This window comes from Halobacterium sp. KA-6, assembly GCF_021029015.1.
Taxonomy (GTDB): domain Archaea; phylum Halobacteriota; class Halobacteria; order Halobacteriales; family Halobacteriaceae; genus Halobacterium.
Window position 1 is genome coordinate 377,605 of the sequence record NZ_JAJJZH010000002.1, and the last position, 179,245, is coordinate 556,849.

The 179,245-nt window shown below is 67.9% G+C and carries 175 protein-coding genes, 3 tRNA genes, 3 rRNA genes, 1 other RNA gene and 2 pseudogenes (1 of these 184 cut by a window edge); 96 read left to right on the forward strand and 88 right to left on the reverse strand.

The features are described from left to right. On the reverse strand, positions 1–228 hold the 5' portion of the coding sequence (gene priL / locus LPA46_RS07015; protein WP_230889799.1) for a DNA primase regulatory subunit PriL. The gene continues 867 nt to the left of window position 1, outside the view; only the first 228 of its 1,095 coding nucleotides appear in the window; it begins with the start codon at positions 226–228; its stop codon lies off the left edge, out of view. Positions 229–327: 99 nt separating this feature from the next. Here priL and LPA46_RS07020 point away from each other — a divergent pair, with 99 nt between their 5' ends. Together LPA46_RS07020 and LPA46_RS18805 are read left to right on the forward strand one after the other, a co-directional pair. Continuing rightward, positions 328–936, forward strand: a complete 609-nt coding sequence (locus tag LPA46_RS07020; RefSeq protein WP_230889798.1) for a protein sorting system archaetidylserine decarboxylase — start codon at positions 328–330, stop codon at positions 934–936. A 51-nt stretch (positions 937–987) separates the two neighbouring features. Next, a complete protein-coding gene (locus tag LPA46_RS18805) occupies positions 988–1,110 on the forward strand; it encodes a hypothetical protein (RefSeq protein ID WP_269070031.1) in 123 nt (40 codons plus the stop codon). Positions 1,111–1,324: 214 nt separating this feature from the next. Here the strand turns inward: LPA46_RS18805 and LPA46_RS07025 are convergent, their stop codons facing one another. The 3 genes from LPA46_RS07025 to radA form a co-directional block, all read right to left on the reverse strand. Beyond that, a complete protein-coding gene (locus LPA46_RS07025; RefSeq protein WP_230891944.1) occupies positions 1,325–2,449 on the reverse strand; it encodes an ORC1-type DNA replication protein in 1,125 nt (374 codons plus the stop codon). An 87-nt stretch (positions 2,450–2,536) separates the two neighbouring features. Next, on the reverse strand, positions 2,537–4,537 hold the full coding sequence (locus tag LPA46_RS07030; RefSeq protein WP_230891945.1) for an endonuclease MutS2: 2,001 nt from the start codon (positions 4,535–4,537) through the stop codon (positions 2,537–2,539). Between the two features lie 178 nt (positions 4,538–4,715). Further along, positions 4,716–5,747, reverse strand: coding sequence for a DNA repair and recombination protein RadA (gene radA, locus LPA46_RS07035; RefSeq protein ID WP_230889795.1), 1,032 nt, complete (start codon positions 5,745–5,747; stop codon positions 4,716–4,718). Between the two features lie 141 nt (positions 5,748–5,888). Between radA and LPA46_RS07040 the strand changes: the two genes are divergently transcribed. Both LPA46_RS07040 and LPA46_RS07045 read left to right on the forward strand, forming a co-directional pair. Beyond that, entirely contained in the window at positions 5,889–6,986 is a 1,098-nt protein-coding gene (locus LPA46_RS07040) for a 60S ribosomal export protein NMD3 (RefSeq protein ID WP_230889794.1), read from the forward strand. Further along, entirely contained in the window at positions 6,986–8,026 is a 1,041-nt protein-coding gene (locus tag LPA46_RS07045) for a class I SAM-dependent methyltransferase (RefSeq protein WP_230891946.1), read from the forward strand. The genes LPA46_RS07040 and LPA46_RS07045 overlap by 1 nt, the downstream gene beginning before the upstream one ends. Positions 8,027–8,148: 122 nt before the next feature. Here the strand turns inward: LPA46_RS07045 and LPA46_RS07050 are convergent, their stop codons facing one another. Together LPA46_RS07050 and LPA46_RS07055 are read right to left on the reverse strand one after the other, a co-directional pair. Further along, on the reverse strand, positions 8,149–9,957 hold the full coding sequence (locus LPA46_RS07050; protein WP_230891947.1) for a helicase C-terminal domain-containing protein: 1,809 nt from the start codon (positions 9,955–9,957) through the stop codon (positions 8,149–8,151). A gap of 31 nt (positions 9,958–9,988) precedes the next feature. After that, positions 9,989–10,192, reverse strand: a complete 204-nt coding sequence (locus LPA46_RS07055) for a DUF7561 family protein (protein ID WP_230891948.1) — start codon at positions 10,190–10,192, stop codon at positions 9,989–9,991. A gap of 82 nt (positions 10,193–10,274) precedes the next feature. On the opposite strand from LPA46_RS07055, the gene LPA46_RS07060 reads away from it, so the two are divergent. Together LPA46_RS07060 and LPA46_RS07065 are read left to right on the forward strand one after the other, a co-directional pair. Next, complete coding sequence (locus LPA46_RS07060; protein ID WP_230891949.1) at positions 10,275–11,177, forward strand: NAD(P)H-binding protein; 903 nt, start codon at positions 10,275–10,277, stop codon at positions 11,175–11,177. Continuing rightward, positions 11,170–11,886, forward strand: coding sequence for a DUF7530 family protein (locus LPA46_RS07065; RefSeq protein WP_230891950.1), 717 nt, complete (start codon positions 11,170–11,172; stop codon positions 11,884–11,886). Before LPA46_RS07060 ends, LPA46_RS07065 begins: the two co-directional genes overlap by 8 nt. Here the strand turns inward: LPA46_RS07065 and LPA46_RS07070 are convergent. Together LPA46_RS07070 and LPA46_RS07075 are read right to left on the reverse strand one after the other, a co-directional pair. Continuing rightward, the gene (locus LPA46_RS07070; protein WP_169793419.1) at positions 11,883–12,056 is read right to left on the reverse strand and encodes a DUF5786 family protein; all 174 of its coding nucleotides are present in this window, start codon (positions 12,054–12,056) and stop codon (positions 11,883–11,885) included. The two genes, LPA46_RS07065 and LPA46_RS07070, sit on opposite strands and share 4 nt — an antisense overlap. A gap of 64 nt (positions 12,057–12,120) precedes the next feature. Beyond that, a complete protein-coding gene (locus LPA46_RS07075) occupies positions 12,121–12,405 on the reverse strand; it encodes a DUF5789 family protein (protein ID WP_230889788.1) in 285 nt (94 codons plus the stop codon). A 136-nt stretch (positions 12,406–12,541) separates the two neighbouring features. Between LPA46_RS07075 and LPA46_RS07080 the strand changes: the two genes are divergently transcribed. Next, positions 12,542–13,342 carry a PHP domain-containing protein gene (locus LPA46_RS07080; RefSeq protein ID WP_230891951.1) on the forward strand — a complete coding sequence of 267 codons (801 nt, stop codon included), beginning with the start codon at positions 12,542–12,544 and terminating at the stop codon, positions 13,340–13,342. A 61-nt stretch (positions 13,343–13,403) separates the two neighbouring features. Next, positions 13,404–13,565 (forward strand): DUF6757 family protein, encoded by a 162-nt coding sequence (locus tag LPA46_RS07085; RefSeq protein ID WP_230889786.1) that lies wholly within the window; start codon positions 13,404–13,406, stop codon positions 13,563–13,565. A 40-nt stretch (positions 13,566–13,605) separates the two neighbouring features. Here LPA46_RS07085 and LPA46_RS07090 read toward each other — a convergent pair whose 3' ends face one another. After that, on the reverse strand, positions 13,606–13,923 hold the full coding sequence (locus tag LPA46_RS07090; protein WP_230889785.1) for a 4Fe-4S dicluster domain-containing protein: 318 nt from the start codon (positions 13,921–13,923) through the stop codon (positions 13,606–13,608). 96 nt (positions 13,924–14,019) lie between these two features. Between LPA46_RS07090 and LPA46_RS07095 the strand changes: the two genes are divergently transcribed. Together LPA46_RS07095 and LPA46_RS07100 are read left to right on the forward strand one after the other, a co-directional pair. After that, positions 14,020–14,529 carry a cupin domain-containing protein gene (locus LPA46_RS07095; protein ID WP_230891952.1) on the forward strand — a complete coding sequence of 170 codons (510 nt, stop codon included), beginning with the start codon at positions 14,020–14,022 and terminating at the stop codon, positions 14,527–14,529. Positions 14,530–14,572: 43 nt separating this feature from the next. After that, positions 14,573–14,944, forward strand: coding sequence for a thiol-disulfide oxidoreductase DCC family protein (locus LPA46_RS07100; protein ID WP_230891953.1), 372 nt, complete (start codon positions 14,573–14,575; stop codon positions 14,942–14,944). Here the strand turns inward: LPA46_RS07100 and LPA46_RS07105 are convergent. Next, a complete protein-coding gene (locus LPA46_RS07105; RefSeq protein WP_230891954.1) occupies positions 14,941–15,888 on the reverse strand; it encodes a phosphotransferase family protein in 948 nt (315 codons plus the stop codon). The two genes, LPA46_RS07100 and LPA46_RS07105, sit on opposite strands and share 4 nt — an antisense overlap. A 132-nt stretch (positions 15,889–16,020) precedes the next feature. After that, positions 16,021–16,710: a type 1 glutamine amidotransferase gene (locus LPA46_RS07110; RefSeq protein ID WP_230891955.1), complete on the reverse strand. Its 690-nt coding sequence runs from the start codon at positions 16,708–16,710 to the stop codon at positions 16,021–16,023. 231 nt (positions 16,711–16,941) lie between these two features. Here LPA46_RS07110 and LPA46_RS07115 point away from each other — a divergent pair, with 231 nt between their 5' ends. Next, positions 16,942–18,126 (forward strand): HD domain-containing protein, encoded by a 1,185-nt coding sequence (locus LPA46_RS07115; protein ID WP_230891956.1) that lies wholly within the window; start codon positions 16,942–16,944, stop codon positions 18,124–18,126. A gap of 9 nt (positions 18,127–18,135) precedes the next feature. On the opposite strand, the gene alaS is transcribed toward LPA46_RS07115, so the two are convergent. Beyond that, a complete protein-coding gene (gene alaS, locus LPA46_RS07120; protein WP_230891957.1) occupies positions 18,136–20,919 on the reverse strand; it encodes an alanine--tRNA ligase in 2,784 nt (927 codons plus the stop codon). 117 nt (positions 20,920–21,036) lie between these two features. Between alaS and LPA46_RS07125 the strand changes: the two genes are divergently transcribed. Both LPA46_RS07125 and LPA46_RS07130 read left to right on the forward strand, forming a co-directional pair. Then, positions 21,037–21,639 carry an outer membrane protein assembly factor BamB family protein gene (locus tag LPA46_RS07125; protein WP_230891958.1) on the forward strand — a complete coding sequence of 201 codons (603 nt, stop codon included), beginning with the start codon at positions 21,037–21,039 and terminating at the stop codon, positions 21,637–21,639. A 57-nt stretch (positions 21,640–21,696) separates the two neighbouring features. After that, complete coding sequence (locus LPA46_RS07130; protein WP_330166326.1) at positions 21,697–22,680, forward strand: glutathione S-transferase family protein; 984 nt, start codon at positions 21,697–21,699, stop codon at positions 22,678–22,680. Positions 22,681–22,722: 42 nt separating this feature from the next. Here LPA46_RS07130 and LPA46_RS07135 read toward each other — a convergent pair whose 3' ends face one another. Continuing rightward, on the reverse strand, positions 22,723–23,694 hold the full coding sequence (locus LPA46_RS07135; protein ID WP_230889776.1) for a replication factor C small subunit: 972 nt from the start codon (positions 23,692–23,694) through the stop codon (positions 22,723–22,725). Positions 23,695–23,851: 157 nt separating this feature from the next. Here LPA46_RS07135 and LPA46_RS07140 point away from each other — a divergent pair, with 157 nt between their 5' ends. Genes LPA46_RS07140 through LPA46_RS07150 form a run of 3 tightly spaced genes read left to right on the forward strand, consistent with a single transcriptional unit; the run spans position 23,852 to position 25,555 of the window. Then, the gene (locus LPA46_RS07140; RefSeq protein ID WP_230891959.1) at positions 23,852–24,913 is read left to right on the forward strand and encodes a bactofilin family protein; all 1,062 of its coding nucleotides are present in this window, start codon (positions 23,852–23,854) and stop codon (positions 24,911–24,913) included. Positions 24,914–24,960: 47 nt separating this feature from the next. Then, positions 24,961–25,158 carry a ubiquitin-like small modifier protein SAMP2 gene (gene samp2, locus LPA46_RS07145; protein WP_230889774.1) on the forward strand — a complete coding sequence of 66 codons (198 nt, stop codon included), beginning with the start codon at positions 24,961–24,963 and terminating at the stop codon, positions 25,156–25,158. Between the two features lie 28 nt (positions 25,159–25,186). Further along, positions 25,187–25,555 (forward strand): GNAT family N-acetyltransferase, encoded by a 369-nt coding sequence (locus LPA46_RS07150; RefSeq protein ID WP_442908216.1) that lies wholly within the window; start codon positions 25,187–25,189, stop codon positions 25,553–25,555. Here LPA46_RS07150 and LPA46_RS07155 read toward each other — a convergent pair. After that, entirely contained in the window at positions 25,547–26,917 is a 1,371-nt protein-coding gene (locus LPA46_RS07155) for a phosphoglucomutase/phosphomannomutase family protein (protein WP_230889773.1), read from the reverse strand. The genes LPA46_RS07150 and LPA46_RS07155 overlap by 9 nt on opposite strands. Before the next feature lie 100 nt (positions 26,918–27,017). Between LPA46_RS07155 and LPA46_RS07160 the strand changes: the two genes are divergently transcribed. Then, entirely contained in the window at positions 27,018–27,572 is a 555-nt protein-coding gene (locus LPA46_RS07160; RefSeq protein ID WP_442908219.1) for an NADPH-dependent FMN reductase, read from the forward strand. On the opposite strand, the gene LPA46_RS07165 is transcribed toward LPA46_RS07160, so the two are convergent. Beyond that, the gene (locus LPA46_RS07165; protein WP_230889771.1) at positions 27,573–27,830 is read right to left on the reverse strand and encodes a GIY-YIG nuclease family protein; all 258 of its coding nucleotides are present in this window, start codon (positions 27,828–27,830) and stop codon (positions 27,573–27,575) included. Positions 27,831–27,868: 38 nt separating this feature from the next. Then, positions 27,869–28,018, reverse strand: coding sequence for a DUF7563 family protein (locus LPA46_RS07170; protein ID WP_169793417.1), 150 nt, complete (start codon positions 28,016–28,018; stop codon positions 27,869–27,871). A gap of 248 nt (positions 28,019–28,266) precedes the next feature. Here LPA46_RS07170 and LPA46_RS07175 point away from each other — a divergent pair, with 248 nt between their 5' ends. Then, positions 28,267–28,434: a DUF1931 family protein gene (locus LPA46_RS07175; protein ID WP_058984427.1), complete on the forward strand. Its 168-nt coding sequence runs from the start codon at positions 28,267–28,269 to the stop codon at positions 28,432–28,434. 43 nt (positions 28,435–28,477) lie between these two features. On the opposite strand, the gene rpiA is transcribed toward LPA46_RS07175, so the two are convergent. Further along, positions 28,478–29,152: a ribose-5-phosphate isomerase RpiA gene (gene rpiA, locus LPA46_RS07180; protein ID WP_230891961.1), complete on the reverse strand. Its 675-nt coding sequence runs from the start codon at positions 29,150–29,152 to the stop codon at positions 28,478–28,480. Positions 29,153–29,401: 249 nt separating this feature from the next. Continuing rightward, entirely contained in the window at positions 29,402–30,562 is a 1,161-nt protein-coding gene (gene tatC, locus LPA46_RS18985) for a twin-arginine translocase subunit TatC (RefSeq protein ID WP_330166327.1), read from the reverse strand. Positions 30,563–30,654: 92 nt separating this feature from the next. Between tatC and LPA46_RS07190 the strand changes: the two genes are divergently transcribed. From LPA46_RS07190 to LPA46_RS07200, 3 genes are read left to right on the forward strand one after another with little or no spacing between them, the layout of a single operon-like run. Further along, positions 30,655–32,844, forward strand: a complete 2,190-nt coding sequence (locus LPA46_RS07190) for a twin-arginine translocase subunit TatC (protein ID WP_230891962.1) — start codon at positions 30,655–30,657, stop codon at positions 32,842–32,844. 25 nt (positions 32,845–32,869) lie between these two features. Continuing rightward, positions 32,870–33,049: a ribbon-helix-helix domain-containing protein gene (locus tag LPA46_RS07195; RefSeq protein WP_230891963.1), complete on the forward strand. Its 180-nt coding sequence runs from the start codon at positions 32,870–32,872 to the stop codon at positions 33,047–33,049. Next, the gene (locus tag LPA46_RS07200) at positions 33,039–33,725 is read left to right on the forward strand and encodes a queuosine precursor transporter (RefSeq protein WP_230891964.1); all 687 of its coding nucleotides are present in this window, start codon (positions 33,039–33,041) and stop codon (positions 33,723–33,725) included. The genes LPA46_RS07195 and LPA46_RS07200 overlap by 11 nt, the downstream gene beginning before the upstream one ends. Here LPA46_RS07200 and LPA46_RS07205 read toward each other — a convergent pair. Then, a complete protein-coding gene (locus tag LPA46_RS07205; RefSeq protein ID WP_230891965.1) occupies positions 33,722–34,498 on the reverse strand; it encodes a 23S rRNA (uridine(2552)-2'-O)-methyltransferase in 777 nt (258 codons plus the stop codon). The two genes, LPA46_RS07200 and LPA46_RS07205, sit on opposite strands and share 4 nt — an antisense overlap. A 114-nt stretch (positions 34,499–34,612) precedes the next feature. Further along, positions 34,613–36,106, reverse strand: coding sequence for a DUF4382 domain-containing protein (locus LPA46_RS07210; protein ID WP_230891966.1), 1,494 nt, complete (start codon positions 36,104–36,106; stop codon positions 34,613–34,615). Between the two features lie 260 nt (positions 36,107–36,366). Here LPA46_RS07210 and LPA46_RS07215 point away from each other — a divergent pair, with 260 nt between their 5' ends. Both LPA46_RS07215 and LPA46_RS07220 read left to right on the forward strand, forming a co-directional pair. Beyond that, positions 36,367–37,110, forward strand: coding sequence for a DNA polymerase sliding clamp (locus tag LPA46_RS07215; RefSeq protein WP_059057976.1), 744 nt, complete (start codon positions 36,367–36,369; stop codon positions 37,108–37,110). Positions 37,111–37,249: 139 nt separating this feature from the next. Further along, positions 37,250–37,456 carry a cold-shock protein gene (locus LPA46_RS07220; RefSeq protein WP_230889764.1) on the forward strand — a complete coding sequence of 69 codons (207 nt, stop codon included), beginning with the start codon at positions 37,250–37,252 and terminating at the stop codon, positions 37,454–37,456. A 122-nt stretch (positions 37,457–37,578) separates the two neighbouring features. Here LPA46_RS07220 and LPA46_RS07225 read toward each other — a convergent pair whose 3' ends face one another. From LPA46_RS07225 to LPA46_RS07235, 3 genes are read right to left on the reverse strand one after another with little or no spacing between them, the layout of a single operon-like run. After that, complete coding sequence (locus LPA46_RS07225) at positions 37,579–37,992, reverse strand: hypothetical protein (RefSeq protein ID WP_230891967.1); 414 nt, start codon at positions 37,990–37,992, stop codon at positions 37,579–37,581. 56 nt (positions 37,993–38,048) lie between these two features. Continuing rightward, a complete protein-coding gene (gene ligA / locus LPA46_RS07230; protein WP_230891968.1) occupies positions 38,049–40,184 on the reverse strand; it encodes an NAD-dependent DNA ligase LigA in 2,136 nt (711 codons plus the stop codon). Positions 40,185–40,225: 41 nt separating this feature from the next. Then, complete coding sequence (locus LPA46_RS07235; protein WP_230892072.1) at positions 40,226–41,380, reverse strand: MFS transporter; 1,155 nt, start codon at positions 41,378–41,380, stop codon at positions 40,226–40,228. Between the two features lie 156 nt (positions 41,381–41,536). On the opposite strand from LPA46_RS07235, the gene LPA46_RS07240 reads away from it, so the two are divergent. From LPA46_RS07240 to LPA46_RS07250, 3 genes are all read left to right on the forward strand, one after another. Next, positions 41,537–42,820: an O-acetylhomoserine aminocarboxypropyltransferase/cysteine synthase family protein gene (locus LPA46_RS07240; RefSeq protein ID WP_230891969.1), complete on the forward strand. Its 1,284-nt coding sequence runs from the start codon at positions 41,537–41,539 to the stop codon at positions 42,818–42,820. Then, positions 42,820–44,001 carry a homoserine O-acetyltransferase MetX gene (metX, locus tag LPA46_RS07245; RefSeq protein ID WP_230891970.1) on the forward strand — a complete coding sequence of 394 codons (1,182 nt, stop codon included), beginning with the start codon at positions 42,820–42,822 and terminating at the stop codon, positions 43,999–44,001. Before LPA46_RS07240 ends, metX begins: the two co-directional genes overlap by 1 nt. A gap of 104 nt (positions 44,002–44,105) precedes the next feature. Continuing rightward, positions 44,106–45,401 (forward strand): O-acetylhomoserine aminocarboxypropyltransferase/cysteine synthase family protein, encoded by a 1,296-nt coding sequence (locus LPA46_RS07250; RefSeq protein ID WP_230889758.1) that lies wholly within the window; start codon positions 44,106–44,108, stop codon positions 45,399–45,401. Here the strand turns inward: LPA46_RS07250 and LPA46_RS07255 are convergent, their stop codons facing one another. From LPA46_RS07255 to LPA46_RS07265, 3 genes are all read right to left on the reverse strand, one after another. Continuing rightward, entirely contained in the window at positions 45,402–45,938 is a 537-nt protein-coding gene (locus tag LPA46_RS07255) for a DUF7344 domain-containing protein (RefSeq protein WP_230889757.1), read from the reverse strand. A gap of 262 nt (positions 45,939–46,200) precedes the next feature. Then, entirely contained in the window at positions 46,201–46,836 is a 636-nt protein-coding gene (gene serB, locus LPA46_RS07260; protein ID WP_230889756.1) for a phosphoserine phosphatase SerB, read from the reverse strand. A gap of 51 nt (positions 46,837–46,887) precedes the next feature. Continuing rightward, a complete protein-coding gene (locus LPA46_RS07265; RefSeq protein WP_230891971.1) occupies positions 46,888–47,679 on the reverse strand; it encodes an HpcH/HpaI aldolase family protein in 792 nt (263 codons plus the stop codon). Between the two features lie 221 nt (positions 47,680–47,900). On the opposite strand from LPA46_RS07265, the gene serA reads away from it, so the two are divergent. Further along, entirely contained in the window at positions 47,901–49,484 is a 1,584-nt protein-coding gene (gene serA, locus LPA46_RS07270; protein WP_230891972.1) for a phosphoglycerate dehydrogenase, read from the forward strand. Between the two features lie 32 nt (positions 49,485–49,516). Then, a complete protein-coding gene (locus tag LPA46_RS07275; protein WP_230889753.1) occupies positions 49,517–49,960 on the forward strand; it encodes an acyl-CoA thioesterase in 444 nt (147 codons plus the stop codon). Positions 49,961–49,966: 6 nt separating this feature from the next. Here the strand turns inward: LPA46_RS07275 and thrC are convergent, their stop codons facing one another. From thrC to LPA46_RS07330, 11 genes are all read right to left on the reverse strand, one after another. Next, positions 49,967–51,214 carry a threonine synthase gene (gene thrC / locus LPA46_RS07280; protein ID WP_230891973.1) on the reverse strand — a complete coding sequence of 416 codons (1,248 nt, stop codon included), beginning with the start codon at positions 51,212–51,214 and terminating at the stop codon, positions 49,967–49,969. A gap of 60 nt (positions 51,215–51,274) precedes the next feature. Then, positions 51,275–51,439, reverse strand: coding sequence for a hypothetical protein (locus tag LPA46_RS07285; protein ID WP_230891974.1), 165 nt, complete (start codon positions 51,437–51,439; stop codon positions 51,275–51,277). Positions 51,440–51,484: 45 nt separating this feature from the next. Next, a complete protein-coding gene (gene argF / locus LPA46_RS07290) occupies positions 51,485–52,366 on the reverse strand; it encodes an ornithine carbamoyltransferase (RefSeq protein WP_230889750.1) in 882 nt (293 codons plus the stop codon). Further along, positions 52,354–53,364, reverse strand: a complete 1,011-nt coding sequence (locus LPA46_RS07295) for a [LysW]-lysine hydrolase (RefSeq protein WP_230891975.1) — start codon at positions 53,362–53,364, stop codon at positions 52,354–52,356. Before LPA46_RS07295 ends, argF begins: the two co-directional genes overlap by 13 nt. Continuing rightward, entirely contained in the window at positions 53,361–54,473 is a 1,113-nt protein-coding gene (locus LPA46_RS07300) for an aspartate aminotransferase family protein (protein WP_230891976.1), read from the reverse strand. Before LPA46_RS07300 ends, LPA46_RS07295 begins: the two co-directional genes overlap by 4 nt. Further along, the gene (locus LPA46_RS07305; RefSeq protein ID WP_230889747.1) at positions 54,470–55,306 is read right to left on the reverse strand and encodes an acetylglutamate/acetylaminoadipate kinase; all 837 of its coding nucleotides are present in this window, start codon (positions 55,304–55,306) and stop codon (positions 54,470–54,472) included. Before LPA46_RS07305 ends, LPA46_RS07300 begins: the two co-directional genes overlap by 4 nt. Next, positions 55,303–56,343, reverse strand: a complete 1,041-nt coding sequence (gene argC / locus LPA46_RS07310) for an N-acetyl-gamma-glutamyl-phosphate reductase (RefSeq protein WP_230891977.1) — start codon at positions 56,341–56,343, stop codon at positions 55,303–55,305. The genes LPA46_RS07305 and argC overlap by 4 nt, the downstream gene beginning before the upstream one ends. Beyond that, on the reverse strand, positions 56,343–57,209 hold the full coding sequence (gene lysX / locus LPA46_RS07315) for a lysine biosynthesis protein LysX (RefSeq protein ID WP_230891978.1): 867 nt from the start codon (positions 57,207–57,209) through the stop codon (positions 56,343–56,345). Before lysX ends, argC begins: the two co-directional genes overlap by 1 nt. Position 57,210: 1 nt before the next feature. Continuing rightward, positions 57,211–57,375 carry a lysine biosynthesis protein LysW gene (gene lysW / locus LPA46_RS07320; RefSeq protein WP_058984487.1) on the reverse strand — a complete coding sequence of 55 codons (165 nt, stop codon included), beginning with the start codon at positions 57,373–57,375 and terminating at the stop codon, positions 57,211–57,213. A 230-nt stretch (positions 57,376–57,605) separates the two neighbouring features. Next, a complete protein-coding gene (argH, locus tag LPA46_RS07325) occupies positions 57,606–59,135 on the reverse strand; it encodes an argininosuccinate lyase (RefSeq protein ID WP_230891979.1) in 1,530 nt (509 codons plus the stop codon). Continuing rightward, the gene (locus LPA46_RS07330) at positions 59,132–60,352 is read right to left on the reverse strand and encodes an argininosuccinate synthase (RefSeq protein ID WP_230891980.1); all 1,221 of its coding nucleotides are present in this window, start codon (positions 60,350–60,352) and stop codon (positions 59,132–59,134) included. The genes argH and LPA46_RS07330 overlap by 4 nt, the downstream gene beginning before the upstream one ends. Before the next feature lie 310 nt (positions 60,353–60,662). Between LPA46_RS07330 and LPA46_RS07335 the strand changes: the two genes are divergently transcribed. The 3 genes from LPA46_RS07335 to hisG all read left to right on the forward strand — a co-directional run bounded on the left by LPA46_RS07335 (position 60,663) and on the right by hisG (position 62,669). Then, positions 60,663–60,857: a DUF7554 family protein gene (locus LPA46_RS07335; protein ID WP_230889742.1), complete on the forward strand. Its 195-nt coding sequence runs from the start codon at positions 60,663–60,665 to the stop codon at positions 60,855–60,857. A 37-nt stretch (positions 60,858–60,894) separates the two neighbouring features. Beyond that, positions 60,895–61,422, forward strand: a complete 528-nt coding sequence (locus tag LPA46_RS07340; protein ID WP_230891981.1) for a 2'-5' RNA ligase family protein — start codon at positions 60,895–60,897, stop codon at positions 61,420–61,422. Between the two features lie 398 nt (positions 61,423–61,820). Further along, positions 61,821–62,669, forward strand: a complete 849-nt coding sequence (gene hisG, locus LPA46_RS07345; RefSeq protein WP_230891982.1) for an ATP phosphoribosyltransferase — start codon at positions 61,821–61,823, stop codon at positions 62,667–62,669. Here the strand turns inward: hisG and LPA46_RS07350 are convergent, their stop codons facing one another. Genes LPA46_RS07350 through LPA46_RS07360 form a run of 3 tightly spaced genes read right to left on the reverse strand, consistent with a single transcriptional unit; the run spans position 62,670 to position 64,014 of the window. Next, entirely contained in the window at positions 62,670–63,020 is a 351-nt protein-coding gene (locus tag LPA46_RS07350; RefSeq protein ID WP_230891983.1) for a hypothetical protein, read from the reverse strand. 58 nt (positions 63,021–63,078) lie between these two features. Then, positions 63,079–63,447, reverse strand: a complete 369-nt coding sequence (locus LPA46_RS07355; RefSeq protein WP_230889738.1) for a DUF7473 family protein — start codon at positions 63,445–63,447, stop codon at positions 63,079–63,081. Positions 63,448–63,453: 6 nt separating this feature from the next. Next, entirely contained in the window at positions 63,454–64,014 is a 561-nt protein-coding gene (locus LPA46_RS07360; RefSeq protein ID WP_058984403.1) for a TATA-box-binding protein, read from the reverse strand. 115 nt (positions 64,015–64,129) lie between these two features. Here LPA46_RS07360 and LPA46_RS07365 point away from each other — a divergent pair, with 115 nt between their 5' ends. After that, positions 64,130–65,092: a TIGR01177 family methyltransferase gene (locus LPA46_RS07365; RefSeq protein WP_230891984.1), complete on the forward strand. Its 963-nt coding sequence runs from the start codon at positions 64,130–64,132 to the stop codon at positions 65,090–65,092. 167 nt (positions 65,093–65,259) lie between these two features. After that, positions 65,260–65,505, forward strand: coding sequence for a hypothetical protein (locus LPA46_RS07370; RefSeq protein WP_230891985.1), 246 nt, complete (start codon positions 65,260–65,262; stop codon positions 65,503–65,505). 7 nt (positions 65,506–65,512) lie between these two features. Here LPA46_RS07370 and LPA46_RS07375 read toward each other — a convergent pair whose 3' ends face one another. Beyond that, positions 65,513–65,860 (reverse strand): hypothetical protein, encoded by a 348-nt coding sequence (locus LPA46_RS07375; RefSeq protein ID WP_230891986.1) that lies wholly within the window; start codon positions 65,858–65,860, stop codon positions 65,513–65,515. A 129-nt stretch (positions 65,861–65,989) separates the two neighbouring features. Here LPA46_RS07375 and LPA46_RS07380 point away from each other — a divergent pair, with 129 nt between their 5' ends. Next, on the forward strand, positions 65,990–66,130 hold the full coding sequence (locus LPA46_RS07380) for a hypothetical protein (protein ID WP_230891987.1): 141 nt from the start codon (positions 65,990–65,992) through the stop codon (positions 66,128–66,130). Positions 66,131–66,171: 41 nt separating this feature from the next. On the opposite strand, the gene LPA46_RS07385 is transcribed toward LPA46_RS07380, so the two are convergent. Beyond that, a complete protein-coding gene (locus LPA46_RS07385) occupies positions 66,172–67,182 on the reverse strand; it encodes an AAA family ATPase (RefSeq protein ID WP_230891988.1) in 1,011 nt (336 codons plus the stop codon). A 48-nt stretch (positions 67,183–67,230) separates the two neighbouring features. Further along, a complete protein-coding gene (locus LPA46_RS07390; RefSeq protein ID WP_230891989.1) occupies positions 67,231–67,878 on the reverse strand; it encodes a DUF4382 domain-containing protein in 648 nt (215 codons plus the stop codon). A gap of 99 nt (positions 67,879–67,977) precedes the next feature. On the opposite strand from LPA46_RS07390, the gene rnz reads away from it, so the two are divergent. Continuing rightward, complete coding sequence (rnz, locus tag LPA46_RS07395; RefSeq protein ID WP_230891990.1) at positions 67,978–68,910, forward strand: ribonuclease Z; 933 nt, start codon at positions 67,978–67,980, stop codon at positions 68,908–68,910. Positions 68,911–68,978: 68 nt separating this feature from the next. Beyond that, positions 68,979–70,946: a DUF460 domain-containing protein gene (locus tag LPA46_RS07400; RefSeq protein ID WP_230891991.1), complete on the forward strand. Its 1,968-nt coding sequence runs from the start codon at positions 68,979–68,981 to the stop codon at positions 70,944–70,946. Between the two features lie 3 nt (positions 70,947–70,949). On the opposite strand, the gene LPA46_RS07405 is transcribed toward LPA46_RS07400, so the two are convergent. Then, positions 70,950–73,397, reverse strand: a complete 2,448-nt coding sequence (locus tag LPA46_RS07405) for a DEAD/DEAH box helicase (protein WP_230891992.1) — start codon at positions 73,395–73,397, stop codon at positions 70,950–70,952. Positions 73,398–73,602: 205 nt separating this feature from the next. Here LPA46_RS07405 and LPA46_RS07410 point away from each other — a divergent pair, with 205 nt between their 5' ends. Beyond that, the gene (locus LPA46_RS07410) at positions 73,603–73,845 is read left to right on the forward strand and encodes a ferredoxin (RefSeq protein ID WP_230891993.1); all 243 of its coding nucleotides are present in this window, start codon (positions 73,603–73,605) and stop codon (positions 73,843–73,845) included. Positions 73,846–74,052: 207 nt separating this feature from the next. Here the strand turns inward: LPA46_RS07410 and mdh are convergent, their stop codons facing one another. Next, entirely contained in the window at positions 74,053–74,967 is a 915-nt protein-coding gene (gene mdh / locus LPA46_RS07415; RefSeq protein ID WP_230889726.1) for a malate dehydrogenase, read from the reverse strand. 175 nt (positions 74,968–75,142) lie between these two features. Here mdh and LPA46_RS07420 point away from each other — a divergent pair. The 4 genes and pseudogenes from LPA46_RS07420 (at position 75,143) to LPA46_RS07435 (ending at position 77,837) form a co-directional block, all read left to right on the forward strand. Next, a pseudogene (locus LPA46_RS07420) lies at positions 75,143–75,823 on the forward strand (Sjogren's syndrome/scleroderma autoantigen 1 family protein). Between the two features lie 24 nt (positions 75,824–75,847). Beyond that, positions 75,848–76,240, forward strand: a complete 393-nt coding sequence (locus LPA46_RS07425) for a universal stress protein (protein ID WP_230891994.1) — start codon at positions 75,848–75,850, stop codon at positions 76,238–76,240. 65 nt (positions 76,241–76,305) lie between these two features. Next, positions 76,306–77,289: a tyrosine--tRNA ligase gene (locus LPA46_RS07430; protein ID WP_230891995.1), complete on the forward strand. Its 984-nt coding sequence runs from the start codon at positions 76,306–76,308 to the stop codon at positions 77,287–77,289. A 44-nt stretch (positions 77,290–77,333) separates the two neighbouring features. Continuing rightward, positions 77,334–77,837, forward strand: a complete 504-nt coding sequence (locus LPA46_RS07435) for an NUDIX domain-containing protein (RefSeq protein WP_230891996.1) — start codon at positions 77,334–77,336, stop codon at positions 77,835–77,837. A 158-nt stretch (positions 77,838–77,995) separates the two neighbouring features. Here the strand turns inward: LPA46_RS07435 and LPA46_RS07440 are convergent, their stop codons facing one another. Then, a complete protein-coding gene (locus LPA46_RS07440) occupies positions 77,996–78,625 on the reverse strand; it encodes a rubrerythrin family protein (protein ID WP_230891997.1) in 630 nt (209 codons plus the stop codon). Between the two features lie 218 nt (positions 78,626–78,843). Continuing rightward, complete coding sequence (locus LPA46_RS07445) at positions 78,844–79,698, reverse strand: sulfurtransferase (RefSeq protein WP_230889720.1); 855 nt, start codon at positions 79,696–79,698, stop codon at positions 78,844–78,846. Between the two features lie 209 nt (positions 79,699–79,907). Between LPA46_RS07445 and LPA46_RS07450 the strand changes: the two genes are divergently transcribed. Next, positions 79,908–80,678, forward strand: a complete 771-nt coding sequence (locus tag LPA46_RS07450; RefSeq protein WP_230891998.1) for a sulfurtransferase — start codon at positions 79,908–79,910, stop codon at positions 80,676–80,678. On the opposite strand, the gene LPA46_RS07455 is transcribed toward LPA46_RS07450, so the two are convergent. Beyond that, a complete protein-coding gene (locus LPA46_RS07455) occupies positions 80,679–81,695 on the reverse strand; it encodes an AI-2E family transporter (protein ID WP_230891999.1) in 1,017 nt (338 codons plus the stop codon). It lies immediately after the preceding gene. 173 nt (positions 81,696–81,868) lie between these two features. On the opposite strand from LPA46_RS07455, the gene LPA46_RS07460 reads away from it, so the two are divergent. Genes LPA46_RS07460 through LPA46_RS07475 form a run of 4 tightly spaced genes read left to right on the forward strand, consistent with a single transcriptional unit; the run spans position 81,869 to position 89,747 of the window. Then, positions 81,869–85,708 (forward strand): beta strand repeat-containing protein, encoded by a 3,840-nt coding sequence (locus tag LPA46_RS07460; protein WP_230892000.1) that lies wholly within the window; start codon positions 81,869–81,871, stop codon positions 85,706–85,708. 57 nt (positions 85,709–85,765) lie between these two features. After that, positions 85,766–86,887, forward strand: coding sequence for a thiamine ABC transporter substrate-binding protein (locus LPA46_RS07465; protein WP_230892001.1), 1,122 nt, complete (start codon positions 85,766–85,768; stop codon positions 86,885–86,887). Next, positions 86,848–88,731, forward strand: coding sequence for an ABC transporter permease (locus LPA46_RS07470; protein WP_230892002.1), 1,884 nt, complete (start codon positions 86,848–86,850; stop codon positions 88,729–88,731). Before LPA46_RS07465 ends, LPA46_RS07470 begins: the two co-directional genes overlap by 40 nt. Next, positions 88,728–89,747, forward strand: coding sequence for an ABC transporter ATP-binding protein (locus LPA46_RS07475; protein WP_230892003.1), 1,020 nt, complete (start codon positions 88,728–88,730; stop codon positions 89,745–89,747). The genes LPA46_RS07470 and LPA46_RS07475 overlap by 4 nt, the downstream gene beginning before the upstream one ends. A gap of 24 nt (positions 89,748–89,771) precedes the next feature. On the opposite strand, the gene LPA46_RS07480 is transcribed toward LPA46_RS07475, so the two are convergent. After that, positions 89,772–90,449 carry a class I SAM-dependent methyltransferase gene (locus LPA46_RS07480; protein WP_230892004.1) on the reverse strand — a complete coding sequence of 226 codons (678 nt, stop codon included), beginning with the start codon at positions 90,447–90,449 and terminating at the stop codon, positions 89,772–89,774. Positions 90,450–90,545: 96 nt separating this feature from the next. Here LPA46_RS07480 and LPA46_RS07485 point away from each other — a divergent pair, with 96 nt between their 5' ends. Then, on the forward strand, positions 90,546–90,983 hold the full coding sequence (locus tag LPA46_RS07485) for a DUF2391 family protein (RefSeq protein WP_230889467.1): 438 nt from the start codon (positions 90,546–90,548) through the stop codon (positions 90,981–90,983). Between the two features lie 71 nt (positions 90,984–91,054). After that, positions 91,055–91,633, forward strand: a complete 579-nt coding sequence (locus LPA46_RS07490; protein ID WP_230889466.1) for a DUF7090 family protein — start codon at positions 91,055–91,057, stop codon at positions 91,631–91,633. Positions 91,634–91,651: 18 nt separating this feature from the next. Here LPA46_RS07490 and LPA46_RS07495 read toward each other — a convergent pair whose 3' ends face one another. From LPA46_RS07495 to LPA46_RS07515, 5 genes are all read right to left on the reverse strand, one after another. Beyond that, complete coding sequence (locus LPA46_RS07495; protein WP_230889465.1) at positions 91,652–92,458, reverse strand: DUF7089 family protein; 807 nt, start codon at positions 92,456–92,458, stop codon at positions 91,652–91,654. A 148-nt stretch (positions 92,459–92,606) separates the two neighbouring features. Beyond that, complete coding sequence (locus LPA46_RS07500; RefSeq protein ID WP_230892005.1) at positions 92,607–94,076, reverse strand: MATE family efflux transporter; 1,470 nt, start codon at positions 94,074–94,076, stop codon at positions 92,607–92,609. Between the two features lie 181 nt (positions 94,077–94,257). After that, positions 94,258–95,097 (reverse strand): OapC/ArvC family zinc-ribbon domain-containing protein, encoded by an 840-nt coding sequence (locus LPA46_RS07505; RefSeq protein ID WP_230892006.1) that lies wholly within the window; start codon positions 95,095–95,097, stop codon positions 94,258–94,260. After that, entirely contained in the window at positions 95,097–95,489 is a 393-nt protein-coding gene (locus tag LPA46_RS07510) for a DUF2073 domain-containing protein (RefSeq protein ID WP_230889462.1), read from the reverse strand. The genes LPA46_RS07505 and LPA46_RS07510 overlap by 1 nt, the downstream gene beginning before the upstream one ends. 6 nt (positions 95,490–95,495) lie before the next feature. Beyond that, complete coding sequence (locus LPA46_RS07515) at positions 95,496–96,140, reverse strand: Era-like GTP-binding protein (RefSeq protein ID WP_230889461.1); 645 nt, start codon at positions 96,138–96,140, stop codon at positions 95,496–95,498. A 1,037-nt stretch (positions 96,141–97,177) separates the two neighbouring features. On the opposite strand from LPA46_RS07515, the gene LPA46_RS07520 reads away from it, so the two are divergent. Next, on the forward strand, positions 97,178–98,674 hold the full coding sequence (locus LPA46_RS07520; protein ID WP_230892007.1) for a Cdc6/Cdc18 family protein: 1,497 nt from the start codon (positions 97,178–97,180) through the stop codon (positions 98,672–98,674). Positions 98,675–98,859: 185 nt separating this feature from the next. Here the strand turns inward: LPA46_RS07520 and LPA46_RS07525 are convergent, their stop codons facing one another. Together LPA46_RS07525 and LPA46_RS07530 are read right to left on the reverse strand one after the other, a co-directional pair. Further along, positions 98,860–99,168: a hypothetical protein gene (locus LPA46_RS07525; protein WP_230892008.1), complete on the reverse strand. Its 309-nt coding sequence runs from the start codon at positions 99,166–99,168 to the stop codon at positions 98,860–98,862. Between the two features lie 13 nt (positions 99,169–99,181). Next, the gene (locus LPA46_RS07530; RefSeq protein ID WP_230892009.1) at positions 99,182–99,700 is read right to left on the reverse strand and encodes a DoxX family protein; all 519 of its coding nucleotides are present in this window, start codon (positions 99,698–99,700) and stop codon (positions 99,182–99,184) included. 156 nt (positions 99,701–99,856) lie between these two features. Here LPA46_RS07530 and LPA46_RS07535 point away from each other — a divergent pair, with 156 nt between their 5' ends. Then, positions 99,857–100,231, forward strand: coding sequence for a winged helix-turn-helix domain-containing protein (locus LPA46_RS07535; protein WP_230892010.1), 375 nt, complete (start codon positions 99,857–99,859; stop codon positions 100,229–100,231). Continuing rightward, positions 100,228–100,500: a DUF7521 family protein gene (locus tag LPA46_RS07540; RefSeq protein WP_230889456.1), complete on the forward strand. Its 273-nt coding sequence runs from the start codon at positions 100,228–100,230 to the stop codon at positions 100,498–100,500. Before LPA46_RS07535 ends, LPA46_RS07540 begins: the two co-directional genes overlap by 4 nt. Before the next feature lie 115 nt (positions 100,501–100,615). On the opposite strand, the gene LPA46_RS07545 is transcribed toward LPA46_RS07540, so the two are convergent. Next, positions 100,616–101,410 (reverse strand): S26 family signal peptidase, encoded by a 795-nt coding sequence (locus LPA46_RS07545; protein WP_230892011.1) that lies wholly within the window; start codon positions 101,408–101,410, stop codon positions 100,616–100,618. A gap of 85 nt (positions 101,411–101,495) precedes the next feature. Here LPA46_RS07545 and LPA46_RS07550 point away from each other — a divergent pair, with 85 nt between their 5' ends. Beyond that, the gene (locus tag LPA46_RS07550; RefSeq protein WP_230892012.1) at positions 101,496–103,220 is read left to right on the forward strand and encodes a DNA-directed DNA polymerase II small subunit; all 1,725 of its coding nucleotides are present in this window, start codon (positions 101,496–101,498) and stop codon (positions 103,218–103,220) included. Between the two features lie 368 nt (positions 103,221–103,588). On the opposite strand, the gene pheA is transcribed toward LPA46_RS07550, so the two are convergent. The 6 genes from pheA to lipA all read right to left on the reverse strand — a co-directional run bounded on the left by pheA (position 103,589) and on the right by lipA (position 110,695). Further along, the gene (gene pheA / locus LPA46_RS07555; RefSeq protein WP_230892013.1) at positions 103,589–104,395 is read right to left on the reverse strand and encodes a prephenate dehydratase; all 807 of its coding nucleotides are present in this window, start codon (positions 104,393–104,395) and stop codon (positions 103,589–103,591) included. 59 nt (positions 104,396–104,454) lie between these two features. Next, the gene (gene lpdA / locus LPA46_RS07560) at positions 104,455–105,879 is read right to left on the reverse strand and encodes a dihydrolipoyl dehydrogenase (protein ID WP_230892014.1); all 1,425 of its coding nucleotides are present in this window, start codon (positions 105,877–105,879) and stop codon (positions 104,455–104,457) included. Then, positions 105,879–107,369, reverse strand: coding sequence for a dihydrolipoamide acetyltransferase family protein (locus tag LPA46_RS07565; RefSeq protein ID WP_230892015.1), 1,491 nt, complete (start codon positions 107,367–107,369; stop codon positions 105,879–105,881). The genes lpdA and LPA46_RS07565 overlap by 1 nt, the downstream gene beginning before the upstream one ends. A 1-nt stretch (position 107,370) precedes the next feature. Further along, positions 107,371–108,348, reverse strand: coding sequence for an alpha-ketoacid dehydrogenase subunit beta (locus tag LPA46_RS07570; protein WP_230892016.1), 978 nt, complete (start codon positions 108,346–108,348; stop codon positions 107,371–107,373). Position 108,349: 1 nt separating this feature from the next. Then, the gene (pdhA, locus tag LPA46_RS07575) at positions 108,350–109,432 is read right to left on the reverse strand and encodes a pyruvate dehydrogenase (acetyl-transferring) E1 component subunit alpha (RefSeq protein ID WP_230892073.1); all 1,083 of its coding nucleotides are present in this window, start codon (positions 109,430–109,432) and stop codon (positions 108,350–108,352) included. A gap of 327 nt (positions 109,433–109,759) precedes the next feature. Next, complete coding sequence (gene lipA, locus LPA46_RS07580) at positions 109,760–110,695, reverse strand: lipoyl synthase (RefSeq protein WP_230892017.1); 936 nt, start codon at positions 110,693–110,695, stop codon at positions 109,760–109,762. A gap of 125 nt (positions 110,696–110,820) precedes the next feature. On the opposite strand from lipA, the gene LPA46_RS07585 reads away from it, so the two are divergent. The 3 genes from LPA46_RS07585 to LPA46_RS07595 all read left to right on the forward strand — a co-directional run bounded on the left by LPA46_RS07585 (position 110,821) and on the right by LPA46_RS07595 (position 115,524). Continuing rightward, positions 110,821–112,233 carry an MATE family efflux transporter gene (locus tag LPA46_RS07585; RefSeq protein ID WP_230892018.1) on the forward strand — a complete coding sequence of 471 codons (1,413 nt, stop codon included), beginning with the start codon at positions 110,821–110,823 and terminating at the stop codon, positions 112,231–112,233. Positions 112,234–112,410: 177 nt separating this feature from the next. After that, on the forward strand, positions 112,411–114,747 hold the full coding sequence (locus tag LPA46_RS07590; RefSeq protein WP_230892019.1) for a DEAD/DEAH box helicase: 2,337 nt from the start codon (positions 112,411–112,413) through the stop codon (positions 114,745–114,747). 39 nt (positions 114,748–114,786) lie between these two features. Continuing rightward, a complete protein-coding gene (locus tag LPA46_RS07595) occupies positions 114,787–115,524 on the forward strand; it encodes an endonuclease NucS domain-containing protein (protein WP_230892020.1) in 738 nt (245 codons plus the stop codon). A gap of 38 nt (positions 115,525–115,562) precedes the next feature. Here LPA46_RS07595 and LPA46_RS07600 read toward each other — a convergent pair whose 3' ends face one another. Beyond that, positions 115,563–116,192 carry a phosphatase PAP2 family protein gene (locus LPA46_RS07600; RefSeq protein ID WP_230892021.1) on the reverse strand — a complete coding sequence of 210 codons (630 nt, stop codon included), beginning with the start codon at positions 116,190–116,192 and terminating at the stop codon, positions 115,563–115,565. Between the two features lie 155 nt (positions 116,193–116,347). Between LPA46_RS07600 and LPA46_RS07605 the strand changes: the two genes are divergently transcribed. The 5 genes from LPA46_RS07605 to pheT all read left to right on the forward strand — a co-directional run bounded on the left by LPA46_RS07605 (position 116,348) and on the right by pheT (position 123,298). Beyond that, positions 116,348–117,145, forward strand: coding sequence for a hypothetical protein (locus LPA46_RS07605; protein WP_230892022.1), 798 nt, complete (start codon positions 116,348–116,350; stop codon positions 117,143–117,145). Positions 117,146–117,216: 71 nt separating this feature from the next. After that, complete coding sequence (endA, locus tag LPA46_RS07610) at positions 117,217–118,248, forward strand: tRNA-intron lyase (protein ID WP_230892023.1); 1,032 nt, start codon at positions 117,217–117,219, stop codon at positions 118,246–118,248. A 2-nt stretch (positions 118,249–118,250) separates the two neighbouring features. Continuing rightward, positions 118,251–119,810: a tryptophan--tRNA ligase gene (locus tag LPA46_RS07615; protein ID WP_230892024.1), complete on the forward strand. Its 1,560-nt coding sequence runs from the start codon at positions 118,251–118,253 to the stop codon at positions 119,808–119,810. Between the two features lie 264 nt (positions 119,811–120,074). Continuing rightward, a complete protein-coding gene (gene pheS / locus LPA46_RS07620; protein ID WP_230892025.1) occupies positions 120,075–121,583 on the forward strand; it encodes a phenylalanine--tRNA ligase subunit alpha in 1,509 nt (502 codons plus the stop codon). Beyond that, positions 121,583–123,298, forward strand: coding sequence for a phenylalanine--tRNA ligase subunit beta (gene pheT, locus LPA46_RS07625; protein ID WP_230892026.1), 1,716 nt, complete (start codon positions 121,583–121,585; stop codon positions 123,296–123,298). The genes pheS and pheT overlap by 1 nt, the downstream gene beginning before the upstream one ends. A gap of 2 nt (positions 123,299–123,300) precedes the next feature. Here pheT and LPA46_RS07630 read toward each other — a convergent pair whose 3' ends face one another. Continuing rightward, positions 123,301–124,350, reverse strand: a complete 1,050-nt coding sequence (locus LPA46_RS07630; RefSeq protein WP_230892027.1) for a quinone-dependent dihydroorotate dehydrogenase — start codon at positions 124,348–124,350, stop codon at positions 123,301–123,303. 5 nt (positions 124,351–124,355) lie between these two features. Further along, positions 124,356–124,553 carry an AbrB/MazE/SpoVT family DNA-binding domain-containing protein gene (locus LPA46_RS07635; protein WP_058984575.1) on the reverse strand — a complete coding sequence of 66 codons (198 nt, stop codon included), beginning with the start codon at positions 124,551–124,553 and terminating at the stop codon, positions 124,356–124,358. Positions 124,554–124,778: 225 nt separating this feature from the next. Between LPA46_RS07635 and LPA46_RS07640 the strand changes: the two genes are divergently transcribed. The 8 genes from LPA46_RS07640 to LPA46_RS07675 all read left to right on the forward strand — a co-directional run bounded on the left by LPA46_RS07640 (position 124,779) and on the right by LPA46_RS07675 (position 132,541). After that, positions 124,779–125,087 (forward strand): non-histone chromosomal MC1 family protein, encoded by a 309-nt coding sequence (locus tag LPA46_RS07640; protein WP_230889440.1) that lies wholly within the window; start codon positions 124,779–124,781, stop codon positions 125,085–125,087. Positions 125,088–125,983: 896 nt separating this feature from the next. Next, positions 125,984–127,456, forward strand: a 16S ribosomal RNA gene (locus tag LPA46_RS07645). Positions 127,457–127,565: 109 nt separating this feature from the next. After that, positions 127,566–127,637: transfer RNA gene (locus tag LPA46_RS07650), tRNA-Ala, on the forward strand. A 368-nt stretch (positions 127,638–128,005) separates the two neighbouring features. Next, positions 128,006–130,927, forward strand: a 23S ribosomal RNA gene (locus LPA46_RS07655). A 128-nt stretch (positions 130,928–131,055) separates the two neighbouring features. Beyond that, a 5S ribosomal RNA gene (rrf, locus tag LPA46_RS07660) occupies positions 131,056–131,177 on the forward strand. Together the 16S, 23S and 5S rRNA genes with 2 tRNA genes alongside form the textbook arrangement of a ribosomal RNA operon. Before the next feature lie 124 nt (positions 131,178–131,301). After that, positions 131,302–131,377 (forward strand) — tRNA-Cys (locus LPA46_RS07665). A gap of 106 nt (positions 131,378–131,483) precedes the next feature. Next, positions 131,484–132,284 (forward strand): hypothetical protein, encoded by an 801-nt coding sequence (locus LPA46_RS07670; RefSeq protein ID WP_230892028.1) that lies wholly within the window; start codon positions 131,484–131,486, stop codon positions 132,282–132,284. A gap of 53 nt (positions 132,285–132,337) precedes the next feature. Beyond that, positions 132,338–132,541 (forward strand): hypothetical protein, encoded by a 204-nt coding sequence (locus LPA46_RS07675; protein WP_230892029.1) that lies wholly within the window; start codon positions 132,338–132,340, stop codon positions 132,539–132,541. A 190-nt stretch (positions 132,542–132,731) separates the two neighbouring features. Here LPA46_RS07675 and LPA46_RS07680 read toward each other — a convergent pair. Then, positions 132,732–132,805 (reverse strand) — tRNA-Lys (locus tag LPA46_RS07680). Positions 132,806–132,886: 81 nt separating this feature from the next. Here LPA46_RS07680 and LPA46_RS07685 point away from each other — a divergent pair. Continuing rightward, on the forward strand, positions 132,887–134,116 hold the full coding sequence (locus tag LPA46_RS07685) for a M20 family metallopeptidase (protein WP_230892030.1): 1,230 nt from the start codon (positions 132,887–132,889) through the stop codon (positions 134,114–134,116). Here LPA46_RS07685 and LPA46_RS07690 read toward each other — a convergent pair. Both LPA46_RS07690 and LPA46_RS07695 read right to left on the reverse strand, forming a co-directional pair. Then, positions 134,113–134,769: a DUF7119 family protein gene (locus tag LPA46_RS07690; RefSeq protein WP_230892031.1), complete on the reverse strand. Its 657-nt coding sequence runs from the start codon at positions 134,767–134,769 to the stop codon at positions 134,113–134,115. The two genes, LPA46_RS07685 and LPA46_RS07690, sit on opposite strands and share 4 nt — an antisense overlap. A 32-nt stretch (positions 134,770–134,801) precedes the next feature. Continuing rightward, positions 134,802–134,951 (reverse strand): hypothetical protein, encoded by a 150-nt coding sequence (locus LPA46_RS07695; RefSeq protein ID WP_230892032.1) that lies wholly within the window; start codon positions 134,949–134,951, stop codon positions 134,802–134,804. A gap of 237 nt (positions 134,952–135,188) precedes the next feature. Between LPA46_RS07695 and LPA46_RS07700 the strand changes: the two genes are divergently transcribed. The 3 genes from LPA46_RS07700 (at position 135,189) to LPA46_RS07710 (ending at position 137,682) form a co-directional block, all read left to right on the forward strand. After that, positions 135,189–135,476, forward strand: coding sequence for a hypothetical protein (locus LPA46_RS07700; protein ID WP_230889434.1), 288 nt, complete (start codon positions 135,189–135,191; stop codon positions 135,474–135,476). An 87-nt stretch (positions 135,477–135,563) separates the two neighbouring features. Then, the gene (locus LPA46_RS07705) at positions 135,564–137,324 is read left to right on the forward strand and encodes a nitrite/sulfite reductase (RefSeq protein WP_230889433.1); all 1,761 of its coding nucleotides are present in this window, start codon (positions 135,564–135,566) and stop codon (positions 137,322–137,324) included. Between the two features lie 88 nt (positions 137,325–137,412). Further along, positions 137,413–137,682 carry a DUF6360 family protein gene (locus tag LPA46_RS07710; RefSeq protein WP_230892033.1) on the forward strand — a complete coding sequence of 90 codons (270 nt, stop codon included), beginning with the start codon at positions 137,413–137,415 and terminating at the stop codon, positions 137,680–137,682. Here the strand turns inward: LPA46_RS07710 and LPA46_RS07715 are convergent, their stop codons facing one another. Next, a complete protein-coding gene (locus LPA46_RS07715; RefSeq protein WP_230892034.1) occupies positions 137,683–138,933 on the reverse strand; it encodes an MBL fold metallo-hydrolase in 1,251 nt (416 codons plus the stop codon). It lies immediately after the preceding gene. A gap of 219 nt (positions 138,934–139,152) precedes the next feature. On the opposite strand from LPA46_RS07715, the gene LPA46_RS07720 reads away from it, so the two are divergent. From LPA46_RS07720 to LPA46_RS07745, 6 genes are all read left to right on the forward strand, one after another. Further along, complete coding sequence (locus LPA46_RS07720) at positions 139,153–139,656, forward strand: plastocyanin/azurin family copper-binding protein (RefSeq protein ID WP_230889430.1); 504 nt, start codon at positions 139,153–139,155, stop codon at positions 139,654–139,656. A gap of 1 nt (position 139,657) precedes the next feature. Next, the gene (gene nosZ, locus LPA46_RS07725; protein WP_230892035.1) at positions 139,658–141,649 is read left to right on the forward strand and encodes a TAT-dependent nitrous-oxide reductase; all 1,992 of its coding nucleotides are present in this window, start codon (positions 139,658–139,660) and stop codon (positions 141,647–141,649) included. A gap of 131 nt (positions 141,650–141,780) precedes the next feature. Further along, the gene (locus LPA46_RS07730) at positions 141,781–142,491 is read left to right on the forward strand and encodes a hypothetical protein (RefSeq protein ID WP_230892036.1); all 711 of its coding nucleotides are present in this window, start codon (positions 141,781–141,783) and stop codon (positions 142,489–142,491) included. Positions 142,492–142,497: 6 nt separating this feature from the next. Continuing rightward, complete coding sequence (nosD, locus tag LPA46_RS07735) at positions 142,498–143,889, forward strand: nitrous oxide reductase family maturation protein NosD (RefSeq protein WP_230892037.1); 1,392 nt, start codon at positions 142,498–142,500, stop codon at positions 143,887–143,889. Further along, positions 143,882–144,841, forward strand: a complete 960-nt coding sequence (locus tag LPA46_RS07740; RefSeq protein ID WP_230892038.1) for an ABC transporter ATP-binding protein — start codon at positions 143,882–143,884, stop codon at positions 144,839–144,841. The genes nosD and LPA46_RS07740 overlap by 8 nt, the downstream gene beginning before the upstream one ends. Next, on the forward strand, positions 144,838–145,779 hold the full coding sequence (locus tag LPA46_RS07745; protein WP_230892039.1) for an ABC transporter permease: 942 nt from the start codon (positions 144,838–144,840) through the stop codon (positions 145,777–145,779). Before LPA46_RS07740 ends, LPA46_RS07745 begins: the two co-directional genes overlap by 4 nt. On the opposite strand, the gene LPA46_RS07750 is transcribed toward LPA46_RS07745, so the two are convergent. Continuing rightward, the gene (locus LPA46_RS07750) at positions 145,776–146,054 is read right to left on the reverse strand and encodes a hypothetical protein (protein ID WP_230889424.1); all 279 of its coding nucleotides are present in this window, start codon (positions 146,052–146,054) and stop codon (positions 145,776–145,778) included. The genes LPA46_RS07745 and LPA46_RS07750 overlap by 4 nt on opposite strands. Positions 146,055–146,200: 146 nt before the next feature. On the opposite strand from LPA46_RS07750, the gene LPA46_RS07755 reads away from it, so the two are divergent. Then, complete coding sequence (locus LPA46_RS07755) at positions 146,201–146,626, forward strand: 30S ribosomal protein S6e (RefSeq protein ID WP_230889423.1); 426 nt, start codon at positions 146,201–146,203, stop codon at positions 146,624–146,626. A gap of 42 nt (positions 146,627–146,668) precedes the next feature. Further along, positions 146,669–147,106 carry a DUF5807 family protein gene (locus tag LPA46_RS07760; RefSeq protein WP_230889422.1) on the forward strand — a complete coding sequence of 146 codons (438 nt, stop codon included), beginning with the start codon at positions 146,669–146,671 and terminating at the stop codon, positions 147,104–147,106. Here LPA46_RS07760 and LPA46_RS07765 read toward each other — a convergent pair whose 3' ends face one another. From LPA46_RS07765 to LPA46_RS07775, 3 genes are all read right to left on the reverse strand, one after another. Then, entirely contained in the window at positions 147,107–148,192 is a 1,086-nt protein-coding gene (locus tag LPA46_RS07765; protein WP_230889421.1) for a DHH family phosphoesterase, read from the reverse strand. 53 nt (positions 148,193–148,245) lie between these two features. Further along, positions 148,246–149,274 (reverse strand): hypothetical protein, encoded by a 1,029-nt coding sequence (locus LPA46_RS07770; RefSeq protein ID WP_230892040.1) that lies wholly within the window; start codon positions 149,272–149,274, stop codon positions 148,246–148,248. A 65-nt stretch (positions 149,275–149,339) separates the two neighbouring features. Next, positions 149,340–149,771 (reverse strand): universal stress protein, encoded by a 432-nt coding sequence (locus tag LPA46_RS07775; RefSeq protein WP_230889419.1) that lies wholly within the window; start codon positions 149,769–149,771, stop codon positions 149,340–149,342. Positions 149,772–149,865: 94 nt separating this feature from the next. On the opposite strand from LPA46_RS07775, the gene LPA46_RS07780 reads away from it, so the two are divergent. Next, positions 149,866–150,309: a universal stress protein gene (locus LPA46_RS07780; RefSeq protein ID WP_230889418.1), complete on the forward strand. Its 444-nt coding sequence runs from the start codon at positions 149,866–149,868 to the stop codon at positions 150,307–150,309. Here the strand turns inward: LPA46_RS07780 and LPA46_RS07785 are convergent. From LPA46_RS07785 to LPA46_RS07795, 3 genes are read right to left on the reverse strand one after another with little or no spacing between them, the layout of a single operon-like run. Continuing rightward, entirely contained in the window at positions 150,301–150,597 is a 297-nt protein-coding gene (locus tag LPA46_RS07785; protein ID WP_230892041.1) for a hypothetical protein, read from the reverse strand. The genes LPA46_RS07780 and LPA46_RS07785 overlap by 9 nt on opposite strands. A 25-nt stretch (positions 150,598–150,622) precedes the next feature. After that, a complete protein-coding gene (locus LPA46_RS07790) occupies positions 150,623–151,171 on the reverse strand; it encodes a GNAT family N-acetyltransferase (protein WP_230889416.1) in 549 nt (182 codons plus the stop codon). Between the two features lies 1 nt (position 151,172). After that, positions 151,173–151,541, reverse strand: a complete 369-nt coding sequence (locus LPA46_RS07795) for a universal stress protein (protein ID WP_230889415.1) — start codon at positions 151,539–151,541, stop codon at positions 151,173–151,175. A 251-nt stretch (positions 151,542–151,792) separates the two neighbouring features. On the opposite strand from LPA46_RS07795, the gene LPA46_RS07800 reads away from it, so the two are divergent. Beyond that, a complete protein-coding gene (locus LPA46_RS07800) occupies positions 151,793–152,536 on the forward strand; it encodes a DUF5806 family protein (RefSeq protein ID WP_442903378.1) in 744 nt (247 codons plus the stop codon). On the opposite strand, the gene LPA46_RS07805 is transcribed toward LPA46_RS07800, so the two are convergent. Further along, positions 152,533–153,021 (reverse strand): DUF7529 family protein, encoded by a 489-nt coding sequence (locus tag LPA46_RS07805; protein WP_230889413.1) that lies wholly within the window; start codon positions 153,019–153,021, stop codon positions 152,533–152,535. The two genes, LPA46_RS07800 and LPA46_RS07805, sit on opposite strands and share 4 nt — an antisense overlap. 82 nt (positions 153,022–153,103) lie before the next feature. Between LPA46_RS07805 and LPA46_RS18815 the strand changes: the two genes are divergently transcribed. From LPA46_RS18815 to LPA46_RS07840, 5 genes are all read left to right on the forward strand, one after another. Continuing rightward, positions 153,104–155,833, forward strand: coding sequence for an ABC transporter ATP-binding protein (locus LPA46_RS18815; protein WP_330166328.1), 2,730 nt, complete (start codon positions 153,104–153,106; stop codon positions 155,831–155,833). 150 nt (positions 155,834–155,983) lie between these two features. Then, positions 155,984–157,624, forward strand: a complete 1,641-nt coding sequence (locus LPA46_RS07825; protein WP_230889412.1) for an ABC transporter substrate-binding protein — start codon at positions 155,984–155,986, stop codon at positions 157,622–157,624. 49 nt (positions 157,625–157,673) lie between these two features. Then, entirely contained in the window at positions 157,674–158,687 is a 1,014-nt protein-coding gene (locus LPA46_RS07830; protein WP_230892042.1) for an ABC transporter permease, read from the forward strand. Next, positions 158,684–159,601, forward strand: coding sequence for an ABC transporter permease (locus LPA46_RS07835; protein WP_230889410.1), 918 nt, complete (start codon positions 158,684–158,686; stop codon positions 159,599–159,601). Before LPA46_RS07830 ends, LPA46_RS07835 begins: the two co-directional genes overlap by 4 nt. Next, positions 159,594–159,944 (forward strand): DUF7268 family protein, encoded by a 351-nt coding sequence (locus LPA46_RS07840; RefSeq protein ID WP_230892043.1) that lies wholly within the window; start codon positions 159,594–159,596, stop codon positions 159,942–159,944. Before LPA46_RS07835 ends, LPA46_RS07840 begins: the two co-directional genes overlap by 8 nt. Here LPA46_RS07840 and LPA46_RS07845 read toward each other — a convergent pair. The 3 genes from LPA46_RS07845 to LPA46_RS07855 all read right to left on the reverse strand — a co-directional run bounded on the left by LPA46_RS07845 (position 159,941) and on the right by LPA46_RS07855 (position 163,019). Beyond that, the gene (locus tag LPA46_RS07845; protein WP_230892044.1) at positions 159,941–160,852 is read right to left on the reverse strand and encodes an amino acid kinase family protein; all 912 of its coding nucleotides are present in this window, start codon (positions 160,850–160,852) and stop codon (positions 159,941–159,943) included. The genes LPA46_RS07840 and LPA46_RS07845 overlap by 4 nt on opposite strands. A 45-nt stretch (positions 160,853–160,897) precedes the next feature. Further along, complete coding sequence (locus LPA46_RS07850) at positions 160,898–162,160, reverse strand: dihydroorotase (RefSeq protein ID WP_230892045.1); 1,263 nt, start codon at positions 162,158–162,160, stop codon at positions 160,898–160,900. A gap of 190 nt (positions 162,161–162,350) precedes the next feature. After that, positions 162,351–163,019, reverse strand: coding sequence for a lipoate--protein ligase family protein (locus tag LPA46_RS07855; RefSeq protein WP_230892046.1), 669 nt, complete (start codon positions 163,017–163,019; stop codon positions 162,351–162,353). A 51-nt stretch (positions 163,020–163,070) separates the two neighbouring features. Here LPA46_RS07855 and LPA46_RS07860 point away from each other — a divergent pair, with 51 nt between their 5' ends. Together LPA46_RS07860 and LPA46_RS07865 are read left to right on the forward strand one after the other, a co-directional pair. Then, positions 163,071–163,892, forward strand: a complete 822-nt coding sequence (locus LPA46_RS07860; protein WP_230892047.1) for a hypothetical protein — start codon at positions 163,071–163,073, stop codon at positions 163,890–163,892. Positions 163,893–163,953: 61 nt separating this feature from the next. Beyond that, a complete protein-coding gene (locus LPA46_RS07865) occupies positions 163,954–164,391 on the forward strand; it encodes a phosphate-starvation-inducible PsiE family protein (protein WP_230889404.1) in 438 nt (145 codons plus the stop codon). 9 nt (positions 164,392–164,400) lie between these two features. On the opposite strand, the gene LPA46_RS07870 is transcribed toward LPA46_RS07865, so the two are convergent. After that, positions 164,401–164,973: a cysteine hydrolase family protein gene (locus tag LPA46_RS07870; RefSeq protein WP_230892048.1), complete on the reverse strand. Its 573-nt coding sequence runs from the start codon at positions 164,971–164,973 to the stop codon at positions 164,401–164,403. 99 nt (positions 164,974–165,072) lie between these two features. Between LPA46_RS07870 and LPA46_RS07875 the strand changes: the two genes are divergently transcribed. Beyond that, entirely contained in the window at positions 165,073–166,506 is a 1,434-nt protein-coding gene (locus LPA46_RS07875) for an Hvo_1808 family surface protein (protein ID WP_230892049.1), read from the forward strand. 67 nt (positions 166,507–166,573) lie between these two features. Next, on the forward strand, positions 166,574–167,728 hold the full coding sequence (locus LPA46_RS07880) for a nicotinate phosphoribosyltransferase (RefSeq protein ID WP_230889401.1): 1,155 nt from the start codon (positions 166,574–166,576) through the stop codon (positions 167,726–167,728). Between the two features lie 15 nt (positions 167,729–167,743). Here the strand turns inward: LPA46_RS07880 and LPA46_RS07885 are convergent, their stop codons facing one another. After that, positions 167,744–168,379 carry a TIGR00296 family protein gene (locus LPA46_RS07885; RefSeq protein WP_230889400.1) on the reverse strand — a complete coding sequence of 212 codons (636 nt, stop codon included), beginning with the start codon at positions 168,377–168,379 and terminating at the stop codon, positions 167,744–167,746. A gap of 258 nt (positions 168,380–168,637) precedes the next feature. Between LPA46_RS07885 and rnpB the strand changes: the two genes are divergently transcribed. Beyond that, positions 168,638–169,065: RNase P RNA component (rnpB, locus tag LPA46_RS07890), an RNA gene on the forward strand. A gap of 167 nt (positions 169,066–169,232) precedes the next feature. Here rnpB and LPA46_RS07895 read toward each other — a convergent pair. The 4 genes from LPA46_RS07895 to LPA46_RS07910 are packed head-to-tail and all read right to left on the reverse strand — an operon-like array spanning position 169,233 to position 173,781. Continuing rightward, entirely contained in the window at positions 169,233–169,472 is a 240-nt protein-coding gene (locus tag LPA46_RS07895; RefSeq protein WP_230892050.1) for a hypothetical protein, read from the reverse strand. Positions 169,473–169,520: 48 nt separating this feature from the next. Next, complete coding sequence (locus tag LPA46_RS07900) at positions 169,521–170,624, reverse strand: aminopeptidase (RefSeq protein ID WP_230892051.1); 1,104 nt, start codon at positions 170,622–170,624, stop codon at positions 169,521–169,523. Positions 170,625–170,681: 57 nt separating this feature from the next. Then, entirely contained in the window at positions 170,682–171,098 is a 417-nt protein-coding gene (locus LPA46_RS07905; protein WP_230892052.1) for a CBS domain-containing protein, read from the reverse strand. 43 nt (positions 171,099–171,141) lie between these two features. Continuing rightward, positions 171,142–173,781 (reverse strand): valine--tRNA ligase, encoded by a 2,640-nt coding sequence (locus tag LPA46_RS07910; RefSeq protein WP_230892053.1) that lies wholly within the window; start codon positions 173,779–173,781, stop codon positions 171,142–171,144. Positions 173,782–174,035: 254 nt separating this feature from the next. Here LPA46_RS07910 and LPA46_RS07915 point away from each other — a divergent pair, with 254 nt between their 5' ends. The 3 genes from LPA46_RS07915 to LPA46_RS07925 all read left to right on the forward strand — a co-directional run bounded on the left by LPA46_RS07915 (position 174,036) and on the right by LPA46_RS07925 (position 177,274). After that, positions 174,036–175,193, forward strand: coding sequence for an ABC transporter substrate-binding protein (locus LPA46_RS07915; protein ID WP_230892054.1), 1,158 nt, complete (start codon positions 174,036–174,038; stop codon positions 175,191–175,193). Between the two features lie 105 nt (positions 175,194–175,298). Next, positions 175,299–176,420 (forward strand): FecCD family ABC transporter permease, encoded by a 1,122-nt coding sequence (locus LPA46_RS07920; RefSeq protein WP_230892055.1) that lies wholly within the window; start codon positions 175,299–175,301, stop codon positions 176,418–176,420. A 2-nt stretch (positions 176,421–176,422) separates the two neighbouring features. Further along, positions 176,423–177,274 (forward strand): ABC transporter ATP-binding protein, encoded by an 852-nt coding sequence (locus LPA46_RS07925; RefSeq protein ID WP_230892056.1) that lies wholly within the window; start codon positions 176,423–176,425, stop codon positions 177,272–177,274. On the opposite strand, the gene LPA46_RS07930 is transcribed toward LPA46_RS07925, so the two are convergent. Next, entirely contained in the window at positions 177,271–177,495 is a 225-nt protein-coding gene (locus LPA46_RS07930; RefSeq protein WP_230892057.1) for a hypothetical protein, read from the reverse strand. The genes LPA46_RS07925 and LPA46_RS07930 overlap by 4 nt on opposite strands. Before the next feature lie 94 nt (positions 177,496–177,589). Here LPA46_RS07930 and LPA46_RS19080 point away from each other — a divergent pair. Further along, a pseudogene (locus LPA46_RS19080) lies at positions 177,590–179,245 on the forward strand (ABC transporter ATP-binding protein); the annotation flags it as partial.

Sequence of the window (179,245 nt, forward strand, 5' to 3'; positions counted from 1 at the left end):
CACGACGGAGACGAGCACGCGCGCCACGGGGTAGGAGAGCAGCTCCACGCGGTCCGAGCGCGCGCGCTCGCCGACCTCGCCGTTCGTGAGCGAGCCGACGACGCGTTCGCGGGCGCGCTCGACGACCGCATCGTCCTCGGCGACGACCGCCGCGAGGTCCACCCCGGCCTCCTGGACCGCCTGCCGGGATTCGCCGAGGAACGGGTAGCGAGCGTGGCGCGCGTTCATCGACTCCTTTCTTGCGAGCGGACGCCGATAAACACCCCGGCTCGGACCTGCCCCAGCAGCGACCGAAGGGCTATCGGTGGCGGACGGCCAAGGACGGGTATGTTCGCGCGTGGCCCGTGGAAGTGGACGTACGCCCTGCCGGCGGCGGCCGTCGGCGCGGCGCTGTTGTTCGTGTCGTCGCTGTGGGGCGTCGCAGCGCTCGCGCTCTCGGGGTTCGTCGCGTGGTTCCACCGCGACCCCGAACGCACGCCCGACGGCCAGGGCGCTGTCACGCCGGCGGACGGTAAGGTGTCGGTGATTCGCGAGACCGAGGACGGCCGCCTCCGCGTGGGCGTGTTCATGAACGTCCACGACGTGCACGTGAACCGCGCGCCGCTTTCCGGCACGGTCGACGCCGTCGACCACCGCGCGGGCGGCCACCGCCCCGCCTTCGACAAGGAATCGGAACACAACGAGCGCGTCCGCGTCACGTGCGACGACTACGAAGTAATCCTCATCGCGGGCGCGTTCGCCCGCCGCATCCACACCTACGTCGAAGTCGGCGACGAACTCACGCGCGGCGACCGCATCAGCCACATCTCCTTCGGCAGCCGCGCGGACGTGATTCTCCCGCAGGAGTACGACCGCGACGACCTCCTCGTCGAGAAGGGCGAGAAGGTCAGCGCAGGCGAAACGGTGGTGGCGCGCCGGTCGCCGGACCGCGAGTAGGGCAGAGCGGACGCCACCACTATTTTGACGGCTACGCGACAACTCTGCGGTATGTCCATGAGCAAGTCGTCCATGGGCGGCGGAACGGGGCTAACGACACTCATCGGCTACCTGCTGTTCCTCGCGGCGCTCGGCGTCGCACTCGTCGCGACCTACCTGACGCTGACGCCGTGACCCGCTGCTGAGCGTGCCGCCGAGTGGGAGAATCGAGCTAGCATCCGCGAGCCGAGCGGTCTGAAAGACCCGAGGCGAGCGGTTCACCGCGCGAATGCAGTGAGCGCGGGCCGACGACTGAGGGACGGAACGGACCGAAGGAGGAGTGCTTTTTCCGCAAGTTTTGCCAGGGAGGACGCCGGAGGCGCACCCCCGAAGCGCAAAAAAGTGCCTGCTAGAGCTGCTCTTTCACGGCTTCGGGGTCGTGCGTGAGCCGGAGCGTCCGCGAGCGGCCGCGGCCGTCGAGTTGCTCGTACTCCGCGTCGATGAGTCCGAGCTTGTCGAGCTTGTTCACGATTTCCGTGTACCGCGTGTAGCCGAGGTCGGTGCGGTCGTTGAAGGCGTCGTAGACGTCGCCGGCTTGTTCGCCGTCGCAGTCCGCGACCGTCTCCACGAGCGCGCGCTCGGTGTCGGAGAGCGCGCGCAGGCTCCGCGAGAGGTGGATGTTCTTCGCTTCCTCGGAGACCGCGTCCACGTCCTCCGGCTCGACGGTGGTGCTCGCACGGGACTCGGCGTGGAGGCCCGCGCGCCGCAGCAAGTCGATGCCGACGCGGAGGTCGCCGGCCTCGTCCGTGAGTTCTGCGACGCGGTCCAGAACCGTCGTCGGCACCGCGTCGTCGCGGAAGCCGACGTCGACGCGGTCGCGGAGGATGTCCGTGATTTCGTTGCGGTCGTACGACGGGAAGTACGCCTCCTCCGGCCGGAACACCGACTGTACGCGGCCGTCGAGGTTCTCGATGACGTCCAGGTCGAGGTCTGAGGACACCAAGATGACGCCGACTTTCGCGCCGGAGTGCGTCTCGTGGGCGCGCAGCAGCGAGTACAGCGTGTCGGAGGCCTCGTCCTCGTAGAAGAGGTAATTCACGTCGTCGAGCGCCACCACCAGCACCTCCTCGTCGTCGGCGATACGCTCGGCGACCTGGCCGAACAGTTTCTTGAACGAAATCCCGGAGGAGGGCGGCTCGTAGTCGAAAATCTCCTCGAAAATACGGGAGAACACCGCGTACCGCGTGGAGTCGACCTGGCAATTCACGCGCACCGTGCGGACGCCGTGCTGACCGCCGAGTTCGCCGAACAACTTCTGGACCGCCGTCGTCTTCCCCGTGCCGGGCGGTCCTCGAACCATCACGTTCAGCGGGCGGTTACCCCGGACGGCGGGGCGGAGCGCGTACTGCAGCGTCTGGAGTTGGGACTCGCGGTGCTGGAAGACCTCCGGGACGTAGTCGATTTCGAAGACGTGCTCGTCCCGGAACACGGACTCGTCCCAGCCCAGCATCCCCTCTTCGGGGTCGTCGCTCATCACTTTCACCACGCTCGCGAACCCACTTAACCCTTCGCCACAGAATCGGCATTCGGCGCCGAGAGCCGGCGACTCAGTGGATTCGGGTCAGAACTTCCCGAGCAGCCGGTCGTAGAACGACCCCGCGGACGCGCCGTCGCCGCCTGCTGTTCCGTCGCCCTGCGTGGCCAACTTCTCCACGATGAGTTCGGGCGTCGAGCGCGCGAGGTGGTCCTTGACCGGAGAGCGCTCGACGACCAGTTCGCCGTCCTCCAGTCCCCGGGCGCGGATGCCGTCGACGGTCACGTCGAATCCACACTGGTCGCGAATCTCGCCTGCGAGGTGGGAGACGAACACGCCCGAGGCACCCGCCTCGTGGAGTTCTTCGAGGATGCCCGCCACGATTTTTGCGGAGGCGCCCGGCTCGGTGATGGACTCGAGTTCGTCCACGAGCACGAGTTTCCGCGCCGCGCCCTCGGTGAGTCTCGCGAAGTCCCGGAGCGTCGCCTCGAACGCGCCCGCGTCCAGCGTCCCCTGGGACTTCGCGTAGTAGTGCAGTTCCTCGACTTCGGGCACTCTGGCGGACTCCGCGGGCACCGGGAGCCCCATGTGCGCGAGCACGACCACGACAGCCACCAGGTCGAGTGTGCTCGTCTTCCCGCCGGAGTTCACGCCGGAGAGCAGCGCCACGCCGTCGACGCCGTAGTCCACGGGCTCGACGGCATCGAAGGCGACGTCCAGAATCGGCGAGCGCCCGCCCTCGATGTCGAACCCGCGGCCGCCGCGCTCGGCGAGCACGCAGTCGAAGTCGTCGGCGAATCGCGCGACCGCCAACTCCACGTCCAATTCCAGTGCGCGTTCCACGAGTCCACGCGTCGGCTCCCGGAGGTCCGCCAGCGTCGCCGCGAGTTCGCGCTTGCGCTCCGCGCTCCGGCGGTCCCGGGCCGCGGTCAGTTCCTCGCGCAATCGGGAGACTGCTTCCGGGTCGTGGTCGACGGGGAACGTCGGCGAGTCTCCGAACGCCTGCCGGGCGACGCTGGCCTCCCCGTCGCGCAACGCCAGCGCGTCCACGAGGTGGGCGCGCGCGGCGTCGACGGCGTCGGCGTACTCGTCGGCGAGTTCCCGCGAGAGCAGGCTGTCCACGCCCGCGCCGCGCTCCACGAGGCTCAGGAGGTCCGAGCCCTCGATGGTGACGTCCTGCTCCTGGATGACTTCCCGGAGTTGGTCGTTCGCCACGGACTCTGCGGTCGACACCGCCGCGTCGAGGTCGTCAACCGCCGTCGAGAGCCGGTCGAGTTCGTCGTCGCCCGCGACCGCCCCCTCCGAGTCGAGTTGGGCGAGCGCCGCGTCCAGTTCGTCGAGGTCGACGTCGGTCTCCAGCCCTGCGGCTTCGTGGACGGCGACCGCGGCGCGGATGCGGTCGCGGTTCGTTGCGAAGAAGGAGAGCACGCGCTCGGGGACGACTTCCTCCGGGCGCTCCAGCGCGTCGGGTTCGACGCGCACGTCGCCGTCGACCTCCACGCCCGCGAACGCCTCGTCGAGCGCCACGACCGTCGAGTAGCCGCGCGCGAGGTCCGCGAGCCCACGCGCGTCCTCGACGACTTCCACCGACAGCTCGGGGAACGCGTCCCGCGCTTCGCTGTACGTCTCCGCGTCCGTCGTCGCGAGACATCGGTCCCGAACTGCGAGCCCGTCAGCCCGCGACAACGGTTCGACGCCTTCCAGCGCGTCCAGCACCTCTGGGTCGGGGTCGCGCGCCATCGCGTCCGCCGCGAAGTCGTTGACCTCCGCGATGCGGGACTCGGTGGCGCTCGGGTAGAACGTGCGCAGCCGCTGGCTCGCGTAGTCGGTGACCGCGCGCTCCTGCAGCAGCGCGAGCACGCGCTCGTACACCTCGCTGGCGCGGTCCGTCGCCAGGAACCCGCCGGGGTCGTCGTGGCGCGTGCGAATCGCGCCGCGGACGATGCGCGCGGCCCGCCCGTCGGTGACGCCGGGCGCGCGAGCGACCGCCGCTACGTCCCCACGCTGTAGTGCGTCTTCAGGGTCGTCGAGGGACCGCAGCGACTCCGCGGTCTTCGCCCCCACGCCGGGAATCGCCTCTAACTCCATCGCCGTGGGGTACGTGATTCACACGTAATAAGGTCTTACGCGGAGCGGCGGTCGCTGTCTGAACAGTCACTATAGACTAGCATCCGCGAGGTCGACGAGCGACCAACGGGAGCGAGGAATGCTTTTAGCGTAGCTTTTGCCAGCGAGCGGCCGAAGGCCGCGAGCGTAGCAAAAGGTACTATTCCGGCTTGATGCCGCCGTCCTGGACGCGCATGACGGCTTCGCCGTCGGCGAGGTTGGGCGCGTCGACGAGCTTGACGATGCGCTTGTCGTTCTTGGACTTGCGGAGGTACATCCGGAACGTGGACTTGTGGCCGAGGATGTTTCCACCGATGGGCTTCGTGGGGTCACCGAAGAAGGAGTCCGGGTTGGACTGCACTTGGTTGGTGACGACGACGGCGGCGTTGTAGAGGTTGCCGACCTTGTCGAGGTCGTGGAGGTGTTTGTTGAGTTTCTGCTGGCGGTCCGCGAGTTCGCCACGACCGACGTACTCCGCGCGGAAGTGCGCGGTCAGGGAGTCCACGCAGAGCAGGCGGACGGGGTACTCGTCGTCCTCGTACTCGGAGGCGATCTCCTGAGCCTTCTCCGCGAGCAGCATCTGGTGGTTGGAGTTGAACCCTTTCGCGACGTGGATTTTGTCGAGGATTTCCTCGACGAGCGCCTCCATCGCTTCCTCGTCGTCGGGGGTGCCGTCGATGTCACGGTCGTCCATCGCGGCCTGAATCTTCTCGTCGCTGAGCCCGCGCACCATGTCGTCGATGCGTTCGGGGCGGAACGTGTCCTCGGAGTCGATGAAGATGGCGCGGCCGCGCAGCCCGCCCTGCTCCTGGGGGAGTTGGACGTTCACCGAGAGCTGGTGGGTGACCTGGGACTTGCCGGCACCGAACTCGCCGTACACTTCCGAGATGGACTGCGTCTCGATGCCGCCGCCGAGCATCTCGTCGATTTCGGGGACGTTCCAGGTGAGCTTGCCAATCTGTTCGCGGCGTTCGAGCACGGTCGCACCGGTCTCGAACCCGCCGACGTCGGCGGCCTCGCGGGCGCCCTGAATGACGTCTGCGGCGGTGCTGTCGCCGATGTCTGCGGTGTTGGAGAGCTCGCCGGCGGACGCGACGGCGATGCTCTGGAACGACTCGAATCCGTTCTCTCGGAGTTTCTCCGCGGTCGCGGGGCCGACACCGGGGAGTTCCTCGAGGTCTGCTTCGGGCATGTACACAGTCGTTGTCCCCACCGCATCATAAAGCCTCGTATACACCGGATTGAAAGTGAAACTGGCGCGTGCGAGTGCCCGCCCGCTGTCCGGTGAGCCTGCGACGGGCAACTTAACAGGCAGCGCGGCCTACCTCGGTGTATGACTGACGCAGGCACGTTCTGCCCCCGCTGCGGCGACGCCATCGACGCCGACGGCGACGGCGTCACCCGCCGCGAGCGCTCGCTGTGTGACGCCTGCTACTTTGAGGACTTCGAATTCGTGGACGCGCCCGAGCGCATCGAAGTGATGGTGTGCGCGCGCTGCGGCGCGGTCCACCGCGGGAACCGCTGGGTTGACGTCGACGCCGACGACTACACCGACGTCGCCATCGAGGAGACCAGCGAGGCGCTGGCGGTCCACGTCGAGGCCGAGGACGTCGACTGGGAGGTCCGCCCCGAGCAGGTCGACCAGAACACGATTCGGATGCACTGCCTGTTCACGGGCGTCGTCCGGGACGAGGTCCAGACCGAGGAGGTCGTCGTCCCGGTGAAGGTCAGCCGCCAGACGTGCAAGCGGTGTGGCCGCATCGCGGGCGACTCGTTCGCGTCCATCGTGCAGGTGCGGGCCGTCGGCCGCGACCCGACCACCGAGGAGACCGACCGCGCGACCGAACTCGCCAACCAAATCGTCGCCGACATGGAGGCCACCGGCGACCGGAACGCCTTCGTCACGGAGGTCTCGGAGGCCGAATCCGGCATCGACCTCAAACTCTCGACGAACAAAATCGGGCTGAAACTCGCGCGCAAGGTCATCGAGGAGTTCGGCGGGAGCTTCGAGGACCACGAGAAACTCGTCACGGAGGACGAGGACGGCAACGAGGTCTACCGCGTGACCTACGCCATCCGGCTCCCCGAATTCACGCCCGGCGACGTCATCAGCCTCGCGGACGACGACGGCGGCCCAGTGCTCGTGCGCTCGGTCCACGGAAACCTCAAGGGCGTCCGCGTCACCACGGGCGAGCCCTATGAGGCGAGTTACGAGGACGGTGACGCGCCCGACGCCCGGAAACTCGGCTCGATAGACGACGCCACGGACGCCACCGTCGTCACCGTCGAGGACGACAACGCCGTCCAGATTCTCGACCCCGAGACCTACGAGTCCAAGACCGTCCCGCGCCCGGACTACGTGGACGACGACGCCAGCACCGTCCCGGCGTTCAAGTCCCGCGCTGGCCTCCACGTCCTCCCCGAGGCCTGATGGACCTCGCCGTCGTCGTCCCGAAACTGGATTCTGAAGCCCGAATCGCCGACCTCGAAGCCGAGGGGGTCTACGACGACGCGCGGAAAGTCCGCGAGCACGACGCCGAGCACGTCGAACTCCCGGTCACCGAACGCCCCATCGAGACCGGTTTCGAGCGCGTCGTCGAACAGGAGAATCCCGAGTTACGCGCACCAGGCCTCGACGACTTGCTCCGCGAGCGCGGCTGGCGCGAGGCCGAGCGCGACCGCGCGCCGTCGTCGTGGGCGGTCGTCGGCACCGTGATTCTCGCCGACTTCACCGACTGCCCGCGCCCCGGGAAGGTCGGCGACGCGCTGCTGGACCTCCACAGCGAGGCCGACACCGTGCTCGCGCGCGGCGGTATCGACGGCGAACACCGCGAACCCGACGTCTCCGTCGTCGCGGGCGAAGGGGACACCGAGACCGTCCACACCGAGCACGGCACGAAGTACGCCCTCGACCTCTCGCGCGTGATGTTCGCGCCGGGGAACAAGGCCGAGCGCGCTCACATGGGCCAAATCACGAGCGAGGGCGAGCGTGTCCTCGACATGTTCGCTGGCATCGGCTACTTCGCACTCCCGATGGCGCGCACCGGCGCCAGCGTCACCGCCGTCGAGAAGAACCCCGAGTCGTTCCGCTACCTCGCCGAGAACGCCCAACTCAACGGCGTCAGCGAGAACCTGGACTGCGTGCTCGGGGACTGCCGCGACGTCGACAGCGAAGCCGACCGCGTCGTCATGGGCTACTACGACGCGCTCGGCGGCGGCCCCGTCGACGAGGTCGAGACGAGCGAGGGTGGCCCGGGCTACCTCGACGCCGCGCTCGACAACCTCGTCTCCGGGGGCGTCCTCCACGTCCACAGCGCCGTCCCCGAGGCCGAACTGTGGGAACGGCCCGAGTCACGGCTCCGTGCAGGCTGCGAGCGCGCCGGCCGCTCGGTCGAAATCGAAGCGCGGCGGCGCGTGAAGTCCCACAGCGCGGGCGTCGAACACGTCGTGCTGGACGCCCGAATCGCGTAACCAGTACGGCTTTGGCAGGCGGCCTCCACGAGTCGGGTATGACGCGGGACCAGATACTCGCCATCTTCCTCGTGGCCCTGATGCTCGGCTCCTCGCTCGTCTACGGCCTCTCGTTCTTCTAGCTACTCGGCGTCCCAGACGTCCGCGAGTGGACTCCCGGAGCGCGAAGTCCGGTCGCCGCTGCTATTGCGGTCGTCGCTCGCGCTGCTCTGTGTGCTTGTAGTCGTGCTCGACGACGTGCTCGACCCGCTGCTGGACGTGTAGGTCGGCTCCACCTGGTCGACGTCGCCCGAAATATCGCCGAGCGCGGCGGTCGCGTCCGGCTCGGGGAGGTCGGGTGTCGTCATCGCGTCCACCTGGTCGCGGAACCACGGCGGCATGTCGGTGCGCGCGCGGTCGAAGAGGTCGAGGATGCTCGAGTCCACGACGTAGGTCGCGCCGTGGTCGTCGGGCGCGCGGACGACCCGCCCGCAGCCCTGAATCACGGTCTGGAGCGCCGTCCGGTAGTACCACGCCCACTGGCCGTCCGCGAGCCGTGCAGCCACCCGGGAGTCGTTCGTGTTCAGGAACGGGGCCTTGCAGAGCACCTGCCAGCGCCCGAGGTCGTACTTCAGGTCGAGGGCTTCCTCCATCTTCACCGCGACGAACACCTCAGGGTCGTCGCTGGCCTTCCAGCGCTCCAATTCGGCGTCCCGGGTGTCCGAGTCGTGCGTTCGCACGCGGTCACCGACCCCGAACTCCTCGAGGTGGCCCGCGAGTTTCTCCGCGATGTCGTAGGAGTGAGCGTGCACGATGCCCTTCTCGTCGGGGTGGCGGGCCATCACGCGAACGATTGTCTCGGCGACCTTCGGGAGCGTCTGCTCGCGGTCCTCGTAGGTCATCTTCCCCTGCGTGACGTCGTACAGCGGGCGATTCTCCAAGGGGAACGTGTGTTCGACGTCGACGAGCGCGACGTTCGACGGGTCGAGTCCGACGCTCCGGCAGAACGCCTCCTTGTTCAGAATCGTCGCCGACAGCAGCGCGAATCTGTTCGCGCGGTCCCAGACGGTGTGCTTGAGGTAGCGCTCGGGGTCCATCGGCTTCACCGTCACCGCACTCTCGTCAGCGTCGACCACCCACGTCGTGGCGGATTCGGGGTCCTTGTAGTCCTCCACGAACCAGTTCAACTCCGAGATGAGTTCCTGAAGGCGGTCGCGTTTCCCTGCCTCCTCGGGCGTGAGTTCGTCCTGCCCGAGCAGTTCGTCTTTCGCGCTCTCGCAGGTCCGCACGAGGTGTTCGGCGAAATTCACCGCGGCGTCCGGGTCGCCGTCCACGTCCGGCATGCGCACGTCCGTCCAGACGGGGACCGTGTGCTCGTTCAGGTCGATGGTCGCGTACATCTCCGCCCACTCCGCGAGCCCGTGCGCCTCGTCGATGACGCAGACGTCGCGCTTGCGGAACACCTCGCTGCCGGCGGTGCGCATGAAGTACGCCAGCGTCATCGCGGCGTACTCCCGGGAGGAGGCGATGGCGCGGTCCGAGAAGTACGGGCAGCGGTGTTTGACCGCGCAGTCGTAGCCGCGCTCGCGGGCACAGGGCGCGCGGTCGACCGGCGTGTCCTCCTCGCCCGGCAGAATACAGGTGTAGTTGGACTTCCCGCGGATGAGTTTGAGGTCGTCGAGCAGGTCGTCCTCGGCGACGTCGTCCAGTTGAGAGACCTGCGGCGTCGTGTAGTACGCGCCCGTCGGGTCGACGGGGTCGGCGTCCTCGACGCGGCGCGCGCAGCCCATGATGGCGCGCGCGATGAGGCTCTTCCCGCTGCCGGTGGGCGCGCGCACCAGCACCACGTCGTTGCCCGCGTCGAACGCGTCGCGGACGTCCCGTAGCGCCTGCTGCTGGGCGCCGCGGAACTCAGGGGCGGGGAACTCCCCCACGATGCGCTCGGGATTCACTGTCGGAAGCAGGCGGGCCGCTCGGATAACCTCACTGCTCGCCGAGCGCGGCCACGTCGCCCGCACCCGGTTCGTCGGGGAGCGTGTCGATGCAGTCGAAACAGAGGAAGAATTCCGAATCGTCGGTAAATTCGAGGGTCATCCCACCAGTTCCAGTGGGGTCCATCGTCCAGATGTCGCCGATGCCGCCGGCGACCCGGACGCTGTCGCCACAGCCCTCGCAGCGCTCGCTCATACCCACCGTTCGGGCTCGGCGGGCAAACCCTTTCGGCTGGACCGTCCTCGACAGTTAAGCGGCCGCGGGCCCACGTGCCGGTATGCGCGTGCTCGTCACGGGTGCCACCGGCTTCGTCGGCGGGCACCTCGTCCCCGAACTCGTCGCCGCCGGTCACGACGTCCGGGCGCTCGTCCGCGACCCCGAGCGCTACGACGCCCCGGAGGGCGTCGACATCGTCGCCGGCGACCTGCTCGACGCCGACTCACTCGCGGGCGTCTTCGACGGCGTCGACGCCGCCTACTACCTCGTGCACTCGATGGGGTCGGGCGGCGACTTCGCCGAGCGCGACCGTCGCGCTGCCCGGAACTTTGCGGCGGCCGCCGACGCCGCCGGCGTCTCCCGGGTGGTCTATCTCGGCGGCCTCGGGGAGACCGGCGACGACCTCTCCCCGCACCTCGCCTCGCGGCGCGAAGTCGAGGCCGTGCTCGCGGACGCCGCCTTCGACCTCACGACGCTGCGCGCCGCGGTCATCGTCGGCGCGGGGAGCGCGGGCTTCGACGTCGTCTACCAGCTCGTCGACAAACTCCCCGTGATGGTGACGCCGAAGTGGGTGCGCACGCCCTGCCAGCCCATCGCCGTCCGCGACGTCGTCGCCTACCTCGTGGGCGTCCTCGACCACCCCGAGACCGCGGGCGAGACGTACGAAGTTGGCGGGCCGCAGGTGTTGTCCTACGAGACGATGCTCGAACGCACCGCCGAACTCGCGGGCAAACGCCTCCTCGTCCTCCCGGTTCCCGTGCTCTCGCCGCGGCTCTCGACGTACTGGGTGGACCTCGTGACCGACGTCCCGAAGTCCGTCGCCCACCCGCTGATTCACGGCCTCAAGAACCCCGTAATCGTCACCGACCACGGCATCAGGGACGTGATTCCCGTCAAACTGACGCCGTTCGAGGACGCCGCCAAGCGCGCGCTCCGCGAGTACGGGGAGGCCGTCGATGAGTGACGCCGACCCCGAGCGAACGCAGGCGGTCTACGGCGAGGCGTGGGTGTACGAGAGCATCGTCGGCGCGATCCCCGGCGTCGACGTCTCGGACCGCACCGCCGTCCTCGTCCAGTTCGCGGGCTTCGAGGCGGTGTTGCTCGCGCTCGCGTTCGCCTACGACCTCCCCGGCACCGTCGTCCCCGGGACCGCCGCCGTCGTCGTCGCCGCGGCGGGGAGCGCGTTCATGCTCGACATCGGCCGACGCGCTCGGAACCCCGGCGTGCCGGTCCGCTACCGGCGACTCCTGTTCGCGTCCAGCATCGAAGTCGTGCTCGGCGTCGTCGCGTACGTCGCCCTCCTCACCTACCTGTTCGTCTACGACCCACGGGACGGTGCGACGCTGTTCGCCGCGCTACTCGGCGAGCAGCCGCCCGTACTCCCCGCGGCGTTCGCGCTGCTCGTGCTCTGGGACGTCTGCTACCGCATCGGTACGGGCTGGTGGGCGGCGGTCGTCGCGCTCTGGCGGTCGCTCGCCTACGACTTCGACGCCGACACCGCCGCCGTGGTGCGCGCGGTCGACCGGCGGACGCTGGCGTTCGGCGCGCTCCAGACCGTGATGCTGCCGTTCGTCTGGACGCACCCGCCGCTGGTGGTCGCCGTAGCGGGCCACGTCGCTGCGGTCGTACTCGTCGCTACGGGGTCGCTGCTCGCGATAAAACAGGGCGGCTAGTTCGACTGCAGCTGCTGGAACTGGTCGATGAGGTCCTCGGCGGAGTCGCCGTCCTCGAACTCCACGGAGCCTTCGTAGGTCGTCCGGGTATCGTCGTCGGCGACCTCGACGTTGTTGGTCTTCGCTTCGCGGCGCTCGTGTTCGGCTTCGTCATAGGCACCCATAGACATGGTAACAACTACCACCGTTGGAAGTTTGTTATTATGAATGTAACGGACGTTCAGGTCCGTCCGCCTAGAACGAAACCTGGCCGTGGCCGTCGGTCCCCATCGGCGTCGGGTCGCGGTCGCTGTACCCGATGCGGCCGACCGCGTCGGCGTCGAGGGCGCTGTACACCGCGAACGTCGCGTCCTGGGCGTCTTCGAAGCGCGTCTCGCCGGTGCGCTCGATGACGGATTCGAGGCTCTCGCTGCCGTCGGGGTGGGAGAGCTCGTGGTCCCCGATGGCGTCGGCCAGCTCGTCGGCGGTCAGCGGGTAGCTCTGCGACGCGAGGACGTCGGCGGTCTCTCGGAGTGTCATCAACATCACGAACTTTCACGATACACAAGTACGTTGCGCATGAACGATAATGAAGAATTTAATTTGTCTAAGGGCGATTGTATGTCAGATCGAGTCACACCAGTCCGTTTAGGTGTCGGCGTCCCACCGTCCTAGTATGGTCTACGCGGACCTCCACGTCCACACGCAGCACTCCGACGGCACGCTCACGCTCGACGAGGTGCCCGCGGCCGCCAGCGAGGCCGGCGTCAGCGCCGTCGCGGTCACCGACCACGACCGTATCCACCCCGGCTTCGACGCACCCGTCGACGAGCGCGCCGGCGTCGAAGTCGTCGCCGGCATCGAACTCCGCGTCGCGGCCGGCGACCAGCGCCTCGACCTGCTCGGCTACGGTGTCACCCCCACGGACGCGCTCGTCGCCGAGACCGACCGTATCCAGCGCGACCGCGTCGCACGCGGCCGCGCCATCATCGAGAACGTCGAAGCCGAACTCGGCGTCTCCCTCGACGTCGAACCCCGCGAGGGACTGGGCCGTCCGCACATCGCCCGTAGCGTCGTCGCCCACCCCGACACCGCCTACGACACACCAGACGCGGTCTTCGCGGACCTCATCGGCAACGACGGCCCGTGTTTCGTCGCCCGCGACGTCCCGGACTTCGAGACGGGCGTCGAACTCCTCACCGAGGCCTGTGGCGTCGTCGGCCTCGCACACCCGCTCCGGTACCCCGACCCCGAGGCCGCGCTCGCTCGCTGCGACGCGCTCGACGCCGTCGAACTCCACTACCCCTACAACCGACCCGTCGGCGAGGCTCCCGAGGACGACGGCCGCGCGTTCGTGGAGGCCGCCATCGACGAGTACGACCTCCTCCCCGCGGGCGGCAGCGACGCCCACGGCCGCGAAGTCGGGAAGACGGGCCTCGACGAGGCCGCCTACGCCGACTTTCGCGCGCGGCTCTGAGGACTGACAGAAGCGTGCCGGTGCCGTGAGGTTCAGGTAGTTGTGGGCCGAACGGAGACGTATGCAGTGTCACTACTGCGACCGGGACGCGGACCTCACCGTCGAGAAGGGCGGCCTGAAGGTCGGCGTCTGCGAGGAGCACTTCCAGGAGCGGCTCGACGAGCTGTCCGACAGCGAAGCCCTCCAGCAGCTCCGAGAGCAGCTCGAAATCGAACGGTCGTAGCGACCCCCGCACCGGTTCCGCCCGCTAACTGACGCCCTCCTTATCGGCTCGGGTCGACGTCGATTGCGTCGACCGGACAGACGTCCACGCAGAGCATGCAGTCGATGCACTGGGACTCGTTGGCGGGGTCGGCTTTCCGCTCGGACTCGGGGTGGCCGGGCGTGTCCACCCACTCGAAGACGTCCACCGGGCAGTCCTCCAGACAGGCGCCGTCCGCCAGACAGATGTCGAAGTCGACGGCGACGTGCGTGCCGTGAATCCCGAGTTTCTCCGGTTCGTCGACTGGCCCCCAGACATCGTGGCCCTTGTGCGTGTCCACCTGCTCACGGTTCTCGTGGAACTGCGGGTCGATTGCCATACCCACGATTCGGGCGCCCGGCAGTATCAACCCCGCGGGTATCACGTTCGCGCGCGACGAGTCAGGCTTATCCGAATTCGCGGCGTCGCTGCGTACATGCGAAAAGTCCGCCTCGACGACCTCGACTCCCGGATGGGGCCCGCCGACCGGAACGTCCCGCTGACGGACGCGCTCGGCGCAGCCAACGCCGCGCTCAACTACTACGAACTCGACGCGGGCGACAGCTTCGCGTACGGCCTCCACAGCCACGAGAACCAGGAGGAGATTTTCCACGTGCTCGCCGGCACGGTCACCTTCGAGACGCTCGACGTCCAGCAGTCCGCCACGCCCGACGAGGAGCCCGCCAGCACCGAGGAAGTGGAAGTCAGCGCGGGCGAACTCGTGCGCTTCGGCCCCGGCGAGTTCCAGCGCGGCGTCAACCGCGGCGACGAGCGCGTCCGCGCGCTCGCCATCGGCGCGCCACAGGAGGCCGGCGACACCGAGATTCTCCGCGAGTGCGAGGACTGCGGGGAGACCACCACCCAGACAATCGAACTCGCCGACGACCACTCCGAGATTCGCGCCGTCTGCGAGGCCTGTGGCGCGGTCACCGGGCGCTTCGACTGACGCGGCCGACGGTTTTCTTGTGTCCCCGTTCGTAGGTAGAGATATGTCCGAGCATCCGCCGCGGCTGGTCTTCGACGACGACTGCGGGTTCTGCACGTGGTGTGCGCACTTCGCCGAGCGCCACGGCGACGTCGAAATCGTGGGGTTCTCCGAGCTCTCCCCGGACCAACTCGCGCGGCTCCCCGCCGACTACGAGCGCTCCGCGCACCTGCTCACCGCCGACGCCGTCTACTCCGGGGGCGCCGCCATCGAGCGCACGCTCGCTCACGACTTCCCGGTGCTCGAACCGATTTTCGCGGTGCTGCGCGAGGTGCCGGGCTACGAGAACCTCCGCGAGCGACTCTACCGCTGGGGCGCGAACAACCGCGACCTCCTCGGGAAAATCGTCCGCGACGAGCCGCCCGCCCGGCGTTAATCGAGGCCGGACAGCGCCTCGAACACGTGGTCCCGCAGCGCGTTCGCGTGGGACGCCGTGGCGTCGGGACCGTGCTGATTCTGGACGTACAGCGACTCGAAGAAGTAGACGGTGTGCAGGACGGCGTACAGCGACTGCTGCCGGTCGAAGTCCTCGGGAAGCGGCCGTACCCGCTCGTAGCCGTCTCGGAACGCCCGCTGTGGTGTGTCACCATCGAATACCGAGAGAACGGTCCGCCAGTAGTCGAATCCGGCGGGGGCAGCAATCGCGTGCTCGAAGTCGACGACACACGTCACGTCGCCGCCTTCGACCGCGACGTGCTCGGGTGACCACCAGCCGTGACAGCAGACTGGGTCGCCGGCGTTCCCGAACAGGCCCGAGTTAGCTCGGAGGGCATCGAGAACGGCGTCTGCGACGTCCGCGTGCCCGTGGTCCGCGAGAAGTGGTCGACGCCGACGAACGTACGCGATCGCCGCCGCTCGCCAGTCCGACTTCACGGCATGCGGGGTCTCGTCCTCGAACTGGAGGGACCCGTAGCCGTCGAGGTGCGCTGCAGTCTCCTCGTGGAGGATCGCGATCCCGCTGCCCGCCGCTCGTGCCCACGGTTCGTCCGCCCGCTGGTCGCCGTCGGGTGCCGGCGCATCCGGGTGCCACGCGGCGACGAAGTAGTCGCCGCCTACCGACAGCACGTCCGGAACGGGGACGGTCGTGTACTCGCCGACGAACCGCGTGACCCGTCCCTCAGTGCTCGCGCTCCCCGTCGGCCCGGTGTCGCCCTTATAGACGGCGTGCTGGCCGTCCACCCGTACCTCGCACACCTCGTGGGGCGGCACCGCGTGGAGTTGGCGGCCGATACTGTGCTCGTCGAACGCTGCGTCGAGTCGGTCGTGGACGTGTTCAGTCATGAGAGTCCGCCGCGTGACGTGCAGCGGCCGGTCGCCCACAGCGCAGTGCTGCAGCTACAACCGTGAGAACGTACTCGGACGGATTCACCGGACTACCGTAACAGTTCGGGGCTGGTACCGGCACGCGAGGGCCATCGTGGCCTGCTCGCCGCGTGTCCCGCGAGAGCCGCGTCAGTCCGCGGCCTTCGGCTGGACCAGCGACTGCGTGAAGTTCTCGAACAGTCGTTTCGCCTCGCAGGCCGCCGCGTAGTTCTCGGGTGTGATGCCGTCCAGTACGTCCTGTTTGCGCTCGTCGCCGAGGTCGTCCTTCCGCGTGGTGACGTCCGCGGCGGTCTCGGTGTCGTACTCGGGGTGGAACTGGACGCCCACCGACTCGCCGAGGCGGAACGCGTGGACGCCGTAGTCGTTCTCCGCGAGCAACTGCGCGCCCGGCGGCAGTTCCACGACCGCGTCCGAGTGCGTGGTGAACGCGGTGAACGTCTCGTCAATGCCGTCGAACAGCGGGTCGTCGGCGACGCGCTCGACGCTCCGGTAGCCGATTTCGTACTCACCCATGCCGTCGACGCGACCGCCCAGCGCCGCCGCGACGACCTGGTGGCCGAAACAGATCCCGAGGACGGGGACGCCCGCGTCGTGGCAGTCCGCGACGTGCGCCACGAGCGAGTCGATCCAGTCCTCGTCCCAGTACACCGACGACCGCGACCCCGTCACGACCACGCCGTCGTAATCGTGGCTCTCAGGGAGGTCGCCGTCGGCGGCGTGGAACTCCACGAGCTCCGCGTCAAGTTCGCGGCGGAAGTTCCGCGTGGTGTCGGTCGGGTCGTGGGCCGCGTTCAGCAACGCGACGCGTGGCCGGCTCATGGCAGTTCGAAGTCGACCGCGGTCAAAAGGCGTTTCGGCACCCACACGTCCTGTCGCAGTGTCGGGGACGGGGATGACAAGACGTCTCCGCCTCTCCCGTCGGTAGTCGGACTGTACGATGCGCTGCGTGGTAACGGCTAACGTATTAGAACAGAACGCTACGGAACGACGCAAACGTTCGCGACGTCTCCGAACCACCTTTGGTGCGCTCGCCCCCTCCTCGGACGTAGGATGCGCGCCATCAAGGACAGCGTTCACGACTGGGTGGAGGTCGACGGCGTCGCCGAAGCCCTGCTGGACACGCCGCCCGTCCAGCGCCTGCGCCACATCAAGCAGCTCTCGACGATTCGATTGGTCTACCCCTCGGCGAACCACACGCGCTTCGAGCACTCCCTGGGCGTCTTCCACCTCGCCGACCGCGCGCTCGACCACCTCGACGTCACCGGCGCGCGTGCCGACACCGTCCGCGCCGCCGCCCTCCTCCACGACGTCGGCCACGGCCCCTACGGCCACCAGACGGAGGGCATCATCCAGCGCCACCTCGGCCGCCACCACGACGACGTCGCCCATCTCCTCGTGGACGGCGACATCGGCGACGTGCTGTGCGACCACGGCCTCGACCCGGACCGGGTCGCCGCGACCGTCCGCGGCGACGGCAAACTCGGCCAACTCGTCGCGGGAGAGTTGGACGTTGACCGGATGGACTACCTCGTGCGAGACGCCCACCACACCGGCGTCCCCTACGGCACTATCGACTACGGCCGGCTGCTGCGCGCGCTCACCTTCCGCGGCGACGACCTCGTGCTCGCGGAGGGCAACGTCGCCACCGCCGAATCCCTACTCGTGGGGCGCGCACTCATGAACGCAACCGTCTACCGCCACCACGTCTCCCGCATCGCAGGGTCAATGCTCGACCGCGCGGGCGAACGCCTCCTCGACACCGCTGCCGTCGACCCAGAGTCGTTCGCGCGCATGACCGACGCCGAATTACTGGGCGCGCTCCGCGAGCACGACGCCACCGCCGACGCCGCCCGCCGCATCACCGAACGCGACCTCTATAAGCGCGCCGTCTGGGCCGAACGCGGCGACGTCCCCGGCGACGTCGTGGACGCCGACCACGCGGCCGTCCGTGCGTTCGAGCGTGAGATTGCCGACACCGCCGGCGTCCCCGACAGCGAGGTCGTCGTGGACAACCCCGGCCACCCGTCGATGCCCGAGTCCTCCGTGCGCGTCGTCGTCGGTGACGAAATCCGGCCGCTCGACCAGCAATCCCCGCTCGTGCAGGGCCTCCAGGAGTCCCAGCGCGTGCAGTGGCGCTTCGGCGTCTACGCGCCCGACGAACACGTCCCCGAAGTCGCCGCTGCGGCGGAGCGCGTGCTCGGCCTCGACGGCGTCGGCGACACCTCAGAACAGTAGCGCGCGCCGTTACGCGCTCGCGACTTCCCGCAGAATCTCCGGTGCGGCTTCCAGCGCCTCGTCGAGTTTCTCCGTGTCGGGGCCGCCGCCCTGCGCGAAGTCCGGCGGGCCGCCGCCGCCGCCGCCCACCATGCTCGCGAGTTCGCCGACGACGTCGCCCGCGTTCACGGGCACGCCCTCCGGCACCGCGACGACGAACTGCGCGCCGTCCTGCCCGGAGCCGACGACCGCTATCTTGCCCTCGGCCACGAGCGCGTTCGCCGTCGCCTGGAGTTCGTCCATGTCGCCGTCGAGGCGCTGGACGACTGCCGTCGTATCCGCGACCTCGACCTCCTCGCCGCCGGCGCCGCCGGAGGCGCGCGCCTCCGCGACCTGTTCTTTGAGGTCCTCAATGGTCTTCCCGCGCTCCTTCCACTCCGTGAAGAACCGCTCGGCCGTTTCGGGCACTTCCGAGGGTGCCACGTCGAACGTCTCCGCGGCCGCCAGCAGGTCGTCCTCTAACTCTTGGACGTGCTCGATGGCGGCGTCGCCCGCGGCGAACGTCAGCCGCTCGACGCCGTCCTGCACGCGCTCGGTGTTCAGCAGCTTGATAGCGCCGATTTCGCCGGTGCGGTTGACGTGCGTCCCGCCGCAGGCCTGGACGTCCTCGGCGACGTGAATCAGGCGGATGTTCTCGCCTGCCGGAATCCCGCCCTGGTAGAGGTCGAAGCCGTACTTCTCCTCGGCCTCGTGGCGGTGGGGCCACTCGCGCTGCACGCTCGTGTTCTCGCGGACGATGTCGTTGGCGACGCGCTCGATGCGCTTGGCCGTCTCGCGGTCGATGCGCTCGTAGTGCCGAACATCGATGCGGGAACTCTCCGTCCCCTTCTGCGCGCCCGCCTGCCGGACGTGCTCGCCGAGCACCTCGCGCGCAGCGTGGACGACCACGTGCGTCGCGGTGTGGTGAGCCATCAGGCGCTGGCGGCGCTCCATGTCGATTTGGCCGCGCACGAACTCGCCCTTCCCGGGGTCGTCCGTGGTGCGGTGGAGCACCACGCCGTCGCGCTTCTGGACGTCCACGACGTCGACGGACTGATCATCCGTCGCCAGCGTGCCGTGGTCGGCCGGCTGCCCGCCGCCTTCGGGGTAGAACATCGTCTGGTCGAGCACCACGTCGTACACCTCCTCGCCGTCCTCTTCGCGCTCGAAGACGTCCAGGACGACCGCCTCAAACTCCGAGCGGTAGGGGTCGTCGTAGTACAGCGCCTCCGTCTCCGGGAGGTCGTCGAGGCGTTCGTCCTCGCTCTCCTCGGTTTCGAGCGCCTCCGCGGAGTCGTGGCGCTCGGCGACCAGCGAGTAGAAGTCGTCGGACGCGTCGACGCTCGCGCCGACCTCGCTGGCGATGTCCTCGACCATGTCCGGCTGGATGCCGTGGGAGTCGTACAACTCGATGAGCTCGCTGGTTGGGATGGGGTCGCCGCGCTCGGCGTACTCCTCGGCGAGCTGGCGGACCTTCCGGCCGCCGCGTTCCAGCGTCTCGGCGTACTTCTCGACCTCGCTACGGACAATGCTGCGGATGGTGTCGCGGTTCTCGTAGTCAAGGCGCTCGGCCTGCATGTCCACGAGTTCGTCCAGCGGCACGTCCGCGCCGACGTTGTCCACGAGGCGCTTCGTGCGGCGCAGCACCATGCGCGCGAGGTAGCCCGTGCCGACGTTCGACGGCACGATACCGTCACCGAACATGTACGCCAGCGTCCGGGAGTGGTCCGCGATGGCGTAGATGTCCTCGAGCGGACGCAGCAGGTCGAGGAGCCGCTCAGTCTCGACGCCAAGCTGGTCGGCGATGTTGTCCCGCGCCGCCTCGATGTCCTCGGCCTCGTCGATGTCGAGGTGGCCCGCGAGCTTCGCCGCACGGTGGACGAGCTGCTCTTCCTCCTCGGTGTGCTCGATGCCCGCTTGCTCTTTCAGGAACTCGATGGTCTCCGGGTAGATGGCCTCGTAGACGGTGGGTGTGCCCTGGCTCACCCACGTCCAGCGCTCCAGCCCGTAGCCGGTGTCCACGATGTACGTGTCCATCGGGCTGTAGCGGTTCCCGTCCTTCATCTCGTAGTCACCCTCGGGGTCCTGTTCCATCGACATGAAGACCAGCGTCCCAAGCTCCGCCCCCTTGTAGATGACCTCGAAGGCGGGCCCGGCGTTGCCGCCGCCGACCCACGGGTCCTCGATGTACGTGATTTCCCCAGGGTCGGCGCCCATGTCGACGAAGAACTCGTCGCAGTACGCGACCGTCTCCTCCTTCCAGTACACTTCGCCCTCGTAGGCGTACTCCTCGTCGGTGTCCTCGCGGGCGTTAAACGCCGTGTGCGACATCATCTCGAACGCCATCGTGTGCCGGCCCGTCTTCCCGACGTTGTCGATGTCCTGCATCCGGATGCAGGGTTGGCTGATGGTGAGGGGGTTGGCGGGCGGCGGCGTCTGCCCAGAGGTCACCAGCGGCTGGAAGTCGTAAATCGAGGCCTGCGTTAACAGCACGTCGTCGCGCCACCGGTTCGCCGCGACCGGGTACGGGTCGATGCGCTCGTGGTCGTGGTCCTCAAAGAACGAGAGGAACCGCTCGCGCATCTCTTCGAGGGTGTACTCGTCGTCGAACCCAGGGTCGTCGATGAATTGGTAGTCCTCGCAGGGGGGTTCGCCGCACGTTTCACGGTCCGGGTCGCGCGTCCAGAAGTGCGCCCCGCACTCCGTGCACTCCCGTCGCTCGAAGTCCTCCTCCTCGAAGTAGTCGAGGCGGTACTCCGACTCGAGGTCGCTCATTACCAGTATGATGGCCGACCGACGAGTAAAACAGTTCCGGGGCTGACTCGTGGCACCGAAGTCGCCGTTCTCCGGGGAGCGTCAGGCTTACGGCTGCTACGCCGTAATCGCGCTACCATGCCCAACCGTCGGTTCTCGCGGCGTGCCCTCCTCGGCGCACTCGGCGCAGCGGCGGCCGCGACCGCCGGCTGCACCGCGCCCGCGGAGGCCCCGGGTCCTCCCAGCCAGTCCACCGAATCGGGGCACGAAATCTCTCTGTCCAGCGACGCCAGTTGGACGACGTACGGCTACACGCCGGCCCACACCGGTCACAACTCGAACGCCAGCGGCGTCGTCGGCGACCCCACGAAGGTCTGGGAGGGGTTCGTTGACGGCATCTACACGCTCCGCGAGCCCGCAGTCGCGGACGGCCGGCTGTTCGTCCTCATCGTCGACGACATCGTGGCCTACGACGACACCGGCGACGAGGACTGGCGCGCCACCAGCGACTGCACTCAGTTGACGAGGATGGCGGTCGGCGGCGAGAGGCTGTACGTCGGCAGCGAACAGCTGTTCGCGCTCAACGCCGAAACGGGAGAGGTTCAGTTCGAGCTCACGGAGAACGTCTTCCACCTCACGTACGGCGCGCCAATCGTCGTCGACGACGTGCTGTACGCCGGCATCTGCATCAAGGACGAGGCCGGCGCGATGTACGACAACTCCGTGCGCGCATTCGTGTAGCCGGCGAGACGGGCCGCGCCCTCAACGGCTAAACGGCCGGCGCGTCTGTCCCCGCGTATGGGACGCATGGTGGATGGTGAGTGGCGCACCGAGGAGGAGATGATAGAGCACGGCGAGAGCGGCGAGTTCGAGCGCGAGGAGACGACGTTCCGCAACTGGGTGGGCGAGGACTACCCCGCCGAGTCCGGGCGCTACCACCTCTATGTCTCCTACGCGTGCCCGTGGGCGCACCGGACGCTGCTCACGCGCGCGCTTAAGGGCCTCGAGGACGCCGTCTCCGTCAGCGTCGTCGACCCCGTGCGCTACGACCAGGGCTGGGAGTTCGACCCCGACAAGCCCGGCGCGACCCCCGACCACCTCTTCGGCTTGGAGTACCTCCGCGAGGTGTACGCGCAGGCCGACCCCGAATACACCGGCCGCGTCACCGTGCCCGTGCTCTACGACACGGAAGCCGACACCATCGTGAACAACGAGAGCGAGGAGATCATGCGGATGCTCGACGTCGCCTTCGACGATTTCGCGACCCGCGACGTCGACCTCTACCCCGAGGGCTATCAGGACGAGGTCGACCGCCTCATCGAGGACATCTACGACCCCATCAACAACGGCGTCTACCGCGCGGGGTTCGCGGACAGCCAGCGCGCGTACGACAACGCCGTCGACGACCTCTTCGAGGCGCTCGCGCACTACGACGACCTCCTCGCCGACCAGCGCTACCTCGCGGGCGACGTGCTCACCGAAGCCGATATCGCGATGTTCACGACCCTGTACCGCTTCGACGAGGTCTACCACACGCACTTCAAGTGCAACCGCAACCGCATCGTCGACTACGACAACCTCTGGCCGTACCTCCGCGAACTCTGTCAACTACCGGGCGTCGCGGACACGCTCGACATGAACCACGTCAAGCAGCACTACTACCGCAGCCACGGCCACCTCAACCCGAAGCGTCTCGTCCCTACGGGCCCGAATCCGGACTTCTTCGCGCCCCACGGCCGGGACGACCTGCCGGGCGGCCCGCCCGCGGACCTCCAGCAGTAGTTACTCCTCGCCGTCGAAGTTCGGGCCGCCGCGCACGCAGTCCTACTCGCGAGCGTTCAGCGCGACTGACGCGAGCAGTGCTTCGAGTTGGACGCGCTCGTTGGCACCCTCCGCGATGCGGTAGTCGGCTTCGCCGAGGCGGTCGAGAAGCCGGACTGCGGCCGCTTCCTCGACGTCGAATTCCCAGACTGAGCGGTGGACCTGGTCGATGATGTCGCCGCCGGCGAGCCCGCGGTTCGAGATGAGGTCGTCAAGCGTCGAGCGCGCGGCCGTGAAGTCGCCCGCGATGGCCTCCGTGACCATGTCCTCGATTTCCTCGGGGCGGGCGGTCGCCGTGATGGCGAAGACAGTCTCCTCGTCCACGACGTCGCCAGTCGCGGAGGCCGCCTGCAGGGCGTTGATGGCGCGGCGCATGTCGCCGTCCGCGGCGTAGACGAGCGCGTCGATGCCGTCGTCGGTGTACTCGAGGTCCTCGCGGTCCGCGAGGTCGCGGAGGTGGGCGGCGACCGCGTCGTCGTTAATTGGCGAGAACCGGAACACCGCACAGCGGGACTGAATCGGGTCGATAATCTTCGAGGAGTAGTTACAGGATAGGATGAAGCGAGTGTTCTCGGAGAACTGCTCCATCGTGCGGCGCAGCGCGGACTGAGCGTCGTCGGTGAGTGCGTCCGCCTCGTCGAGGAAGATGATGCGGTGGTCGTAGCCGCCGAACGACGTGCGCGCGAAGTCCTTGATGCGGTCCCGAACCACGTCGATGCCGCGCTCGTCGCTGGCGTTCAGTTCGAGGAAGTTGTCCTGCCAGTCGTCGCCGTAGATTTCCTTCGCGATGGCGATGCTGGCGGTGGTCTTCCCGGTGCCTGCAGGCCCCGCGAACAAGAGGTGCGGGAGGTCGTCGCGGTCGACGTAGCTCTGGAGGCGCTCGGTAATCGAGGGGTGCCCGACGACGTCTTCGAGCCTCTGTGGTCGGTACTTCTCCACCCAGATTTCCTGCCGACCGCCGGCGGCGTCTGCCATACGCACACTCAGGCCCTACCCGGCCTTAAAGGCCGCGAGACGGCGAGCAGTCGCCTCGGCACCTGCGCACTGTAACCCTCGACACGCCCGCAAAACGGACGTGTTACGGCTTCGACCCACACCTAAAGTTAAGTCCGTGAGGGGTGACAGGTCGACCATGCGTCCCTCCACTCCCCGCCGTGCGCTCGCGGTCGCCCTCGTCGCGGTCCTCGCAATCTCGACGTTCGCCGGTGTCGTCGCCGCCGACGACCAGGCCGGTGGCACCATCGTCGTCGAGGAAGGACAGACAGTTACCGACGGTCTGCAGGCGACCGCCGGCACGGTCGTCGTCCGCGGCACCGTCCAGGGTGACCTCGAAGCGTTCGCCGGGACCGTCGAAATCACCGAATCCGGCACCGTCACCGGCAACCTCGGGGGAGCCGCCGGCTCGATTCGCATCGCCGGGACCGTCGAGGGCAGCGTCGACGCCGCCGGCGGCAGCATCGACATCACCGAAACCGGCGTCGTCCGCGGTGACGTGAAAGCCGGCGCGGGCTCGTTCACCCACGCCGGCACGGTCAACGGGAGCGTGCGGGTCGGCGCTGGGAGCGTCACGCTGACCTCGACCGCCTCGGTCGGCGGCGACTTCGTCTACGACGGCGAATTCACGCAGGCCGACGGCGCCACCGTCGGCGGCGAGGTCCGTCACGACCCCGACCTCGGCTCAATGCAGGTCTCCGTGCTTCCCAATATCGCGGGATGGCTCGTGACGCTGTACTTCCTCGCGCTCACGCTGTTCGTCGGCGCGCTCCTGCTGGTCGCGCTCCCCGGCGCCTCCGCGACCGTCGCCGACGCCACCGCAAACTCGCCGCTACGCACGCTCGGCGCGGGTTTCCTCACGCTCGTCGGCGCGCCGTTCGTCTTCGTCCTGCTGTTGTTCACCATCGTCGGCATCCCGATAGCCGTCGTTGGGATGTTCCTCTACGCGCTCGTCCTCGCGCTCTCGTACGTCTGGGGCGCGTACGCCGTCGGCGAGTGGATACTCGGACTCGCCAACCGCGAGAGCCGCTGGCTCGCACTCCTGGCCGGCGTGCTCGCAATCCACGTCGTCAGCTACGCGCCGTTCCTCGGCGGCCTCATCGAGTTCGTCGTGCTGCTGTTCGGGCTCGGTGGCCTCACCGTCGCGGGCTACCAGCACGTCCGCCGTCGCCGCGCCGACGACGCTGAATCGACGGCCTGACCGCCACAATCGCGGCGCCTAAGGCCGCCCGCCGGCTACCAGCACTCATGCGCGTGACCGTCGAGGTGGTCGGCGACGACACCCACGAGTTCGACGTGACCGACGAGACGTACGCCGACCTCCTCGAAGCAGTCGACCTCAGCCCGCATGAGGTCTCGGTGATGGTCGACGGGACGCCGGTCCCCGAGGACCAGCCCGTCGACGCCGAGCACGTGCGCGTGCTGCGGCTCATCCGGGGTGGGTAGCGTGCCGACGGCGGGACCGCGCGGTATCGTGGTTCGCCGAGCGTCGACCCGCGACCACCTCGGCGTGATGCGCGTGCTCGACGGCGCGAATCTCGAACTCCCCAGCGAGACCGCACAGCGACGCATCGACGCCGGTACGGTCGTCGTCGCGGACGACGACAACCGCATCGTCGGTGCGCTCGTCGCCGTCGGTAGGGAGCAGGGAGTCCACATCGAGGCAATCGCAGTACGCCGGCGCCGACGCGCGGACGGCATCGGCACCGCGCTCGTCGAGCACGCCGCCGGCAAGTGGACGCCGCTGACGGCGGACTTCGACCGGAGCGTGAAGCCGTTCTACGATTCATTAGGTTTCGACTGCGAGAAACGAGGCGACCGGTATCGTGGAATTCTAGACTAGCGGCTCGACGAGGTCGCGGCCCGCCGCGAGGAGGTCGTCGACGCGCTCTGGGCTGTCGCCCTCCGCGTACACCCGCATCTTCGGCTCCGTGCCGGAGGGCCGGACGAGCAGCCAGGAGCCGTCTTCTAAGAGAATTTTGAAGCCGTCCGTGTCGTTGACGCGCTCGACCAGGACGCCGGCGATCTCGTCGGGGAGCCGGTCTTCGAGTTCGTCGAGGACCGCGGCCTTGCGGTCGTCCGGGCAGTCGACGCTTACCTTGTCCTGGTGGATGTCGCCGAACTCGTCGGCGATGGCGTCGAGGCGGTCGTCGAGCGGGCGCTCGCTGGCTGCCGCGCCCGCGAGCAGCGCCATCAATACGCCGTCCTTCTCGCGGACGTGCCCGCGCATCGTGTACCCGCCGGACTCCTCGCCGCCGAAGAGGGCGTCGTGGGCGCCCATCGCGTCGGCGACCCACTTGAAGCCGACCGGCGTCTCCACGACCTCGCAGTCGTGGACGTCGGCGAGGCGGTCCACGAGGAACGTCGTCGACACTGTCCTGACTGCGGGCCCAGTATCGCTTTCGAGGAGGTAGTCGTACGCGAGCGCGTAGAAGCGATTCCCGTCGAGGACGCCGCGCTCGGGCGTGACGACGGCGACGCGGTCGGCGTCACCGTCGTTGGCGACGCCGAAGTCCGCGTCGTGCTGGTCAACCGCGAGCGCGAGCCCCTGCAAGTTGGCTTCGTCGGGCTCCGGGGGCGTGCCGCCGAACTCGGGGTCGCGGTCGCAGCGCTCCCGAATCACCTCCGCGCCGGCAGCTTTCAGGAGGGCGTCGGTGACGCCGCGCCCGCTCCCGTGCATCGCGTCGTAGACGACCGTCAGCCCGGAGAGGTCCGCGTCCACGAGGTCGCGGCAGTGCTCGGCGTGCGGCGTCACGAGGTCGACCTCGCGGACGTCGCCCTGCAACGGGCCCTCCACGGGCTCGCGGAGGTTCGCCTCGATGGCCTCCGTGACCTCGGGGAGCGCGGGCGCGCCGTCCTCGGGAATGAACTTCACGCCGTTGTACTCGGGTGGATTGTGCGAGGCCGTGACGACGAGCGCGCCCGCGAGGTCGCGCTCCACGATGGCGTGCGCGACCAGCGGCGTCGGGCAGTCGCGCTCGGGCAACAGCACGTCGAAGCCGTTCGCCGCGAGCACGCCCGCGATGTCCTCGGCGAACCCTTCCGACGTCTCGCGGGCGTCGTAGCCGACCGCGACAGTCTCGCCGGCGTGACCCTCGTTGGCGAGGTAGTCCGCGGTAGCCTGTGCGACCGAGCGGACGCGCCCGCTCGTGAACACGTCCAGTGTCGCCCGCCAGCCGTCCGTCCCGAAGGAGATGCCGTCCATGTCCGGGGCGTCGCTGCGTCGCGTCAAAATCCCTGCGGTCCCCGCGGTGAGCCCGGACGACCACGTCGAGTTTTATCCGTCCGCCACCGAACGCGGGCACATGGACTTCACACCGCTGGTCGTCGGCGTCACCGGCAGCCAACGCGCCACCAGCTACACGCGCCGGGCCGTCGAGCACGCACTCGACGGCGCCGAGCGCGCGGGCGCCGACACCGACCACGTCGACCTCGGCGCAGCCGACCTGCCGCTGTACGACCCCGACCGCGATATTGCGGACGCCGGCGACGCCGAAGCGCTGCTTGAACGCGTGCGGGCCGCCGACGCCGTCGTCGTCGGGTCGCCGAACTACCACAGTAGCTACTCTTCGACGTTCCGGAACTTCCACGACTACTGCGGGTTCGACGAGTACGAGGACACGTCCGTCGGCCTCGTCGTCGTGGCTGGCGGCGGCACCATCGCGTCGCCGCTGGACCACATGCGCATCACGATGCGGGGCGTCCACGCCGACGTCGTTCCCGAGCAGGTCGGCATCCGGAACGCCTCGCGGTACTTCGAGGACGGCGTCCTCACCGACGACGACCTCGCTGCCCGGCTCGACGAAGTTGCTGACGCTGTTATCGACGCCGCTTACCGGTGGGAACTCGCCGAGCGCTGACTACGGCCACGGATCGTCCTGCTCGGCGACGAGCCGCTCTTTCTGCCGGCGCGAGCGCTGCTTGAGTTCGTACTCGCGGCTCATCGCCGCCGATTTTGTCTCGAAGGATTCGACGTACTGGAGGGTGACGGGGGTGCGGCCGCGCGTGTACTTCGCGCCGTCGCCGGCGTCGTGTTCGGCGACGCGGCGCTCGACGTCCGTCGTGTAGCCCGTGTAGTAAGTGCCGTCGCTGCACTCTACCACGTAGACGTAGTGCACGCCCGAAGCGAGGGCGTTCGGATAGGACTGCGTTTCGGTCAGGCCCGGCGGGCGCGGTCTTTCGACACTTCGGCGATGCCGACGTTCGCCGCACAGTTCGGGCACGCGTGGAGGCGACCGTCCTCGTCGGCGAACACGCGCGCGAAGTTCTCGGAGACGTGGGCGTCGCAGTGGTCACAGCGGGGCATTATCGTGGTCCCTGGCGCGGGTGGCCAGTGTGTGAAGGTACACCACACTCGAATAAGTGGGTTTTCCCAATTTCGAACAAAATTTGGCCAAATTCGAATCTGAGTTCTCCTTCCCGGCTTCGTGCGAGCGAACGCCGCGGCTCGCCGACAGGATTCACCGCGCGTGCGCCTGTAGGAAGGCGTGAGTAGCCGCTACGGCCGCGTCTTATGGGAAGCCTTATAAGGAGGCGAGGAAAAAACCAGGTCGTATGGCAGACCTCATCGTCAAGGCCGCTGTGAAGGAAGAACTCGACGACAAGAACGTTGCCTCCGACTTCTACGAGGCGCTCGACGAAGAAGTGTCGGAGCTCCTCGAAGACGCCGCGGCTCGCGCCGAGTCCAACGGTCGCAAGACCGTCCAGCCGCGCGACCTGTAACTAGGTTCGACCCTTTCGTTTTTTGCGACGCCACGCCCCGTAGCTACGCGTCTGTGACCCGTACGCCGTCCTCGGTCCCCACGTAGACAGCGTCGGCCAGCCCGACGAACAGGCCGTGCTCGACGACGCCCGGGAGTTCCGACAGCGCCGCCGCCACTTCGCCGGGGTCGTCGAGCGCGCCGAACTCGCAGTCCAGCACGAGATTGCCGTTGTCCGTCACCACCGGGCCATCCTTGCGCTCGGCGGCGCGGAGTTCGGGCTCCCCGTTGAGCGCGCGCACGCGCTCCGCGACGACCGGCTGCGCGTCCGGCAGTACTTCGACTGGCACGGGGTAGTCCAGCGCGTCCACTTCCTTCAAGGGATCCGCGACGACGACGAACCGGTCCGCGCTGGCGTCCACGTACTTCTCGCGGGCGTGCGCCGCGCCGCCGCCCTTCACGAGGTCCGTGCCCGCGACCTGGTCGGCGCCGTCGATAGCGAGGTCGACGGACGCCTCCTCCAGCGTCGTCAACGGAATCCCCGCGTCGATGGCGAGCTGGCGGGACTGGTACGACGTCGGTACGCCCTCAACGTCGAGGTCGCGTTCGCCGATGGCGCGAATCGCGTGCGCTGCCGTGCTCCCCGTCCCGAGCCCGACGACCATCCCGTCCTCGACGTCGTCGGCTGCCGCTTCGCCCGCGCGTCGCTTCGCCGCGTCGCTGCCGCCCGTGTTCTTCATACCCGTAGCGTGGTCGACCACCGACCAAAAACCCACGCGCTCGGCGAGAGAGGGGGGTGGGGAGCGGCATCCGCGTAGCGTCTCGTTTCTGCGAACGGGGAGCGGAGCGACCCGTGAGCAGTTCACTCGCGGCGAAGCCGCGAGGCCAACGACTGAGGGACGCGAAGCGGACCGAAGGAGGAGTGCTTTTTCCGCAAGTTTTTGCAAGGGAGGGAGCGCCAGCGACCGAGCGCTGGAAAAAGTGGGCTTTTAGTTGCCCGTCCACCGCAGCAGCGCGAGCGTTCCCTCGAACAGCGCAATCATGGTGAGCGCGACGATGATGGGGACCACACCCGTCGGGTCAATGGCGCCAAAGGTGAACGAGATGCCGGCGAACGCGGCCCAGAACAGCAGGCGGCGGTCTTCGAGCCACTGGCGGGTGGTGACGCCGAGCATGATGGCGAGCATTATGAACAGCGGGATCTGGAACACTACCGCCAGGTACCCCATCACCATGAGGATGAGGTTGAACGTGGAGCCGAGGGCGAACGCGACGTCCGCGGTGTTCTCGGTGTAGCCCTGGAAGTAGTCCATCGTGTACGGGAGCACGAGGAGGTACGCGAAGAGGACGCCGAGCACGGCGAGCACGAGGCTCGTCGGAACGGCGGCGAGGTAGTAGCGGCGCTCGTGGCGGTAGAGGCCGGGGCGCATGAACGCGTACGACTGGTAGACGAACACGGGGAGCGCGATGACCAGGCCCGCGAGGCTCGCGACTTTCACTTGCGTGATGACGAGCTCGAGGGGCTGGTAGACGCGGGGGTCGACGGCTTCGCCGCCGGGGAGGACGTAGTTCCAGATGGTGGTGATAAGGCCCTCCGTGAGAGGGAAGACGGCGACGCTGACGAGCGCGGCGATGGCGATGACGATGGCGAGCCGCTTGACCATCTCCTCGACGTGGACGGCCAGCGGCTCTTCGACGTCGGACTCGGGCGCGTCCAGACCGATGCCGTCGTCCGGGGGTGCTGGGTTCTCCTCGGCGTCGACGACGGAGTTCTCGCGCGGGTCGAGCGAGGCGTCCTCGTCGGGTTCGTCGGCCTGGTGGTCGTCGTCGGCGAGCAGTTCGGGTTCGCCGCCCGACGCGGGGTCGGCGCTCTTGTCGCCCGCGGCCGCGATGGCGTCGTCGTCCCAGTCCCACTCGTCGCCGTCGTCCGGCTCGACGCGCTCGACGGCTGGCGTGAGGTCGCGCCACTCGTCGTCGCGGGCGACTCGCGGGCCTGCGTAGCCGTCAGCGGCGTCGACGCGGCGAACCGCGGGCGAGAGGTCCTCCCACTCGCTGTGCCCGCTGTCCGCGCTGTCGACGGGACGGACGGCTGGCGCGAGCCCCTCCCAGTCGTGGTTGCGGTCGCGCCCGCCGTCCGGTTCCTCGGCCATTCGTGTCCGTGCTTTGGCGACGGGGGCGTTATAGGCTTTCTTTTGGGCGCGGACGGGAAGATTGATAATTCCGAGTGGGTTAGCCCGACTCAATGAGTAGCTCCGGCTCGGGCCCGATAGACCCCAGTACGGCCCGCACCATCGAGTCCGGCCGGCAGACGCTCGGTGTGATGCTCCGGACCGCCCAGTCGAAGCTCCAGCACGTCTTCATCGCGTTCGTCGTCGGGCTAATCGGCGGCATCATGGCGATGCGGCTGTACGTCTGGCCGAAACTCGAGGAAGACCTCCTCGTGGAGACCGCGAACGTCATCGCGCAAACGCCGTTCGACGTCATCCTGATGCAGGTGAAAATCGGCCTGTTCACGGGGGCCGCGCTCGCCATCCCCGTCCTCCTCTACCACGCCCGCGAGCCGCTCGTGGAGCGCGAAATCATCCCCGACGTCTCCGTCTCCCGGCTCAACGTCGCGCTCGTCGCGCTGGTCTGTGCGGGACTGGCGTCCGCCGGCGTCGCGTACGCGTACTTCCTGTTCTTCCCGCTGATGTTCGAATTCCTCGCGAGCAACGCCGTGGGCGCGGGGCTCGCGCCGAAGTACTCCATCGTGAAGTGGACCGAGTTCATCCTCTTCCTCGCGCTCTCGTTCGCGCTCGCGGCCCAACTCCCGCTGGCCGTGTCGGCGTTCTCGTACTCCGGTATCATCCCCTACGAGACGTTCCGCGATAAGTGGAAGTACGCGGTCGTCGGCATCTTCGCGTTCGGCGCGTTCTTCTCGCCGCCGGACCCGTTCACCCAGATTCTGTGGGCGTCCCCGCTCATCCTGCTGTACGGCCTCTCGCTGTACTGCGCGAAGGTCGTGGTGACGATGAAGCGCGGCCGCGAGCACGTCGACGTCCGCGGCGTGTTCCGCGAGCGCTGGAACCGCGTGCTCGGCGTCGGCGTGCTCGGGTTCGCCGCGGGTTACGCGACCGGCCAGTACGGCGGCATCGAAGCGTTCAACGCCGGCCTCGAATTCATCGGGTCGTCGGTCCGCGTCCCGACCGTCAGTGACGTGCTCGGCGTCGACCCGGCGACCGGCTATCTCGTGCTCGGCGGAGCGTTCGCGGTCGTCGCGCTCACCGCGGCGGCGCTATACTACACGTACGTCGCCATCGACCGCGCCGCCCAGCAGGTCGCACAGTCCCGGCTCGGGCAGCCCGAGAACCCCGGTGACATCGACCTCGACGAACTCCACGCCGCGGGTGTGCGGGCCGCGCCCCCGGAAGCGTTCGCGTCGCTGACCGAGGACGAGGCGCTCTCGACGGCCAACCGCGCGCTCGAAGCCGACGACGACGAGAAGGCGCAGGCGGTCCTCGACCGCTTCGACGAGGTCCACGCCGACCTCGACGAGGAAGCCGTCGAAGCGGAGCAGGCCGCCGCGGACGAAGAGTCGAACACGGTCCAGAGCACGGCCGCGGGGATGATGGACGCGTTCACCGAGGAGGAGACCACCGAGGACGACATCGGCGGCTACTACTACGACATCCGGTTCGTGTTCTCTAGCCTGCGCTCGCGGGCGTTCCGCATCGTCGGGACGTTCATGGCGCTGATGGTCGGCATCTTCGGGTGGCTCTACTACGGCGGGTTCCGGGAGATCCGGGACAACTTCATCGCGCGCATCCCGGCGGACGTCCGGCCGCTGGCGACCGGCGGCGAGTGGCCCATCACGCTCCACCCCGTCGAGGCGCTCGTCTTCCAGGTGAAGATTTCCGTGGTGTTGGCCGCCATTGGCACGCTTCCCGTCATCATCTACTACATCTGGCCCGCGCTCTCCGACCGCGGCTGGGTGACCGGCGACCGCCGCGTTATCGCCGTCTGGGGCGGCGGGCTTGTCGGCGGCCTCGCGCTCGGGAGCTACCTCGGGTACTCGTTCGTCGCGCCCGAGGTCATCTCGTTCCTCGTCTACGACGCGCTCGACGCCGGCATGGTAATCAGTTTCACCGTCAGCACGTTCGCGTGGATGGTGTTCCTGCTGACCGTGGGTATCGGCATTCTCGTCGACATCCCGGTGACGATGGTGCTGTTTCACGCCGGCGGCATCGTCTCCTACCAGACGATGCGGCGGCGCTGGCGCGTGCCGGTCATCAGCGCGTTCGCGTTTAGCGCGCTCGTCACGCCCGACAGCCTCTACACGATGCTGCTCATCGCGTTGCCCATCGCCATCATGTACCTCGTCGGGCTCGCCATCCTCGCCGTCGTGACCCTCGGCGGCCGCCGCGGCGGCTCCGCCTCGACACGAACGGCTTAAGATATTCCCACGGTATTCTCGGGGTATGCCCAAGATAAGCGTCGAGATTCCCGAGGAGCTCCTCGAGGACCTCGACGGCCACGTCGGCGACGACGGCAAGTACGTGAACCGCAGCGACGCCATCCGTGCGTCCATCCGGAAGAACCTCGACATCCTCGACGAAATCGACGAACGCCACGGGAGGCTCGACGACGATGCGGAGTGAGGACCGCCTCGTCGCCGGCCAGGTCGCGCTCGTCGGGCTGTTCGTCACCGCGCTCGTCACCGCCCAGCTCACGGCGTCGAAACTCCTCCTATTTCAGATTCCGTTCTCGCTGCCGTTCACCGGGTCGTCGCTGGTGATGCCGGGCGCGGCGCTGGCGTACGCGCTGACGTTCTTCGCGTCGGACTGCTACTCCGAGCTGTACGGCCGCCGCGCCGCCCAAGTGCTCGTGAACGTCGGGTTCGCGATGACGCTCGTGATGCTCGCGCTCGTCTACACCACCATCGTTGCGCCCATTGCGCCGTTCTCCGGCGTCGGCCAGTCCAACTTCGCCGGCGTGCTCTGGTCGTCGGCGAACATCGTCACCGGCAGCCTGCTGGCGTACGTCGTCAGCCAGAACTGGGACGTACTCGCGTTCCACGCCATCCGCCGCCGCACCGACGGCGCGTACCTCTGGCTGCGCAACGTCGGCTCCACGGCCACCAGCCAGGTCATCGACACCGTCATCTTCGTCACCGTCGCGTTCTGGGCGGCACCGCTGGTGCTCGGCGTCGGGCCGGTCTACGGACAGAACCAGATTCTCTCGCTCATCGTCGGGCAGTACGTCCTCAAACTCGGCATCGCGGTCGCCGACACGCCGTTCGTCTACGGCGTCCGGCGGCTGCTCGCGGACCGCTAGTCGCGGCGCTCGGCGAACCCGAAGTTCGGCTTCACGTCCGTCACTTCCACCTCGATGGTGTCGCCCTCGTCGGCGTCCGCGACGAACAGCGTGTAGCCGTCGACCTTCGCGACGCCGTCGCCCTCGTCGCCCTCGTCGACGATGTCGACCTCGATGGTGTCGCCCTTCTCGATGGGCGCGTTCACGCGGTTCTTCGCGACCACGTACAGCTCCGAAGAGGAATCACGCGACGCGTCCGGCGTGTACGTGCGCGTGAACGCGAACTCCTCCTCGACGTCCGCGAGGTAGTCCTGGTAGTCCTGGCCGTCGAAGACCTTCGCGACGAAGTGCCCGCCGTCGTTCAGTAACTCGCGGGCGGTGTCCAGCGCCATCCGCGCGAGGTGCACGGAGCGCGCGTGGTCGAGGTTGTACTCGCCGGTCATGTTCGGGGCCATGTCCGATATGACGACGTCGACGCCGCCCGGCGCGGCGCGCTCGATGTCCTCGCGCGTGTCCTCCTCGGTCATGTCGCCCTTGATGGTCTGGACGCCCGCCTCGGCGTCCTCGATGTCGTCGATGCGCTGGAAGTCCACGCCGACGACCTTCCCGCGTGCGCCGGTCTCCTCGGCGGCGACCTGCAGCCAGCCGCCGGGTGCCGCGCCGAGGTCGACGACCGTCGCGCCGCCGAAGAGGACGTCGAACTCGTCGTCGATTTGCTGGAGCTTGTACGCCGCCCGCGTCCGATAGCCCTCCTGCTTGGACTTGTTGTAGTAGTGGTCTTTCCCGTTCCCCATGGTTAGTTACGAGAAGTACGGCGGCCGGACTGAAAACCACGTCGCTCCGGGTGCTACGGCACGTCGGCGCGAAAAACCGCAGAAGAGTCGCCCGCAGTCAGCAGCGGTAGGCCGTCAGTTCGCGGCCGCTGCCGTCGTCGAATCCAGCGTGACTGTCTCGCCGTCCGACGTCACCGTCACCTCGGTGTCGAGGCTCACGTCGTCGGGCACGACGAACGTCAATTCACCGTCCTCGTTCGTCTCGCCGACGACTTCGCCGTCCACGGCGACCGTGGCGTCCTCGACGGCGTCGCCCTCGCCGTCGGTCACGACGACGGTGGCGTTCTCGCCGGGCGCGAGACTGCCCTCAAGGACCGCGCCGAGTTCGACCTCGCTGTCGGTCTCGTTCTCGGCGTCACTGTCGTCACTATCGCCGTCGTCGCTCTCGGACTCGCCGAGTTCGAACTCGAGTTCGGCTTCGGCTTCGCCGTACGCGCTGTCCTCGCTCGTCGAGGCTTCGAGTTCGAACTCCTCGGCGTCCGCGGGCACGCTCACCGAGGCTGTCCCGTTCGCGTCGGTCGTCACGACGACGTCCTCGTTCACGGTGACCGTCGCGTTCTCGACGGGTTCGCCGTTCTTCGTGACCTGCACGGTGGCGTTCTCGCCGGCGGTCACGTTCCCGACGAAGTTGGCTTCGAGTTCGGCCTCCTCCTCGTCGGCTTCGACGTCCACGCGCTCGATGGGGACGTCGGTCCCGGACTCGCTGGCGACCGGCTTCAGGATGTACTTCCCGCTGTTACCGGCTTCGAACACCGTGATGTCGAAGACGAAGTCGACGTCACTGCTCTGGTTCACAGTGAAGTCCTCGTTCAGGTGGAGCTTCTGACTCGGGAGCTTCACGTTCACCTGCTCGCCGGTCTTCAACGTCCCTTCGACCTCACCGACGTGGACGAACACCTTCTCGTACTCGCCCGCGGGGACGCTCATGTTCCCCAGGAACGTCGCGTTCGCGCCCTGCAGTTCGGTCAGGTCGACGGTGCGGTTATCGACCTCGTGCTCGATCCACTCGGCGTCGCCCTCGTCGTCGTCACTCTCGGACTCACTCTCGTACGCGAATTCCAGCGAGGCTGCGCTCTCGCCGTACTCGCTGTCCGAGTCCGTCTCGGCCTCGACCGTGAATTCCTCGGCGTCAACGGGTACCTGCACCGTCGCGGTGCCGTCGGCATCCGTCGTCACCGTCGTCTCCGTGTCGTCAGCCGAGACCACGATGGTGCTGTTCGCGACGGCCGCCCCGTCGTGCGTGAGCGTCACGGTGGCGTTCTCGCCGGCCGTGACGTTCCCGTCGACGCCGAGTTCGAGTCCGTTCTCGCTCTCGGATTCGACCGTCCACTCGCCGGACGCGGACGCGTTCGCGTCCGCCGCCGAGGTCTGCGCGAACCCGACGCTCGTCACGGTCACGTTCAGGTGCTCGAATTGACTGATTGCGTTCTGTTCGTCGCTCACGTAGAACTGGACGGTCCCGCTCTCACCGTCCGCTGTCTGTGCCCCGTTCGGGCCCGCGATGCCGCCGGCACAACCGGCGAGCATCACGAGCGCGGCCACGAGGAGACTGGCTGCGGTGCGTTTCATGTGCGTTCGACCCCACGGGCCACACACACGTAAAGGGACCAAGCCGTAAAGGCGGTCAACGGCCGGATTAACCCGGATTAACCCGGGTTAACGGTACGCCGCCCCGTTCGGCTGGCTCGTCGGTGGTACGTTCGCGACCGCGAGCGACCACGGCACCGGTAGCGCCCGCCGGCTTCCGGTGACCTCGCTACCGTCTCGCGATTTACGCGCGCACGCGGAACGTGGGGCTTTTTAGTCCCTGATTGCGTAGCAATTCGCATATGTTCAAGGCGATTGTGAGCGCCGACACGCTCCGGGAAACGCTCGACTCCGTGAGCGTGCTGGTGGACGAATGCAAGATCCACCTCGACGAAGACGGCCTCTCCATCCGCGCTGTCGACCCCGCGAACGTCGGCATGGTCGACCTCGACCTCGGGGCGGCCGCGTTCGAATCCTACGAAGCCGACGGCGGCATCATCGGCGTCAACCTCTCCCGACTGGAGGACATCGCCGGCATGGCCGACACCGACCAGCTCGTCCAGCTCGAACTCGACGAGGAGACCCGCAAGCTCCACATCCAAATCGACGGCCTCGAGTACACGCTCGCGCTCATCGACCCCGACTCCATCCGTCAGGAGCCGGACATTCCGGACCTCGACCTCTCCGCGAACGTCGTCATCGAGGGCGCGGACATCGACCGCTCCGTCCGCGCCGCCGACATGGTCTCGGACCACATCGCGCTCGGCGTCGACGCTGCCGACGAACTGTTCTACGTCGACGCGGAGGGCGACACCGACGACGTCCACCTCGAACTCACCCGCGACGACCTCATCGACCTGGAAGCGGGCGACGCCCACAGCCTGTTCAGTCTCGACTACCTCAAGGACATGAACAAGGCCATCCCGAAGGACGCGGAGGTCGAACTCGAACTTGGCGACGAGTACCCGGTCAAGATTCACTTCGACATCGCCGAAGCGCAGGGCCACGTCACCTACATGCTCGCGCCGCGCATCCAGTCCGACTAACCCGCACTTTTCCTGCGCTCGCGGCTGCTTGCTGATACCGACTGATTAGCGTTCGAGCTCTGGACGTTCGTCCGCCGACCCTCGTGCTACCCTTCCTCTCGGAATAGTTATACGCGTATCGCGCCTCTCTTTGGTTGTAATGGCAGAAGGTAAGGTTGATTTCTTCAACCAGACAGGCGGCTACGGTTTCATCACGACTGACAGCGACGACGTTGACGACGACGAGGACGTGTTCTTCCACATGGAGGACGTCGGCGGCGAGGACCTCACCGAGGGGACGAGCATCGAATTCGACATCGAGCAGGCTCCCAAGGGTCCGCGCGCGACGAACGTCGTCCGCGCGTAACTCCGGATTTCTGAACTGACGGCGGTTCTTTTCCGCTCTCTCGCCGCGTAGCGACGCGGCGGAGCGGTGAATTCTTCACACTCCGAGTGACGTCGACAGCGTGCTCGTTCGCGCGATTAGCGTCACCGGCGAGTCAGCACGCCCGGCGCGTGGATGTCGAACGCGAGCCCGTCGTCCCCGCCGTCGCTTGGGTAGAAGTGCACGTGGTCCTCGTCGGTCGGGTCCCGGTTGTTCTCGTACACCTCGTACTGGACGACGTACTGCCGAGCGACTGCGACGTCCTCGCGCCGTGTTTCACCCTGTGGTTCGACGTCGATTGATTCCGAGTAGGCTCTCGCGTCGCTCCGTGACAGGTCGCTCCCCAGGCGGAACAGGCTCAGTTCGACCGTGAACGGACTATCCGTGTGATTGAACAGCGTCACGTCGAGCGTCGCGGACCGCGACGAGAGCACGCTACACCCCGCGACTGACGCCAGCGATGCCACGCCGACCGTGAGGACTGCGCGCCGCGACGCGAGCTGGGAGGGCTCGGACATAGCACAGTGCTACACGCGACGACACGTATTGGTTTGGGCGCGGGAGCCCGAGGAACCTACCGGTCCACGCTCACGCCGCGCTCGTCGAGCAACTCGAAGAACTCGTCGGGCGAGAGTTCGGGGACGTCGTGGCGGTCGGCATCCTCGCGCTTGCGCTCGCCGGGGTTGTCGCCGACGACGAGGTAGTCGGTGTTCCCGGACACCGACGAGGGCGCGTTGCCGCCGTGGCGCACCACGAGGTCCTGGAGGTCGTCGCGCGTCCAGCCCTCGACGCTCCCCGTGAAGACGACCGTGAGGTCCTCGAGTTCGTCGCCCCGGACTTCGGAGGGTGATTCGGGTTCGCCGAGGCGGTCCTCGTCGCGGAGGCGTTCGATGACGCGGCGGTTGCGCTCGTTGTCGAGGAACTCCCGGACGTGGCCGGCGACCACCTCGCCGATGCCCTCCACCTCGCGGAGGTCGCGCTCGTCGGCGGAAAGTAGCGCGTCCAGCGTCTCGAAGTGCTCGGCGAGGTCGCGCGCGACTGTCGGCCCGACTTCGGGGATGCCGATGGCCGCGAGGAACTCGCCCAGCGGCGGGTGGCGCGCGGCGTCCAACTCCGCGAGCAGGTTCTGCGCGCTCTTCTCGCCCCACCCCTCGAGTTCCGCGAGGTCCTCTTCCGTGAGTTCGTAGAGGTCCGCGACGTCCTCCTCGACGAGTCCTTCCTCGACGAACTGCTTGGCGGCCTCCTCACCGATGCCCTCGATGTCGAGCACGTCCGCGAAGTAGCCGACCGCGCGCACGAGCTGTGCGGGGCACGCCAGCCCCCCAGTGCAGTACGCGATTGGGCCGTCGTACTCCACGTCGCTCCCGCAGCGTGGGCACTCGTCGGGCATCTCGAAGTAGCCCTCGGTGTGCGATTCGACCACTTCGTCGACGTACGGAATCACGTCGCCGGCGCGTTCGACGCGCACCTCGTCGCCGACGTCGACGCCCAGTTCCGCGATTTCCTCCTGGTTGTGGAGGCTCGCGCGGGACACCGTGACACCGCCGACTTCGACGGGTTCGAGCAGCGCGACCGGCGTCAGGCGCCCCGTCCGGCCGACCTGCACGACGACGTCCGTGACTTTCGTGACTTCCGCGCGCGGTGGGAATTTGTACGCGTACGCCCACCGGTAGTGGCGGGACGTGACGCCCAGGTCGACGCACGTCTGGCGGTCGTCGACTTTGAGGACGACGCCGTCGATTTCGTAGTTCAGGTCCTCGCGCACGTCAGCGAGATCGTGCCGGAACTCGATTGCTGTCTCGACGTCGTCGGCGAGTTCGGTACGCTCGTTGACTTTCAGTCCCCAGTCGGGGAGCGCCTCGTGTTCCGCCCAGTGCGTGTCGAGGCCGGCGTCGAGGCCGCCGCGGGACGGTCCCGTCTCTATCGTGTCCCGCGACTCGCCTGCCGCGAGCACGTCGTAGAAGAAGCAGTCGAGGGGGCGTTCGGCGGTGACGCTCGGGTCGAGTTGGCGCAGCGTCCCCGCGGCGGCGTTGCGCGGGTTGGCGAACGGCTCCTCGCCGCGTTCGACGCGCTCGGCGTTGTACTCCTGGAACGCCTCCCGCGGGATGTACACCTCGCCGCGCACTGCGAGGAACGCCGGCGGGTCGCCGCGCAGGCGCTGGGGGACGCTCTCGATGGTGCGGACGTTCTCCGTGACGTCCTCGCCGGTCTCGCCGTCGCCACGGGTGGCGGCCCGGACGTACCGGCCCTCCTCGTAGACGACTTCCACGGAGAGGCCGTCGAACTTCGGCTCGCAGACGAAGTCCGTCTCACCCACCTCGCGTTCGACGCGGTCGGCGAACTCCCGGACGTCCGCCTCCTCGCCGCTGGAGTCGATGGAGAGCATCGGTGCGACGTGGTCGACCGTCCCCAGTTCCTCGACGGGTTCGCCGCCGACGCGCTGCGTGGGGCTGTCCTCCGTCTGGAGGTCGAACGCGTCTTCTAACTCTTGAAGCCGCTCGAACAGTTGGTCGTAGGCGTAGTCGGAGATGACGGGGTCGTTCTCGACGTAGTAACGGTAGTCGTGGTAGCGGACGGCCTCCCGGAGCAGTTCCACCTGTTCCTCGGCTTCGTCCTCGTCTACGTCGTCGACGGGCGCGAAGTCCGTGTCGGGGTCTCGGATGTAGGGGTTGTCCTCGGGCGCGTCTTCGAGCACGTCCGCGTCGGCCATGCGACGGCGTACGGACCCCCGGGTCGTAAGCGGTTGGGGCGTTACGCCTCGTCCAGTCGCAGCAGCGCGGGGAGCGCGAGCGCCGCGAGCAGGAGCTCGGCGCCGCCCGCGAGCACGAACGCGGTGGTGAAGTCGTACTGTTCGGCGACCCAGCCGCCGCCAACGATGCCCATCAGGAAGCCCAGCGAGCCCGCGACGTTGAAGCCGCCCATGCTGACGCCGCGCTCGTCCTCGCCCGCGATGTCGGTGACGAGCGCCATCGTCGCGGGGGACATGAGCGCGCCGAGCACGCCGACGACGACCATTCCGCCCTGCGCGAGGCGGACGTGGGGCGCGAGCCCGATGGCGAGCACGGCGATGCCGTAGGTCGCAGAGCCAGCGGCGATAGGAATCGTCCGGCCGATGCGGTCGGAGAGCCGGCCGAATGGGTACTGGAGGAGCGCGAACGGCGCGAAGAACAGCGCGAGCGTGAGACCGACCGCGCCGGCATCGAGGCCGAACACCTGCCGGAAGTACAGCGAGCCGACGAGCGCGAAGAAGCCGGCGGTGAACCGGTCGATGAACCCGAACGCGAACGGGACGCTCAGCGTCGGCCGGTTGCGGAGCACGCGGAGGCCCGCGCGCAGCGACTCGCCGTGGCCGCTGGGCGCGCGGTCGGGGACGCGGAGCGCGGCGACGCCGGCGACCGCGAGCACGGCGCAGCCGGCGACGAGCGGGAGTTTCGGGTCGAGTTCGGTGAGGCGGCCGCCGACGGGCGCGCCGAGCGCGGTGCCCGAGCCGATGGCGATGCCGGCGGCGCCCATGTCCTTGCCGTGGTCGCTGGAGAGGTCCATCAGCATCGTCATCGCCAACGAGAACGCGCCGATGGTGGCCGCGCCCTGCGCCGCGCGGAGCACGAGCACGGTGCCGAAGTCGACGTCGAGGAGAGCGAGCGCGGCGTAGCCAAGACTCCCGCCGAGCGCGCCCGCGGCGATGAACGGGACGCGGCGACCGGCGCGGTCACTGGCGACGCCCCAGACGCCCGCGAACGCGACGAATGCGGCGAACTCCGCGGCGAGAAACCAGCGACTGCCGGTGTCCGGGTCGTCGGCGCCGAACGCCGCGACGAGGTCCGCGGCCCCCGGGTAGAGGAGGACTTGCGCGAACAGCACCGCGAACACGACGCCCGCGAGCGCCGCGCGTTCGCGTCGAACCATACCCGTGCTTGCGTGCGCGCCGTCAAGAACGCGCCGGAATCGACTACACCGCGCGGAGTCGCCCCGTTGACCGGCCGAGCCGCCGCCCTGCCACGTCTGGGCAAGCGTTGCCGTAACTGGCATGCATATTCTTTTCGGGCTATATTACTTCAGTACATGACTGACGCGAGCGGCGGGCGACACACCCGCAGCGTCCACGCGGGCCAGAAGCCCGACGAGACAGGGGCGCGCGCCCCGCCCATCTACCAGACCACGTCGTACGTCTTCCCGGACGCCGACGACGCCGCCGACAGGTACGCCTTGGAGTCCGAGGCAGACGTCTACTCGCGCATCTCCAACCCCACGGTGTCGACGCTGGAGGACCGCCTCGCGAGCCTCGAAGGCGGCGTCGACGCCGTCGCCACGAACGCCGGCATGGGGGCCATCGACGGCATCACCACCGTGCTCGCCGAAGCCGGCCGGAACATCGTCGCCAGCGAGGACATGTACGGCGGTACCGGCACGTACTTCTCGCACATCGCCGGCAAGCGCGGCATCGACACCCGGACCGTCGACGCCCTCGACCCCGCGGCCGTCGAGGCTGCCATCGACGAGGACACCGCGTTCGTCCACGTCGAGACCATCGCGAACCCGTCGCTCGTCACGCCCGACTTCGAGGCCATCGCGGACGTCGCCCACGACCACGCCGTTCCCCTCGTCGTGGACAACACGTTCGCCACCCCGCACCTCTGCCGGCCAATCGAGCACGGCGCGGACATCGTTTGGGAGTCCACGACCAAGTGGCTCCACGGCGCGGGCACGACTCTGGGGGGCGTCGTCGTCGACGGCGGGACGTTCCCGTGGGACCACCCGGACGCCGACTTCCCCGAACTCTCCGGCGAGAACCCCGCGTACGGCTTCGACTTCACGGAGCGCTTCGGCGACCGCGCGCTCGCCGCGGCCGTCCGCCAGCGCGCCGTCCGCGCCACCGGCACCGGCCAGACGCCCTTCGACGCGTGGCAAACGATGCAGGGCGTCGAGACGCTGCCGCTGCGGATGGACCGCCACTGCGAGAACGCCGCCGCGCTCGCGGACTTCCTCGCGGACCACGAGGACGTCGCGTGGGTCTCCTACCCCGGCCACGACGACCACCCCACGCACGACGCCGCCAGCGAGTACTTGGACGATGGTTACGGCGGGATGCTCACGTTCGGGCCCGAGGGCGGCTTCGACGCCGCGAAGGCCGTCTGCGAGGGCGTCGAACTGGCGTCGTTCGCGGCGAACGTCGGTGACGCGAAGACGCTCGTCATCCACCCCGCGAGCACCACGCACGCACAGCTCTCCGAGGACGAGCAGCGGGCCGCCGGTGTCAGCCCCGACATGATTCGCGTCTCCGTCGGCATCGAGGACACCGCGGACGTGCTCGCCGACTTCGACCGAGCGCTGGAGGACGCCCACTGATGCCCACGACTACCTTCGACGAGTTCGAGTTCGAGAGCGGGCAGACAATCGAGGACTTCACCGTCGCCTACGAGACGTACGGCGAATTCACGGGCGACAACGCGGTCCTCGTCTGTCACGCGCTCACGGGCAGCCAGCACGTCCGCGGCCGCGGCGACGGTCAGGGCCGCGGCTGGTGGCACGACGTCGTCGGCCCCGGAAAGGCCATCGACACGAACGAGTACTACGTCGTCTGCGCGAACGTCCCCGGGTCGTGCTACGGCACCGACGGCCCCGCCAGCGAGGGGCCGGACGGCGAGCCGTGGGGCACGGACTTCCCGCCGGTCACGGTGGGCGACTGGACGCGCAGCCAGCGCCGCCTGCTCGACGACCTCGGCGTCGGCCGCCTGCACGCCGTCCTCGGCGGTAGCGTCGGCGGCATGAACGCCCTCGACTGGGCGCGTCGCTTCCCCGACGACGCCCGCCGCGTCGCCGCCATCGCCGCCGCGCCACGCCTCGACGCGCAGTGTCTCGGCCTGAACGCGGTCGCCCGTCGCGCCATCCGCGGCGACGCGAATTGGAACGGCGGCGACTACTACGACGGCGAGTTCCCCGAGCAAGGCCTCGCGCTCGCCCGCCAACTCGGCCACTTGATGTACCTCTCGAAGGACTCCATGGAGCGGAAGTTCGGCCGCCGTACTGCGGGCCGCGAAGCCGGCAGCGACGCGTTCCCCGTGGACGACGCGGGCGCGTTCTTCCCGTACCGGGACGTCGAATCCTATCTCGACTACCAGGCCGAGAAATTCACCGACCGCTTCGACGCGAACAGCTACCTCTACCTGACGCGCGCGATGGACGACTACGACCTCGCGGAGGGCTACGATTCGGACGCCAGCGCCGTCGGCGCGTTCGCCGGCGAAGCCCTGCTGGTGTCGTTCACGGGCGACTGGCACTTCACGGTCGACCAGAGCGAGGGCGTCGCGCAGGCGTTCCGCGAGCAGGAGGTCCCGGTCTCGCACCACGTCGTCGAATCCGACCACGGCCACGACGCGTTTCTCGTCGAACCCGAGTCCGTCGGCCCGCCGCTCCGTGACTTCCTCGCGAACGGCGTCGCCGGCCGCGCCGTCACGGACACCGTCGACCACGACGACGACCGTCGGACGCTGTACGCCCCCGTCCACAACAGCCTCTTCTCCGGGTAGCACCCCTCTCTCGTCGGATTCCCGTCCGAGCGAGCGTCACCGTAGCCGGCAGGAACTGCGGGCGACCCCCCGGCTTAACGACCCCGGGGCACGCAGTACCACGCATGGGAGACGGAGACGACTACGGTTTCGACACGAACAGCGTCCACGCGGGCCAGGAAGTCGACCCGGCGACCGGGTCGCGGGCGCCGCCAATCTACCAGACGACGTCGTACGTCTTCGAGGACAGCGACGACGCGGCCGCGCAGTTCGCCCTGGAGAAGCCGGGGTACATCTACTCGCGGCTGATGAACCCGACCGTCGAGACGCTCCAGGAGCGCCTCGCGGCGCTCGAGGGCGGCATCGGCGCCATCGCGACGTCCTCGGGGATGGCGAGCCTTGACCTCGCGACGTTCGTGCTCGCGAGCGCGGGCGACAACATCGTCGCGTCCAGCGACCTCTACGGCGGGACGTACACCTACCTCACGCATAGCGTCGAGCGCCGCGGCGTCGAGACGGAGTTCGTCGACGCCCTCGACTACGACGCCTACGAGGAGGCCATCGACGAGGACACCGCCTACGTGCTCGTCGAGACCATCGGCAACCCGAGTCTGACGACGCCGGACTTCGAGCGCCTCGGCGAGATTACGGACGAAGCCGGCGTCCCCCTGATTGTGGACAACACGTTCGCGACGCCGTACCTCTGCAACCCGCTCGAGCACGGCGCGGACATCGTCTGGCACTCCACCACAAAGTGGATTCACGGGGCCGGCACCACCGTCGGCGGCGCGCTCGTCGACGGCGGCGAGTTCCCGTGGGAGGAGTACGCCGACAAATTCCCAGAAGTCGCGAAGGACAACCCCGCCTACCACGGCGTGAATTTCGCGGAGCGCTTCGGGGACGCGGCGTTCACGTACACCGCCATCGCGCGCGGCCTGCGCGACCTCGGCAACCAGCAGTCGCCGTTCGACGCGTGGCAGACCCTCGAGAAGCTGGAGTCGCTACCGCTGCGCATGGAGAAACACTGCGAGAACGCCCAGAAGGTCGCCGAGTACCTCGTCGACCACGAGGACGTCGCGTGGGTCACGTATCCGGGCCTCGAGGACCACCCGACCCACGACAACGCCACGGAGTACCTGGACGGCGGCTACGGCGGCATGATCACCTTCGGATTGGAAGCCGGCTACGAGGCCGCCAAGGAGACCACGGAGAACACCGACCTCGCGAGCCTGCTGGCGAACGTCGGGGACGCGAAGACGCTCATCATCCACCCCGCCAGCACCACCCACCAGCAGCTCACCGACGAGGAGAAGGAAGCCGCGGGCGTCCGCGACGACCTCGTGCGGCTGAGCGTCGGCATCGAGGACCCCGCGGACGTGGTCGCGGACCTCGAAGCTGCCATCGAGGAGGCCTCGCGGTAGTCAGTCCCGCAGTCGGTGGACGAGCGTGCTCCGCTGGCTGTACGTCTGGTACGCCGCGGACGCCACGAGCACGGCGAAGACGGCGACTGCCCAGACGCTCGCGCCCACCGCGCTCACGCCCGGAACGCCGACTTCGGCCGCAGTCACGAGGAGCGCGCCGAGCACGCCCAGCGCGGCGTAGTACTCGGCGTACGAGAGGCCGTACTTCGGGACGACCTCCATGTAGACGCCGACCGCGGGCGCGTTCTCCGCGGGCCGTACTTCCTTGGTCTGTTCGTCGTACTCCACGATGCCGAGTTCCGCGAGCTTCGGCAGGTGGGTCTGTTGGAGCGAGATGTAGACGCTCTGTCGGACGTTGCGGGGCGGCGGCTCCTCGCCGGTCTCCCGCGCCGCGATGACTTCCGAGAGCTCCCGCGCGGTCACCGGCTCTTCGGCGTCGCCGAGCAGTTCGATGACCATGCGCCGCCGGTCGTTGCGGAGGACGTCGTGGATGTCGGTCTCGGGGAGTTCGTCCGTGTCCGGTTTGTCGGCCGCCACTACCTCTCGATTTGTCGTTTCAGCCAATCAACCTTCCGTTGCCGACGCGCCGCCAATCACGTGAGGAAAGCGACCTTAACGACCAATTAAGCAAGAGTGAGAGGGGTGTAGCGGAAGTCGCCCGGGTCGGTATCGCTCAGTGTGCCCTGGCCGTCCGGCCCGGGAAACCCCGCGACTCCACCCGTCGCGGGTTTCTCGTCACACGCTTCAACAAGGAACGCAGAACCCCGTCGCCCGCAGCACCTGCGGGCGGTTCTATCCCTTACAGAACCTTCCGCTCGCGCAGCAGCGCTTCTAATTCGGCCATCGACGCGACGACCGTGTCGCAGTGCTCCTCCACGCCGGGTTTCGGCTGGAAACCGACGCCGCAGCCGGCCTCGTCGAGCATCGGCGCGTCGTTGGCACCGTCACCGACGGCCACGGAGTCCGCCACGTCCACCCCGAACTCGGCACAGATGTCCACGAGCGCGTCGTCTTTCGTCCCCTCGATGAGCGGACCCTCTACGTCGCCCGTGAGTTCGCCGTCGGCCTCCGGCAGGCTGTTAGCGACGACGCGGTCGACGGTCACACCCGCGGCGTCGAGCGCGGCCTCCACGCCGGGCCCGAACCCGCCCGTGAGCACGACGACGCGGACGCCGTCGTCCGAGAGTTTCCCGAGCAGTTCGCCCGCGCCGTCCCGCAGGCGGACGTCGCTGTACACGTCGGCGGCGTCCGTCGAGGAGAGGCCACCGACGAGGCTGGCTCGTTCGCGGAGGCTCTCGGCGTAGGAGAGCTCCCCGCGCATCGCGCGCTCGGTGATACTGGACACTTCGTCGCCGACGCCGTGGTGGGCGGCGAGGCGGTCCATCATCTCCGAGTCCGCGAGCGTGCCGTCGAAGTCGAACGCGACGAGCGTCATTAGCGCGGCCTAGGCGACGGGCAGGGAAAAGCGTCGCTCCTCTGGCAGACGTTACTCGCGAGTGCCGAAGTCGTCGAGCCAGCCCGAGACGACCTCCTTGATGGCGCCCGTGGTGCTCCCGAGGTTCAGAATTTGGTAGCCGTTCTCGGCTTTCGCCGCGGCGTCGTCCATTCCGAACGCGAGCCCGCCGACCGGGACGCCGGCGTCGACAGCCGCTGAGCGGACGTTCTCGACGGCTTCCTGTACGTCCGGGTGGTCGACTTCCCCGGGGTGGCCGTACGCGACCGAGAGGTCCAGCGGCCCGAGGAAGACGAAGCCGAGTTCGGGGACGGCGAGAATCTCGTCGATGTTCTCGACGGCTTCCCGGGTCTCGATGGTGGTGCCGACCATCGTCTCGCGGTCCTCGTGGGCGACGTAGTCCTTGCCGAGCCCCCAGCGGCGCGCCCGCGGCGACCCCAGTCCCCGGTTCCCTGGGTCGCCGTCGTGCTCGAAGCGCGCGGACTTCACGGCGGCTTCGACCTCCGCGGCGGTCTCGACGCGCGGCAGGAAGGCGTTCCGAACACCGAGGTCAAGGGCCTTCCGCACGAGCGTCGGCTCCGTGTCGGGCAGCCGCACGAGCAGTTCGACGTCGGTGCGTTCGGCCGCTCGCAGAAGGTTCTCGACGCTGGGGCCGTCCCACGGGTCGGGTCCGCCGTGCTCGAAGTCCAGCCACACGAAGTCCACGCCGAGTTCGCCGTAGAACTCCACGAGCGTCGGGCTGTACGTCGAGTCGAGCACGCCGACGGCGACGCCGCCGTCCTGAACGCGCTCGCGCAACTGGTTCGTCGGTTGTGACGCGGGCATGTGTCTGCCGTCGCGCGCTCGCCGTATAGGCTGCGGGGCCAGCCGGCCGCCGAAGCAGCCGAGTCCGGCAAGCCCCGCCGGATTCGGACGCGGGCGTGGGCAAACGTCCACTTCCCGCGGCGCGATATTACACGAATATGCCTATTCTGGTGGTACGTGAACCACCGACAATTCGTGCACGTGCGGAAACGCTTATCCGCGAGTGAACCGACCGACTTCGCATGAAGGTACTCGTCACGGACCCCATCGCGGACGCCGGCCTCGACCGACTCCGCGAGGCGGGCCACGACGTCGAAACCGCCTACGACGTGGAGGGCGACGCGCTCCTCGACGCCGTCAGCGACGCCCACGGCCTCATCGTCCGCTCCGGCACCGAAGTCACCGAGGAAGTCTTCGACGCCGCCGACGACCTCGTCATCGTCGGTCGCGCCGGCATCGGCGTGGACAACATCGACATCGACGCCGCCACCGAACACGGCGTTATCGTCGCCAACGCCCCCGAGGGCAACGTCCGCGCGGCCGCCGAGCACAGCGTCGCGATGGCGTTCGCCGCCGCGCGCTCCATCCCCCAGGCCCACGGTCGCCTCAAGGACGGCGAGTGGGCGAAAGGCGAGTTCCTCGGCACGGAACTCAACGGGAAGACACTGGGCGTTGTCGGCCTCGGTCGCGTCGGACAGGAGGTCGCCAAGCGCCTCGGCGGCCTCGGCATGGACCTCGTCGCCTACGACCCCTACATCGGCGAGGAGCGCGCCGAACAGCTCGGCGCCGACCTCGTGGAATTCGACGAGTGTATCGAGCGCGCGGACTTCGTCACCGTCCACGTCCCGCTCACCGACGAGACGGAGGGCCTGCTCGGTGAGGACGAGTTCGCCCAGCTCGAAGACGGCTACGTCGTCAACGTCGCGCGCGGCGGCGTCGTCGACGAGGACGCGCTCGCCGACGCCGTCGAGGACGGCGTGCTCGCGGGCGCAGCGCTCGACGTGTTCGCGGAGGAGCCGCTCCCCGAGGACTCGCCGCTGCTGGACGTCGAGGACATCGTCGTGACACCGCACCTCGGCGCGTCCACGCAGGCCGCCCAGGAGCACGTCGCCACCTCGACCGCCGACCAGGTCGTCGCCGCGCTGAACGACGAACCCGTGCTGAACGCCCTGAACGCGCCGAGCGTCGACGAGAGCTCGTTCGGCCGCATCGAGCCGTACATCGGCCTCGCCGAAACTGCCGGGAAGGTCGCCGCCCAGCTGTTCGACGGCCGCATCGAGCGCGTCGAAGTCAGCTACGAGGGCGACATCGCCGAGGAGGACCTCGAACTCGTCACCGCGAGCGCGCAGAAGGGTGTCTTCGACCCGCTGGAGTGGCAGGTCAACGCCGTCAACGCCCCGAGAGTTGCGGAGGAGCGCGGCATCGACGTCACCGAGTCCAAGACCCGGCAGAGCGAGGACTTCCAGAGCCTCGTCTCGGTCACGGTCGGGAACAGCGACGAGGACCTCACCGTCTCCGGCACGCTGTTCGCGGGCGACGACCCGCGGCTCGTGAAAATCGACGGCTACCGCGTCGACGCCGTCCCGCACGGCCACATGCTCGCCGCGCGCAACAAGGACGAGCCCGGCGTCATCGGCTTCATCGGCACCGTGCTCGGCGACGCCGACGTCAACATCGCGGGGATGTTCAACGCCCGCGAGACCATCGGCGGCGAGGCGCTCACCGTCTACAACCTCGACTCCACGGTCCCCGAGGCGGCGCTCGAGGAACTGCTCGCGGACGAGCGCATCATCGACGTCCACAACATCGAGCTGAACGGCGAGTAACCCTTTTCTCCCGTCGGCCCGCGCGTTCGTTCGTGCCGACAGTTTCGGAGACGTACATCGAGAACCGCGTGCGCGTCCAGCCCGACGACACGAACAACTACGCGTCAGCGCACGGCGGGAACGTCGTGAAGTGGATGGACGAGGTGGGTGCGATGTCCGCGATGCGGCTCGCGGGGTCGACGTGCGTCACCGCGCGCATCAACGGCCTCGACTTCGAGCGCCCGATTCCGCAGGGCGACATCTGCGCCATCGAGTCGTACGCCTACGACGCCGGGACGAGCAGCGTGCGCGTCCGTCTGCGGGCGTTCCGCGAGGACCCAAGAACTGGGGAGACCGAGCAGACGACGAGTTCGCACTTCGTGTTCGTCGCCGTCGACGAGGCGATGAAACCGACGACAGTGCCCGAATTAACCGTCGAGACGGACCGGGACCGCCGGCTCGAACAGGAAGCGCTCGCCAGCGAAGGAACCGACTGAGAACAGTTACAGCGCGTCCAGCACGCCGTCCGCGTCCGCGGGGACGGGCGTCGTGTCGCCGCCGGCTTCGGCGGCCGCCTCGGGGTCCTTCAGGAGGTGGCCCGTGGTGAGGCAGACGACGCGCTCGTCGGCGTCGATGTCGCCGCGCTCGCGGAGCTTCAGGAGGCCGGCGACGCTCGCGGCGGACGCCGGCTCCACGCCGACGCCGTCCTCGGCGAGCATGCGCTGGGCCTCGGTAATCTTCTCGTCCGAGACGGCGACGGCCGTGCCGCCCGTGTCGTAGATGCCGGGCAGCGCCTTCGGCGCGTTCACGGGGTTGCCGATGCGGATGGCGGTCGCCCGCGTCTCCACGTCGTCCCAGCGCTCGACGTAGTCGCGGCCCTTCTCGACGGCCTCGACCATCGGGGCCGCGCCCTCGGCCTGCACGCCCGTGAGCTTCGGCATCTCGGACTCCTCGAGTTCGCCCGCTTCGACGAGTTCGCGGAAGCACTTGTACAGCGCCGCCGTGTTCCCCGCGTTCCCGACCGGGAGCACGATGCGGTCCGGGAGGTGGCCGTGGGCGTCCCGCGACTGCTCGAGGATTTCGAGGCCGATGGTCTTCTGCCCTTCCAGTCGGAAGGGGTTGAGGCTGTTGAGGAGGTACGCCTCGCCGCGGTCGGCGAGTTCCGCGACGACGTCGAGGCAGTCGTCGAAGTTGCCGTCCACCTCGCAGATGCGCGCGCCGTGCAGGGCCGCCTGTGCGACCTTCCCCGCGGCGACCTTGCCGGCGGGGAGGAGGACGAGGACGGGCGTGTTCGCGCGAGCGCCGTACGCTGCCAAAGCCGCGGACGTGTTCCCCGTGGAGGCGCACGCGAGTCGGTCGACGCCGAGCCTATCCGCGACCTTCACGCCGACGGTCATCCCGCGGTCCTTGAAGCTCCCCGTCGGGTTCGCGCCCTCGTGTTTCACGCGGAGGTCCGCCACGTCCGCCTCGGCCTCGATTTCGGGGACGTCGTACAGCGGCGTGTTCCCCTCACGAATCGAGACGCCCTCCGGGAACGGGAGTGCTGCTGAGTACCGCCAGACGCCGTCGCCGGCGAACTCGTCGAACGTCGGATACTCGGCGTAGCGGGCTTCCAGCAGGCCGCCGCAGTCCGGGCACTCGTACACCACGTCGTCGAACGGCGCGATGGTGTCGCCGCACTCGACGCACGCCAGCCAGACGCCGTCGTCGGCGACGTCGGGCGTCGGGCCGCCCAGCGAGAGGTCAGTCATGCTCACGTCTCGGTGACGGAGACACAAATACGGGGCGGGTGTTGCGGCTTTTGCCAGCGCTCAGTTCGACCGGAGCACGCCGTAGCCGACGAGCCCGGTGAGCACGGCGACGCCGACTGCGGCGCCGGGGACGAATTCGAGCGCGAGCGCGAACAACAACAGGAAGTTGGCGGCGAGGAGGACGAGCGCGACGTCGACGTGCTGCTGGAGGGCGCTGTCGGGCATCACGCTCACGCTCGCGGGCGGCGGCAGAAAAGCTGGCGGTGGGTGTCAGTCCACGAGTTCGACGAGCAGCGCCTTCTGGGCGTGCAGGCGGTTCTCGGCCTGCTGCCAGACGACGGACTGCGGGCCGTCGATGACGTCGGCGGTGACCTCCTCGCCGCGGTTCGCCGGCAGGCAGTGCATGAACGCGGCGTCGCCGAGCAGGTCGTCGTCGACCTGGAACCCCTCGAAGGCGTCGAGGCGCTGTTCGCGCTCGCTCTCCTGGCCCATGCTCACCCAGACGTCCGTGTAGACGACTTCGGCGTCCGCGGTGGCGGCCTCGGGGTCCGTGGTCACGGTCACGTCGCCGTGTTCCTCGGCGCGTTCGATTACGGAGTCGTCGAGCGCGTACTCCTCGGGCGTCGCCACTTGCACGTCGTAGCCCATCATCGCCGCGCCGACGGTGAACGACGCCGCGACGTTGTTGCCGTCGCCGACCCACGCCACGGTCCCGGAGTCGCCGACGACCTCCCGGAGCGTCAGGAGGTCCGCGAGCGCCTGACACGGGTGGGCGTCGTCGGTGAGGCCGTTCACGACCGGCGCGTCGGCGTGCGCGGCAATCTCCTCGAGGTCGTCGTGGTCGAAGACGCGCGCCATCACCGCGTCGACGTACCGGCCGAGCGCGCGGGCGGTGTCCGCGACGGGTTCGCCGCGGCCCAGTTGGATGTCGTCGTCGCCGAGGAAGACGCCGTGGCCGCCGAGCTGGGTCATCCCCACCTCGAAGCTCACGCGTGTTCGCGTCGACGGCTTCTCGAACAGCATCGCCAGCGAGCGCCCGGGGAGGGCCTCGTGGGGCATGCCGTCGGCTTGCGCGCGCTTCAACGCGGCCGCGTCGTCTACGACGCCGGCCAGTTCGTCGGTCGTGAGGTCGTCGATTGTCAGGAAGTGCATAGCCTGTCTGCTGCGGTGGTGAGTACGTCGACGCCGCGGTCGAAGGCGGCGAGGTCGATGCGTTCGTCAGGCGCGTGGTCCAGGTTGGAGTCCCCGGGGCCGTAGGTGGCGACGGGGCAGTCCCACGCGCCGGCGTAGATGTTCGCGTCGCTCGTCCCGGTCTTCCGGAGGTGCGTGGGGTCGCCGCCCGCGTCCCGGATGCCCGCACGGAGCGCGCCCGCGACGGGCGTCCGCGGGCTCGCCATGACGGGCGGAATCGACTCCGTCCACGTCACCGAGCCAGCCTCCGTGCAGTCCGCGACCGTCTCGCGGACGACGTCGGCGGTGGTGCCGGGCGGCAGGCGGAACTGCATCTCCACGGTCGCCTCGACGGCCGTCCCGTCCTCGGCGAGCCCGCCGTCGAAGGAGACGGGCTTGACGGTCACCGACTCGAAGACGGTGTCGTCGTCGGGGAACGCCGCGCGCACGCGCTCGGTCCACGCGGTCGCAATCTGGACCGCGTTGGGCTCGGGCCGCGAGGAGTGGCCGCTCTCGGTGGCGACCTCGTAGGTGCCCGCGACGAGCCCGCGGTAGCCCAGCGTCAGCGCGTCCCAGCCCGACGGCTCGCCGTTCACGACGGCGTCGGGCTCCGCGCGGTCCTCGACGAGGTGGCGCGCGCCCGCCGAGGTCGTCTCTTCCTCGACGACGCCCGCGAACGACGCGCCGGTCTCGACGCTCGCCGCCGCCATCGCGGCCAGCGGCCCGGTCGCGTCAACGCTGCCCCGGCCCCAAAGTTCCCCATCTTCGACGCGAACGTCGATGTAGCCGGGGACGGTGTCGACGTGGCTCGTGAGGAGCACGCTGTCGTCGCCGGGCGCGCGGACATTGCCGGCGTCGTCGGTCCACGCCTCGCGGCCGTGGCTCTCGAAGTAGTCCACGAGCACCCCCGCAGCCTCGGATTCCGCACCCGAAACGGAGGGGGTCGAGACGAGGTCGCGGAGCAGCTCCCGTGGGGTCATAGCTCCTCAGCGAGCGCGTCGACCACGCGGTCGGCGTGGGACTCGGTGACAGTTAGCGGCGGTAAGAGGCGCACCACGGTCCGTCCCGCGGGGAGCGCGAGAATCCCGTGGTTCATCGCGAGCGCGCGCAGCGCCCGGTTCGCCCCCCGTTTCACCTCGACGCCAATCATCAGGCCGTCGCCGCGAACGTCCCGCACTGGAAGTTCCGCGAGTTGCTCTTGGAGGTAGTCGCCGACGCTCGCCGCGTTCGCCGCGAGGTTGTCGTCCTCCAGAACGTCGAGCGTCGCGAGCGCTGCCGCGCACGGTACGGGGCCGCCGGAGAACGTCGAGCCGTGGTCGCCACTGTCCTCGGCGAGCCAGTCCGCGACCAGCGTCGCGCCGATGGGGAGGCCGCTGCCCAGCCCCTTCGCGACGGTGAGCGCGTCCGGCACGACGCCGGCCTGCTCGCACGCCCACAGCGAGCCCGTGCGCCCGAGCCCGGTCTGAATCTCGTCGAAGACGAGCGCCGCGCCCGTCTCGTCGCACGCGTCGCGGGCGGCCTGCAGGTAGCCCTCGGGCGCGGGGTGGACGCCACCCTCGCCCTGAATCGGTTCGAGGATGACCGCCGCCGTCTCGTCGTCGACGGCCTCGGCGAGCGCGTCGCTGTCACCGTAGTCCACGAACTCCACGTGCTCGGGGACTGCGAACCCCTCGCGGTACTTCTGCTTCCACGTCGCCGCCAGCGCACCGAGCGTGCGGCCGTGGAACGCGCGCTTCGCCGCGACGACCTTCTCGCGGCCGGTCGCGTGGCGCGCGAACTTCAGCGCCGCCTCGTTCGCTTCGGTCCCCGAATTGCAGAGCCAGACGTTGTCCAGCTCGCCGGGCGCGAGGTCGCCGAGGCGGTCGTAGAGCGCTGTCCGCGTCTCGGTGGGGTACGAGCCCTGTACGAACAGCAGGTCGCTGGCCTGAGATTCGACGGCTTCGACCACGTCGGGGTGGCAGTGGCCGACCGGCGCGCACGCGTACGACGCGCCCATGTCGAGGTACTCGTTTTCGTCGTCGTCGTAGACGTACGGTCCCTCCCCGGACTCGATCTGGATGGGCTTCTCCCCGAAGACGAAGCCGCTCATGAGAGAGCCTCCGGGCTGAAGCGCGTCCCAGCCCCTTCGAGCGCGGCGACGATGGGGTCGCGGCGGTTCGCGTCCGACACCACAACCGACTCCGCGCCGCCTTCGAGTGCTTCGGTCGCCGCCAGCACCTTCTTCGTCATGAACCCCTCAGCGGCCTCCTTCGCGCCGTCGAGGTCCGTCGGAGTCAGTACTTCCTCGATGAGCGAAGTCGGGTCGTCGGGGTCCGCGTAGACGCCCTCGACGTCGGTCAGCACGACCAGCGTCGCGTCGAGCGCGCCCGCGACGGCTGCCGCCGCGCGGTCCGCGTCCGCGTTCACGGGCGTCCACTCCTCCTCGTCGTCGCTCTCCTTCGCGAACATCGGCACCGACACCACGGGCACGTAGCCCGCGTCGAGTTGGGCCTCCAGCAGGTCGGTGTTGACGTCCTCGATGGTGCCGGAGTGCTCGCCGCGGCGAATCTTCCGCTTGCCGTCCTCAACGACGCGCACCGCGGACTTCCGCGGCCCCGTCAGCAGTTTCCCGTCGACGCCGTTGAGGCCGACCGCGGGCACGCCCGCGTTCTCGAACGCCGCGACGAGGTCGGTGTTGACCTTCCCCATCGCCATCTCGAAGACGTCCATCGTCTCCGCGTCCGTGAACCGGCCGGTGACGCCCGACGGCGACTCGACATAGTCGGGCTCCTTGCCCATCTGGTCGAGCGCGTCGTCGACCGCCGTCGACCCGCCGTGGACGACCACGACGTCCTCGTCGTTCACCGAGAGGTGCGCGACGTCGGTCACCGCGCCAGCCGGGTCGACGGCGCGCGCGCCGCCGATTTTCACAACCACCGTCATGGACTCCCCACCGGGTGCAACCCGAGCTGGTCGAGGCCCGCGGACTCCTCGAAGCCGAGCGCGACGTTCGCGGCGTGGACGGCCTGACCCGCGGAGCCTTTCATCATGTTGTCGATGGCCGAGAACGCCACGATGCGGCCGTTGTCCTCGTCCAGTTCGAAGCCGACTTCCGCGCCGTTCGTGCCGGCGACGGCCTTCGGCTCGGGGTAGCGGTAGACGCCGCTGCCGCCCGCGACGATGTCCACGAATGGCTCGTCCTCGTACGTCCCGCGGTACGCGCTCCAGAGGTCGCCGGTCGAAGGCGTCTCCTCGGGGAACACGTGGCAGGTCGCGCTCGCGCCGCGGACCATGTCCACGGCGTGCGCGGTGAACGAGACGGAGAGGCCGAGTTCCTGCTCGATTTCGGCCTCGTGGCGGTGACCCGTGGGCGCGTACGGGCGCACGACGCCAGAGCGCTCGGGGTGCGAGGACGCGGGCCCGCCGCCCGCGCCGCCCTCCGAGGAGCCGACTTTCACGTCCACGACGACGTGCGCGTCGTCGAGGAGGCCGGCTTCCTGCAGCGGGAGCAGGCCGAGAATCGTCGCGGTGGCGTTGCAGCCGCCGCCCGCAATCAGGTCCGCTCCCGGCAGGTCGCCCCGACTCAATTCGGGGAGCGCGTACACCCCGTCGTCGAGGTACTCGGGCGCGCTGTGGCCATCGTACCACTCGTCGTACTGTGATTCCGTTTCGAGGCGGAAGTCCGCGCTCAAGTCGACGACGGTGTCCGCGGCGTCCTGCCACTCGTCGAGGTGGTCCATCGCGACGCCGTGGGGCGCCGCCGCGAACAGCACGTCGACGGATTCGAGGTCCGTCGGCGGCGTGAACCGCAGGTCGAGGTCGCGGAGGTTCGGGTGGACGCTCCCGACGGTCTTGTTCGCGTACTCGCGGCTGGTCGCCTGCGCCACCTCGAAGTCGGGGTGGCCGGCGAGCAGGCGGAGGAGTTCGCCGCCCGCGAACCCGCTCCCGCCGACGACCGTGGCGGTCGTGCCCTCGGCCATCAGGGCGTCACCTCCACTTCCGCGGCGGCGCGGTTCTCCAGCCAGTCGACGACCACGGCCGGGACGTCCACGTCGCTGGCGTCGTTCAGCGCCTTGAATTCGACGGTGTGGTTGACCTCGTGGACGGTGTAGCCGTCGCCGGTCTCCATCAGGTCCACACCCAGCAGGCCGCCGCCGACCGCGTCGCTCGCGGTCTCGACGAGTTCGGCGACCTCCTCGTCGACCTCGAAGGAGTTCGTCTCCGCGCCCTTCGCGGCGTTGGTCAACCAGTGGTCGCCCGAGCGCGTCATCGCGGCGACGGGCTCGCCGTCGGTCGCCAGCACGCGGATGTCCCGGCCCGGCTTCTCGACGAAGTCCTGGATGTAGAACACCTTGTGCTCGTAGTGCCCCAGCGTCGCCTTGTGTTCGAGGACCGCCTCGGCGGCGTTCCGCGAGTCGAGTTTCGCCATCAGGCGCCCCCACGAGCCCACGACGGGCTTCAGCACGCAGGGGTAGCCGTACGACTCGACGGCCTCCAGCGCGCTCTCGGTGGTGAACGCGACCGTGGTGTCGGGCGTGGGGAGTCCCGCGTCGTCCAGCGCGAGGCTCGTCCGCACTTTGTCCGCGCAGACGGCCGCGGTGTCGGGGCTGTTCACGACGGGGACGTCGTAGTGCTTGCAGAACTCCGTGGCGTACTTGCTGCGGCTGGTCGCCAGGCAGCGGTCCACCACGAGGTCGCAGTCCTCGAGGGCGGCGTCGGTGCCGTCGAGGCCGAACCCGTGCTTGCGGACGTCGACTTTCCCGACGTCGTGACCGCGCTCGCGGAGTTCGGCCAGCAGCAGTTTCTCGTCCTTCCGAATCCGGGAGTACAGGATGCCGACGCGCAACTTACTCCCCCCAGTCCTCGGAGAGCTCGGGCGCTCGATCGAGGACCGGCGGGGCGGTGTCGACGACTTCCAGTTCGGTGCCACAGGTGTCGCAGTCGACGATTTCGCCGACTTCGAGGTCGTCGTGCAGGGCCACGTCGGACCCGCATTCGGGACATGTGCTCATAGCACTCCCACGTTCTCACTGATAGCACTTAAACTAATCGGACCTGTCAAACTTCTTTTACGACCGAGAGAAGCATCTAACGGCGCGAAAACGCCCGAAAAGAGCGACCAACCGAAACCAGATACATAGTAAGTATGTTGACTATTTGCCCACGGAGGGGCGGTCGGTCTCGTCGCAGGCCGGCTGGCGTGCTCGCTGGCTGGTCGTCACCGGCTGTGGCAGCGGCCGCCTCACTCATACGCCGCCACCTCCGCAGCGAGGTCGTCGGCCGCCGCGGCCAGCGCCTCCTCGTGGTCCGCGACCGCTGCCTCGTCCGCCGCGAGCGCGACCTGCACGTCGTCGAGCGCCTCGCGAACGGCGTCGGGCGCGGGGCCGCCCGTGGAGTCGCGCTGTGCGACGTTCGTCACGGGGTCCAGCGCCGCGGCCACGAGCTCCGGGTCTGCGAGTTCCGACAGCGGCTTCCCGGTCACTTCGCGGGCCGCCGCGTCCACCGCGACGAGGTCCGCGCCGTGCTCGCCCGCGACGCCGCTGATGCCGTCGCTGGCGTGGCTCTCCGGGACCGAGTTGGTCGCGTCCGCGGCCTCGCCGTGTTCGGCCGCGAGCGCGACGATTTCGTGGGCGGTGCGGAACGGCATCCCCGCCGCCGCGAGCGCGTCCGCCACGCCGGTCGCCGTCGAGAACCCCTCGCCTGCTGCGGCCTCGAGTTCCTCGGCGGGCCACTCCGCGGTCGCGACCGCGCCAGCGGCTACCTCCGCGGCGTCCGTCACGTCGTCGACGGCCTCCCACGCGTGCGGTGTCGCACGCTGGAGATCGCGGTTGTACGCCCGCGGCAGCCCCTTCAGCGTCGTCGCGAGACTCGTGTACGCGCCCACCGCGTCGCCCGCGGTCGCGCGCACGAGTTCCAGCGTGTCCGGGTTCTTCTTCTGAGGCATAATCGAGGACGTCGAGGAGTAGTCGTCGCTGAGTTCCACGAACCCGCGGTTCGCGAACAGGACGACGTCCTCCGCGAGCCCCGAGCACGTCACCGCGACCGAGGACAGCGCCGCCACCGTCTCGAGGAGGAAGTCGCGGCTCGCCGACGCGTCCATCGAATTCGTCACGACGCCGTCGAAGCCGAGGAGGTCGGCGGTACGCTCGCGGTCCACGTCGAACGTGGTGCCCGCGAACGCCGCCGCGCCCAGCGGCGATTCGTTCGTGCGGTCGAATGCGTCCAGCAGCCGGCCGGTGTCGCGCGCGAGCGTCCCCTCGTAGGAGAGCGCCCAGTGCGCGACCGTCGTCGGCTGCGCGGGCTGGAGGTGCGTGTACCCCGGCATCACGGTCTCCGCTTCGGCCTCGGCGACCTCCGCGAGCGCCGCGCGGAGCGCGAGTACCGCCTCGAGGGCGCCCAGTACGTCCTCGCGGAGGCGACACCGGATGCAGGTAGCGACCTCGTCGTTGCGCGAGCGCGCCGTGTGCATCTTCCCGCCGACCGGGCCGACGCGTTCGACGACCGCAGTCTCGATCGCTTCGTGGACGTCCTCGCCGTCGGGGAGCGCGTCGAAGCCGGCGTCCTCGACGCTGTCGAGCGCGTCGAGAATCGTCGCCGCCTCGTCGCTGTCGATAATACCCTGTTCGGCGAGCATCATGACGTGCGCGCGGTCGACAGCGAGGTCCGCGGCGAAGATGCGGTGGTCGGCATCCATCGAGGAGAGGAACGACCGCGCGGGGCCGCCGCTGAAGCGGTCGCGGCGCACCACCGTGCCGTCGTTCTCCCCGCTCATTCGTCGGACGCCTCGTCGCCTCCATCCGGCGCCAGTTCCGGCTTGCTCGCGTTCGCGAGGCGGGACTGGAAGCCGTGGTACTTCGCGACGCCGGTCGCGTCGCCCTGCTCGATGCCGTTGACGGTCTCCGTGTCGAAGCTCGCGGCGTCCGCGGAGTACACCGCGTACTCGCTCTCGCGGGCGACCGGACGGGCCTGCCCGCCCTCGAATTTGATGGTGACCGTACCCGTGACCTTCTGCTGGGTACCCTCGAAGAAACCGTTCAGCGCGTCCATCAGCGGGTGGTCGACGAGGCCCTCGTAGGCCTTCTGGGACCACTGCTGGCTGACCTGCTGGCTGAAGTCGCGCTCGTCTTTCGTCAGGACGAGCTGTTCGAGCGCCTCGTGGGCCGTGAGCAGCGTCGTCGCCGCCGGGTGCTCGTAGTTCTCGCGGACCTTCAGACCGAGCATGCGGTCCTCCATCATGTCCGTGCGGCCGACGCCGTAGCTCCCGGCGAGGTCGTTGAGGTACTCGATGAGCGGCACCGGCTCCATCTCGTCGCCGTCGACGGCGACCGGGACGCCCTGCTCGAACTCGATGTCGATGGTCTCGGTCTCGTCACTCGGGGCGTCAGTCCAGTCGTAGATGTCCTCCGGCGGCTCGTAGCCGGGGTCTTCGAGCTGGCCGCCCTCGACGCTGCGGCTCCAGAGGTTCGTGTCGATACTCCACTCGCCTTCGTTGCCCGCCTCGACTGGCAGGCCCTTCTCGTCGGCGTAGTCGATTTCCCACTCGCGCGTGAGACCGAGCTCGCGGACCGGGGCGATGACGTCGAGGTCGCTGGCGCGCCAGACGGCCTCGAAGCGCAGTTGGTCGTTGCCTTTGCCGGTGCAGCCGTGTGCCAGCGCCGTGCAGCCCTGTTCCTCGGCGACACCCAGAATCGCTTCCGCGATGATCGGGCGCGCGAGCGCCGTCCCGAGCGGGTAGCCCTGGTAACTCGCGTTCGCCTGGACTGCCTCGAAGCAGAGGTCGGCGAAGTCGGCTTTCGCGTCCACCACGTAGTGGTCGACGCCGAGCGCGTCGGCCGTCTCGTGGGCTTCGGCGAATTCGGACTCGGGCTGGCCGACGTCGACTGTGACGCCGATGACGTCGTCGTAGCCGTACTCTTCTTTCAGCAGCGGTACGCAGACCGTCGTGTCGAGCCCGCCGGAGAAGGCGAGCGCGACCGTTCCTCCTGTCATTCTGTGTTCCGTGTGTGTTGTGTGCCGCGGTAGTCGGGAAGTGATGCGAGACCGAAAACGAGGAATGTAGCTATAGTGGGGTCAGAAGGACCCCGGTCGTCGCGGCACGCGACGGGAGGACGCCGAACAGCCGGCGGCCCCGCGGCTCACAGCGGGCGAGCGGCGGGCGTGAGCCGGCGACTGTGTCATTACCTGCTCCGAACAGTCCCGAGTGCTTAAACGTTGCTCCCGTCCCGTGGTCTTGCCATCTGCGGTAACACACCACACGTCTGCCTGAATCCTTATCCGCGTGCTCCGCTAGCATAACTATATGACATCAGCCCGTGGCGGCATCGACGTCGAAGACTTGCTGAAAATCGTGCTCGTGCTGGTCGTCGTCTGGCTCGCGCTGGAAATCCTCGGGGAGATTGTCGGCGCGCTCGCCGGCCTGCTCGGCATCGCCCAGCCGCTCATCGCTGTGGTCGTGCTCATCCTGCTCGTGCTGTGGCTGCTCGACCGCATCTAACGTCAGCGCTTTCCCGCTCCAGCCCCCACTAGAGCGTGTGTACAGCGTGAACGCTCCGGTGCCGGACGCGGTCAAGGAGGTCGCTGCGGACCTCCGCCCGGCGCTGTCGGGGTTCGCTCGCGTCCGTGAGCGCCGCGAACAGACCCTCCTCGTCAAACGCCTCCCCGCCGACGACCGCAAGCAGCTCCGCACCGCGTGGCAGACCGCGCAGGACGCCCTCGCCGGCGCGCCCGTCGTCGAAGCCCGCGTCGCCGAAGTCGACACGTTCGAGAACCCGCCGAACGGCTCCAGCCCCGTCGTCTACCTCGCCGTCGAGAGCCCCGGCCTCCACAACCTCCACCAGCGCCTCTGCGAGGTGTTCGACCCCGTGCCCGTGATGGAAGGCGGCGACGACTACGACCCCCACGTCACGCTCGCCCGCGACGCCGACGGCTTCCGCGGCCGCCGCGCCGTCGAGAACGTCGACGGCCGCCGCGTCGGCCCCGTCACGTGGAACATCGAGGAGCTCTACCTCTACGACGCCGAATACGGCGAACGCGTCGACACGCTCTCTCTTCCCGCGTAGATTCGCTGTTTCCTCGGCTGCTCGTTCAGTCACCGATTGTAACACCTCGAAAGCCCCGGCGGGCTACGGTCGCGCGGTTTGCTGCGCGCGCTCGCGATGCTCGCGTGCTTACTTCGCCGTGCTTCCCGCAGCCCGCCGCCCCTTTCAGTCCGCCCAATTACCGGCTTGCCAGCCGGCTACGGGTGGACTGAAAGGGGCGGGCCGGTCGGCTGCTCCGGGACGAAGTAAGCACCGCATGCCGGAGGACGAGGAGCACAACGAGTCCCGGAGCAGCCGACCGGCCCGGGGCTTTCGAGGTGCCGTAGTGCGTATCGCTGTCTCTCGGCACAGAATCGAACGTGGTTCTCGCACTGCCACAAGGAAAACCTAGTTCCCCGTGCCACACCTACCCAGAGCACATGCGAATTGCCGTGCCCAACAAGGGCCGTATCCACGACCCGACGCTGGACCTCCTCGACAGAGCCGGTATCGGCGTGGAGAGCGGCGCGGAACGCCAGTTGTACGCCGACACCGTCGACCCCGAGATTACCGTGTTGTACGCGCGGGCGGCAGACATCCCGGAGTACGTCGCGGACGGTGCGGCGGACCTCGGCATCACGGGGCTCGACCAGGTGCGGGAGTCCGGCGCGGACAACGTCGAAGACCTGCTGGACCTCGAGTATGGGACGTGCCGGCTGGTGCTCGCAGCGCCGGAGGACGGCAGCATCGACGCCGCCGAGGACTTGGCGGGGAAGACCGTGGCGACCGAGTTCCCGCGCATCACGCGGGAGTACTTCGACGGGAAGGACGTCAACCCGGACATCGTGGAGGTGTCGGGGGCGACCGAATTGACGCCGCACGTGGAGATGGCCGACGCCATCGTGGACATCACGTCGACGGGGACGACGCTGCGCGTGAACCGGCTGAAAATCGTCGACGAGGTGCTCCAGAGCTCCGTGCGGCTGTTCGCTCGCGAGGACGTCACCGACGACCCGAAAGTCGAGCAGGTCGAGACCGCGCTGCAGTCCGTGCTCTCCGCGGCAGGCAAGCGCTACCTGATGTTGAACGCGCCCGAGGAGAACCTCGACGCCATCGAGGGCGTGATTCCGGGGCTCGGCGGGCCGACCGTGCTGGACGTCGACGAACCCGGCATCGTGGCGGTGCACGCGGTCGTCGAGGAGCGCGATGTCTTCGAGGCGGTCAACGACCTCAAGCGCGAGGGCGCGACGGGCATCCTCGTCACGGAAATCGAGCGCCTCGTCGAATAGTTATCGGAGGAAGTCACCGCCCTCGACGGCTCGCGCTGCGGAGGCCGTGAGCGGGTAGACGACGAAGCCGAGCACGCTCAGGCCCGCGAGCGCGAGCGCCGCCAGTCGGAGGTCCGAGGAGGCGTCCGCGACGACCGAGAGGACCGCCGCTCCGGTCGGGGAGAGCCACGCACCAGCGGCGGCGTCGGGGTCGCCGAGCGCGTGGTACGCGCCGAGGAGGACGGCGGCGATGCCGAAGACGGCGGCGACATCGGGGCCGGGTTCGTGGACGTAGGACGCGGCGTACGCGAGCGCAGCGGCGGCGAGCGCGAGGGCGCTCGCGTGGAGGGCGCGCCGCTCGTAGCCGTTCATAGCTGCGAGTACTCGGGACGGACCAAAAAGCGAGACGGCCGTTCTCTGCACGTGCAACTCAGGCCGGTGCGGTGCTCAACAGCGCCAGTAGGTTCGCGGCGAGCAACACCAGCGCCACTGAGACGACGTAGTGCATCACCACGACGAGCGCGGCGGTCCGGTACTTCACGCGGTAGACCGCGTGGACGGCCGCGAAGTCGGCGGCGAGGCTGACGGCGATGATGATTGCTGGATTGTACCGGACGAGCGCGACCGTGACGACCGCGGGCGCGACGCCGACGAGCAGCGCGCGCTTCCACGGGACGTCGCCGAGAATGTACGTCGCGGCGACGTGCGCGGTGAACGCGAACAGCAGCCAGCCGCCGACGAGCGTGCCGACGTACTGGCCGAGCGTGCCGGGCGCGGGCTGGACCTGGAGGACGACCACGTCGCCTTATTCGAGGAGGCCGAGCTCTTCGAGTCGGGAGACGATCTTGTCGACGGCGTGTTCGGCGTCCTCGGGCTTCTTCCCGCCGGTGATGACGAGCTTCCCGGAGCCGAACAGCAGCGCGACGACTTCCGGTTCGTCGAGGCGGTAGACGAGGCCGGGGAACTGCTCGGGCTCGTACTCGATGTTCTCGAGGCCGAGACCGATGGCGATGGCGTTGAGGTTGAGCTGACGGCCGAGGTCCGCGGAGGTGACGATGTTCTGGACGACGATTTCGGGCTCCTCCTCGACTTCGATGGAGAGTTCGCGGAGCTTGTCGAAGACGATGCGGAGGCTCTCGTGGACGTCGTCGGTCGATTTCGCGCCGGTGCAGACGATCTTACCGGACCGGAAGATGAGCGCGGCGCTCTTGGGGTCCTGCGTGCGGTAGACGAGGCCGGGGAACTGCTCGGGGTCGTAGTCGGCCCCCTCCAAGTCCATCGCGACGCTCTGGAGGTCGAGCTCCTGGCCGATGCCGGTGGAGGCGACCACGTTTTCAATATTGATGGTTTCCTTGGGGTCGGTCATCGTACGGTTTAAATCACGTATTTAAGGTTTATAAAGGTTGGTAGTCCGGGGAACAACGCCTCAAGTACCCCGCGATGCCGGCAGGCTGATTGCCCGCGGGCGTCCAGTTGCCCACGTGTTCGTCCTCGAACTCGGCGGTGCCGACGACGACTTCGCCGCCGCCGAAGCCCGCGCCGCCGCGACCGACGTCCGCGTCGTGGCCCCCGGTATCGGTCTCGCCAGCGACGTCGACCGCGAGCGCTTCCGCGGCCTCGCGTACACACACCGCGCTGGCGACCACGTCGCCACGACCGACGCCAGCGTCGACGCCGCCGTCAACGCGCTCCAGGAAGCCAACATCGCCCGCGAAGGCTCCGTCGCAGTCCGCGCGCGCAACGTCCGCAACACGACCGACGTGGACACCCAGCAGGCCGAGCGCGACCTCGGCGGCGTGCTCGTCGACGCCGGCTTCGACGTGGACTTGGACGACCCAGACCACGAGCTCCGGGCACTCTTCGCCGACGACTCCTGCTTCCTCGCGTGGCTCGCCGCCGAGTCCGTTCGCGACTTCGGCGAGCGCAAGCCCACCGACCGCCCGTTCTTCCAGCCGGGCAGCATGGACCCGCTGTTGGCGCGCGCGCTCTGCAACCTCGCACGCGTCCAGCCGGGCGACGTCGTCCTCGACCCGATGTGTGGCACCGGCGGTGTGCTCATCGAAGCCGGCCTGCTCGGCGCGCATCCGGTCGGCACCGACGCCCAGCAGAAGATGGTCGCGGGAGCCCGGCGGAACCTCGCCGCGTATGCCCCAGACTTCGACGTCGCGCGTGCCGACGCCACCCGGCTCCCGCTCCGCGACGACGCTGCCGATACGGTCATCTTCGACGCCCCGTACGGCCGCCAGTCGAAAGTCGAGACGCACGACCTCGCGGACCTCGTCGCCGGCGCGCTCGCGGAAGCCCGTCGTGTCACCGACCGCTGCGTGCTCGTCGCCGACCGCGACTGGCGCGAGGAGGCCACGGACGCCGGCTGGACGGTCGCCGAGCGCTTCGAGCGCCGCGTCCACCGCTCCCTGACACGCTACGTTCTCGTACTCGACTGACACGACAGACGTGACAACGAAAGGTAACAATCAGGACGAGTAGATAGCCCCCGTACCCCACTATTTCGGCAGATGCGCGCTCTGGTAGTGCCTAGCACGACAATGAGTATCGGATAACCTTTTTGGCCACGTATTGGAAAGCCTATGGTATCAACGCCGAAACTGCCGTGCGTCTCTGTGCCGTCGCTGGCGTCGTCTGCCTGCTCGTGGGTGCCGGCGTCCAATCTGTCGCCGCGGGCGGCGAATCGACAGTCACGACGGAAGACTCCGGACTCGTCACGTTCGCCGGCGGCTCCGACAGCGACCAGAACGACAACTCACCGCTCGCGCTCAGCATCAGCCCGCAACGCGCGCTCGTCTCGCTGGCGTTCCTCGGCGCCGTCGCTGCGCGAAAACGACGCAACCCCACGTAACGGCCGACTAGCGGTAACTGTCGGCGACGACGGCGACCGCGAACGACGCCGCGAGCACGACCAGCACGCTCGTCGTGTGCTCGTGGACGGGCACCAGTTCGAGCAGGCTAATCGTCGCGACCGAGAGCAGGTAGCCGACGAAGCAGACGAACCAGACACTCCCGTACGACACCGGGAGGTCGTCGGCGGCCGCCGCCCACCCGACGACGAATCCGGGGCCGAGCACGACGAGTAGCTGCCACCACGGCGTTTCCGAGCCGACGAGTGCGTCCACGGCGAGTGACAGCGGCAGCGCCACCAACAGGACGGCACCGACGACGATTCCAACGCGCTCGAACTGGTCGGCGAGAGACACACTGACTCTCGGTGGCCGCGCGTAGAAAAACTACTCCTTCGGAGTGCCCGCGGCCACGGCGCGCTCGCGCCTCCAGAACCGACACAGAGTACTTACCGGCTCGCTTCGAACAGTCGTTCGTGCAGGACGGTGACGACCTGGGTATCGGGCTGGGTTCGCCCCCCGAACGACCCCTCGACCGACGAGACGAGCCTGGCGGACGTGTTCTGGACGCTCCTCCCAGTCGTTCTCGTCTTCGGCCTCCTCGTCGCGCTGTTCGTGGTCTTCTGACGCCGGCAGCGAGCCGAACACACGCACCCGGCGGGCGGTGACTACGCTTCTCGACCCAGTTCCGCGAGCAGCCGTCCGACCTGAATCCGATCGCTGTTCCCCTTGTGCAGGTCGAACTCCACGTCACCCGCGAGCCGGTGGAGGGCTGCGAGTTCCTCGCCGTCGTAGCGCGAGCGCCCGACGCGCAGAATCTCTTCGAGCACTTCCTCGCCACTCAATCCGTCGTCGACGAGCAGGTCGTCGAGCGTCGAGCGCGCGTCCGTGAATTCGCCGGCCTCCGCGTCGTCCAGCATCGACGTAATCTGGTCGTCGGGACCGACGTCCTGGAGCGTCTCGTAGGCCGTGTTCATCGTAATCTCGCCCTCCTGCTCGGCGGTCGTCTGCGCGCCCAGGATGGCCTTCCGGAGGTCGCCGCCGGCGTACCCCGCGACGAACTCGATGCCGTCCTCGTCGTACTCGACGCCCTCGGCGTCCACGAGGTCGCGGAGCACGGCGGTGATTTCGTCGGGCGTCGGCGCGCGCACGGACACCGGGAAGCAGCGCGAGCGAATCGGCGGGATGAGCTTCGACGGCTGGCGGGTCGCGATGATGAATTGCGTCGCCTCGTGGTGGCGCTCCATCACGCGCCGCAACGCCTGCTGGAAGTCCTCCCGAATCGCCTCGGCGTTGTCCAGCAGAATCGTGTTGTACTCCCCGGAGACCGGCGGGTAGCTCGCGGACTCCTTGAGCACGTGGTTGATGAGGTCCGCCTTCGAGGAGTTCCGCCGGCGCTTCGAGGAGATGAACTGCGAGAACCGCGGGTCCTCGCTGACCTCCTTCTTCGTCATCCCGAAGAAGTCCTGCACGTTCAGCTCTACGAGGTCGTTCTCGGGGGCCTCGTGGGCGTGCTCGGCGAGTGCGCGCACCGCCGCCGTCTTCCCCGCGCCCTCGGGGCCGTAGACGACCAGGTTCACGGGCTCGTCGGTGGCGTCCCGCAGGCGGTCCCGCAGTTCCTCCTGTGGGAGGTCGGCCAGCGACGGCGCGTGCGCGTCTATCCACAGCGGCTCGTCCATTATCGGTCAGTAGCCGCCACGGGGCTAAGAAAGAGTCGGTCCGTTCGGCTACGCCGTCGTGGTCGTGGTTCCGCTACCGCTCGTGGTGCCACCGTCGTTCATCCCGCCGCCACCCATGCCACCGCTACCGTTGTGCTGGCCGCGCCGATGCTGCTGCCGGACGTGGTTGATTGGCTGATTCGGCCCGGATTCGCCGGCGTTCGGACGGAGGATGTACCGACCGCTGCCGGTCTCGTGGACGCGGATGTCGTAGACGAACGACACCGTCTCGTTCGCTTCGACGGTGAATTCGCTGTTCAGGTGGAGGCGCTCGGAGGGGAGTTTCACGTCCGCGGACTCCCCGGAGGTCAGCGTCGCGTCGATGCCGTCGATTCGTACGAACACCATCTCGTAGGTGTCCGCCGGCACGCTCAGGTTCCCCACGAGGCTCGCGTTCTCGCCGCGGAGGCGCGTGAGGTCGACGGTCCGGTTGTCCACGTCCCGGGTCACCCACGACTCGTTCTCCGTGGCGTTTGCAGGGTGGGCGGCGATTTCCGTGATGGTGACGTTGAGGTGCTGGAAGTCCTCGATCGCGCCGGGCTGGTCGCTGACGTACATCTCGACGGTGCCCTCGCCGCCGTCGCCGCCGAAGAAGCCCGTGCAGCCCGCCGTGACGAGCAGCGCCGCCACCGCGAGCGTCGCGACTGTGCGTGACATGTGCGGAGCCACGTCGCCAGTCCGGGAAAGCGCTCTGGCCGCTAGCCCGCCTGCGCCCGCATCGGTGGGGTTTTGCGCGCGGCGCGCCCACGTTCGGGCATGACTCTGCAGGCTACATTCCTCGGGACGAGTGGCGCCGTCCCCACGACCGAACGCAACCCCAGCTCGGTGTTCGTGCGCCGGGAGGGTGACGCGTTCCTCTTCGACGCCGGCGAGGCGACCCAGCGCCAGATGATGCGGTACGGCACCGGCTTCGACGTCTCCGACGTGTTCGTCACGCACGCCCACGGCGACCACGTCTTCGGGCTGCCGGGGCTCGTCCAGACGTGGGACTTCAACGACCGCGAGGACCCCCTGACGATTCACGTCCCCCGGGGCCTCCGCGACCAGATAGAGGCGCTCGTGTTCGCCGTCGGCGGGGACGTCGGCTTCCCGGTCCGAATCAGCGAAGTGAGCGCGGGCGAGACCGTCCTCGACCGCCCCGAGTACGAGGTCCGCGCGTTCGACACCGCCCACCGCACGACCTCCGTCGGGTACGCGCTCGTCGAGGACGACCGCAAGGGCCGCTTCGACCGCGAGAAGGCCGAGGAGCTCGGCGTCCCGGTCGGCCCGAAGTTCTCGAAACTCCACGAGGGCAACGCCGTCGAACTGGAGGACGGCACGGTCGTCCGCCCCGAGCAGGTCGTCGGCGACCCCCGACCCGGCCGCAAACTCGTCTACACGGGCGACACGCGCCCACACGACCCCGTCGTCGCCGCCGCGGACGACGCCGACCTCCTGATTCACGACGCGACGTTCACCGACGACGCCGCCGAGCGCGCCGCCGAGACCGGTCACTCGACCGCCGGCGAAGCCGCTGGCGTCGCCGCCCGCGCCGACGCCCGAACGCTGGCGCTCACGCACATCTCCTCGCGGTACGCCGGCGACGCCCGCGAAGTCCGCGAAGACGCCGAAGCCGCCGACTTCGACGGCGAGGTGTTCGTCGCACACGACGGCATGACCTACGACGTCCCGTTCCCGGACGCCGAGTAGCCGCCTTCGACGCCGACACCCCGGTCCCGCCGTGCACTTATTAGTCGTCGCGACCTAATTTTGGCAACGTGAGTACCCGCACGAGCGCCCTCGACGCCCGCGTGTTCGGCGTCGACGTGCAGAGCGGTGACGTGCGCGGGGACGCCCCATCCTACGCGCTCGTCGTCTTCGACGGAGAGACAGTCGAGCGCGACGTCGTCAGCCGACGGAAACTGCTGCGTCGCGTGGACAGCGAGGCGCCCGCGATTCTCGCGACCGACAACATGTACGAACTGGCCGCGGACAAGGACCAGCTCGTGCACTTCCTGCGCGGGCTCCCCGAGGAGACGAAGCTCGTGCAGGTCACCGGGGACGAGCGCCCCGAGCCGCTCTCCCGAGTGGCGAAACGCCACGGCGTCCCGTACGGGAAGCCAGCGATGGAGGAGGCCGAGGCAGCGGCCCGACTGGCCGCGCGCAACGTCGGCTACGAGGTGTCGGCGTTCACCGACGAGACCACCGTGAAGGTCGCTCGCGGGCGCTCGACCGGTGGCGGTGGCGGGTGGAGCGAGGACCGCTTCACACGACGCATCCACGGCTCCGTGAAGCGCGTCGCCCGCGACGTGGAGTCCGACCTCGACGACGCCGGTCTCGACTACGAGCGCGACGTCACCGAGAAGTACGGCGGGTTCTCGAACGCCGTGTTCACCGTGCAGGCTCGCCCCGAGGACATCCCGGTGAGCAGCCGGCGCTCCGGCGACACGCGCGTCGAGGTCGAGCCTGTGCGCCGGGACGGCATCGAATTCAAGCCACTCGCGCGGCGCCGCGACCGCGTGTTCGTCGGCATCGACCCCGGGACGACCACGGCAGTCGCGCTGGTCGCGCTCGACGGCCGTGTGCTCGACGTCACGAGCACGCGCACCGCCGACACCGCCGAAGTCATCGAGTGGATTATCGAGCGCGGCCGCCCCGTCGTGGTCGCCGCCGACGTGACCCCGATGCCGGCGACCGTCGAGAAGATTCGCGCAAGCTTCGACGCCGCTGGCTGGGCGCCCGACACGGACCTCCCCGTGGACGAGAAGCAACACCGCACCCGCGAGGAGGGCTACGACGACGACCACCAGCGCGACGCGATGGCGGCGGCGCTGTTCGCCCGCGACGCCCACGCCGACCAGATTCGGCGCGCCACCGAGGAGACGCCGCCCGAACTCGACCGCGGCGAGGTCGTCTCCCGCGTCGTCGGCGACGACGAACCGCTCGCGGCGGTCATCGACGACCTCACGGAGACCGACGAACCCGAGGAGGAGGAAGTCGAGCACGAGCCCCGCGAGCTCACCGACGAGGAACGGCGGATTCGGGACCTCGAAGCGCAGGTCGCCCGGCTCCAGGACCACGTCGCGGATCTCGAAGGCGAACTCGACGAGAAGGACGAGACAATCGCGGAGTACGAGGAGGAACTCTCGGAGGCGCGACGCGAGGAGCGCCAGGAGGCCCGCGAGCGCCGCGAGGTCACGCAGCTCCAGTGGAAGAACGACCGCCTCGAGACCGAACTCGAGGAAGAGCGCGAGCGCGCCGACGAACTCGCCGCGAAGCTCGAACGCCTCAAAGACCTCTGGAAGCTCGACCACTCGAACCTCGGTGACGTGAACCACAGCGGCGACCTCGTCGCCGTCAAACCCGTCGACCAATTCACCGTCGACGCCATCGAGACCGCCAACGGCGAGTACGGCATCGCGTCCGGCGACGTCGTCTACCTCCGGGACGCCTCCGGCGCGGGCCGCTCGACGGCGGAGCTGCTCGCGGAGTTCGACCCGCGCGTCGTGCTCCGGTCGGGCGGCCTCTCGGACGCCGCCGACGAGGTGCTGTTCGAGAACGAGATTCCGGTCGGCCCCGCCGACGACGTCACCATCCGCGAGGTGGACGAACTCGCCATCGCCAGCGAACCCGAGGTCGAGGCCGTGATTGCGGACTGGCGCGAGCGGAAGGCCGAACGCGAGCGCGAACGCAAGGAGAGCATGGTCGACTCCATCATCAGCGAGCACCGCGCCGACCGCGACTGACGGCTACGCGTCGGGCTGGTAGTCGCTGCCGACGACCTCGCGGATGCGCTCGGCGGTGACCTGACCGACGCCGTCCGCCTCCGTGAGGTCGTCCTCGCGGGCGGTCATCACGGCCTCCACGGTGCCGAACTCCTCGAGCAGCGAGCGCGCGGTCACCGGACCGATGTCCGCAATCGAGGAGACGACGTACTCCTGCTGTTCGCCCAGCGTCTTCGCGGCCTTCTCGCCGTGCGCGCTCACCTCGCGGTCGTTGTCGGTCTGCTCGCGCTCGGCGATGGTCTGAATCATCTCCGCGGTGTCGTCCTCGCCGCGCGTCTGCACGACGCTGATGCCCCAGTCCACCGCCAGCGACGACAGCGTCGCGCGAATCGCGTTCGGGTGGACGTTGCGCTCCGCGTAGAGGTCGCCGTCCCCCTCGAGCAGGAGGACGGGCCGCGTGTAGTGCCGGGTGAGGTCCTTGGCCTGCTCGAAGATGGAGCGGTCGCCGCCTAGCAACGTATCGAGAAAGTCCGCGTGGGATTTCCGCTCGACGGCGACGCGGTCCGAGAGCACGTAGTCGCCCACCGACAGCGTCTCCAATCTGGTCTCGACTTCGTCGCGCTTCGAGAGGTCCCGTGCGATGTTCGAGTCGAGTTCGCGCTGGTCGACGACCACCTCGACCGACTCCTCGTCGCCGCTGTCAGCGCGCGCCGCCACGCCCTCGTCCTCGCTCTCCGCCACGTCGTCGGGGTCGGGCGCGTCGAAGTCCGTGAGTCCTGCCTGCCCGTCACCGCCCCCGGCCGCGCTGCCGCCGTCCGCTTCCGCGGGCTGCGTGTCGTCAGACGTAGCTGCTGTCGCCGTCTCGCTCGCGTCTTCCGCCTCCTCGTCGCCGTAGTCGTCGAGCGCGCGCTGGCTCTCGCCGAGGTCGCCCTCTATGTCGTCGGCCACGCCTTTGAGTTCGCGGAGTTCGTCCTCCATCTCCTGCTCGCGGCGCTGGCTGATCCAGAAGTACGCCTCGTCACGGGTGTCCTCGGCCATCAACACAACGACCTTCCCCTCCGTCTGCCGGCCCGTCCGTCCCTTCCGCTGGACGGAGCGAATCGCCGTCGGCACCGGCTCGAAGAACAACACGAGGTCGACTTCCGGCACGTCCAGCCCCTCCTCGGCGACGCTCGTGGAGACCAGCACCTCGAACTCGCCGCTCCGGAACCGGTCGAGCGTCTCGCGTTGTTCTTTCTGCGTCATCCCGTCGCTGCCGTCCGCGTCGCCCTGCCCGACGAAGCGCTGCGTGTCGAAGTGCTCGCCCAGGAAGTCGGTGAGGGCTTCCGCGGTGTCCCGCGACTCCGTGAACACGATGACGCGCTCGCCCTCCTCGATGCCGAGCGTCTCCGCGAGTAGCATCCGCGCGCGCCGGAACTTCGGGTGGAGGCCGTCGAAGTCGTCGGCCTTCCGCATCGCCTCCTTGACTTTGGGCTCGGAGACGAGCCGCTGGCTCGCCTTCGACGCCCCCGACGAGCGCGCGGCGTTGCGCTGGCGCTCGAAGTACCGCCGCACTGATTCGACGCTCTGGGTCTCGACGAGTTCGACCGCGCGCCGGAGTTTCATCACCTCCGCGTGCACGCTCATCCCCTGGTAGCCCTCGCTCTGGTCGTTGTCGATGAGCTCCTGGAGTTTCGCGCGAATCTTGTTCAGGTCCTTCTGGGAGACGTCCGGGCTGGAGACGCGCGTGACGCCCAACTCCCGGAGTTTATCCAAACGGTCCTCGATGACCTCGTTGATGGCGTCCCGGACCTCGATAACCTGCTCGGGGAGTTCGATGCGCTCCCACTGCACGTCCGTGTCGTACGTGTGCTCGCCGACGTCCGCGTCGTCCTCGGTCATCACCTCGACGTTCCGCACGCCGAGGTTCTCGCAGACCGTCTGGATGTCCTCCTCGTTGCCGCCCGGAGAGGCGGACATCGCCGTCACGAGCGGGTTCAGCGCGTCGGCGTGGTAGCGCTCCGCGATGTACGTGTACGCGTAGTCGCCGGTCGCGCGGTGGCACTCGTCGAACGTGCAGTGCACGACCTCTTCGAGGCCGATGCGCCCGCCCACGAGGTCGTTCTCCACGACCTGGGGCGTCGCCACGACCACGCGCGCGTCGTTCCACATATCCGCGCGGTCGTCAGGCCGCGTCTCCCCCGTGAACACGACGATTTCCTCGTCTGGGATCCGGAGGGCTTCCCGGTAGAACGCCGCGTGCTGTTCGACCAGCGGCTTCGTCGGCGCGAGCAGGAGGGACTTCCCGCCCGCGTCGTCGGCCAGCCGGTAGGCTGTCACCAGCAGGCTCACCGTCGTCTTCCCGAGCCCGGTGGGGAGGCAGACGAGCGTGTGGTCCTCCCGGGCGGCCGCCGCGAGCTGCAGCTGGTACTGGCGCGCCTCGATGACGCCCTCGGCCAGCATCGGATGGTCGACGTACGCGGGCTCCGACATTCGGGCGGTCGTACGTCGTTCACGTGGTTAAGGGTTCGCGTACCGGGGTAAAAGTGGCCAGGTCGGCTCGTACGCTTCCCCATCTACGCGTGGGATTGTGGGGCCACCACCGTCTCCGACGCCTCGAGACCGTGCCCGAATCTCCGGTCGTGACTACGCCACCTAGCCCGGCAACGATATAGGCGGGGCGCCTCCACGTTCTCGTATGCGAGTCGAGTTCGACCGCGACGTCTGCATCGGGATGTTCCAGTGTGTCGCGGAGTGGGACGCCTTCGAGGAGGACACGGACGCAGGCAAAGCCGTCCTGCAGGACAGCGAAGAGGTCGAGGACGGCGTCTTCGCACGAGAGATCCCCGAAGACGAGGAGGTCGACGCGAAGTTCGCGGCGCGCTCGTGTCCCGTCGACGCCATCGAAATCTACGACGACGACGGCGAACAGGTCGTCTGAGGCCCGAGAGCACCCTCCGCCGCCCCGCCAAGTTTTATGCTAACGCGTACCATACTATCGACTGTAATGTGCCACCACTGGGAGGAAGTGCCGATACGGGAACTCGAACCGGACGCCGAACGCGAATCCACGGACGGCGACGAACCGGACGAGGTCACGAAAGAGGTCGCGCCGGCCTGACACGGCCGGCGAGCGCGGGCGCGACGATTACGCGATTTCGTCGTACTGCTCGGAGAGCTTCTCCGCGGCCTCGCCGAGCTGGTCGCGCTCGTACTCCGTGAGGTCCCACTCCACGACTTCCTCGACGCCGTTCGAGCCGAGTTTCACGGGGACACCGAGACCCACGTCGTCGAGGCCGTACTCGCCGTCGAGCACGACGGAACCGGGGAGCACTTCGCCCGTGTCGCGGAGGATGGCCTCGACCATGTGGGCGACGCCCGTCGCGGGCCCCCACTGGGTCGCGCCCTTGCGCTCGATGACGTCCATCGCGGACTGCTGGAGTTCCTCGAGGATGTCCTCGCGCTCGTCGTCCGAGAAGTCGGGGTCCGCGCCGTTCACGCGCACCTTCGAGAACACGGGCACCTGTGCGTCGCCGTGCTCGCCGAGGATGGTGGCTTCGACGTTCTGGACGGGCGCGTCGAAGCGCTGGCTGAGCACGTAGCGGAAGCGCGCGCTGTCGAGGCGGCCGCCGAACCCGACGACCTTGTGGCGGTCGCGGTCGCCGCTCTCGTAGAGGTGGCGGTTCAGGAGGTCGACGGGGTTCGACGTCGTGACGGTGACGAAGTCGTCGTTGTGCTCGGCCAGCGAGGAGCCGATGTCCTCCATGATGGGCGCGTTGTCGCCCGCGAGGTCGATGCGCGTCTGGCCGGGCTGGCGGGGAATCCCCGCGGTGATGACGACGACGTCGGAGCCAGCGGTGTCCTCGTACGTCCCCTGCGTGACCTCCGTGTTGGAGTCGTAGGCGACGCCGTGGTTCGCGTCCGCGGCCTGCCCGATGGTCTCGTCTTCCTTGTCCGGGATGTCCACGAACACGACTTCGTCGGCCACGTCGCGGAGCGCGAGGTTGTAGCCTGCGGCGGCGCCGACCGTGCCGGCGGCCCCCACGATGCTGACTTTCGTCATATCACGTATACCCACCGCCGGCGAATCCGTTAAGCGCTTCGGTGAGTTCGAGCACCCGGGAAAACCACCCGCACGGACGCCGACGACGGACGAACGCCACTTCGACTTTCGTCGAATATTCTCTCGGGGTCCGTGCTCCGCAGGCTTTTCGAGGCGTCGCGCCCTGTACACACCCATGAGCGACACGGACGACGGCTTCGACGAGGAGGCCGTACGCGAGGAACTCCGCGAGAAGTACGCCGACGACGACCGCGGGGAGACCGAGCGCATGAGCGAACTCCTCCTGCAGGGCGCGACGATGACCAACCAGCACTGCGACCGCTGCGGCAACCCCATCTTCCGCTACGAGGGCCAGTCCTTCTGCCCGAACTGCCAGCAGGCCGCCGAACAACAGCAGGCCGCGCAGGAGCAAGCCGCGCAGCAGCAGGCTGACACCGAAGGACAGGCAGCCCAGCAGCCCCAACAATCCGCGAGCGACGACGCGGACGCAGCCGAAGGTGCCCGCGCCAGCCAGCCGACCGGGAACGCCGCCGAACGACAGCAGCCCGCCGAAGACCGCCAGTCCGTCGAGCGCCAGCAACCTGCTGACCGACAACAATCCGCCGGCCGCCAGCAGCCCGCTCAGCCCACACGCGAGCAGCGCCGCGAACAGCCCGCGACGCCCGAGCAGCCGACAGTCGACGGCGATGCCGCGAACGCCACGCCGTCCGGCGAAGCCGCGGACGCGCTGGAGTCCTCGATTGCCGCGCTCGCGCGCCGCGCCGCCGGCGCCGACGACCCGCGGCGGGCTCGCGAATTCCTCGAAGCCGCCCGCGAGGCTGCCGAAGCGCTCGACGCGCTCCACCGCAACGCGTAACTCGGCGGCAGAGCACTACCGCACATGGACATTCTCGTCCCCGTCGACGGCTCGGATTGCAGTTTCCGCGCGCTCGGATTCGCCGCGGAGATGGCGCGCCGCTACGAGGGACGCCTCGACGCCGTCCACTTCGCGGAAGCCGAATCCGAGAGCACGGACGCCGTCCTCGACCGCGCGGAACGCGTCCTCGACGCCCAAGACGTCGACACCGAACCCGAGGTCAACACGGACGTCGACGTGGAGTTCCGCCCGAGCGACAGCGTCGGCGACGGCATCCTCGCGCTCGTCGAGGAGCGCGGCTACGACCACGTCGTGATGGGGCACCACGGTGCTGGCACGCTCGAACGCGCGCTTCTCGGGAGTGCCGCGGAGACGGTGCTTCACGCCGACCGCGTGCCCGTGACGGTCATCCCCTGAGTCTCCTGTGGACGCGTTCGCACGCATCCAAACCGCTTAACCCCGAGCGCTGACTCCGCAGTCGTATGGACACCTACGAACTCCTCACGCGGAACGCGGCGGAAGTCGTGACCGAGGAGGAAGTCGAAGCGCTCGCCGAGGACCCCGACGGGAAGCGAGCGTACGTCGGCTACGAGCCCTCGGGCGTGCTCCACCTCGGCCACCTGCTCACCGCGAACAAACTCATCGACCTGCAGGACGCCGGACTGGACGTCGTCGTGCTCCTGGCGGACATCCACGCGTACCTCAACGGGAAGGGCTCCTTCGAGGAGATTCGGGACACCGCCGACCAGATGAAAGAGCAGTTCCTCGCGTACGGCCTCGACGAGGAGTCCACGGACTTCGTGCTCGGCAGCGACTACCAGCTCGACGACGACTACGAACTGGACCTCCACGAACTGGAGCTGGCGACGTCGCTGAACCGCGCGCAGCGCGCGATGGCCGAGATTCAGGGCGGCGAGACCGCGAAGGTCAGCCACGTCGTCTACCCGCTGATGCAGGCACTCGACATCGAGTACCTCGACGTCGACGTCGCGGTCGGCGGCATGGACCAGCGGAAGGTCCACATGCTCGCCCGCGAGGAACTCCCGAGCCTCGGATACGAGAAGCGCCCCGCCGTCCACACGCCGATTCTCGGCGACCTCGAGACCGGCGAGGGGAAGATGTCCTCCAGCGAGGGCATCACCATCTCCATGGAAGACTCCACCGAGGACCTCCAGGAGAAGGTTAACTCGGCGTTCTGCCCGCGGACCCGCGACCCCGAAGGCGACCTCGTCAACCCCGTGCTCGAACTGTTCCAGTACCACGTCTTCCCGCGCTTCGAGGAAGTCGTCGTCGAACGCCCCGACGAGTACGGCGGCAACCTCGAGTACGACGACTACGAGGCCCTCGCCGCGGACCTCGAATCCGGCGAACTCCACCCCGCGGACGCGAAGGGCGCGCTCGCGGACTACCTCGACGAACTCATCGCGCCCGGCCGCGAGCGCCTCCGCGAGATTCGCGGCGAGTAACCCCACACCCCTACTTCTAAGCCGCAGGTCTCCGTAGGGCCGCCGTGACCGCCGATGCCCCCGATTCCCTGACGGACCTCGCGACGCTCCGCGACCGCGAAGCCGTCGCCGTTCGCGAAGAGATCCAAGTGGTCGATGCCGCCGAGTTCGCGGACGCGACCGAATTGGACAGCCACGTCGTCGTCGGTGTCGCGAGCGAGGCCGGCGTCCTCCTCCAGAACGACGGGCACCACGGCTGGACGCTCCCCGCGTTTCCCGTCGAAGCGGGCGACGACTGGCTGGCGGTCGCGCGCCGCGAGTTCGAGAGGCTGACCGGTGTATCGGTCACTATCGACGCCGTCGAACGCCTCCGCGCCCACGAGTACCGCGTCCCCGACACTGGCGACAGCACGACGGTCTACAACGTGGTCGTCCGCGCGACGCCGACCGCTCGAATTCCGGAGGACCCACAGAGTCGCGTGGACGGCACCGAAATCCAGTGGTTCGCGGACGTTCCCGAGGACGCTCCTGGACCCGTCGCAACGGACATAGAGCTATTCGTGGACTAACCGAGGAAAACGAGTATCCGCGAGCGCCGTCGGCGCTCGCGGTTCACTCGCGACGAAGCCGCGAGGCCGACGAGCGACCGTAGGGAGCGAGGAGTGCTTTTTCCGCAAGTTTTTGCCCGGGAGGGCGCCGCAGGCGCCCTCCCACAGCAAAAAGTGCGTTAACAGACCGGCTTCGGGTTGACGCCCATGGATTCGAGTTGTTCGGTGTACTCGTCGTAGGCGGCTTGGATGGCGGCGTCGGCGGCGTCTTTGGCGGTCTGCCAGTCCTCGTCGTCCTCGCAGACGTCGTCGAGGAGTTCGAGCGCGCGTTCGCGCTGGTCGTCGAGGTCGCCTTTGAGGTCGCGGAAGACGCTCGCGGTCTGGGGGTCGGCTTGGCCGACGAAGAAGCCCGTGAGTTGTTCCTTGGACTTCTCGGTGGCGAGGATGCGGCCGAGGAGCGCGCCGGCGCGTTCGACCGTGTCGTCGAGGCCGCGGAGGTACGCCTGCATGCCAGTGGCGTCGTCGTCGGGCTGGTAGTCGTCGAGTTTCGCGAGGACGGCGTCGGCGTGCTCGTCCTCCTCGGTGGCGGTAGTCTCGAAGACGACGGTGGCCTCGTCGTCGGTTTCGTCGGCGGCCCACGCGTGGAACGTCTGCGCGGCGACGTGTTCGGCGTCGGCGGCGGCTTCGAGGACCGGGTCGGCGTCCATCTCGCCGCCGGTGGCGGCGTACAGTGACTTCGAGGAGCCGAGTCGCGAGAGCGCGGTCTCGTTGTCGTCGCGGACCGCGTCGAGGAATTCGCTCGGTGTCATGGCGTGGCGTAGTGGCTACTGGGGCTTGTATGCTGTCGTCGCGGCGAACGGGAGAGGTGGACTGGTGGGGGAGCCGACAGTCCAACGAGGGGGAACATGGGGCGAGAACCTCGCCCGAGCGTCTCGTCGCCCGGTCGGATAAAATGGCTTGTGGCCGCAGAGCGGACAGCCGGCGCTATCGGGCCGTAGCGCGCGAAAAAACGGGTGTGTGCGTCGAGTTACTCGCCGGTCTCGATGGGGGCGTCGACGAGGTTGCCCCACTCGGTCCACGAGCCGTCGTAGTTGGTGACGTCGTCGTAGCCGAGCAGCTCGGAGAGCGCGAACCACGCGATGGAGGAGCGCTCGCCGATGCGGCAGTAGGCGACGACTTCCTGGTCGTTCGTGATGCCCTCGGACTCGTAGAGCTCCGCGAGCTCGTCCTCGGACTTGAACGTGCCGTCGTCGTTGACCGTCGCGGCCCACGAGATGTTCTCCGCGCCGGGGACGTGGCCGCCACGCTGGGCGGTCTCGTTGAGTCCCGGCGGTGCGAGGACCTCGCCGCTGAACTCCTCGGGGGAGCGAACGTCGACGAGCGGGATGCCGCGGTCGATGGCGGTCTCGACGTCGTCGCGGTACGCGCGGATGCCGTCGAAGGGGCCGCGGGCCTCGTAGTCGACTGCGGAGAAGTCCGGCTCCTCGTCGGTGGTCGGGTAGTCGTTCTCCACCCAGTAGTCGCGGCCGCCGTCGAGGAGCTTGACGTCCTCGTGGCCGTAGTACTTGAATTGCCAGTAGGTGTAGGCGGCGAACCAGTTGGAGTTGTCGCCGTAGAGGACGACCGTGGAGTCCTCGCTGATGCCGTGGCTACCGAGGAGGTCCGCGAAGTCCTCCTTGTCGAGGATGTCGCGCTGGGTCTGGTCCTGGAGCTGGGTCTCCCAGTTGAAGCCGATGGCACCGGGGGCGTGTTCGTCGTCGTACGCTTCGGTGTCGACGTCTACTTCGACGAGTCGATACTCGGGGTCGTCACTCTGGAACTGGTCGAGGTGGTCCTCGACCCAGTCCGCGGTGACGAGTACGTCTTTGGCGTATTCTGCCATACACGCCCGTACAACACCCACCCCCATAACTATCGGCTACGCCGGCAGGTTCCCCCGGGCATCGAGTTTACCGGCGAGGTTCGCCGCGATAGGTGGCGGTTCCCGACGGGCTCGCCGGATGTTAGCCAATTTATAGGCAACAAAATCCGCTATCTCGGAGTGACGGCGACAGCCGGGAGGCTAAGGCGCGCGAACCCCTCGCCTCGAGCATGAGCGAGGATTGGGTCGCGTCCGCGGACTGGCTCGCCGAACACCTCGACGATGTCGTCGTCGTGGACGTCCGCGACGCGTGGGAGTACGACGGCATCGGCCACATTCCGGGGGCGGTCAGCGTTCCGTTCGACGAATTCAGAGCCGAGGGCGGGCCGGAAGGAATGATGCCCGAGCGCGACCACTGGGCCGAGTTGCTCGGCGACGCGGGCATCGAGCGCGGGGACACCATCGTCGCGTACGACGACACGCACGGCGTGTTCGCGGCGCGCTTCCTCGTCACCGCGCTGTACTACGGCCACGACGACCTCCGGCTCCTCGACGGGGACTACAGCGCGTGGCTGCGCGACCACGAGACCAGCAGCGAAGCGCCCGACGTAACGCCGACCGACTACGAACCCGGCGAGCCCCACGAGAGCGTGTTCGTCGACGCCGACGACGTGCTCGCGGCGACGGACGACCCCGACGCGGTTGTCGTGGACACCCGCGAACCCGACGAGTACGCCGCGGGGCACATCCCGGGCGCGGTGAACCTCGACTGGAAGGAAGTCGTCGACGACGAGACGCGCGGCCTGAAGCCCCGCGAGGAAATCGAGGCGTTGCTCGCCGAGCGTGGCGTCACGCCCGACGAGCGAGTGGTCCTGTACTGCAACACCGCGCGCCGCATCAGCCACACGTTCGTCGTGCTGCGCTGGCTGGGCTTCCCGGACGTCGCGTTCTACGAGGGGAGCCTCACGGATTGGACCGAGCGCGGCCACCCCGTCGAGTAGTCACGGCCACTCTTCGGGCAGCAGCGACACCTGCGTCCCCCGGTGTTCGTCTGCCAGTAGGCTCGCGGCCTCGACGACGAGCGCGACGATGAGTGGCCCGGCGATGATGCCGATGGGGCCGACCGTGAGTAGGCCGCCGGTGAATCCGACGAAGTAGAGGCTCCCCGGGAGGTCTGCAGTCCGCCGGGAGAGTCGCGGACGAACGACGACGTCGGGGAGCCACGCCACCAGCACGCCCGCGACGACTATCACGAGGATGGCTCCGGTCACGTCGCCGATGCTCGCCCAGTAGAGCGCGACCGCGCCGACGACCAGCGACGGCCCGACGATGGGGATGAATTGGAGGAGTCCCGCGAGCGCGGCGAGCGTGACGGGGTAGGGAACGCCGAGCGCGAAGAACACCGGGAGCGCGATGACCGCTGTCGCAAGCGCTGTCACGGCCTGCAGGACGTAAATCGCGTACAGCGTCGCGCCCGCGCGGTCCGACAGCGAGCGCGCGATATCGTGGTACGTCGCGGGAATCGTCGCGAGGAGCGCGCGCTCGGCGTCCTCGTGGGCGAGCAACAGCCCGAAGACGAGCATTCCGAACAACGTGAGCTTCAACGCGAGTTCCGGGAGCGCGACCGCGACTTCGACGGCGAACGCCGTGAGATACGAGAGCGCGGCGTCCGTGACGATTCCGACCTCGATTGTGTACGTGTACTCGTAGAACGCCAGCGTCAGGCTCTCCGGAAGCCCTTCGAGCGCGTCGAGGAGTCGGTCGGCGCGCTCGGTGAGCACGTAGATACCGGTCGCGACCGGCACGAAGACGGCCAGCGACGCGAGCGCGGCCGTCGTCGCGCTCGACCACCACGGCGGCAGGCCGAGTCGCTGGACGCGACGGTGAATCGGCACGAGGAGGTACGCGACGGTGACGGCGAAGAACACCGTCCCGAACACGGCCCCGAGGAGCAACGCGGCGGCGACGAGGAGTACGGCGAGTACGACGGCCAGCGTGGTGGTTCGTGACGGGGGCACGACGGGAACTACCGCAGGAACTGTCAAAAGCGTTCGGCGCGGGGACCGACCGCGAGGCGCTGCCGTTTCCGGCCACTCTACCAACTCGTCTTTTAGTCTTATTGGCCGTTAGCGGCCGCGTTACCAGAAGTTTGGCAATAATCCCTTTCCGCGTCAATCGCCGTTTATCGAATATGTCTGACAGTGGGGCCAGCGGCACGCGGGGGCGGCAGCGAGCGTTCGTGCTCGCGGTGGTCGTCCTGTTGGGGGCGAGCGCGGTGGTAGCGGGTGTCGGTACGGTAGCGGCGGATAGCACGGCGGAGACGACAACGGACGCGTCCGAAGAGAATCCAATCAAGTTCGTTTATGTCGACGGCAGTACCGGGAATCTCACATTCGTACGTGCAGACGGAACGCGAGTCGGGACGAACGTGAGCGGTCCGAGCGTCATCGGGTCGATGGCCGATCTCGACAGCGACGGGCTACTCGAAGCGACGTACGTCACGAGTAATCAAGCAGTCAAAGCCGTTGACGTGAACAACGAGACGCAGCAGCTCGGGACCAACGCACAGACGTCAAGCACAAAAGTTGGTGTTGGCGACTGGACGGGAGACGGGGTATCAGAAGTCCTGTATGTGAACAGCGACGGAGGGAATATCCATTACTCGAACGTCTCCGGAGATCCGACACAGGTGACGGACGCGTCGGTGGGGGCCGTCCTCGGGGTGGCCAACTTCGACGGGTCGGGAGAACAGGAAATCGTGTACACGTACAGTAGTTCCATCAAGTACTACAACCAATCCGGCGGCGTCACACGGACGGGTTACGAGGACCTCAGCTCGGCTCATCTCGCGGGCGCGCCCGCTGACTTCTACGGGAACGACACGTACTGGGTCCCCGCGATAGACGGCAGTTCCAACATCGACATTGTGGACAGTGATGGGACCGAAAACACCTTCGAGAGTACGGGGAACAACATCAATACCTATCCCGTTGCGGGCGTCAACTGGACGAGCAACGAGACACTCGAAGTTGTCCACCTGTACAACGAGGACGTGGCGTACACGACCGAGGACGGGCAGCCGAAACGAATCAAGGACTCGAACGGGGACGACATTAATGCGGACAAGAGTGTGGGTATTGCGGGCGTCGTTAGCCGCCCCGGCCCGCTCTCCGTACAGGGGTTCGAGGCGAACGCGACCGGCGACCAGAACGTGACGGTGAACGTCACGACGAACCACGACCTCTCGGAACTCAACGTTACGCTCAGCGGGCCCGAGAACGAGACGCTCACGCTCGGCGACTTCGAGCAGACGGGGACGAACCCGTACTCGTACACCGCGACCTACGACGGCAGCACGGACGGCGAGTACACGGCTACGGTCGAACGCGCGGCGTCAGCCGGCGACAACGTCTCCTCGGCAGGCTCCGACACCGTGAGCATCGACCAGGTCGTGCCCGTTCTGAATTCGGTGAACCTCACCGACGCGACGAACGACGACGGGAGCGTCGCGCCCGGCGACACTATCGAGGTGACAGCGAACGCGACCGGCGATGTCGGCACGGTGACGGCGAACCTCTCGGCGTTCGACGCGGGCAGCAACGTCAGCCTCTCGCACGAGAGCGGTGACACGTACAACTGGACTGGCGTCGTCGGCGAGAACGCGACCGACGGCGACCAGGCAGCGAACGTGACCGTCAGCGACGGGCAGGGGAACACAGTCAATAACGTGACCGGAACCCTCAGCGTCGACACGGGCGAGCTGTCGGTCGAACTCCGCGACAATCGAACAGTCGCCGTCGACGAGCAGGTCGAATTCTCGCCGCAGTCGGTGGAGAACGCCAGCGGCGACGTCACGTACGAGTGGACGTTCGGCGACGGCACTAACACGTCCGGCAAGACGGTCAATCACACGTACGACGCCACGGGCGAGTACGTGGTGAACCTGACCGTCACAGACGGGACGGACGACACCGCGAACGCGTCGATGAACGTGACGGTGAAGGAGCCGCCCGCCATCGAATCCGTGAATCTCACCGACGAGATGGACGGAAACGGCATCGTCGTCCCCGGCGACACTATCGAGGTGGGCGCGAACGTGAGCGGCGACGTCGATACGGTGGTCGCCAATCTATCGGCGTTCGACGCGGGGACAGTCAATCTCACCGAGAGCGGCGGCGTGTACAATACGACTGTTCAGATTGGCGAAAACGCGACCGACGGAAATTGGTCGGCGAACGTGACGGCGACCGGCGAGGTGGGGGACAACGCCTCGGCGGACACGAACACGCTCAAGGTCGACACCGACGAACTCGCTGTATCCCTCAACGACAGTCGCACGGTCCAGGTCGGCGTGGAGTACGAGTACTCACCCCAGTCCGTGGACAACGAAGTGGGTAACGTCACGTACAACTGGACGTTCGCGGGGACCAACGAATCCGGGAAGTACGTCAACTACACGTTCGACTCGACGGGCACGTACACGGTCAATCTGACCGCGAGTGACGGGTCCCGCGACACCGCGAACGCCTCGATGACAGTCACCGTCGAGGACGACAGCCCGGTCGTGGAGGCAGCGAGTATCTCCGACGAGACGGACGGGAACGGCGTCGTCGTCCCCAACGACACGGTCTACGTGCGCGCGAACGTGACGGGTGCCGTCGACACGGTGACGGCGAACCTCTCGGCGTTCGGCGCGAACGAAAGCGTCGACCTCACACTCGCCAGCGGGAGTATCTACGACCAAACCATCGCGGTCAACGACAGCGCGACCGATGGCAACCACTCGGTGACCGTGACGGCGACGGGGGAGTGGGGAACTACGAACTCCAGCGAGACGGGAACGCTCACCGTGGATACCGAGGAACTGACAGTGACGCTGAGTGATAGTCGAACGGTGCAACTGGGGAAGACGTACGAGTACTCGCCGCAGGTCAGCAACACGACCGGCGACGTCGCGTACAACTGGACGTTCGGGAACGGCGACAACGCGACCGGCAGGACTGTCAGCCACGCGTACGAGTCGACAGGCACGTACACGGTCGAACTGAATGCCAGCGACGACTCCCGCGACACCGCGAACGCGTCGATGGTGGTCGACGTAGTCGACGCGCCGATAGTCGAGTCGGTGAACGTCTCCGACGAGACGAACGAGAACGGCATCGTCGCCCCCGGCGACACCGTAGAGGTGGTAGCGACCGTGAGCGGCGACGCCACCTCGGTGACGGCGAACCTCTCGGCGTTCGGCGCGAACGAAAGCGTCGAACTCACACTCGCCAGCGGCAACACGTACAACCGAACTGTCACCGTGGACTCGAACGCGACCGACGGCAAGCAGTCGGTAACGGTGACTGCCACGGGAAGCAACTCCACTGACTCGGCGGAGACCAGCGCACTCACCGTCGACACCGACACGCTCGACGTCTCCCTGAACGACAGCCGGACCGTGGACGTGGGCGAGGAGGTCGAGTACTCGCCGGCGGCCGTGAACGCCGCGGTCGGTGACGTCGACTACGAGTGGGAGTTCGCGTCGAGCACCGTGAAGAGCGGGAAGACCGTCACGTACGCCTTCGATTCGGCGGCCACGTACGAGGTGGTGCTGACCGCGAGTGACGGCTCGAACGACACCGCGAGCGCGTCGATGAAGGTGGACGTCGTGTCGGACAGCACTGTTGCGGACACTTCGACGACGAGCGATTCGACGGACGGTGGTTCGACTGGCGGCGGGAGTGGCGGGTCTGGAGGGTCGGGTGGGAGTGGCGACTCAACGACGGAGACGACGACTGCGCTCACGACCAACGAGAGTACACAGACGCCGACGAGTACGCAGACGGTCGCCGAGAACACGCAGACTGCGACCGAGGAGACGACTGCGACGAGCGAGACGACCGACCAGACGCTCGCGGGCAGCGAAACGCGGGACGACCCCGGAAATCCGGGTGATGGGCAGACGCCCGGTGAAGCACCAGGGTTCGGCGCTGTGGCGGCGCTGCTCGCGCTCGCTGCGGCGGCAGGGCTCGCACTCCGGGGGTGAGCGCCCGCACTACCCGAAGCGACGACCTTTTCTACCACAGCGCGAAACAACCCGGTAATGAGACGGCGTGACTACCTCAAGACGGCTGGCGTCGGCGTGGCGGGCCTGCTGACCGCCGGCTGCTTGCAGGTCGAGGAGGGGGAGCAGACGAGCACTACTGCAGAGACCACCACGACCGCCGAGGGGACGACGACTGGTACGACCAGCGAGTCGACCGAGCCGCTGAAAATCGCGACCTACGGCTCCTTCTTCGGCGACGAGGGGACCGCCGGCCGCTGGCTGAAAGACCAGTGGGAGGCCGACCACGACACCGAAATCGAGTACACCGCGCCGAGCAACGGCATCAACGAGTTCATCCAGCGCAAACAGCAGGGCGCGGGCATCGACGCCGACCTCTTCGTCGGCCTGAACACGCCCGACCTCGTGCGCGTCGACGAGTCGCTGCCCGACAGCGACCTCTTCGACGACCTGCGCGCGGACCTCGACAACGACGACGACGTCAAGGAGAGTCTGGAGGTCGACCCCGAGAACCGCGTCGTCGCCTACGACACGGGCTACATCACGCCCGTCTACGACAGCACCGAAATCGACAATCCGGAGACGTTCGACGCGCTCCTCGAACCCGAGTACGAGGGGACGCTGCTCGCGCAGAACGCCCAGTCCAGCGACCCCGGACTGGCGTTCCTCCTCTGGACGATTCACGAGAAGGGCGCGGATGGCTACCTCGACTACTGGGAGGAACTGCTCGCCAACGACGTGCGCGTGCTCGACGACTGGCAGCCCGCCTACAACGCGTTCCTCGAGGGCGAGCGCCCGATGGTCGTCTCCTACTCCACCGACCAGGTGTACTACAACAGCGAGGAGGAACTCCCGCACCACCAGGTGAGCTTCCTGAACGACCAGGGCTACGCCAACCCCGAGACCGTGGGACGGTTCGCCGGTACCGACCAGCCCGAGACCGCTGCCGACTTCGTTGACTTCGTGCTCACCGACGAGGCGCAGGCGAACGTCGCCGTGAACAACGTCCAGATTCCCGCGACGACCACCGCGTCGCTGCCCGAGGGGTACGCCGAGTACGCCAAGGAGCCGCCCGAGCCGGTCACGTTTACCTACGAGGAGCTCGCAGGGAACCTCGACGAATGGACCGAGTCCTGGGCCCAACTGGTCGCGAGCAACTGACGCGAGTGACCGACTGGCTGTCCGGCGTGGCGGGCCGCCTCGCCGACGACGCGGACCGGCTGGTCCTCCCAGTGGTCGGCGCCGGGACGCTGCTCGTGCTCGCCGTCGTCTTCTACTACCCGGTGTGGACGGTGTTCGTGGAGGCGTTCGGGGACGCCGCCGAACCGATTCGGGACGTGCTCGAGAGCGAGTTCTACGTGGGCGCCGCGCACGGCCTGTTCGCGCACCCCACGCAGGTGCCCGGCGACGTGCTCGCGTGGCTGTCGAGCGTGCGCGTGCACGCCGCGTGGACCGGATTTTTCCCAGACGTCTGGTTCTCGTTCCCGGCGGTTCGGAAGGGGTTGTTCGGATTCACGGCGTGGCAGGCGTTCCTGTCGACGCTGGCGAGCGTCGCGCTCGGGCTACCGGGCGCGTACGTGCTCGCGCGCTTCGAGTTCCCGGGCCGGCGCACGCTGAAGGCGCTGACCATTCTGCCGTTCGTGCTCCCCTCCATCATGGTGGTCGCGGGGTTCGTCGCGACGTTCGGGACGAACGGCACCCTCAACGGCGTGCTGACGGCGCTCGGTCTGGGGAAAGTCGAACTGCTGTACACCCTGAAAATCGTGGTGTTGGCGCACGCGTTCTACAACGCGCCGCTCGTCACCCGGATGGTGACGTCGGCGTGGGAGAACGTCGACGCCAGTGCCGTCGAGACCGCGCGTTCGCTGGGGGCGAGCCCGCTGCGGGCGTTCAAGGACGTCGTCGCGCCCCAGTTGCTGCCGGCGCTTGCGGCGAGCGCGGTGCTGACGTTCGTGTTCACGTTCATGACGTTCCCCATCGTGCTGGGGCTGGGCGGCCTCCAGTTGGCGACCGTCGAGGTGTGGCTGTACGCGCGCGTCCAGCAGCTCGACTACGAGACTGCGGCCGCGCTCGCCACGCTCGAGACCGTCGTCTCGCTCGGCTTGACGTACGTCTACCTGCGCTACGAGGCGCGGCGCGCGGGCGGCGGTGCCGGTAAGCCGCTCCCCCGCGACCGACTGTTCTCCCTCGACGACCTCCGGAGCGCGCTCGTGCGCGCCGGCATCGGCGTCTACGGCGTCGTCGTCGTGCTCGTCTTCCTCGCGCCGCTGGTGTCGATGGTGCTGGCGAGCGTCGGCGGCCTCGAGAATCCAACCTTGGAGTGGTGGCGCTTCCTCGTCGAACGGCAGGCCGGGAGCCGCACGCAACCCTCCGTCGCGGTGCGGAACTCGCTTTTGTTCGGCGTCGGCGCGCTCGCGCTCGCGCTCCCGATGGGCGTCGTCATCGCGGCGTTCTCCGCGCGCGGCGGCCGCGGCCGGAAGGTCGCCGACGCGGTGCTGATGGCCCCCATCGCCGTGTCGGGTATCGTCGTCGGCTTCGGGATGTTGCAGTCGCTGGTGTTCGGCGTGGAGCTGTTCGGCTACCGCGTCAGCGTCGTGGGCGCCGCGGTCGTCGTCGCCGCGCACGCCATCGCCGGCTACCCGTTCGTCGTGCGGAACGTCGCGCCGATGCTGGCGGCCGTCGACGACCGACTTGTGGAGTCCGCGCGGGCGCTCGGGGCGAGCCGCGCGCGGGCGCTCTACGACGTCGAACTGCCGCTCGTGTGGCCGGGCGTGCTCGCGGGCGCGGCGTTCGCGTTCGCGCTCAGCATCGGCGAGTTCGACGCTACTGTCCTCCTCGCCGGGGAGAACGCGTACACGATGCCGGTGGCGCTGAAGCGCTTCCTCGTGGACCGCGCCGCCGGCCCGAGCGTCGGCCCCGCGGCCGCGATGGGCACCGTCCTGCTGGTTATCACTGCCGCCAGCTTCGTTGTCATCGACCGCGTCGGCGGGAGGTACCGGCCATGACGAACCTCCAACTCGACGGCGTGACCCGCGCGTTCGGCGCGACGACCGCCGTCGACGACGTCTCTCTGGAAGTCGAGGACGGCGAGTTCTTCACGCTCGTCGGGCCCTCCGGCTGCGGGAAGACGACGACGCTGCGCCTGATTGCGGGGTTCGAGCAGCCCGACGCTGGCGACGTACACTTCGGCGGCGACTCCGTCTCCGGAGTGCCACCAGAGGACCGCGACGTCGGCATCGTCTTCCAGAGTTACGCGCTGTTCCCGCACATGACCGTCGCGGAGAACGTCGCGTACGGGCTGCGGTTCCGCGACCCACCGGAGGGACAGACCACGGACGAGCGCGTCGAGGACCTGCTGGACCTCGTCGACTTGGCGGGGTTCGGCGACCGCGACCCCGAGGAGCTGTCCGGGGGCCAGCAGCAGCGCGTGGCGCTGGCTCGCGCGCTCGCCCCCGAGCCCGACGTGCTCCTGCTGGACGAGCCGATGAGCGCGCTGGACGCCCGACTCCGGGAGCGCCTACGCGTGCAGGTCAAAGAGATTCAGTCCGAGTTGGACATCACGACGGTGTACGTCACGCACGACCAGAGCGAGGCGCTCGCGATTTCGGACCGCGTCGCCGTGCTGAACGCGGGTCGCGTCGAGCAGGTCGGCGAACCCGAGGAAGTCTACCGGGAGCCGGCGTCGCGGTTCGTCGCGGAGTTCGTCGGCGACAACAACGTCTTCGACGGCCAGGTTCCAGTCGAAACGAAGGGGTGTTCGGTTCGTGTCGGCGAGACTGAGTTCGACGTCGACGAGCGCATCGACGGCCGCAATACGGTCTGTGTGCGGCCCGAATCCCTGCGCTTCGACTGCGAACAGAACCAGTTTTCGGTGCGCGTGGAGAGCGTCGAGTTCCTCGGCGACGCCTACCGTGCGCACTGTGATTGGGACGGTCGGGAAGTGCTCGTGAAGACTCGCGACGAGCCGCCGACGGGAGAGGCGACGCTCGGATTCCGGCCCGAGGACGCGACGCTGCTGTGAGCGTCGGGGGTTGTTTTCGCTGCGTTAGGGTGCGACGCCGACGGTCAGCAGCGTCCCGTACGTGCGGTAGCGCTCGACCATGTCCTCGCGCGTCTCGAAGCCCTCGTAGGGGAACTCGTCGGCGGGGGGAATCTCGACGTCGCGGTCCGGGACGTTGTCCTGCTCGGCGACGTGGAGGCCCGCGTCCCGGAACGCCTCGCGGTACTGGGCCTTGTTCCAGCGGGTCATCTCCACGGTGATGTTCTGCTGCCAGTCGTGGCTGTGGACGTTCTCCTCGTAGTAGTTCACCGCGCAGTAGAACGTCCCGCCGGGCTTCAGGACGCGCCGCACCTCCTCGAGGGTCTCGTGGGGGTCGCTGGCGTAGTAGAACGCCTCCATACTGAACACGTGGTCGACGCTGTCGTCGGCGAACGGCAGGCTCCCGAAGTCCCCGACGACGTAGCCGATTTGCGGGTCTTCGGTGTACGACTGGGCGTTGCGCGCCATCTCGGGCGCGCCGTCGAGCCCGTAGCCGCGGGCGATGCCGCGCTCGCGAAGCGCGCGTAGCGCGTACCCGCTCCCAGTGCCGAGGTCGAGGACGTAGTCGTCGGCCTCGACGGGCATCCGCGCGAGCACGTGCTTGGCGGTGTGCCAGTGGCGCTCCTCCATCCCCTTGTCGCGGCCCGACTCCGCCCACTCGTCGAACTCCTCGCGAACGCTCATGGAAGACGGAACGGCCGCCGCGGGCAAAAACCCGCAGGAAACTGGTCGGCCGCCCGCACCCGCAGACGTTTTCCCGGCCGTCCACGACTGCCAGGTATGGTCGGCCGAAGCAGACACTACCGGGTCGCGGACACCGCCCAGCAGGTCGTCGGCGGGTTCCTGCTCGCGGGACCGTTCGTCGTCACCGAGGAGGTGTGGCTGCTCGCCAGCCGCATGGGGTTGGTCAACGTGCTCGCGACCGTCGTCATCGTCTTCGGCATCGGCTACGGCGCGCTCTACGAGGCCGACGACGACCGCGACCCCGACCGCGAGGCCGAAGTCGCCGGCGTCCCGATTCGGTTCGTCTCCCTGATGGGGGTCTCCTACGGGTCGGTGCTCGTGCTCGCGATAGCAGTCACGGCGCCCACGACGTTCGCGGGCCAACTGGAACTCGGGACCACGCTCCCAGAAGTCGCTGCGCTCACCGCGAAGTCCGTCTGCGTGGGCGCCATCTTCAGCGTCGTCGGCGCTGCGACTGCCGACAGCGTGTTCTGAGGGCGGTCGCGTACGCGGCGCTCCCCTCCCCGACCCCGAAGGTTAAGACCGCGTAGGCGCTTTCCTGCGGTATGGACTACGACCTCGCCATCGACGGAGCGCCCGACTCCGTCCCGGGCGGCACCGTCGTACTGCTGCTCCACCCGAGCACCGGCGAGACCGACCGCATGGACACCGACTTCCTGAAGACCGACACCGACCACTTCCTCGTCGTCTCCACGCGCACGACCGCCCGCGAGGTCACGCAGAAACTGGAGTACTACGACGTCGACGAGGACAGCGCCGAGATTCTGGACACGCTCTCCGTCGACCGCGGCTACTCCCGACGGGGCGCCAGCCACATCCACTACGTCTCCGCGCCCGACGACGTCGACGGCATCCTCGCGGCCGTCGAGCAGTTCCTCACCGACAACCCCGGCAAGCGCCGCATCAGCTTCGACTCGCTGACCGAGCTCGCGTACTACGCCGACGAGGACCGCGCGCTCGACGCGCTCGGCCGACTCGGTCACCTCCTCGACGAACACGACGCCGTCGCGCTCGTCCACGTCTCTCGGGAGGTCCACGACGACGACGTCCTCGACGCGTTCCGCGGGGAGAGCGACGTGGTCGTCGAACTCGACGAAGAAGGGAACGTCGCCACCGAGTACTGACTGCAGCAGCGAACAGCGCTACTCCGCGTCGTTCGCGTCCGCTTCCGTTTCTGCCGCGTCGAACACTTTCTGTGCCCACTTCACCGCGTAGCTCGCGCCGTGGCGGCGGTACGCGAGCGTGTCCAGTGCGGCGAACGGCGCGGGCAGGTCGACGTCGTGTTTGACGGCGCTGCACGCCAGTTCCGCGGCGTCCGAGAACGACGTCTCGCCGCGCGCGATTTCTCGCGGAAGGTCGTCGATGCGGCCGGTGACGCGCTCGCCGGCGTCCACCCACGCTTCGTGGAGGTCGGGGTAGTCCTCGTCCCACGATTCGAACTCCTCGCGCGTGTGGAGCCCGCGGTAGGCGTCACAGCACGCCGACGCGAGTTGGTAGACCGAGGCCGGGTCGGCGTCGACGGCGTCGTCGAACGCGCGGTACTCGTCCTCGAAGAAGCCGAGGAACTGCTCGGGGAGGTCGAGGCCCGCTTCGACGAGCGCTTCCGCGACGAGGAAGTCCGCGAACGCCTCGGGGGTCCCCTCGATGCGCGCCTTCACGAAGACGACCGGCGGCTCGGTCTGGGTCGTCCACGCGACCGCGCCGTCGCCGGGGGTGCCGACGACGAAGTCGCTGGACGCCAGGCGGTAGAGAATCTGTGGGGCGTCCTCGGGGAGCCAGTCGGCGTCGTACTCGCTGGGCGACAGCGAGTCCACGAGCAGCGCGAGGTCGTCGCGGTGCTCCGGGGGCAACGTCTGGAAGTCCCTGTCGCAGTCGAGGACGATGGCCTCCGGCGCGTACGCCTCCCGGACCGCCGCGAGGTCGCCCGCGAGGTCGCGCTGGGAGAACATCTACGCGACGTTGACGACGATTATCAGCGACAGAACGGCTGCGAGAGCGACTGTGCCGACGACGTACTTCGTTGCCGTGCTCATATACGATGGTTCGCCCGCGGCGACTTAAATTGCGGTCGTTCGCCGTCGCGGGCGGACGTGGCTGTTACTCGGCGGGCGTCTTCGCGCCGTACGCGCGCCACGCGCCGGACTTGAAGCGGACGAAGTTGACGGCCGCGCGCACGTACATGTCCCCGAGGATGGCCGCCAAGATGGCCGACAGGCCGAGGCCCAGGCCCGGCGAGACGGCGGGAATCGAGAGCGGGCCGAGCGAGAACGGACCGACGACGAACGTCGCGGGGAGTGCGACGAACGCCAGCGGGAGACGGACGAGGTACGTGCCCAAGATGCCGCCGTAGAACGGCCAGCGAGTGTCGCCGGCGCCGCGGAGGCCGCCGCGGAGCGTCCGCGAGACCGAGAAGCCGGCGACGCTCAGCCCGAAGACGCGGATGAACGTCACGGTGAGGCCGACGTTCGACGCGCCGAACACCTGCGCGATGGGCGCCGCCGCGAGGAAGATGCCCGCGCCGATGAGCAGCTGCGTGACGAGCGCGATGCGCAGCGTCTGCCAGCCGTAGTCGGCGGCCTCGTCGGGGTCGCCCGCGCCGAGGCGCTGACCGACGAGCGTGCTGGAGGCCGTCGCGTACCCCCACGCGGGCATCAGCGCCAACAGCATCACGCGGCGGCCGATGGCGTACGACGCGACGACGGGCGTCCCGAGCACGCCGAGCACGAACAGGAACGGGAACCGACCGAACGTCCGCGAGAGCCGCGTGCCCGCCAGCGGAAGCGCGACGCGGACGATTTCGCGGGCGACGCTCCAGTCCCACTGCTTGCCGCGGAGTCGGAGCGTGACACTCCAGCGTCCCGACAGCAGGACCGCGAAGAAGACGACGCCCGCCAGCGTGTTCGCGATGGCGGTCCCCCACGCCGCGCCGACGACGCTGAGTTCGGGGAAGCCGAACAGCCCGAAGATGAGCAGCGCGTTCAGCGCGACGTTCGTCGGCAGCGTCACGAGGCGCACGTACATCGGCGTCCGGGTGTCGCCAGCGCCCGCCAGCGCCCGCGCCGCGGTCATGCTCCAGAACCGGAACACCACCGACAGCATCACCACGCGGAGGTAGTCCGCGCCCAGCGCCGCCGTCTCCGCGTCGCTCGCGAGCAAACCGACGAGCGGATCGGCGTACAGCCACGCGCCCGCGGTGAGCGGGACCGAGAGCAGCAGCGAGAGCCACAGCGACTGCTTGATGGCGAAGTCGGCCTCCGCGTCCTCCTCCGCGCCCTTCAGCCGGGAGACGACACTGATGGTGCCGCTGGTCAGCGCGAGCGCGAGCCCGAACGGGATGAAGTAGTACTGGAAGCCGAACTCGAGGGCAGCGACCGCGACGTCCCCCGCGGCGATGCTCACCATCAGGAAGTCAGTCGTCCGCAGCACGGTGCGCAGGCCGCCGGTCACCATCGCGGGGAGCGCGAGGTCGAACGCCTCCTCGCCCTTCTTCCGGTCGACGAGCCCGAGCCACGCCAGCAGCGCGGGGAACGCGGCGACGAGGGCCTCCACGCGGCGACGAACGGTCATCTACTGGAGGCGTCGTGTCGGCGCGGAAAACAACTTCGGCAGCCGGCAACCTACCGCGGGTTCGCGTATCGACTGCGGTCGGCGTGCTGCCGCAGAGGTGTCGCGTACTGCTACTGATTTACGTGCGGTCACGCCCGTGGGTCGGAAAACGAGGGATGGGGTTGTAACGGGACTGTTCGCGCTACTCGTCGTCGGTCTCCCAGGCGTCCGGCACCTCGATGACGTACTGGCCATCCTCCTGGAGCGCGATGATGTACTCCTGGCGGTCGTACAGCTCCATGAGGTTGAGCTCGTACTGGCCGGGCGCGACGATGCGGATGGACTCGAACTGGTCGTTGAGTTCCTGCCGGAGGTCGTCCAGGTCGGGCCGGTCCTCTGGGTCGTCGGGTTCCTTGACGACGCGGCCGTCCGACGGCGCGTCCGGGAGCGAGTCCTTGTCGACGACGGAACTCCGGGCGTCCGCCTGCGCGGCGTCCTCGTCGCCGGTCTCCGTGCTGGCGTCGATGCCCTCTGCGGGTTCGTCCCCGGACGGGGCGCCCCCTGTTTCGGGTGCGTCGGGACTGCTCGGGTCCGACTCGTCGACTGCCTCCGACGCCTCCGTTTCGGGTGCGCTGGGGTCGGCTTCGACGTCGGGACTGCTGGATGCGTCGGCAGTACCGGATGTGTCCGTAGCGCTCGGGGAGTCCGCAGCACTGGTGTTGGCAGCGCCTGCAGTGCTGGCGGTGTCGGTCGTGTCTGCGTCGTCGCCAGTCGTACGCGCTGCGGGGTCGGGGTCGCTGGTCACGGCGTCCCGGACCTTGTTCGCGGCGCGGCCGACCGCGCCCGCGACGGACCCGCCCTCGCGTTCGGGCGGCTCGGGCGAGTCGGCGTCCGCGTCTGCTGGCGGGTCCGCGGGCTCGGACTCGGCGACGTCACCGGGGTGGTACTGGAATTTGTTGCCGCCGCAGTCCGGGCACCCCGACAGCATTTCCTTGGAGCCGTCCGCGAAGACGTGCCCGCAGTTCGTACACTGGTGAGGCATTACTTGCGGGAAACGAGCGCGCTGATGAGCGTCTCGTCCTTGTGGAGTGACTGAATCTGGTTCGCCGGTCCGACGACCGTGAGCTTCGACGTCGACTGCTTGCCCATCAAGCGGCCGAGCAAGCCCGTGTCGTTGGTCTCGGACTGCGGGAAGCTCTCGATTTCGATGCCGGAGAAGCCGTCCGGGTTGATCTCGCTCATCGTCACTTCGATGAGTTTCGACTCCTCGTCGGGCGTGAGGCCGGCCTCCAGGACGACGATTTTGCCGTCGCGGACGCCGTCCAGAATCATCCGGATCTTCTCCATGGACGTCTTGCCGGACATCCGCTCGGCGCTGATGAGGTCGATCTGGACGCCGTCACCGGGTCCGTCTTCGCTCGTGGTTTCAGGCATCGTGGGTCACCCGAAGTACTCCGCTATCTTCTCGTAGACCTCGTCCATGTTCTCGCCCTCCAGCGCGGAGAGCGGAATCGTCTCGTGCTGGGGGAACGCGTTCGACACGCGCTGGATGTTCGAGCCCTCGAGGTCGGTCTTGTTCGCGAGGATGAGCACCGGCAGGTCCCGGCTCTCGATGATGCCGATGAGCATCGTGTTCACCTGCGTGAACGGGTCCTCGGTGGAGTCCAGCACGTAGATGACGCCGTCGACGTCCTCGCGCAGCCAGTGCATCGCCTCCGCGACGCCCTCGGTGGCTTCGCGGGAGCGACGCACGGCCTCGTCTTTCTCCATGTCGTGCTCGAGGAACTCCGAGTAGTCGACTTTCGTCGTCACGCCGGGCGTGTCGACGATGTCGATGTTGACGGTCTTCCCGTCGCGTTTGATTTCGACGTTCTCCTTGCGACGCGCGCGGCGCGTCTCGTGCGGGATGTGGCTCTCCGGGCCGACCGCGTCGCCGGTCCAGTCGCGAGCGATGCGGTTCGCGAGCGTGGTCTTGCCGGCGTTCGGCGGGCCGTAAATCCCGATTCGTTTCGGTTCCGAGTCGTCGGCAAACAGGCTCGCCGACACCCGTGAGATGCTGTCTCTGAGTTCTGCGAACAGTCCCATCCTTGAACTCCATACGCACCCCGCGCCTTGTATGCTTGACGCAGGATGCGGACGGTTGATAGGGGAGAGCCAGCGAGAGGACTTAAACTTACGTCAGACAGCGGGTTTGGACGGGTGGGCGAGCGGTGGAGCGGAAGTCGGTGAGTTGGACGAGGAGCGAGGGTCGAGAGGACAGAGTGGCTGGATTCCGAGAGGCAGAGAGCAAGAGGACGGGAAGGAGAGACGTGAGTGAGACAGGAGTCAGCAGAATGTGGAGTGGTAGCGTGGACCGACGTGAGGCCCCCACCCCTTCGTTTCGAGTGGAAACGGGAGAAGCCGGAGACCGGGAGCGGCAGAACGGGAGATTCAGGCGGGAAAGCCACTAGTCCTAGACCAGACCACGCTAACAAAATTCGGTTCGGGCTGTATTGCGGTTACTGTTTCTGAGTATATGACTTAGTCTTTTCCCTCCTCTAGAGCCAATCCTGTTCTGTGACCCCCTCCCCCGGTCTGTTTCGCCGTTCCACCCGAAACGAAGGGGTGGGGGGCGGACCCCTGTCCCCCACTCCAACCCCCCTGTTTCCGATGGAACTCCCGAAGTCACTCGTCGAGAACCCCAGCCGCCGGTTCGTTCCAGAGAGAACGAACCTCGCGAGAGCCAGAATCTGTCTCACGCGCGCACTCGAAACACTCCCCCTCGGACCACCTCGAATTCGCTATCCGCCGACTGCCCCCGTCACATCTCGACCTCTCAGTCAATCTCGACGTCGACCGACACTCTGAACGTTCATCTCTCTCGGCGCTTCCGTCCCTCTCGAACTCTCTCGTCGTGTTCCAGCAGACGAACGATTTGAGCACCGAACCGAAATCAGAATCCAACGTTTCGTCGCTCGTCTGACCTCATCGAAACTTATTAGTCCCTCACGTTTCCATTAGTTCATCTGCATCAACTGGAGCGCCCGGTCACTGAACCGCCTCGAACGCCCCGTTCGCGCCGGTCTGTGGCTTCCTCTCTCCGCGCGGCGCTCTCCACACGAAACGAAGGGGCACCGCAAATCATGTCAGACGAACCGACGACGGACGGCCGACGTACTGCCGACCGGGACTTCGAGGTGGACCTCGACGACGTCCTCGAGGACGACGAGGACGGCGACGAAGGGCTGTTCGACGACTTGCTCAGCGGCGAACCCATCTTCGAGAACAAGGAGGTGCTGCGGCCGTCGTACACGCCGCACGAACTCCCCCACCGGAAAGACCAAATCAACAACATGGCGACGATTCTCGTCGCGGCGCTGCGCGGCGAGACGCCGTCGAACATCCTCATCTACGGGAAGACCGGGACGGGGAAGACCGCCAGCGCGAAGTTCGTCAGCCAGGAACTGGAGCGGACCTCCCAGAAGTACGACGTCCCCTGCGAGGTCGAGTACATCAACTGCGAGGTCACAGACACCCAGTACCGCGTGCTCGCACAGCTCGCGAACACGTTCATCGAGCAGAACCGCACGTTCATCGACGAGCGCGTCGAGGAACTCGAGGACCTCCGGGAGGCCGCCGAGGACGACCCGAGCGTGCTCGAATCCGACGACGACAACGACGACCACCTCGACTTCGACTCCGTCGCGGCCGTCGACGAGCGCATCGAGGCGCTCCTCGAAGAGAAGTCCGAGATGGACGACGTCCCGATGACGGGGTGGCCGACCGACCGCGTGTACGCGCGCTTCTTCGAGGCCGTCGACTACGTCGAGCGCGTCGCGGTCATCATGCTCGACGAAATCGACAAACTCGTCGAGAAGTCCGGCGACGACACGCTCTACAACCTCTCGCGGATGAACTCCGAATTGGAGAACTCCCGGGTCTCCATCATCGGCATCAGCAACGACCTGAAATTCACCGACTTCCTCGACCCGCGCGTCAAATCTTCGCTGGGCGAGGAGGAAATCGTCTTCCCGCCGTACGACGCCAACCAGCTCCGGGACATCCTCCAGCACCGCTCGGACGTCGCGTTCAAAGACAACGCACTCTCCGAGGACGTCATCCCGCTGTGCGCGGCGTTCGCCGCCCAGGAGCACGGCGACGCGCGGCGCGCGCTCGACCTCCTCCGGACCGCCGGCGAACTCGCGGAGCGCGACCAGTCCGACTCGGTCACCGAGGAGAACGTGCGGCGCGCGCAGGACAAGATCGAACTCGACCGCGTGGTCGAGGTCGTGCGCACGCTCCCCACTCAATCCAAACTCGTCCTGTACGCCATCCTCCTGCTGGAGGACAACGGCGTCCACAACGTGAACACGGGCGAGGTGTACAACATCTACAAGACGCTCTGCGACGAGCTCGACGCGGACGTGCTCACGCAGCGCCGCGTCACGGACCTCATCAGCGAACTGGACATGCTCGGCATCGTGAACGCGGTCGTCGTCTCGAAGGGCCGCTACGGCCGCACGAAGGAAATCTCGCTGTCGGTCCCCGTCGAGGAGACCGAGGCCGTCCTCGAAGCCGACTCCCGACTCAGCGACATCGAGAACGTCACGCCGTTCGTGCAGGCGCGCTTCGACAACTGAACGCCGTCCGGCGCTCCGCGCGCCACCGACACCCACGCCGACCCCCTTCGTTTCCCGTCCACACACCACGACAGCGTAGCCACGACTGTCCACTCGAAACACTCCCGAACCGAGAACCAGAAGCGACGTCTCAGTCCCGCTTCCCGCGAAAGGGAAGTCGAAAGTCCGTCTCCCGCTGTCGGCACTCAGTCGCTCGGGTACGACTCAGTGGCCGGCTCGCCGGATTTCGTGGTGCCGACGTGCGGGACGGCGACCCGGTAGAGCGCGTACACGAGCAACACGAGCAGCGCCGCGACGACCAGCGCCGTCCTGATGTTCGGGTCGATGGTCGGCTGTGCTATCACTTCGCCGGCGTCGTTGGTCACGGGTGCCGCGCCGCGGGGCGCGCCGTCGAGCGTTTCTATCAGGCCGGCGACGACCACGCCGAGCAACAGCAACCCGCCGCTCAGCGCTATCGCGAGCCTGTCCGCGAGGTCGACGTCGTTGGATTGCATTTGTGGTCACCTCCTAACCGAGTAGGTACTTCAGCCGCGGGCGGTTCCGGACGAATTCGGTGCGCTCGACGAGTGCGTCGAGGCCGTAGTAGCGGCCGGCCGCGAACACGATTATCGTCACGAACAACAGCATTCCCATCAGGTCGCTGTTGACGAGCCCGTGCCCGAAGCTGGCGTTCCCGACGAAGAACAGGCTCATGAACAGCACGCCGAAGAACGACGCGAGCCTGACTAATACGCCGAGCATGAGCCCGAGCCCGATGGCCGTCTCCCCGAGCGGCACGAGCGCGCCGAGGAGGTCCGGGAACCCCGCGAGGAACGTCGCGAGCGGCCCCAGAGTGGTGCCGCTCATGCCCTGCAGGTAGCCGGCGGCACCGAAATTCAGCCCGCTGTCGAGGAGCTTCCCGACCCCGGAGTGGAAGAACCACCAGCCGGTGAGCACGCGAAGCATCGCGACCCAGTACGCCGCCCACGGCCCCGAGAGTTCGAAGTCGACCTCGTTCCTCAAGGGGGTTGCCGCGTCGTATGACATTCCCATCACCTCACGTGTGGAGGTAGCCGCTGGACCCCTATAACCCGAGCCGCGATTCCAACGCGGTAAGACGCGTTCCCAGATACTGAGAACGACGTTCCCGGACTCTGAAAATCGGACGACCAGTTAACTCTCCGTACCCCCGAGAGTCGTGTGATGCGTGCTCCGCTCGGGACGGACGAGACGCCCGAACTCCAGGCCGTCCTCGACGCCCTGGACGACGAGGGATGCAGACGCATCATCGAGGCGCTCGACGAGCCGATGGCGGCCAAGGAGCTCTCGGAGGCGTGTGACATCCCGCTGTCGACGACCTACCGGAAGCTCGAACTCCTCACGGACGCCGCGCTCCTGGAGGAGCGGGCGGTGCTCCAGCTGGACGGCCACCACACGACGGAGTACGACCTCGTCTTCGAGGAAGTCGTCATCCAGCTCGACGAGGACCGGACGCTCGACGTCGGCGTCACGCGGCCGTCGCAGTCCACGGACGAGCGCCTCGAAACGCTCTGGGCGGAGGTGAGCAAAGAGACATGACACACTACTTGCCAGTCGTCGCGTTGAAGACAATCACGCTCGTGCTCGGCGGCGCGGTCACGTACTTCGCGCTGAAGGCGTGGAACCGCACCGGGTCGCCGGCGCTGCGGTCGCTCGCCATCGGCTTCGGGTGCGTGACCCTCGGGTCGCTGCTCGCGGGCATCGCCGACCAGGTGCTGGCCGTCGAGCGAACGCTCGCGGTGTTGACCGAGAGCGCGCTCACGGCCGTCGGCTTCGCGGTCATCGTCTACTCGCTGTACGTCGACTGACTGCGGGCCGACCGTCGCCCGCGATACGCGACGCGCGAGCGAAGAATATCACAACTAATCGGGAACACGAGTCGTCCGACGGGTTCGACGATTTCTACTCGCGTACCGCAGAAACTCACGTAACAGGCGCGAGCGCGACGCTCGACGAGTTCCCCGGCGACGAATCGACTAGCTCGGGAGCTAGCCCTCCAGTTCCCTCGACACCTGCCGGCCCAGCGTCGGTCGCGAGCGTCGTCGGGCCCGGCGTGACGGTACCGGCGAACGTCAGGCGCACCCAGCCGAGGTACGGGAGGCGGTACTCGGCAGTTCCCTTCACCCACGCGGGCTTGACGGGACTGGAGATGCCGCGCGCCTGGTCGTAGTAGTCGTTCGTGACCGAGTTGTCGCCCTTCGTGACGAAGCCAGCGTGGGGCGCGGGGCAGTTCCGGAGTTCGTCGCAACTGTTGGCGTCGACGTAGTCGGGGTTGGCCTTCGAGTACCAGTTCTCGCCGTCGTCCACCCAGAAGTGCGCGCGGTGTATCACCGGCGTCTCGCGGGCGTTCCCGTACGGCTTGTAGACGATGACGTCGCCCAGCCCGCCGAACTGCTGGTAGTCGTGGCCGACGGCGTCCTGATGGGTGACGACGCCGGTGTCGCCGGTGGCGTACTCGGGGGCGAACCGCTGTTCTTCCATCACGAACACGAGGTCACCTTTCTCCATGTTCGGCTGCATGCTCCCGCTCTCGACGGCGACCAGCGGCGGCCAGACGCCGCTGACCGCGAACAACAGCAGGCCGACCATGGCGACCGTGAGCGCGCTGCTGGCGGCCTCGCGAACGAACATCACGGCACCGTGGTCGGTACGGAGGAACCAGACGAGCGCGGCCCGCGGACCGCCGCGGGGGTCGGGCACGTCGTCGCCGTTGGTCATCTATTCGCCTTTCGCCGCTCCCGCGTTTCAACTTTCCCCTCGCGGACCGCCATCCTTTTGCTCGCGCTTCCCGTGCTGACGTGGTGTGCCACGAGAACCCCCGGTCCGGGTCGTCCGCGAAGTCACCAGCCGGGGGTACAACGCGGAACGCGAGGCCGTGACGCTGCTCGCGGGTGCGAGCGACCCCGCGGCCGCCGTCGAGCGCGCGGTCGACGCCGCGCCGAACGACGCGCTGACGCTCACCACCGACCACGTTCGCGAGGTGCTCGACGACGCGACGCCGAGCACTTCCGCGACGGACGCCGACGCGCCCAGCGAGGACGCGGCAGCCGGCGAGGCGACCACTACTGAGACCGCCGCAGCCGAGACAACTGCAACCGAGACGACCACAGCCGACACGTCCACAGCCGCTGCCGCGACGCAGTCCGCCGAGTCCGAGCCCGAGGCGTCCACCGACCAGACGACAACACCCACTGCTTCGAGTGGAGTCGGAGACGACGACATTCGGACGCGAGAACGAACCTCTCCAGTTGAAACGAAGGGGGTGTCCGAGGAGCAGAACGCGGCAGGGCGGCGGGACGGCCGCGACGCCCGCGACGACAGCCAGCGCAGTGTCGAAATCGACGGGGACATCACGGGCGAATCGACGGGGACTGGCGAGTACGCGGACTTCGTCGCGACGTTCCGCGACCGCTACGACCGCCTCTCGAAGAAGCTCCGCGGCCGGGTCAACCACCGGCCGACGGACGCCCTCGACTCGATGCCCGGCGGCAGCGAGGCCGCGGTCGTCGGGATGGTCAACGACATCCGCTCGACCGCCAGCGGCCACTGGCTCGTCGAAGTCGAGGACACGAACGGCGTCTTCCCGACGCTCGTGATGAAAGACCGCGACATCGCCGACCACGTCGACGAACTCCTCACGGACGAGGTCATCGCCGTCGAGGGGACCATCTCCGACGACGGCGGCATCCTGTTCGCGGACGACCTCCACTTCCCGGACATCCCGCGCACTCACCGGCCGTCCACCGCGGACCGCCACGTGCAGGCCGCGCTCGTCTCCGACGTCCACGTCGGCAGCCAGGAGTTCGCCGCGGACGCCTGGCAGGCGTTCGCCGACTGGCTCCACACCGAGGAAGCCGACGCCGTCGAGTACCTCCTCATCGCGGGCGACATGGTTGAGGGCGTCGGCGTTTACCCGAACCAGGACGAAGAACTGGACATCGTCGACATCTACGACCAGTACGAGACGTTCGCGGAACACCTCAAAGACGTCCCCGGGGACATGGAAATCGTGATGATTCCCGGCAACCACGACGCCGTCCGCCTCGCCGAACCCCAGCCCGCCTTCGACGAGGAACTCCGCTCGATTATGAGCGCCCACGACGCTCGCTTCACCGGGAACCCCTCCACCGTCACCGTCGAAGGCGTCGACATCCTCATGTACCACGGCGTCTCCATCGACGAAATCATCGCCGAGTACCCCGGCGACGACATCTCCTACGACAACCCCCACCGCGCGATGGAGCAACTCCTCAAGAAGCGCCACGTCGCCCCCCAATTCGGCGGTCGCACCCGCGTCGCCCCCGAGAAAGAGGACTACCTCGTCATCGACGAGGCGCCGGACGTCTTCCACACCGGCCACGTCCACAAACTCGGCGTCGGCGGCTACCACAACGTCCGCCTCGTCAATTCGGGCTGCTGGCAACACCAGACCGAATTCCAGAAGTCCGTCAACATCGACCCCGACGTCGCCACCGCCCCCATCCTCGACCTGAACACGCTGGACGTGACCGTCCGGAAGTTCGCCTAGCCACTTTTTGCTGCGCTCGGTCGCTACCGCTCCCTCGCTTGCAAAAACTTGGGGAAAAAGCACTCCTCCCTCCAGCCGCTCCCTTCGGGCGCGTTAGTCGGTCGTCGGCCTCGCGACTGCGCCGCGAGTGAACCGCTTCGCTCGGGTCCGTTGGACCGCTCGCTCGCGGATGCTTGTTCGGGTAGAGCCGAGTCAGCAACTGTTGGCATCCGCGGCCTGAGCGGTTCGTAGAACCCGAAGGCCGCGGTTCACCGAGCGCGAAGCGCTCGGGCGCCGAGGACCCCCGTAGTGGGGTCCGACGGCGCTTTTGCCGCAAGTTTTTGCCAGGGAGGGCGGCTTCGCCGCCCTCCCACAGCAAAAAGTGCGTTCTAGACGACGTGCTCGACGTCGTAGGAGCCGAGGCGACGCACCCACCCTTTCTCGGCGATGACTTCGATGTCGTCGAGGGCAGCCTGAGTGCGTTCTTCGTAGAGGCCGGCGTCGACGTCGATGTGGAAGAGGTAGTCGCCGAGGCGTTCGCCGGAGGGCCGCGATTCGACGCGGGAGAGGTTGATGTCGCGGTCCGCGAACGGCTCCAGGAGTTCGAGCAGGAGGCCGGGGTAGTTCGCGTTGGGGTAGACGACGAACGAGGACTTGCCGCCGGCGTCGGAGCGCTCGCTGGGGGGCGCGACGACGAAGAAGCGCGTGGAGTTGCTGGTCTGGTCCTGGATGTCCGAGGCGACGACTTGGAGATCGCCGTCGGCGTTGTCGGGGTGCGCGATGCCGGCGACCGTGGGGTCGTCGCGCGCGATTTCGACGCTGCGCGCGGTGGAAGCGACGGGTTCGCGGTCGACGTCCGGGTAGTTCTCGTCGAGGTAGGTGCGGACTTGCGCGAGCGCCTGCGAGTGGCTGGCGACGGTGTCGAAATTCTCGCTCTGCGCGATGAGCGCGTGCCGGACGGGGGTGACGATTTCGCGGACGACCGCGAGGTCGACCTCCGAGAGCGCGTCCAGGGTCTCCGTGACCGAGCCCTCGATGCTGTTCTCGATGGGGACGACGCCGCGGTCGGCGTCGCCGTTCGCGACCGCGTCGGCGATGCCGCGGACGGACTCCACGAAGGAGATGCCGTCGTCGGTGACGGCGCTCGCTGCGCGGTGGGAGTACGTGCCGGTCGGGCCGAGCGTGACCGTTTCCATGCGCTCCCGTACGCGGCGGAGGTGGGAAAAGGGCGTCGGGGCGACAGAATTTGCGCTGGCTACCGGTTCAGCGTGTGGATGGCGTGGCCGAGCGCGTGCTCCGCGGCCTCCATCGTCGACTCCGCGAGCGTTGGGTGCGTGTGAATCGTCGAGGCGACGTCTTCGAGCGTGGCGCCCATCTCGATAGCGAGGCCGAGTTCGGCAATCAGTTCGCTGGCTTCCGGTCCCACAATCTGCGCACCGAGCAGGAAGCCCGACTCCTCGTCGGCGACGACGCGGACGAATCCGTCGCTGTCGCCGGTGGTAAGCGCGCGACCGCTCGCGCGGAACGGGAACGTGCCGACCGCTGGCTCGAAGCCCTCGGCGCTGGCCTCGTCCTCGGTGAGGCCGACGGTCGCGATTTCGGGGTCCGTGAACACTGCCGCGGGGATGGCCTGGTAGTCCAGCGCCGCGGGCTCGCCCGCCGCGACTTCGGCCGCGACCTGCCCCTCCTTGCTGGCCTTGTGCGCGAGCATCGGCCCCGGCGCGACGTCACCGATGGCGAAGACGTTCTCCACGGCCGTGCGCGCCTGGTCGTCGGTCTCGAGGCGACCGTCCTCGTTCGGCTCGAGGTCGATTGCGTCCAGGTTCAGCGTGTCCGTCACGGGCTCGCGGCCGACCGCCACGAGCACGTTGTCGGTCTCGAATTCGGTTATCTCACCGTCCTCGTCCTCCGCGGTGACGACGATGCCGTCGTCTTGCCCCTCCCAGGAGTCGGCGGCGAGCCCGAACTCGAAGTCGATACCGAGGGCCTCGGCGCGCTGCTTGACGGGCTGCGTGAGGTCGTCGGGATAGCCCGCCAGCGCCTCGTCGAGCATCTCCACGACGGTGACGTCGACGCCGAGCTTCGCGAGCACCGTCGAAATCTCCATCCCGATGTAGCCCGCGCCTACGACCACGATGGAGTCCGGGAGTTCGTCCATCGCGAGCGCCTGCCGCGAATCGAGCACGGGGTCGGCGTCGAAGCCGAAGCCCGGCACCTCGATGGGTCGCGAGCCGGTCGCGACGATGCAGTGCTCGTACTCGATGGTCTCAGAGCCCTGGCCCTCGCCCCCGTGGACGACGCGGAGTTTGTCGTTGCCCGCGAACTCCGCGCGCCCCTCCATGAGGTTGACGCCGTTGGCCTTGCAGAGCTTCTCGACGCCGCCGGTGAGCTGGTCGACGACGCCGTCCTTCCAGGCGACCATCTCTCCGAAGTCCACGTCGGGGTCGGCGTAGATTCCCATCTCCTCGGAATTGCCCGCGTTGTGGGCGACGTCAGTCGCCGTAATCAGGGCCTTCGAGGGGATGCAGCCGTAGTTCAGGCACGTCCCGCCGTAGGCGTCCATCTCTACGAGCGTCGCGTCGAGGCCGAGCTGTGCGGCGCGAATCGCCGCGACGTAGCCGCCCGGCCCGCCGCCGACGACCGCCACGTCCGTTCCAGTAGATACGTCTCCAACAACCATTATTCGAGTAGTAGTAGTTCGGGGTCGGTCAGTCGCTCCATCACGTGATTCGTGAACCGCGCGGCCTCCGCGCCGTCGATGACGCGGTGGTCGATGGACAGCGACAGCGGCAGCGTCTGTGCCGCCCGCACCTCGCCGTCCTCGGCGACCGGTCGCTCGTCGATGCCGCCCAGCCCGAGAATCGCGGTCTCGGGGTAGTTGATGATGGGCGTCGCGTACTCGCCGCCGACCGCGCCGAAATTCGTGATGGTGAACGTCCCGCCCTGCATCTCCGACCGGGAAATCGAGCGGTCCCGGGCCTTCGCCGCGAGTTCGTTCACCTCCGCGGCGATGTCGAGGATGGACTTCTGGTCGACGTGCTTCACGACCGGCACCATCAGTCCGTGGTCGGTCGCCACCGCGACGCCGACGTTGTACTCGTGCTTGAGCGCGATTTCCTCCTCGTCCTCGCGGAGTTCGGAGTTCAGAATCGGGTACTCCTGTAGTCCCGAGACGACTGCCTTCATCACGAACGGCAGGTACGTGAGTTTCACGTCCTGCTCGGCCGCGCGCTCCTTGAGCTTCGTCCGCGTCTCCACGAGGTCGTCGATGACCGCCGTGTCGTGGTGCGTGACGTGGGGCGCGGTGTACTTCGATTCGGCCATCTGCTCGCCGATGCTGCGGCGGACGCCGCGGTACGGCTGCGTCGTCTCGCCGCCCTCGACGAACTCGCGTTCGCTCTCGGGCGCGGCCGCCGTCGCCTCACCCTGCGCGGCAGTACCGCCTTCGGCGTACTCCTGGACCGCTTCGGCAGTGACGAACGCCTCGCCGTCGCGCTCCTCGACGGCCGGCACGTCGTGGATGTTCACGCCGAGTTCCTTCGCCAGCCCGCGGGTCGCGGGCGCGGCGAGCGTCGTCTCGCGGCCCGCCGGTTCGGTCGCCGACTCCACCGCGGGTGTCTCGGCTTCCGTGTGTTCGGCGGCCTGCTCGCCGACCGGCTCCACCGCGGAGCGCACCTCGTCCGGTGGCTCCTCCTGTGGCTCGGTCGCGTGGCCTTCCGCCGCGGCGCGCACGTCGCCCTCGGTCACGCGACCCGACGGTCCCGTGCCCTCCACGGAATCGAGGTCGACGTCGAGCTCGCGCGCGAGTCGGCGCACGCTCGGTGGCGCGAACGTCCGCGTCGACGCCTGCTCCGTGGCGGATTCGGCCGCGGCCTCGGGCTCCTCGGTGGCTTCCTCGCCCGCCGATTCGTCCGTCGCTTCGGCTGCCTCGCCCTCCACGTCGAAGGTGACGATGACGTCGCCGACCGGCACCACGTCGCCCGCGTCGTAGTGCAGGGTTCGGACCGTGCCGTTCACCGGGGACGGGACCTCGACGACTGCCTTGTCGGTCTCCACCTCGGCGACCGGCTGGTCCTCGGAGACGGTGTCGCCCTCCGAGACCAGCCAACTGACGATTTCGCCCTCCGCTACGCCCTCGCCGACGTCGGGTAGTTTGAACTCTCGTGCCATCTCAGAACTCCACGGTCTCCCGGATGCCCGACTCGATGCGCTCGGGTTCGGGCAGGTAGTAGTCTTCCAGCGCGGCCAGCGGGAACGGCACGTCGAACCCCGTGACGCGCTTTATCGGTGCCTCCTGGTGGAGGAGCGCCTCCTCCTGGAGCGTCGCGGTGAGTTCCGCGCCGACGCCCGCCGTCTTCGGCGCCTCGTGGACGATGGCTGCTCGCCCCGTCTTCTCGAAGGACTCCACGACGGTCTCCTCGTCGAGCGGGCTCAGTGTTCGGAGGTCCACGACTTCCACGTCCACGTCGTCGGCCATGTTCTCTGCGGCTTCCAGCGTCGGGCGGGTCATCGCACCCCAGGTGAACACGGAGACGTCGCTACCCTCGCGGCGCACCGCGGCCTCCCCGAGTTCGACCTCGTAGGGGCCGTCCGGCACTTCCTCGCGGAACGCGCGGTAGATTTTCTTCGGCTCGAGGAAGATGACCGGGTCCGGGTCCCGAATCGCCGCGATGAGCATCCCCTTCGCGTCGTGGGGCGTACTCGGAATCGCGACCTTCAGCCCGGCCTCGTGGACGTAGAACGCTTCCTTCGATTCGGAGTGGTGTTCGGGCGCGCGGATGCCGCCGCCGAACGGCGCGCGCAACACCATCGGACACGTGAAACGGCCGCGGGAGCGCGTCCGCAGCCGCGCCATGTGGCTCACGATCTGGTCGAAACCCGGGTACATGAACCCGGAGAACTGGATTTCCGGCACCGGCTTCAGGCCGTACGCGGCCATCCCGATGGCGGAGCCGATGATGCCGGACTCCGCCAGCGGCGTGTCGACGACGCGCTCCTCGCCGAACTCATCGTAGAGCCCCTCGGTCGCGCGGAACACGCCGCCGTTCTTCCCGACGTCCTCGCCCATCACGAGCACGTCGTCGTCCTCGGCCATCTCGTCGCGGAGGCCGTCCCGTACCGCCTGCACTAGCGTCAAGTTCTCTCCCATGTTAGTCCTCCAGTAGCGCTTCGTCGCCGTGTTCGGCGCGGATGGACTGGAACCACTCCAGTTGTTTCTCGAGCCGTCCCGGCATCTCCGCGTAGACGTTCTGGAACATCTCCACGGGGTCGGGCCGCGGCGTCTCCTCGGCGGCCGCGATGGCGTCCGCCACGCGGTCCTCGACGTCCTCCTCGATGTCCGTAATCGCCTCGTCGTCCAGCCGGTCGGTCCGCTGCAGATACTTCTCGAGGCGCGGAATCGGGTCCTTCGCTTTCCACTTCTCGACCTCCTCTTCCTCGCGGTAGACGGAGGGGTCGTCGGCGGTCGTGTGCGCGCCGAACCGGTACTGGACCGCCTCTATCATCGTCGGCCGCAGTTCGCCCTCAGTGGGTTCTTTGGCCTTCTCGACGGCCGCCTTCGTCACCGCGTACACCGCCAGCGGGTCCATCCCGTCGACCTGCACGCCCTCGAAGCCGTAGGCTTCGGCCTTTTGCGCGAGCGTCTTCGACGCCGTCTGGCGCTCGCGGGGCACGCTGATGGCCCACTGGTTGTTGTTGCAGAAGAACACGTTCGGCGTGTCGAAGACGCCCGCGAAGTTCAGGCCCTCGTGGAAGTCGCCCTCGCTGGTCGCGCCGTCCCCGAAGTAACAGAGGAACGCTTTGTTCTCTTCGTCCTTGAGCTTCGACGCCCACGCCAGCCCGGTCGCGTGCGGAATCTGGGACGCGATGGGCACCGCGACGGTGAACAGGTTCACGTCCTCGGGGACGCGCGCGCCGTTCTCGTCGCCCATCCAGAGCCGCAGCGTCTGCTTCAGCGGGAGGCCCTGCACGAGCGAGGCGGCGTGCTCGCGGTAACTCGGCACCATCCAGTCGCCGTCGCCGAGCGCCATCGCGGAGCCGACCTGCGCGCCCTCCTGGCCGGACAGCGGCGGGTACGTGCCGATGCGACCCTGCCGCTGGAGGCTCACCGCCCGCTCGTCGAAGCGCCGAGCGAGCTTCATCGTCCGGTACATCTCGACGAGCTCGTCGTCGTCGAGGTCCGGGACCTCGGCGCCGTCGACGACCTCGCCGTCCTCGTCGAGCACCCGTACCATGTCGTCGGGTTCTCGGTGCACGGTCGCAGTCACGGGTACCCCCGTCCTGACATGTGTGGAGAATCACCCCCTGCGACCATATGATTTTCGTAACGGTCTTTCTAGCGGGTTACCGACACGCCATTTTTCACAACTCTCGTTCACAACTTCCCGCCGTTACTCGCTGAACGTTCGATACTAGGTTAGTAAATTGGGCGTACAGACACCCTACTCGAAGTATTGCCGGAGTTCGACGTCGTTCAGATACGGGGTCGCGTGGTGGCTCGCTCACGGCTCGCGCGTCTCGTGGTTCGCAGTTCCGTGCTCTCCCTTCGGTCGAGCACGCACTCAGTCGGAGGCCGCTCTGCGAGCGTCCTCCCGCGCCTCCTCGATGCTCTTCCCCTCCCGAAGCACCGCGTCGACGAACAACTCCCCGGCCTTGTACGACGACCGGACCATCGGGCCGGAGGCGCAGTAGAGGAAGTCGAGTTCCTCCTCGGCGACGCGGCGCCACGTCTCGAATTTCTGTGGGTGGACGTAGTCGGCGACGTCGAGGTGCGAGCGCGACGGCTGGAGGTACTGGCCGAGCGTCACTACGTCCACGCCGACCTCGCGGAGGTCGCCCAGCGCCTGGTAGACCTCGTGGTCGTACTCGCCGACGCCCAGCATCAGGCTCGTCTTCGTGTAGATGTCGGACTCGCGGTTCACCTGGTCGAGCACCGCGAGGGACTGCTCGTAGCCCGCGCGGCGGTCCCGCACCGGGAACTGGCGGCGCTCGACGGTCTCGACGTTGTGCGCGATGACGTCCGGGCTCGCGTCGATGATTTTCCGGACGAGGCGCTCCTCGCCCTGGAAGTCCGGAATCAGCACCTCCACCAGAATCGAGGGGTCGCGCTCTTTGATTTCCCGAATCGTCTGCGCGAAGTGGCCCGCGCCCTGGTCGTCGAGGTCGTCGCGGTCGACGGAGGTGAGGACGACGTAGTCCAGCCCGATTTTCGCAACGGACTCCGCGACGTTGGCGGGCTCGTCGGGGTCCAGCGACTCCATCCCGCCGGTCTCGACGTCGCAGAAGTTGCAGCCCCGCGAGCACCGGTCGCCCATCAGCATGAACGTCGCGGTGCCCGGGCCGTTGCGGCCGCTCCAGCACTCCCCCATGTTGGGGCAGGAGGCCTCCTCGCAGACCGTGTGGAGGTCGTGCTCCCGGAGCGTCTCCTTGATGTCCGTGAATCGCTCGCCGGACGGCGGCCGCATCTTCAGCCAGTCCGGCTTCCGCCGACTGCTCATGGACCTCCCTTCGCGGGGCACCGCAAAAACTGTGGGGTTCGGGGCGCTGGCAACGTGCCGTGAGAGCGCACCCCGCATGTTAAAGAGGGGGCGCCCGGACGTTCAAACTACCCGAAAGAAACAAAATGTTTGACGTGTCTCGCGAGGAGATAACCGACGGTCCGCTCTCCCGGGCGCTGTTTTACGTCGCCGCCCCGCTGGTCGTCCAGCAGTACGTCGTCGTCCTCCAGCAGGTCGTCGACGCGTTCTGGCTCGGCCGCGTCAGCGAGGAAGCGGTTGCCGCCGTCGGCCTCGTCGCGCCCGTCGTCGCGTTGCTCTGTCTCGGCGCGAACGTCGCGTTCACCGGCGCGCAGGTGTTGGTCGCCCAGCACGCCGGCGCGGAGAAGGACGGGGCCGCGCGCCGCGCCGCCTTCCACGCCGTTCTCGTCGCGCTCGCGTTCAACCTCGCGGCGCTCGCGTTCGCCGCCGTCTTCGCTACTGACATTCTCGCCCTGTTCGACCCCGGCGCAGTCGTCGTCGAACTCGGCGCGCTCTACCTCGTCGTCGTCCTCGGCGGGATGGTGTTCGGCGGGATGAGCGACGCCATCGAGGGCGCGTTCGTCGGCTGGGGGGACTCCCGCGCGGCGCTCGTCGTCAACGTCGTCGTCGTCGCCGTCAACGTCGTCCTCGACCCGTTCCTCGTCGTCGGCTGGGGCATCGCCGGCTTCGCCGGTTACGGCATCCTCGGTGCCGCGCTCGGCACCGCCGGCGGCTACGTCGCCGGGTTCGGTGTCGCTGTCGCGCTCGCCACCACCGAATTCACCGGCTTCGCGTACACGCGCGAGACGATGCGCCTCCGCCTCGACTCGCTGCGTGACGTCCTCGAAGTCGGCGTGCCGAAGGCCGGCCAGGAGGGCGGCCGCCAGACCGCGCGCCTCCTCATGGTCGCCATCGTCTCCGGCGTCGGCGGGAGCGCGGGCCTGGCGGCGTACACCGTCGGGATGCGCATCTCGACGCTCGCGTTCGTCCCCGCCATCGCGGTCGGGAGCGCGGTCGCCAGCGTCGTCGGGCAGAACCTCGGCGCGGAGCGCCCCGCCCGGGCGACCCGCGCGACCTGGCTCGCCGCGGGCGTCGCGACCGTCGCCCTCGCGCTCGTCGGCGTCCTCCAGTTCGCGATTCCCGGCCTCCTCGCGGACGTGTTCGCGCCCAGCCTCGACGGCGACGCGCTCACGTACACGGTCGCGTACCTCCAGATTCTCGCAGTCGGCTACTGGACGTTCGGCGTCATCTACCCCGTGCAGGGCGGGTTCAACGGTGCCGGAAAGACCCAGGTGTCGATGGTCGCGACGATGCTCCAGTACTGGGTCGTCCGGCTCCCCATCGCGGTCGTCGGCGCGTACGTGGTCGTGCTCTCGGTCCCGGTGTACGCCGCGTTCTGGGCGATTACGCTGTCGAACGTCGCCGCCGCCGTCGGCGTCACCGCCTACTTCTACTACTCGACTGACCGCGGCCTGCTCGAACGCGTCGCGTCCTCGATGGCCGCGGACGCGGCCGACTGAGTGTCCCGGAGGGAACGGGTGGTTCTCGTTCACTTCGTTTGCTTCGACTCACGCCGCTCGCGGGTCGTTTCTCCCCGCTCGCATCGACGTGGTTCTCAGTCGCTCACTTCGTTCGCTCCTTCCGAACCACGCCACTAAGGAAACGCCTATCCGCCCACCCGCCTTCCCCAATTGGTGATGGAAGTCGCCGAGGTCGTCCCCGAATTCGCCGACGCCTTCCCCTTCGACGAGTTCAACGAGATGCAGCGCGAGGCGGTGCCAGCGCTCGTGAACTCCGAGGCCAACGTCGTCGCGTCCGCCCCGACGGGCAGCGGGAAGACCGCGCTCGCGGAACTGGCCATCTGCCAGACCCTCGACGCCGGCGGCACCGCGGTGTTCGTCGCGCCGCTGCGCGCGCTCACCAACGAGAAGGAGTCCGAGTGGGAGCGCTTCGAGGAGCTCGGCTACTCGGTGTACGTCGTCACTGGCGAGCGCGACCTCAACCCCCGGCGCGCGGAGCGCGCGGATGTGCTCGTGATGACGCCCGAGAAGGCTGACTCCGCCACCCGGAAACACGACTCGCCGCGCTACTCGTTCGTCACGGACGTCGACTGCGTGGTCATCGACGAGGTCCACCTGCTCGACTCCGAGAAGCGCGGCAGCGTGCTGGAAGTGGTGGTGTCGCGCTGGCGGCGGCTCTGCGACCCGCGTGTGGTCGCGCTCTCCGCCACGATGCCGAACATCGACGACGTCGCGGCGTGGCTCGACGCGGAGCCCGAAACGACGTTCGAATTCGGCGACGACTACCGGCCCGTGGACCTCCACGCGGGCGTGCGGACGTACACGCACGGCGACAACCCGTTCGCGGACAAGTACCGCCGGCTGTTCACGACGCTGGACCTCGTCGAACCCCACCTCCGCGAGGACGGGCAGGCGCTCGTGTTCGTCTCCAGCCGGCAGGACACCGTGCAGGCCGCGAAGAAGACCAGAGACGAAATCGGCGAGCGCGACATTCCCGTGGGTTCGCGGGGCGACTACGAGTTCCACACGGCGGCCGAGGAGCTGGACAACGCGACGCTCCGCAAGTCCGTGCTGGACGGCGTCGCGTTCCACCACGCCGGGCTCTCCACGCACGACAAGAACCTCGTCGAGGAGTGGTTCCGGGAGGGCAAGATTCGGATTTTGTTCTCGACGTCGACGCTCGCGTGGGGTGTCAACCTCCCCGCGCGCTGCGTCGTCATCCGGGACACGAAACTCCACGACCCCCTCGAGGGCGAGGTCGACATGAGCCCGCTGGACGTCCTCCAGATGCTCGGGCGCGCGGGCCGCCCCGGCTACGACGACGTCGGCTACGGCTGGGTGGTCTGCGACGAGTCGGACGCCGACATGTACCGCGACCTCCTCCGCGAGGGCAAGGAAATCGAGTCGCGGCTCGCCGGCAACCTCGCCGAGCACCTGAACGCGGAAATCGCGATGGGCACGATTCGCGGGCTCGGGGACGTGATGGACTGGCTGGAGACGACGTTCTACTACCAGCGCGCCCAGTCCGAGCCCGACGACTACGACTTCCCGGGGCTCCGGGACCGCGTCCGGGACACCCTCGACGACCTCGTCGAGGAGGGGTTCGTGGAGACCGACGACGACCTCGGGCTCTCCGCGACCCGGCTGGGCGTGCTCGCGTCGACGTACTACCTCCGCCTGGACACCGCCCGCGAGTTCCGCGACGTGGCGGACGGCGACGGGGACGCCGACAGCGTGCTCCGCGCGGTCGCCAGCGCCGGCGAGTTCGACAGCGTGAGCGCGCGCAAGTCCGAGCGCGACGCCGTCGATAGAATCGTCGGCAGCGAGGCCGACGACCTCGACTCCGGCCCGCGGAAGGTTCTGGCAATCCTGCGCGGGAGCATGGACGGCTCCATTCCGCCGGAACTGCGCTCGGACGCGTGGGTCATCAAGCAGAACGCGCTCCGCCTGCTCGCCGCGCTCGGCGCATTCTTCGAGCGCTACGACGACCCCGCGGGCGCGAACGTCGCCGCCCGCCTCGAAGCCCGCATCGACACCGGCGTCCCCGAGGACGCAGTCGGCCTCACAGCCCTCGACGGCGTCGCTGCGGGCCGCGCGCACAAGCTCGCCGACGAGGACATCGAGACGCCCGCGGACGTCCGCGAGGCTGGCAAGGACGGCCTCGAAGAAGCCGGGCTCGGCCCGGGCGTCGCCGAGAGCGTCTACGAGCAGGCCGCCGACATGCCCGACGTCACCGTCGACTGGAGCGACCTCCCCGACAGCATCGCGGTTGGCGACAACCAGATGTGTGAGGTCGTCGTCCGGAACAGCGCTGGCGGCGCGAGCGCGGGCGTCGCCGTCACCGTCAACGGCGTCGAGATGACCGAAACCACGGGATATCTGGACGACGAACTCTCCGTGCCCGTGGGCGTGTTCGGCGCGGACGCCGACGTTCTCGAATTCGAGGTCACCGTCTCTTTCTCCGGCCTCCCGCTGCTCCCGGTCACCGAGACGCGGACGGTTCGCGTGGAGTAGCGCGTAGGTTCAAGTACGAAACCGGGACCAATCTGGGCCATGCAGGACGCGATTCGCGTGCTCGCCGGCGAGTGTGCCGTCCGCTACGAGAGCGATGGGCGAACCGAACGCGACCTCCGCGGGGACGTCGTCGTCATCGTGAAGCCCGACGACACCGTGCTCGTCCACGACGCGGACGGCTACCAGCCCGCGGCGTGGCTCACGCGCCCGGGCGTCGTCCGGTACACGCGGGACGCCCGCGGGTTCCGCATCGACGCGGCGGACGGCGACGAACGGCTCGTCGTGGAGAGCGCGACCGAGCACGGCGACGCCCACTACCCCGCGTCGCCCGCCGGGCCGCCGGTCGGCACGTGCGAGTGCGACGGCACGCTCGTGCGGGACGGCGGCCGCGTCGTCTGTATCGACTGCCGGACGAGTTACGCGATTCCGCGGGACGCCGCTGTCGTGGACGAGCCCTGTCCGGACTGCGGGCTCCCCCAGTTGCGGGTAGAACGCGGCGGCGCGGTGACGGCGTGTCTGGACCGCGACTGCACGCCCATCGCCGACGTCGTCGCCGAGCGCTTCGACGGCGAGTGGTCGTGTCGGTGTGGCGCCGCACTCGAAATCGAGGCCGACCGCGGCCTCCACGCGACCTGTCCGGAGTGCGACGCCAGCTATCGGCTGCCTCGCGGCACCGTCGACGGGACCTGTGAGTGCGGGCTGCCGGTCTTCGAGACGCCGAGCGGACGACGGTGTCTCGACGGCGACTGCGAGCAGACGCCGAAGACGGAGCCCTGACACGGCGAGGTGGGAAATTGAATACGGGGCGGGAGGTGTCAGCGTTCGCCCGAGGCGGCTCCAACGGGGAGGCGGTCAGCCGCCGTCCAGACGACGAAACCGACCGCGGCGGCAGCGAGTGCGAACCCCGTCTTCGCTGTCCCGGACGTGGCGAACGCGAGGCCGGCGAGGACCGCTGAAATCGCCAGGGTCCGCGCGGGACGTTGGCCGGTCAGGCGAATCGCCGCGGCGAGAAAGACGACGCCGACGAGGGCCCCGGCGACCACGTCCACCGTGTAGTGGACGCCGAGAAAGATTCTCGACGCCGCGACCAGCACAGCCAGTAGTCCAGCGACGGCCAGTCGGCGGGGGCGGTCCCAGACGTCCAGTGCGAACGCCGCACCGCCGTACACGACGGCCGTCTTCAACGCGTGCCCGCTCGGGAAGCCGAATCCGTCGCCCGTCACCATAGACTCGTACGCGGCGTGTCCGAGCGCGGGAATCCACGACGGCGCGGTCGCCGTCGCCGCCCCTGGCGGTCGCGGGAGTCCGAACGCGTGCTTGAGGGCGACTGTCAGCGAGTACGCGCCGACAGCGAGGGCTAGCAGGTAGACGCTGTCGCTCGCCGGTGAATCCGTGAACCACTGGTATCTCGTCCCGAGTACGTAGAGGAGCGTGATTCCGGCCACTACGAACCACATATCCCCGAGTTGCGTCACGAGTCCGGCAACGGCAGCTACTACGTCCGGGAGATGAGAAGCGAATTCCGCTCCGCCGAGTCCCCTCGTCATGTGTGAGACGAACACACCAATCACTTATTTATTATTACTGTAATCATTCCAAGATGGAACGGCGTCGATTTTTGGCGTTATCCGGCTCAGGTATCGCCACGCTGAGTGGCTGTCTGGACCGCGAGAGCGCGACGAAAGGAGCCGACGGCACCGGGAGCGACGGAGGAACGAAAACCACGGCGGAAGGCCCGACAGCCACCGTGGCTAACTTCGACTTTCCCGAGGGGACTGGCGAGGGCGGCGTCTCGGACGTCGAACGACTGAGTGAACAGGTACTCGACAACGTCGAGACCACCAGCTTCAGCCTCGACTACGCGGCCGAAACGACGGACGACGACAGCTACGAGGTGAACGAGACTGCCCGCTACGACCCCGAGTCGGCGGAAGGACTGACGCGAGTACAGGGTGCTTCCGGCGAGCAGTCGGTCAACTACGCCATCTACCAGTCTGGGAGCATGGTGTACATGGCCGAGCAGGTCGACGGGAATCCGGAATACAGTACCTACGACTTGAGCACGTCCGAGAATCGGTTCAAAAGGAGAACCGCACTCGACAGCGCACGGGAGGACGTCGAATTCATCGACAGCTTCACCTACGCCGTGGACGGTGTGACCGTCCGTGACGGCAGCGCAACCGCGGTCCTGACGATTACGGGGTCTGTCGAAGGCGGGGATGCGTGGTTGAGCGACCCGAACGGAACGGTGTACCTCAACGAGGCCGCGTGGCCGGTCGAGTTCCACTGGAACGGAACCAGCAGCACGGGGTCCCTCGAGGGGAACGGGGAGTTTAGCGATATCGGGAGCACGACTATCGAGAAACCGGACTGGGTAGCGGACGCCAAGGGCTCGTAGGTCCCACGGACCCCGTGCAACTGCGGAAATACACCGGAAGCCGTTTGACGCCGCGAACCGGAACTCCTCGCATGGACGGCGAGCTACACGGCGACGAGGTCCGAGTCGGCGGCGACGCCCGCCAGCGGTTCCACGACGCCCGCGGCTACGGCCACCCGCTCGACGGCAACACCATCGCGCTGTCGCTCGTGGAGGCCGCCCACCTCCTCTTCCGCGGCGACCTCGACGCCGTCGACGGCGCGGGGTTCCGGGACTTTTTTGCCGGTCGGGAAGCCGGCTTCGCCGCGCGCTTCCTCGTCTACGCTGACCTCCGCGACCGCGGCTTCTACCTCGCGCCCGACCGCCAGCCGTGGTGGGACGACCCCGGCGACGGCGACTTCGTGGTGTTCCCGCGTGGGAAGGGGCCCGGCGACGGCGTCGTGAAACACCGGATTCGCGTCGTCGACGAGCGCGCGACGATACCCGCGGGGGACCTCGGCGACGTCGTGCTCGCGGTCGTCGACGAGGAGAGCGAAATCACGTACCTCGACGTGGCCGCCACCGAGCCCGACGGCGACACCGACTTCACCCCGCCGACCGGCGTCCGCGGCACGCTGCTCGAGGACCGCGTGCTCGTCTGGGACGCGCCCAGCGAACTCCACGAACAGGGGTTCTACGGGCAGCCACTCGGCGGCCGCGCGGCCGAATACGACGCGCTCCAGCTCTCGCTGCTGGAAGCCGCGTACCTCGCCGCGCAGGGCATCCTCGACCTCGGGGACGACGACGTCGAGGCGGTGGTCGAGCGTGGGCGTGCTGGCGAAGCCGACCGCTTCGACCGCCGGCTGCGCGTCTACCGGGCGCTGCGCGACCGCGGCATGGTCCCAAAGACCGGGTTCAAATTCGGCGCGGACTTCCGCGTGTACAGCGAGGTCGAGTCCGTCGACGAACTCGGCCACTCCGAACTGCTCGTGCGCGTGCTCCCCGCGGGCTACGTGTTCGCGCCGCGGGACCTCTCGCTGGACGTGCGGCTCGCCCACGGGGTCCGGAAGCGAATGGTTTTTGCGCTCGACAATCCCAGTGCGGACACGATTCGCTGGCTCTCCGTGAGCAGGCTCACCCCCTAACTATGACCGACACAGACAACGAGACGGACGGCGAGGACGCGCCGGGCGCGGACAGCGTCGCCCTCGACCCGTGGGGCTCCTCGACGGTCTCGGACTACCGCAAACTCTTCGAGGAGTTCGGCATCGAGTCCTTCGACGACGTCATCGACGAGGTGCCCGACCCGCACTTCCTGATGCGCCGCGCCATCATCTTCGGGCACCGCGACTACCGTCGCGTCGCCGACGCGATGCGAAACGACGAGCCGTTCGCCGCGCTGTCGGGGTTCATGCCGACCGGCGACCCCCATATCGGCCACAAGATGGTGTTCGACGAAATCGTCTGGCACCAACAGCAGGGCGCGGACGCGTACGCGCTCATCGCGGACCTCGAAGCCCACGCCGCCCGCGGGCTCTCGTGGGACGAAATCGACGAGCACGCCAAGGACTACCTCCTCAGCCTGCTCGCGCTCGGCTTCGACGCTGAGGAGGGCACGCTCTACCGCCAGTCCGCGAACCGCGAACTCCAGGACCTCGCGTTCGAGCTCGGCGCGGAGGCGAACTTCTCGGAGTTCGAAGCCATCTACGGGTTCGACGGCGAGACCGACGTCTCCCACATGCAGAGCGTCGTCACCCAGATGGCGGACATCCTCTACCCGCAGTTGGAGGAGTCCAAGCCCACCGTGATTCCGGTCGGCCCCGACCAGGACCCGCACATGCGGCTCGCGCGTGACCTCGCCGAGCGCACGCGCTACTTCAAGGTCACCGAGGCGTACGCCAGCGTCGCGTTCGACGACGACGAGCGTCCGCTGGTCGCCGCGGCCTACGATGCCCGCGAGCAGTACGCCGAGGACCACGGCTCCCCGCGCTGCGCGGAAGCCGCCGACTGGCTGCGCGAGGATGCCGACCTCGCGGCCGCCTACGACGACGAAGTGGTCGAGTCGGTCGTCCAGAAGCTCGACAACGCCGGAATGGAGCCGCTCCGTCCCCGGATTCGGTTCTTCGACCGGCAGGCGACTGACGAGGCCTTCGAGGCGCTCATCGACGAGGTCGCCGGCGAGAAGCGCGTCTTCGAGGGCCACGTCGACGCCTTCGAAATCGACCGCGAGACCGCCGAGGACCTCGCGCTCGCCGTCGAAGTCGACCACGGCGGCTACGGTTTCGTGCCGCCCTCCTCGATCTACCACCGCTTCATGACCGGGCTCACTGGTGGGAAGATGTCCTCGTCGATTCCTGCCAGCCACATCAGCCTCCTCGACGACCCCGAGGACGGCTACGACAAGGTCAAGGCCGCGACCACCGGCGGCCGCGAGACCGCCGAGAAGCAGCGCGAACTCGGCGGCGAACCCGACAAGTGCCCGGTCTACGAGTTGTACGCCTACCTCCTCGCTGGCGACGACGACGAGTTCGCCGAGCGTGTCTACGAGGAGTGTGCGGGCGGTGAACGGCTCTGCGGTGGCTGCAAGGAGGAGGCAGCCGAACTCATGGAAGAGTTCCTCGAAGACCACCAGGAGAAACGCGAGGAAGCCGAGGAACTGCTGGAGGGCCTCGACGTCGAACTGAATTCGGCGCGTGGCGGCCTGTAGGGCGGCCGCGGACTGAGCGAACCCGGGCCGAGCGGGCCGCTGACGGAATTCTTTTCACTGGTCGTGCCATGCTCCCGCACATGGCGTCCGAACCTCACGCCGGTCGCAGCGCACGTCGAGCAGCCGCGGCTCCGGGGTTCGGTTTCTTCTTCGCCTGAGCGAGCCGGTGGACGCCCACTGGCGGCGAGAGTCGTCGCGGGCCGAACCCGCTCGTTCGGGCTGGGAGCGGAACGGATAACTGACTGCCACACACCCCTACGCACAATGAAACTGCCACCACAGCAGGTCGCGGTGCTCGAAGCGGCGAGCGCCGACGAACCGAGACGCATCGCCGACCTCGCGGCTGCCATCGAGCGGCCGCCGGAGACGGTCACGGGCGCGGCGTTCGAACTGGAGGACGCCGGTCTCGTGGACGTTATCGAAGAGACCGAGGAAGAGGTCGAACTGACCGAGGAGGGCCGCGAGTACGCCGAAGCCGGACTGCCGGAGGTCCGGCTCTACGAGGCCGCCCTCGACGCCGGCGCCGACGACGAACCCGTCTCGATGGGCGAGGTCATCGGTACGTCCGGTCTGGAGGGCCCGCAGGTCGACATCGCGCTCTCGAACTACGCCCGGAAGGGCTACGGGAGCATCGACAGCGGCGACCTCTCCGCGGACCCCGACGCCGACCCCAGCGAGGACGCGGAGGTCGTCGCACTCGAGACGCTGGCCGCGGGCGGGACCGTCGAGGACGACGACGCGCTCGACCAGTTGGCGCGCCGCGACCTCGTCGCCGTCCGCGAGCGCACCGTCCGGTCGGTGCTGCTGACGGAGGCCGGCGTCACCGAACTCATGGCGGGCGTCGAAGCCGCCGAGGAAGTCGGCCAACTCACCCCCGACATGCTCGCGTCCGGCGAGTGGCGCGACGCCGAATTCGCCGACTACAACGTCGAAGCCGACGCCGGCGAGTACACGCCCGGGAAGACGCACGTGCTCCGGCAGGCATCCGAGCGCGTCAAGGAAGTGCTCGTCGGGATGGGCTTCCAGGAGATGGAGGGCCCGCACGTCGACGCGGACTTCTACATCAACGACTGTCTGTTCATGCCCCAGGATCACCCTGCGCGCAATCACTGGGATCGCTTCGCGCTGGAGCAGCCCGAGAAAATCGACGAGTTACCCGAGGACCTCGTCGAGCGCGTCGAACGCGCCCATCGCGAGGGCGTCGGGCCGGACGGCGACGGCTACCACTCGCCGTGGGACGAGGACTTCGCGCGTGCGCTCGCGCTCCGCGGGCACACGACGAGTCTCACCGCCCGCTACCTCTCCGGCGTCGCCGGTGAGGACGTGGAAGCGCCCGCGCGGTACTTCAGCGTCGAGAAGGCCTACCGCAACGACACCCTCGACGCCACGCACCTCTTGGAGTTCTTCCAGATCGAGGGGTGGGTGATGGCCGAGGACCTCTCCGTCCGGGACCTCATGGGGACGTTCCAGGAGTTCTACAGCCAGTTCGGCATCACGGACATCGAATTCAAGCCAACCTATAATCCCTACACGGAGCCGTCGTTCGAACTGTTCGGCCGCCACCCCGAGACCGGCGAACTCATCGAAATCGGGAACTCCGGGATTTTCCGCCCGGAGATGCTCGAACCGCTCGGCGTCGAAGCCGACGTGATGGCGTGGGGGCTCGCCCTCGAACGCCTGCTGATGTTGGTCACTGGCTTCGAGGACATCCGCGACGTCCACGGGACGCTGTGTGACCTTGAGTTCCTGCGGGACGCGGAGGTGGTGTACTGATGCCCGTCGTCGACATCGACCCCGACGAACTCCGCACGCTCACCGGCCACACCGGGAAGAGCGACGACGAACTCAAAGACGACCTCTTCGGCCTCGGCATCGAGTACGAAGGCGAGACCGACGAGGGCGAGTTCAAACTCGAATTCGAGGCCGACCGCCTCGACCGCCTCTCCGTGGAGGGCATCGCGCGCTCGCTGCGCTACCACTACGGCGACACCCGGGGCGTCTACGTCCCCGACACGAACAGCGCCGAGTGGACCATCAACGTCGAGGACGTCCCCGACGAGCGGCCCTGCGTCACGGGCGCCGTGGTTCGCGGCGTGGACCTCGACGAGGACGCCCTCGACTCGCTCATCCAACTCCAGGAGAAACTCCACGCGACGATGGGGCGAAAGCGCGCGAAGGGCGCCATCGGCATCCACGACCTCGCGATGCTCAAGGGTGAATCTGTCAGCGGCGAGGACGGCCCCGCTGGGCGCTCTATCACGTACACCGGCATCGAGCCCGACGGCGACACGTTCGTGCCGCTCGACGACGACGCCGAACGCACGCCCGCGGAAGTGCTCACCGAGCACCCGACCGGCGAGCAGTACGCCGACCTGCTCGAGAACTACGACCGCTACCCCGCCATCTACGACGACATCGGGATGTTCAGCTTCCCGCCAGTCATCAACGGCCGCCGGACGGAGGTCTCGACGGACTCCCGGGAACTGTTCGTCGAACTCACCGGCACCGACCAGTGGACCATCGACCGGATGTGCGCCATCATCTGTTACGCGCTCGACGCCCGCGGCGCTACCGTCGAGGACGTCAACGTCGAGTACGCCGACACCGAACTCGTGCGCCCGGACTTCGAGGTCCAGACCAAACAGGTCCCCCACGAGCGCGTCGAGACGTTGCTCGGCATCGACCTCGAACCCGACGAGGTCGTCGACCTCGCCGAACGTGCGGGTCTCGATGCCGAACCGGAGGGCGGGAACGAACTCACCTACGAGGTGGAGATTCCGCCGTACCGCGTCGACGTCCTCCACCCCGTGGATGTCGTCGACGACATCGGGCGCGCGTACGGGTTCAACAACCTCGTGCCGCGCTACCCCGACGTCGGCACCATCGGCGGGCGCACGGAGACGTCGCGGCTGGAGGCCGCCGCCCGGGAGACGCTCGTCGGCCTCGGCTTCGAGGACCTACTGAACTTCAACATGACCAACGAGGCCGACAACTTCGACCGCATGCGCATCGCGCCGGAGGACGACGTGGTGGGTGCCGCGGAACCCGCGACCATCGACGAGCCGTACAGCGAGGACTTCACTATCCTCCGCACGTGGGCGCTGCCGTCGCTGGTTTCGGTGCTGGAGAACAACACGCACCGGTCGTACCCCCAGGACCTCGCGGAAATCGGGTTCGCCGCGCACGTCGACGACGCCACGGAGACGGGAGTCGCCGAACGGCGGACGGTCGCCGCCGTGCTCGCGCGCCACGACGCCTCCTACGAGGACGCCAAGGCGAGACTCGCGGCGCTCTGCGAGGAGTTCCACGTCGACCTCGAAACGCCCGCCACCGAGCACCCCTCGTTCATCGACGGCCGCGCTGCGAGCGTGGTCATCGACGACGAGGACGTCGGCGTCATCGGCGAAGTCCATCCCGCGGTCGTCGTCGACCACGACGTCGAAGTGCCGGTCGCCGGCTTCGAATTCGCACTCGACGCGCTCCGGTAGAACTAGAGGTCCGCGCCGACCGCGTCCTCCACAGACGCGAAGCCGTCGCGGTCCAGCAGTTTGAGCAGCCCTTCGTTGATGTCTCGCGCGATGCCGGGGCCGCGGTAGACGAGGCCCGTGTACAGTTGGACGACGGACGCGCCCGCCCGAATCTTCTCGTAGGCGTCCTCCGCCGTGAACACGCCACCCACGCCGACCACCGGGAGGTCCGTGCGCTCGGCGACGAACCGCACTTGGTCGGTCGCGCGCTCCCGAATCGGCCGCCCGGAGAGTCCGCCCGTCTCCGCGGCGTTCGGGCTCCGGAGGTCGTCCGGCCGGTCGGTCGTCGTGTTCGTCGCGACGACGCCGTCCAGCCCGAGTTCGTTCGCGAGTTCGACGGCATCTATCACGGCATCACGGTGGAGGTCCGGGGAGAGTTTCACGAGTAGGGGTGCTGCGCCCGCGTCCTGGAGCGTCTCCAGAATCGCCGCCAGCTGCTCGCGGTTCTGGAGCTCGCGCAGCCCCGGCGTGTTCGGACTGGAGACGTTCACCACGAAGTAGTCGCCGTCTTCGGCCACCTGCTCGTACGTGTAGCGGTAGTCGTCGGGGGCGTCTTCTAGTGGCGTGGACTTCGACTTCCCGATGTTCACGCCCACGGGCACGTCCGGGAGGCGCTGTCCGGCGAGCCGCTCGCCCACGACGTCCGCGCCCGCGTTGTTGAACCCCATCCGGTTGACGAGCGCGTCGTCCTCCCGGAGCCGGAACATCCGCGGCTTCGGGTTGCCGGGCTGGCCCTCCGCGGTGACTGCGCCGACCTCGACGTGACCGAACCCGAGCGCAGCCAGCGCTCGTGGAATCTCGGCGTTCTTGTCGAAGCCCGCGGCCACCCCGACGGCGTTCGGGAACGACTGGTCGAACGCCTCGACGGACAGCCGGTCGTCGTCGACCGTGTAGTGGCCCGCGTACGCGCGCTCGAGATGTGTGCGCTGTGCGACTCGGAGCAGCCCCGTAATCGCCTCGTGGGCGGTCTCCGGGGGCAGCCGGAACAACAGCGGTTTGGCCAGCCGGTACATCTCGGTTAGAAGTCGTGCTCGACGTCGTCCTGGTCGGCTCTCTGGATGATGATTTTGTCCTCGCGAACCCTGACGAAGACTTCGTCGCCGATGTCGAGGCCGGCGACCGACAGTTCGTCCTCGTGGAGGTTGACGTGGGCGTTGTGGTACTCCCCGTCGTCGCCTTTGGCGCCACTCGGGCTGAGCGTCTTCTTGCGAACCATCGCGAAGTGTCTACGTTGCCTTTCGCCGCACACCGTACTTAAGTTCTTCCGACCGTCTGAGTTGACGCGTGCTGGCGGCGATTGGCAGCGAGTACGGCTGGCGGACTGTCGGCCCGGGAGGTCGGCGCTTTCCCCGAACCAGCCAACTCAGTACATAAATCTACCGGCAAAATCGGCGGTATATTTATCACCCGCCCTTGTGTTCGCATAGCATGGAGCAAAACCATGGTACGTGAGGACGGCAAGCGCAACTTCGCGCTCCGAGAATCTGACGACGAGACGAGCGTCTTCAGCGGGAACACCCCACGGCAGGCCGCGCTCAAAGCGGCTCGCCGCATCGAGGACGTCGCCGACAGTGAACAGGACGCCGACCGCAAGGAGCTCCGGCTCCGCGAGAAGGGCACCGACAAAGTCCACATCTACGAAGCGTGGGCGTGGGAGGAGGAGGCCCCCGGCGACAAACCAGACTGGATGCCCGGCGAGATTACGAAAGCGAACGTCTCCAAGGAAGGCATCAAGCACATCGAAGACTGACGCCGCTCGCCGTATCTTTTGTCCGCGTGTGCGACGCGTAACGGCTTAGTCACTCCCACGACTAGTGACGGCTGCGTGGGCACCACTCGGCCCGACCGCACGCACTCGCGCGGGACGACCGGTCGACCTCCACCCACGCGGTACTTTCACGCGTAACCCTCGGTACGCCGTCACGTGGTTTTCTGGTATGCGGTGGCGTGTCTATGCGTCCCTGGTTCGATGGGGTTTTACGTAACCCGGCACTCGGATGAGATGCGAACGACGTGAGGTGGCTCGGTGTACCCGACGCCACTGATTGACGCCTCGACGCCCCGCGTCGAACCCCTCGCCTTCGGCGAGTCTGGTTCGACGCCCTTAAGTGATACCGGGCGCTTCGGAAGAATGCGAACGACGATGAGGTCACTCGGGTTTCCCGGGTGACTGACGTATGCTTCCGACGCCCGCTTCCGGGCTTCGACCTTCGCTCTTACGAGCGTGGTTCGATGCCCTTAAGTAATAACGGGCAATACGAGGTAATGCGCACGACAATGAGGTCGTCCGGGTCTCTCCGGACGACTGATGCATTACCTCGGTCCCGTTCTGGGGCTCGATTCCCGCTCTTACGAGCGTGGTTCGATGCCCTTAAGTAATAACGGGGCGTTGGAGGAAATGCGAACGTCGTCTCGGGCCGAACGAAGTCCGATGGGTTTATGACCCATCGCGGACTACGTTCAGGTCCGAAGGAATGAGGATTCCACCCCTGCGGTCCGCCGTACAGATGGAATCTGATGTTAGCCTTGATGGTTTGGTGACATCCAACTGGCCACGGCGCTTTGTCGTGGCTATGAGGAACACTTTTGTGTTCCCGCCAAACCAGGACTTTTAGTTCTGGTCGCTGGGGTTTAACCCCAGCAAACATTCCGGTTGATCCTGCCGGAGGCCATTGCTATCGGAGTCCGATTTAGCCATGCTAGTTGTGCGGGTTTAGACCCGCAGCGGAAAGCTCAGTAACACGTGGCCAAACTACCCTGTGGATGGGAACAATCTCGGGAAACTGAGGCTAATTCCCAATAACGCTCCACCCCTGGAACGGGCGGAGCTGGAAACGCTACGGCGCCACAGGATGTGGCTGCGGTCGATTAGGTAGACGGTGGGGTAACGGCCCACCGTGCCAATAATCGGTACGGGTTGTGAGAGCAAGAGCCCGGAGACGGAATCTGAGACAAGATTCCGGGCCCTACGGGGCGCAGCAGGCGCGAAACCTTTACACTGTACGCAAGTGCGATAAGGGGACTCCGAGTGTGAAGGCATAGAGCCTTCACTTTTGTACACCGTAAGGTGGTGTACGAATAAGGGCTGGGCAAGACCGGTGCCAGCCGCCGCGGTAATACCGGCAGCCCGAGTGATGGCCGATATTATTGGGCCTAAAGCGTCCGTAGCTGGCCGGACAAGTCCGTTGGGAAATCTGTTCGCTTAACGAGCAGGCGTCCAGCGGAAACTGTTCGGCTTGGGACCGGAAGACCTGAGGGGTACGTCCGGGGTAGGAGTGAAATCCTGTAATCCTGGACGGACCACCGGTGGCGAAAGCGCCTCAGGAGGACGGATCCGACAGTGAGGGACGAAAGCTAGGGTCTCGAACCGGATTAGATACCCGGGTAGTCCTAGCTGTAAACGATGCCCGCTAGGTGTGGCGCAGGCTACGAGCCTGCGCTGTGCCGTAGGGAAGCCGAGAAGCGGGCCGCCTGGGAAGTACGTCTGCAAGGATGAAACTTAAAGGAATTGGCGGGGGAGCACTACAACCGGAGGAGCCTGCGGTTTAATTGGACTCAACGCCGGACATCTCACCAGCTCCGACAGTAGTAATGACGGTCAGGTTGATGACCTTACCCGATGCTACTGAGAGGAGGTGCATGGCCGCCGTCAGCTCGTACCGTGAGGCGTCCTGTTAAGTCAGGCAACGAGCGAGACCCGCACTCCTAATTGCCAGCAGTACCCTTTGGGTAGCTGGGTACATTAGGTGGACTGCCGCTGCTAAAGCGGAGGAAGGAACGGGCAACGGTAGGTCAGTATGCCCCGAATGAGCTGGGCAACACGCGGGCTACAATGGTCGAGACAATGGGATGCAACTCCGAGAGGAGGCGCTAATCTCCTAAACTCGATCGTAGTTCGGATTGAGGGCTGAAACTCGCCCTCATGAAGCTGGATTCGGTAGTAATCGCGTGTCAGAAGCGCGCGGTGAATACGTCCCTGCTCCTTGCACACACCGCCCGTCAAAGCACCCGAGTGGGGTTCGGATGAGGCCGGCATGCGCCGGTCGAATCTGGGCTCCGCAAGGGGGCTTAAGTCGTAACAAGGTAGCCGTAGGGGAATCTGCGGCTGGATCACCTCCTAACGATCGGGACCAGGGCGTTGCCCTGGCCCACCTTTCGACGACGCCGTGACCAGTTGGACACCTACAAACCATCAAGGCTAACGTAACCTCCTCCCGATTCGGGAGGTGGGCCCATAGCTCAGTGGTAGAGTGCCTCCTTTGCAAGGAGGATGCCCTGGGTTCGAATCCCAGTGGGTCCATCCCGTCCGGGATTCATCTTGAACCGTGCCCCTTAAGTGGGAGACGGCGCAACGATGAATCGCGACGAAGACTGATGCACCACCCCGCGAAAGTGCGGGTGGGAAGGGTCTATGTACGCTCCTCGTTCACCACGAGGACGTACGATGACGACCGTGTGTAAGTGCAATCCAGGCGCTCACTGGACTCGACCACCGTGGTCGAGTACCGACTGTTGGTCACATCCGTGACTCAACAGCGCTCAACCATTATGTGTTGAGCATCGTCGACTGTTCTACAGTCGACATTCATCGTCGTTGGCTTCACCGCCAACAACCCTCGACCACTTCGTGTGGTTGAGTACCATCGTCAGCTGCTCTGCAGCTGACATCCAACGTGGCTACTGTGCCACCTGGTGGATAGCTCGGCTCGGATGCCGATGAAGGACGTGCCAAGCTGCGATAAGCCTGAGGGAGCCGCACGGAGGCGAAGAACTCAGGATCTCCTAATGGGAATCCCCACTGCAATTGCTTTGCGCAATAGGGAACGGCCGGAATTGAAACATCTCAGTACGGCCAGGAAGAGAAACCGAATGGGACGCCGTCAGTAATGGCGAATGAACGCGGCACAGTCCAAACCGAAGCCTTCTGGGCAATGTGGTGTTCGGACTGGCGTGCATCGACTGAACGTTCTCGCGAAGTCTCCTGAAACGGAGCGCGATACAGGGTGACAGCCCCGTATCGAGGACAAGTAAGTCGTGAGCCAGCTCCAGAGTAGCGGGGGTCGGAAATCCCTCGTGAAGATGGCAGGCATCGACTGCCAAGACTAAGTACTCTCCGAGACCGATAGTGAACAAGTAGTGTGAACGAACGCTGAAAAGCACCCCACAAAGGGGGGTGAAATAGGGCTTGAAATCAGGTGGCGATGGAGCGACGGGGCATAAAAGGCCTCACTGGGAACGAGTCAGGCGCGAGCCTGTAGTAGGACCTGTGAGGAGCCGATGTTCCGTCGTACGTTTTGAAAAACGAGCCAGGGAGTGTGTCTGTCTGACGAGTCTAACCGGAGTATCCGGGGAGGCGTAGGGAAACCGACATGGCCGCAGCGCTTTGCGCGAGGGCCGCCGTCTTCAAGGGCGGGGAGTCAAACGGACACGACCCGAAACCAGATGATCTACGCGTGGGCAAGATGAAGCATGGCGAAAGCCATGTGGAGGTCTGTTAGGGTTGGTGTCTTTCAATACCCTCCCGTGACCTACGTGTAGGGGTGAAAGGCCCATCGAATCTGGCAACAGCTGGTTCCAACCGAAACATGTCGAAGCATGACCTCTGCCGAGGTAGTTCGTGGGGTAGAGCTACCGATTGGAGGGTCCAACTCCGAGAGGAGTTGGCCCTCCTGTCGAACTCCGAACCTACGAACGCCGTTGACGCAGGGAATCCGGTATGCGGGGTAAGCCTGTGTACCGTGAGGGAGACAACCCAGAGTTAGGTTAAGGTCCCAAAGTGTGAGCTAAGTGCGATTGAAGGTGGTCCCGAGCCCTAGACAGCCGGGAGGTGAGCTTAGAAGCAGCTACCCTCCAAGAAAAGCGTAACAGCTTACCGGCCGAGGTTCGGGGCGCCTAAAATGATCGGGGCTCAAGTTCACCACCGAGACCTAACGGCACGTGTGACAGCGTGATCCAGTAGGTTGGCACTCTGTTCGGGCGGAAGCTCGGGTGAGAACTCGAGTGGACCGAATGGGGAAGAAAATCCTGGCCATAGTAGCAGCGTTAGTCGGGTTAGAACCCCGACGACCGAGAAGAGCAAGGGTTCCTCGGCAATGCTTATCAGCCGAGGGTTAGCCGGTCCTAAGTCCCGTCGTAATTCGAGCGGGTCAAAAGGGAAACGAGTTAATATTCTCGTGCCATCGTGCAGTGAAAGTCGACGCCTCGGAGTAGCTCGAGCCGGGCCATCGCCCGGTCGAACTGTCCAAGTCCGTGGAAGCCGTAATGGCAGGAAGCGGACGAACGGCAGGATAGGGAAACTCGAGTCAATCTGGGGCCCGTGAAAAGACGAGCACGATGTCCGTACCAAGATCCGACACAGGTGCTCTGGCAGCGAAAGCCTAGGTCTGTCGGGAACAACCGACGTTAGGGAATTCGGCAAGTTAGTCCCGTAAGTTCGCGATAAGGGATGCCTGCCCAGTGATTGGGCAGGTCGCAGTGTCTTGGAGGCTCCGACTGTCTAATAACAACATAGGTGACCGCAAATCCGCAAGGACGCGTACGGTCACTGAATCCTGCCCAGTGCGGGTATCTGAACACCCAGTACAATGGGGCGAAGGACCCGTTAACGGCGGGGGTAACTATGACCCTCTTAAGGTAGCGTAGTACCTTGCCGCTTCAGTAGCGGCTTGCATGAATGGATCAACGAGAGCCTCACTGTCCCAACGTTGGGCCCGGTGAACTGTACGTTCCAGTGCGGAGTCTGGAGACCCCCAAGGGGAAGCGAAGACCCTATAGAGCTTTACTGCAGGCTGTCGCTGGGACACGGTCGCTGATGTGCAGGGTAGGTAGGAGACGTTACACAGGTGCGTGCGCCAGCACGTCGCCGAGTCAGCCATGAAACACTACCCGTCAGTGACTGTGACCCTAACTCCGGGAGGAGGACACCGGTAGCCGGGCAGTTTGACTGGGGCGGTACGCGCTCGAAAAGATATCGAGCGCGCCCTAAGGCTACCTCATCCGGGTCGGAGACCCGGAGAAGAGCGCAAGAGCATAAGGTAGTCTGACAGTGTCCTACACAACGAGGGACGCTGAGGCGAAAGCCTGGTCTAGCGAACCAATGAGCCTGCTTGATGCGGGCCATTGCTGACAGAAAAGCTACCTTAGGGATAACAGAGTCGTCACTCGCAAGAGCACATATCGACCGAGTGGCTTGCTACCTCGATGTCGGTTCCCTCCATCCTGCCCGTGCAGAAGCGGGCAAGGGTGAGGTTGTTCGCCTATTAAAGGAGGTCGTGAGCTGGGTTTAGACCGTCGTGAGACAGGTCGGCTGCTATCTATTGGGGGTGTTATTGGTGATTGACAGGAACGTTCATATAGTACGAGAGGAACTATGAACGGGTGCCACTGGTGTATCGGTTGTCCGAGAGGGCAAGTGCCGAGCAGCTACGCACCACGGGGTAAGAGCTGAATGCATCTAAGCTCGAAACCCACCTGGAAAAGAATCACCGTTGAGGTCTCTCGTAGAAGACGAGTTCGATAGACTCGGGGTGTACGCGTCAAGGCAACGAGACGTTCAGCCCGCGAGCACTAAACGACCGAATGCCACACACTCATGCACTCACCACATTACGTGGTCGAGTCCAGGCGTTAACTGGATTGCACTTACACACGGACGTTCGCCGATACTGGCGTCCCGGACTTCTGTCCGGGAACAACGGTTCGATTCCGTTGGTCGGTATTAAGGCGGCCATAGCGGCGGGGCAACTCCCGTACCCATCCCGAACACGGAAGATAAGCCCGCCTGCGTTCCGGTCAGTACTGGAGTGCGCGAGCCTCTGGGAAATCCGGTTTGCCGCCTGCTATTCATACTTCATCAAGCCTCGAACAGCACTGCTGCTGTTCGGGGCTTTTTGTATTTGTAGCGCGGAGTGGCGACGCTCCGTACCGCTACGTTTAAGCGAGCGAGCGCAGTACGACGAGACAGTGCCAAGGTGGCAGAGTCCGGCCTAACGCGGCGGCCTGCAGAGCCGCTCATCGCCGGTTCAAATCCGGCCCTTGGCTTTTTCGCGTGCTGTCGATCGCCGAGTCAGTAGTCTCGGGGCGTCGCCGTCGTGGGTAACGCGGCGGGAAAGTAACGATTATACGACGCCCTCTCTACGCTTCGAGTATGCAACGACGTGCTGCGGCGGTGTCCGTCGTGGTCTTCCTTCTGCTGGCGGCCGGCGCGTACACGTTCATCGGCGCCGCTCAGCAGCCCGACGTGACACTTGAGGACCCGGATTACACGGTCTCCGCTGACAAGACGTTGACGGTGGCGGGGACGTCGTACAGCTTCACGGAGGTCTCGGACGGCTCCGCGACCGCGGAGTGGACTAACGAGTCCGCGCGGTACACGGAGTCGTGGTCGGCCAACGACACGGTGGTCTACCAGGGTGACGACTACTCGGTCGTCATCCCGAACCAGACCGAGCCGACGGAGTTCGAGCTCCGCGAGGTCCAGACGGTCGACCGGCCGACCGTCGAACAGAACGGCACGACGTACGTCATCGTCGAGGAGGACGGTGAGCGGCGGCTCGTCGAGCGCGACGAGTACCTCGACGATCCGGTCGTCCACAACTTCGCGGAGGGCGACGCGATCGAGCGCCCGAACAACGACAACGAGACGCGCGTCGCGTCGGTCACGAATTCGTCGGTGACAATCGAGTGGTTCGCGCCGCGGACCAACGAGGTCAGTTTCAGCCAGGGCGAGAACACCACACTCGGTGACACGGCGTACCTCGCGCACTTCGAGCAGCAGGACGGTTCGACAGTCCTCCAGTTGACGACCGACTACGAGGACTACCACTCTGACGTGGACGCCCAGCAGGAGTTCCACGAGCGCACGAACGGGCTCTGGGGCATCGTCATCCTGAGCACGCTCGCGGCCGCGCTGCTCTCGATGCTGGCGTTCATGCCGTCGCGGTACTGACGCCGCTACGGCGTTCCGTCACCGTTAACGTGTTCCGCGGCGAGGCGTCGTGCATGCAACAGCTATTCGCTGATACGCTCGACGTCTACGGCGTCCTCGTGGGCGTGTTCGTCGCGCTCGTCGGCCTCGGGACGCTCGTCGGGATGCCGTGGCAGTACACCAACAGCGGCGTCGTCACCGTCCTCCAGGCGCTCGGCGCGCTCGGTGCCGTCGGCCTCGGCGTCGGTCTCACCTGGCTTGCACACACGCAGTCGTAGTCGCTCATTCTCGTTCGGCCGTCGATACCGATAGTGGCAACGCCAACCACGTTCAGTCGAGCCCCGGTTCTACCCGTTCTACGGTCGGAAGTCCCGGGTTCGACGCCGCTCATCAGGGTTCGCCGATACACGGTGTCTTCGAGCTGAACTTCCGGCACGCATCGCTGCTCACGTGCGCTCGCAGTAGAAACGGGCCGAGAGGGATTTGAACCCTCGACCGTCTGGTTAAAAGCCAGACGCTCTGCCGGACTGAGCTATCGGCCCTCGATTTCACGTCGGGCGGCGCGACGTTAAACGTTTACCATCCAGCGAAACCCTTAGGCGGCCGTCGGCGAACCGATTCGTATGAATGGAGTGCGCGACTTCGCGTCCGACCTCGTCTCGTTCGCGTCGACGGACGGCGGGGAGGCACCCGTGTCGGCGTGGTTCGCGGCGCGCCTGGAGGAACTCGGGTTCGAGACCTACGAGTGGGAGGTGGACGCGGCGTTACTGGCCGAGCACCGGTCGTTCCCGGACGACCCGGACGCGATTCGAGCAGCCGACCGGCGCAGCGTCGGCGGCGTCCTCGAATTCGGCGACCCGGACGCGGGACCGACGCTCGTGTTGAACGGGCACCTCGACGTCGTGCCCGCCGACGAGGCGGTGTGGTCGTCGCAGCCGTTCGAGGCGCGGTGGCGGGGGGACGAACTGACGGCGCGCGGCGCGGCGGATATGAAGTCCGGGCTCGCGGCGTGCGTGTTCGCGGCACTCGCACTCGCGGAGCGCGACCTGAACGGACGAGTCGTCGTCGAGGGCGTGGTCGGCGAGGAGGCCGGCGGCGTCGGTGCGGCGACCGCAGCGCTGGACAACCCCTATCCCTTCGACCGGGACGCCGCGATTATCGCGGAGCCGACCGCGCTCACTCCCGTGGTCGCCTCGGAGGGGAGCCTGATGAAGTGCCTGCGATTGACCGGGCGGTCCTCGCACGCGGCGACGCCGTGGCGCGGCGAGTCCGTCCTCCCGCACTTCGACAGCATCCGGGAGGCGTTCGCGGACCTCGCCGAAGAGCGCGAGCAGACCGTCACCCACCCACTGTACGAGGAGTTCCCGACGAAGTGGCCGGTCGTCTGTGGCACGGTCGAAGCGGGCGAGTGGGCGTCGACGGTCCCCGCGTCACTCACCGCGGAGTGGCGCATCGGCGTCGCGCCGGGCGAGACCGTCGCCGAGGTCGAGGAAGCGTTCGACGAACGACTCGCGGCCGTCGTCGACGATAACGAATGGCTAGCCGAGCACCCGCCCGCCTTCGAGCGCTTCACCGTCCAGTTCGAGGCGTCGGAAATCTCGCCCGACGAACCCGTGGTGCGAGCCGTCCAGTCGGGGATGCGCGCGAACGACCTCGCGGAGACCGCGCCGCGGGGCGTGACCTACGGTGCGGACGCGCGCCACTACATCGAGGCCGGGATTCCGACCGTGATGTTCGGCCCGGGGAGCATCGAGCAGGCGCACTTCCCGGACGAGACTATCGACTTCCGGGAGGTCGAGACGGCGGTGGACGTACTCGCTGACGCGGGTGAGGCGTTCCTCGCGGAGAACTAGAGGTAGTCGCGGAGCGCGTCGGCGACGACGTCGTCGGCGTCGCGGTCCGACACGGTCGCGTGCCGGCGGAGGTCGCGGTACACCGGCGACGGGAGCGTGACCGTGAGTTCGCCGGGGGTGACGCCGAGTTCTTCGAGCACTTCGTCGAGGGAGTCGCCGTCGTTGACCGCGCTGGCGGCCTGCCGGACGTTCCGGACGGTGAGGTCGTTGTCGACGACGGCCCACGCGAGGAGGTAGCGGTCGTCGCCGCCGACGCGCGCGATGTGTTTCGCGGCGGTCGGCGGGATGTGGCCGGCGGCGACGTGCTCGCGGACCGCCCGCGGGAGGTCGTGGACGCGCGCCCACTTCCGGATGAACGAGACGCCGACGTCGCCGTCCGCGCGCTCGGCGGCGGCCTTGTAGGATTCCTCCGCGCGGACGAGCGCGGCGCAGGCGGCGGCCCCGCGGAGCATGTAGAGGTGGCTGTCGCCGAGTTCGTTGCGCGCGAACGCGCCGACGGTCTCCGCGGCTTCGGCGACGCTGTCTGGGTCGTCGGGGTCGAACGAGACGGCTTCGCGGGCGTGCTCGCCGGTGAGGCGTTCGTCGCCGCGGACGACCGGCTCGCCGACGGGTGATTCGCGGTCCGTCGGCGGGAGCCGCTCCTCGTCAGTCATGGCGTCCAGTAACGGCGTTGCGCGTAAAACACCTACTCCTCGTCGTCGTGGCTCTCCCGGCGCTCCGAGAGGTGCTCCCAAATCTCCGTGCAGCCGGCTCCGGGTTCGACGTCGGCGAGGTGGTCGTCGTCGCGGTCCGGTGTCTCCTCGCGGTCGGCGTCGCGTTCGGCGTGTTGGTTCACTCGCCGTCCACCTCCGCTGTGAACAGCTCGGGTGCGGCGTCGGCGGACGCGTGTTGGCGGTGGCCACGGGTGCGGGTATGCATACTCCACGGTACGGCACACACACGGATAACTGTCGCTTAGCGCGCAACGCCCGCCAGCGCTGGCTGGTACCAGAGAGTCTTGACGGTAGTGAGGACGGCAGGCAGGCGTTGCCAGCGCCGACGGGGGGACACGGCTGGACCCCCTAGCGAGAGTATGGCGACGCGACTGCGGCTGCTCGACGACGCCGCGTGGGTGAGCGTGAACGACGAGCGTGCGGTGGGGACCAGCGAGGTGTGGCCGGTCGCGGAGAGCTTCTGTTCGTGCTCGCTCGCGTGGCTCGTCGTCGAAGCGTTCGTCGACGTGGGCGCGGACGGGCGGCGCGTGGAGGCGCGGCCGCACGGGCACTGCCTGAACTGCGGGGAGTCCGGAACGGCACCGTGGCTGCCGGTCGGGAAGGTGACCGACGACGGCTTCGAGCTGGTCGAAGGTGTTCGGCGATAGCGGTAAAAGTATCCGCTACCGGACGGTCGCGGGGAACCTTGACACCAAGCACGCTTTGGTAAGGGCGGAAACCGAGTATGCTTCTATATGCCAACGGACGTGGAGCGATGGAAAGACGAGGTCTACGGTAACGAAATCCGGGAGCACCTCTTCCGGTTCGCCGAGGAGGGGTGGGACGCCATCCCCGAGGAGGAGGAGGACGCCTGGTTCGAGCGCTTCAAGTGGTGGGGACTGTACCACCAGCGGAAGGGCCAGGAGAGCTACTTCATGATGCGCATCGGGACGCCCAACGGCGTCCTTGAGCCCGGCCAGCTCCGCACGGTCGCGGAGGTCGCCGACGAGTACGCCCGCGGCCCGGTCGACAATCCGGAGTTCGGCGCGGCGTACTGTGACTGGACGACCCGCCAGTCCATCCAGCTGCACTGGATCAAACTCGAAGACGTGCCGGACATCTTCGAGAAGCTCGAGGAGAACGACCTCACGACCCAGCAGGCGTGTGGTGACTCGTGGCGCAACATCGTCGGCTGCCCGGTCGCCGGGAAGGACACCCACGAGCACATCGACGCGTGGCCGGTCGCCGAGGAGCTCCACGAGACGTTCAAGGGCAACGACGCCTACTCGAACCTCCCGCGCAAGTGGAAGGTCTCCGTCACGGGCTGCGACCAGGGCTGCGGCCAGGGCGACATCAACGACCTCGCCTTCGAGCCCGCCGAGAAGCACGGCGAACTCGGTTTCAACGTCCGCGTCGGCGGTGGGCTCTCCCGCAAAGAGCCGCGCCTCGCTCGCGACGTCGACATCTGGGTGCCCGAGGAGAAGGCCACGGACATCGCGGCGGCCGTGACCGAACTGTTCAACGATCACGGCGACCGCGACAACCGCTACAACGCACGCATCAAATTCCTCGTCGACGAGTGGGGCGCCGACAAGGTTCGGCGCGTCCTCCAGGAGGACTACACCGACTGGGACCTCGAATCCGCGGGCGACGACCTCCGCGACCAGTACACGTACAACGCGGGCGGCCACGAGCACGGCGACCACGTCGGCGTCCACGAGCAGCCCGACGGCAACTACTACGTCGGCCTGAACGTGCTGGTCGGCCGGCAGGGCGTCGAGGACGTCTACGAACTCGCCGACCTCGCCGACGAGTACGGCAGCGGCGAGGTCCGGCTCACGCAGCGCCAGAACGTCATCGTGACGGACATCCCCGAGGAGGATCTCGACGACTTCCTCGCGGCGGACCTCTTAGAAGATTACTCGCCGGACCCCCACCCGTTCATGCGGGGCTCCATCGCGTGTACGGGAACCGAGTTCTGCTCGCTGTCCATCGTGGAGACGAAGAACCGCCAGGTGCGGTACGCGCGCTGGCTCAAGGAGAACGTCGACGTCCCCGACGGCGTGACGGACTTCCACATCCACCTCTCGGGCTGCACGGCGTCCTGTGCGCAGCCCCAGATTGCGGACATCAGCCTCCGCGGGATGAAGACCCGCAAGGACGGCGAACCCGTCGAAGCGCTCGACGTCGGCCTGGGCGGCGGGCTCGGCGAGAACCCCCACTTCGCGGAGTGGGTGGAGATGCGCGTGCCCGCCGACGAGGTGCCGGGGTACATCCAGAACCTGCTGGCGACCTACGAGGACGAGCGCCAGAACGACGAGACGTTCCGTGACTTCATCCAGCGCCAGGAGGAGGACGCGCTCCAGGAGCTCGCGGACCCCGAGGAGACGGACTACGACGACCCGTACATGCACAACACGAAGATGACGTGGTACCCGTACGCGGACGACGACGACATGGACGCCAGCCCCGCGCCGACGAACGGCGAGGGCGAACCCATCTCCGCGGACGACTGACGCGACCGCGCTTCTCGTTCTCCTCTCACGCTCCGCTTTCTACTGCCGCTGTCGAAACACCCACCCACGCGGAGCGCGTGCTCTCCCCATGGCCGACCGCATCATCAAGGTCAACGCGTACACGACGTTCACCCTCCTCGACGGCGAGGCGGAGGGCCACGGCTGGACCGAGGACGCGCTCGCCGTGCTCAACGTCACGACCGACGACGGCGACGTCCGCCTCGAAATCGAACTGGACAACACGGACACCGAGCACGTGCCGGCCCACGCCGAGCGCGCGACCCTCTCCCCCGAGGAGGCCCGCGAACTCGCGGGCGAACTCGAGTCCTACGCCGACCGCGCGGAGAGCGACGAGTAACTACACCGTAATCGTCGGGCCGCGGTCGGGCGCGCTCGCGTCGAAGCCGTCCGCACGCAACTGGTCGGCGAACCACTCGCAGCGGTCGCCGTGGTTGACGAGCACCTCGCTGCCGCGGTAGTCGTCGAGGAACTCGCGCAGGCCCTCGCGGTCGGCGTGCGCGGAGAAGTCGTAACTGTTGACGCGCGCGGCGACCCGGAGATGGCGGCCGTCGATTTCTGCGCTGCCCGTGTCGAGGAGTTCGCGGCCGGGCGTCCCCTCGACCTGGTACCCCGTGAGCGCGACTTCGTGCTGGGGGTTGCCCGAAATTTCCGGGACGTACGTCATCGCGGGGCCGCCCGAGAGCATCCCCGCCGTCGTCACGATGGCCGTCGGTTTGTCGGCGATGCGCTTTCGCTGGCCGTTCCGCGTGGATTTGTCGAGGAGGCGCGCGTGGCCACGCGCTTCTTGGAACGCGTCGGCGTCCCGGAGGAACTCGCTGGTCTGTTTGAACCGCTCCGTGACGGCGACGCCCATCCCGTCGACGTAACAGGGGATGTCGTGGGCGGCACACACCATGAACAGTTCCTGCGTGCGCCCGACCGCGAACGCGGGGACGACGGCGGTGCCGCCGCCGCGAATCGTCTCCGCTACGGAGGTGGCGAACGCGTCCTCGATGCTCGCGCGGTCATCGCGGGTCACGTCCGCGTACGTGGCTTCGGTAATCACGACGTCGGCGTCGGGCCGGGCGGTCGTGCCGGCGAGCAAGCGCTGGTCCTCCGTGTTGAAGTCCGCCGTGTACAGCAAGCGGGTGTCGCCGTCGTCCACCAAGACGTGTGCGCTCCCGGGGATGTGGCCGGCGTCGTAGAGCGTGATTTCGTAGCCGGCGGCCTCGAACGTCTCCCGGTAGCCGTGCGTCTCCGAGACCTCGCCGAGCGCGGCGACTTCCGCGCGCGTGAACGGACAGTCGTAGCGGCCGCCGCGCTCGCCGCCTCCCTGTAGTTTGAGCGTGTCCTGCGCGAGCAACCGCGTGAGATCGCGTGTGGGCGGTGTCCAGTGAATCGGTGGGCGGCGCGTGCCGGCGACGAGTGCGGGGACGGCGCCGGCGTGGTCGAGGTGGCCGTGGCTGACGACGACCGCGTCCGGGTCGACGTCCTCGGGGTAGCCCGGGGGCGTCCCGGGCTTCATCCCGTAGTCGAGCAGCAGCGAGTCGTCGACGAGAATCGCGCTGCGCCCGACTTCGCGCGCGCCGCCGAGAAACCGCAAGTCCATATGCGTGGTAGGGGCGCGCGCTGTTTGGCTCCGTCGGTCCAGTCAGTCTCAGCGACCCCAGAATCCGGCCGCCACAGCCGTTGTGTGGGTTGTTACCAACCATATCAGAGCCGCCGCCCGTAACCCCGTTCCCGAACGTGTTCGGTTGCGTTCCCGGGACCTTGTACTGTGGTTTCCGGTTTACGTGTGTGTGCCCCTGACCGACGACGTGAGGCAAACATGGACGAGCACTACTCGCGCAGACGGTTCCTCGCAAGCACTGGCGTCGTCGGTGTCGCAGCGCTCGCCGGCTGTTCCGGCGGTGGCGACAGCGGCGGTGGTGGCGGCGGTGGCGGGACGACGGCCGAGCCGACCGAGACCGAGAGCGGCGGCTCCGGCGAGGAGTGGGTACAGACGAGCACCGTCGACATGACCGACGAACTGGTCTACGAGCCCGAACGCATCGAGGTCGAGGCCGGCACCACGGTGACGTGGGAGACGACCGGCGCGGTCGGCCACACGGTGACGGCCTACGAGGACAACATCCCGGACGGCGCGGAGTACTTCGCGTCCGGCGACTTCGACTCCGAGCAGGCCGCCATCGACGGCTACAACAGCGGCCAGGAGGGCAACGTGCCGCAGGGCGAGACCTACGAACACACGTTCGAGACGACCGGCACCTACGAGTACTACTGCATCCCGCACGAGATGAGCGGGATGGTCGGCTACGTCCGGGTTGTCTAAGATGTCCCAACACACTCCCGACGACGCAGACGAGACGCTCAACCCCGAGGCGGTCGTCGAGCGCCACGAGAACCAACTCGACGACCTGCTCGCGGAGGTCGACGAACCGACCCCCGAAGAGGACTCGACGACGCTGGAACTGGCCGGCCTCGAACTCTCCCGGCGTGACTTCGTGAAGGCCGGCGTCGCGACCGGCGCGATGGCGGGGCTGGCGGGCTGTTCGGGCAACATCGGCGGCGGCAGTTCGAACACCACGACCAGCTCGGACGGGTCGACACCCGACCACAAGGTCGCGCCCGGCGAGCACGACGAGTACTACGGCTTCTGGTCGGGCGGCCAGTCCGGCGAAATCCGCATCATCGGCATCCCGTCGATGCGCGAATTGATGCGCATTCCCGTGTTCAACACGGAGGCCGGCCGCGGCTACGGCTACGACGACCAGACCGCGGAGATGCTGGAGGGCGCCGGCGACTACACGTGGGGTGACAACCACCACCCCGTGCTGTCGGAGACGGACGGCGACTACGACGGCGAGTACCTCTGGGTGAACGACAAGGCCAACGGCCGCATCGCCCGGGTGAATCTGAAGTACTTCGAGACGGACGCCATCACGGACGTCCCGAACATGCAGGCCATCCACGGGTGTTCCGTGCAGAGCCCGGACACGGAGTACATATTCGGGAACGGCGAGTTCCGCACACCGCTGCCCAACGACGGCCGCGACCTCGACAACCCCGACGAGTACGTGTCGCTGTTCTCCGCCATTGACCCCGAGTCGATGGAGACCCAGTGGCAGGTGAAAGTCGACGGCAACCTCGACATCGTCGACACCGACAAGGACGGCCGCTGGGCCATCTCGTCGGCGTACAACGACGAGGGCGGCGTCACGGTCACGGAGATGACCCGCGACGACCGCGACTACGTGAAGGCATTCGACGTGCCCGCCATCGAGGAGGCCGTGCAGGCGGGCGAGTACGAGGAAGTCAACGGCGTGCCCGTCGTCGACGGCACGCAGGACAGCTCGCTGAACCAGGGGGACAGCCCCATCGTGCGGTACATCCCGACGCCGAAGAGCCCGCACTGCGTGGAAATCGGGCCGAACGGCGACTACGCGTTCATCGCGGGAAAACTCTCCCCGACGGTCACCATCCTCGACATCGACGCGCTGGACTCCTCCAGCGACCCCGAGGACGTCGTCGCCGGCCGACCGAACGTCGGCCTCGGCCCGCTGCACACGACCTTCGACGGGAACGGCCACGCGTACACGTCGCTGTTCATCGACTCCCAGGCCGTCAAGTGGGACATCCAGGCGGCGGTGGAGGCCGAGGAGGGCTCCTCGGACCCCGTCATCGAGAAGCAGGACGTCCACTACAACCCCGGCCACATTCAGGCCGTCGAGGCGATGACGACTGACCCCGACGGCGAGTGGCTGGTGAGCCTGAACAAGCTCTCGAAGGACCGCTTCCTGCCGGTCGGCCCCATCCACCCCGACAACGACCAGCTCATCCACATCGGCCAGGGCGAGAAGGAGATGGAACTGGTCGCCGACCACCCCGCCTACCCCGAGCCCCACGACTGCGTGTTCGCGCACAAGGACAAACTCGACCCCGCGACGACGTGGGACAAAGCCGACTACGAGGGCGACAAGGAGTTCGTCACGAAGGAGAACTCCCGGGTCGAGCGCACGGGCGAGCGCTCCGTCGACGTGAAGACGTCCTCGATGCGCTCGGAGTACGGCCTCAAGGACTTCACCGTCAAGGAGGGCGACGAGGTGACGCTCACGGTGACGAACATCGAGGGCGTGCGCGATGTTATCCACGGGGTCGCCATCCCCGAGCACGACGTCCACCTCGCCATCGCGCCCCAGGACACCCGCGAGGCGACGTTCACGGCCGACGAACCCGGCGTCTACTGGATCTACTGCACGTACTTCTGCAGCGCGCTCCACCTGGAGATGCGCTCGCGGATGCTCGTCGAACCGCGCGACGACTGACCGACCCTGTCTGTCATCCACTCGACGGCCATCGGCGGCCTCCCCGGGGCGCCGGCACGCTCGCCGTGTCGGCGCGGCCCGCGGGGGTCGCAACCGGTGGTTCGTCGCGCGAACCCCGGGCAGGTGACACCATGGACTACGAGATTCCCGACCCCTCGGCTTTCCGCGAAGTCCGGCGCGCGCTCCCGCTCGCAGCGGCGGTGCTGTTCGTCGCGGCGCTGTTCTTCCCGATGTGGCGCATCGCCGTGGACGCCGTGCAGTACCCGTCGACGACGCTGCACCTCGAACTGTACGCCTACCCCCGCATCGCGGGCGACTACGCGGAGATGGCGAACCTCAACAAGTACATCGGCTTCTACTACCCCGACCCGGTGTACTGGCAGCCGAACTACGAGCCACACCCGTACGCCGTGGACGTGCCGGAGTGGTCGTTCGGCCCGCTGGCGTTCGTCGCGGTGTCGGCGGCCACGCTGTTCGTCTCGCTGGCGCCCGACGCCCGCCGGCTGAAGCGCGGGCTGACCGCCCAACTAGTCGGCACCGTCGTCGTGTTCGGCGTGATGCTCGCGGACATCCAGTACCGGCTCTACCAGGCCGGCCACACGCTCGACCCGGACGCGCCCGTGATGGGCGTCGAGGGGTTCACGCCGCCGCTGTGGGGCCAGTACCACGTCGCAAACATCACCAGTTACAGCCGCTTCGGGCTGGGCGCGTACATGGCCATCGTCGCCGTCGCGTTGCTCGTCGTGGCGTTCTACTTCCGGGACAGCGACGCGACGTTCGGCGACCTCGCCGCGCGCATCACGAACCGAGACACCACAGCAGACGCGGAGGCTGCGAGGTGACCGCCCGTGACTGACCGCCGCATCGAGCGCGGGTTCGCCGTCGCGGTCGTCGCCGTCCTCGTGGTGAGCGTCGGCGCCGTCGTCGCCGCCCCCAGCGACGACGCGGCCGGCAGCCCCGAGGTCGCGTTCGACGCGCCGGTCCCCGCGGAGTACGACTTCGCGCTCTCGTCGGTGGACGAGCGCGGCGACGGCTACGCGGCCATCGGCGACGAACGCTATGACTCCCTCGCCGCGGCCGTCGACGCCGCGGAACCCGGTGATACGGTCAGCGTCCACGGCCACGTCGCTGGCCCCGTCAGCGTCGACACGCCGAACGTCACCATCGCCGGGAAGTCGCCCTCCGAGTCCGTCGTCTCCGGGAAAGCCGAGGGCGACGTCGTCACCGTCAACGCCAGCGGCCTGACGATTCGGGACGTCTGGGTGCGCAACGCCGGCTACAGCACCGAGGACAACGACGCCGCCGTCTGGGTGGACGCACCCGGCGCGACCGTCGCGGACACGCGCATCACGAACACCACGTTCGGCGTCTGGGTGAACGGCGTGCCGGACGCTCGCATCGCGAACACCACCATCGTCGGCCGCACGAGCGTCGAGCGTCGCTCCGACCGCGGGAACGGCATCCAACTCTGGCGCGCCAACGACGCCGAAATCGCGGACAACCGCATCACGGACGTCCGCGACGGCGTCTACTTCTCGTGGAGCTCGGGCGTGGTCGCGTCGAACAACACGCTGTGGGACCTCCGCTACGGCGTCCACTACATGTACTCCGACAGGAACCGGCTCGCGAACAACACCGCCTTCGACAACGACGCCGGCTACGCGCTGATGGTTTCGGACGACCTCGAAATCGTCGACAACGTCGCCGTCAACAACACCGGCACGAGCGGCCACGGCGTCCTCGTGAAAGAGGTCGACCACTCCACCATCGCCGGCAACGACCTCGTCGGTAACGACAACGGGATTTTCGTCTACAACTCTCTGGACAACGCGTTCCGGGACAACCTCGTGCTCGCCAACGACGTCGGCGTCCACCTCACCGCTGGCAGCGTCGACGTCCGCGCGGCCGGGAACTCGTTCGTCGACAACGCGGACGCGATGTACGCCGTGGTCGGCGAGCAGGTCGCGTGGAACGCCAGCGACCGCGGCAACTACTGGAGCGACGCCAGCCCCGTCGACGTCGACCACGACGGCGTCAGCGAGGTCCGGTTCCAGCCCGACGGCACCGTCGAGAACCTCGCGCGCCAACATCCCGGGACCCGCGTGTTCGCGTCCAGCCCGGCGTTCGACGCGGTCCGGCTGGCGGGTCGGTCGGTGCCGCTCGTGGACGCGCCCGGCGTCGTCGACCACCACCCGCTCGCGACTCCCGCTCACGACGACTGGAGGCGATACTATGCCTGACCCAACCATCGACATCCGCGACGTGCAGAAGTCCTACGGCACAGTCACCGCGCTCGACGGCGCCAGCCTCGCCGTCGACCGCGGGGAGACGCTCGGGCTCGTCGGCCGCAACGGCGCCGGCAAGACCACGCTGTTCAAACTCCTCGTCGGCCACGAGACGCCGGACGCGGGCAGCGTCACGGTCGCGGGCCTCGCGCCGTCGGCGGGCACCGCGCTCCGCGAGCGCGTCGGCTACCTCCCCGAACACGCCGGCTTCCCGCCGTCGCTGACGGGCCGCGAAGTCCTCTCGTTCCACGCTCGTGTCCGAAGTGTCCCTGCCGACGCGCGTGACGGCCGCGTCGAGCGCGTGCTCCGCACTGTCGGCCTCGCGGACGCCGCGGACCGCCGCGTCGGCGGCTACTCGAACGGCATGAACCGCCGGCTCGGGCTCGCCACCGCGCTCGTCGGCGACCCGGACGTCCTCCTCCTCGACGAGCCGACCGCCGGCCTCGACCCGGCGGGCGTCGCGGACTTCCACGCTATCGTGGACGCGCTCGCCACCGAGACGGACGTGACGGTCCTCGTCACCTCCCACGTCCTCACGGAAATCGAGCGCCTCTGCGACCGCGTCGCCGTCCTCGAAGATGGCGACGTCTCGGTCTCGGGGAGCGTCGAGGACCTCCGACGCGCGGCCGCAGACACCGTCTCGGTGGACGCGACCGTCGTGAGCGACCCCGACGCGGCCGCCGCCGACCTGCTCGACCACGCCGCAGTGACGACTGTAGAAACCGACGGCGCCCGCGTCCACTTGACCTGCGAGCGCGACGGCGTCTTCGACGTGCTCGACGCGCTTCGCGAGGCCGCCGACGTCGAATCTGTCGAGGTCACCGAGCCCGGTCTCGACGCGGTGTTTCGTGAGGAGGTCGCCGCGGGCGGCGACGTTGCAGTCGAAACCGGGGGTGAGCGGGCGTGACGGCAGACCGCACCGACGCCGTGGACGAGCAGCCTGCGACCGACGGCGGCGCAACTGCGGTCGTCGACGAACCCCCAGAGTTCGCAGCCGACGGCGCAACGGCGACAGACCTCGTGGAGCGCGACAGCATCCGCAGCACCGTCCGCGGCACTGTCGAGGTCGCCGCCTGCGAGTACCGCCTCGCGGTCCGGCGCCGCTGGGCGGTCGGCGCGGCGGTCGTGTTCGCGCTGTTCTCGCTGGCACTGGTCGTTCTCGGCGGCTCCGAGGTCGGGCCGACGCGCGTCGGCGCCGTGCTCGCGAGCTTCGCGCAGGTCGGCGTCTACGTCGTCCCGCTGGTCGCGCTCGCCGCGGGCTACGACGCCATCGTCGGCGCCGACGAGTCCGGCAGCCTCGAGATGCTGCTTGCGCTCCCGCTGTCGAATCTCTCGGTGGTCGTCGGGAAGTACGCGGGCCGCGCAGCCGCGGTCGGCGGCGGCATGCTGCTCGGGTTCGCGGTCGGCGGCGCACTCCTCGTCCGATACGCTGGCGTGGGCGTCGCCGGCGCGTACGCGTGGGTGGCGCTGATCGCGGTCGCCGCGGCGCTGGCGTTCCTCGGCGTCGGCGTCCTCTCGTCCGCGCTCGCCAGTGAGAAGACGCGGGCGCTGGGCGGCGCGCTCGCGGCGTGGGTGTGGTTCGTGCTCGTCCACGACCTCGTCGCGCTCGGCGCTATCGCCACTTTCGACCTCCCGCAGTGGGCGGTCTCCGTGGCGGTGCTCGCGAACCCCGCGGACCTCTTCCGCGTGCTCGTGCTCCGCACCGTCTCCACGACCGCGGGCGGCATCGCCGGCGTCCTCACCGGCGCGGGGCTGAGTCAGGGCGTGCTGCTGGCGGCGCTCGCGGCGTGGATACTCGTGCCCGTGACTGCCGCAGTCGCCGCGCTCGGCCGGCGCTCCATCTAGGAGTCCTGCTGCCACGCCGTCACGCGGAACCGCCGGTAGCCGCCGTGGGCGGCGTCCAGCGCGCCAATCCACCAGTTCCAGCGCTCCGCGGGCGACCCGCCCGGCGCGTCCCCGAGGTGGTCGACGACGGCCTCCGGCGTCACCTCGAAGTCGAGGTCGCCGTCTCCCGCCTCCGCGTCGGCGAGGTCGCCGGCCATCCGCGCGACCACGCGGCGCTCCGCGGGCGTCCCGCCGAAGGCGGCTTCGAGGCGGTCCATGAGAACTTCGCGGTCCATGTCCGTCACCGCGTGATTGTGTGGGCCGCGCCTTCAACGCTCGGGTGCCGGCCACGCCCCAGCACCCACAATTCCCCCGCGAGGAGCGTCCTGCCGGCGGGAGCGGCTTCGACGGGTTTTTGAACTGCGCCCGATTGGTTTCACGCATGGCTACGTTCCAAGTTGTCGTCGCCGACCCCGAGTCGGGGCGAAGCTACCAGCAGGAGGTAGACGGACAGGACGCGAATCGGTTCCTCGGCCTCGCAATCGGCGACGAAGTCGACGGCGAAGCCGTCGGTCTCGACGGCTACACGGTCGAAATCACGGGCGGCAGCGACGCCGCCGGCCGACCGATGCGCAGCGACGTCGAGGGTTCCGCGCTCAAGGACGTGCTGCTCACGGGCGGCCCCGGCTTCAACCCCGAGGACGACGGCGAGCGCAAGCGCGTCACCGTCCGCGGGAAGGAAGTCTCCGAGGCCGTCGCCCAGCTCAACGTCTCCATCGCCGAGCGCGGCGAGGAGTCCGTCGAATCCCTCTACGGCGAGGGCGAGGAGGAAGCCGAGGAAGCGGACGCCGAAGAAGCCGAAGCCTAACGGAACGCCACGCTTTTTCGCGTTCGTCGCGTATTCGTCGTCGTGAGCGACTACGACGCGTATCTCGCCGGCGACAGGACCGACGACGTCGCACTCTACCTCTCCGAGTCGTACGTCTCCGACGTGGACAAGCTAGCCGACCGCGACGACGCCGAACGGGTCGACGACGGCGTCGTGCTCGTCGTCGAGGGCGAGCGCGGCCGCAGCGTCTTCAAGAAAATTACGGGGATGGGCGCGATGGACTTCGGGTCCGCCGCGATGGACAACCCCGGGCACGTGGACAGCGACCTCGCGGGCGGCGACTGCCCGCACGCCAGCGACGGCCCCCAGGAGCACAGCCCCCAGTTCGCGTTCTCGTTCGCGGAACCCCAGAACGAGGAGGTCGGCGGCCTCTACGCGGAGGGCGACGTCATCCACGCCTACGTCTACTGTTCCTGCGGCGAGTCGTACTCCGACAAGTGGCTCGCGGGCGAGCGCTAGTCAGGACTCGTCCGGTTCTTCTTCGGGGTCGAGGTTGCGGAACCCGTCGAGGATGACCTGTTTCGCGGTCGCGCCCTGCGACGTCCAGTGGTTCGCGTAGTCCATCATGTCCTCGTAGATGTCGGGCTTGCAGCCCGCCGCCTTCGGGTGGCCGCCGCCGTTCACTTGGCGGGCGACCTCGTGGGCTCGCTGGAAGTCCTCGGTGCCCCGGATGCTCGCGCTCCCGGAAGGCTTGACGACGACTGCGGCGTCGGCTCCCTGTTCGCGCAGCGCCTCGGCGACCTCGTTCTGCGAGCAGCGGCCGTAGGTGACGCCGACGGTCCAGCCGTTGACCTCGCGCAGCGACGCCCGCGACACCGCGCGGTCGATGAGGTCGTTCTTCTCGACGCGGCGCTCCTCGAGGAACTCCATGACGTCCTCGGGGAGGTCCGCGCCGTGCTCCTGGATCGTCTCCATGTACTCGTCGGTGTCCACCCAGTAGGAGTAGTCCGCGAGGTCGTCGCTGCGCGGGTCCTCCTTCAGCCAGAGGTCGTGGTCGCGGGTGACAGCCGCGAGTTCCTTGAGGTAGCGCGGGAGGTCCGCGTCGATGGAGCGCACCGCGACGTCGGCCGTGCACTCCTCTTCGGAGTCGCCGATGACGAGGTCGACGCCCGCCTCGCGCACGGCGGCCTCGGTGTCGTCGGTCCACTGGTGGTGGTCGTACCAGTGCACGTCGCTGGCGTGCTCGACGAGGTACGCGAGCTCGTCCTCGACGTACGCGTACTTGTCCGGGCAGAGGTCACAGACGTACACCGTGCAGTCGAGTTCGCCGAACTCCGCGGCGCGCCGCAGGCCGTCTTCGAGTTCGTGCGGGCCCGCGGGCACGAGCGCCGCGTCGCCGTACACTTCGCGGACGATGGCCGCGCAGGCCATCCCGTCGGCGTCCGGGTCCGCGACGACGAGCACGTCCGCGCCCTCCGCTTCCTCGCGAATCTCTCGGTCCTTGCGCTCCTCGTGGATGCTGTCCGGGATGAAGAAGCCCTTGCCGGGGAGCAGCGACTTCCGCTCCAGCGGCATGTCCTCGTCCTCGATGACCCAATCTTCCATACTGGACGGACGCCCGGACGCGCAAAGAACCCAGTGGTTCGGTGGGTTGGCGGTCAGTCGTCGAGGTGCCACTCGCCGCGCCCCGTCGCGCTCGCGTAGTGACGGTCGCTCCCGAGCAGCCGGTCGCGTTTCCACTGGAAACTGCTGCGGTGGTCGTAGCCGACCGCACCCTCGGTCCGGAAGCCGCCACAGCCGGTGAGCGCGCTCCGGGCGCGGTCGGACGCGGGCGTCAGTTCGACGGCGAACTGGCTCCGAATCGTGTCCGAGACGTTCGCGACCTGCACGCCGTTGCGCGTGTGCGGGTTCGGGAAGACGCTGTCGAGGCGCTGGTCGTCGGGGAGGTCGGCGCTGCGGACGGCCTCCTCGACGGCGTACCCGTCGCCGGCCGCCGCGTGGAGGGTCGTTCGTAGACGGACGTACTGGCCGGTGTCTTGCCGGCTGACCGACGCGACCGTCCGCGACGCGTACGCCTCCCCGGTTTCGAGGCAGCCGACGACGTGCGCGGCACCCGCGTAGTCGTACATCGAGTCCGCCGAGGATTCCGGAACGAACGTGTCACACTCGGGGACGCGGCCGACGAGCGCCCACCCGAGCGGGTCGAGCGCGGGGTCGTCCCACCCGCCGTCGTCGACGAACGTGTACGTCTCGACGGTTCCATTCGCGTTCGGTATCGCCACGACCGTCTCGACGGGCCTCGCGCGGACGGCCTCGACGCCGAACGTGTACTCGCCTCGCACGGCTTCGAGCAGGCTGCGGAGCGCGGCTTGTACGTCACCGGCCGCGAACGCCACTGGTTTGCCCGCTCGCAGCGCTCGGACGAGGTCCCCGCGGTCCGCGCTCGCGGTCGCGAGCACGATGTCCGCCCCCGCGACTGCATCGTTGGTGTTCGGCGGGTCGGGGAGGTCGTCGGTGTCGCCGGCGAGGTACACGGCTTCGTCGTCGAGCGCGCGACTCGTGTCCGCGTGCAGGCCGCTCCCCGTGTTCACGTCCGGACGGCCGCCGTCGAACGCGCTACACCCGGCGAGGGCCGCGATACCAGTCGTACCGACTGCCGCGAGGAACCGGCGGCGCGTGGAGGGCATCGACTACACGCCCGGCCGCCCGGAGGAAAAAGCCCGCGTTGGGTCAGACGCTCGCTGTACTCCCGCTACTCGTTCTCGTCGAGCTGGCGCACCGTCAACACGGGCACCGGACACGTCCGGACGACGCGCTCGGCGACGCTCCCGATGAGGAAGCGGTTCTCACCGTGGCGGCCCCGCGTCCCGGTCGCGACCACGTCGGCGTCCACGTCGCGGGCGTACTGGCTGATTTCCGCGGCCGGCCGCCCCTCCCGCACTGCCGTCGTCACCCGCTGGTCGGCATCCTCGGCGATGCGCTCGACGGCCTCCTCGCCGCGTTCCTCGAGGGCGTCGTGCATCTCCTCGCGGACCTCCGCGGGCGCGCTCTCGACCTCACTCTCCTCTAAGACGTACAGCGCGTGGACGTCCGCGTCGAAGCGCTCCGCGAAGTCGAGCGCGACCGCGACGGCGCGCCCCACGCTCTCGGAGCCGTCGGTCGCGATGACCACCGTCTCTATCATACTCGACGCTGCGCGCCCGCGCCCCTTAAAGCCACGCGGCAGTGGAGCCCGCACACGCGGAGCGCTTTAGTAGCCCGCCCGCGCAGACGCAGCCATGAGCCTCGAAGTGGACACCGTGCTCGTGCCCGTGGACGGGACCGACGCCTCGGTCACGGCCGCCGAGTACGCGTTCGCGGTCGCGGACCGGTACGACGCCGACGCCCACGCGCTGTACGTCCTCGGCGAGACGGTCAGCCGCGGCATCCACGCCGGCGAAGTCGACGAACCGGAACTCGCCGACGAGACCCGGACGTTCCTCAACGACGTCGAGGAACTCGCGCCCGAGGACGTCCGCGTCGACTCGACCATCGCGTACGGGTTCTCCACGAGGCGCAAACTCCAGCACCCCGGCAGCGTCATCCTCGACTGCGCCGCGGACGTCGACGCCGACTTCCTCACCATCCCCCGCGAGGGCATGCGCGACGAAACCGGCGACGTCCTCGAAAAAGCCGCCGAGTACGTGCTGCTGTACGCCAGCCAGCCGGTCCTCTCAGTCTGACTCTTCCGCCGCGTCGCCCTCTGCCTCCGCGTCCGGTTCGTTTACGTCTGCATAATCTTCTGCCTCCGCGATTCTCGTCTTCACGAGCCCGTCCACCTGCGTGAACAGCGAGTGCACGAGCAGCCACGTCGCGCCGAGCGCGAACACACCCGTCAGCAACATGCCGATGGAGCCGGTCGGGAGCAGCATCGCCTGCAACACGACGAGCGCCACCCACACGAGCACCACGTGGAGCGTGAACCGGTTCGCCCGCGAGACGTGTTCGTCGGACCAATCAGGGGTTGTCATCGTCGGCACGTCCCCCGCCACCCAATTAGTTCAGTCGAATCGCCATCTCCATCTCGAAGCTCTCGGCGGCCGCCGTGTCGAAGCCGACCTTCTCGTAGAGCGCGACTGCGGGCCGGTTCCAGCGTTCGACGGTCAGCCAGACGTACTCCGCGCCGTGCTCCTGGCCGTGGCCGAGCAGCGCCTCGATGAGTTTCGTGCCGATGCCCGCGCCCTGGTAGTCCTGGTGGACGAAGATGGCGAGCTCGTACGTCGACTCGTTGTCCGGCACGAGCGTCGCGTGCCCCGCCACCTCGTCGTCGTCCCACGCCAGCACGTCGTAGCCGTCCTGCTCGAAGAGGTTCTCCAGCCACTCCCGGATGCGCTCCTCGCCGACCGGTGGCACGCCCTGCGCGCGGTCGGCCGGGTCGAACTCCACGTACATCTCCACGACGGCCTCGAAGGCGTCGTCGCCCGGGCCGTGCTCGCCCTCCCACGCTCGCACTTCGATGGTTCGGCCCTCGCCGTCCTCGAACTCCCGCGGCGGCCGCGGGAACTCGTCCGCGACCTCGTCGGGGTACGCTCGTTCGTCGGACATGCTATCGCACCAACTTCACGGACACGCGCGCGTTCAACAGCACGAACTCCGCGATGTTGCCGAGGCGAATCTTCCCCATCGGGCTTCGCTGGCCGCCCCCGAGCACGATTTGGTCGAACTCCTCGGTCTCGGCCAACTGCACGATACTACTCCCCGGGTCGCCGGACAACTGCCGCACGTCCGCCTCCAGGCCGGCCTCGGTCAGCGTCTCCCGAGCGACCTCCACGATGTCCTCGGGCGACCGGTCGCTGTCGGGATTCTCCACGACAGCCACCGTCACCTCGTCGCCGGTCTCGACCGCCCGTTCGACCGTCTCGTGGAGCGCGTCGAGGGAGTCGTCTGCGCCGCCGATGCCGAGCAGCACTTTCATAGTCGGACTGTCAGCGCCGCCGAGTAAAAGGATTCGGCTGGGAGGCGACGAGCAACGCGAGTCGCCTCCGAATATGTGAGCGGGGAGCGAAGCGACCCGCGAACTGCGGGATTCCGAGCACAGAGTGACCGAACGCCCCACTCAGCGTACCGCGCTGCTCGCGGCTCGCTACGCTCACGGCTCGCTCTTCCGTGCTCTCTCTCTCCGGTCGAGCACGTCCCCGCTCGTCCGTTCGGGAATTTCTCGCTGGGCTGATCGCCCCGCGCTGCTCACGGCTCCCTCTGGTCGCCGCTCGCAATAACGAGACTCCTCCCTCTGGTCGGAGTCTCGCCGGCGACACGCTTTTGCGCTCAACACGGCAACCCTACTCCATGCCCGAACGCGCTTCTCCCGCAGACTGGGACCTCACGCCGGCCGTCGAGCCGACGGAGGCCCCGACCGACGACACCGACGACGTGCCCGAGGACGTCCGCGAGTACGCGCGGTTCTCGAAGATGGACGGCGCGCAGTACGACCGCGTCAACGAGTTCCTCCGGGACCGAACCTACGTCACGGCCCGCGAGTGGGCGATAGCGCGGCTCTGCGCGGACTTCCGCACGGAGACTGGCGTGGAGATGACGAAAATCGGGGAGAACCTCCCGGAACTCGTGCCGTTCATGACCGACACGTACAGCCCGCAGGCGGTCAACCAGGCTCGGTCGGCGTTCGAGGACAAAGTCCGGATGGCGGGCGCGACGTTCCTCTACGGCGCGATGTCCGGGTTCTTCACGGCCGACGAGCTCGACGACCTGATGTACGAGGTGACGGAGGTCGCGAAGTTCCTGCTCGAAGTGGAGGGCGTCGACCTCGCCGTCGAGGAGGAGTTAGAGGCGGAGGAACGCATCTCGTCGGTGATGCGGGACGTGCGCTCGGCGAGCGACGAACTGCGCCACGACGGCACGGAGTGCCCGAACTGCGGGCACACCATCGACGCGGACGCGAGCGCCGACGACTAGGCGTCGGGCTGCTCCGGGAGGAACGGGTCGACGTTCTCGTGGACGAACTCCACGTAGTCGTCGTTGAGTCGCCGGCAGAACAGCCGGACTTCGCCGTTCGCGCGAATCGTGTCGAGTTTCTCCGCAGAGGTTGCGCTGTCGTAGTACGCGGGCACGAACACCGCGGTCTCGCTGTCTGGGTCTTTCTCCACGACGAGCAGGTACGTCGTACTGTTCGCGGCCGCCTGGAACACGTCCACGTCCGTGAACGCCGTGTCCTCGGCGAGTGCTTCGAGGTCCTCGTACTCGTCACCGGGCAGCAACACGTCGAGGCCGGTGCGGAACTCCGAGTCCACGAGTACAGAGTCGCCGGGGTGGAGTTCCAGCGTCGTCCAGCCGCGGTCGCGGTACGCCTCGGCGGTCGCCGCCATGTCGTCGACGACGGCCTGCCAGCCCTGCTCTGTCGGCTGGTTCGTTGGGCCGTCGCTGGCGGGGTTGTCGTTCATGTCTGTGTCGCGGGCAGCGCCGGGGATAAGCGTTGCCCAAGTCCCGCAAGGTATTTCTTGGGTGGACTGCGAATTTTGCCCAGTGACTGACCTCCTGTCGCTCTCCGGCCTGCGGACGCAGTTCGAGACCGAACGCGGCGCGGTGAAGGCCGTGGACGGCATCGACCTCACAATCGAGGAGGGCGAGACCGTCGGGCTCGTCGGCGAATCCGGCTCCGGGAAGAGCGTCACGGCGCTGTCGGCGATGGACCTCGTCGACGACCCCGGCGAGGTCGTGGACGGCCGCGTGACGTTCCGTGCTGCCGACCTCGCCGCCGACCTCGCGGGGGACTTTGAGGGCAGCGTCGTCCCGTACCCGTTCGAGCTCGTGGACGCCGTCTGGGAAGTCGTCGGCGACCTCCGCGTCGGCGAAGGCGTTGAGTCGGCGTCCGCGGAACTCCGCGGGATGTCCGCCGACCTCACGGGTGCCGACGACCCCGCCGACCTCGCGGACGACCTCCGCGAGGCCGCCGACCGACTCGACGAAGGCACGACCGAGTCCGTCGTCGCGGACGCCCTCGAAACCGCTGTCGACGATGCCGACGACGGCTTCGTCTACGTCGACGACGACGCGCGCGCCGAACTGCTGCGCGGGGCGGACGTGGCCGACGTGGACGTGACCGACGGCGTCCTCGACCTCACGGACGCCCCCGAGGAAGCGATGCGGAAGGTGCGCGGCGGCGAGATGGGGATGATCTTCCAGGACCCGATGACGTCGCTGAACCCCGCGGTGACCGTCGGCGAGCAGGTCGCCGAGTCGCTGCGCCTCCACCGCTACGGCGACCGCAAGCCCGACACGTGGCTGAACGCGATTCGCGAGATTCTCCCCAAGATTGGCGGCCGCGAGCACGACGAGGAAGTGTTCGAGGACGTCATCGACATCCTCACCGAGGTCGGAATTCCCGAGGCGACGACCCGGCTGGAGGAGTACCCCCACGAGTTCTCCGGAGGGATGCGCCAGCGCGTGCTCATCGCCATCGCGTTGGCGTGCCAGCCGCGGCTGCTGGTCGCCGACGAGCCGACGACGGCGCTGGACGTGACCATCCAGGCCCAGATTCTGGACCTCATCGACGACCTCCAGGACGAATTCGGGATGTCCGTGCTGATGATTACCCACGACCTCGGCGTGGTCGCCGAGACCTGCGACCGCGTCGCGGTGATGTACGCGGGCGAAATCGTCGAGGAGGGGCCCGTGGAAGAAATCTTCCACAACCCCAGCCACCCGTACACGTACACGCTGCTGGAGTCGATTCCGACCGAGGAAAAAGAGCGCCTGACGCCCATCGAGGGCAACGTCCCGGACCTCATCGACATGCCCGAGGGCTGCCACTTCGCGGACCGCTGCCCGTGGGCGCAACCCGAGTGCCGCGAGGGCGAGATTCCGTTCCTCCAGCACGGCGCCGAGGACGTCGACCACCGCTCGAAGTGCATCCTCCCAGACTTCGACGAGAGCGAGTACGGGTCCGAAGGCGTCTCCTCGAAGGCCGAACACGAAATCGGCGAACCGCTCGTGGAACTCCAGGAGATGCGCAAGTACTACGAGCAGGAGTCGGGCTGGCTCGACCGGTTCTTCCCGGGCGAGGAGCCCAGCGTGAAGGCCGTTGACGGCATCAGCCTCGACGTCCACGAGGGCGAGACGCTCGGGCTGGTCGGCGAGTCCGGCTGCGGGAAGTCGACGGCCGGGCGCGCGCTCCTCCACCTCGACCCGCCGACCGACGGCACGGTCGTGTTCGCGGGCGACGACCTCGGGACCCTCTCGAAGACCGAACTCCGGGAGAAGCGCAAGGACATGCAGATGGTGTTCCAGGACCCAATGTCGAGTCTCGACCCGCGGATGACGGTCGGTCAGACGGTCATGGAGCCGCTGAAGATTCACGACCTCGCGGAGGGCCACCGCCGCCAGCGCGTCGTCGAACTCCTCGAAGAGGTCGGGCTCGACCCGAGTCAGTACGACCGCTATCCACACGAACTCTCGGGCGGGCAGCGCCAGCGCGTTGGCATCGCGCGGGCACTCGCGGTCGACCCCGACTTCATCGTCGCGGACGAGCCGGTGAGCGCGCTCGACGTCTCTGTGCAGGCCCAGATTATCAACCTCATGGAGGACCTCCAGGAGGAGTATGGCCTGACGTACCTGTTCATCGCCCACGACCTCTCCGTGGTGCGCCACATCTCCGACCGCGTCGCGGTGATGTACCTCGGGGAAATCGTGGAGGTCGCGGGGACGGACGAGCTGTTCGGCGACCCCAAACACCCCTACACGAACGCGTTGCTGTCGGCGATTCCCGAGCCCGACCCGCTGGCCGAGACCAGCGACCGCACCATCCTGAAGGGGGACGTGCCGTCGCCTATCGACCCGCCGTCGGGCTGTCACTTCCGCACGCGGTGTCCGTCCGTGATTCCGCCCGAGGACCTTGACATCGAGCAGGAGCGCTACCGCGAAGTGATGTTCTACCGGCAGCGCGTGGAGTCCCGCGACATCGACCTTGACGCCGCACGTGAGCAGGCGGCCGGCGAGGCCCACGCGGACCGAGCGGTCGCGGACGGCGGCAGCGACCTCCACGCCGTCCTCCACGACCAGTTCTTCGATGAGCCACTCTCCGGGAAGGCTCGGGACGCCGTCGACGAGTCCTTCGACTACCTCGCCGAGGGCGACTGGGAGGGCGCGGAAGCGGTCCTTAGCGAAACCTTCGAAAGCGTCTGCGAGCGGAAGGACCCCCATCTCGGCGACGAGGCCCATCCCGCAGCGTGTCACCTGTTCTCCGACGCTGAGTGAATCGGGGCTGGGACTGCCCCGTCGCCGCCCCGGAGTTAGCGGCAATTTTGCCCCCGGACGAAGTCCGTCTGCGGGCGACCCCAGCGGCGTGTGCCGATTACACCACGACTATCCGATACTATTATTTGGGTAGCTCTCGGGTGTCCTCTTATGGCAGGTAATGACAGCCAGGTCTCACGGCGCAGTTTCCTGAAGGCCGCCGGTACCGCGACCGTCGCCGCGACCGCGACGAGTTCCGTTGCCGGCTGTCTCGGTGGCGGCGGCGGTGGCGGCGGCACGCTCCGGTACGGCCGGGGTTCGCACTCCTCGACGCTCGACCCGCAGAATACCACCAGCGGCGAGGTCGCGAAGGTGACCAACCAGGCCTACGAGGGGCTCATCGGCTTCCAGCCCGGGGAAGCCGCGCTCACCGAAGCGCTCGCGACCGACTGGACGATGGACGGCTCGAACGTCACCCTCCAGCTCCGCGAGGACGTGACGTTCCACGACGGCTCCGACTTCACGGCCGACGACTTCATCGCGACGTACCGCCGGTTCGTCGACGACGACTACGAGTACCACTTCGAGGACGCGTCCGCGTACGGGCCGTTCACGCTCGGTAACTGGATCGACAGCGTCTCCAAGGACGGCGACTACACGCTGAACATCACGCTCACGCAGACGTACGCGCCGTTCCTCCGGAACCTCGCAATGTTCTGCGCGGTCGTCATCTCCCAGGACGCCATCGAGGGCGACGTCAACCTCGACGAGGAGATGGTCGGCACCGGGCCGTTCGAGCTCTCCGAGCTCGACGACGCCAACAACCGCATCCAACTCACCGCCTACGACGACTACTGGGGCGACGCCCCGAACGTCAACGAAGTGCTGTTCCTCACGCGCGGCCAAAACTCCACGCGCGCACAGGCTCTCGTCGAGGAGGAGATGGAGATTATCGACGGCCTCGACCCCGACACCATCGAGACCGTCGAGGGGTCCGACACCGCCTCCGTGGAGACGGAGCAGGGCATCAACATCGGCTACATGGGCTTCAACATGTCCCGCGTGGAGGCGTTCCGCGACCGGCGCGTCCGCCGCGCAATCAGCTACGCCATCGACACGCAGTCCATCGTCGAGAACATCTACTCGGGCATCGCGACGCAGGCTGACCAGCCGATTCCGCCCGCGCTGTTCGGCCACAGCGACGACCTCAGCCCGTACCCCCACGACCCCGAGCAGGCGCAGTCGCTGCTCGAGGAAGCCGGCTACGGCGACGGCTTCTCCTTCGAGCTGACGACGTTCCAGAACCCGCGCGGCTACAACCCCGCGCCGCTCCCGACCGCCGAGACCATCCGGTCGAACCTCGACGAGGTCGGCATCGACGTCACCATCGACGACCGCCAGTTCTCGGACTACCTCACGTACACCGCCGAGGGCCGCCACGACGCGGCGCTCGCCGGCTGGTACACGGACAACGCTGACCCCGACAACTTCTGTTACGTCCTCCTCCACCCCCAGTGCGAGGTCCCCCAGGGCCAGGACTGGGTGTCGTGGGACACCGAGGGCTACAACACGTCCAACATCACGGCGTGGGCGAACCAGGATTACATGAACCACGTCGAGGAAGCACAGACGACGACGACCCAGAGCGAACGCGCGGACCTGTACAACGAGGCGGTCCAGATTGCCCACGACGAAGCGCCGTGGGTGTACATCGACTACGCCGAGGAGGTGCGCGGCGTCGGCAACGGCGTGAGCAACTACACCATCTCGGCCATCGGTGGCCCGCACCTCGACCTCGTCGAACTAGAATAACGGCCCCACGACGGGACCTTTTTAATTCTCGCACTCCCCCCTTCGCGTAATGGTCTCAAAGCGGTTCGTCGCAAAACGGTTGCTGCTCCTCGTCCCCGTGCTGTTCGGGGTGGCGACCGTCGTGTTCGTGATCCTCCACCTCTCGCCGGGCGACCCGGCGGTCGCAATCGCCGGCCAGCGCGCGAGTCAGGCGTTCGTCGAGCAGGTCCGCACGGACCTCGGGCTGAACGACCCGCTCTGGCAGCAGTACCTCCGGTTCCTCGGCGACGTCGCCACCTTCGACTTCGGCCAGTCCTACCAGATTCAGCGCGGCACGCCGGTCAGCCAGATTCTCGCCGACCGCCTCCCCATCACCATCGAGCTCGCGGTGCTCGGCCAGCTCGCGGGCCTGCTGTTCGGGCTGCCGCTGGGCATCCTGAGCGCGGTCAAACAGGACACGCTCACCGACCACCTCACGCGCATCGGCGCACTCAGCGGCATCAGCATCCCCATCTATTGGAGCGGCCCGCTGCTCATCCTGCTGTTCGCGCAGTTCCTCGGCATCCTACCGACGAGCGGCCGCATCGGCTCCGCGCACTTCATCGACGCCGTCACCGGCTTCATCCTCGTGGACACCCTCCTCGCGGGCGACCTCCCCGCGTTCCGGTCGGCGTTCCGCCACCTCCTGTTGCCCATCGTCGTGCTGGGCATCTACCAGATGGCCCTCATCTCGCGGATGATGCGCTCGTCGATGATCGAGGTCATCCGCCAGGACTACATGCGGACTGCCCGCGCGAAGGGCCAGGGCGAGAAGATTACGACGATGAAACACGGCCTCCGGAACGCCTTCATCCCCGTCATCACCATCATCGGCATCCAGTTCGGGGCGCTGCTCGGCGGTGCCGTGCTTACCGAGACCGTCTTCGAAATCAACGGCATCGGCACGCTGCTGGTCAGCGCCATCAACCAGAGTGACTACCCGGTCGTGCAAGCCACCGTGCTCGTGTTCGCGGTGATGTACACGCTGGTGAACCTCCTCGTCGACGTGACGTACTCCGTCCTCGACCCCCGCATCGAACAATGAGCACCGAAACCCAAACTCCCGACGTCGAGCGTGGCATCGTCGAGCGGCTCCGCGCGAGCCCGTTCCTCTCCGAACTGCTGTCGAACCGACTGGCCGTCCTCGGCCTCACGCTCATCGGCGGCGTGTTCGCGGTCGCCATCTACGCCCGGTTCGCCTACGACCTCGGCGCGATTACGTCGACGCAGTTCGGCACGAACCCGACCGAGGCCGCGCCGAGCGCGCAGTACTGGTTTGGCACCGACGGCCAGGCCCGCGACATCTTCCCGCGCGTGCTGTACGGCGCGTGGTACGCGATGCTGTACGGCACCGTTACGGTCGCCGCCTCCACCGTGCTCGGCGTCGGCCTCGGCATCATCGCGGCGTACTACGGCGACCTCACGGACAACGTCATCATGCGCACGATGGACGTGCTGTTGTCGTTCCCGTCGCTGTTGCTCGCGCTCGCGCTCGTCACCATCTTCCCGGACGACCTCGGGCTGTGGCGCGCGGTCGCGGCGCTGACGCTCGTGTACACGCCGCGGTTCGCCCGCGTCGTCCGCGGCGCCGCGCTGAAAGTTCTGGAGGACGAGTACATCGAGGCGACGCGCGCACTCGGTGCGACCGACCCCCGGCTGCTGGTTCGCCACGTGCTCCCGAACTGCCTGGCCCCCATCACCGTCCAGTCGACGCTGAACTTCGGGCTCGCAATCATCGACATCGCCGCGCTGTCCTTCCTCGGGTTCGGTGCCAGCCCCGGCGAACCGACGTGGGGGATGATGCTCTCGAACGGCGTCGAGTACGGCCTCTTCTCGGGGGCGTGGTGGTGGTCGTTCTTCCCCGGCCTGCTGCTCGCGCTGACCGTTCTCGGGTTCAACCTCCTCGGGGACGGCATGCGCGACGCGCTCGACCCGCGGATGCGGGAAGCGATTGACTGATTCTCCCCCCAGCCTGCGCGACCTCGTCGTTCGCGCGGGCCGCTGGACCCTCCGCGGCGCCGCAGTCGGCGTCGCCCTCTCGCTGGCGCTACTCGTCGTCACGTCCCCGAAGGGCGCGACCGACACGGCGTTCGCGCTCGGCGCGCTCGTCCTCGGATTCGGCGTGTTCGCGTGGGCGACCGCCGTCGGCCTCGGCGAGACGCTCCGCGGCGTCCGGGAGTACGTCGACGTCGGCTCCGCGTGGACCGAGGCTGGCGCGCGCGAGGCCTTCTTCGTGCTCACGTGGACGGGCGCGGGTTGGGCGTTCGCCGCCGCAGTCACGGCCGTCGCGCTCGGCGTCTAGTCCGGACGAATCTGCGTGCCGGCGTCGCCCGCGACCGCCGCAGCAATATCCCCCGTTCCCGCGACGACCGCGCGCTCGCCGCCCGCGTCGAGAAACCGCAGACACGCCCGCACTTTCGGCTGCATGCTCCCCTCGCCGAACTCGCCGCTGGCGAGGTGTTCACGCATCTCCGCGGCGGTCGCATCCTCGATGGAGGTCTGCTCGGCCGTCCCGAAGTCCGTGTAGACGCAGGGGACGTCCGTCGCCATCACCAGCACCTCCGAGTCGACGCGCTCGGCGACGAGGCGCGTCGTGTGGTCCTTGTCGACGACCGCCGCCACTCCCTCGATTCCTTCCTCCCCGACGGTGACCGGGACGCCGCCACCGCCGCCGCAGACGACGGGCGCGCCGTCCGCGACCAGACTCTCGACGCGCTCGCCCTCCAAAATCCGCGTGGGTTCGGGTGAGGGGACGACCCGCCGGTACGCCGTCTCGCCCTCGGGCGTCGTCACTTCCGTCGTCTCGAAGTCGCGCTCGCGGGCCTGCTCGGCGCTCAGGTACGGGCCGACCGGCTTCGACGGTTCGTCGAACGCCGAATCCTCGGGGTCGACCGCTACTTGGGTGACGACCGACGCGACGCTGGCGTTAATGCGCTCGTCGATGGCCTGCTGGAGGAGGTAGCCGATTTGTGCCTGCGTCTCCGCGACGAGCACGTCGAGGGGGCGCTCGGGCACGTTCGACTCCTCCTGCTGGCGGAGCAGCGCGCCGACCTGCGGGCCGTTCCCGTGCGTCGACACGAGGTCGTGGCCCTCCTCGTGGAGTGCCTGAAGTTCGTCGGCGGTCTCCTCGATTCGCTCGCGCTGGGCGGCTATCGTGGCTTCGCCGCTCGGCGCGAGCGCGTTCCCGCCGAGCGCGACGACCGCTCGCATACATGAGCGGTCGCCGTCGCCGCACTAAGCCCTGCCGGCAATCTCTCAGGCGCGGACGTTCTCGCCGTCGTGCTCGTCGAACTCCTCGCCGTCCCAGACGACCGTCCCGCGCACCATCGTCAACTCAGGGAACACGCCCGCCATCCCCTCGAACGGCGTCCACCCGCACTTCGAGTGGAGGTCGTCGCCGCGAATTTCGCGGGACGCGTCGGGGTCGACGAGCACGAGGTCGGCGTCCCGGCCGGCTTCGATGCGTCCCTTGTCGGACAGGTCGAAGATATCCGCGGGATTCGCGGCGGTGACGTCCCGCACGCGCTCGTAGCTCAGCCTCCCCTCGCTGGCAGCCTGGAGCAGCAGCGGCAGCGCGGTCTCGACACCCGGCACGCCGGAGGGCGCGTCCCAGATGCTCGCGTCCTTCTCCTCGCGCGTGTGGGGCGCGTGGTCGGTCGCGACGATATCGACTTCGCCGTCCTCGAGTCGCTCGAACAGCGCCTCGCGGCGCTCCTCGCTGCGCAGCGGCGGGTTCATCCGCCCGAACGTCCCCAACTCGTCGAGGTCCTCGCGCGAGAGGAACAGGTGGTGGGGCGTCACCTCGCAGGTCGCGCCGCCCACCCGCGCCGCGTCCACGCCCTCGGGTGTCGACGTGTGCGCGACGTGAATCGTCGCGCCGACGTTCCCACCGACGCCGACGGCGCGCTCCACGGCCGCCTCCTCGGCTTCGGCCGTCCGGTACGCGCTCCACGCGTCCGCGTCGTCACGCTCCTTCGCCTCCTCGGAGAATAGGTCGGCGTCCTCGGCGTGCACGGTAACGACCACGTCCTCCTCGGCCGCGCGCCGGCACGCGTCCGCGAACAGGTCCGCGTCGATGCCCATGTCCCCGGTCGAATCAGCGAGGAACACCTCCCCGAGCGCGAACAGCGGCCGGTCGAACAGCGTTTCGGGGTCCCAGTCTTCGGTGACGCCGCCGTTGATACCCCAGTCCACGAGCGAGTCGACCGCGTACTCGGCCTTCTCGTCGAACGCCGCGCCCGTCACCGTCGGCGGCTCCGTGTTCGGCTGGTCGACGACGGTAGTGACCCCGCCCGCCGCCGCGCTCCGCGACCCCGTCGCCCACGTCTCCTTGTGCCCGTACCCGGGCTGGCGGAAGTGCACGTGCGCGTCTATCATCCCCGGCAGCAGGCGCTTCCCCGTCGCGTCGACGAGCGTCTCCCCGTCGAGGTCCTCGCCCACCGCGTCGATGCGCCCATCCGCGATTCGGACGTCGCGCTCCCGCCCGTCCGCCAGCGTTGCGTTCCGGATTACTCGCATACGTGGTCGTCTTCAGGCACCGGCCTAAGTACTGCGGAGACGTACTCACCGCTCGTTACTCGGTGCCGCCTCCTAGAAAGCCCTCGTCGCGCTCGCGGACCGCACACGGCCTCCGGCCGCGAGCGCGCCTCGCCCTTTCAATCCGCCAGGGGCCGGCTGTGTAATCGCTGGTACTGTGGTTGGAAAGCCCCTAGAGCCGTTCCACGTCGACCTCTTCATCGCCGACGAGCGCACGCTCCAGTTCGTCCCTGACGCGTTCGGTGTCGCCGCCAGCAGTCGCGACGCTCCCCACCGATTTCGGGTCGAACGGGACCCCGAGTTTCGGGTAGACGTCTGCGAGTACGTCGGCAATCTCGTCGCGGTCGTCGACGACGAGCACGCCCGACGTGAGCGCGGCGTCCTTCGTCACGCGCTGGGCGATGCCCGCGAGTTTACCGTCCGCGGAGACGGAGTGGTCGCCCGGGCAGAACGAGTCTGGAGGTTCGCCCTCGTTGGCGGCCACGCCGACTGCAGCGAGCGCGTCGACGACGTCCGCGACCATCGCGTCGTAGCGCTCCTGGAGGCCCGTGCGGACGCCCTCGACCGGCGTGACTCTGGCGAACGCGAGCGTCGTCTCCGTGTACGCGACCGCGCGCCCGCCGACGCTGCGCTCGACTGGCGGGAAGCCGTGCTCTCGAGCAGCCTCGCGGGCGGCCTCGTAGCCGTCGCTGTTGGCGTCTCGGCGGCCGAACGCGAGTTGGCGACCCGGAGCCCACACGCGGACCGCCGGCTCGCCGGTCTCCCCGACGGAATCGAGGAGCCGCCGGGTCGCCGCGCGGTCGGCGTCCGGGCTGTCGGTTTGCTCGCGGAGCACGCGCATACCGGTCCCTTCGACCGACGGCGGTAAATCCTCACGGTCCGATTCGCGGGTATGGTCACGCTGGACGGCGACGTGCTCGCGCGCTACCCGCGAGCGTCCCTCTACAACTCGCCGTACCCCGCCCACGACGCCGGCTGTGCGGTCGACTTGTACCCCCGGACCGCTCGCGCCCCCAGTCCGGTCGCGGGCGAAGTCGTGGAGGCCCGCACCGTCCGCTGTCCGTCGAAGCCGTACGCCGCCGACCACGATCACCTCATCGTCGTCGATACGGGCGACTACCTCGCGCGCATCCTCCACGTCGCGCCCGCCGTCGAAGCCAGCGATACCGTCGCGCTCGGCGACGACCTCGGGCGGATGGTGCGCTCGGGCTTCTTCGCGCCGTGGGTCGACAACCACGTCCACCTCGGGTTCCGCGAGCGCGACGGCGACGCCGTGCGAGCGTCCGGGTCGCTCCCGCTCGACCTCGACGCGCACGTCGAGCCAGTCCCCTGGGACGGCACTGGCGAGGTCGTAGAAACCGGGGAGACGTACGCGCTCCTCGACGCGCCCGAACACCCTGAACCGGGCAAGCGGTTCGCGGGTATCGCCACCGACGACGGCCGTGTGCTCGACGGCGGCTTCCCGCACTACGAGGGCGGCGGCGTTTTCGGACGCGGCAGCGCGGACGACGACCCGGTTTCGTTCCTCGGGACGCACGTCGGCGACGTCGCGGACGGCCGCACCGTCGCGTGGCGGGACGTCACCGTGACGGCGAACGGCGAGCCGATTCGCGGGCTTTCGCTGTGGCTCGGCACCGATCGGCTCGGCGTCAAACTCGTCGCACCCGGCCACGACCTCGCGGTCGGAGATAGCGTCTCGGTCGACATTACGTAGCGGTCACCTGGGACCGCGTCCCGCCCACGCTCTTAATAGCGCCCCGTCTGTACTCCGGTGCATGGACGTCGACGACCACGTACGAATCACCGAGCGACTCATCCAGGCGGTCGAAATCGTCGCCGCGTACGTGCTCGTCTTGCTGTTCGCTGTCGGCGTCTTCGACCTCGGATTGAACATCTTCCAGTTGGTCCGCACGGGCGCCATCACGCAGACCAGCGAGGTCATCGCGCTCATCGACACCGTCCTCCTCCTCTTCATCATCGTGGAAATCTACCAGACGGTCGTCGCGTACACCCGCGAGGAGAGCGTCGTCCGCATCGTCATCATCACCGGCATCATCGCAGTCACGCGTCGCGTCATCAGTTTCCACCCCGATGACCACGCCGCGATGGAAGCGCTGCTGACGTCCGCCGGATTCGCCGTCCTGCTCGCCGTGCTCGTCGGCGCGCTCTACATCGTTCGGAAGACGCCCACCGAGTCCGGCAGTCTCCACTGACGGCTCCGACTACTGGAACGCGACCTCGTCGCGGTCGAGGACTTCGCCGAACAGCCAGTCGGCGTGGTCGAGCGCGTACTCGCGGTGCTCTTCTTCGATGTAGCCGATGGCGTCCTCGACGAGCACCGGCCGGTAGTCCCGCAGGCCCGCGCTCCCCGCGGTGTGGAGCACGCAGACGTTCGCCAGCGTCCCGCAGACCAGCACGTCGTCGATACCGTAGGTGTCGAGGTGCCCTTCGAGGCCGGTCTGGTAGAACGCGTCGTAGGTGTGTTTCTCCACGACGTAGTCCTCGTTGCGCACGTCGAGGCGGTCGTGGAGCTGGGCGTCCCACGTCCCCTCGACGACGTGCTCGCCCCAGCGCTCGAACTCGTCGTAGTAGTGGTTGCCCTCGAACTGCTCGGGCGGGTGGACGTCCCGCGTGTAGACGATGCTCGCGCCCGCCTCGCGCGCCCGAGAGACGAGCGAGGTGACGGGGTCGACGACTTCATCGCTGGCGGGCGCGTACAGGCTCCCCTCGGGGTGGCAGAAGCCGTTCTGGACGTCCACGACGACGACCGCGGTGCTGTCGGGGTCGAACTCCATGCGCGAGTGCTCGCCGGCGAGCCACTAAGCCGTTGGGCCGGCCCTCGGGCGGTGTGGCTGTGCGTAGCGTTTTACCCCGTCGAGACCGAACCGCGTGTAATGACACGCCGTATTCTGGCCGTGGCGTTCGTCGCGCTGGTCGTCCTCGCCGGCTGTCAGTCCCCCGCCGGGACCGGCGGTGGGGCCGTCGAGACCACGACCGCGCCCGCGACGAGCGACTTCGACTACGCCGACCCCGCCGGCGACGCGCTCGGCTGGGAGGGCGGCTACTGGCACAACGAGTCCCTCCCCGTGACCGTCGACGACGGCCTCAACGAGACCGAACGCGACCAAGTCGTCAACCGGTCGATGGCGCGGGTCGAACAGCTCCGCGGCATCGAATTCCAGAAGCCGGTGCCCGTCGACGTCATCTCGCGGTCGACGTACCGCGACGAGTACACCGGCACCGGAAACTCCAGCGACGCGATGGCGACGTTCGACAACGTAAAATTCGAGGCGCTGTTCCTCGTCGGCGAGCGAAACGACTCGCTGTCCGTCCAGAACGAAAACCGCGGGTCGAACGTGCTCGGGTTCTACACGCCCCGCGACGACCGAATCGTCGTCATCTCCGAGTCCGAGACGCCGACCATCGACGAGAACACACTCGGCCACGAGCTGATGCACGCCCTCCAATTCCGGAACTTCCAGGCGAACTTCTCCTCGCCCACCCGGGACAAGGCCAACGCCCACAACGGCCTCATCGAGGGCGAAGCGAGCTTCCTCGACAGCCAGTACAGCGAGCGCTGCGGTGCCGAGTGGGAGTGCGCCACGCCCGAAGCCGCGGGCGGTGGTGGCGGGGGCGGCGGGAGCATCCACCTCGGCGTCTACATGATGAAGTACTTCCCGTACAGCGCGGGGTCGGCGTTCGTCGAGCACGTCCACAGTGACGGCGGCTGGGACGCGGTCGCGGGCGTCTACGACCAGCCGCCGGCGTCCTCCGAGCAGGTCGCCCAGCCCGAGAAGTACGGCAGCGACCAGCCCCGGGACGTCTCGCTCCCCGACCGCTCTACTGACTCCTGGGAGCGCGTCACGCCCGGCGGCCGCGCGCCCTACGGCGAAGTCGGCGTCGGCGGGCTCACCGCGATGTTCGGCTACCCCGCCTACGAGCAGGACCGCCACCCGCAGGACGCCGTGTTGAACCCGCTGAACTATGGCGCGAACGGCGACATCGACCAGGACTCGCCGTTCGACTACGCCACCCAGCCCGTCGCTGGCTGGGACGGCGAAAAACTCTGGGTGTACGAGAACGGCAACGAGACCGCCTACACGTGGCGGCTCGCGTTCGACTCCAACGGCGACGCCCGCGAGTTCGCGCGGACGTACCGCCACCTCCTCCAGTACTGGGGGGCCGAACAGCGCTCGAACGGCGTCTGGCGCATCCCCGAGAACGAGAGCGAGTTCGCCGACGCGTTCCGCGTCACTCGCTCCGGGAACGAGGTCACCATCGTGAACGCGCCCACTCCCGGCGACCTCGGCGACGTCCACTCGCAGTAGGGAGGCGAGGCTTTTTCGCTCGGGCGGGTCTACCCCGAGGCATGCAGGCTACTCGCCGGGTGGTCGCGTGACCTTCGACGTCGTGCCGCCGGAGGCCATCGAGAGCGGCCGCGCGACCGACGCGTACTTCGAGCGCACCGAGACGACGCTGGACTTCGCCGGGAAGAACCCTCGCGTGGTCGCGGAGGTGACTGCCGACCAGTTCCCGACCGGGGAGTTCGAACTGCTCGCGGGCGTCAAGGACGCCGCCCACCTCCTCGAAGGCCTCCCCGTCGACGTGGACGCGATCTCCGAGGGAACGCTGTTCGACGGCGGCCCCGTCCTCCGCATCGAGGGCAACTACCGCGACTTCGCGCGCTACGAGACGTCGCTTTTGGGCTTCCTCTCGCACGCCTCGGGCGTCGCGACCGCCGCCCTCGAAGCGCGGCGCGCCGCGCCCGACTCCCAAGTCCTGAGCTTCGGCGCGCGCCACGTCCACCCCTCGATTGCGGCGATGGTCGAACGCTCCGCGCTCGTCGGCGGCCTCGACGGCTTCTCTCACCTCGCCGCCGGCGACGTCATCGGGCGCGAAGCCGGCGGGACGATGCCCCACGCGCTCCTCATCTGCTTCGGGCGCGGCAACCAGGAGGCGGCGTGGCGCGCGTTCGACGACGCCGTCGACGAGTCGGTCCCGCGGGTCGCGCTCTGTGACACGTACAGCGACGAGAAAGACGAAGTCCTGCGCGCCATCGACGAACTCGGCGACGACCTCGACAGCGTCCGCCTCGACACCACCGGCTCGCGCCGCGGCGACTTCCGGCACATCGTCCGCGAGATTCGCTGGGAACTGGACGCCCGCGACCGCCGCGACGTCGACATCTTCCTCAGCGGCGGCCTCGGCCCCACACAACTCCGGGATCTCCGGGACGTCGCGGACGGCTTCGGCGTCGGCAGCCACGTCTCGAACGCCGACCCCGTGGACTTCGCGCTCGACATCGTTGAGGTGGACGGCGAACCCGCCGCCAAGCGCGGGAAACTCTCCGGGAAGAAAGACGTCTATCGCACGCGCGACGGCGGCCACCACGTCGGCCTCGCTGCCCGGCCCGGCCCGACGGACGGTACGTCGCTGCTGGACCCGCTGATTCGGGACGGCGACGTCGTCCGGTCGTTCAGCATCGAGAACGCCGCCGACCGCGCGCTCGACGACGCCGAGCGTGTCGGGTTCGGGAACGGAGGGGAGTAACAGTAGCGCGCGCTTCTACGCGGTGAGCTCTTCGACGGGCTCCTCGGCGTCCTCGCCGGTCTCCCGGAACACCTGCCCCTCGAAGAGAGTGACCATCACGTCGTCGTCCTCCCACGCGCCGTTCGGGAGGCCCGCCTTCCGGCACGTCCGGTCGAGGTACTCGAAGACGCTCCAGTCGTTCTCGACGGGCAGCGTCGGGTACATCCAGCCGTGCTTGCCGTCGCCGTCGATGGCGACGCCGTGCACGCCGAGCTCGATGTCCTCGACGGGGTCGTCCGTGAGAACGAGGTTCGAGACGGTGCAGACGGAGACGCGGAGGTTCGGCAGCTCCGCGGCCTCAACTTCGGAGCCACACGACGCCTCCGAGGCGGCCTTGATGGACGCCTCGACGATGGCGTGCCCGAGCTGCTGGTCGCGGCTCCCGAGGTCGCGGGCGGACTCCTGCGCGCCCGCACAGCCCCGGAGCCGGCCGCGGCCGTGGGTCGACTCCAATCGCACGAACGCGCTCGTTCGGTTGTAGAAGGCGTCCCGCATGCTACCGGGCTGCTCGCGCTGGCCGTTCCGGACGAACGCCTCGACGGATTCGCGTGCTAGTTCAACCGTCCGAGCGCCGTCCTCGAAGGAAAGTACTACTGACTGGGCCTCGGCCATACGAGTCTATTTATGGCAAGGATTAACTTGAACTCTTCCCCTCACGGGCGAGAACCGTGAAGGATTTTTCCTCGGCTGCGTAGGACGGCCGAACCGCGGAACGTGAGTCGGATTCGCGCGCACTAATTGGTTCGTTGACAACGATTCTGTATAATTCCGCCGGCCACAAGGTTGAATACTGAACGTGGTTCGTCGACACGCGCTTCGACGACCTATTCAACCGAACCCCTTAACGCCGCGGCACTCCTAGAACCGGCGAGCAGAGGGAGCCTGGCTCCCGTGCCGAGAGGCATGAGGAAAGTCCCCCCACCCGTTCGGGCAGGCGGCCGGATGCAAATCCGGGACGGGAGACCGTCGGCACTGGAACAGAGACGACACGTCCCTCCCCCACCGATGAGGCGTGCGACCCGACCCGCGAGGGAAGGAAGCTAACCCGCCGAGGGAAGCGTGGCCGACCAACGGGAGGCCACGTTACAGGTGAGCGGCGTCAGCCGCGAACCGCGCGGTTCTACCGCGTCAAACGCGAACGGTATCCCCGTTCGCTGAAGGGAGGGGACCGATGGAACGGCTAATCCCCGCCGGTGCAAGTCCACGCGCGCAAGGTAGCCCGACACGCCCGCAAGGGGCCGTGTGGACGCTCAGCCGAATGCCAGGCCGAACAGAAGGGGGCTTACTCCCCTCGAGCTCGTACCTTTTTGCGGGGTCGCGCAGCGACCCCGCAAAAATCTACGCTAAAAAAGACAGCAACCGCTACCAGGTGTGAAATATCGACCCAGAGCGTCGCTGTCCGACAGCCGGTGTATCTTCCGAACGGTTTTCGGCGCTGAAAACACGGAACGCGGCTACGGGAGCGTTACGCGCTCTCGGTGCCGGCAATCGCCGTCAGCGGCGACGCGCCGCCGACGATGGCGCCGGCCGTCAGCACCGCTGCCGCGAGCGTCACGAAGTCGTCGCCCGGGTTGAGCCCCGCGAGGCTCGCGCCCGCGTCGACGATGAAGATGGTCACGAAGAAGCTGATTACCGCGAGGACGAGCAGCAGCGCCACCGCGACGACGCTGCCGACGAGTTCGCCGACGGAGTTGAGAAAGGACATTGTGTCTCTCTAAACGTTGACACGCCGGCGGCGGATAAGCACGGTGGCCTACTCCTCGAATCCCTCTTCCCACCGGAACGTCCCGTCGCGCTGCACCACTTCACCGTCGACTTCGAGGAACGAGTCCTCGCTCACGTCCGTAATCATGTCCACGTGGACCGCGGAGTCGTTGGCTTCGTCCTCGTGGCCCTCGGGGAAGTTCGACTCGTACGCGCGGCCGACCGCGAGGTGGACGGTGTCGCCCATTTTCTCGTCGAAGAGGATGGAGTCGGTGAATTGGTCGATGCCGCGATTCATCCCGATGCCCAATTCGCCGAGGCGTCGGGACCCCTCGTCGGTGTCCAGAATCTCGCCGACGACGTCCTCGTTCTGGGCGGCGCTGTAGTCGATGACCTCGCCGTCCTGGAACGTGAGGTGGACGTCCTGCACGCGCTCGCCGCGAATCGTCATCGGGACGTCGAAGAACACCTCACCCTCGGTGGCGTGGGGCGCAGTGAACACCTCGCCGGAGGGGAGGTTGTGGGAGTCGTATTCGACGGATGCCGCGGAGTTCACCGCAGTCCGGTTCTCGATGCTCATGGTGAGGTCGGTGTCCTCCTTGACGAGCCGCACCTCGCTGCCCGCGTCCAGAATCTCCTTCATGTTCGCCATCTGGTCGGCGAGGCTCTCCCAGTCGCGGAGGATGGCGTCGTACGCAAAGTCCTGGTACTCCGCGAAGGACATGTTCGCCTGCTGAGCGAGCGACCGCGTCGGGTGGACCGTCGACACCCAGTCCGTGTTCATCCGGGCCTCCCGAATGCCCTGCCGGGCTTTCGACTGCGCGCGCCGTATCTCCGCGGGGATGTCCGAGCCCTCGCTGGTGTTGCGGCCGCCGCCGATGGAGAGTACCACGTCGGCGTTCTCGTAGAGCACGAGTTCGTACTCGGGGTCCTCGTCGAAGTCGTCACCGTGGGCGAGCGCGTACGCCCGGCCGAGTTCGTTCGACGAGTACGCCGTGACGAGGTTCGCGCCGCGCTCGCCGACCTTCTCGGCGACCGCGACCGCGAGCTCGTGGGCGTCCGGGCCGACGCTCAACACGACGTCGTCGCCCTCCTCGACGCGCGCGCTCCAGTCCACCAGCACTTCGGCGTGGTCCTCGATGCGGGGGTCCATACCCCTCTCTCGCGGACGGCGGCGAAAAAGCAGCCGGGTTCCGGACGACGCCGGGGGTTACACCTGTGCTTCGACGAGTTCCGCGACGTCGGCCATCTCCTCGCCGAGCAATACGAGCGCGTCGTCGAGGCTCACCAGCCGGACGACGTCGCCCGCGTCGTCCACGAGCGGAAGTCGGCGGACACCCTCGTCGCGCATTGTCTCCACGACTTCGAATATCTCCGCGCCCTTCTCGGCCGTGACGGGGTCGGCCGTCATCACCTCGTCCACGGTCGTCTGCTCGGGGTCGATGCCGTCCCGGAGTGCGAGTGCGAGGTCCCGGTCGGTGACGATACCTGCGAGGTCGGTCGTGTCGCCGGTGACGACGACGCTGCCGACGTCTTCTGCGTGCATCGTCTCCGCGACCTGGTCGAGAAACGCGTCCTCCGGGAGGCGTACGACGTCCTCGATTCGTGGCGCTGTTGGGTCGACCATGCTCGCGAGGTCGCTCGCGCGCCAGTAGAAGGTGGTGGCCGCCCTACTCGTAGACGAGGACGGTGCCGAACGATGTCTCGATGACGGCGACTTCCTCGCCGGACTGGGCGTGGTACTCCGTCTCGACGGTCAGCCAGTCGGCGTCGAGTTCGTACGTCTCGCCCGCGGCGTCGACGGTGACGGTGTCGCCGGAGTGCATCTGCGCCTGAATCTCGGCGGGGTCGGCGGCGTCGACGGCCTGCATCACCGCGCCCGCGTCGCTGCGGAACTCGGGGCCGATTTCGGACTCGTCGGCGTCGACCTCGACCGGGACCAATTCGATGTCCGGGCGGCCCTCCACGAGCTTGATGGGGGCGTTGACGGTCTCGCTGAGGTCGTACGTGTCGAGGCTCGCCTCCTGGCCGGGCTCGAAGTAGAGCTCGACGCGGTCGAGAGGTTCGTTCAGCGGGATGTGGTTCTCGGACTTCCACGCGCGGACTTCGCTGGCGGTCTCGGCGATGTACTCGCCGGCGACTTCCGCGTCCTCGTCGAGCATGTCGACCTCGGGCCACGCGGCGTTGTGGACGCTGCCCTCGGTGCCCGGGAGGTGGTTCCAGATTTCCTCTGTGACGTGCGGGCTGAACGGCGACAGCATCCGGACGACTGCGGTGACCGCGGTGTAGAGCGTCTTCTCGGCGGCGGCGCGCTCGCCCGGCCGGCCGTTGTACAGTCGGCCTTTGACGAGTTCGACGTAGTCGTCGGCGAGGTCCTCCCACGCGAACTCGCGGAGCGTACGAAGCGCGGTGTCGAACCGGTACGCCTCCATCTCGGCTTCGACCTCGTCGGCGACCCTCGTGAGTTCCGAGAGCAGCCAGCGGTCGGCGTCCCGGTAGGCGGGGTCGCTGATGTCGGGCGTGTCCTCGTCGAAGTGCCCGCCGGAGAACTTCACGATGTTCCAGAGCTTCGTGAGGAAGCGGGAGGCGGACTTGACCTCCTTCCACTGGAACTGGACGTCGCTGCCGGGCTGGCCGCCGAGCGCGAGCGCCTGCCGGACGGCGTCCGCGGAGTACTCCTCGATGGCCTCGTCGGGTGCGACCACGTTCCCGCGGGACTTGGACATCTTGTTGCCGTCCGGGCCGAACACCATGCCGTTGACGAGGATGTCTTCCCACGGCGCTTCGTCGGTGAGCGCGCCCGTCCGCAGGAGCGTGTAGAACGCCCACGTGCGGATGATGTCGTGGCCCTGCGGCCGCAGGCCGACGGGTTCGAACTCGTCGAGGTCGATGTCCTCGGGCCACCCGGAGATGTGTAGCGGCGTAATCGAGGAGTCCATCCACGTGTCCATGACGTCGGTCTCGCCGCGCCAGTCGTGGCTGCCACACTCGGGGCACGCGCCGACGGCGGGGTCTTCCTCGTCGGGGTCGACCGGCGTCTCGGCGCGCTCCGCGATGTGCCAGTGGCCACAGCCCGTGCACTCCCAGGCGGGAATCGGCGTCGCGAAGACGCGCTGGCGGGAGATGACCCAGTCCCACTCCATGCCCTCCGCCCAGTCGACGAGGCGGTCGTGCATGTGCTCGGGAATCCACTCGACCTCCTCGGCCTTCTCGAGGACCAGGTCCTGGTCGACCTCCACGAACCACTGCTCCTTGGAGAGAATCTCGATGGGCGTGTCACACCGCCAGCACGCGCCGACGCTCTGCTCGGTGGGCTCGGTGTCGTTCAGGTAGCCCTCGTCGTCGAGCGCGTCCGCGATTTCGCCCTTCGCGTCGTCGATGGACAGCCCCGCGAAGTCGCCGGCTTCCTCGGTGAGGTGGCCGTCCTCGGTGAACACCGACCGGAGGTCGAGATCGTACTCGGCCCACCAGTCGACGTCCTGCTTGTCCCCGAACGTACAAATCATGACGGCGCCGGTCCCGAAGTCGGGGTCGACGTCGTCGTCCGCGAGCAGTTCGACCTCCTGGCCGAACAGCGGGACCTCGAACGTGTCGCCGACGCGGCCCTCGAAGCGCTCGTCGTCGGGGTCGACGGCCATCCCGACGCAGGCCGCCAGCAGTTCCGGGCGCGTGGTCGCGATTTCGATGTCGTCGTTGCCGACGCCCTCGAACGTGACGTAGTACAGCGTGCCCTCGCGGTCGACGTTCTCGACCTCGGCGTCCGCGATAGCGGTCTCGCAGCGCGGACACCAGTTGACGGGGTGCTCGTCGCGGTAGACCATGTCGTCGTCGGCCATCTCGACGAACGACGACTGCGTCTGCCCCCAGTACTCGGGGTCCATCGTGCGGAACTCCGCCGACCAGTCCTGGGAGAAGCCCAATTCGGTCATCGTCTGTTTCATCTCCGAGATGCGGGCCTCGGTGTGCTCGACGCACATCTCCCGGAACTCCTCGCGGGAGACGTCCGTGCGGTGGATGTCGTGGTTCTCCTCGACTTTGACCTCGGTCGGGAGGCCGTGGCAGTCCCAGCCCTGCGGGAAGAGAACGGCGTCGCCCTGCAGGCGGTGGAAGCGCGCGACGAAGTCGATGTACGACCACTGCAGGCCGTGGCCGAGGTGGAGGTTCCCGGTGGGGTACGGCGGCGGCGTGTCGACGACGTACTGGGTGTCCGACTCGGATGGGTCGAACTCGTAGACGTCGGAGTCCTGCCAGTCGTCTTGCCACTCGGTCTCGATGCGGTCGGGGTCGTAGCTGTCCGGAATGTTCGTCATAGCTGGGTGGGTCGTCGGCCGCGGTCGCGTGTCTGTGTGTCCGGTTCGTGACGAGAAGAGGGCTTACACACGTACTACCGCGAGCTCGACGCGCATACGTCAGCGGAGCGGTGGCGCGGCCATAAAGGTTCCCGTCCCGGGTGGGTGCGTGGCACGACGCCCGCTCCGGCCGGGGCCGCGACGCGCCGACACCGTTCGTTTAGGCCCGCCGAAAAACCGACGCCCTTTTATTCTTTAGGCGAACCTAAACGAGTATGCGACGACGCACGTTCATCAAGTCCGGGACCGCAGCCACGCTCGCCGGCCTGCTCGCCGGCTGCGCGAGCCCGAACGAAGGAAGCACGAACGACACGACCGACGCGCCCGCGACCGAGGACGACGCCACGACGTCGGGCGCCGAAGAGACGACCGAAGCCCAGTCCCAGTCGTACAGCGTCACGATGACGCCGGTCGGCGAAGTCGAGTTCGACAGCGTCCCCGAGACCATCGCCGTCTACACGTCCGGCTACGCGGACATGCTCGTCGCGCTCGGCCACGGCGACGCCGTCGCGTCCATCGGACAGAAAGCCCGCTACCACACCGGCGGCTACGAGGAACTCGACGGCGTCAGCGTCGACAAGTCCCAGATGGTCGACCTCGTCGACCAGGGCGTCTCCCGCGAGACGCTGCTCTCCATCGACGCCGACCTCCACCTCATCGACCCCAACTGGCTGACGAACGTCTTCGAGATGAACGACGAGGACATCCAGTTCCTCGAAGAGCGCGCGGGCCCGTTCCTCGGCAACACCATCTTCCGGCGCACGGACGCGTGGCACGACTACGACTACTACACGATGTACGGCGCCTTCGAGAAGGTCGCCGAAGCCGTTCAGGAGACCGAGCGCTACGAGGCGTTCTCGACGTTCCACGACGACTTCGTCGCGCGCATCGGCGAGGACGTGCCCAGTGAGGGGCCGCGCGCCGCGCTCGTCTGGGGCGGCAGCAACGAGCCCACGTCGTTCTCCCCGTACCACCTCAGCGGCGAGGGCGCGAACAAGAAGTCCTTCCACGACCTGAACGTCCAGGACGCCATCGCCGACTCCGACGTCGAAGCGCTCTCGACGGGGAGCCGCTCGGAAATCGACTACGAGACGCTGCTCGACCTCGACCCCGAGGCGCTGTTCGTGCGCGGCCACGAGGACAAGACCCGCGAGGAGTTCGAGAACACCGTCGTGTCGTTCATGCAGAACCACGAGACGGCGAGCCGCATCACCGCCGTCGAGGAGGGCGCCGTCTACCGCGGCGGCCCCATCTACCTCGGCCCGATTCAGCACCTCTTCCTCACCGAGCGCTTCGCCACGGAGCTCTACCCCGAGCGCTTCGAGGACGAACTGTTCGACCGCGACGAACTGGCGACGATTATCACGTCGTAGACGGAACGCTTTTGAAGTCTTAGGGCGACCTAAAGGTAAGCGCAGTTCCGGCGGGTGACTCCGCCGGCACCGCCGCGGCCTCCAAACCGCCGCACGGACCAACAGATGACACGACAACGCCGCGTCCGAGACGCACTCCTCCCCGAGGTCGACGCCCAACTCGCCACCATCATCGGCGCGAGCGTCGTCCTGATGGTCGTCGCCGGCCTCGTCCAGATACGCTACGGCGCCTACGAGATGCCCTTCGAAATCGCCGTCCGGGCGCTGTTCGACCGCGCCGTCTGGACCAACCCAGAGGTGCTCGCGACGCTCGTCCTCGGCGAGAACGCCGCGCGCTTCCTCGGCGTCTACGCCGACCTCTCGGTGCTCTCGAACGCCACCATCGTCGTCTGGACGGTGCGGCTCCCGCGCGTGCTCGTCGCCGCGTTCGTGGGACTCAACCTCGCCGTCTCCGGCGCCATCTTCCAGGCGATTACGCGCAACGAGCTCGCGAGCCCGTACATCCTCGGCGTCTCCTCCGGGGCCGGCGTCGCGGTCGTCTTCACGCTCGTATTCTCGCTGGGCGCGTACCTCCTGCCGCTGGCCGCCGTCGCCGGCGGCACCGGCGCGTTCCTACTCGTGTACGCCGTCGCGTGGCGCGGCGGCACCACCCCCGTCCGACTGGTGCTGGCGGGCGTCGTCGTCGGCACCATCTTCAACAGCCTCCAGACGGGGATGTTCTACTTCATCGAGAGCAACGGCGTGATGCGCACCGCCGTCGCGTGGCTCGCCGGCTCGCTCGTCGGCGTCGACTGGACCGACGCCCGCACCGTCGCCATCCCGACGCTCGTCGTCGTGCCCGCGGCGCTCGCGAGCGCCCGCCAACTCGACGTCCTCCTGCTCGGCGAGCGCGCGGCGCGCTCGCTCGGCATGAGCGTCGAACGCATCCGCTTCCTGCTGTCCACGCTCGCCATCGTCGCCGCGTCCGCCGCAGTCGCGGTCGCGGGACTCGTCGGCTTCGTCGGGCTCGTCGTCCCCCACGCGGTCCGCACGTTCGTCGGCAGCGACTACCGCCGGCTGATGACCGGCTGCCTGTTCGCCGGCCCCGCGCTCGTCGTCACCGCGGACGTGTTCGCGCGGCTCGCGCTCGGCGGGACGCAGGTCCCGGTCGGCGTCGTCACCGGCCTGCTCGGCGGGCCTTACTTCCTGTTGCTGTTGCGCCGAACGGAGTCGTTCACGGAGTTCTAACCATGCCAGACATCCCACTCGTCTCGACCGGCACCGACTCGACGACCGACCACGTCACCGACGAGGACCCGGTCGACGACGCCGCGCTGCTCGCGTCCGGCATCGAACTCGGCTACGGCGAGGGCATCGTCGTCGACTGCGACGACCTCGTCATCCCCGAGGGCGAAGTGACGGCGCTCGTCGGCCCCAACGGCTCCGGGAAGTCCACGCTGCTGAAGGGGCTGTCCGCGGAGCTGTCCCCCGAGTCCGGCACAGTCCTCCTGAACGGCAGCGACGTCCAAGAGCGCCCCGCGAAGGAACTCGCCTGCGAACTCGGCCTCCTCGACCAGGAGAACGCGGCGCCCGGCGGCCTCACAGTCGAAGACCTCGCGTCCCACGGCAGGTACCCCCACCGTGGCTTCCTCGACCCACTCACCGACGAGGACCGCGACGCCGTCGAGCGCGCCATCGACCTCGCGGGCGTCGACCACCTCCGCGACACCCAGCTCTCGGAGCTCTCCGGCGGCCAGAAGCAGCTCGCGTTCGTCGCGATGACGCTCGCTCAGGACACCGACGTGCTCCTGCTGGACGAACCGACGACGTACCTCGACCTCCACCACCAGCTCCGCGTGATGGAAGTCGTCCGCACGCTCAACGAGGAACGCGACGTCACGGTCTGCGTCGTCCTCCACGACCTCCAGCAGGCCGCGCGCTTCGCGGACTATCTGGTCGCGCTCGACGACGGCGAAGTGTACGACTGGGGCCCGCCCGAGGACGTCGTCACCGAACAGCTGCTCGCGGACGTCTTCGACGTCGACGCCGCCGTCTCCTACGACGACGAACCCCGCATCGTTCCGCGCCGCGCGCTCGACTAGGACTCGACCCGCTCGCGCAACTGCTCGACGTCTCGCTGTAACTCTGCCCGCGAGGGCGCTTCGTTCTCTACGGTCGCGCCGACGGCGACCAGTATCGGCACCGTCAGCGCGAGCGCGGCGCCGAGCACGACCAGCCACGTCGGCACCGACACGTCCAGCGCCAGCAGGAGGACGGCGTCGTTCACGAGCACGACCGCGAGGACCACCGGGAGCGTACGCATGTCAGCGAGTCGCCGCGCGGCCGACTGAAACCTTGTGGTTGCCGGACTGTGGCGACCGTAACCGACTTCGGGCGCGGTGGTATTTCGAACCGTAATGCCAGCGACGGAGGATAGCGCCTTCGACGAGTACCGCGACCGCGTCGAGCAGCCGCTCGGCCGGCTGTTCCGGGAGTACGGCGCCAGCGAATGGCCGTACTTCGCAGCCGGCATGGTGGCGAACGTCGTCGCGCGCGTCGCGAGCCTCCTGCCGCCGGTCGTGCTCGGTGCCGCCATCGACAGTGTGTTCACCGGCGACTCGCCCTACGACCTGCCGCTCGTGCCCGCGGCCTGGTTCCCCACGAGCGAGGTCGCCCTGTTCGAGCTCTCGGCGGTGCTCATCGCCGGGTCGTTCCTCGTCACCGCGGTGTTCACGTACGCGTACGGCGTCACCGCGAACCTGTTCGCGCACCGCGTGATGCACGACGTCCGCACGGACTCGTTCGCGAAGATGCAGGGCCTAGACATGACGTTCTTCGACGACAAACAGACCGGCGAAGTGATGTCCGTGCTGAACAACGACGCCTCGAACCTCGAAGTGTTCCTCGACGACGCGCTCCAGAACTCCGCCCGACTCGTGGTGATGGTCGCGGGCATCACCGCTATCCTCGTCGCCGAGAACTGGCAGCTGGCGGTCGTCACGCTGTCCGCGATTCCACTGATGGTCGTGCTCACGTCGTGGTTCATGACGCGCGCAGAACCCCGCTACGAGCGCCAGCGCGCCGCCATCGGCAACCTCAACACGAAACTGGAGAACAGCCTCGCGGGCGTCGAACTCGTGAAGACTAACGCCGCCGAGGACCCCACGAGACCGACCGCGTCACGGACGCCTCCTACCGATTCTTCCGGGACACGATGGACGTCCTCCGCCTGAGCTACGTCTACCGCCCCGGCATGGAACTGCTCGCCGGACTCTCCTTCGCGGTGACGTTCGCGGTCGGCGGCTACTGGCTGCTGTACGGCGCGCCGCTGTTCCTCTCGGGGACGCTGTCGCCGGGCGCGTTCGTCACGTTCATCTTCCTCACGCAGCGCTTCGTCACGCCGCTCGCGGAGGTGTCGAACATCGTCGACCAGTACGAGAACGCGAAAGCCTCCTCTGCGCGCGTGTTCGGCCTCATGGACGTCCCCTCGGAGGTCACGGACGCCGACGACGCCGTCGAACTCGAGAACGTCGACGGGCGCGTCGAGTACGACGATGTGATGTTCAGCTACGACACCGAGGAGACCGTCATCGACGACGTCTCCTTCGACGCTGACTCGGGCGACACCGTCGCGCTCGTCGGGCCGACGGGCGCCGGGAAGTCCACGCTCTGCAAACTCCTGCTGCGCCTGTACGACGTTGACGACGGTGCGGTTCGTGTGGACGGCCACGACGTCCGCGACCTAACGCTGGCGAGCCTCCGCGAGCACATCGGCTACGTCAGCCAGGACACCTTCCTCTTCGACGGCACCATCGCGGAGAACATCGCGTACGGCCAGTTCGACGCCGACCGCGAGGCGGTCGTCGAGGCTTCGAAAGCCGCCGACGCCCACGAATTTGTCGCCGAGCTCCCGGAGGGATACGACACGGAGGTCGGGGAGCGTGGCGTGAAGATCTCGGGCGGCCAACGCCAGCGCATCGACATCGCGCGCGCCATCCTCAAAGACCCCGAGATTCTGATTCTCGACGTCGCTGGTGGCCTCGTCGAGAATCAGAATCTCGGGGTCTTTGAGG

Bases quoted from the DNA above. Each gene is read 5' to 3' on its own strand.
- LPA46_RS07520 (WP_230892007.1), top strand. From the start codon at position 97,178: ATGTCAGACGAACCGACGACGGACGGCCGACGTACTGCCGACCGGGAC.
- LPA46_RS07065 (WP_230891950.1), top strand. From the start codon at position 11,170: ATGAGTGACGCCGACCCCGAGCGAACGCAGGCGGTCTACGGCGAGGCG.
- LPA46_RS07720 (WP_230889430.1), top strand. From the start codon at position 139,153: ATGGACGAGCACTACTCGCGCAGACGGTTCCTCGCAAGCACTGGCGTC.
- LPA46_RS07075 (WP_230889788.1), bottom strand. From the start codon at position 12,405: ATGACACTCCGAGAGACCGCCGACGTCCTCGCGTCGCAGAGCTACCCG.
- LPA46_RS07405 (WP_230891992.1), bottom strand. From the start codon at position 73,397: ATGTCGGAGCCCGCGTACGTCGACCATCCGATGCTGGCCGAGGGCGTC.
- LPA46_RS07925 (WP_230892056.1), top strand. From the start codon at position 176,423: ATGCCAGACATCCCACTCGTCTCGACCGGCACCGACTCGACGACCGAC.
- LPA46_RS07115 (WP_230891956.1), top strand. From the start codon at position 16,942: ATGCGCGCCATCAAGGACAGCGTTCACGACTGGGTGGAGGTCGACGGC.
- LPA46_RS07780 (WP_230889418.1), top strand. From the start codon at position 149,866: ATGAGCCTCGAAGTGGACACCGTGCTCGTGCCCGTGGACGGGACCGAC.
- endA (WP_230892023.1), top strand. From the start codon at position 117,217: ATGGACGGCGAGCTACACGGCGACGAGGTCCGAGTCGGCGGCGACGCC.
- LPA46_RS07730 (WP_230892036.1), top strand. From the start codon at position 141,781: ATGGACTACGAGATTCCCGACCCCTCGGCTTTCCGCGAAGTCCGGCGC.
- LPA46_RS07805 (WP_230889413.1), bottom strand. From the start codon at position 153,021: ATGAACGACAACCCCGCCAGCGACGGCCCAACGAACCAGCCGACAGAG.
- LPA46_RS07530 (WP_230892009.1), bottom strand. From the start codon at position 99,700: ATGTCATACGACGCGGCAACCCCCTTGAGGAACGAGGTCGACTTCGAA.
- LPA46_RS07030 (WP_230891945.1), bottom strand. From the start codon at position 4,537: ATGGAGTTAGAGGCGATTCCCGGCGTGGGGGCGAAGACCGCGGAGTCG.
- LPA46_RS07535 (WP_230892010.1), top strand. From the start codon at position 99,857: ATGCGTGCTCCGCTCGGGACGGACGAGACGCCCGAACTCCAGGCCGTC.
- LPA46_RS07285 (WP_230891974.1), bottom strand. From the start codon at position 51,439: ATGCCCGACAGCGCCCTCCAGCAGCACGTCGACGTCGCGCTCGTCCTC.
- pdhA (WP_230892073.1), bottom strand. From the start codon at position 109,432: ATGGTACGGGTGCTCGACGAGGACGGCGAGGTCGTCGACGGCGCCGAG.
- rnz (WP_230891990.1), top strand. From the start codon at position 67,978: ATGACTCTGCAGGCTACATTCCTCGGGACGAGTGGCGCCGTCCCCACG.
- LPA46_RS07410 (WP_230891993.1), top strand. From the start codon at position 73,603: ATGCGAGTCGAGTTCGACCGCGACGTCTGCATCGGGATGTTCCAGTGT.
- LPA46_RS07615 (WP_230892024.1), top strand. From the start codon at position 118,251: ATGACCGACACAGACAACGAGACGGACGGCGAGGACGCGCCGGGCGCG.
- LPA46_RS07215 (WP_059057976.1), top strand. From the start codon at position 36,367: ATGTTCAAGGCGATTGTGAGCGCCGACACGCTCCGGGAAACGCTCGAC.
- LPA46_RS07670 (WP_230892028.1), top strand. From the start codon at position 131,484: ATGCAACGACGTGCTGCGGCGGTGTCCGTCGTGGTCTTCCTTCTGCTG.
- LPA46_RS07305 (WP_230889747.1), bottom strand. From the start codon at position 55,306: ATGACGGTGGTTGTGAAAATCGGCGGCGCGCGCGCCGTCGACCCGGCT.
- LPA46_RS07835 (WP_230889410.1), top strand. From the start codon at position 158,684: ATGAGCACCGAAACCCAAACTCCCGACGTCGAGCGTGGCATCGTCGAG.
- LPA46_RS07850 (WP_230892045.1), bottom strand. From the start codon at position 162,160: ATGCGAGTAATCCGGAACGCAACGCTGGCGGACGGGCGGGAGCGCGAC.
- LPA46_RS07475 (WP_230892003.1), top strand. From the start codon at position 88,728: ATGACGAACCTCCAACTCGACGGCGTGACCCGCGCGTTCGGCGCGACG.
- alaS (WP_230891957.1), bottom strand. From the start codon at position 20,919: ATGAGCGACCTCGAGTCGGAGTACCGCCTCGACTACTTCGAGGAGGAG.
- LPA46_RS07875 (WP_230892049.1), top strand. From the start codon at position 165,073: ATGACACGCCGTATTCTGGCCGTGGCGTTCGTCGCGCTGGTCGTCCTC.
- LPA46_RS18805 (WP_269070031.1), top strand. From the start codon at position 988: ATGTCCATGAGCAAGTCGTCCATGGGCGGCGGAACGGGGCTAACGACA.
- LPA46_RS07085 (WP_230889786.1), top strand. From the start codon at position 13,404: ATGCAGTGTCACTACTGCGACCGGGACGCGGACCTCACCGTCGAGAAG.
- lpdA (WP_230892014.1), bottom strand. From the start codon at position 105,879: ATGGTTGTTGGAGACGTATCTACTGGAACGGACGTGGCGGTCGTCGGC.
- LPA46_RS07250 (WP_230889758.1), top strand. From the start codon at position 44,106: ATGGGAGACGGAGACGACTACGGTTTCGACACGAACAGCGTCCACGCG.
- LPA46_RS07930 (WP_230892057.1), bottom strand. From the start codon at position 177,495: ATGCGTACGCTCCCGGTGGTCCTCGCGGTCGTGCTCGTGAACGACGCC.
- LPA46_RS07685 (WP_230892030.1), top strand. From the start codon at position 132,887: ATGAATGGAGTGCGCGACTTCGCGTCCGACCTCGTCTCGTTCGCGTCG.
- LPA46_RS07460 (WP_230892000.1), top strand. From the start codon at position 81,869: ATGTCTGACAGTGGGGCCAGCGGCACGCGGGGGCGGCAGCGAGCGTTC.
- LPA46_RS07785 (WP_230892041.1), bottom strand. From the start codon at position 150,597: ATGACAACCCCTGATTGGTCCGACGAACACGTCTCGCGGGCGAACCGG.
- ligA (WP_230891968.1), bottom strand. From the start codon at position 40,184: ATGGCCGACGCGGACGTGCTCGAAGACGCGCCCGAGGACAACCCCTAC.
- LPA46_RS07545 (WP_230892011.1), bottom strand. From the start codon at position 101,410: ATGACCAACGGCGACGACGTGCCCGACCCCCGCGGCGGTCCGCGGGCC.
- LPA46_RS07750 (WP_230889424.1), bottom strand. From the start codon at position 146,054: ATGGACCGCGAAGTTCTCATGGACCGCCTCGAAGCCGCCTTCGGCGGG.
- LPA46_RS07900 (WP_230892051.1), bottom strand. From the start codon at position 170,624: ATGGACCCCCGCATCGAGGACCACGCCGAAGTGCTGGTGGACTGGAGC.
- tatC (WP_330166327.1), bottom strand. From the start codon at position 30,562: ATGGCCGAGGAACCGGACGGCGGGCGCGACCGCAACCACGACTGGGAG.
- LPA46_RS07225 (WP_230891967.1), bottom strand. From the start codon at position 37,992: ATGTCCGAGCCCTCCCAGCTCGCGTCGCGGCGCGCAGTCCTCACGGTC.
- LPA46_RS07885 (WP_230889400.1), bottom strand. From the start codon at position 168,379: ATGGCCGAGGCCCAGTCAGTAGTACTTTCCTTCGAGGACGGCGCTCGG.
- LPA46_RS07025 (WP_230891944.1), bottom strand. From the start codon at position 2,449: ATGAGCGACGACCCCGAAGAGGGGATGCTGGGCTGGGACGAGTCCGTG.
- LPA46_RS07480 (WP_230892004.1), bottom strand. From the start codon at position 90,449: ATGAGCGTTCGCGAGGAGTTCGACGAGTGGGCGGAGTCGGGCCGCGAC.
- LPA46_RS07070 (WP_169793419.1), bottom strand. From the start codon at position 12,056: ATGTCTATGGGTGCCTATGACGAAGCCGAACACGAGCGCCGCGAAGCG.
- LPA46_RS07675 (WP_230892029.1), top strand. From the start codon at position 132,338: ATGCAACAGCTATTCGCTGATACGCTCGACGTCTACGGCGTCCTCGTG.
- LPA46_RS07350 (WP_230891983.1), bottom strand. From the start codon at position 63,020: ATGAACGGCTACGAGCGGCGCGCCCTCCACGCGAGCGCCCTCGCGCTC.
- LPA46_RS07220 (WP_230889764.1), top strand. From the start codon at position 37,250: ATGGCAGAAGGTAAGGTTGATTTCTTCAACCAGACAGGCGGCTACGGT.
- LPA46_RS07860 (WP_230892047.1), top strand. From the start codon at position 163,071: ATGGTCACGCTGGACGGCGACGTGCTCGCGCGCTACCCGCGAGCGTCC.
- LPA46_RS07090 (WP_230889785.1), bottom strand. From the start codon at position 13,923: ATGGCAATCGACCCGCAGTTCCACGAGAACCGTGAGCAGGTGGACACG.
- LPA46_RS07335 (WP_230889742.1), top strand. From the start codon at position 60,663: ATGACATCAGCCCGTGGCGGCATCGACGTCGAAGACTTGCTGAAAATC.
- LPA46_RS07190 (WP_230891962.1), top strand. From the start codon at position 30,655: ATGAGTAGCTCCGGCTCGGGCCCGATAGACCCCAGTACGGCCCGCACC.
- LPA46_RS07200 (WP_230891964.1), top strand. From the start codon at position 33,039: ATGCGGAGTGAGGACCGCCTCGTCGCCGGCCAGGTCGCGCTCGTCGGG.
- LPA46_RS07540 (WP_230889456.1), top strand. From the start codon at position 100,228: ATGACACACTACTTGCCAGTCGTCGCGTTGAAGACAATCACGCTCGTG.
- LPA46_RS07295 (WP_230891975.1), bottom strand. From the start codon at position 53,364: ATGACCCCACGGGAGCTGCTCCGCGACCTCGTCTCGACCCCCTCCGTT.
- LPA46_RS07045 (WP_230891946.1), top strand. From the start codon at position 6,986: ATGGACCTCGCCGTCGTCGTCCCGAAACTGGATTCTGAAGCCCGAATC.
- LPA46_RS07705 (WP_230889433.1), top strand. From the start codon at position 135,564: ATGCCAACGGACGTGGAGCGATGGAAAGACGAGGTCTACGGTAACGAA.
- LPA46_RS07210 (WP_230891966.1), bottom strand. From the start codon at position 36,106: ATGAAACGCACCGCAGCCAGTCTCCTCGTGGCCGCGCTCGTGATGCTC.
- LPA46_RS07020 (WP_230889798.1), top strand. From the start codon at position 328: ATGTTCGCGCGTGGCCCGTGGAAGTGGACGTACGCCCTGCCGGCGGCG.
- LPA46_RS07855 (WP_230892046.1), bottom strand. From the start codon at position 163,019: ATGCGCGTGCTCCGCGAGCAAACCGACAGCCCGGACGCCGACCGCGCG.
- LPA46_RS07770 (WP_230892040.1), bottom strand. From the start codon at position 149,274: ATGCCCTCCACGCGCCGCCGGTTCCTCGCGGCAGTCGGTACGACTGGT.
- LPA46_RS07595 (WP_230892020.1), top strand. From the start codon at position 114,787: ATGCAGGACGCGATTCGCGTGCTCGCCGGCGAGTGTGCCGTCCGCTAC.
- LPA46_RS07495 (WP_230889465.1), bottom strand. From the start codon at position 92,458: ATGTTCTCCCAGCGCGACCTCGCGGGCGACCTCGCGGCGGTCCGGGAG.
- argF (WP_230889750.1), bottom strand. From the start codon at position 52,366: ATGCACTTCCTGACAATCGACGACCTCACGACCGACGAACTGGCCGGC.
- metX (WP_230891970.1), top strand. From the start codon at position 42,820: ATGCCCACGACTACCTTCGACGAGTTCGAGTTCGAGAGCGGGCAGACA.
- LPA46_RS07390 (WP_230891989.1), bottom strand. From the start codon at position 67,878: ATGTCACGCACAGTCGCGACGCTCGCGGTGGCGGCGCTGCTCGTCACG.
- LPA46_RS07170 (WP_169793417.1), bottom strand. From the start codon at position 28,018: ATGCCCCGCTGTGACCACTGCGACGCCCACGTCTCCGAGAACTTCGCG.
- LPA46_RS07515 (WP_230889461.1), bottom strand. From the start codon at position 96,140: ATGGGACTGTTCGCAGAACTCAGAGACAGCATCTCACGGGTGTCGGCG.
- LPA46_RS07425 (WP_230891994.1), top strand. From the start codon at position 75,848: ATGGACATTCTCGTCCCCGTCGACGGCTCGGATTGCAGTTTCCGCGCG.
- thrC (WP_230891973.1), bottom strand. From the start codon at position 51,214: ATGACTGACCTCTCGCTGGGCGGCCCGACGCCCGACGTCGCCGACGAC.
- LPA46_RS07300 (WP_230891976.1), bottom strand. From the start codon at position 54,473: ATGAGCGGCTTCGTCTTCGGGGAGAAGCCCATCCAGATCGAGTCCGGG.
- LPA46_RS07055 (WP_230891948.1), bottom strand. From the start codon at position 10,192: ATGAGCGAGCGCTGCGAGGGCTGTGGCGACAGCGTCCGGGTCGCCGGC.
- LPA46_RS07135 (WP_230889776.1), bottom strand. From the start codon at position 23,694: ATGGCAGACGCCGCCGGCGGTCGGCAGGAAATCTGGGTGGAGAAGTAC.
- LPA46_RS07265 (WP_230891971.1), bottom strand. From the start codon at position 47,679: ATGCCCGCGTCACAACCGACGAACCAGTTGCGCGAGCGCGTTCAGGAC.
- serB (WP_230889756.1), bottom strand. From the start codon at position 46,836: ATGACGCTCGTCGCGTTCGACTTCGACGGCACGCTCGCGGACTCGGAG.
- LPA46_RS07590 (WP_230892019.1), top strand. From the start codon at position 112,411: ATGGAAGTCGCCGAGGTCGTCCCCGAATTCGCCGACGCCTTCCCCTTC.
- LPA46_RS07485 (WP_230889467.1), top strand. From the start codon at position 90,546: ATGGTCGGCCGAAGCAGACACTACCGGGTCGCGGACACCGCCCAGCAG.
- LPA46_RS07430 (WP_230891995.1), top strand. From the start codon at position 76,306: ATGGACACCTACGAACTCCTCACGCGGAACGCGGCGGAAGTCGTGACC.
- hisG (WP_230891982.1), top strand. From the start codon at position 61,821: ATGCGAATTGCCGTGCCCAACAAGGGCCGTATCCACGACCCGACGCTG.
- samp2 (WP_230889774.1), top strand. From the start codon at position 24,961: ATGCGCGTGACCGTCGAGGTGGTCGGCGACGACACCCACGAGTTCGAC.
- LPA46_RS07690 (WP_230892031.1), bottom strand. From the start codon at position 134,769: ATGACTGACGAGGAGCGGCTCCCGCCGACGGACCGCGAATCACCCGTC.
- LPA46_RS07385 (WP_230891988.1), bottom strand. From the start codon at position 67,182: ATGGACGAGCCGCTGTGGATAGACGCGCACGCGCCGTCGCTGGCCGAC.
- lysW (WP_058984487.1), bottom strand. From the start codon at position 57,375: ATGAGCACATGTCCCGAATGCGGGTCCGACGTGGCCCTGCACGACGAC.
- LPA46_RS07110 (WP_230891955.1), bottom strand. From the start codon at position 16,710: ATGAGCCGGCCACGCGTCGCGTTGCTGAACGCGGCCCACGACCCGACC.
- LPA46_RS07155 (WP_230889773.1), bottom strand. From the start codon at position 26,917: ATGGACGGCATCTCCTTCGGGACGGACGGCTGGCGGGCGACACTGGAC.
- LPA46_RS07195 (WP_230891963.1), top strand. From the start codon at position 32,870: ATGCCCAAGATAAGCGTCGAGATTCCCGAGGAGCTCCTCGAGGACCTC.
- LPA46_RS07490 (WP_230889466.1), top strand. From the start codon at position 91,055: ATGGACTACGACCTCGCCATCGACGGAGCGCCCGACTCCGTCCCGGGC.
- LPA46_RS07630 (WP_230892027.1), bottom strand. From the start codon at position 124,350: ATGTACCGGCTGGCCAAACCGCTGTTGTTCCGGCTGCCCCCGGAGACC.
- LPA46_RS07640 (WP_230889440.1), top strand. From the start codon at position 124,779: ATGGTACGTGAGGACGGCAAGCGCAACTTCGCGCTCCGAGAATCTGAC.
- LPA46_RS07565 (WP_230892015.1), bottom strand. From the start codon at position 107,369: ATGGCACGAGAGTTCAAACTACCCGACGTCGGCGAGGGCGTAGCGGAG.
- pheA (WP_230892013.1), bottom strand. From the start codon at position 104,395: ATGGAAACGGTCACGCTCGGCCCGACCGGCACGTACTCCCACCGCGCA.
- LPA46_RS07905 (WP_230892052.1), bottom strand. From the start codon at position 171,098: ATGGTCGACCCAACAGCGCCACGAATCGAGGACGTCGTACGCCTCCCG.
- LPA46_RS07740 (WP_230892038.1), top strand. From the start codon at position 143,882: ATGCCTGACCCAACCATCGACATCCGCGACGTGCAGAAGTCCTACGGC.
- LPA46_RS07605 (WP_230892022.1), top strand. From the start codon at position 116,348: ATGGAACGGCGTCGATTTTTGGCGTTATCCGGCTCAGGTATCGCCACG.
- LPA46_RS07040 (WP_230889794.1), top strand. From the start codon at position 5,889: ATGACTGACGCAGGCACGTTCTGCCCCCGCTGCGGCGACGCCATCGAC.
- LPA46_RS07510 (WP_230889462.1), bottom strand. From the start codon at position 95,489: ATGCCTGAAACCACGAGCGAAGACGGACCCGGTGACGGCGTCCAGATC.
- LPA46_RS07870 (WP_230892048.1), bottom strand. From the start codon at position 164,973: ATGGAGTTCGACCCCGACAGCACCGCGGTCGTCGTCGTGGACGTCCAG.
- LPA46_RS07440 (WP_230891997.1), bottom strand. From the start codon at position 78,625: ATGACACCGAGCGAATTCCTCGACGCGGTCCGCGACGACAACGAGACC.
- LPA46_RS07240 (WP_230891969.1), top strand. From the start codon at position 41,537: ATGACTGACGCGAGCGGCGGGCGACACACCCGCAGCGTCCACGCGGGC.
- LPA46_RS07450 (WP_230891998.1), top strand. From the start codon at position 79,908: ATGAGCGAGGATTGGGTCGCGTCCGCGGACTGGCTCGCCGAACACCTC.
- LPA46_RS07570 (WP_230892016.1), bottom strand. From the start codon at position 108,348: ATGGGAGAGAACTTGACGCTAGTGCAGGCGGTACGGGACGGCCTCCGC.
- LPA46_RS07845 (WP_230892044.1), bottom strand. From the start codon at position 160,852: ATGCGAGCGGTCGTCGCGCTCGGCGGGAACGCGCTCGCGCCGAGCGGC.
- LPA46_RS07140 (WP_230891959.1), top strand. From the start codon at position 23,852: ATGCGTCCCTCCACTCCCCGCCGTGCGCTCGCGGTCGCCCTCGTCGCG.
- LPA46_RS07765 (WP_230889421.1), bottom strand. From the start codon at position 148,192: ATGGAAGATTGGGTCATCGAGGACGAGGACATGCCGCTGGAGCGGAAG.
- LPA46_RS07505 (WP_230892006.1), bottom strand. From the start codon at position 95,097: ATGCCTCACCAGTGTACGAACTGCGGGCACGTCTTCGCGGACGGCTCC.
- LPA46_RS07895 (WP_230892050.1), bottom strand. From the start codon at position 169,472: ATGTCCTTTCTCAACTCCGTCGGCGAACTCGTCGGCAGCGTCGTCGCG.
- LPA46_RS07500 (WP_230892005.1), bottom strand. From the start codon at position 94,076: ATGACCGTTCGTCGCCGCGTGGAGGCCCTCGTCGCCGCGTTCCCCGCG.
- LPA46_RS07715 (WP_230892034.1), bottom strand. From the start codon at position 138,933: ATGGACTTGCGGTTTCTCGGCGGCGCGCGCGAAGTCGGGCGCAGCGCG.
- LPA46_RS07235 (WP_230892072.1), bottom strand. From the start codon at position 41,380: ATGGTTCGACGCGAACGCGCGGCGCTCGCGGGCGTCGTGTTCGCGGTG.
- LPA46_RS07470 (WP_230892002.1), top strand. From the start codon at position 86,848: ATGGACCGAGTCCTGGGCCCAACTGGTCGCGAGCAACTGACGCGAGTG.
- rpiA (WP_230891961.1), bottom strand. From the start codon at position 29,152: ATGAAGAACACGGGCGGCAGCGACGCGGCGAAGCGACGCGCGGGCGAA.
- LPA46_RS07825 (WP_230889412.1), top strand. From the start codon at position 155,984: ATGGCAGGTAATGACAGCCAGGTCTCACGGCGCAGTTTCCTGAAGGCC.
- LPA46_RS07330 (WP_230891980.1), bottom strand. From the start codon at position 60,352: ATGACAGGAGGAACGGTCGCGCTCGCCTTCTCCGGCGGGCTCGACACG.
- LPA46_RS07175 (WP_058984427.1), top strand. From the start codon at position 28,267: ATGGCAGACCTCATCGTCAAGGCCGCTGTGAAGGAAGAACTCGACGAC.
- LPA46_RS07445 (WP_230889720.1), bottom strand. From the start codon at position 79,698: ATGGCAGAATACGCCAAAGACGTACTCGTCACCGCGGACTGGGTCGAG.
- lipA (WP_230892017.1), bottom strand. From the start codon at position 110,695: ATGAGCAGTCGGCGGAAGCCGGACTGGCTGAAGATGCGGCCGCCGTCC.
- nosZ (WP_230892035.1), top strand. From the start codon at position 139,658: ATGTCCCAACACACTCCCGACGACGCAGACGAGACGCTCAACCCCGAG.
- LPA46_RS07790 (WP_230889416.1), bottom strand. From the start codon at position 151,171: ATGTCCGACGAACGAGCGTACCCCGACGAGGTCGCGGACGAGTTCCCG.
- LPA46_RS07755 (WP_230889423.1), top strand. From the start codon at position 146,201: ATGGCTACGTTCCAAGTTGTCGTCGCCGACCCCGAGTCGGGGCGAAGC.
- LPA46_RS07700 (WP_230889434.1), top strand. From the start codon at position 135,189: ATGGCGACGCGACTGCGGCTGCTCGACGACGCCGCGTGGGTGAGCGTG.
- pheT (WP_230892026.1), top strand. From the start codon at position 121,583: ATGCCCGTCGTCGACATCGACCCCGACGAACTCCGCACGCTCACCGGC.
- LPA46_RS07915 (WP_230892054.1), top strand. From the start codon at position 174,036: ATGCGACGACGCACGTTCATCAAGTCCGGGACCGCAGCCACGCTCGCC.
- LPA46_RS07080 (WP_230891951.1), top strand. From the start codon at position 12,542: ATGGTCTACGCGGACCTCCACGTCCACACGCAGCACTCCGACGGCACG.
- LPA46_RS07100 (WP_230891953.1), top strand. From the start codon at position 14,573: ATGTCCGAGCATCCGCCGCGGCTGGTCTTCGACGACGACTGCGGGTTC.
- LPA46_RS07710 (WP_230892033.1), top strand. From the start codon at position 137,413: ATGGCCGACCGCATCATCAAGGTCAACGCGTACACGACGTTCACCCTC.
- LPA46_RS07130 (WP_330166326.1), top strand. From the start codon at position 21,697: ATGGGACGCATGGTGGATGGTGAGTGGCGCACCGAGGAGGAGATGATA.
- LPA46_RS07125 (WP_230891958.1), top strand. From the start codon at position 21,037: ATGCCCAACCGTCGGTTCTCGCGGCGTGCCCTCCTCGGCGCACTCGGC.
- argC (WP_230891977.1), bottom strand. From the start codon at position 56,343: ATGGCCGAGGGCACGACCGCCACGGTCGTCGGCGGGAGCGGGTTCGCG.
- LPA46_RS07910 (WP_230892053.1), bottom strand. From the start codon at position 173,781: ATGACGAACATTCCGGACAGCTACGACCCCGACCGCATCGAGACCGAG.
- serA (WP_230891972.1), top strand. From the start codon at position 47,901: ATGAAGGTACTCGTCACGGACCCCATCGCGGACGCCGGCCTCGACCGA.
- LPA46_RS07060 (WP_230891949.1), top strand. From the start codon at position 10,275: ATGCGCGTGCTCGTCACGGGTGCCACCGGCTTCGTCGGCGGGCACCTC.
- LPA46_RS07160 (WP_442908219.1), top strand. From the start codon at position 27,018: ATGGACTTCACACCGCTGGTCGTCGGCGTCACCGGCAGCCAACGCGCC.
- LPA46_RS07095 (WP_230891952.1), top strand. From the start codon at position 14,020: ATGCGAAAAGTCCGCCTCGACGACCTCGACTCCCGGATGGGGCCCGCC.
- LPA46_RS07465 (WP_230892001.1), top strand. From the start codon at position 85,766: ATGAGACGGCGTGACTACCTCAAGACGGCTGGCGTCGGCGTGGCGGGC.
- LPA46_RS07795 (WP_230889415.1), bottom strand. From the start codon at position 151,541: ATGAAAGTGCTGCTCGGCATCGGCGGCGCAGACGACTCCCTCGACGCG.
- argH (WP_230891979.1), bottom strand. From the start codon at position 59,135: ATGAGCGGGGAGAACGACGGCACGGTGGTGCGCCGCGACCGCTTCAGC.
- radA (WP_230889795.1), bottom strand. From the start codon at position 5,747: ATGCCCGAAGCAGACCTCGAGGAACTCCCCGGTGTCGGCCCCGCGACC.
- LPA46_RS07205 (WP_230891965.1), bottom strand. From the start codon at position 34,498: ATGGGGAACGGGAAAGACCACTACTACAACAAGTCCAAGCAGGAGGGC.
- LPA46_RS07585 (WP_230892018.1), top strand. From the start codon at position 110,821: ATGTTTGACGTGTCTCGCGAGGAGATAACCGACGGTCCGCTCTCCCGG.
- LPA46_RS07920 (WP_230892055.1), top strand. From the start codon at position 175,299: ATGACACGACAACGCCGCGTCCGAGACGCACTCCTCCCCGAGGTCGAC.
- LPA46_RS07525 (WP_230892008.1), bottom strand. From the start codon at position 99,168: ATGCAATCCAACGACGTCGACCTCGCGGACAGGCTCGCGATAGCGCTG.
- LPA46_RS07865 (WP_230889404.1), top strand. From the start codon at position 163,954: ATGGACGTCGACGACCACGTACGAATCACCGAGCGACTCATCCAGGCG.
- LPA46_RS07830 (WP_230892042.1), top strand. From the start codon at position 157,674: ATGGTCTCAAAGCGGTTCGTCGCAAAACGGTTGCTGCTCCTCGTCCCC.
- LPA46_RS07635 (WP_058984575.1), bottom strand. From the start codon at position 124,553: ATGGTTCGCAAGAAGACGCTCAGCCCGAGTGGCGCCAAAGGCGACGAC.
- LPA46_RS07775 (WP_230889419.1), bottom strand. From the start codon at position 149,771: ATGATAGAGACGGTGGTCATCGCGACCGACGGCTCCGAGAGCGTGGGG.
- mdh (WP_230889726.1), bottom strand. From the start codon at position 74,967: ATGACGAAAGTCAGCATCGTGGGGGCCGCCGGCACGGTCGGCGCCGCC.
- pheS (WP_230892025.1), top strand. From the start codon at position 120,075: ATGAAACTGCCACCACAGCAGGTCGCGGTGCTCGAAGCGGCGAGCGCC.
- LPA46_RS07360 (WP_058984403.1), bottom strand. From the start codon at position 64,014: ATGACCGACCCCAAGGAAACCATCAATATTGAAAACGTGGTCGCCTCC.